Source organism: Paraburkholderia sp. SEWSISQ10-3 4 (assembly GCF_030464785.1).
GTDB classification, from domain to species: Bacteria; Pseudomonadota; Gammaproteobacteria; order Burkholderiales; family Burkholderiaceae; genus Paraburkholderia; species Paraburkholderia aspalathi.
The window spans coordinates 57672-288357 of record NZ_JALPRI010000003.1; the positions used below are offsets into that span (position 1 = coordinate 57672).

At 61.9% G+C, this 230686-nt stretch carries 202 protein-coding genes and 2 pseudogenes (2 of these 204 only partly in view); 115 read left to right on the forward strand and 89 right to left on the reverse strand.

Annotation, left to right across the window (positions count from 1 at the left end; genetic code table 11):
* From hisC to M0D68_RS08825, 6 genes are all read right to left on the reverse strand, one after another.
* Positions 1–149 carry the beginning of a histidinol-phosphate transaminase gene (gene hisC, locus M0D68_RS08800; protein ID WP_200653168.1) on the reverse strand. The gene continues 991 nt to the left of window position 1, outside the view, so only the first 149 of its 1140 coding nucleotides appear in the window; it begins with the start codon at positions 147–149; the stop codon falls past the left edge of the window.
* A complete protein-coding gene (locus M0D68_RS08805) occupies positions 146–1000 on the reverse strand; it encodes a phytanoyl-CoA dioxygenase family protein (RefSeq protein WP_200653167.1) in 855 nt (284 codons plus the stop codon). Before M0D68_RS08805 ends, hisC begins: the two co-directional genes overlap by 4 nt.
* Positions 1001–1038: 38 nt before the next feature.
* On the reverse strand, positions 1039–1833 hold the full coding sequence (locus M0D68_RS08810; protein ID WP_234486978.1) for an amino acid ABC transporter ATP-binding protein: 795 nt from the start codon (positions 1831–1833) through the stop codon (positions 1039–1041).
* Positions 1823–2605: an amino acid ABC transporter permease gene (locus M0D68_RS08815; RefSeq protein ID WP_200621258.1), complete on the reverse strand. Its 783-nt coding sequence runs from the start codon at positions 2603–2605 to the stop codon at positions 1823–1825. The genes M0D68_RS08810 and M0D68_RS08815 overlap by 11 nt, the downstream gene beginning before the upstream one ends.
* Positions 2572–3423, reverse strand: coding sequence for an ABC transporter substrate-binding protein (locus M0D68_RS08820; RefSeq protein WP_200621257.1), 852 nt, complete (start codon positions 3421–3423; stop codon positions 2572–2574). The genes M0D68_RS08815 and M0D68_RS08820 overlap by 34 nt, the downstream gene beginning before the upstream one ends.
* Before the next feature lie 340 nt (positions 3424–3763).
* Positions 3764–4951 (reverse strand): FAD-binding oxidoreductase, encoded by a 1188-nt coding sequence (locus tag M0D68_RS08825; RefSeq protein ID WP_200653166.1) that lies wholly within the window; start codon positions 4949–4951, stop codon positions 3764–3766.
* 186 nt (positions 4952–5137) lie between these two features.
* On the opposite strand from M0D68_RS08825, the gene M0D68_RS08830 reads away from it, so the two are divergent.
* Positions 5138–6103: a LysR family transcriptional regulator gene (locus M0D68_RS08830; protein ID WP_266224202.1), complete on the forward strand. Its 966-nt coding sequence runs from the start codon at positions 5138–5140 to the stop codon at positions 6101–6103.
* Between the two features lie 258 nt (positions 6104–6361).
* On the opposite strand, the gene M0D68_RS08835 is transcribed toward M0D68_RS08830, so the two are convergent.
* Complete coding sequence (locus M0D68_RS08835) at positions 6362–6967, reverse strand: helix-turn-helix domain-containing protein (RefSeq protein ID WP_200621255.1); 606 nt, start codon at positions 6965–6967, stop codon at positions 6362–6364.
* 223 nt (positions 6968–7190) lie between these two features.
* Between M0D68_RS08835 and glnT the strand changes: the two genes are divergently transcribed.
* From glnT to M0D68_RS08870, 7 genes are all read left to right on the forward strand, one after another.
* Positions 7191–8579, forward strand: coding sequence for a type III glutamate--ammonia ligase (gene glnT, locus M0D68_RS08840; RefSeq protein WP_211704156.1), 1389 nt, complete (start codon positions 7191–7193; stop codon positions 8577–8579).
* Between the two features lie 11 nt (positions 8580–8590).
* Positions 8591–9499 (forward strand): glutamine amidotransferase family protein, encoded by a 909-nt coding sequence (locus tag M0D68_RS08845; protein WP_200621254.1) that lies wholly within the window; start codon positions 8591–8593, stop codon positions 9497–9499.
* Positions 9487–10176: a protein glxC gene (locus tag M0D68_RS08850; RefSeq protein ID WP_200653165.1), complete on the forward strand. Its 690-nt coding sequence runs from the start codon at positions 9487–9489 to the stop codon at positions 10174–10176. The genes M0D68_RS08845 and M0D68_RS08850 overlap by 13 nt, the downstream gene beginning before the upstream one ends.
* 25 nt (positions 10177–10201) lie before the next feature.
* On the forward strand, positions 10202–11563 hold the full coding sequence (locus M0D68_RS08855) for an FMN-binding glutamate synthase family protein (RefSeq protein WP_266224203.1): 1362 nt from the start codon (positions 10202–10204) through the stop codon (positions 11561–11563).
* An 80-nt stretch (positions 11564–11643) separates the two neighbouring features.
* Positions 11644–13086: an APC family permease gene (locus tag M0D68_RS08860; protein WP_093635335.1), complete on the forward strand. Its 1443-nt coding sequence runs from the start codon at positions 11644–11646 to the stop codon at positions 13084–13086.
* Positions 13087–14904, forward strand: a complete 1818-nt coding sequence (locus M0D68_RS08865) for a bifunctional protein-serine/threonine kinase/phosphatase (RefSeq protein ID WP_200653163.1) — start codon at positions 13087–13089, stop codon at positions 14902–14904.
* A gap of 185 nt (positions 14905–15089) precedes the next feature.
* Entirely contained in the window at positions 15090–15785 is a 696-nt protein-coding gene (locus M0D68_RS08870) for a mobilization protein (RefSeq protein ID WP_200653162.1), read from the forward strand.
* Between the two features lie 17 nt (positions 15786–15802).
* Here the strand turns inward: M0D68_RS08870 and M0D68_RS08875 are convergent, their stop codons facing one another.
* Positions 15803–16756: a LysR substrate-binding domain-containing protein gene (locus M0D68_RS08875; RefSeq protein ID WP_093635338.1), complete on the reverse strand. Its 954-nt coding sequence runs from the start codon at positions 16754–16756 to the stop codon at positions 15803–15805.
* Positions 16757–17098: 342 nt separating this feature from the next.
* Between M0D68_RS08875 and ansP the strand changes: the two genes are divergently transcribed.
* The 5 genes from ansP (at position 17099) to M0D68_RS36605 (ending at position 22331) form a co-directional block, all read left to right on the forward strand.
* Entirely contained in the window at positions 17099–18595 is a 1497-nt protein-coding gene (gene ansP, locus M0D68_RS08880; RefSeq protein WP_200621249.1) for an L-asparagine permease, read from the forward strand.
* Between the two features lie 99 nt (positions 18596–18694).
* Positions 18695–20110, forward strand: coding sequence for a circularly permuted type 2 ATP-grasp protein (locus M0D68_RS08885; protein ID WP_093635340.1), 1416 nt, complete (start codon positions 18695–18697; stop codon positions 20108–20110).
* A gap of 83 nt (positions 20111–20193) precedes the next feature.
* Positions 20194–21135, forward strand: coding sequence for an alpha-E domain-containing protein (locus tag M0D68_RS08890; protein ID WP_093635341.1), 942 nt, complete (start codon positions 20194–20196; stop codon positions 21133–21135).
* Positions 21136–21143: 8 nt separating this feature from the next.
* Positions 21144–21974: a transglutaminase family protein gene (locus M0D68_RS08895; RefSeq protein WP_200654371.1), complete on the forward strand. Its 831-nt coding sequence runs from the start codon at positions 21144–21146 to the stop codon at positions 21972–21974.
* 81 nt (positions 21975–22055) lie between these two features.
* The gene (locus M0D68_RS36605; protein WP_093635343.1) at positions 22056–22331 is read left to right on the forward strand and encodes a YqjD family protein; all 276 of its coding nucleotides are present in this window, start codon (positions 22056–22058) and stop codon (positions 22329–22331) included.
* 67 nt (positions 22332–22398) lie between these two features.
* Here M0D68_RS36605 and M0D68_RS08905 read toward each other — a convergent pair whose 3' ends face one another.
* A complete protein-coding gene (locus tag M0D68_RS08905) occupies positions 22399–24636 on the reverse strand; it encodes an NADP-dependent isocitrate dehydrogenase (RefSeq protein ID WP_200654372.1) in 2238 nt (745 codons plus the stop codon).
* A gap of 243 nt (positions 24637–24879) precedes the next feature.
* Between M0D68_RS08905 and aspA the strand changes: the two genes are divergently transcribed.
* The 3 genes from aspA to M0D68_RS08920 all read left to right on the forward strand — a co-directional run bounded on the left by aspA (position 24880) and on the right by M0D68_RS08920 (position 29767).
* Positions 24880–26307, forward strand: coding sequence for an aspartate ammonia-lyase (gene aspA / locus M0D68_RS08910; protein ID WP_093635347.1), 1428 nt, complete (start codon positions 24880–24882; stop codon positions 26305–26307).
* A gap of 116 nt (positions 26308–26423) precedes the next feature.
* Positions 26424–27716 carry a dicarboxylate/amino acid:cation symporter gene (locus M0D68_RS08915; RefSeq protein ID WP_200654373.1) on the forward strand — a complete coding sequence of 431 codons (1293 nt, stop codon included), beginning with the start codon at positions 26424–26426 and terminating at the stop codon, positions 27714–27716.
* Positions 27717–27805: 89 nt separating this feature from the next.
* Positions 27806–29767 carry an enterotoxin gene (locus tag M0D68_RS08920; protein ID WP_266224204.1) on the forward strand — a complete coding sequence of 654 codons (1962 nt, stop codon included), beginning with the start codon at positions 27806–27808 and terminating at the stop codon, positions 29765–29767.
* 60 nt (positions 29768–29827) lie between these two features.
* On the opposite strand, the gene M0D68_RS08925 is transcribed toward M0D68_RS08920, so the two are convergent.
* Entirely contained in the window at positions 29828–31684 is a 1857-nt protein-coding gene (locus M0D68_RS08925) for a beta-galactosidase (protein ID WP_266224205.1), read from the reverse strand.
* Positions 31685–31938: 254 nt separating this feature from the next.
* Here M0D68_RS08925 and M0D68_RS08930 point away from each other — a divergent pair, with 254 nt between their 5' ends.
* Positions 31939–32628, forward strand: a complete 690-nt coding sequence (locus M0D68_RS08930) for an oxidoreductase (protein ID WP_266224206.1) — start codon at positions 31939–31941, stop codon at positions 32626–32628.
* Between the two features lie 33 nt (positions 32629–32661).
* Here the strand turns inward: M0D68_RS08930 and aroE are convergent, their stop codons facing one another.
* Genes aroE through M0D68_RS08955 form a run of 5 tightly spaced genes read right to left on the reverse strand, consistent with a single transcriptional unit; the run spans position 32662 to position 36514 of the window.
* Positions 32662–33495, reverse strand: a complete 834-nt coding sequence (gene aroE / locus M0D68_RS08935) for a shikimate dehydrogenase (RefSeq protein WP_266224207.1) — start codon at positions 33493–33495, stop codon at positions 32662–32664.
* Complete coding sequence (locus M0D68_RS08940) at positions 33495–34715, reverse strand: CaiB/BaiF CoA-transferase family protein (RefSeq protein ID WP_200621240.1); 1221 nt, start codon at positions 34713–34715, stop codon at positions 33495–33497. The genes aroE and M0D68_RS08940 overlap by 1 nt, the downstream gene beginning before the upstream one ends.
* On the reverse strand, positions 34715–35173 hold the full coding sequence (locus tag M0D68_RS08945; RefSeq protein WP_093635361.1) for a MaoC family dehydratase: 459 nt from the start codon (positions 35171–35173) through the stop codon (positions 34715–34717). The genes M0D68_RS08940 and M0D68_RS08945 overlap by 1 nt, the downstream gene beginning before the upstream one ends.
* A gap of 1 nt (position 35174) precedes the next feature.
* On the reverse strand, positions 35175–35567 hold the full coding sequence (locus M0D68_RS08950) for a VOC family protein (protein ID WP_200621239.1): 393 nt from the start codon (positions 35565–35567) through the stop codon (positions 35175–35177).
* Positions 35564–36514, reverse strand: a complete 951-nt coding sequence (locus tag M0D68_RS08955) for a ketopantoate reductase family protein (protein ID WP_200621238.1) — start codon at positions 36512–36514, stop codon at positions 35564–35566. Before M0D68_RS08955 ends, M0D68_RS08950 begins: the two co-directional genes overlap by 4 nt.
* A gap of 95 nt (positions 36515–36609) precedes the next feature.
* Between M0D68_RS08955 and M0D68_RS08960 the strand changes: the two genes are divergently transcribed.
* The 3 genes from M0D68_RS08960 (at position 36610) to M0D68_RS08970 (ending at position 40685) form a co-directional block, all read left to right on the forward strand.
* Positions 36610–37515, forward strand: coding sequence for a LysR family transcriptional regulator (locus M0D68_RS08960; RefSeq protein WP_200621237.1), 906 nt, complete (start codon positions 36610–36612; stop codon positions 37513–37515).
* A gap of 279 nt (positions 37516–37794) precedes the next feature.
* Complete coding sequence (locus M0D68_RS08965) at positions 37795–38994, forward strand: porin (protein ID WP_266224208.1); 1200 nt, start codon at positions 37795–37797, stop codon at positions 38992–38994.
* A gap of 149 nt (positions 38995–39143) precedes the next feature.
* Positions 39144–40685 (forward strand): methyl-accepting chemotaxis protein, encoded by a 1542-nt coding sequence (locus M0D68_RS08970; RefSeq protein WP_200618527.1) that lies wholly within the window; start codon positions 39144–39146, stop codon positions 40683–40685.
* 84 nt (positions 40686–40769) lie between these two features.
* On the opposite strand, the gene M0D68_RS08975 is transcribed toward M0D68_RS08970, so the two are convergent.
* Together M0D68_RS08975 and M0D68_RS08980 are read right to left on the reverse strand one after the other, a co-directional pair.
* Entirely contained in the window at positions 40770–42119 is a 1350-nt protein-coding gene (locus M0D68_RS08975; protein ID WP_093641549.1) for an aromatic acid/H+ symport family MFS transporter, read from the reverse strand.
* Positions 42120–42426: 307 nt separating this feature from the next.
* Positions 42427–43017 carry a TetR/AcrR family transcriptional regulator gene (locus M0D68_RS08980; RefSeq protein ID WP_093641546.1) on the reverse strand — a complete coding sequence of 197 codons (591 nt, stop codon included), beginning with the start codon at positions 43015–43017 and terminating at the stop codon, positions 42427–42429.
* A 226-nt stretch (positions 43018–43243) separates the two neighbouring features.
* Between M0D68_RS08980 and M0D68_RS08985 the strand changes: the two genes are divergently transcribed.
* The 11 genes from M0D68_RS08985 (at position 43244) to M0D68_RS09035 (ending at position 51757) form a co-directional block, all read left to right on the forward strand.
* The gene (locus M0D68_RS08985; RefSeq protein ID WP_093641543.1) at positions 43244–44572 is read left to right on the forward strand and encodes an SRPBCC family protein; all 1329 of its coding nucleotides are present in this window, start codon (positions 43244–43246) and stop codon (positions 44570–44572) included.
* Between the two features lie 5 nt (positions 44573–44577).
* The gene (locus M0D68_RS08990; RefSeq protein ID WP_200618526.1) at positions 44578–44970 is read left to right on the forward strand and encodes a hypothetical protein; all 393 of its coding nucleotides are present in this window, start codon (positions 44578–44580) and stop codon (positions 44968–44970) included.
* Positions 44971–45008: 38 nt separating this feature from the next.
* Entirely contained in the window at positions 45009–45425 is a 417-nt protein-coding gene (locus tag M0D68_RS08995; protein ID WP_200618525.1) for a cupin domain-containing protein, read from the forward strand.
* Entirely contained in the window at positions 45422–45754 is a 333-nt protein-coding gene (locus tag M0D68_RS09000) for a cupin domain-containing protein (RefSeq protein ID WP_093641535.1), read from the forward strand. Before M0D68_RS08995 ends, M0D68_RS09000 begins: the two co-directional genes overlap by 4 nt.
* Positions 45751–47010: an NAD(P)/FAD-dependent oxidoreductase gene (locus M0D68_RS09005; RefSeq protein WP_266224209.1), complete on the forward strand. Its 1260-nt coding sequence runs from the start codon at positions 45751–45753 to the stop codon at positions 47008–47010. The genes M0D68_RS09000 and M0D68_RS09005 overlap by 4 nt, the downstream gene beginning before the upstream one ends.
* A gap of 2 nt (positions 47011–47012) precedes the next feature.
* The gene (locus M0D68_RS09010) at positions 47013–47627 is read left to right on the forward strand and encodes a nuclear transport factor 2 family protein (protein WP_200618524.1); all 615 of its coding nucleotides are present in this window, start codon (positions 47013–47015) and stop codon (positions 47625–47627) included.
* Complete coding sequence (locus tag M0D68_RS09015; RefSeq protein ID WP_200618523.1) at positions 47624–48610, forward strand: dihydroorotate dehydrogenase electron transfer subunit; 987 nt, start codon at positions 47624–47626, stop codon at positions 48608–48610. The genes M0D68_RS09010 and M0D68_RS09015 overlap by 4 nt, the downstream gene beginning before the upstream one ends.
* The gene (locus M0D68_RS09020) at positions 48604–49542 is read left to right on the forward strand and encodes a dihydroorotate dehydrogenase (RefSeq protein ID WP_093641524.1); all 939 of its coding nucleotides are present in this window, start codon (positions 48604–48606) and stop codon (positions 49540–49542) included. Before M0D68_RS09015 ends, M0D68_RS09020 begins: the two co-directional genes overlap by 7 nt.
* Positions 49539–49910: a non-heme iron oxygenase ferredoxin subunit gene (locus M0D68_RS09025; protein ID WP_200654691.1), complete on the forward strand. Its 372-nt coding sequence runs from the start codon at positions 49539–49541 to the stop codon at positions 49908–49910. The genes M0D68_RS09020 and M0D68_RS09025 overlap by 4 nt, the downstream gene beginning before the upstream one ends.
* Entirely contained in the window at positions 49907–51004 is a 1098-nt protein-coding gene (locus tag M0D68_RS09030) for an asparaginase (protein WP_200618522.1), read from the forward strand. The genes M0D68_RS09025 and M0D68_RS09030 overlap by 4 nt, the downstream gene beginning before the upstream one ends.
* A 150-nt stretch (positions 51005–51154) precedes the next feature.
* The gene (locus M0D68_RS09035; RefSeq protein WP_234488105.1) at positions 51155–51757 is read left to right on the forward strand and encodes a hypothetical protein; all 603 of its coding nucleotides are present in this window, start codon (positions 51155–51157) and stop codon (positions 51755–51757) included.
* Between the two features lie 137 nt (positions 51758–51894).
* Here M0D68_RS09035 and M0D68_RS09040 read toward each other — a convergent pair whose 3' ends face one another.
* The 6 genes from M0D68_RS09040 to M0D68_RS09065 all read right to left on the reverse strand — a co-directional run bounded on the left by M0D68_RS09040 (position 51895) and on the right by M0D68_RS09065 (position 59582).
* The gene (locus M0D68_RS09040; RefSeq protein WP_093641512.1) at positions 51895–53016 is read right to left on the reverse strand and encodes a porin; all 1122 of its coding nucleotides are present in this window, start codon (positions 53014–53016) and stop codon (positions 51895–51897) included.
* A 198-nt stretch (positions 53017–53214) separates the two neighbouring features.
* Positions 53215–53922: an ethyl tert-butyl ether degradation protein EthD gene (locus M0D68_RS09045; RefSeq protein ID WP_200653616.1), complete on the reverse strand. Its 708-nt coding sequence runs from the start codon at positions 53920–53922 to the stop codon at positions 53215–53217.
* A gap of 43 nt (positions 53923–53965) precedes the next feature.
* The gene (locus M0D68_RS09050; RefSeq protein WP_266224246.1) at positions 53966–55432 is read right to left on the reverse strand and encodes an amidohydrolase; all 1467 of its coding nucleotides are present in this window, start codon (positions 55430–55432) and stop codon (positions 53966–53968) included.
* Positions 55432–56916, reverse strand: a complete 1485-nt coding sequence (locus tag M0D68_RS09055; RefSeq protein WP_244179474.1) for an amidohydrolase — start codon at positions 56914–56916, stop codon at positions 55432–55434. Before M0D68_RS09055 ends, M0D68_RS09050 begins: the two co-directional genes overlap by 1 nt.
* A 123-nt stretch (positions 56917–57039) precedes the next feature.
* The gene (locus tag M0D68_RS09060) at positions 57040–58368 is read right to left on the reverse strand and encodes an MFS transporter (protein WP_093641502.1); all 1329 of its coding nucleotides are present in this window, start codon (positions 58366–58368) and stop codon (positions 57040–57042) included.
* 224 nt (positions 58369–58592) lie between these two features.
* Positions 58593–59582 carry a LysR family transcriptional regulator gene (locus M0D68_RS09065; protein ID WP_266224210.1) on the reverse strand — a complete coding sequence of 330 codons (990 nt, stop codon included), beginning with the start codon at positions 59580–59582 and terminating at the stop codon, positions 58593–58595.
* 147 nt (positions 59583–59729) lie between these two features.
* Here M0D68_RS09065 and M0D68_RS09070 point away from each other — a divergent pair, with 147 nt between their 5' ends.
* From M0D68_RS09070 to M0D68_RS09105, 8 genes are all read left to right on the forward strand, one after another.
* The gene (locus tag M0D68_RS09070; RefSeq protein WP_200618517.1) at positions 59730–61166 is read left to right on the forward strand and encodes an amidohydrolase; all 1437 of its coding nucleotides are present in this window, start codon (positions 59730–59732) and stop codon (positions 61164–61166) included.
* A 36-nt stretch (positions 61167–61202) separates the two neighbouring features.
* Entirely contained in the window at positions 61203–61991 is a 789-nt protein-coding gene (locus M0D68_RS09075) for an alpha/beta fold hydrolase (RefSeq protein ID WP_200618516.1), read from the forward strand.
* Between the two features lie 103 nt (positions 61992–62094).
* Positions 62095–62346: a DUF4148 domain-containing protein gene (locus tag M0D68_RS09080; RefSeq protein WP_167378475.1), complete on the forward strand. Its 252-nt coding sequence runs from the start codon at positions 62095–62097 to the stop codon at positions 62344–62346.
* Between the two features lie 240 nt (positions 62347–62586).
* Entirely contained in the window at positions 62587–64197 is a 1611-nt protein-coding gene (locus M0D68_RS09085) for an ATP-dependent acyl-CoA ligase (protein ID WP_266224247.1), read from the forward strand.
* A 126-nt stretch (positions 64198–64323) separates the two neighbouring features.
* A complete protein-coding gene (locus M0D68_RS09090) occupies positions 64324–65649 on the forward strand; it encodes an MFS transporter (protein ID WP_301711888.1) in 1326 nt (441 codons plus the stop codon).
* Between the two features lie 14 nt (positions 65650–65663).
* Positions 65664–66830 (forward strand): thiolase family protein, encoded by a 1167-nt coding sequence (locus M0D68_RS09095; protein ID WP_266224211.1) that lies wholly within the window; start codon positions 65664–65666, stop codon positions 66828–66830.
* Complete coding sequence (locus M0D68_RS09100) at positions 66827–67129, forward strand: Zn-ribbon domain-containing OB-fold protein (RefSeq protein ID WP_200618513.1); 303 nt, start codon at positions 66827–66829, stop codon at positions 67127–67129. The genes M0D68_RS09095 and M0D68_RS09100 overlap by 4 nt, the downstream gene beginning before the upstream one ends.
* A gap of 96 nt (positions 67130–67225) precedes the next feature.
* On the forward strand, positions 67226–68347 hold the full coding sequence (locus M0D68_RS09105) for a porin (protein WP_266224212.1): 1122 nt from the start codon (positions 67226–67228) through the stop codon (positions 68345–68347).
* A gap of 203 nt (positions 68348–68550) precedes the next feature.
* On the opposite strand, the gene M0D68_RS09110 is transcribed toward M0D68_RS09105, so the two are convergent.
* A complete protein-coding gene (locus M0D68_RS09110; protein ID WP_200618512.1) occupies positions 68551–68724 on the reverse strand; it encodes a hypothetical protein in 174 nt (57 codons plus the stop codon).
* 1 nt (position 68725) lies between these two features.
* Here M0D68_RS09110 and M0D68_RS09115 point away from each other — a divergent pair, with 1 nt between their 5' ends.
* The 4 genes from M0D68_RS09115 (at position 68726) to M0D68_RS09130 (ending at position 74420) form a co-directional block, all read left to right on the forward strand.
* A complete protein-coding gene (locus M0D68_RS09115) occupies positions 68726–69634 on the forward strand; it encodes a LysR family transcriptional regulator (RefSeq protein WP_093641477.1) in 909 nt (302 codons plus the stop codon).
* A 209-nt stretch (positions 69635–69843) separates the two neighbouring features.
* Positions 69844–72054: an indolepyruvate ferredoxin oxidoreductase subunit alpha gene (locus tag M0D68_RS09120; protein WP_200618511.1), complete on the forward strand. Its 2211-nt coding sequence runs from the start codon at positions 69844–69846 to the stop codon at positions 72052–72054.
* A gap of 16 nt (positions 72055–72070) precedes the next feature.
* Positions 72071–73570: an indolepyruvate oxidoreductase subunit beta family protein gene (locus M0D68_RS09125; protein ID WP_093641471.1), complete on the forward strand. Its 1500-nt coding sequence runs from the start codon at positions 72071–72073 to the stop codon at positions 73568–73570.
* 70 nt (positions 73571–73640) lie between these two features.
* The gene (locus M0D68_RS09130) at positions 73641–74420 is read left to right on the forward strand and encodes a cyclase family protein (RefSeq protein WP_093641468.1); all 780 of its coding nucleotides are present in this window, start codon (positions 73641–73643) and stop codon (positions 74418–74420) included.
* A gap of 131 nt (positions 74421–74551) precedes the next feature.
* Here M0D68_RS09130 and tssE read toward each other — a convergent pair whose 3' ends face one another.
* From tssE to tssD, 3 genes and pseudogenes are all read right to left on the reverse strand, one after another.
* On the reverse strand, positions 74552–74986 hold the full coding sequence (tssE, locus tag M0D68_RS09135) for a type VI secretion system baseplate subunit TssE (RefSeq protein WP_093641465.1): 435 nt from the start codon (positions 74984–74986) through the stop codon (positions 74552–74554).
* Positions 74983–77775 (reverse strand): type VI secretion system ATPase TssH, encoded by a 2793-nt coding sequence (gene tssH / locus M0D68_RS09140; RefSeq protein ID WP_266224213.1) that lies wholly within the window; start codon positions 77773–77775, stop codon positions 74983–74985. Before tssH ends, tssE begins: the two co-directional genes overlap by 4 nt.
* Before the next feature lie 104 nt (positions 77776–77879).
* Positions 77880–78155 (reverse strand): annotated as a pseudogene (tssD, locus tag M0D68_RS09145) (type VI secretion system tube protein TssD); the annotation flags it as partial.
* On the opposite strand from tssD, the pseudogene tssF reads away from it, so the two are divergent.
* The 5 genes and pseudogenes from tssF to M0D68_RS09170 form a co-directional block, all read left to right on the forward strand.
* Positions 78154–79203, forward strand: a pseudogene (gene tssF, locus M0D68_RS09150) (type VI secretion system baseplate subunit TssF); the annotation flags it as partial. The pseudogenes tssD and tssF overlap by 2 nt on opposite strands.
* Before the next feature lie 74 nt (positions 79204–79277).
* Positions 79278–80270 (forward strand): type VI secretion system baseplate subunit TssG, encoded by a 993-nt coding sequence (gene tssG, locus M0D68_RS09155; protein ID WP_200618534.1) that lies wholly within the window; start codon positions 79278–79280, stop codon positions 80268–80270.
* A 29-nt stretch (positions 80271–80299) separates the two neighbouring features.
* On the forward strand, positions 80300–80911 hold the full coding sequence (gene tssJ / locus M0D68_RS09160) for a type VI secretion system lipoprotein TssJ (protein WP_234486554.1): 612 nt from the start codon (positions 80300–80302) through the stop codon (positions 80909–80911).
* Positions 80912–81135: 224 nt separating this feature from the next.
* Positions 81136–81810 carry a peroxiredoxin-like family protein gene (locus M0D68_RS09165; RefSeq protein ID WP_200618507.1) on the forward strand — a complete coding sequence of 225 codons (675 nt, stop codon included), beginning with the start codon at positions 81136–81138 and terminating at the stop codon, positions 81808–81810.
* Between the two features lie 79 nt (positions 81811–81889).
* The gene (locus M0D68_RS09170; protein ID WP_200618506.1) at positions 81890–82612 is read left to right on the forward strand and encodes an SDR family oxidoreductase; all 723 of its coding nucleotides are present in this window, start codon (positions 81890–81892) and stop codon (positions 82610–82612) included.
* Here M0D68_RS09170 and M0D68_RS09175 read toward each other — a convergent pair.
* On the reverse strand, positions 82561–83493 hold the full coding sequence (locus tag M0D68_RS09175) for a LysR family transcriptional regulator (protein WP_093641448.1): 933 nt from the start codon (positions 83491–83493) through the stop codon (positions 82561–82563). The genes M0D68_RS09170 and M0D68_RS09175 overlap by 52 nt on opposite strands.
* A 432-nt stretch (positions 83494–83925) precedes the next feature.
* Here M0D68_RS09175 and M0D68_RS09180 point away from each other — a divergent pair, with 432 nt between their 5' ends.
* Entirely contained in the window at positions 83926–85029 is a 1104-nt protein-coding gene (locus tag M0D68_RS09180; protein ID WP_200618505.1) for an alkene reductase, read from the forward strand.
* 221 nt (positions 85030–85250) lie between these two features.
* Here M0D68_RS09180 and M0D68_RS09185 read toward each other — a convergent pair whose 3' ends face one another.
* The 4 genes from M0D68_RS09185 to M0D68_RS09200 form a co-directional block, all read right to left on the reverse strand.
* Positions 85251–85838 (reverse strand): membrane integrity-associated transporter subunit PqiC, encoded by a 588-nt coding sequence (locus tag M0D68_RS09185; RefSeq protein ID WP_234486555.1) that lies wholly within the window; start codon positions 85836–85838, stop codon positions 85251–85253.
* Positions 85835–87379, reverse strand: coding sequence for an intermembrane transport protein PqiB (locus M0D68_RS09190; protein WP_200618532.1), 1545 nt, complete (start codon positions 87377–87379; stop codon positions 85835–85837). Before M0D68_RS09190 ends, M0D68_RS09185 begins: the two co-directional genes overlap by 4 nt.
* A 76-nt stretch (positions 87380–87455) precedes the next feature.
* Entirely contained in the window at positions 87456–88733 is a 1278-nt protein-coding gene (locus M0D68_RS09195; RefSeq protein ID WP_200618531.1) for a paraquat-inducible protein A, read from the reverse strand.
* A gap of 357 nt (positions 88734–89090) precedes the next feature.
* Complete coding sequence (locus M0D68_RS09200; RefSeq protein ID WP_093641439.1) at positions 89091–89687, reverse strand: TetR/AcrR family transcriptional regulator; 597 nt, start codon at positions 89685–89687, stop codon at positions 89091–89093.
* Positions 89688–89983: 296 nt separating this feature from the next.
* On the opposite strand from M0D68_RS09200, the gene M0D68_RS09205 reads away from it, so the two are divergent.
* Together M0D68_RS09205 and M0D68_RS09210 are read left to right on the forward strand one after the other, a co-directional pair.
* Positions 89984–90646 (forward strand): DUF3313 domain-containing protein, encoded by a 663-nt coding sequence (locus M0D68_RS09205; protein ID WP_200618504.1) that lies wholly within the window; start codon positions 89984–89986, stop codon positions 90644–90646.
* A 78-nt stretch (positions 90647–90724) separates the two neighbouring features.
* Positions 90725–90946 carry a hypothetical protein gene (locus M0D68_RS09210; protein WP_093641434.1) on the forward strand — a complete coding sequence of 74 codons (222 nt, stop codon included), beginning with the start codon at positions 90725–90727 and terminating at the stop codon, positions 90944–90946.
* Positions 90947–90972: 26 nt separating this feature from the next.
* Here M0D68_RS09210 and M0D68_RS09215 read toward each other — a convergent pair whose 3' ends face one another.
* Positions 90973–91344 (reverse strand): hypothetical protein, encoded by a 372-nt coding sequence (locus M0D68_RS09215; protein ID WP_200618503.1) that lies wholly within the window; start codon positions 91342–91344, stop codon positions 90973–90975.
* A 187-nt stretch (positions 91345–91531) separates the two neighbouring features.
* The gene (locus M0D68_RS09220) at positions 91532–93160 is read right to left on the reverse strand and encodes a methyl-accepting chemotaxis protein (protein WP_200618502.1); all 1629 of its coding nucleotides are present in this window, start codon (positions 93158–93160) and stop codon (positions 91532–91534) included.
* Positions 93161–93802: 642 nt separating this feature from the next.
* Here M0D68_RS09220 and M0D68_RS09225 point away from each other — a divergent pair.
* Positions 93803–94276: a hypothetical protein gene (locus tag M0D68_RS09225; protein ID WP_200618501.1), complete on the forward strand. Its 474-nt coding sequence runs from the start codon at positions 93803–93805 to the stop codon at positions 94274–94276.
* 71 nt (positions 94277–94347) lie between these two features.
* On the opposite strand, the gene phnY is transcribed toward M0D68_RS09225, so the two are convergent.
* On the reverse strand, positions 94348–95802 hold the full coding sequence (gene phnY, locus M0D68_RS09230; RefSeq protein ID WP_200618500.1) for a phosphonoacetaldehyde dehydrogenase: 1455 nt from the start codon (positions 95800–95802) through the stop codon (positions 94348–94350).
* A gap of 13 nt (positions 95803–95815) precedes the next feature.
* Positions 95816–97051: a phosphonoacetate hydrolase gene (gene phnA, locus M0D68_RS09235; RefSeq protein ID WP_200618499.1), complete on the reverse strand. Its 1236-nt coding sequence runs from the start codon at positions 97049–97051 to the stop codon at positions 95816–95818.
* Between the two features lie 284 nt (positions 97052–97335).
* Here phnA and M0D68_RS09240 point away from each other — a divergent pair, with 284 nt between their 5' ends.
* From M0D68_RS09240 to M0D68_RS09260, 5 genes are all read left to right on the forward strand, one after another.
* Positions 97336–98346 carry a putative 2-aminoethylphosphonate ABC transporter substrate-binding protein gene (locus M0D68_RS09240; RefSeq protein ID WP_234486556.1) on the forward strand — a complete coding sequence of 337 codons (1011 nt, stop codon included), beginning with the start codon at positions 97336–97338 and terminating at the stop codon, positions 98344–98346.
* Positions 98347–98475: 129 nt separating this feature from the next.
* On the forward strand, positions 98476–99567 hold the full coding sequence (locus tag M0D68_RS09245; protein WP_200618497.1) for a putative 2-aminoethylphosphonate ABC transporter ATP-binding protein: 1092 nt from the start codon (positions 98476–98478) through the stop codon (positions 99565–99567).
* Positions 99564–101291 (forward strand): putative 2-aminoethylphosphonate ABC transporter permease subunit, encoded by a 1728-nt coding sequence (locus M0D68_RS09250; protein ID WP_200618496.1) that lies wholly within the window; start codon positions 99564–99566, stop codon positions 101289–101291. Before M0D68_RS09245 ends, M0D68_RS09250 begins: the two co-directional genes overlap by 4 nt.
* 34 nt (positions 101292–101325) lie before the next feature.
* Positions 101326–102456, forward strand: coding sequence for a 2-aminoethylphosphonate--pyruvate transaminase (locus M0D68_RS09255; protein WP_256457561.1), 1131 nt, complete (start codon positions 101326–101328; stop codon positions 102454–102456).
* Between the two features lie 106 nt (positions 102457–102562).
* Positions 102563–103951, forward strand: coding sequence for an FAD-dependent oxidoreductase (locus M0D68_RS09260; protein WP_200618494.1), 1389 nt, complete (start codon positions 102563–102565; stop codon positions 103949–103951).
* 60 nt (positions 103952–104011) lie between these two features.
* Here the strand turns inward: M0D68_RS09260 and M0D68_RS09265 are convergent, their stop codons facing one another.
* On the reverse strand, positions 104012–104734 hold the full coding sequence (locus M0D68_RS09265) for a phosphonate utilization associated transcriptional regulator (RefSeq protein ID WP_093641411.1): 723 nt from the start codon (positions 104732–104734) through the stop codon (positions 104012–104014).
* A gap of 104 nt (positions 104735–104838) precedes the next feature.
* Between M0D68_RS09265 and M0D68_RS09270 the strand changes: the two genes are divergently transcribed.
* The gene (locus tag M0D68_RS09270) at positions 104839–105240 is read left to right on the forward strand and encodes a DUF302 domain-containing protein (RefSeq protein WP_093641408.1); all 402 of its coding nucleotides are present in this window, start codon (positions 104839–104841) and stop codon (positions 105238–105240) included.
* Positions 105241–105262: 22 nt separating this feature from the next.
* On the opposite strand, the gene M0D68_RS09275 is transcribed toward M0D68_RS09270, so the two are convergent.
* From M0D68_RS09275 to M0D68_RS09290, 4 genes are all read right to left on the reverse strand, one after another.
* Positions 105263–105556 carry a DUF1330 domain-containing protein gene (locus M0D68_RS09275; RefSeq protein ID WP_054039434.1) on the reverse strand — a complete coding sequence of 98 codons (294 nt, stop codon included), beginning with the start codon at positions 105554–105556 and terminating at the stop codon, positions 105263–105265.
* 186 nt (positions 105557–105742) lie between these two features.
* On the reverse strand, positions 105743–107053 hold the full coding sequence (locus M0D68_RS09280; RefSeq protein ID WP_093641405.1) for an MFS transporter: 1311 nt from the start codon (positions 107051–107053) through the stop codon (positions 105743–105745).
* A gap of 122 nt (positions 107054–107175) precedes the next feature.
* On the reverse strand, positions 107176–108078 hold the full coding sequence (locus tag M0D68_RS09285) for a CoA ester lyase (protein WP_266224214.1): 903 nt from the start codon (positions 108076–108078) through the stop codon (positions 107176–107178).
* Positions 108075–109307 carry a Zn-dependent hydrolase gene (locus tag M0D68_RS09290; RefSeq protein WP_200618492.1) on the reverse strand — a complete coding sequence of 411 codons (1233 nt, stop codon included), beginning with the start codon at positions 109305–109307 and terminating at the stop codon, positions 108075–108077. Before M0D68_RS09290 ends, M0D68_RS09285 begins: the two co-directional genes overlap by 4 nt.
* Before the next feature lie 141 nt (positions 109308–109448).
* On the opposite strand from M0D68_RS09290, the gene M0D68_RS09295 reads away from it, so the two are divergent.
* A complete protein-coding gene (locus M0D68_RS09295) occupies positions 109449–110414 on the forward strand; it encodes a LysR family transcriptional regulator (protein ID WP_244179470.1) in 966 nt (321 codons plus the stop codon).
* On the opposite strand, the gene M0D68_RS09300 is transcribed toward M0D68_RS09295, so the two are convergent.
* From M0D68_RS09300 to M0D68_RS09315, 4 genes are all read right to left on the reverse strand, one after another.
* Positions 110411–111337, reverse strand: a complete 927-nt coding sequence (locus M0D68_RS09300) for a glyoxylate/hydroxypyruvate reductase A (RefSeq protein WP_200618491.1) — start codon at positions 111335–111337, stop codon at positions 110411–110413. The genes M0D68_RS09295 and M0D68_RS09300 overlap by 4 nt on opposite strands.
* Positions 111338–111359: 22 nt before the next feature.
* Positions 111360–112136 carry a class II aldolase/adducin family protein gene (locus M0D68_RS09305; protein ID WP_200618530.1) on the reverse strand — a complete coding sequence of 259 codons (777 nt, stop codon included), beginning with the start codon at positions 112134–112136 and terminating at the stop codon, positions 111360–111362.
* A gap of 137 nt (positions 112137–112273) precedes the next feature.
* A complete protein-coding gene (locus tag M0D68_RS09310; protein WP_200618490.1) occupies positions 112274–112927 on the reverse strand; it encodes an RraA family protein in 654 nt (217 codons plus the stop codon).
* Positions 112928–112936: 9 nt separating this feature from the next.
* The gene (locus tag M0D68_RS09315; RefSeq protein ID WP_200618489.1) at positions 112937–114295 is read right to left on the reverse strand and encodes an MFS transporter; all 1359 of its coding nucleotides are present in this window, start codon (positions 114293–114295) and stop codon (positions 112937–112939) included.
* 298 nt (positions 114296–114593) lie between these two features.
* On the opposite strand from M0D68_RS09315, the gene M0D68_RS09320 reads away from it, so the two are divergent.
* The 8 genes from M0D68_RS09320 (at position 114594) to M0D68_RS09355 (ending at position 122610) form a co-directional block, all read left to right on the forward strand.
* The gene (locus M0D68_RS09320; protein ID WP_054039365.1) at positions 114594–114935 is read left to right on the forward strand and encodes a PadR family transcriptional regulator; all 342 of its coding nucleotides are present in this window, start codon (positions 114594–114596) and stop codon (positions 114933–114935) included.
* A complete protein-coding gene (locus tag M0D68_RS09325) occupies positions 114932–116092 on the forward strand; it encodes a DUF1700 domain-containing protein (RefSeq protein WP_200618488.1) in 1161 nt (386 codons plus the stop codon). The genes M0D68_RS09320 and M0D68_RS09325 overlap by 4 nt, the downstream gene beginning before the upstream one ends.
* 56 nt (positions 116093–116148) lie before the next feature.
* Positions 116149–116946 carry a BPSS1780 family membrane protein gene (locus M0D68_RS09330; protein ID WP_200618487.1) on the forward strand — a complete coding sequence of 266 codons (798 nt, stop codon included), beginning with the start codon at positions 116149–116151 and terminating at the stop codon, positions 116944–116946.
* A 123-nt stretch (positions 116947–117069) separates the two neighbouring features.
* A complete protein-coding gene (locus tag M0D68_RS09335; RefSeq protein ID WP_200618486.1) occupies positions 117070–118065 on the forward strand; it encodes an ABC transporter substrate-binding protein in 996 nt (331 codons plus the stop codon).
* Positions 118066–118296: 231 nt separating this feature from the next.
* Positions 118297–119016: a FadR/GntR family transcriptional regulator gene (locus M0D68_RS09340; RefSeq protein ID WP_200618485.1), complete on the forward strand. Its 720-nt coding sequence runs from the start codon at positions 118297–118299 to the stop codon at positions 119014–119016.
* A 90-nt stretch (positions 119017–119106) separates the two neighbouring features.
* On the forward strand, positions 119107–119874 hold the full coding sequence (locus M0D68_RS09345) for an SDR family oxidoreductase (RefSeq protein WP_093641377.1): 768 nt from the start codon (positions 119107–119109) through the stop codon (positions 119872–119874).
* Positions 119875–119954: 80 nt separating this feature from the next.
* A complete protein-coding gene (locus M0D68_RS09350) occupies positions 119955–121247 on the forward strand; it encodes an MFS transporter (protein ID WP_200618484.1) in 1293 nt (430 codons plus the stop codon).
* 115 nt (positions 121248–121362) lie between these two features.
* Complete coding sequence (locus tag M0D68_RS09355) at positions 121363–122610, forward strand: enolase C-terminal domain-like protein (RefSeq protein ID WP_200618483.1); 1248 nt, start codon at positions 121363–121365, stop codon at positions 122608–122610.
* A 10-nt stretch (positions 122611–122620) separates the two neighbouring features.
* Here the strand turns inward: M0D68_RS09355 and M0D68_RS09360 are convergent, their stop codons facing one another.
* The 5 genes from M0D68_RS09360 to M0D68_RS09380 all read right to left on the reverse strand — a co-directional run bounded on the left by M0D68_RS09360 (position 122621) and on the right by M0D68_RS09380 (position 131252).
* Positions 122621–123193, reverse strand: coding sequence for a chromate transporter (locus tag M0D68_RS09360; RefSeq protein WP_200618482.1), 573 nt, complete (start codon positions 123191–123193; stop codon positions 122621–122623).
* A gap of 2 nt (positions 123194–123195) precedes the next feature.
* Positions 123196–123762, reverse strand: a complete 567-nt coding sequence (locus M0D68_RS09365; RefSeq protein ID WP_200618481.1) for a chromate transporter — start codon at positions 123760–123762, stop codon at positions 123196–123198.
* A gap of 171 nt (positions 123763–123933) precedes the next feature.
* On the reverse strand, positions 123934–127221 hold the full coding sequence (locus M0D68_RS09370; protein ID WP_266224215.1) for an autotransporter: 3288 nt from the start codon (positions 127219–127221) through the stop codon (positions 123934–123936).
* An 81-nt stretch (positions 127222–127302) separates the two neighbouring features.
* On the reverse strand, positions 127303–130434 hold the full coding sequence (locus M0D68_RS09375) for a winged helix-turn-helix domain-containing protein (RefSeq protein ID WP_200618479.1): 3132 nt from the start codon (positions 130432–130434) through the stop codon (positions 127303–127305).
* A 194-nt stretch (positions 130435–130628) separates the two neighbouring features.
* A complete protein-coding gene (locus M0D68_RS09380; RefSeq protein WP_200618478.1) occupies positions 130629–131252 on the reverse strand; it encodes a GNAT family N-acetyltransferase in 624 nt (207 codons plus the stop codon).
* A gap of 321 nt (positions 131253–131573) precedes the next feature.
* Between M0D68_RS09380 and M0D68_RS09385 the strand changes: the two genes are divergently transcribed.
* Positions 131574–132038: a hypothetical protein gene (locus M0D68_RS09385; protein ID WP_093641354.1), complete on the forward strand. Its 465-nt coding sequence runs from the start codon at positions 131574–131576 to the stop codon at positions 132036–132038.
* A gap of 21 nt (positions 132039–132059) precedes the next feature.
* Here the strand turns inward: M0D68_RS09385 and M0D68_RS09390 are convergent, their stop codons facing one another.
* The 11 genes from M0D68_RS09390 to sctU form a co-directional block, all read right to left on the reverse strand.
* A complete protein-coding gene (locus M0D68_RS09390; protein WP_093641351.1) occupies positions 132060–132515 on the reverse strand; it encodes a CesT family type III secretion system chaperone in 456 nt (151 codons plus the stop codon).
* 174 nt (positions 132516–132689) lie between these two features.
* Positions 132690–132857 (reverse strand): hypothetical protein, encoded by a 168-nt coding sequence (locus tag M0D68_RS09395; RefSeq protein WP_167378473.1) that lies wholly within the window; start codon positions 132855–132857, stop codon positions 132690–132692.
* Positions 132858–133017: 160 nt separating this feature from the next.
* Complete coding sequence (locus M0D68_RS09400; RefSeq protein WP_200618477.1) at positions 133018–133266, reverse strand: type III secretion protein; 249 nt, start codon at positions 133264–133266, stop codon at positions 133018–133020.
* Between the two features lie 41 nt (positions 133267–133307).
* Positions 133308–134627 (reverse strand): type III secretion protein, encoded by a 1320-nt coding sequence (locus tag M0D68_RS09405; RefSeq protein ID WP_200618476.1) that lies wholly within the window; start codon positions 134625–134627, stop codon positions 133308–133310.
* Between the two features lie 153 nt (positions 134628–134780).
* Positions 134781–135818, reverse strand: coding sequence for a hypothetical protein (locus M0D68_RS09410; protein WP_256457580.1), 1038 nt, complete (start codon positions 135816–135818; stop codon positions 134781–134783).
* A gap of 38 nt (positions 135819–135856) precedes the next feature.
* Positions 135857–136120, reverse strand: coding sequence for a type III secretion system export apparatus subunit SctS (sctS, locus tag M0D68_RS09415; RefSeq protein ID WP_035546645.1), 264 nt, complete (start codon positions 136118–136120; stop codon positions 135857–135859).
* Positions 136121–136156: 36 nt separating this feature from the next.
* Positions 136157–136807 carry a type III secretion system export apparatus subunit SctR gene (sctR, locus tag M0D68_RS09420; protein ID WP_093641338.1) on the reverse strand — a complete coding sequence of 217 codons (651 nt, stop codon included), beginning with the start codon at positions 136805–136807 and terminating at the stop codon, positions 136157–136159.
* Entirely contained in the window at positions 136791–138254 is a 1464-nt protein-coding gene (gene sctQ, locus M0D68_RS09425; protein WP_234486557.1) for a type III secretion system cytoplasmic ring protein SctQ, read from the reverse strand. Before sctQ ends, sctR begins: the two co-directional genes overlap by 17 nt.
* A gap of 14 nt (positions 138255–138268) precedes the next feature.
* Positions 138269–139003, reverse strand: coding sequence for a type III secretion system protein SctP (sctP, locus tag M0D68_RS09430; protein WP_211702533.1), 735 nt, complete (start codon positions 139001–139003; stop codon positions 138269–138271).
* Positions 139004–139013: 10 nt separating this feature from the next.
* Positions 139014–141119, reverse strand: coding sequence for a type III secretion system export apparatus subunit SctV (sctV, locus tag M0D68_RS09435; protein WP_093641332.1), 2106 nt, complete (start codon positions 141117–141119; stop codon positions 139014–139016).
* 11 nt (positions 141120–141130) lie between these two features.
* Complete coding sequence (gene sctU / locus M0D68_RS09440) at positions 141131–142261, reverse strand: type III secretion system export apparatus subunit SctU (protein ID WP_093641329.1); 1131 nt, start codon at positions 142259–142261, stop codon at positions 141131–141133.
* A 312-nt stretch (positions 142262–142573) separates the two neighbouring features.
* Here sctU and M0D68_RS09445 point away from each other — a divergent pair, with 312 nt between their 5' ends.
* The 10 genes from M0D68_RS09445 to sctC all read left to right on the forward strand — a co-directional run bounded on the left by M0D68_RS09445 (position 142574) and on the right by sctC (position 152372).
* Positions 142574–143182: an HrpB1 family type III secretion system apparatus protein gene (locus M0D68_RS09445; RefSeq protein WP_200618472.1), complete on the forward strand. Its 609-nt coding sequence runs from the start codon at positions 142574–142576 to the stop codon at positions 143180–143182.
* 25 nt (positions 143183–143207) lie between these two features.
* On the forward strand, positions 143208–143606 hold the full coding sequence (locus M0D68_RS09450; RefSeq protein WP_093641324.1) for a type III secretion protein HrpB2: 399 nt from the start codon (positions 143208–143210) through the stop codon (positions 143604–143606).
* A gap of 77 nt (positions 143607–143683) precedes the next feature.
* A complete protein-coding gene (gene sctJ / locus M0D68_RS09455) occupies positions 143684–144514 on the forward strand; it encodes a type III secretion system inner membrane ring lipoprotein SctJ (RefSeq protein ID WP_200618529.1) in 831 nt (276 codons plus the stop codon).
* 18 nt (positions 144515–144532) lie between these two features.
* Entirely contained in the window at positions 144533–145318 is a 786-nt protein-coding gene (locus M0D68_RS09460; RefSeq protein ID WP_200618471.1) for a type III secretion protein HrpB4, read from the forward strand.
* Positions 145303–146124 carry a type III secretion system stator protein SctL gene (gene sctL / locus M0D68_RS09465; protein ID WP_200618470.1) on the forward strand — a complete coding sequence of 274 codons (822 nt, stop codon included), beginning with the start codon at positions 145303–145305 and terminating at the stop codon, positions 146122–146124. Before M0D68_RS09460 ends, sctL begins: the two co-directional genes overlap by 16 nt.
* Entirely contained in the window at positions 146121–147470 is a 1350-nt protein-coding gene (sctN, locus tag M0D68_RS09470) for a type III secretion system ATPase SctN (protein WP_093641312.1), read from the forward strand. The genes sctL and sctN overlap by 4 nt, the downstream gene beginning before the upstream one ends.
* A 20-nt stretch (positions 147471–147490) precedes the next feature.
* Positions 147491–147997, forward strand: coding sequence for a type III secretion protein HrpB7 (locus M0D68_RS09475; RefSeq protein WP_200618469.1), 507 nt, complete (start codon positions 147491–147493; stop codon positions 147995–147997).
* Positions 147994–148848 carry a type III secretion system export apparatus subunit SctT gene (gene sctT / locus M0D68_RS09480; protein ID WP_200618468.1) on the forward strand — a complete coding sequence of 285 codons (855 nt, stop codon included), beginning with the start codon at positions 147994–147996 and terminating at the stop codon, positions 148846–148848. Before M0D68_RS09475 ends, sctT begins: the two co-directional genes overlap by 4 nt.
* 188 nt (positions 148849–149036) lie before the next feature.
* Positions 149037–150512: a helix-turn-helix transcriptional regulator gene (locus M0D68_RS09485; protein ID WP_266224216.1), complete on the forward strand. Its 1476-nt coding sequence runs from the start codon at positions 149037–149039 to the stop codon at positions 150510–150512.
* 75 nt (positions 150513–150587) lie between these two features.
* Entirely contained in the window at positions 150588–152372 is a 1785-nt protein-coding gene (gene sctC / locus M0D68_RS09490; RefSeq protein WP_200618466.1) for a type III secretion system outer membrane ring subunit SctC, read from the forward strand.
* A gap of 103 nt (positions 152373–152475) precedes the next feature.
* Here sctC and M0D68_RS09495 read toward each other — a convergent pair whose 3' ends face one another.
* Positions 152476–153534, reverse strand: a complete 1059-nt coding sequence (locus tag M0D68_RS09495) for a response regulator transcription factor (protein ID WP_234486558.1) — start codon at positions 153532–153534, stop codon at positions 152476–152478.
* A 493-nt stretch (positions 153535–154027) separates the two neighbouring features.
* On the opposite strand from M0D68_RS09495, the gene M0D68_RS09500 reads away from it, so the two are divergent.
* The 3 genes from M0D68_RS09500 to M0D68_RS09510 are packed head-to-tail and all read left to right on the forward strand — an operon-like array spanning position 154028 to position 158561.
* Entirely contained in the window at positions 154028–155125 is a 1098-nt protein-coding gene (locus M0D68_RS09500; protein ID WP_200618465.1) for an aromatic ring-hydroxylating dioxygenase subunit alpha, read from the forward strand.
* A gap of 59 nt (positions 155126–155184) precedes the next feature.
* Positions 155185–157206: a 2-succinyl-5-enolpyruvyl-6-hydroxy-3-cyclohexene-1-carboxylic-acid synthase gene (gene menD / locus M0D68_RS09505; protein WP_200618464.1), complete on the forward strand. Its 2022-nt coding sequence runs from the start codon at positions 155185–155187 to the stop codon at positions 157204–157206.
* Entirely contained in the window at positions 157206–158561 is a 1356-nt protein-coding gene (locus M0D68_RS09510) for a polysaccharide pyruvyl transferase family protein (RefSeq protein ID WP_200618463.1), read from the forward strand. Before menD ends, M0D68_RS09510 begins: the two co-directional genes overlap by 1 nt.
* A gap of 17 nt (positions 158562–158578) precedes the next feature.
* On the opposite strand, the gene M0D68_RS09515 is transcribed toward M0D68_RS09510, so the two are convergent.
* The 3 genes from M0D68_RS09515 to M0D68_RS09525 all read right to left on the reverse strand — a co-directional run bounded on the left by M0D68_RS09515 (position 158579) and on the right by M0D68_RS09525 (position 163691).
* On the reverse strand, positions 158579–161794 hold the full coding sequence (locus tag M0D68_RS09515; RefSeq protein WP_200618462.1) for a hypothetical protein: 3216 nt from the start codon (positions 161792–161794) through the stop codon (positions 158579–158581).
* Between the two features lie 169 nt (positions 161795–161963).
* Entirely contained in the window at positions 161964–163052 is a 1089-nt protein-coding gene (locus M0D68_RS09520) for an LLM class flavin-dependent oxidoreductase (protein ID WP_200618461.1), read from the reverse strand.
* A gap of 15 nt (positions 163053–163067) precedes the next feature.
* Positions 163068–163691: a DUF3455 domain-containing protein gene (locus tag M0D68_RS09525; RefSeq protein WP_234486559.1), complete on the reverse strand. Its 624-nt coding sequence runs from the start codon at positions 163689–163691 to the stop codon at positions 163068–163070.
* Between the two features lie 347 nt (positions 163692–164038).
* Here M0D68_RS09525 and M0D68_RS09530 point away from each other — a divergent pair, with 347 nt between their 5' ends.
* From M0D68_RS09530 to M0D68_RS09555, 6 genes are all read left to right on the forward strand, one after another.
* On the forward strand, positions 164039–164980 hold the full coding sequence (locus M0D68_RS09530; protein WP_200618459.1) for a TylF/MycF/NovP-related O-methyltransferase: 942 nt from the start codon (positions 164039–164041) through the stop codon (positions 164978–164980).
* Positions 164974–166131 carry a cupin-like domain-containing protein gene (locus M0D68_RS09535; RefSeq protein WP_200618458.1) on the forward strand — a complete coding sequence of 386 codons (1158 nt, stop codon included), beginning with the start codon at positions 164974–164976 and terminating at the stop codon, positions 166129–166131. Before M0D68_RS09530 ends, M0D68_RS09535 begins: the two co-directional genes overlap by 7 nt.
* Complete coding sequence (locus M0D68_RS09540) at positions 166128–166535, forward strand: hypothetical protein (protein ID WP_200618457.1); 408 nt, start codon at positions 166128–166130, stop codon at positions 166533–166535. The genes M0D68_RS09535 and M0D68_RS09540 overlap by 4 nt, the downstream gene beginning before the upstream one ends.
* A 187-nt stretch (positions 166536–166722) precedes the next feature.
* Positions 166723–167553: a hypothetical protein gene (locus M0D68_RS09545; protein WP_200618456.1), complete on the forward strand. Its 831-nt coding sequence runs from the start codon at positions 166723–166725 to the stop codon at positions 167551–167553.
* 163 nt (positions 167554–167716) lie between these two features.
* Positions 167717–168430 (forward strand): alanyl-tRNA editing protein, encoded by a 714-nt coding sequence (locus M0D68_RS09550; protein ID WP_200618455.1) that lies wholly within the window; start codon positions 167717–167719, stop codon positions 168428–168430.
* A gap of 23 nt (positions 168431–168453) precedes the next feature.
* Positions 168454–169308, forward strand: coding sequence for an AraC family transcriptional regulator (locus M0D68_RS09555; protein ID WP_200618454.1), 855 nt, complete (start codon positions 168454–168456; stop codon positions 169306–169308).
* A gap of 23 nt (positions 169309–169331) precedes the next feature.
* On the opposite strand, the gene M0D68_RS09560 is transcribed toward M0D68_RS09555, so the two are convergent.
* From M0D68_RS09560 to M0D68_RS09590, 7 genes are all read right to left on the reverse strand, one after another.
* A complete protein-coding gene (locus M0D68_RS09560) occupies positions 169332–169730 on the reverse strand; it encodes a hypothetical protein (RefSeq protein WP_200618453.1) in 399 nt (132 codons plus the stop codon).
* Between the two features lie 110 nt (positions 169731–169840).
* On the reverse strand, positions 169841–170521 hold the full coding sequence (locus M0D68_RS09565; protein WP_200618452.1) for an RraA family protein: 681 nt from the start codon (positions 170519–170521) through the stop codon (positions 169841–169843).
* The gene (locus M0D68_RS09570) at positions 170518–171558 is read right to left on the reverse strand and encodes an amidohydrolase family protein (protein WP_266224217.1); all 1041 of its coding nucleotides are present in this window, start codon (positions 171556–171558) and stop codon (positions 170518–170520) included. The genes M0D68_RS09565 and M0D68_RS09570 overlap by 4 nt, the downstream gene beginning before the upstream one ends.
* A gap of 80 nt (positions 171559–171638) precedes the next feature.
* A complete protein-coding gene (locus M0D68_RS09575) occupies positions 171639–172961 on the reverse strand; it encodes an MFS transporter (RefSeq protein WP_093641261.1) in 1323 nt (440 codons plus the stop codon).
* A 247-nt stretch (positions 172962–173208) separates the two neighbouring features.
* On the reverse strand, positions 173209–174108 hold the full coding sequence (locus tag M0D68_RS09580; RefSeq protein ID WP_200618450.1) for a LysR family transcriptional regulator: 900 nt from the start codon (positions 174106–174108) through the stop codon (positions 173209–173211).
* A gap of 105 nt (positions 174109–174213) precedes the next feature.
* The gene (locus M0D68_RS09585; protein WP_200618449.1) at positions 174214–175686 is read right to left on the reverse strand and encodes an NAD-dependent succinate-semialdehyde dehydrogenase; all 1473 of its coding nucleotides are present in this window, start codon (positions 175684–175686) and stop codon (positions 174214–174216) included.
* A gap of 275 nt (positions 175687–175961) precedes the next feature.
* Positions 175962–176978 carry a LacI family DNA-binding transcriptional regulator gene (locus M0D68_RS09590; protein WP_200618448.1) on the reverse strand — a complete coding sequence of 339 codons (1017 nt, stop codon included), beginning with the start codon at positions 176976–176978 and terminating at the stop codon, positions 175962–175964.
* 205 nt (positions 176979–177183) lie between these two features.
* Between M0D68_RS09590 and M0D68_RS09595 the strand changes: the two genes are divergently transcribed.
* The 6 genes from M0D68_RS09595 to M0D68_RS09620 all read left to right on the forward strand — a co-directional run bounded on the left by M0D68_RS09595 (position 177184) and on the right by M0D68_RS09620 (position 184803).
* Entirely contained in the window at positions 177184–178323 is a 1140-nt protein-coding gene (locus M0D68_RS09595; protein ID WP_200618447.1) for an ABC transporter ATP-binding protein, read from the forward strand.
* Between the two features lie 86 nt (positions 178324–178409).
* Entirely contained in the window at positions 178410–179663 is a 1254-nt protein-coding gene (locus M0D68_RS09600; protein ID WP_093641246.1) for an ABC transporter substrate-binding protein, read from the forward strand.
* A 76-nt stretch (positions 179664–179739) separates the two neighbouring features.
* The gene (locus tag M0D68_RS09605; RefSeq protein ID WP_200618446.1) at positions 179740–180645 is read left to right on the forward strand and encodes a carbohydrate ABC transporter permease; all 906 of its coding nucleotides are present in this window, start codon (positions 179740–179742) and stop codon (positions 180643–180645) included.
* A gap of 19 nt (positions 180646–180664) precedes the next feature.
* A complete protein-coding gene (locus tag M0D68_RS09610; RefSeq protein ID WP_054039330.1) occupies positions 180665–181516 on the forward strand; it encodes a carbohydrate ABC transporter permease in 852 nt (283 codons plus the stop codon).
* A 37-nt stretch (positions 181517–181553) separates the two neighbouring features.
* A complete protein-coding gene (locus tag M0D68_RS09615) occupies positions 181554–183518 on the forward strand; it encodes a beta-galactosidase (RefSeq protein ID WP_200618445.1) in 1965 nt (654 codons plus the stop codon).
* 124 nt (positions 183519–183642) lie between these two features.
* Positions 183643–184803: an arabinogalactan endo-1,4-beta-galactosidase gene (locus M0D68_RS09620; RefSeq protein WP_200618444.1), complete on the forward strand. Its 1161-nt coding sequence runs from the start codon at positions 183643–183645 to the stop codon at positions 184801–184803.
* A gap of 34 nt (positions 184804–184837) precedes the next feature.
* Here the strand turns inward: M0D68_RS09620 and M0D68_RS09625 are convergent, their stop codons facing one another.
* From M0D68_RS09625 to M0D68_RS09650, 6 genes are all read right to left on the reverse strand, one after another.
* Positions 184838–185167, reverse strand: coding sequence for a hypothetical protein (locus tag M0D68_RS09625; RefSeq protein WP_200618443.1), 330 nt, complete (start codon positions 185165–185167; stop codon positions 184838–184840).
* Between the two features lie 136 nt (positions 185168–185303).
* Complete coding sequence (locus M0D68_RS09630) at positions 185304–186662, reverse strand: MFS transporter (protein WP_200618442.1); 1359 nt, start codon at positions 186660–186662, stop codon at positions 185304–185306.
* A gap of 94 nt (positions 186663–186756) precedes the next feature.
* Positions 186757–186897: a hypothetical protein gene (locus M0D68_RS09635; RefSeq protein ID WP_200618441.1), complete on the reverse strand. Its 141-nt coding sequence runs from the start codon at positions 186895–186897 to the stop codon at positions 186757–186759.
* 304 nt (positions 186898–187201) lie between these two features.
* Positions 187202–187546 carry a cupin domain-containing protein gene (locus M0D68_RS09640; RefSeq protein ID WP_093641227.1) on the reverse strand — a complete coding sequence of 115 codons (345 nt, stop codon included), beginning with the start codon at positions 187544–187546 and terminating at the stop codon, positions 187202–187204.
* Between the two features lie 34 nt (positions 187547–187580).
* Complete coding sequence (locus M0D68_RS09645; RefSeq protein WP_200619119.1) at positions 187581–188576, reverse strand: succinylglutamate desuccinylase/aspartoacylase family protein; 996 nt, start codon at positions 188574–188576, stop codon at positions 187581–187583.
* Between the two features lie 37 nt (positions 188577–188613).
* On the reverse strand, positions 188614–189696 hold the full coding sequence (locus M0D68_RS09650) for a tartrate dehydrogenase (RefSeq protein ID WP_093641222.1): 1083 nt from the start codon (positions 189694–189696) through the stop codon (positions 188614–188616).
* Positions 189697–189831: 135 nt separating this feature from the next.
* Here M0D68_RS09650 and M0D68_RS09655 point away from each other — a divergent pair, with 135 nt between their 5' ends.
* A complete protein-coding gene (locus M0D68_RS09655; protein ID WP_093641219.1) occupies positions 189832–190773 on the forward strand; it encodes a LysR substrate-binding domain-containing protein in 942 nt (313 codons plus the stop codon).
* 18 nt (positions 190774–190791) lie between these two features.
* Here M0D68_RS09655 and M0D68_RS09660 read toward each other — a convergent pair whose 3' ends face one another.
* Together M0D68_RS09660 and M0D68_RS09665 are read right to left on the reverse strand one after the other, a co-directional pair.
* Positions 190792–191499, reverse strand: coding sequence for a response regulator (locus M0D68_RS09660; protein WP_093641216.1), 708 nt, complete (start codon positions 191497–191499; stop codon positions 190792–190794).
* Positions 191496–193160: an ATP-binding protein gene (locus M0D68_RS09665; protein ID WP_200619120.1), complete on the reverse strand. Its 1665-nt coding sequence runs from the start codon at positions 193158–193160 to the stop codon at positions 191496–191498. Before M0D68_RS09665 ends, M0D68_RS09660 begins: the two co-directional genes overlap by 4 nt.
* A 98-nt stretch (positions 193161–193258) precedes the next feature.
* Here M0D68_RS09665 and M0D68_RS09670 point away from each other — a divergent pair, with 98 nt between their 5' ends.
* Positions 193259–193777, forward strand: coding sequence for a DUF2866 domain-containing protein (locus M0D68_RS09670; protein ID WP_244869895.1), 519 nt, complete (start codon positions 193259–193261; stop codon positions 193775–193777).
* A gap of 108 nt (positions 193778–193885) precedes the next feature.
* Positions 193886–194239: a hypothetical protein gene (locus tag M0D68_RS09675; protein ID WP_143131763.1), complete on the forward strand. Its 354-nt coding sequence runs from the start codon at positions 193886–193888 to the stop codon at positions 194237–194239.
* Between the two features lie 107 nt (positions 194240–194346).
* On the opposite strand, the gene M0D68_RS09680 is transcribed toward M0D68_RS09675, so the two are convergent.
* Positions 194347–195045 (reverse strand): winged helix-turn-helix domain-containing protein, encoded by a 699-nt coding sequence (locus M0D68_RS09680; RefSeq protein ID WP_093641208.1) that lies wholly within the window; start codon positions 195043–195045, stop codon positions 194347–194349.
* A gap of 356 nt (positions 195046–195401) precedes the next feature.
* A complete protein-coding gene (gene bamA, locus M0D68_RS09685; protein WP_200619121.1) occupies positions 195402–197711 on the reverse strand; it encodes an outer membrane protein assembly factor BamA in 2310 nt (769 codons plus the stop codon).
* A 335-nt stretch (positions 197712–198046) separates the two neighbouring features.
* On the opposite strand from bamA, the gene M0D68_RS09690 reads away from it, so the two are divergent.
* The 3 genes from M0D68_RS09690 to M0D68_RS09700 all read left to right on the forward strand — a co-directional run bounded on the left by M0D68_RS09690 (position 198047) and on the right by M0D68_RS09700 (position 201052).
* A complete protein-coding gene (locus tag M0D68_RS09690; protein ID WP_200619195.1) occupies positions 198047–198226 on the forward strand; it encodes a hypothetical protein in 180 nt (59 codons plus the stop codon).
* Complete coding sequence (locus M0D68_RS09695; RefSeq protein WP_093641202.1) at positions 198219–198620, forward strand: hypothetical protein; 402 nt, start codon at positions 198219–198221, stop codon at positions 198618–198620. The genes M0D68_RS09690 and M0D68_RS09695 overlap by 8 nt, the downstream gene beginning before the upstream one ends.
* 167 nt (positions 198621–198787) lie before the next feature.
* On the forward strand, positions 198788–201052 hold the full coding sequence (locus M0D68_RS09700; protein WP_234486648.1) for an LPS-assembly protein LptD: 2265 nt from the start codon (positions 198788–198790) through the stop codon (positions 201050–201052).
* A gap of 12 nt (positions 201053–201064) precedes the next feature.
* On the opposite strand, the gene M0D68_RS09705 is transcribed toward M0D68_RS09700, so the two are convergent.
* From M0D68_RS09705 to M0D68_RS09720, 4 genes are all read right to left on the reverse strand, one after another.
* Complete coding sequence (locus M0D68_RS09705) at positions 201065–201562, reverse strand: Lrp/AsnC family transcriptional regulator (RefSeq protein ID WP_054039304.1); 498 nt, start codon at positions 201560–201562, stop codon at positions 201065–201067.
* Positions 201563–201615: 53 nt separating this feature from the next.
* Positions 201616–203013 (reverse strand): aspartate aminotransferase family protein, encoded by a 1398-nt coding sequence (locus tag M0D68_RS09710; protein ID WP_093641196.1) that lies wholly within the window; start codon positions 203011–203013, stop codon positions 201616–201618.
* 205 nt (positions 203014–203218) lie between these two features.
* Positions 203219–204145: a glyoxylate/hydroxypyruvate reductase A gene (locus M0D68_RS09715; protein ID WP_200619123.1), complete on the reverse strand. Its 927-nt coding sequence runs from the start codon at positions 204143–204145 to the stop codon at positions 203219–203221.
* Positions 204146–204151: 6 nt separating this feature from the next.
* On the reverse strand, positions 204152–205024 hold the full coding sequence (locus tag M0D68_RS09720; protein ID WP_266224218.1) for a GNAT family N-acetyltransferase: 873 nt from the start codon (positions 205022–205024) through the stop codon (positions 204152–204154).
* 278 nt (positions 205025–205302) lie between these two features.
* On the opposite strand from M0D68_RS09720, the gene M0D68_RS09725 reads away from it, so the two are divergent.
* The 11 genes from M0D68_RS09725 (at position 205303) to M0D68_RS09775 (ending at position 217884) form a co-directional block, all read left to right on the forward strand.
* Entirely contained in the window at positions 205303–206793 is a 1491-nt protein-coding gene (locus tag M0D68_RS09725) for an aldehyde dehydrogenase (RefSeq protein WP_200619125.1), read from the forward strand.
* Positions 206794–207092: 299 nt separating this feature from the next.
* Positions 207093–207761 (forward strand): haloacid dehalogenase type II, encoded by a 669-nt coding sequence (locus tag M0D68_RS09730; protein ID WP_093641185.1) that lies wholly within the window; start codon positions 207093–207095, stop codon positions 207759–207761.
* 54 nt (positions 207762–207815) lie between these two features.
* Positions 207816–209090, forward strand: coding sequence for an FAD-binding oxidoreductase (locus M0D68_RS09735; RefSeq protein ID WP_200619126.1), 1275 nt, complete (start codon positions 207816–207818; stop codon positions 209088–209090).
* A gap of 67 nt (positions 209091–209157) precedes the next feature.
* Positions 209158–210774 carry an ABC transporter substrate-binding protein gene (locus M0D68_RS09740; RefSeq protein ID WP_200619127.1) on the forward strand — a complete coding sequence of 539 codons (1617 nt, stop codon included), beginning with the start codon at positions 209158–209160 and terminating at the stop codon, positions 210772–210774.
* Positions 210775–210894: 120 nt separating this feature from the next.
* Entirely contained in the window at positions 210895–211848 is a 954-nt protein-coding gene (locus M0D68_RS09745) for an ABC transporter permease (protein WP_093641177.1), read from the forward strand.
* A complete protein-coding gene (locus M0D68_RS09750) occupies positions 211845–212801 on the forward strand; it encodes an ABC transporter permease (RefSeq protein ID WP_200619128.1) in 957 nt (318 codons plus the stop codon). Before M0D68_RS09745 ends, M0D68_RS09750 begins: the two co-directional genes overlap by 4 nt.
* Complete coding sequence (locus tag M0D68_RS09755; protein WP_200619188.1) at positions 212801–214645, forward strand: ABC transporter ATP-binding protein; 1845 nt, start codon at positions 212801–212803, stop codon at positions 214643–214645. The genes M0D68_RS09750 and M0D68_RS09755 overlap by 1 nt, the downstream gene beginning before the upstream one ends.
* On the forward strand, positions 214642–214956 hold the full coding sequence (locus tag M0D68_RS09760; RefSeq protein ID WP_054039288.1) for a (2Fe-2S)-binding protein: 315 nt from the start codon (positions 214642–214644) through the stop codon (positions 214954–214956). Before M0D68_RS09755 ends, M0D68_RS09760 begins: the two co-directional genes overlap by 4 nt.
* The gene (locus M0D68_RS09765; protein ID WP_200619129.1) at positions 214941–216311 is read left to right on the forward strand and encodes an NAD(P)/FAD-dependent oxidoreductase; all 1371 of its coding nucleotides are present in this window, start codon (positions 214941–214943) and stop codon (positions 216309–216311) included. The genes M0D68_RS09760 and M0D68_RS09765 overlap by 16 nt, the downstream gene beginning before the upstream one ends.
* A complete protein-coding gene (locus M0D68_RS09770; RefSeq protein WP_200619130.1) occupies positions 216308–217477 on the forward strand; it encodes an FAD-binding oxidoreductase in 1170 nt (389 codons plus the stop codon). Before M0D68_RS09765 ends, M0D68_RS09770 begins: the two co-directional genes overlap by 4 nt.
* Positions 217474–217884 (forward strand): AraC family transcriptional regulator, encoded by a 411-nt coding sequence (locus M0D68_RS09775; protein ID WP_093641162.1) that lies wholly within the window; start codon positions 217474–217476, stop codon positions 217882–217884. The genes M0D68_RS09770 and M0D68_RS09775 overlap by 4 nt, the downstream gene beginning before the upstream one ends.
* Here the strand turns inward: M0D68_RS09775 and prpR are convergent.
* Complete coding sequence (gene prpR / locus M0D68_RS09780) at positions 217841–219817, reverse strand: propionate catabolism operon regulatory protein PrpR (RefSeq protein WP_200651200.1); 1977 nt, start codon at positions 219815–219817, stop codon at positions 217841–217843. The genes M0D68_RS09775 and prpR overlap by 44 nt on opposite strands.
* 286 nt (positions 219818–220103) lie before the next feature.
* On the opposite strand from prpR, the gene prpC reads away from it, so the two are divergent.
* From prpC to prpF, 3 genes are all read left to right on the forward strand, one after another.
* Positions 220104–221273 (forward strand): 2-methylcitrate synthase, encoded by a 1170-nt coding sequence (gene prpC, locus M0D68_RS09785; protein WP_200619132.1) that lies wholly within the window; start codon positions 220104–220106, stop codon positions 221271–221273.
* 317 nt (positions 221274–221590) lie between these two features.
* On the forward strand, positions 221591–224188 hold the full coding sequence (gene acnD / locus M0D68_RS09790; protein WP_200619133.1) for a Fe/S-dependent 2-methylisocitrate dehydratase AcnD: 2598 nt from the start codon (positions 221591–221593) through the stop codon (positions 224186–224188).
* 35 nt (positions 224189–224223) lie between these two features.
* On the forward strand, positions 224224–225408 hold the full coding sequence (gene prpF / locus M0D68_RS09795; protein ID WP_200619134.1) for a 2-methylaconitate cis-trans isomerase PrpF: 1185 nt from the start codon (positions 224224–224226) through the stop codon (positions 225406–225408).
* A gap of 91 nt (positions 225409–225499) precedes the next feature.
* Here the strand turns inward: prpF and M0D68_RS09800 are convergent, their stop codons facing one another.
* Positions 225500–226234: an SDR family oxidoreductase gene (locus M0D68_RS09800; RefSeq protein ID WP_093646194.1), complete on the reverse strand. Its 735-nt coding sequence runs from the start codon at positions 226232–226234 to the stop codon at positions 225500–225502.
* 127 nt (positions 226235–226361) lie between these two features.
* On the opposite strand from M0D68_RS09800, the gene M0D68_RS09805 reads away from it, so the two are divergent.
* Positions 226362–227312 (forward strand): LysR family transcriptional regulator, encoded by a 951-nt coding sequence (locus M0D68_RS09805; RefSeq protein ID WP_266210629.1) that lies wholly within the window; start codon positions 226362–226364, stop codon positions 227310–227312.
* Positions 227313–227397: 85 nt separating this feature from the next.
* Here the strand turns inward: M0D68_RS09805 and M0D68_RS09810 are convergent, their stop codons facing one another.
* Positions 227398–227865 (reverse strand): hypothetical protein, encoded by a 468-nt coding sequence (locus M0D68_RS09810; RefSeq protein ID WP_200619136.1) that lies wholly within the window; start codon positions 227863–227865, stop codon positions 227398–227400.
* Between the two features lie 613 nt (positions 227866–228478).
* Between M0D68_RS09810 and M0D68_RS09815 the strand changes: the two genes are divergently transcribed.
* On the forward strand, positions 228479–230686 hold the 5' portion of the coding sequence (locus tag M0D68_RS09815; protein WP_266224219.1) for a type VI secretion system Vgr family protein. It continues 141 nt past the right edge of the window; the window shows 2208 of its 2349 coding nt (coding positions 1–2208); it begins with the start codon at positions 228479–228481; the stop codon falls past the right edge of the window.

Sequence of the window (230686 nt, forward strand, 5' to 3'; positions counted from 1 at the left end):
GACGCCAGTTTGATGATGCGTGCAAGACCATATTCGCGCGCAACCGATTGCTCGGAGCGGCCCGGTACATAGAGCGGCAACGCACGGATATGTGCGGGCACCGGTGCGTTTCTCACGGCGTCGTCCAATTCGCTTTTCGCTTCGCTCATGCGCTCACCTGTCCCTGTTCTGCGCGCCACACTATCGGAAACAGCGGGTGCGCCATCGGCGCGCCTTCGGCTAGCGTCTCGCGCAGACCTGGAAACTCCGGCGATGTGCGCCACGGGCGTGGCTGGTGACGGATATCGTCGCCGATAAAGCGCAGCGAAAACGCGCGGCGCCGACGGTTACCACCAACGCCGCCCGAGGCATGCAACGTCAGCATATGAAAGCACACCATATCGCCGGGTTCGAGCTCCCAGCCAATGATCGGATACGCGTCGCGATTGCTTTCGATGTCGGGCAAATCGGTCAGGCTGCCTTCGGGAAACCACTTCGCCTCGTTGGCAATGAACGTGCGCGGCATCAGCCATGGCCCGCGATGCGAACCTGCGACAAATTCGAGTGTTGATGCTCGCGCGACCGGATCGACGGGAATCCACATGCTGACGTTCTGGTTGCCGGTGATGTTGTAGTACGGCTGGTCCTGGTGCCACGGCGTGCGCTGGCGCGTGTTGGGCTCCTTCACCAGCAGATGATCGTGATAGAAACGGGCCGCTTCGCCGCCCATCAACGCACCCGCAACGCTCGGCGCAGGCGACTCCATGATGAAACGACGATAACCGTCGTTATCCTGCCAGTTGCAGAAGTCTTCGAAAAACCAGCCTGGATCGTCCGGCCGGCTCGCCACTTTTGCACGCGGACTCGGTTGAGCGATGTTGTGGTCGATGGCCTCGCGCAACATCGCCAGTTCATCCTCGGAGAAAATGTTGCGAATACACACCGCGCCGTCGACGCGAAACGCCCGCACCAGATCGTCGGTCACCGCGCGCGCGACGCGCTGTTGAATGGTTTCAGACATCTCCGTTTCCTTTATATGTGATTGACGTTGCACGCTGCTCACCGCTCAACTGCCCGAATGAAATCGGCGATGCGGCTGTTTCCTGTTGCACCGAGAATCGAGTCAGGGGTGCCTGACTCCAGAATGACGCCGTCGGCGACAAAATGAATCGTGTCGGCGAGCTTGCGTGCGAACGCCATCTCATGGGTAACGATGGCAAGCGTCAAACCCGCATCGGCAAGGGTGCGAATCGTGTCGAGCACGCCCGCGACAAGCTCCGGATCGAGCGCCGAGGTCGGCTCGTCGAACAGGACGACTTTCGGTTTCATCGCCAGTGCCCGCGCAATCGCAACGCGCTGGCGCTGGCCGCCCGACAACTGGTCGGGGTAGTAGCCAAGGCGATTGCCCAGACCAACCTGATGCAGGATCGCCGAGGCCTCACTGATGACTTCGTCGCGTTGGCGACGCTGCACGTGGATCGGCCCTTCGATCACGTTTTCGAGCACGGTGCGATGAGCGAACAGATTGAATTGCTGAAACACCATGGGCATCTTGCGCCGTGCAATGCGCAGTTGCGCTTCCGGCTTCGTGCGAAACGTGGCGCCATCCTGATGACAAAGCCGTTCGCCGTCGAAATGAATTTCACCGCCGGTCGGCATGTCCAGAAAATTGATGCAACGGAGCAGCGTGGACTTGCCCCCGCCACTCGGACCGATGAAGAAACTGACCTCGCCGGGCCGGATACGCAGGTCGATGCCTTTGAGCACCTGTACCGCGCCGAATGATTTTTCGAGTGCGCGCACTTCGAGAATAGACGTTGAAGGATTCGCCGTCCCGTTCAGATCAGGTTTCAAGATTGGGCTCCGTGCTCGCCGCGCCGGCCTTGCTTGCGGGAATCTGTGTCGACACGCGCTTGCCGCCGCGGTGTACCGGGGTGAACTGCTGCTCGATCCATCGCACGCCGCGTGCGGCAGCAAAGCTCATCGCGAAGTAGATGATCGCCACCATCAGATAGACCTGCATGCTCATGAAGGTATCGGCGATCACAATCGTGCCGTGCCGGAGCAATTCGTTGACCGCGATGAACGACACCAAGGACGAATCCTTCAGCAACGAAATGAAATAGCCGCCGATCGTGGGGAGCGCAACCTTCAGCGCTTGCGGAAGAATCACCCGCCGGTAGATCATCGTGTGCGACATGCCGATGGTCAGCCCCGCTTCACGCTGACCGTTGTCTACCGCCTGGATCGCTGCGCGGAACACTTCCGAAAGATACGCGCCGAGGTTCAGCGCGAGGCCGAGCACGCCGGCCCAGAATCCCGGCAAGGTCAAGCCGACCTGCGGCAACGTGAAGTAGATCACCAGCAACTGAACCACCAGCGGTACGTCGCGCCAGATCTCGACATAAGCGCGCAGCAGCCAGTCGAGCCAGCGCCGTGACGACAGCCGGCCTAGCGCGACCGCGAGGCCGAGCGCAATCGCACACGTCATGCTGATGACCGACAGTTCGATCGTCACCCACGCGCCCTTCAGCAGAAACGGAAAGTAGCGCGGAATCAGCGTAAAGAAGAACTCGCTCATGATCGGTGCGATTACTTCGTCAGCACCGCTTGCTCCGGCGACCATGCACCGTACTTCGTCAGGATCTTCTGGCGCGTGCCGTCCTGATCCATCGATTGCAGCGCGCCATTGATCGCGGTGAGCAGATCGCTGCACTCTGCGCGCACCGCTGCGGCACTCGTGCCGAATTTATAGTTCGCCTTGTTCTCGGCGTCGACCCATTCGGGCTTCGGGTGGTAGTAGATCGGCTGACCGACAACGCGTAGGTTTTTCATCTTCTCGCGTTGGCCGAGCAGGGTGCCCTGATCGAGCAGCACCGCGTCGACCTGGCCGTTTTGCAACGCCATGAATGGCTCGCCGAACGAATTGAAGTCCATGACTTCGCCGATCTGGCCTTCGGTCGCGAGCCGGTGCGCGTTCACCGAATCGTTGGTGCCGAGTGTTGTGGCAACCTTCCGGTTCTTCAGATCTGCGAACGACTGGATCGGCGAATCGGTTTTGACAATGATTTCGTCGTAGAGCAGGAAGTAGGGCCGTGAGAAACGCACGTTGGCGCTCTGGATGCGCTCCTGCGTGGCCGACATCGATGAAAAGATGATGTCCCATCGCTTCGATTTCAGCCCGGGAATCAGCGTGCTCCATTCGGTGACGACGAAGTCCGTCTTCGGCACGCCGATGCGTTTGCCCACCTCCTTCAGCATATCGGCCTCGAACCCGCCGTAGCTGCCGTCTTCGTTTTGCCAGACGAAAGGGCGGGTACCCATCAGGCCGTTGCCCGCTGTCAGGACACCGCTCGACTTCACGTCGTCCAGACACCCCGCGGCGACTGGAAATGCGGAGCTGAACAGGACGGCGGCGGCACATAACGCGATCAGACGATTCATGGCGAACACTCCGTGCAGAAAGGGAACGGCTGGGGAAACGTTGTGCGCGTCCGCGATACCTCGATGAAATCCCTTCGCGATGCGGTCTAGACCGGACTATACTGCAACAAAAAAAATAGCCAAGCTTTTTTCGGCGTCGATAACGGAGGGAAAGTCGGCACCTGCACGTCAGGTTTGTGGCCTGAGTGCAAATCGGAGGGGGAGGGTGTGAACGTTCTTTCGGCGCTGGAATCGCGTTGCGCGATTAGCCGATCGCTCGTGGTGAGACGACGTGACGTATGTGCAACGCGATGCGCTGCCCGAATCCGATGGCGAGCGATTCAGAGATCGGGATTCGGAGTCAGGAGACTGCGCCCGAACCGTACTTGCCCACCAGCAGCTCGCCGCTGGCGAACCGGTCGAGCGCATAGGGTGAGAGAGAAACATCCGTGGGTAGACCGAGCGCATACTGCGCGAGGACCTTGCCGATGCCCGGTGACAGCTTGAAGCCGTGCCCCGAGAAGCCAAAGCCGACAATGAGTCCGTCGATATCGCCGACCTTGCCTAACACCGGATTCCAATCGGGCGTCACGTCGTACACACCGGTCCATGACGAAGCGAGACCAGCGGCCTCGTAAGCCGGAAAGCGTTCCACCACCTGAGCGCCGACTTCGGCAACATAGTCGAGCGAGATATCGCCCTGTTCGGTTTCCGGCGAGTTCAACGTTTCGCCGACCACACCTTCCGACACCAGCATCTGGCTGCCGCCGTAACTGCGGTAATAGAGCATGCCGTCCGAACCCAGGTCCTTGAACGCCGGCATCTTGAACGAGTAGGCGGCACCGTCGCACTCGAGCGCAAGCACCGTGTGTCGCTCCGGCTTGACCGGCAGCGGCACACCGATCCAGCCGGCGAGTTCCGACGTCCAGATGTTCTGCGTGCTGATCAGCGTGCCGCAGCTGAAGTTACCCGCGCTGGTTGCGACCCCGGTGATCCGGCGTCCTTCGCGCACGAGCCCCATAACCGTCACGCCTTCCATGATCTTGACACCGCGTCGGCGCGCAGAGCGGGCGAAGCCGGTCGCCACCAGATAGGCATCCGCAAAACCCGCCTCAGGTTCATAACCGATCAGCGCGGCGTCGTCGAAGTGCGCAATCGGCAGGCGCTCGTGCGCCTCAGCCTTGTCGAGCAGTTGCACTTCGATGCCCATATCCTGCTGCGCGGCGAGCGAGGCGCGCAGCGGCTCCAGCTTGTCGCCGTCGGGCGCGCAGATCAGATAGCCGCACTTGACGAGACCACAGGACGCTTCGTCGTCGCCGAGATAGTCAGCGAAATTATTGAATGCCCACCACGAAGAGCGCGCGAGTTCCACGTTCTGGCGCACCGAATAGTGCGTGCGCAACAGGCCGGACGACTGTGACGTGGTGCCCGCGCCGATCGTGCCTTGTTCGATAACCAGCACGCTTTGCGCGCCCAGTGCGGCGAGATGATGGGCGACCGACGCGCCGATGACGCCAGCGCCAATCACGATGAAATCGTAGTGGCTCATGTGGACCTCTGTATGGGCAATGAGGCGAATTCTAGGAAAACGTTGGCCGCGCCAATTTTGTATTAGGCAAACTTATGGCGAGCCAATGCAATTTCTCATCCTGTGCACCATGCCTGCGAACATCGGCACCGAGCCGCGCGTACCGCACAGGATGACCGGCATGTCACCCCGCGAGCGGAGCACTTCATGAGACGAACCCCGACCCCGATCGATCTGCGCGCGTTGCAGGCTTTTGTGGCTGTCTGCGACAGCGGCTCGATGACGGGCGCGGCGAAGCAGCTCGGCGTGAGCCAGAGCGCCATCAGCCAGTCGATTGCCGCGCTGGAGCGAGATCAGGGCCTGACGCTGTTCGATCGCGAGAGCCGTCCGCCGCGCCCGAATGTAGCGGGGCGCGCGTTGCTGGAGTTGGCAGGGCCGTTGATCGAACACGCGCAGATGGTGAGCGCGCGGATCGGCGATGCCTCGCATACCGGCAAGATGCCGGTGCGCCTGGGTTGCGTCGATTCGTTCGCGGCCACTGTCGGGCCGGAATTGATTCGTGCGGTGTCGAATTCAGAGCGGCAGATTTCGATGTGGTCCGGTCTCACGCCGGGCTTGAGCAAGCAGTTGCACGACCGCGAACTGGATATCACGATCTGCACGCAGACCACGCTGAACGACCCACGGATCGTCGAAGTGCCGCTGTTTTCCGAGGCATTCGTGGTGGTGGTTGCGCGCAGCCAGTTGAACGGACGCCGCAATATCGACTGGCGCACACTTGCGCTCGAGCTGCCGCTGATCCGCTATACGGCGCGCTCGGTGATCGGCCAGCAGATCGAACGTTTCGTGCGGCATCTGGGCATTAACAGTCCGCGGCGTTACGAGTTCGATGCGACCGATCCGCTGCTGAGTCTGGTGGCCGCGCGGGCGGGGTTCGCAATTTCGACGCCTTTGTGTCTGTGGCAGGCGCGGCACTATCTGGACGATATCGCGGTGATGCCGTTGCCGCCGAGCCGGCTCGGGCGGCGCGATTTTTTTCTGCTGCATCGCCAGGGCGAGTGGGAACAGTTCGCCGGCGACATCGTCATGCTGACGCGCGGCGTGCTGGACAACGCGATTCAACCGTCGCTCGCGCGGGCGCTACCCGATCTGCCGGACGATGCATTGCGCTGATTCAGGCGCCATAGCGCGCGTTTGTATAAGCGTTGCTTTTAACGCTGCTTAACCGCCCACCTCGTTTTTGTGCAAAGTCGCACCAGTCACAGCGACGATGTGCACCGGAGTCAGGCTGATGAACCTTTCAGCATCGAAATCAGGAACGACGCATGGCGCCCAAAGCGTTTATTGGTGGGAATCTTTGATTCACTCAGATAAACATGGCACAAACGTTGCATTGTTAAAGGCATTGACTGGGACGGCCGCGGCGAGCGATCAGTCAGCTGCACTCGATTGCGGATAGACAAAGATCGACAGGAATTGAATGGGCGTCTTGATGAGGCGTTCCGGACCGTGGGGTATCTCGCCCTGGAAAGTGAGCGTGTCGCCAGGATGAAGAATGTAGGTTTGCTGACCGTGACGGTATTCGATCACGCCCTTGAGCATGTGAATGAACTCGGTGCCCGGATGCTGAAACACGGGAAAGCGTTCGGCTTCGTCCTCCATCGTAATCAGGAAGGGTTCGAAAAGCTTACGAGGACCTTGGTCATAGGCAAGCAGGTGATAGGTGTGGCCGCTTTTGGTGCCCTTGCGAACCACTTCCATGCCACTGCCTTTTTTGACGAGCTGTGCACCGCCTTGTGGCACGTCGAAATTGCGAAACAGCATGGAGAGCGAAACGCCGAGCGCCTGTGCAATGCGGTTGAGGACCTCGAGACCTGCGGAAGTCTGCGCGTTTTCGATCTTCGAGAGCATGCCGCGGCTGATGCCGGCCTGAGCGGAAACCTGAGCGATGGTCAGACCGTGGCGCTGGCGTAATTCGCGAATGGTGTTGCCGAGATAGCGTTCAAGCGGCGTTTTATTATCTTCACCGATTTGCATGTAAGCCTCACGTAAAACGAAAGCGTAGCAGATTGCAGCGCTGAGTCACGCGCAAAGAGTTTCACAAAAAGAATCTTTGTTTCTCACCAATAAAATATCCGACCGATTGAAAACAGGCTCGAAGCGCGGCACAAGCGGCGTTCGGGAGCGTGTTGCGCAACCCGGTCACACGCGCTGCGTGTGGCTTTCCAAACCACGAAAGATGCAGTTGCAAGGAGTGGCGATGAACCTGAACGATGCGAGCAAGCTGCCGGTCAACGAGCTCGGATGCGTGCCCCGCTTCGGCTCGGCGGAAGAGGCGCAGGCATATCTGACGCAGCAGGGCGTGAAGTACGTGCTGGCGCAGTTTGTCGATATTCACGGCGTGGCCAAGGCGAAGTCGGTGCCGGTCAGTCATCTGAAGAGCGTGTTGACGGCGGGTGCCGGTTTCGCGGGGTTTGCGATCTGGGGAGTAGGGATCGAGCCGAACGGTCCCGACTATATGGCCGTCGGCGATCTGGCGACGCTCACGCCGGTGCCGTGGCAGCCGGGCCTGGCACGGATCGTCTGCGACGGTCATGTGGATGGCGAAGCATGGCAATACGATTCGCGCGTGACCTTGAAGAAACAGGTCGCACGGATGACCGAGCGCAGCTGGACGCTTTTCACAGGTCTGGAGCCGGAATTCTCGCTGCTGCGTCGTTCGGCGTCCGGCACGCTTGAGCCATGCGATCCGAGCGATACGCTCGCCAAGCCGTGCTACGACTACAAGGGACTCTCGCGTACGCGCGTCTTCCTGGAAACGCTCACCGAATCGATGCGCGCGGTCGGCATCGACGTCTATCAGATCGATCACGAAGACGCGAACGGTCAGTTCGAAATCAACTACACGTACACCGATTGCCTGACCTCGTGCGATCACTACGTGTTCTTCAAGATGGCCGCCTCCGAGATCGCCAATGAACTCGACATGATCTGCTCGTTCATGCCGAAGCCGTTCGCGAATCGTCCCGGCAATGGCATGCACATGCATATGTCGATAGGCGACGGCGAACGCAACCTGTTCTCCGACAAGAGCGACAAGCTCGGCATGGGCCTGTCCACGCTCGGCTATCAATTCACCGCTGGTTTGCTCGCGCACGCGCCCGCGCTGGCCGCGCTGTGCAATCCGACGGTGAACTCGTACAAGCGCCTCGTGGTTGGCCGCTCGCTGACAGGCGCAACGTGGGCGCCGGCCTACATCAGCTACGGCGACAACAACCGTTCGACGATGGTGCGCATGCCCGGCGAGCGCATCGAGTTGCGTTTGCCGGATGGCGCATGCAATCCGTATCTCGCGACGTCGGCTGTGATTGCCGCGGGGCTGGACGGCGTTGACCGTGGTTTGTCGCCGGGCGAACCGGCTAACGAGAATCTCTACGAGTGGTCGCCCGCGAAACTCTCCGAACACGGCATCGGCGTGCTGCCGCAAAACCTCGAGCAAGCACTCGACGCGCTGGAAAGCGACCGCGTGATCTGCGACGCGCTCGGCCCGGTTGCCGATGAATTCCTCAAGCTCAAACGGATGGAGTGGATCGAATACATGCGCCACGTTTCGGACTGGGAACTGAAGACCTACCTCGAATTCTTCTAAGGAGAAGCACCATGTGCGGAATTGTGGGCTTGCTGGTCAAGACGCCGGCATTGCGCGAACGGCTCGGCGAACTGATGGTGCCGATGCTGATCGGCATGACCGAGCGCGGACCGGATTCGGCGGGCCTCGCGGTGTTCGGCAAACAAGTCGACGCGAGCCAGCGAAAGCTGAGCATCTACGCGGGCTTCACCGACGAAGGCGCGGACTTCGCATGGCAACCGCTGCTGGACGCATTGAACGCGGCGATGGACGTGACCGCCCGTGTCGATGCGAAAGGCAATCATGCGGTACTGACGGTGCAAGGCAATGTCGAGCGCGTGAAGACGTGGCTGCGCGAGCGCTATCCAAAGCTGTATCTGCTGTCGAGCGGCCGCTCGATCGATCTGTACAAGGATATTGGCTCGCCGTCGCAAGTCGCCGAGCGTTATGACTTTGCGAACCTGAAAGGCTCGCACCTGGTCGGCCATACACGCATGGCGACCGAATCGGCGGTAACGCCCGACCGCGCGCATCCGTTCACGGCCGGCGATGATTTCTGCCTCGTCCACAACGGCTCGCTCTCGAATGCGCATGGCGTGCGCCGCAAGCTCGAACCGCAAGGCATTCACTTCGATACCGACAACGACACCGAAGCCGCCTGCCGCTTTCTCGAATGGCGGCTGCGCGAAGGCGACACGTTGCCGGTCGCCTTGCAGAAGGGTTTCGAAGAACTCGACGGCTTCTACACGTTCCTGATGGGCACCTCGACCGAACTTGCGCTGATTCGCGATCCGTTCGCGTGCAAGCCGGCGGTGGTCGCGGAAAACGACGACTACGTCGCGATCGCATCCGAGTTCCGCTCGCTCGCGCATCTGCCCGACATCAAGAACGCCAGGGTCTTCGAACCCGCACCTGAGGAGATGTATGTATGGAAAGCCTGACTTTCGATCTGGAGCGTACGACGGTCCGTGAGCTGAACCAGTTCCTGCACAAACCGGCGAGCGAACTGGAGGGTCAGGCGGTGACCATCGTCTCACCGAACGGCGCGCATAACCTCGCGGTTGGTGTGGATGCGCCGGTGCGAGTGACGATCGCCGGTCACGCCGGCTATTACGCAGGCGGCATGAACAAGCACGCGACGATCGAGATCGACGGCAGCGCGGGCACCGGCGTCGCGGAAAACATGATGAGCGGCAAAGTGCATGTGAAGGGTTTCGCGTCGAACGGCGCGGGCGCTTCGGCGCACGGCGGCCTGCTGGTGATCGACGGCGATGCGGGCCTGCGCTGCGGTATTTCGTTGAAGGGCGGCGACATCGTGGTGGGCGGCTCGGTAGGCAGCTTCTCAGCCTTCATGGCGCAGGCGGGTCGCATGGTGATCTGTGGCAATGCGGGTGATGCGCTCGGCGACTCGCTTTACGAAGCGGTGCTGTACGTGCGCGGCGACGTGAAATCGCTCGGCGCGGACGCACAGTACGAGCCGATGACGCAGACGGATATCGACGCGGTGCGCGCGCTGCTCTCCGCTGCCGGCATGGACCACGACCCGGCGTCGTTCAAACGGATCGCCTCCGCTCGCACGCTCTATCACTGGAACGCCGACGCGAACCAGGAATATTGAACACACGCTCTCTGAGAAGGCCCCCATGGAAGCCAAATCCGTTCAATTCGTCCGCTTGCAGCAGGAAGAGTCGCAAGGCTACGACCGCAAGACGATCGACTATATCCACTCCGCCGCGCAGCGCGGCCTCTACGAGATTCGTGGCCTGGGCGCGAAACGCCGTGTGCCGCATTTCGACGATCTGCTGTTTCTCGGCGCCTCGCTGTCGCGCTATCCGCTCGAAGGATACCGCGAGAAATGCGCGACGCAGACCGTGCTCGGCACGCGCTTCGCCACAAAGCCGGTGGTGCTGGATATTCCGATCACGATTGCCGGCATGAGCTTCGGCGCGCTCTCGGCGAACGTGAAAGAAGCGCTCGGGCAGGCTGCGACCGCGATGGGCACCTCGACCACCACCGGCGACGGCGGCATGACGCAGGAAGAGCGCCGCTCGTCGAAGACGCTGGTCTATCAGTGCCTGCCGTCGCGCTATGGCTTCAACCCGGACGACGTGCGCCGCGCCGATGCGATCGAAATCGTAATCGGCCAGGGCGCGAAACCGGGCGGCGGCGGCATGCTGCTCGGGCAGAAGGTCAATCCGCGTGTTGCCTCGATGCGCACCTTGCCGGCCGGTGTCGATCAGCGTTCGGCGAGCCGTCACCCGGACTGGACTGGCCCGGACGATCTGGCGATCAAGATTCAGGAACTGCGCGAAATCACCGATTGGGAAAAACCGATCTACGTGAAGGTCGGCGCAACCCGCACGTTCAACGACGTCAAGCTCGCGGTGCATGCGGGCGCGGACGTGGTGGTGATCGACGGGATGCAGGGCGGCACGGCGGCGACGCAGACCTGCTTCATCGAGAACGTCGGCATTCCGACGCTGGCCGCGGTTCGCCAGGCGGTGGACGCGCTCGAAGATCTGAATATGAAAGGCCAGGTGCAACTGATCGTCTCGGGCGGCATCCGCACCGGTGCCGACGTAGCGAAGGCACTGGCACTCGGCGCGGATGCGGTGGCGATCGGGCAGGGCATGCTGATGGCGCTCGGCTGCAACAGCGATACGTACTTTCAGAACGGCACATTGCATTCGGCGGAGGAGGACTACGCGGCGCTGAACACGTCGCCGGGTTTCTGCCATCACTGCCACACGGGCAAGTGCCCGGTCGGCGTGACCACCCAGGACGCGGTGCTCGAACAACGTGTGCAGCCCGATGAAGGTTCGCGCCGCGTGCGCAACTACCTGAAGACGCTGAACATGGAACTGACGACGATCGCGCGAGCGTGCGGCAAGCAGAACGTCCATCACCTCGAACCGGAGGATCTGGTCGCGTTGACGGTCGAGGCCGCGGCAATGGCGCGTATTCCGCTCGCGGGTACTTCGTGGATTCCTGGATGGACCCCATGAATTGAGTTGTTTTGAGATTTTTGACTGTGGAAAAGTTGAGTGCATTCAACCTTGATTCACCCCTCTATCAGGAGCCCGACATGAGCACTCCGCAAAGCACCACGCAAGCAACACCAGCATCGGTACCATCCGGCGGTCTGCGTGCCGGCACGCTAGGTTTTCCCGAGGTCATCGGCCAATCCATCGCGAACCTTTCACCAACTTTCACGCCATCGATCAACGTGACCGCGATCGCGGCGCTGGCCGGTGCGGGGACGTGGTTGATTTATGGTCTTTCGACGCTCGGGCTGCTGCTGGTGAGCATGAGCATCATCGCGCTCTCGAGCCGGATCGCCTCGGCCGGTTCGTTCTTTATCTATATCTCACGCGCGCTTGGGCCGATGGCAGGTGGCATTGCCGGCTGGGGATTAATCGCGGCTTACGTGGGCACCGCAATGGGGGTTGGCGCCGCAGGCGTGGTGTTCGTGCAGAACGCTTTTACGGCTTGGGGTATCAATATCCCATCGTGGGCGGTCTACACGATCTTTGTCGGGCTCGCCTGGTTCTTCTCGGCACGTGACGTGAAGCTTTCCTCGCGCCTGTCGCTTGCCATCGAAGCCGCTTCGGTGGTGATCGTGGGCGGCGTGCTGATCTACGTGCTCGCACTGCATCCGGACCATATCATCGACCATACGCAACTTGGGCTGCAGGGTGTGAGCGGTAAGGGTATGGCACAGGGCATGGTGCTCGGCATCTTCTCGTACGTGGGTTTCGAGAGCGCGGCCTCGCTCGGCCAGGAAACCAGGAACCCGCTGCGCGTCATTCCGCGTGCGGTGGTCTGGTGCGTGATCCTGTCGGGCCTGTTCTTCATGTTTGTGGCCTATTCGATGACGATTGCCTACCACGACGACGCAGCCAAGCTCGGCGGCGATTCTGCCGTGCTCAGCACCTTGCTCACGAGCGTCGGCGCCTCGCCGCTCGGTCCGGTGTTTTATCTGATCGCCTCGGTCAGCGCGTTCTCATGCGTGCTTGCGTGTATCAACTCGTCCAGCCGTCTGCTGTATTCGATGGGCCGCTATCAGTTCGTGCATCGCTCGATGGGCATGGTGCACCGCACGCATCAGACACCGTACATTGCCGTTGCGTTTTCCTCCATCGTGACCTTTGTGGTGTGTATCGCAATGCTCGGCACGGGTCCGCTCAACACCTTCGGCTATACCAGTACGTTTGCGACCTTCGGCTTCCTGGTCGTGTATTTCCTGGTCGCCATCGCGGCACCGGTTTATCTGAAGAAGCAGGGCGAGCTCAAGACGAGCAACGTTGTGTGGGGCGTGCTCGGCGCATTGGCAATGGTCGGCGCGGTGATCGGCAGCGTGTATCCGGTGCCCGATTATCCGTATAACATCCTGCCGTATCTGTTCGTTGCGTATATGCTGGTTGGCGCAGTCTGGTTGTTGATGCTCAAGAAGCGCTCGCCGCAGGTGCTCGAGAAGATCGAGCACGATCTGGAAACAAGCGACGTGATGACCCACGGCAAAAAGTAAATGAATGAACCCTTCTCCCAGGATAGCTTGCCCGCACCGAACACCAGCCAGGTGCCAGACGATCCAGAGGGAAGGCCCACTAGCGGTCGCGGAATGGGCGGCCAGGAAATCGATCTGCAGTTGAGGCCGGAGCGCGGCGAGTGCGCCGCGCTCAAGATCGGTTGCGTTTCTTTCCCTGCCCGCGCCCGCGGGCAGGATCACATCAACGAAGACTACGTCGGCGTGATGCTCGGCGATCTGGCGGAGCGCGCCGCGCGTGGCAGCGTGATCGCTCTTGCCGATGGCGTGAGCGGCAGCAAGGGCGGCCGGGTCGCGGCCGAACTCTCGGTGCGGACCTTTATCGATGCCTATTACGGGCTCGCCGACACCTTGCAACCCGGCGTCGCCGCTGCGCGCGCGCTCGAGGCAATACACGGCTGGCTGCACCAGATCGGCCGCGTCGACCCTGCGCTGAAGCAAATGTCCGCGTCCTTTGCGGCGCTGATCGTGCGCCGCGCTACCGCGTATCTGGTCGCGGCCGGCGATGTGCGGCTCTATCTGCTGCGCGATGGCCAACTGACCCAGCTCGGTGACGACGACGTGGTGCCGGTCGCCTTCGGTTCTTACGTGGCGCACGCAGTCGGCATGCTTCCGACGCTGGTGACGCGCATCGAAACGCTTGAGCTGCACGAGGGCGACCGCCTGCTGATGTGCTCCGACGGACTCTACCGCCGCGTGCCGATGCGCGAGCTGCAGACGGTGCTGGCGGCGCGCGGCGGTGCGCTCGAAACGGCACGCCGGCTGGGCGCGCTGGCGCTGACGCGCGGCTCGCAAGACGACGTGACGAGCGCGGTGCTCGACGTGGGCGGCCTGCCGTTGCTCGATGTCGGTTACCTTGAGCGGGTGGTCGGCACCTTGCCGATTCCGGCGGTGCCCGATGCAGGCGAGGTGGTCGATGGATATCTGCTCAAGAGCGTATTGAGCGATGGCTTCTATTCGCGGATTTTCGCCGGCCACGATCTGGTCGATCCGAACACACCGCTGGCGCTCAAGTTTCCCAAACCGCGTGTCGAACAGGACGAGAACGTGCGGCAGTCGATCGTGCGCGAGCGCTGGCTGGCCGGCAAGATCAGCGACGATGGCGTGCTCGCGCCGATGCCGATCGATGCCGACCGGCAAACACGGCTCTATGTGGTAATGCCGCTCGGCTCAGGCGTCACGCTCGAAAAACTGCTGGCGACGCCTCAGCCCATGGCGCTGCCCCGTGCGCTCAAGATCGCGCGACAGTTGGGCCATTCGATCGACGTGCTGAATCGCCGCAATATCTTCCATCGCGATATCAAACCCGAGAACGTGCTGGTGATGTGGGGCGATAGCACACGCCTGCTCGATCTCGGCTTCGGCTATATGCCGGGCATGCAGTTGCCGGGCCCCGACGCCGCACCGGGCTCACCCGCTTATATGGCGCCTGAGTTGATGAAGGGCGCGCTGGGCGATGCGCGCTCCGAGGTGTTCGCGTTTGGCGTGACCCTGTACCGGCTATTCAGCGGCGGCAAGCTGCCCTACGGCTTCAATGGCCGTGTGCCGCTCTATCAGTACCGGCCGGACGCGCCGCTATGGCTCGACCTGGTGCTGGAGAAAGCGCTGCAACCCGATCCGGTGCGCAGGTATCAGGACGTGCTCGAAGTCTGCGCTGATCTCGAACGTTTTTCGAGCGGTCGGGACGCGATGGCGCCGATCCGGCGCAAGCCTTTGCTCGAGAGCGATCCGGTGCTGTTCTGGCAGGTGGTTGTGGTGCTGTTGCTGGCGTTGTTGCTGTGGTCGTTGATGCGGCATTGAGCGGGGCCGGCGACGCAGCCCCCGTAACAGATCACTTGATAAGGTATCCTGCCCGTAGAAAAATTGTCGACCGGCTGAGCTATTGTCGAATATTTGTCCCTGTAGACTAAGTCGCAATTCCGCCTTCTAAATCTGATACTTTCTGCTTTCGACCTAGCCGGCTTCATGACAAAGGATCTGCACAGATGAGCTTCATCCACTTTATTGGCGGCGAGAAGGGCGGCGTCGGCAAATCGCTGGTCGCCCGCGTTTTGGCCCAGTACTTTATCGACGAGAATATTCAGTTCGTCGGCTTCGACACCGATAAATCACATGGCGCCTTGTTGCGCTTCTATGCCGATTTTGCCGCTCCAGCAGTACTCGATCAGCACGACAGCCTGGATCCCATTATCGAACAGGCACTCGAAGATCCGCAGCGGCGTGTTCTGGTCGATCTTGCCGCGCAAACGCAGCAGTCCCTTGGACAATGGCTGGACGACGCGGATGTCATCGGTCTTGCCGAAGAGCACGGTCTAACGCTGACCTGGTGGCACGTCATGGACGCAGGCCGCGATTCGGTCGATCTGCTGCGGCAGTGGCTCGACCAGTTTGGTGGACGGATCAAGCTGGTGATCGTATTGAACGAACTTCGCGGTGACCGCTTCGAGATTCTGGAGGCATCCGGTGAACTCGCGCGTGCCGAAGCGCTCGGCGCGAGCGTGATCACGCTGCGCCGTCTGCCCGACGCGACGATGCAGAAGATCGATCGGCAAAGCGCAAGCTTCTGGGCCGCCATCAATCATCCCGACCGCGCCGCCGCCGGCCTGGGTATGCTCGAGCGGCAACGCGTCAAGGTATGGCTACATCGCGCTTATGGTGAATTGGCCAAGCTCGCCTTATAGCTGCGTATCGGCCGGCCTCACGCCGCGGTCAGGATGTCCGGTAACTGATCCACCCGCGGCTCGACCAGCTCGGAGCTGATGAAAGCCCAAAGCTGTTCGGCCGCTTTGCCACGCTCCTTCACCGGGCGGTACAGGCGTATCTCCAGCTCAGTCGCCCAAGTGTCCGAGCCTGCGCGAACCAGATTTCCTTCGCTTAACTCTTTGGTGATACAGCTCTCCGGTAGCCAGCCGATTCCGTGGCCGGCTACCACCATGCCTTTTAACGCTTCCGACATGTGGGTCTCAAAGCAGCGGAACAGCGAGTACGGTTGCGTCGCGTTCATCAACAGCATTTCGACAACGTTGCCAAGGAATGCACCGGATGAATAGGCGAGCAGGGGCAGCGGCCTGCTGCTCTTGCCAGGGAGTTCGAAGAGAGGCTTGCCGTCGCTGCCTGCTGCCGAGACCGGCACGATGCGCTCGACACCCAATGTAAGGAATGGAAAGTGATTTGGATCGAGCGCGATCGGCAATTGCGGGTGGTGATAGCCGATTAGCAGGTCGCAGTCGCCTGCCACGAGGTGTTGCACACCCTCGGGTACGTTGACGGCCTGAACCCGGGCCATGATGTGGCCGAACTCGCTGGTCAGGCGCTTGAGCCAGTCGGGAAAAAGCGTAAAGACAAGGGTATGGGCAACCGCGAAATGAACCACATGGTCGTTTTCGGCGAACTGTTCATACCCGCCTACCAGGTTGCGCGCCGCATGCATGCTGCGGAGGATGTCCGCCGCAAGACTGCGAAACATCCGGCCGGCGGGCGTGAGGGTGATCGGGTTGACGCTGCGATCGACGAGCTTCGTGCCCATCCACGTTTCGAGCGCCACGATCCGTCTACTGAAAGCTGACTGGGTGAGATTCCGGCTGCGCGCCGACCGGGAGAAACTCTTCGTATCCGAAAGGCTAAGAAAGTCTTCCAACCACTTTGCTTCCATATTGATCACTTGTGTTGGGTCAATCGACAACCGCGCCTGTGCGACGCGGCAACGCTAGCCTACCGTTCCTCATTGCAAGAATACCGATGTTTTTTTTCGATAGGTGTTAGTCGAAATATGCATGAGCGTTGCCGCCATAAATTGGGCTACATACCTTTTGTCTGCCTGCCCTCGGTGACCTGATACAAACTGCCCTTGGTCCGGCGCGAAAAACGAACGATCGTTCTGAAATGTCAGTTGTTGATTTGTAGCCTAATCGATGCGCCATCGCGCATACATCCTTCCGTATATGTTCCCGGGATTGCGAAGTCAAGTGCCCGCGTTAAAAGGATCGAACTGATTATGTCCACATTGCACAACCAGAATTCCCCGGCATCCCCTGGCGACGTAGATAAGAAAAGCTGGCTGGAGTCGCACGAAGCGGGATATCACAAAACGTTGGGTAATCGTCAGGTTCAGATGATTGCCATTGGCGGCGCGATCGGCACGGGCCTCTTTCTCGGCGCGGGCGCGCGTCTGCAAATAGCGGGTCCTTCGCTTGCCGTCGTCTATCTGGTCTGTGGCGTCTTCTCGTTTCTGATCCTGCGCGCGCTGGGTGAGTTGGTGATGCATCGGCCGAGCAGCGGCAGCTTCGTGTCGTACGCCCGGGAGTTTCTCGGTGAAAAAGCCTCGTATGTCGCCGGCTGGATGTACTTTCTGAACTGGGCGATGACCGGCATCGTCGACATCACTGCCGTCGCGCTGTACATGCATTACTGGGCGGCATTCTCATCCGTGCCGCAATGGATCTTCGCACTGATTGCGCTTTGCATCGTTGCGGCGATGAACCTGATCGGCGTGAAATGGTTTGCCGAAATGGAGTTCTGGTTCGCGCTCATCAAGGTTGCGGCAATCTCGCTGTTCCTCGTGATCGGTTCGATCATTCTGGGTACCGGGACGCACGTTGGCGGGCACAGCACGGGCGTGCACCTGATCAGCGAGAACGGTGGGCTGTTTCCGCATGGTTTGCTGCCTGCGCTGGTGCTCGTGCAGGGCGTGGTGTTCGCATTCGCCGGCGTCGAGCTGGTCGGCACGGCGGCGGGCGAATGCAAGGACGCGCGCAAGGTGCTGCCGCGCGCCATCAACAGCGTGATCTGGCGGATCGCCGTGTTCTATGTGGGCGCTGTTGTATTGCTGGTTTGTCTGTTGCCGTGGAGTGCCTACAAGGCGGGGCAGAGCCCGTTCGTCACATTCTTCGCCGCACTCGGCGTGCCGGGTGTCGGTTCAGTCATGAATGTCGTCGTGCTGTCGGCGGCGCTGTCGAGCCTGAACTCGGGGCTGTATTCGACCGGGCGGGTGTTGCGCGCGCTGTCGATGGGCGGCTCCGCGCCGCATTTCCTGTCCCGCATGAGCTCGCAGTCGGTGCCGTACGCCGGCATTCTGGTCACGGTCGCGATTTACATCGTGGGTGTCGTGCTGAACTATTTCGTGCCGTCGAGTGTATTTGAAATCGTGCTTAACGTGGCGTCGCTTGGTATTCTCAGCACCTGGGGGTTCATCGTGGTTTGCCAGATGAAGTTCCGTCAGGCGGTGGCGCGTGGTGAGGCTGAGCCGGTGACGTTCAGAATGCCCGGCGCGCCGGTGACGTCCTGGCTGACGCTGGCGTTTCTGGTGGGGGTGCTGGTATTGATGGCATTCGACTATCCGAATGGCACGTGGACCGTTGCTGCGATTCCGGTCGTGGCCCTGATCCTGGTTGCCGGCTGGTACGGGGTGCGCCGCCGCGCGCATGCGATGATGAAGCCGACGATCCCGTCGGTCACCCTGACTCAGAGCGTGCTCGAGGACAACGCGGGCTAATGCTGGCTGGTGCGGGCTGATGCGGCGCGCAGCTCCTCCCTATTGCATCGACAACAACAGTAACGACAGCAACAACCGCAATAACGACGGAGAACCGAAGTGAAGCCATTCGATGAGATGCTGACGTCCGCTGACGGGGTCCGCGCGCCTTATGAACTGCTCAAGCAATGGCTCGATACGCAGCATCCTGCGAATCTCGCGCAGAAGGCTGATGACGCGGAAAGCGTGTTCCGCAAGACGGGCATTACGTTTGCCGTGTACGGCGAAGAAGAGGCGGCCGAGCGTCTGATTCCGTTCGACATCATCCCGCGCATCATTTCCAGTCAGGAATGGACACGTCTTTCACAAGGCATCGAACAGCGCGTGATCGCCCTCAACGCCTTTCTCGACGATATCTATCATCGTCAGGAGATCGTGCGCGCCGGGCGTATCCCGAAGGAACTGATTGCCCAGAACGAGGCCTTTCTGCCGGAGATGATCGGCTTCCGGCCGCCGGGCAACGTCTACACGCACATCATCGGCGTGGACATCGTGCGCACGGCCGAAAATCAGTTCTACGTGCTGGAAGACAATGCGCGTACGCCCTCCGGCGTCTCCTACATGCTGGAGAACCGCGAGACGATGATGCAGCTTTTCCCCGAGCTGTTTCAGCAGGTCAAGGTGCGGCCGGTCGAAGCCTATCCTCAGCTGCTGCGCGAGTCGCTTGCCGCTGTATGTCCGCCCGGCGGCAACCAGGACAATCCGACCATCGCGGTGCTCACGCCCGGCATCCACAACTCCGCGTACTACGAGCATGCGTTCCTTGCCGATCAGATGGGGGTTCATCTGGTCGAGGGCAGCGATCTGCAGGTGGTGGACGGCCGCGTGGCGATGCGCACAACCGAAGGTTTCCGCGCCATCGACGTTCTGTATCGCCGGCTCGATGACGCCTATCTCGATCCGCTGACTTTCCGGCCCGATTCCGTGCTTGGCGTTGCCGGCATCATGGACGTCTACCGCGCGGGCAACATCACGATCGCCAACGCACCGGGCACCGGCATCGCCGACGACAAGGCGATCTATTCCTATATGCCGGAAATCGTCGAGTTCTACACGGGCCGCAAATCGATCCTCGAGAACGTGCCGACCTGGCGCTGTTCCGAGCCGGGCAGCCTGAAATACGTGCTGGAGCATCTCGAGGAACTGGTGGTGAAGGAAGTCCACGGGTCGGGTGGTTACGGCATGCTCGTCGGGCCCGCCGCGTCGAAGAAGGAACGGGAAGATTTCGCAGCCAAGCTCAAAACCCGTCCGAACAACTACATCGCGCAACCAACGCTCGCGTTGTCGACCACACCGATCCTGACCGAAAAGGGTCTCGCGCCGCGCCACGTGGATCTGCGGCCCTTTGTGCTGGTGTCGGACCGCATTCGCATCACGCCGGGCGGTCTGACGCGCGTCGCCTTGAAAGAAGGCTCGCTGGTGGTCAATTCGAGCCAGGGCGGCGGCACCAAGGACACTTGGGTATTGGCTGACTGAGGGCCGGTGGCGAGCCTCGCAGAACGCCAGCCTGATACAGAGCTGGCACACGGAAAAGAACAGACACTGGAATTGGACAGCACATGCTTCTCGGACGCACAGCAAGCGGACTCTACTGGATGCACCGCTATATCGAACGCGCGGAAAACATCGCACGGATAGTCGACGCCGGGCTGCGCATGGCGCTGACCCGAACGTCCGATGCTCAAGCAACCTGGTCGTCCGTGGTGGTGACCTCCGGCACGGAAGAGGGTTTCCGGGAGAAACACGACGCCTATACCGCCGCCACCGTTTCCGACTATCTGCTGCGCGACGGCCACAATCCGTCGAGCGTCCTGTCGTGCATCGAAGCGGCGCGCTCGAATGCCCGTATGGTGCGCACGGCGCTCACCCGCGAGGCGTGGGAGAGCGTGAACGAAGCGTGGATGGTGGTCAGGCGTGTGCTGGCAACGCCGGTGGCGGCGAGCGAGCTGCCGGTCGTCCTCGATCAGATCAAGCGCCAGACCGCGCTGATTCGCGGCACTTTCCACGGCACGATGCTCAGAAACGAGATTTTCGATTTCGCCCGCATCGGCACGTTTATCGAACGCGCTGACAACACCGCGCGCATTCTCGACGTCAAATACCACCTGTTGCTGCCCGCGGTGTCCTATGTGGGCACGACGCTCGACAACTACCAGTGGGAATCGATCCTGCGCTCGGTCGACGCGCATCGATCCTACCGCTGGGTCTACGACGTCCAGTACAAGCCGACCAATATCGCCGACTATCTGATCCTCAACGGCCGCATGCCGCGCTCGCTGAACTTCTGCTACCTGAACATCGTCGAGAACCTCGCGTATCTGGCGCACGACTATGGCTTCACCCATGCCTGTCATAAGACCGCCGACATTACGCTCGCCACGCTTCGGGACAACACGGTCAAGCAGATCTTTGCGCAGGGCCTGCACGAGTTTCTCGAGGGCTTCATCGGGCAGAACAACCGGCTTGGTTTTGAAATCGCCGAAACCTACAACTTCGATTGAGACCGGCCATGCGCATCGCTATTCGTCACACATCGCACTATCAGTACGAGCAGCCGGTCCCTTACGCGTTGCAACGCCTGAGGTTGCGTCCGCAGTCGTGCCCCGGGCAGACGGTGATCGATTGGCAGGTCACGGTCGACGGTGTCGAGCCGAACGTCTCTTACGTGGATGGTCTGGGTAACCGTGTCGATTTCGTGCGGCACGAGCGCAACAAGCGCGAGATCGTCATCGTGGCGCAGGGAACGATCGACACGGAAGACCGGGCCGGCATCTTCGGCGTGGTCGATGGTATTGCCCCGCCTTGGGTCTTCGAGCGGGAGACGCCGCTGACGCGGGCCGGCGAACGAATCAAGGCGCTTGCCGCTGACCTGCACACCGAAGACGCACCGCTGCAGTCGCTGCATGCGTTGATGAATACGATCCACGACCGGATCGCTTATCAGCCCGGCATGACCGATGTAAGCACCGATGCAGAGACGGCCTTGCTCAACCGCCACGGTGTTTGTCAGGACCACGCGCACGTTTTTATCGCCGTGGCGCGAGCGCTCCACATCCCGGCCCGCTACGTCTCGGGCTATCTGCTGATGGACGGTGTCGCGATGCAGGCGGCGAGCCACGCATGGGCGGAGGCGTACCTCGACGGACTCGGTTGGGTCGGCTTCGATGCGGCCAACAATACGTGTCCGGACGAGCGCTATGTGCGCATCGCCACCGGCCTCGACTATCGCGACGCGATGCCCGTATCCGGTATTCGCACCGGGCAGGGTGCTGAGACGCTGACTGTCGAACTCAGCGTTTTGCCGGTCCAGGGTCAAAGCCAGAGTCAAAGTCAAAGCTGACGGACCGATGTAATGCCTTATTAGCGGTCGCGCTGATGAGGGATGCGTAGATGTTCTTAACCACGCTTGCAGGGAGGCAGTATGTCAAATGTCGGTAGCGCAGTGAGCGACATCAATGGCTCGTCGGAAAACGTCGCACACGCTTCCAGCGTGGACGCGGAGCCGGTGTCCGGCAAGGTGCGCGCGCGTCTTAAGCGCGCGAAACAGAAGGCGGCCGATGCGCAGGTCATCGTCATCGAGACGGGGCGCAAGTCTGCCCGGGCTGCCAACGACTATGCGCATGACCGTCCGTGGACGACGGCCGGTGTGGCCCTGGGTGTCGGCGTGCTGATTGGTTTGTTGATCGGTCGAAAATAGTCCGGCGGGGCACCGGCACATCCATGCGTCCGGTCGCCCTGATGATTGACAGGGCGACCGGATTTTCTTAAGCCCGCGTCGCGGCGAGTGCAGCGTTCAGCGTCTTGCTCGGACGCATGACATCAGCCAGCATTTCGGCGTCAGGCCGGTAATAGCCGCCGATGTCCGCCGGTTTGCCTTGCACGGCTGACAATTCTTCCACGATGGCCTGCTCGTTGTCAGTCAGTTGCTTGGCCAGCGGGGCGAATTGCGCGGCAAGCGCTGCGTTGTCGGTTTGCGCCGCCAATTCCTGAGCCCAGTACAGGGCGAGATAAAACTGGCTGCCGCGGTTGTCCAACTGACCGGTCTTGGGCGACGGGTTTTTGTTGTTGTCGAGCAGTTTGCCCGTGGCGGCATCCAGCGTTTTAGCCAGAATTCTTGCCTTGTCGTTGTCGGTCTTGATGCCCAGATCTTCCAGTGACACGGCGAGCGCCAGGAATTCACCCAGAGAATCCCAGCGCAGATGGTTTTCTTCCACGAGTTGCTTGACGTGCTTCGGTGCTGAGCCGCCGGCACCGGTTTCGTACATACCGCCGCCTGCCATCAGGGGAACGATGGATAGCATTTTGGCGCTCGTGCCGAGCTCCATGATAGGGAAGAGGTCGGTGAGGTAGTCGCGCAGGATGTTGCCCGTGACCGAGATGGTATCGAGGCCGCGGATGACGCGCTCCAGCGTGTAACGCATGGCGCGAACCTGCGACATGATCTGAATGTCCAGGCCCGTAGTGTCGTGGTCCTTCAGATAGGCCTCGACCTTCTTGATCACCTCGGCTTCGTGCGGGCGGTACGGGTCCAGCCAGAAGATGGCCGGCATGCCGGAGTTGCGGGCGCGCGTGACGGCCAGCTTGACCCAGTCGCGGATCGGCGCGTCCTTGACCTGGCACATGCGCCAGATGTCGCCTTCTTCAACGTTCTGCGTGAGCAGCACTTCGCCGGTGGCGAGGTCGACGATGCGCGCTTCGCCCGCTTCCGGAACTTCAAAGGTCTTGTCGTGCGAGCCGTATTCCTCGGCTTGCTGAGCCATCAACCCGACATTGGGGACCGTGCCCATCGTGACGGGGTCGAAGTTGCCGTTGGTTTTGCAGAAGTTGATGATCTCCTGGTAGATGCGGGCGAACGTGCTCTCCGGGATCACGGCCTTGGTGTCCTTCGGACGGCCGTCGGCGCCCCACATCTTGCCGCCGATGCGGATCATGGCCGGCATCGAGGCGTCCACGATCACGTCGTTGGGCGCATGAAGGTTGGAGATACCCTTGGCCGAGTCCACCATCGCCAGTTCGGGACGATGCTCGTGGCAGGCGTGCATATCGCGGATGATTTCTTCGCGCTTCGAGCTGGGCAGGCTTTCCAGCTTGTCGTACAAATTGACGAGGCCGTTGTTGACGTTCACACCCAGTTCGTCGAACAGCTTGCCGTGCTTCTCGAAGGCTTCCTTGTAGAAAATCTTCACCGCGTGGCCGAAGACGATGGGGTGCGAAACCTTCATCATCGTGGCCTTGACGTGCAGCGACAGCATGACGCCGGTTTTGCGGGCGTCTTCCATCTGCTCTTCGTAGAAGTCGCACAGCGCCTTCTTGCTCATGAACATGCTGTCGATGATCTCGCCGTCCAGCAGCGACACCTTGGGCTTAAGCACAATGGCTTTACCGCTTTGTGTCAGCAATTCCATCTTCACGTCGCGGGCGTGGTCCACCGTCAACGACTTTTCGCCATGGTAGAAGTCGCCGTGCTTCATGTGAGCCACGTGGGTGCGCGAAGCCATGCTCCACTCGCCCATGCTGTGCGGATTCTTGCGGGCATAGTTTTTTACGGCGGCGGGTGCGCGGCGGTCCGAGTTGCCCTCGCGCAGTACCGGATTGACAGCGCTGCCCAGGCACCTGGAGTAGCGTTGGCGAATGGCTTTCTCAACGTCGGTTTTCGGCTCCTCAGGGAAATCCGGCACCGCGTAGCCCTTGGCCTGCAGCTCCTTGATCGCGCCGACCAGCTGATGGACTGAGGCGCTGATGTTGGGCAGCTTGATGATATTGGTGTCGGGCAGGAGGGTGAGGCGGCCGAGCTCGGACAGGCTGTCGGGCACCCGTTGCGCCTCGGTCAGAAATTCGGGGAATTCGCCCAGGATGCGGCCCGCCAGGGAGATGTCGCTGGTGGTGACGTCGATACCGGCCGCCGCGGTGAATGTGCGGACGACGGGCAGGAAGGCGCTGGTGGCTAGCAGCGGGGCCTCATCGGTCAGGGTGTAGATGATTGTCGGTTGCTGGGTGCTCATCGCTTGCCTCAAGATCGGGAAACCTGTTTTGGATGTCACCGGCCGCGTCACAAACCGGCATTCGTGTTCGAATTCTGCCTGATTTCGGTTTCGCCATCATGTAATTTCCGACAAACGCGGCTGACCTATGCATGGACTGGCGCGCGTCATGAAAAATTAGCATGACGGTCGCGCTGGATTTTTGTTTCCTCCATATAGGTGCAAGGGTGTCTTCAACCCCAATCCCGCGCGAGGAACATGTCTATGGCCGCTGAAATCTCGTTTAGAACCGAACATGATCTGCTTGGCGATCGTGACGTTCCCGCTCACGTCTACTATGGGGTTCACACGCTACGCGCGCTGGAAAATTTCCCGATTACCGGTTCGCCGATCTCGGTATACCCGGAGTTGATCAAGGCGCTGGCTTGCATCAAACAGGCCGCCGCACAGGCGAATCATGAGCTGGGCCTGCTCGACGCGACGCGTTGCGACGCCATCGTCGGAGCCTGCGCGGAATTGCTGGAAGGCAAGCTGCATGATCAGTTTGTGGTGGACGTCATTCAGGGCGGCGCCGGGACGTCGACCAATATGAATGCGAACGAGGTGATCGCCAACCGCGCGCTCGAATTGTTGGGGAAGAAGAAAGGCGAATACCAGTATCTGCACCCGAATGAGCAGGTCAATATTGGCCAGAGCACCAACGATGTTTACCCCTCGGCCCTGAAAGTCGCGACGTGGTTCGGCATTCTGGGTCTCATCGAGGCGATGGGCGTTTTGCGGCGCGCTTTCGAAGCAAAGTCGGTGGAGTTCAAGGACGTTCTGAAAATGGGACGTACGCAATTGCAGGACGCGGTGCCGATGACGCTCGGCCAGGAGTTCAGCACCTACGCCGTGATGCTCGGAGAGGATGAAGAGCGGCTTCGGGAGGCGGCGCTGCTGATCTGTGAAATCAACATGGGCGCGACGGCGATCGGAACGGGCATTACCGCGCATCCCGATTACGCACCGCTGATCCTGAAGCATCTCAAGGAAATCACGGGTATTCCGCTTGTCACGGCGCCCAACCTCATCGAAGCGACGCAGGACTGTGGCGCTTTCGTTCAGTTGTCCGGCGTGCTCAAGCGCGTGGCAGTCAAGCTTTCAAAGACCTGCAACGACTTGCGCCTGCTCTCCAGCGGTCCCCGTGCGGGTCTTGGGGAAATCAACCTTCCGCCCATGCAGGCTGGCTCGAGCATCATGCCGGGGAAGGTCAACCCGGTCATTCCCGAGGTCGTGAACCAGATAGCGTTCGAGGTCATCGGCAACGACGTCACCGTGAGTTTCGCGGCCGAGGCCGGCCAGCTCCAGTTGAACGCGTTCGAGCCGATCATCGCGCACAGCCTGTTCAAGAGCGTGACCCACCTGCGCAACGGCTGCCTGACGCTCGCCGAGCGCTGTGTCAAAGGCATTACCGCCAACGAGGCGCACTTGCGCGCGTCGGTCGAGAACTCGATCGGCATCGTGACGGCGCTCAATCCGTACATCGGCTACGCCAACGCGACATCCGTCGCGATGGAGGCGCATGCCACAGGCGGACGTGTCTACGACATCGTGCTCGAGAGGGGGCTGTTGTCCGAGCAACAACTCGACGAGATCCTCAAGCCAGAGGTCCTCACGCAGCCCATGCCGCTTTATATGCCGCCGAAGCAGTAAAAGCGATCTGGCCGTATGAAGCGCCCGGTGTCGAGCCGGCAGACGACGCGTTGCCCAGGTTCCAATTGATTGATGCTCAACCCACGATTTAGCGCAGTTGCCGGAGACAGGAATTCATGAAGACGAACAAGCTTACTACGTGGATCATGGTCGCCATGGTTCTGGGGGTTGTTGTGGGTTATATCTGCAACATCAACGCACCCAATGCGAAAGCCGCCAAGGAGATCGCCGGCTATTTCTCGATCGCCACGGATGTGTTCCTGCGTCTAATAAAAATGGTCATCGCGCCGCTCGTGTTCGCGACCCTGGTGGGGGGTATCGCCAGCATGGGGGACTCGTCCGCCGTCGGGCGCATGGGCGTCAAGGCAATGGGGTGGTTCATCTCCGCCTCGGTGGTGTCGCTGTTGCTCGGCATGCTGTTCGTGAACGTCCTTCAGCCGGGCTACGCGCTTAACCTGCCGCTGCCGGACATCGCCGCCACGACCAATCTGCAGACCTCCACGCTGAATGTGAAGGACTTCGTCACGCACGTTTTCCCGAGGAGCGTGTTCGAGGCGATGTCCCAGAACGAGGTCCTGCAGATTCTGGTGTTCTCACTGTTCTTCGGTTTCGCCATCGCGTCGTTCAAGGGCCGCGCCGGCCAGCATCTGCTCGCGCCGATCGAGGACCTGGGCAAGACGATGCTGCGCGTGACCGACTTCGTGATGCGCTTTGCCCCACTCGGCGTATTCGGCGCAGTGGCCGCCGCGATCACCGTTCAGGGCATCGGCGTGCTGGCGACCTACGGCAGGTTCATCGGCGAGTTCTACGTGGCCTTGCTGGTGCTGTGGGTGGCATTGATCGCGGCGGGCTATCTGTTTCTCGGTGCACGCGTATTTACGCTGCTCAAGCTGGTCAAGCAGCCAACCATCCTGGCTTTCTCGACCGCCAGCAGCGAGGCCGCCTATCCCGCGGTCATGGAGCAACTGAAGAAGTTCGGTGTGCCCGACAAGATCACCGGTTTCGTGCTGCCGCTCGGCTACTCGTTCAACCTCGACGGCTCGATGATGTACTCGGCCTTCGCGTCGCTGTTCATCGCCCAGGCCTATAACATCCAGCTCAGCCTGACGCAGCAGATCACCATGCTGCTGGTGCTGATGATCACGAGCAAGGGCATCGCCGGTGTGCCGCGGGCGTCGATCGTCGTGGTGGCTGCCGTTCTGCCGATGTTCAAGCTGCCCGAGGCCGGCGTTCTGCTGATTCTCGGCATCGACCAGTTTCTCGACATGGGCCGCACGGCGACGAACGTGATCGGCAATAGCATCGCCACCGCGGTGGTGGCCAAGTCGGAAGGCTTGCTCGGCGTCACGCGCGATGCCGACGAGGACGACATGCTCGAGCCGCCTGAGCAGAACGCTCTGGCGAACTAGGGGCGGAGTGGGGTTCGCTGGAGGGCTTGGACGCGCTGGGCCGTTGCCGGTACTCTATGGACGTTGCTCCTGCTCGAGGCCGGCCTCCCATGCGCGCCAACGATGCTTTGCCTACGCAAGCCGGCATGCCCGTGTTCCAGACGACGGGCGATGCCTGCTCATTCGGTAACGACGCGCTCGCGTTACGCTGGATCGTCCGGGACGAACGTCTCGCTGATTTCTCGCTGGTCGATTTCGCGGGGGAGCGCACACTGCCCATCGTCGCGCCGTTCGCGCTATTGCTCGGCGACGGAAGTACGGTTGGCGTGGCCGAGCTGAAGATCCTTGCGCCACTGAACGAAACCGCGCTCGCACCCAACCCCTACGCGTCCCGTCTGGCCGAACGAATCGCGGGCCGACGCGTGAGCGCCACCCTCGTCGACGCTCAGGGTCGTCTTAAGGTGGCGTGGAGTGTGGAGCAGCGCGAAGGCTCACGATACCTGCGCGAACAGCTGGCGATTACGGCGCTTCTTCGGGACGAAAATATCGCCGTCGTTTCATTGCTGGAGACATGTGTTGCCGACGCACAGGCCAGCAGCGAATTGAAGGGCACGCCTGTCGTCGCGGGTAATTTCTATCTGGGCTTCGAGCTGCCGCTGGCGGAAAGTCATGTGGACGGCGACAGCGTCAGCTTTACTCTGCAACGCGCATTGCCGCTGGAAAGGAACAGGACGCTGGTCTACTCCGCCGTGGCCGGCGTCGTGCGCGACGGCCAGTTACGGCGCGATTTCGCCACCTATCTGGAACGGGAACGGGCTCACCCGTACCGCCCGTTTCTGCACTACAACAGTTGGGGCGACATCGGCTACCTCACGCCGTACACGCAGGAGCAAGCGCAGGAGCGCATCGAAGCAATCGGCCGCGAGCTGCATGAAGCGCGCGGCGTTCAGATCGATTCGTTTCTGTTCGACGATGGCTGGGACGACCTTAGCGGCAGCTGGCATTTCAGCAAGGATTTTCCGCATGGCTTCGTTCCGCTGCGCGACGCTGCAGCACGATACGGCGCCGCGCCCGGCGTATGGCTGTCCCCGTGGGGTGGCTACTGTGCGCCGCAACAGGAACGCGTGGCGCGCGGCCGTGCTGCTGGCTATGAGGTCATCGATAACGGACTCGCGCTATCGGGGCCAAATTACTATCGACGCTTTCACGACGTCGTGATGGCCTTGCTTGATGAGGACGGCGTCAACCAGTTCAAGTTCGACGGTACAGGCAACGCCGACAGGGTGTTTCCAGGCAGCCTCTTCGATAGCGACTGGGACGCGGCGATCCGGCTTATCGAGGACATCCGCGCGGCCAAACCCGAGACCTTCATCAATCTCACTACAGGGACGCATCCGTCGCCGTTCTGGTTGCGTTACGCAGACTCCATCTGGCGTGGTGGCAAAGATGACGATCTGGCCGGAACCGGCACTAACCGCGAACGCTGGATCACGTACCGCGATGCGCAGACGTATCACAACGTCGTGCTGCGCAGTCCGCTCTTTCCGCTCAATTCGCTGATGCTGCACGGCATCCTCTTCGCGCAGTGCAATCCGCGCCTCAACACGGCGGCAGGCGATGATTTCGCCAACGAAGTGCGCTCCTACTTCGGGAGCGGCACGCAATTGCAGGAGCTATACATTACGCCGTCGCTGCTGAGCGAGTCCGACTGGGATGTGCTCGCGGATGCCGCGCGATGGGCGCGCGAAAATGGCGATGTACTGCGCGACAGTCACTGGATCGGCGGGGCACCGGACCAGCTAGTGGTCTACGGCTGGGCGGCGTGGGCGCAGCACAAGGCGATCGTGACGCTGCGGAATCCGGACAGCCGCGCGCAACGCTTCACACTGGATCTGCGGCGACAACTGGAGTTGCCGGTTGCGGCGGCGGGGCGATTCAATTCGCGTAGCATCTGGCGTGAACGGGCTTCCGATATTCCGGCTTTGCTGGACGCTGATGTGCCGCAGGAAGTCCAGCTCGCGCCGTTCGAAGTGCTTACGCTGGAGCTGTTGCCGATCGCTGAAGCGGAGTAGTGGTGTGCATGTGGCCGCATTTTTTCGCCGCTTGCCCGGCAGCGACCCGCGGCGCTCGCGCTAAGACAACGTGTCCGCCAGTTCCACCGGCTTCGCCTGGGTCTGGTGCAGGTCGAAGATAAGCACTTCGTTGTCACCGCGCACGAGCCACGGCGCAGGGCAATACAGGCGCCTTTGCGGACCGATACTCCAGTAGCGTCCGAGATTGTGCCCGTTGACCCAGACGATGCCCTTGGTCCAGTTGCTCATATCGAGCCAGGTGTCGCCGACTTCACCCAGCCGCAAGCTTGCCTTGAAGAATAGCCCGGGCTTCAGTGGGTTCGTGCAACTTCCCTTCAGGTTGGCGATAAACGTTTCATCCATTGGCAGTAGGAAGACTTCCCAACCCTTGAGCGTGGCGAACGACCCGTCGGCGATTTTCATCCTGACCGGATCGAGCAGTCCTTTGCGGTCGACAAGCGCGGGGCCGAAGTTGACCCGCCCCATACCCTCCACGAAGACCTCTAGCGATGCCAGGCCACCAGAGTTCGACTCGCGCTCCGGCAACGTCGAAGGTAACGCGAGCGGCGCGCGATGCTTCATGTGGAGCGGCTGCGCGTACTCCGATGGTATTTGCGCCCTCAAGACGCCGCCTACGTAGCGTTCGCCTACGAAAACCGTTGCATAGTCGTGAACACTGCCGATATCCAGCGCACCGCCTGCATACTCTTGCAACTGCTTGCGGTACAGCGCGAAGCCAAACGCCTGACCATAACTCTCAAAGGACTGTGGATCGATGCTCTGATCGCGCGGCAGCGCCGCGGGCAAGTTGTCCCAGATCGACGCGTAGAGCGTTGGCATCAAGGCAGCGATGCCTGTGCATTCGAGCGCGGCGATGGCGTCAGGTATATCAGGCAACGGCGCAGGCAGGTAACTGCCGATGATATCGCGGTACCTCATATACTTCGGCGTCGCCGCGCCCTGCTCGTTGATCGGCGCCGAATAGTCGTAGCTGGTGATGTCGGGTTGATAGTTGCCTGAATCATCCACGTTCGCGCCGGCATAGAAACCAAAGCTCGTACCGCCGTGAATGACATACAGATTGAACGACTGTTGCGACTGCATGAACGCGGTCAAGGTGTGCGAGAGGTCATAGTTCAATCCCGCGAAACCCGCTTCACCCCAATGAGTGAGCCACCCTGGGTACACCTCACCGGCCATCGCGGGCACCGCGGGAAATTTCCGGCGGACGGTTGCGATTTGTGCCGCATCGCCATTGCTCAACGCAATCGCACCACCGCTTACCGTGGTGCGATTGCGTTCGAGTTGCTGGAGGCCGTCTTCGGTGTAGAAAGGCCCGGTTACGCCTCCTTTGAGCCAAAGCTGCCTGAGCTCCTCGAGGTAAGCCGGATTGCTCGCATACGAACCGAATTCATTTTCGATCTGGATCATCAGGATCGGACCGCCGTGATCGATCAGTAACGGCTTAATACGCGGGACCAGTTCCTCGATGTAGCGAGCCACCGCCGCCATATAACGGGCATCGGTGGCCGAGTCGGTCCTTAACTGGACGTCCGGATCGCTCAACAGGTAAGAAGGGAGGCCTCCCAGATCCCATTCGGCGCAGACGTAAGGCCCTGGGCGCAGCAGTACCCACATTCCATCGGACTGGCACAGCCGTATGAAGGCCTCGATATCGCGGTTGCCGCTGTGGAAATCGAATACGCCCGGACGCGTCTCGTGGTAGTTCCACATGATGTACAAGGCGATGCAATTCATCCCCATCGCCTTGGCCATCCTGATTCGATGCTGCCAATATTCGCGCGGGATGCGGGCCGGGTGCATCTCGCCGCTGCGAATCTGGAACGGCTCGCCGTCGAGCAGGAAGTGTTCGCCGTCAAGGCTGAAAGAGAAGGTGTGGCCGCATTCGAGGTTCACGGTGCACTCACACTTTGGCGCTTGAGGCGCGGTTGAACTAGGCGAAAGGTGAAAACCAGGCAACGGCCACCCTTTATCCGCACGGTTGTATACGTGGTATGCGCGTTGAACGCCTTGCTGATGGATTTCTCGCGCCCTAACCTGAATCTTACATTCAGCGGCCCGTCGAACAGTTTCCTGGGCCGGCCATCTCATGCAATCCATACATCGACGAACTCCCGATTTCGGAAGACGAAGATCTTATTGGAGAAGACATGCACGACAACCTCCTCCCGGTCATCATCACACGGAAATGGCAACTTGCCGAGAGTTACCATGCCGTCGAACTTCAAACCAGGTCCCGATCGGAGCTCCCGTCGTTTGACGATGGCGCTTGCATCACCCTTGTTCGCGACAACGTCATCTGCAAGGAGAGAATATATCCGCTGTGCGGTTTTACGTCCCGGCCGAGCGCATATGTAATCGCTGTGCGACAGGATGATGACGATACGGACGCAGAAGCAGCTGACATCTCGTTGAGTCAAGGAGACGAGGCGTTCATCGTAACGCCCCGGAGTCCTGCAGTTATTTTAGACGGCAGCACACGGTCTATTCTTTTTGCTGGAGGCGTTGGCGCCGCTTCGATCGCGGGAATCGCGAATCGGCTTGCATCGGCAGGTCAAAAATTCGAGCTGCACAACTTCGCTCGATCACCTGAACGCGCGGTGTTTCGGAAAGAACTTGACGCGCTTAAAAGCGAGGGTACGGTCCATCACCATTTTGGCTTGAATGCTGACCGATTGGAGCAGACCACTTCGCACGCGATGAGCCCGGCACATGCGAACACGCAGATCTACTGCAGTGGCCCCCCAGCATTTATGGATCTCATCGAGCGCCAGGCTCGCGACTGGGTGTATCCGGCTAATATCCACAAGATCGTTTTGGGTGACAGAAAAGCTTCATAGGCGCGTCTTTTCTCGATGTGGTCCCGGTTCAGTTCAGTCGAGCGGAACGGTAAGCCTGTCGATTACGGCATGGGTCTGGGGTCGTACGCCGCGCCACCAGGCGAATGCTTCCGCGGCTTGCTCCACGAGCATGCCGACACCGTCCGCGACGCTCGCCACGCCCGCATTGCGTGCGAGTCTCAGGAAAGGCGTCAGTCGTTTGCCGTAGGCGAGTTCATAAGCCACACCGGTGGGGCTGAAAACGCTCGGCGGGACCGGCGGCAACTCGCCGGTGAGGCTGGCCGATGTCGCATTGACCACCAGGTCGAACTGCCCCATCCCCTCCAGATCACCGTACCCGCAGGTGGCCAGCGGACCGCTGCTCGCGACTTGTTCGACCAGGGCCTTTACCTTGGCGATGTCCCTGTTTGCGATGACCAGTTCAGCAGGGCGCGCGGCAATGAACGGTAGCAAAGCGCCACGCGCCGCGCCCCCCGCGCCAAGGACCAGCACGCGCTTGCCGGCCATCGGCAGACTCAGGTTGACTTCGATGTCGCGCAGCAGGCCGACACCGTCGAAGTTCTCGGCAACGATCCGGCCATCCTTGAAGCTCAACGCGTTGGCCGCACCGGCGAGCGTGGCGCGCTCGCTGCGCTCATCGGCGATCGCGAACGCCTTCAGCTTGAACGGCGCGGTCACGTTCATGCCTTTGCCACCGGCCGCTACGAACGCATGGACGGTCCCGGCGAAGGCGTCCTGCGGCTCGACTGGACCCTCGATGGCCGTATAGGACATGTCCTGCCGTGTCTCTTGCGCAAAGAGGCCATGGATCAACGGAGATTTCGTATGGCCGATTGGATTGCCGATCACGGCGTATTGGTCAGTCATCACGGCCTCAGCTTTGAATACAGCACACCATCGGTTTGCATTGCGTCGATTTCGGCGACGCTGAAGCCGAGCGACTGCGCGACTTCCGCGTTGTGTTGACCGAGATCGGGCGCGACCTTGCGAATCGTCGTGTCGCAATCGGAGAATCGGAACGGCAGGTTCGGCAGACGCAACTTCCCGTAGCGCGGGTGCTCCTGCTCGACGACCATGCCTCGCGCGACGATCTGCGGATCGGTGAGTACTTCGTCGATGCGTTGCACCTTCGCACAAGGCACGTCAATGCCATCGAGCAGGTCCAGCACCTGTGCGACCGGCTGGTTGGCCACCCAGGGTTTCACGATGGACAGAATCTCCAGCCGGTTCGTATTGCGTCCCGCGAGGGTGTGAAAACGCGTGTCGGTGCCGAAGCCAGCGGGGCCGCCATGCGCTTCGATCAGCGCTGCGAAGCGCTTCCATGCATCGTCTACTTGCGCGGCGATCACAAGGTCGCCATCAGCGGCACGGAACACGCCGTAGAGCGTCGACGTCGGCATGTCGTGGCCGGTCTGCTCGGGGACGATGCCTTGCATCGTGTAGCACTGCACCGCGTACTCGTGCATCGACACCAGCGTGTCGTACAACGCCATATCGATGTGCTGGCCCCGGCCGCTCTTCACGCGGCCGAGCAGCGCTGCGTTGATTGCCGCCACCGCGTGAATGCCGGTGTACATGTCGCCGAGCGAGATGCGCATCAGCGGCGGTGGCTCGCCGGGATTGCCGATCATCTGCATGATCCCGCTCCTGGCTTCGGCAATCAGGCCGAAGCCGGCGCGGTGCGCGTCCGGGCCCGTATGGCCATATGCCGAGATCGAGCAGTAGACCAGTTTCGGATTGCGGGCGGACAGCTCGTCATAGCCCAGCCCGAGCTTGTTCAGTGCGCCGGGCCGGTAGTTCTCGACAAACACATCCGCCGAGTCGCACAGGCGCTGCATGAATTCCTTGCCGCGCGAGTCCTTCATGTCGACGCTAACGCCGCGTTTGCCCATGTTGAGCTGCAGGAAGTAGCCGCTCTGCTCATCATCGAGCACGGTGGCGTGCTGACGTCCAGCATCGCCGCTGACCGGACGTTCGACCTTGATGACTTCGGCGCCAAGCGCCGCGAGGCAGCGCCCGACGTACGGGCCGGCGAGGAAGTGGCTGTAGTCGACGACGCGAATACCTTCGAGAGGACGGGCTTGCATCAGAACGCTCCCGGCCGGCGCGGCACCATCAGACGATGTTCGCCGTGCTGGACAACCTGGCCATCCTGATTGATCAGATCGGAAGGCAGCACGACGATGCCCCAGTCTGGACGACTTTTGCTCGCACGCATCGCGCCCACGCGGAATTTCACGTGCAGCACGTCGTTGACCTTGATCGGCAGATTGAAATCCCACGTCCAGCCGAGCGACATACCCGGCAGGAAACGGTAGGTGCTTTGGGTCTTGAGGCCATCGGCGATAGACAAGCCAAACAGACCGTGTGCGACGATCGATCCGAAGTGACTCGCGTTCGCGTATGCCTCGTCTACGTGGACCGGTGTGTGATCGCCAGTGAGATCGGCGTAGGCCAGAATGCGTTCTTTGGTCACCGTGTAAGTCGGGCTCACGCATTCGTCGCCTTCGCGGGCATCGTCCCAGTATTTATCGACGATCGTCATGTCACGCCTCCGCGCGCGGGTTGATATTCAGTGCACGCGCCACGCACGAGGCGGGCTTGGCCTGGATCAGTTCGACGGCGAGTCCGTCCGGCAGGCGCAACCAGTTGCGTCCCTGCGGCATTTCGCTGACATCGTATCGATGCGCGGCGGCGAGCGCCGCCTCCATGTCTTCGCACATCACGCCGAGATGGCCGAGCCTGCCTTCAGGCGCGTCATGGTTTGGGTTATGGATGAATTGCAGACCGCCAAGCGTCCAGTACTGCCGGGGTTTCTCGACCGTGCCGTCGACCTCGCGCATCGTCATGCCGAGCACGTCCTCGAAAAAACGGATGTGCCAGTGAATATCTTTCACCCAGATGGCGACGTGCTCCAGATAGGCTTTGCTGCCGTTCATGCGGTTGTCTCCCTATGTTGTCGGTCGGTCATGGCGCGCTCGACGCCCTTGATGCAGGCCACCAGCGTCGTGTTGACCGGGGTCGGCACGCCATGCCGTTGTCCCCAGCGCACGACCGCGCCATTGATAAAGTCGATTTCGGTGATGGAGCCCTTTTCGAGGCTTTGCAACATCGAGGTCTTGAAGGCCGGGGAGAGTCCTTCTCCGGCAAGCGTCCACGGCCGTTCGGGATCAGTGGTGGAGAGCTTCACACCGGCGGCGCGAGCGACCGCCATCGCTTCGGCTACCGCTGCGAGCGCGGTCGTCTTCAGAAGCGCTTCGTCGTAGAGTTGGCCGTACGTCAGGCCGGTGATACCGGTCAGCGCGCCAGTCGCGACATTGACCAGCAGCTTGTCCCACATCGTGCCGACGATGTTGTCGCTGACCGTGGTAGCCAGTCCGGCGGCGTTGAAGATTTCTGCGATTGCCGTTGCACGCGACGTAATCCGGCCATCGAGTTCGCCGATGTAGGTGGCTTTGCCGGCGACGCCTGACTCGATGTGGCCCGGGTTGCGCATCACGCCGCCAACGTACGTCTTGCCAGCCAGCACGCGTTCGCGCCCCACGATGCCGGCGAGCACGTCTTCGTGCCCCAGGCCGTTCTGCAACGACAGGACCAGCGTTTCGGGTCCGATCAGCGTCAGTGCGCCGCGCATCGCGGCATCGGTATGAAATGATTTGACCAGCACGACAACCAGGTCGACGACGCCGGCCTCGGCCGCCTGTGTCGCCGCGCGGACCTTCACGCGACGGGAACCCTCCGCATCGTCCACCTGCAGACCATCACGCCTCATCGCCTCCACATGCACTGCCGAACGGTTCAGCAACCAGACCTCATTGCCGCCTTCGGTCAGCGCCGCGCCAATGGCGCAGCCCAGCGCCCCCGCACCCAGAATCGCAATCTTCACTGCCGTCTCCTTAATCTGGAGACCAAGATACGAGCCGATGTTCATATCGGCAATGCAATGAATACAATGGCATCATTGCGGAGGGCAATAATCTTATGAACTCGACCGAACTTCCTGATCTGAAACTGCTGCAGCTTTTCGACCTCCTGTACGACGCCCGCAGCGTCACGCGTGTGGCCGAGCAGCTCGGACAAAGTCAGCCGACGATTAGCATCTGGCTCGGGCGCTTGCGGGAGCATCTACAGGACCCGTTGTTCATACGTACATCGGGCGGTATGGCGCCGACGCCGCAAGCCGATGCGCTGATCGGTCCGTGCCGGGAGATTCTCGAATCGCTGCGGCGCTTCGCTGCCTGGGAGATCGTGTTCGATCCAGCCACCGCGAAGCGGCGGTTCCGTATCTGTATGACCGACGCCAGCCACATAACGCTGCTTCCGCGGATGCTGGCGCACGTGCGCGCGCAGGCGCCGGGCCTACGCCTCGAAGCGACGAGGATTGACGGCAATACGGAACGGGCGCTGGAATCCGGTGAGGCCGACCTTGCGATCGGCCATGTGCCTTGGCTTGGCGGCGGGATTTACCAGCAGCAGCTTTATCTGCAGGACTGGGTCTGTCTGGCGAATCGCCGTCACCCGAGGTTAGGCGCCAAACTTGGCCTGAAGCACTATCGCGCGGAGGGACATGTCGCCATCACTGCGGGGACGGGAGCGCAACTGCTCGACCAGGCGCTGGTGCGTGAGCATATCGATCGCGACGTGGTGCTGGAGTTACCGGGTTTTCTCGGGCTCGGGGCGATCATCAAGAGTACCGACCTGATCGCCACGCTGCCGCGGCACATCGGTGAGACGCTGGCAAAGGTCAATGATCTGGCGGTCCATCCGTGCCCGGTTCCTGTGGAAGGTTTTGCCGTTCGGCAGCACTGGCACGCCAGATATCACCACGAAGCGGGCAACCGTTGGCTGCGTGGCCTGATGGTGCAATTGTTCGGAACCTCGGGCTGATCGGGCCGACCACTCTAGCTCAAAAAAAATGCGCCGAAAAAAAACTAACTAGATCGTACAAATGCGTATAAACCCCGAAAGACATCAGATCGTGTTTGAACGACACTTCGTGCGGGTTTAGAGATCCAGGCGTCACTCATTGCTCATCCCTCTTCGTATTTGCACCGGCATGCTGAGCCGGGTAGTTCTGCACGCCTTGGCTTACCGGGGCGATTGTTGGTGTAAGGGATTGAGAGTTTGCGTAAGAAACCAAGAAAAGATTTTTAAAGAGGAGCAGAAATGAAAAAGGTAATAGCAACCTCAGCCCTTGGGTTGGTCGCCCTCGGCGCACACGCTCAGAGCAGCGTGACGCTGTACGGGATCGTCGATACGGGGATCGGTTATCAGAGCAGCCAGACGTCGCTCGGTTCGACGAGTGGCGGGCGCTCGGTAATCAAGATGCTGAACGGCATCTGGGCGGGCAGCCGCTTCGGCCTGAAGGGCTCCGAAGATCTGGGCGGCGGCACGAAGGCGATCTTCCAGTTGGAAGAAGGCTTTAACAGCGCAACCGGCGCACAGGCAGTCACTGGTCTGGCGTTCAACCGGCAGGCGTATGTCGGCGTGGCCAATGCCACGTACGGCTCGTTCACGGCCGGCCGTCAATACACGTCGTACTACACGCTGCTGTCGCCGTATAGCCCGACCACGTGGCTGACGGGCGCATACGGCGCACACCCGGGCGATATCGATTCGCTGGATACGTTGTACCGCGTGAATAACTCGCTGGTGTACACGTCGCCGAGCATGCATGGCCTGACGGTGAGCGGTTCGTATGCGCTGGGTGGCGTGGCAGGCCGCACCAATGCCGGTTCGACGTATAGCGCGGCAATCCAGTACCTGAATGGTCCGTTCGGGATCGCGGCAGGCTACCAGCGCATCAATAACGCGGCGTCTGGCGGCGGTGCGTGGGACGCTAACTCCACGACGTCGAATGCGGGCGCGCAGGCGGGTGTGTCGGGCATCAATAACGGCTACCAGACGGCGCAGGCGCAGCAGCGCGTTGCGGTGACGGGCGGTTATGCGTTCAGCGCGCAATGGGACGTCTCGTTCTCGTACTCGAACGTGCAATACATCCCGGGCATCAACTCGAAGTTCCACAACGAGGCGATTTTCAACACCGCTGGCGCAGTGCTGCACTTCAAGCCGTTGACGGTGCTGGATCTGGCTGCTGGCTATAGCTATACGCGCGCCACGCAGTCGAATGGCATCTCGAGCTCGGCACGCTATCAGCAGTTCAACCTCTCGCAGTACTACAGCCTCTCCAAGCGCACCGGTCTGTACGCGCTGGAAGCCTATCAGCGTGCGGGCGGTCAGACGATCGGAACGAACGGCACGAGCATCATCAACGCGACGGCCGATATCGGCGACGGCCAGAACAGCGCGCCGTCCTCGTCACGCAGCCAGTTTGCTGCGGGCGTAGGCATCATCCACCGGTTCTAATTGCCGGGTGGCGTGGCGGCGTCTGTCGACGCCGCCACCGCAACACAGAAGTGCAGGTGGCTAAGGGTTTTTCCTGGGTCAAGAGGCTTGAAGAAGTATGTCGTGAATGCCGTTAAATGTACTAGATAGTTACAAATTGGGGCGGTCACATGAAGTTGTCCACCAAGTTGCTGGCTCTGGTCGTCGCGGCCTTGCTCGGCGTCGTACTCGTGGCGGCAACTGCCGTTCAGACTGTACGCAGCTCGCTTGTCGACAGTCGGCGGGAGCAGATCGTTATTCTTCTCACGAAAGCCGAGCATCTTGTCAATCACTACCACGACCTGCAGTCGCGTGGCGTGATGACGCGCGACCAGGCCCAACAGGCCGCCAAAGACGCCGTCTCCCAGCTTAATGCGAACACGAAGAGCTACTACTGGGTCACCACGGCCGATGGCGTGAACCTGGTCCACCCGAATGCCAAGTTCATCGGGACCAAGGCTAAGGGCAATAAAACCACGACCGGATTGACCGACAGCGAGGCTTACCGTCAGGGCATGGCGGCTTCGCATATCGCGCTCGTCGACGTACTCGTGAAGCGCACGCCGGATGCGGACCCGGAGCCAAAGTTGCAAGGCGTGGTCGCGATACCCGATTGGGACTGGTGGATCGGCACCGGATTTTTCTATGACGACATCAACGCCGCGTTTATCAAGCTCGTCATCGTTCTGGGGTCCATTGCAGCCGTCATCTTCACCGCGGTTGGTGTGATCGCATGGACCGTGACGCGCAGCGTGAAGCGGGCGCTCGGCGGGGAGCCTGCTTACGCGGCTCATATCGCCACGCAAATCGCGGACGGCAATTTGGGCATCGAGGTTGAAGTGGGTCGGGCGTTACCGGGCAGCCTGCTGTACGTGCTGAACGACATGAAGTCAAAGCTCGCGGCCGTCGTGTCGGAGATTCAGTCGGCGAGTCATTCGATCGCGACCGGTTCAGGCGAAATCGCACAAGGTAACCTCGATCTGTCGCAACGCACTGAAGAGCAGGCGGCGTCATTGCAGGAAACGGCTGCCAGCATGGAGCAGATTACGGCGACCGTTAAGCAGAACGCAGACAACGCAAGACAGGCAAACGGGCTCGCCAATGCCGCGACCGAGGCCACAGCGCGTGGGGGTTCCGCGGTGCAGGAAGTGGTCGGCACGATGAAGCAGATCGAGAGCGAGTCGAAGAAGATCGCCGAGATCACCGCGGTCATCGAAGGCATTGCCTTTCAAACCAACATCCTCGCGCTCAACGCCGCTGTCGAGGCAGCGCGGGCAGGCGAGGAAGGGCGCGGTTTTGCTGTCGTGGCCGGCGAGGTCCGCGCCCTTGCTCAACGTAGCGCTGCAGCGGCGAAAGATATCAAGAGCCTGATCCAGGCGTCGGTGGCGAATGTCAGCGGCGGCACGCGGCTCGTCGAGGTAGCAGGTGGCCGGATGGCCGAGATCGAGCAGTCGATTCGCCGGGTAACCGACATCATGGGCGAGATTTCCTCCGCGTCGGACGAGCAGAGCACTGGCATTGAGCAGGTCAGCCGGGCCGTGTCGCAGATGGATGAAGTGACGCAGCAGAATGCTGCGCTGGTGGAAGAGGCGGCCGCGGCTGCGGCGTCGCTCGACGAACAGGCGGCGCGCCTGCGTTCTGTGGTGGCGGTATTTCGGGTGGCTGGGCAATAGGTTGTTGTCAACGGATGCATCGTGAATCCCCGTTGCCCAGATTGTTGATCTGTATGTCTAAATATATTGTTGTTTTTTAGAAAATCAATTTTCGACAGGGATCCCCATCGAGTTCTGAAACGAGAGGCTGCGCTCAGGATTGCGTGTCAGTGCGATAGCCATGGCCGCGACGAGCGCCGATCCCGCGAAGGCGAAGAAATTCCACTTGACGTCGACACCTTGTGCCACCAGATAGGCGCCCACCATCGGACCGCTCATCGCGCCGAAGCGGCCGATGCCCACGGCCCAACCCGTTGCGCTCGCCCTTGCATGGGCGCGGTAGTAGTTGGCGATGAAGCCGAGTTGAACCATCGCGACACCGATGCTTCCGAAACCAGCCAGCGCGACCAGGATGTAGTTGACGACGAGACTGCTCTTGATCGCGAGCCCCGAGATTGCCAGGGCGCCGATCACGTATCCGCCACAGATGGTTTTGCGTACGCCCAGGCGGTCGCTGATTCGGCCGATCAGGATTCCGCCAATGGCGGACGACAGCATGAAGACTGCGAGAAACGAAAGGCTTGAGCCGAGGTCGTAGCCCAGTTTGCGCATCAACTGCGGCAGCCATGTCCCCAATCCATAGATCACGAGGACGGCAGCGATCTGCGCGATCCAGAGACTGATCGTCGCCCATCGATTCTGTTTTGAGAACACTTCGCCAAACACGGCGCCGATCGAAGGTTTGGGCAGTGCGTCTTTCGGGAGGTGTTCCGGGCCGAACATCCTGATGCCGAGTTTGGCGGCGAGAACTTGCGCCTGTGCCTGTTTTCCACGAGCGATCAGAAAATCGAGTGATTCTGGCAACAGGTACAGCAGAAGCGGAAGCGCGATGAGCGGACTTGCGCCGAGCGCGACGACGAACCGCCATCCATGCGAACTGAGAAAAGCGATCCCGATCAATGCCGACAGCAGCGCACCAATCGAATAGCCCGAGTACATCAGCGCAAAGTTCAGATTGCGTTTCCCGGATGGCGAATACTCGACTGTTAGCGCGGCAGCGGCGGAAATGACACCACCCAGACCGAGTCCACCAGCAAAACGCGCGACTGAAAATGCAAAGGGCGTTGGCGACCAGGCTGCGCCGAGCATCGATACCGAAAACAACGCGACACATCCAACTAACAGCCGCTTGCGACCCACCAGGTCGCTGACGACGCTGATGAAATATGACCCGAACAGCGTGCCGAAGAGCGCGGCGCTGCCCATTGCGCCAATTTCGATCGGCGTCAGCTTCCAGGCCTGATCGGCGAGCAGAGACGGCACGATCGTGCCCATCACGCCGATGTCGTAGCCTTCCGCGACAATCGTCAGGAAACAGAGGATCAGAACCAGATAGGTGGTTCGCGCAGGTGGATCGAACGGGTGGCTTGCTGAACTATCGGATAGTGCGGCCATTGAAGACACCTCAGGTGGTGAGCAACACAGATCATGGGTAGGAGCGTTATGGCTTCCCGCTCGTGACCAGGCTTGTGTGCAAAGCCATCCGTCCATACAGAGCGGCCGGACGCGACGCCAGGACCGATGCACCAGGCGGCCGTTGCGTCGCTTCGAATCCGGATACGCGCGGAAAGCAGCCGACGTTGCGGCCTAAATACAGAATGACATTCTTTATTGTGGCGTGTCAAAGAATTTCAAAATTGTCTTTTTATTTTTTCTTCTGACAACCGGCGAGCGGCACCAGCGGGAACCGGCGTCGCAGTGTTCAGCGGGCCTTCGGACTCGTGTCGCCCAGCAACAGATCAGTCATCAATGCGGCGATTCGTTCGATATCCCGCACGTCGCCGATGCGATGGTTGATGACGAAGCCGTCGAACGCCATCCAGATCACATGCGAGATCAGATCGTCGCGTGCGACTTCCGCGCGCTCGGGCGGCAACGATTCGCGCAGCAGCCTGGTCAGAAATCCCTCCACCGAATCGAGCAGTTTCACGGGCTTTCCCATGTTCGGCGGCGCGCTTGCCAACGCGTCGATCAGTGCATTCGCGAATGCCTGGTCGGAGGCTGGAATGTCAGCCCATAGGCCCGTCAGGATTCGTCGGATCTTTTTCTTCGGATTGGACAACAGCACCACTTCCGCTCGAAGCGCGTCGAGCTGCTTCATCAGCCATGGCTGGTAGAGCTCGTACAGGATAATGAGCTTCGAATCGAAATAGACGTAGAGATTGGCCACGGTCGTGCCGGCCTGGCGCGCGATTTCGGTCATCGTGGTCGCGGAATAGCCCTTCTCGCTGAACGCCGAAAATGCGGCGGCCAGAATCGCCTCCCGTACTTCTGCTTTTTTTACCTGCGGCACTGGATCCCCTGGATCGGTTGGTTTTCGCATTCTGGCGGAGAGGGCCGGAGCGATATCCCCGCCTGCACGCCCGTCATTCTAGCAACCGTCCTCGCGGCGTGAGCGATCGAGTCGCACATCGGCGCTCAACACCTTTGGCCGGAAAGACTTGACAGCATAATTTTTCAAAAACAGAATGACATTCGTTATTCGACGAATTGCATGTTCCTGTTGAGGATTTTTGCTGATGAACGAGATACCCGCCCCGGAAGGCACGCTCACTGCGCGGTATGCGCATCTCGGCTCGGGCTTGATCCCGGTCGAACCTTACATCTCGGCCGAGTACTACGAGCGGGAAAAGGCCCATATCTTCAAGAAGACCTGGCTGCAGGTCGGCCGGGTGGAGGAGATTCCCGCTGCCGGTGACTACTTCGTTAAAAAACTGGACGCTTGCGACACGGAAGTCATCGTGGTGCGCAACAAGCAGGGCCAGATTCGCGCGATGCACAACGTGTGTTCGCATCGGCTCAACCAGATTGCGTATGACAAGACCGGCCACACGCGCAAGTTCTTCTGCAAGTTTCACGGCTGGGCATACGACCTCGACGGCAAGCTGACGGGTGTGCCAGATGAAAAGTGTTTCTTCGGAATCGATTTCAAGGATTACGCGCTGACCCGCGTTGCTTGCGACGTGTGGCAGGGCTTCATTTTCGTCAACATGGATCCGGACCCGAAGATGTCGCTGGACGACTTCATGAAGCCGATGTACGGCGACATCGAAGGCTATCCGTTCGACAAGATGACGGTTGGTTTTGCATGGGAGACGGTGGTCGATTGCAACTGGAAGCTGGCGCTCGACGCATTCCAGGAGGCGTATCACGTCGCCTACGTGCACGGCAATTCGATCGCCGATGCAATCGACAGGAGCGAGGGTGGAAGCATGCCGCCGCTCGACGCGTTGTGCGGCGACTTGCATCGACGGCTGTCTCTCGCGGGCAACCAGAAGTCGGTCTACGGTAATCCGAAAGCTGTTACGTCAGGCGGCGTGGCCGCCAGCGAGGCGCTGTCCGATGCCGGTTCCAAACGGCCGATTGCCGCGTCGGCCTTGCGTGCGGGCATCGGCAGCGCGCGCCACGCGTTTCCGCTCGACGCACTGCCCAAAGGCGTGAACTGGACCCAAAGCGCGAACTGGCTGTTCGATATCAACGTCGTGTTTCCGGACTTCTATCTGTCGCTGCGGCCCAACTATTGCCAGGCATACAACTTCCGGCCGATCGCGCACAACAGGACGCTGCTCGAAGCGCGCGTGTACTACCCGGAAATGACGACGCCGGGTGGCCGCTTCTTCCTCGAGTACATGAAGGTGGCGCTGCGCGACGTGCTCCTCGAAGACCTGAGCACGCTCGAACGTACGCAGCGTGCTGCGGAAACGGGCGTGAAGAAATTCATGGTGCTGCAGGACAACGAACTGCTGGTTCGTCACAGCTATCACGTCATCGAACGCCTGCTGGCCGAAGCGGAAGCGGACGCGGAAGGTAAAGCGGCCGTCAGCAAAGCCGAAGTGGTTACGGAGTAAAGATCATGGAACAGAAAATCATCGTCATGCCAAAGCGTGAGGCGCGAACCGTGCCGGTTGCACTGCCCGAAGTGTTCAGCGATCTGGCTTGTTTTGTCGGAATCTGGGCGCTGCCCACCGAGACCCAGCGCAACACGCAACGCCATACCGTCGGCATGGACGCGATCGTCGAGTTCAAGGACGCGATGCTGCCGAAGGTCGACGAGATCGTTGTATGGCTGAACCAGTACGAACTCGCCTGCCTGCCGGAAGAAGCGAAAACGCTGATGTACCTGTTGCTTTCGTTTGCGGAGATCGCGCCGGCCGTCGAGTTTTACCAGCAGCCGGCGGTGATCGACGGATACGATCCGCGCCGGTTCGTCGCCGATGAAACGTTCACGATGCGTCCGGCCATCTGAAACTGCCGCGACGTGCTAATTCGGATCAGGAGAGCGTTATGCCGAAGTGTCGGATATTTGGAATCGACGATGGCCTCAAGCAGGTCGTCGCCGACGGACTCTATATGAAGACGATGATCGGCCAAACGATAAGCGTTGCCGTTATCAAGTTTGTGGAAGCCGCCGGGCGCGGGCTGCCCGCGAAGGCGCACGATCACGGCGAGGAAGCATCGTTGCAGGTGCGCGGTGCGTGTTCGATCTTCGAGGTGCACGCCGGCGGCCCGGAGATCGAGCGACCGATGAATGCCGGCGAGGCGATGATCATCCCCGCCGGGTTGAGCCATTACGGTGTGAATCGCTTCGAAGGCGCGGGCGTCAGCATGAGGCTCAACGTGGTGACACCGCCGCGCGCCGAATACGGCAGCGGTGACGAAACCCCGTATTACCCGCTCGCCGATCGGGAGAACGCATCGTGACCCGCATCGAGCAGTGCCTGCTGGTTTCCGAGCCGGCTGCATCGTCAGCCATGCAGACCGCGGACGGCGATGCGCTGGCCGCCACAACACAATTGCTGTCACGCGACGAAACCGTCGAGTTCGGCGAAGACGTGCTGGGCGAAGAGGTCGGTGCGGTGCTCGAAGGACGCGTCGACATTGTCGCGGCACACGAGCATTACATCCTGTCTGAAGGCGAGGCGATCCTTATTCCGCCCAACGAACCGCGCCGCTATACGTGCGTGTCGGACCGCTGCGTGCTGTACCGCGTGACGGTGCGTATCGCTGCGGATCAGGAGCGTCAGCCATGACTGCGTCGCATATCGCGATTGTCGGCGCTGGGCACGCTGGCGGACGTGTCGCGCAGCATCTGCGCGCGCTCGGGCACGCCGGCCGAGTCACGCTGATTGGCGCGGAAGTGCATGCGCCTTATGAGCGCCCGGCGCTGTCCAAGGATTTGCTACTCGGCACGAGTGCCCAGGAAAGCCTCGCGCTGGCGCCTGCGGAATTCTGGTCGGTAGACGCGTTGACGGCTGCGCGTATCGAACGGATTCACGCGTGCGCCGATTCGCTCGATATCGACGCACGGCGCGTGCAACTGGACAACGGACGCAGCGTCGATTTCGACCTGATGGTGGTTGCCACGGGCGGCGAGGCGCGACGTCCCGCTTTCATGACCGCGGCAATGCCCGGCGTACACGTGCTCAGAACACTTGATGACTGCCTTGCGTTGAAAGAGTCGCTCGTGGGGTGCAGACGGCTTGCGATTATCGGGGCGGGCGTGATCGGAATGGAAGTCGCGTCGACTGCGATCGCGCTCGGCGTGCCCGTTACCGTACTCGAAGCGGGCAACGGCATCATGAATCGCTGTCTGCCGCCTCTCGTGGCCGGTTGGTTGGCGCAGCAGCACACCGCGCGAGGCGTCGAGTTGCATACGGGCGTCAGTGTCGAGCGGATCGTGGCGGCGGAGAGGCAACAGACGAATGTGCTCCGGCTGCGAGTCGATGCCACACGCAATGGCGTGCCGTTTGGCGTCGACGCGGATTGCGTGCTGGTTGCGATCGGCGTCGATTGCAATCCGCGTTTTCTGAAGCACACGGGCCTGTCTGATGCGCGCGGTATCACCGTGGATGCGTTCTGCCGAAGCCCGCAATTGCCATGGCTTTACGCGGCTGGCGACGTCGCCTGCACGCTCGACAGTGACGCCGGTTTTCATTTGCGCCAGGAAACCTGGCGCAACGCGGAGAACCAGGCACGCGCCGTCGCGGAAATCATTATGGGGTGCACGCAACCGTATCGGGAAACGCCGTGGATGTGGACCGATCAGCTCGGCCACGCGATTCAGGTAACCGGTCTGCCTGAGGCTACCGATGCAACCGTTGTGCGCGGCGATCTGAATGCGGCGAACGCGACCGTCATATCGCTGCGTGACGGCTGCGTGAGCGCCGGCGTCACGATCAACCAGAGCCGCGACCGGCGCTATCTGGAAGCGCTTGTCAAATCACGCAAGCGGATCGATCCGCAACAGCTTGGCAACACGCTGGTTTCACTGAAGGAGCTGGTTTGACGATGAACAGCCCAATCGAGAAAACCGTGGCGGGAGATGCCGCTTCGCTCGAAGCGCGCGTGGCGCGGCTCGAAGCGGTCGATGCGATACGCGCCCTGAAAGCGCGTTACGCGGCGTTGGCCGACGCCAAATACACCGCCGACTATCAGCGCCAACCCGAGGGCGTGATGCGCGAGATCGCGCGTCAACAGGCGGAATGCTTCACCGAAACGGCGGTGTGGGTCGGTGGCTCCGGATTCGGTGACAACCTGGTGGGCCGCGAGAAATTGGCCGACTGGTTTCAACGATCGCCGTGGCTATTCGCGATGCACTACTACGTCAGCGAAACGCTCACCTTCATCGACACTCACAACGCAGTCGGCACATGGCGCTTGTGGCAACTGGCCCTGCGCGACGATGACGCACGCGCCGTGATGCTTGGCGCCGTCACCGAAGAGAAGTACGTGTGCGAAGCGTCGGGTGACTGGCTGGTGCGGGAAATGCGATTTACGCAGCTTCACATGCTAGAGCCCGGCGCCCAACCGTTCCCGCTCGCGAGCGATTTCGCCTCGCTGAATGCGAAGCGTGTGAGCGAGCAAAGGACATTGATTCGACAGGATACGACGGAAGAAACATGACAAGCTTACAGACAGACGCCTGCGCGGCGGAGAGCCTCGCATCGGACAACGACGCGCAAACAACGGGCGGCCGTTGCAGCAGCGAAACGCGAGCAACAGGCAAGGTGGTTCCGCTGTGTGCACATCGCGACGACGCAGCATCCGCTGCGGATCTAACGTACAGCCGGATACCGTCGATCGCGGAGAACCAGTGTGTCGTGCGTTCGAACGAATGGGTGAATCCGGAATACAAGCATCTCGTGTTGAGCGCACCAGACCTCGCGTTGACCGTACGCGCCGGACAGTTTTTCCATCTGGCGTGTCCGCCTTCGAACGATGAAGTGCCGTATTTGCGCCGGCCGATGAGCATCTACCGCGTAGCACCAGAGAATCAGCGCATCGAGTTTCTTTACAAGGTGCAGGGCGTCGGCACGCGCGGCCTCGCGCAACTGAACAGGGGCGACACGCTCGACGCGCTCGGACCGCTAGGCAAAGGCTTCGATCTTCCTGCGACGACCGGCGCGGCTCACGTGCTGCTGCTGGCGCGCGGCGTCGGCCTCGCGACGATGGCGCCGCTTGCGCAAGAAGCGATTGCGGCAGGCGCCCGCGTGACAGCCGTGCTGAGTGCGCGCAGTCCTTCGCTGGTGATGTCGGCGGACTATTTGCGCGACGCAGGGGCCGACATCGTCATCGTCACCGACGACGACCAGACCAGCGACGTGGTTCAGGTCGAGCACCTGATCCGTCGCCTCCACGCGTCCCGGCCTGTCACTTTTGCAACGACGTGCGGGTCGAACCGGTTGCTGTCGATGCTTCAACGCGTTGCTGCGGAATTGCAGATTCCCGGCCAGATCGCACTTGAGCAGCACATGGGCTGCGCGATCGGCGCGTGCTATGCGTGCGTGCGCCCGTTCCGCAAGTCCGCCGGTTCCGACGAACTGACCTATCGCCGCGTGTGCTGGGACGGTCCCGTCTTCGATCTTCAGGAAACGACATCATGGTAGACCTCAGCGTCAAGATCGGCTCGCTCACACTTGCCAATCCGGTCATGCCCGCGTCCGGCACCTTCGCGGAAGGCACGTCTCGGGTGTTCGACCTCGACTGCCTCGGCGCGATCGTCACGAAGACGATCACGCAGGATATCCGCGAAGGCGTGCCGCCGCCGCGCGTCGCCGAGTTTCGCGACGCCACGCTGTTTTCGATCGGCATTCCGAGCAAGGGCAGTGATTACTACATCGAGCAGACTGTGCCGTTCTATCGCCGCTACACCCCACCGCTGGTCGCAAGCATCTCGGCGAACACGATCGAGGAGTTCGGCACGCTGGCCGCGAAAATCGCGGTGCCGGGCGTGGCCGCGATCGAGGCGAATGTGTCGTGCCCGAATCTGAAAAAGGATGGCCGCGCGTTCGGCATGGATCCGGAGGCGACGTATCAGGTCGTCAAGGCAATGAAGGAAGCGTGCGGCCTGCCGGTCTGGGCCAAGATGACGCCGAACGCGGGCAATGTGGTCGAAGTCGCGCTGGCCGCGGAAGAGGCGGGCGCGGATGCGCTTGTCGTCAGCAACGCGATTTTGGCGATGGCGATCGACGTCGAGACGTTCCGGCCGCGCGTCGCGAACGTGATGGGTGGACTGACCGGCGCGGCAACCCGCCCGATCATGCTGCGCATCGCGTACCAGTGCGTGCAGGCCGTCAAGATTCCGGTGATCGGATGCGGTGGCATCGGCACGGCAGCCGATGCGCTGGAATTCCTGCTGGCCGGTTGCCGCGCCGTGCAGGTCGGCACGGCCAACTTCGTGTCCCCCACCGCGATGCCGCGCCTGATCCACGATCTCACTGCTTATTGCGAGCGGCACGGCGTATCGAAACTGTCCGACCTGATCGGCGCTGTACGGATGCACGAACCTGTCAAACTTCAACAGAAGGCGGCCCTATGAACGCGATTCACGAAATCAGGGCGGCGTCCGCAGGCGACTACGTCCGTGAGGACGACGGCTGGTATCGGTTGGGGGCGATGGAGCAGGTGTTCGGCTCGCGCGCGTGTCGCGGGATCGAACTGGAGGGTGTCAAGGTCGGGCTGTTTCTGATCGATGGCGATGTGCACGCGCTCGACGATATCTGTACGCATGGCGCGGCGCTGCTGAGCGACGGCGAATTCGACGGGCATGAAATTGAATGTCCGCTGCATGCAGGTCTTGTCGACGTGCGCACGGGCAAGGCGTTGTCGGCGCCGATCACGCGGGATACGCGCCGCCACGAGGCAAAAATCGTCGGAGACGAACTGTTCGTTCGTCTGCAAGCATGAAGCACGATGACATGGAAACGCGGATTGCGTCGCGCGATCTTGTGCGTCCGCGAATCGCGGTGATAGGCACGGGCGGCACCTTTGCCATGCATGGCCGCCACCGCTTCGACTGGATTGAATATGCCGACAGCGGCGTGATTCATCCGATCGACGATCTGTTGGCGCGGCTCGGTGAACTCGCGCCGGACGTCGACGTCGTGCCGATTCCGTTCCGCAGTCTGGGCAGTGTGGCGATTACGCCGAAGGACTGGCTGGAGCTCGCCGCGCTGATTCGCGATACAGCCGCGGCCGATCCGTTGCTGACAGGCTTTGTCGTCACGCACGGCACGGCGACGCTTGAGGAGACGGCCTGGTTTCTTGACCTTGTACTGGCCGTCGAGCAACCCGTTGTGCTGACCGGCGCGCAGCGCCCCGCGAACACAGACGGCAGCGACGCCGCGGCGAATTTGCGCGGCGCGGTCGCGCTCGCGGCGGCCTCGGCCTCGCGCGGCGCCGGCGTGCTGGTGACGATGGGCGGATTGTTTTTCGCGGCACGAGACGTGACGAAGGCGGCCAGTTTCGAGCTCGCTGCATTCGAAGCGCCCCCATACGGACCGCTTGGCCGGATCGACGCCGACGCCAGCGTGGTGTGGCGTCGTCGCGCGTTTCGTGATGGGCAACGGGGTTCGGCATTTTCTGCGGTGCTCGATCACGCCTCCATGCGTGCGTTCACGCTGCCGAGGGTCGATATCGTGACATCCTACGCAGGTGCCGACGGCACGGCGATCGACGCTTTCGTTTCGGCGGGCGCCCGTGGCATCGTCTGCGCGGGGCTTGCGCCTGGGCGGCCGGCCGCCGGCGAAATGCGCGCGCTCCGGGACGCTGTGCAGGCGGGCGTGGTGGTCGTTCAGGCGACGCGCGCGCCGCGCGGCGTGGTACCGGTGCAGCGTTTTCTCACGGTTGACGGAATACTGGTCGGTGGCGATCTGACGCCCGCGAAGCTGCGCATTGCGCTGATGCTTGCGCTGGCCGCGGATCATTCGGGCGGGGCTGTGCCTGACCGGGTTGCGAGCGTCGATGTCGAACGCTTGCAGGCATGTCTGCTCGACCTATGATGACGCGTTCTCTTTCCTACGTATAACACCTACGTTCAGGCAATCATGCAATTCTCCTACCTCGTAACGTTTACACATCCAGATGCGAACGCGCGCATTAGTGACGCGGATTTACAAGCCATCACCGATTGCATTCGGACCACGCCTGCCATGAGCCGCGCGCGCTTATATACGCCGCAGAGCGCGAAAGACTTCTACACGAACGACGGCCCGTCGCCGATTTTCGCGTTCCAGCTCGACTTCGAAAAGCTCGCGGCGCTCGAAGCCGCAATATCCGCCGACGGGCACCTCCAGCAGATCGCTCGCACGGAATTCGAAAGTCTGAAGCCGTCTGCAGTCGAACAGCAGGTCATGGCGCGCCGGCCCTATCCGGTGCTTGACCCTGAGGCCAAGGTGCCGGATGGGGCGCTTCCCTGCCAGTTCCTGGTTCACTATCCGGGGCACGCTGAAAACTTCGACGAGTGGCTCACTTACTATCTGGCGCACCACCCGCAAATCATGAAGTTCTTCGACGGTGCGCGTGAGATCGAGATTTTCACGCGGGTCGATTGGGTCGATGCTATGCCGTGGCGCAAGGTTCACTACATGCAACGCAACAAGCTGATGTTCGATAGCGCCGAGGCGATTACCCGTGCTATGAATTCGCCGGTAAGACATCAGATGCGTGCGGATTTCGAGAAATTCCCGCCGTTCGAAGGGAGCAATATCCATCATCCCATGTCGGCGAGAACCTTCTTTGGTGAGACCCGCTAAGGCGACACCGTGAGCGCCGTTGAAAACGCGTGCGATGCATTATTTCAGGTCGTACCGCGAGGTGTGCCGCCGGAATGCGCTTCGATCAGTTCGCGCATCCTCCAGCACACATTGCCGTTGTTTCGAAACCAGGGTTCCTAGAACTTCTTCCGGATCCCGACCAGGGCCATGAACTGGCTGTCGTTGCTGGACATTGCCGTTCCATTGAGAATCCACGCATGAGCCGTACCTGCGGCCCGCTGGTAGACAAGGTTGCTGTACAGGTCAACTGTCTTCGACAGGAAGTAGTTGACCCCCAATGCGCCCTGGTTGTAGTGCGTATTCCCACCTGCGGCAACGGTACTTCTCTGTGTGGTGTAGAGATAGGCTGCAGTTAACACCGTAGCGGGCGTGAGCTGATAGCGTAGGCTCGTTTCGTAGTTGCTGAACTTCAGTGTGCCGCCGACGGTCGCGTCGAAGTCCGCATGCGTATAGATGATGCTCGCGAGCAGCGCGCCGAACGTATACGTGCCGCCGGCGCCCCATACCGTGTGCTTCGCAATGCCGCCGGCAGCAATCGTCGGAAGCGCGCCATACGTGTTGTCCGACGCTTCCGCACCGGCTGTGCCGTAGCCTGGTTGATTGACCGTAAAGAAGCCCGCATCGAGGTGGACCGGACCGTTCACATAGTCGGCGCTGCCGCTCCATAGGCGGTTGGTATTGATCTGGCCGGCGAGGTTCGAAAACGCATACAGGACCTTCGCGGTGAAACCGGCGATGGTAGGTGTCGTGTACTTGACTGCATTGTTGGGCCTGAACGTGCAGTTCATGTCGTCGTTGTCATACGGATGGAACGTATAACCCGACATGTAGAGGGCGGCCATTTCGTTGCCCACGTCTTCCTGGAACGGCATGTATTGGCGGCCGGCTGTCACGGCTCCCCAACTGTTGTTGACGAGGCCCACGTACGCGCTGCGGCCGAACATCCGGCCGCCTTGTCCGAGCGCACCGTTCTGAATGTTGAAGCCGTTTTCGAGCCTGAAGGTGGCTTGCGTACCGCCGCCGAGGTCTTCGAAGCCGAGCAGGCCCCACCGGTTCGCCGACATGGCGCCGGGCAACGCCTGAATGCCGTGATTGATGTGGCCGTTGGTCGAACCCTGGTTGCTCGTGTAGCCAATTGCCGAATCGACGAGCCCGTACAGGGTCACACTGCTTTGCGCGTGTGCGGTGCCTGCGATGGAGCCGAGCAGGGTAGCGGTGACTAGAACTTTCCTACACATTTTAAACATCCTCTTAAAGTGCTGCGTAGATCGCTCGAAATGTTGTTAGTGGTATTCGATTTTTCGAGGCGATTCGTTGACGAAGTTGATTTCCAAACGCAATTGGTTATTTTTTAATAAGTATTACTAATATTGAAGCGTGTGATACGAGACAGCGAATGAAAACTTATCTGGTTTGTCTTTCTCCTTTGGTTTCGGCTAAGACTTCTTGTTGTCCGGAGCGATTACGTTGGTGAGCATCGGGTAGTGGCAAGCTCGTCCCGAGAACGCCGGAAACCGTCCATTGTCTTCCCGCATTCGCGCACGAACGGGCGACGTCAGCGCCTCGGCGAGCAGTTGCGACGAAGGGAAGGTCAGCATGTTTCGCTGCATGTAGTTCACGCGCGTCCATGGCATCGACTCACACCAGTCGACCCGGGTGAATACGTTGACCTGCCGTACATGCGGGTAGTCGAGCATGATCTGAGGGTGATGGGCGACGTAGTAGGAAAGCCAGTCGTTGAAATTTTCCGCAGCGCCCGGGTAATGCACGAGATAGCTGCACAACGCCGGTTCCGCGGGCGTCGTCGTGAGAGGCAGAAACGTACGGGTGAGCATGGCTTGATGCGTGACCAGGCTTGCGCACGGCGCGAGCCAGTCATCCGACTGCGCAAGCCGCCAGAGATGTCCGCCCTCGGTGACTTGTGACTCGAGTGCCTCGAGGCTGGTGAACTCGAGCCGCAGCGCGAGCAGGGGCGAAGGGCCGTCGTCGTGATAAGTCGTGATCTGGGCGGGCGTATAAAGCTCGGCCTTCATCAAGTCAGGCGTCGCGCGGATGGCTTCCTGAATGAACTGACAATGTGCCGCGCTTACCCGCGCATGCGGATCGTGCTCGTTAGTCGCCGTGATGAAGTAGGAAAATGTCATGGATCAGGTCAGGTCAAGTGCGTAAAAGGAGTGCGGTTGGGCGCTAGGTTAGGTGTCCCTTTTCCGTCCTTTTCTTTTCCGTCCTTTTACGCAGCGGTGGCGCGAGTACCGATTCGGGAATTGGACAGACATAGGGACGTCCGCCAGTGAGGCACGCATGTTCTGCCTGAGCTGCGTCGATATGTGACGGCTCCGTCAGCAGATCCAGCGCGGTCGCCGCGAGTACCTTTGCCGCGTGCAGCATTCCTTTATGTGCAGCGGGCAGTTTTCCCTGCGACACCAGTTGCCACGTGTGCATGTTGGTCCCCACCGCGTAGCAAGCGCCGAGGTACTGGGTTGTCGGCACGACCCAGCTCACGTCTCCCACATCGCTCGATCCAGTCAACGAGCCCGGTTCCTCGTTCAATGGAAGCGGCGTGTCGGCGAGTCCATGGGCACCAGCGGGCCCGCGATAGGCGTCGAGACATTCCTGCAAATCACCCGCGCTGATGTTTCCGGCGAGCCGCGTGACGAAATCGCGATCGGACTGGTCGAAGGGAGGAGGGCCGAAACGCTCGAGGTTATCCATGATCAAGGCTTCAATCGTTTCGTTGCGCAGCACGTCCGAGCATGCGCGATCGACTTCGACCTCAACGGTTGTTTCGGTCATCAGCGCAGCGCCCGCGCCGATTCGTCGAACGCGCTCGATTAGCGCCCACGCCTGCTCGATGTTCGGCGCGCGGACCACGTACAGCACTTCGGCACGGGCCTGAACAACGTTTGCAGCGAGGCCGCCGGCATCGGTGATCGCGTAATGGACGCGAGCCTCGGCGGGCATATGCTCGCGCAGGAAATTCACCCCGACGTTCATCAGTTCAACCGCATCGAGCGCGCTGCGTCCGAGATGGGGTGAAGCCGCCGCGTGCGAGGCCACGCCGGAGAAGCGGAAAAATGCCTGCATCACCGCCAGCGATTTGTACTTGAAAATCCCCGAGAACGGGCCAGGGTGCCAGGTCAATGCGAAGTCGATATCATCGAATACACCTTCGCGAGCCATGTAGGTCTTGCCGGCGCCACCTTCCTCGGCGGGGCATCCGAAGTAACGGACGATCCCAGGCAAATCCTGGGAAAGGAGGTAGTCGCGCGTGGCTACTGCGGCCAGCATCGCACCGACACCAAGCAGATGATGACCGCATCCGTGTCCGCTACCTCCGGCACATACCGGGCACGCTTCTACGGCCGCGGCTTGCTGGCTCATGTTCGACAACGCGTCGTATTCGCCCAGAAACCCGGCGACGGGTCCTTCATTCCCGGCTTCCGCGACGAACGCCGTGGGCAGACCGCCCAGGTTTCTCGTGATCCGAAATCCTTCGCGCTCAAGTAACTCGATCTGCGCTTCGACTGAGCGAAATTCTTCCCAACGAGTCTCGGCAAGATCCCAGATCCGATCCGCAAGATCAATGAAGTCGTCACGCTTTGCTTCGACGAACTGCTCGACGAGTCTGATCCGTTGGTTATCTTCGCGCTTCATCACGCGTTACCCCCGGCGTATTGGTGCGGAAACGCCCCCCGAACCGAGCCTCTTTGCGTTCGGCCGTCTTTAGCGACGGGAGGAAGCACGTCGTCCGGAATGGGGCAGATGTAGGTTTCACCCGCCGATTGCTCACGCAATTCCGCCTTGGCCTGTTCAAGCAATGAAGGATTCGCGTAGAGCGCTGCGGCGGTGGCAGCCATCACCTTCGCGATCTGCAGCATGCCTTTGTGCGCGATCGACGATTTGCCTTGGGCGACCAACTGCCACGAATGGAACGGCGTGCCCAACGCGAAGCAGGCGCCGAGACAGCGGGCTGTCGGCACGACCCAACTGACATCGCCTACGTCGGTCGACGCGGGCAACAACGATGGCATCGATGCAGCGGGTAGGACCCCGTCATGCAGAACTCCCGTGAGCCGATGGGCGCCGAAAATCGACAAGCTGCCCAGTGCTTCGGCGGGTGAAATGGCGGCGTGCATGCGCGCGGCAAAATCGTGATCGACGGTGTCGAACGGCGTCGGACCGATTGCGAGCATGCGCTCGTACATCAGATCGGACAGGACCTTGTTGGGCCTCATATTCGACATGGCCTTTTCCACCCGGCATACGACGGTGGTGTCGGTCATCATCGCGGCGCCGTCCGCGATCTTGCGCAGCCGGTCGAGTAGCGAATGGATCGTGGAGAGTTCAGGTGCGCGCAATTGATAGACGACCTCGGCACGAGCTTGAACGACGTTGGGCGCCGTCCCACCCGTATCGTGCAGCGCGTAGTGAAGGCGGGCATCGCTCGGAATGTGCTCGCGCAGATAGTTGGCGGCGACATTCATCAGCGTGACGGCGTCGAGTGCGCTGCGCCCCAGGTGAGGCGCGGCCGCCGCGTGTGCGGCGAGACCGTTGAACGTGAAGCGCGCATGGAGGGTCGCAAGGGTGGTCATCGCATCGATGGCGAGGACGCTGGCAGGATGCCAGGTAAGCGCGGTGTCGAGATCGGCAAAAGCGCCGGCTCGCGTCATGAACGTCTTGCCGGCTCCGCCTTCCTCAGCGGGGCAGCCGTAATAGCGAACCCGGCCCGCACGCCCGGACGCGTGAAGCCAATCCTTGATGGCGAAAGCGGACATCAGCGCCGCGCCGCCAAGCAGGTTGTGACCGCAACCGTGTCCGCTGCCGGCATCTGGTGCCGGTTGCCGGGTGGCGGAGTTGGCGACCTGGCTGAGGTGAGGCAACGCGTCGTACTCGCCGAGAAAGCCGATGACCGGGCCGCCGTCGCCGGCTTCGGCGACAAACGCAGTAGGGATACCCGCAACGTCTCGCGTGATCCGGAAGCCATGCCGCTCTAGCTCGCGAATTTGCAATTCCGCCGACTCGTACTCCGCATAGGCCGTTTCAGCGAGATCCCACAGCCGGTCGCTCAGGTGCACGCACACATCACGGTACGATTCGATCCGCGCGGCAATCTCTTGATCGAGTTGATCGAAATTCACGTGCTCTCCGGTTCGATTGACGCACGAAACCCGTTGCCGTTCGACCCGTAATCGAAATGACATGCCAGGCCTCGCAGTCGAATGACGAACATGAATAAATAATTCGGCTGGATCGACGGACTGCTAGATTCCCGCTTTGGCGCGGAATACGCTGTTGCGTCCCATCGTTGCGCGATGTCGCATGTAAAGCGTCAGCACGGCGAGCAGCGAAATAGAGTTTGCGGCGAGCAGATACCAGGCCGGCGACATCGGGTCGGCCGTCCTCGCGGCGAGCCATGCCACTACCACCTGCGCGCTGCCGCCGAAAATCGTGGTCGGCACGCTGAAGCAGACGGACACGCACGTGCTGCGAATCGCGTTAGGAAATATCTCGGGAATGAAGCACAGTTGAAACGGCGCCATCAGCACGCGCAACAACGTCAGCAGCGCAACCATCGAAAGAAAGGTGACGGCCGTGCCGTTCTGGGTGACCCACACGAATGCCGGCACGATCGCCAGTACCGTCAAAACCTGCGGCAGTACCATCCACTTCGTATTGGGAAACCGGTCGTAGATCAGGCCGGCGGCCAGGGATGCGAAAATTCCCACGCCGCCTGTGATGAGGCCGACCAGCATCGAGGTCGACGTGGGCAGGTGCAGTACGCGCAGGCCGTAGGTCGTCATGTAGTACCCGACGACATATACCGTGATCGTCGGTCCGATTATTACGGCACACGAAAGCAGCAAATCGGAAAGGTGCTTGCTGACAATGGTGGATACGAGCTCACCCGTACCTTTGACCGCAGACTCGGTATTGAGGGTTTCGCTCAACTGCGTCCGGATATACAGTCCGATCGGCGCAATCAACAGACCGATGACGAACGGTACGCGCCACCCCCACTCCTCGAGCGCCGCCGGCGACAGCATCGACGACACGACGTAGCCGACCAGCCCGCCCAGCAGCGAAGCCACACCTTGGGTCGCGAGCTGCCAGCTCGTATAGAAGCCGCGCCGGTTCGACGACGCCATTTCGAGCATGTACGTTGTCGCGGGTCCCATTTCGCCGCCGGCAGAAAACCCTTGTAGCAGACGGCCGATGACGACGAGTATGGGCGCCACCACGCCGATCGTCGCGTACGATGGTGTGAACGCGAGGATGGCGGTGCCGAGTGCCATCAAACCGATCGTCAGAGACAGCGCCGCCTTGCGTCCCGAACGGTCCGCGTAGGCGCCGATCACCAGGCCGCCGATCGGGCGTGCGACGAAGCCGACGCCGAACACCGCGACCGATGCGATCACCTGGCTCGCCGGAGAAAACGCCGGGAAAAAAGCCTTGCCGATGAATACCGCAAAAAAGGCGTAGACCGTGAAGTCGAAGAATTCCAGGGCGTTGCCCACGACCACCGCAATGAAGTCGAGGGTCGATGCTGTGCGGACTGTCGGGTGCTCACACCCGTTTGCTTGATTTGACACACCCGTCTCCGAATTGGGTTAGCGCCGGCACGCTTGCCGTGCGATTGAAAAAATAATGACGTTCTTTTTTGGTATCGTCAACGTGTCAAAAATTTGCTTGGCTTTCCTGAACGATTGATGATTCGGAAAGCGCGCACGAAGCAATCTGGCGTCATGCTGTCCGGCATGACGAGAATGGATTGCGTCAAGGAGAAACCACTCGCTGCGCAGCGAGTGATTGCTGCCTACAGCAGGCACTCGACAGAGTGAAAGAGCCGGCGCTTGAAAGGATCTTCGGATGCCATGGAGGTGCGGATCACGCTGGTCAGACACTCCACAAAGTATTTGGCGGCATTGCTGAGTGGTGCGGCGCGCCGGTATATAAGACTGATCTCGGCTTCGGCAATGGAGTCGACCAGCGGAAGGACCGTCAATCGTTCCTTGCTCACGAGCAGTTCAGCGAGCGGCCATGGCATCAGCGTCAACATGTCGGTGCTTGCGACCAGCCCAAGCGCGATCGCACTGGAATGCGATATATGAATGCGTGGTTCGTAGACGCGGCAATATTCGGTGAACGCATTGGTCGCGGCGAGTTCGTCGACGGAGGAGTCGCGGTTCAGAATCCACTCGGCGTCCTTCAATTCATGCAGCGATCGACACCCTGCCAGACGATGTTCCGTCCGGCCGACTACCGCGTAACCGGTGCGAAACAACGGGACATGGGTGAACTCCTCCGTTTGCCTAACAGAGCTAGCCCTTCCAATCGAGATATCGAGCGTTCCGTCACGCAATCTTGGTATCGACACGGTTGCCAATCCTTCGAAGAATTCGATCTTTACCTCGGGCATACGCGTCTGGAACAGGCCGACAACCTCTCCAAGCAACGTTAGACCGACCCACGACACCGCTGCAATCGACAGGGTGCCGTCCCTCTTACCGGATAGCCGCTCCATTTCCTGCCGCGCTCGCGCCAACTGTCCGACTGTCAGCCTTGCATGCCCGAGCAGCGTCTGACCTGCTTCGGTCAGCGTCACACCCGTAGCCTCGCGTACGATCAGCGTGACATTCAGGTCTTCCTCAAGCTCACGTATCGCCTTGGTAATGGCGGCCGGCGAGAGGTCCGTGGCGCGGGCTGCGTTCCGGATACTGCCGGTGTCGGCGATCGCAACAAGTGCGCGGAGTTGATGTAGCTTCATGGTCAATGTATGACACCAAATTTTTTCAGGAGGAGACAACCGGGAGTCAACGGCAACACTTTCATTGAGTTGTTGGCCGCTTATCTGTCGACATACTCTACGCCAGCAGAAAGTGGAAAAATTTGCGCCGGCTTACCGGCGCGAATCTTTCGAAACGACTACCGATCCTGAGAGAATGGAGGCTATGTGGAGCACGCAGCACAGGTGAAGCGTCTCGTCGAGGCAAAGCAGCAGCGATACGTTGAGCTGGCAAATGAAATCTGGTCGTACGCCGAGATGCGCTACAGCGAATATCGCTCTGCCGAACTGCACGCGGCGCTACTTGAAGAAGAAGGGTTTCGCGTGACGCGTGGCGTGGCCGGACTGCCGACGGCGTTTGTGGCGGAGGCGGGCAGCGGCGGCCCGCTGGTCGGATTTCTGGGCGAGTACGATGCTTTGGCCGGGCTGAGCCAGGAAAGCGGCGCGCTGGTCTGCGTACCGGCCGCTGACGGCGTCAACACCAATGGGCACGGCTGCGGCCATCACCTGCTCGGCGCGGGCGCACATCTCGCGGCAGTTGCCGCGAGAGACTATTTTGCTGCCAACAATATCGACGCCACGGTCAGGTTCTACGGTTGCCCCGCCGAAGAAGCTGCTGCCGGCAAGACCTTTATGGCGCGCGCCGGATTGTTCGACGACCTCGACGTCGCGTTGAGCTGGCATCCCTCGGTAGCGAATTCGGTGTTCATGAACGCCACGCTCGCGAACGTACAGGCGTATTTCCGCTTTCACGGCAAGGCCGCGCACGCGGCTCTCGCGCCGCATCTTGGGCGCAGCGCGCTGGACGCCGCAGAACTGATGAACATCGGTGTCAACTATCTGCGCGAGCACATGCCGGATCAGGCACGTGTACATTTCGCTTACATCAATTCCGGTGGCATTTCGACCAACGTGGTGCCGGTACTCGCCGAACTGCTTTATACGGTGCGCGCACCGCGCAGCGAAGAAGCGCGGGATCTGTTCGAGCGTGTCAAACAGATCGCGGCCGGTGCCGCATTGATGACCGGCACGCGTCTCGAGATCGTTTTCGACAAGGCGTGCTCGAACGTGCTGCATAACGACACGCTCGATCAGGTTCTCGACCGGAACATGCGGGCGCTCGGCGGCTTCGACGTCAGCGATCGCGACGTCGAATTCGCGAGGCAGATTCAGCAGACCATTTCGTCTGATGATTTCGAGAACAGCGCTCGTCACTTCGCGGCGGCGCTGCGTGACCCGCGTCCGATCGTTACGGACATCCAGCCGTATCGTGCCGACATGGCGCGCCCGGTGACAGGCTCGACCGATGTTGGCGATGTCACCTGGGTCGTTCCGACCACGCAATGCCTGACGTCCTGCTTCGCATGGGGAACAGGTTTTCATTCGTGGCAAATGGTCTCGCAGGGCAAGGCGACGCTGGCTCACCGAGGCATGTTGCTGGCCGCGCAGACACTGGCTGCCACGGCCGTCGATCTGGTCGGCCAACCGGATGTGCTGCGCGCAGCAAAAGTGGAGCTTGACGAAAAGCGCGGGCGCAAGCCTTATGATTGCCCGATTCCGCCGGAAGTCTTGCCCCCGCCGGCGCGTACCCAAGCGACCGCCTGAACACCGCAGGCCCGGCATATCGACCCAGGATCATCCGTGCGCACTCTCAAGCTTTCCGGGCAAAGCGGGACGCTGCGATTCCATGACATTCCAGGGGTAGGCACGCCGCTAGTGTTTATCCACGGACTTGGCTGCGCGTCCTCGTGCGACTACCCGCAAGTGATCTCGGATCCGGCATTGACGAGGCGGCGCAGCATTCTGGTCGATTTGCTGGGATCCGGGTATAGCGACCGGCCTGAGTGCTTCGGATATCGTGTCGAAGACCATGCTCGAATCGTCGTCGAACTCATTCGGAGTCTCGACACAGACGTCGATCTCTTCGGTCACAGCATGGGTGGGGCGGTCGCGATCGTTGCGGCTACGATGGCGCCTCGCCGGGTACGCCGTCTGGTTCTCGCAGAGCCGAATCTTGACGCGGGCGGAGGATTGTTCAGTCGCGAGATTGCGGCCTACTCTGAATCTGACTATTGGTTGTACGGCCACGCGCAAACGGTCGCGACCGCGTCGAGAGAGGGCGATCCCGTTTGGGCGGGCGCTCTCGCGATCTCCTGTTCCAGAGCAGTCCATCGTGCGGCGACATCGTTGGTAGAAGGCGATTCAGTGGCGTGGCGTGAATTGCTGTTGCGGCTGGAAATGCCGCGTTCAGTGATTTTCGGCGAGCGCTCGCTGCCGCATCCCGACGCGGTTAGCTTATCGAGGATGGGTATCGTGGTCAGTATCGTGCAGAACGCGGGGCACTTCATGATGCGGGACAATCCGGCGGGCCTGGCGTTTGCCATCAATGAGGGCTTGTCTGCCGGGGATTCGGACGATCCTTGCGAATAGCTTTCGAGAGTTTGACGCATTTCTGTCGTTGCAGATTCGCACCTATACTTGGCTGAGCGAGGCTGACGCAACCTCCTTTAGCGCCTCGCCAGGAGTGTGGATCATGAACATGCCTCGGATTGTGGTGTCGGTTGCCGCTGCGCTGGTTCTTCTCCCTGGGGGCGCGTTCGCGCAAACATCGAGCGATAGCGCTGTGGCCCGGACGAAGGTGACGCAGGAACTCAGGGAACTGGTCGCGATTGGATATCAGCCCGACGCAGTACGGTATGACTATCCAAACGACCTCATTGCCGCAGAAAAGCGTCTCGACGCCAAACGCGCAACCCGGGGTATTTCCACCGTTCCAGCGCAGTAGTGGGAATACAGGGTTCGGCACGCATGCGGTGCTTTTGGCGATTCTTTATAAGGATTACAGATTGAATTGGCGAGCTGGAAAATCGGACTTTAATCTGATCGGTTGGACGAGCTGAGCGTGCCACCCAAAATCCGCCAGATTGATAGCGAGAGCAAAATTGATGAATTTGACACATGTCCGTCGCGAAACCTAGACTCGCCTGCATACATTTCAGGCGGGGACGACATGGGCAACATCCACATGCCAGCTGCGATTTGCAGCCAGGCGCCGGGGAGTAACACCGCGAGACTTACCCTGCCGGAAATGCTGGCTGCTCGTGCAGCCCGAAACCCGCACGCACCGCTTTTCTCTGATCGCTCGACGCAATGGACCGGCGCCGAGGCACTCGATATCGCTACGCGCCGTGCAGGTTCGCTGGCCGCTCAAGGCGTGGGACGCGGTGACCGTGTGGCGCTGCTTTGCACGAATCGCAGCGAGTTCATGGAAATCATTCTGGGCTGCGCGTGGCTCGGCGCGATCGCAGTTCCGATCAATACGGCTTCGCGCGGCTTGCAACTCGAACACATTCTGCGCAACTCTGGCGCACGGCTGGTCGTTGCCGAAACTCATCTCGTCGACGCCGTTTACGCACTCGATCCCGGCGACCTGGCAGTCGAATCTGTATGGCTGATTGGGCAAGAGCCGACCGCAGCGCCGGCATACAGCGTTCGGTCTGTGCCGTTGCCGCTGCGGAGTGAACCGGTCGCAGCCGCAGAGCTTGCCGATAGCGATCCGCTCGCGATTTTGTACACGTCGGGGACGTCGGGATTGTCAAAGGGCGTGATCTGTTCGCACGCGCAGTTTTATTGGTGGGGCAGGCACACGGCAGATTATCTCGGCGTCACGGCCGGCGATGTGCTCTATACGTGCCTGCCACTCTTCCATACGAATGCACTGAACTTCTTCTTTCAGGCGCTCACGTGCGATGCCGAGCTTGTCGTCGATCGTCGCTTTTCAGCGAGCGGTTTCTTCGACGCGCTCGTTGAGACCAAAGCGACCATCACATCCGTGCTGGGTGCGATGGTGCCGATTCTGCTCAGCCGCGCCGTGTCGCCGAACGAACGCGCACATAGGGTGCGCATTGCGCTAGCGCCGGGCGTGCCGGGCCAGTTCCAGCATGAGTTCAACGAGCGTTGTGGAATTGCATTGCTGGACGGTTACGGTTCGACGGAAACGAACTTTGTGATCGGCGCCCACATCGGCGCACAGCGTCCCGGCTTCATGGGCAAACTTACGGAGGGTTTCGATGCGCGCGTCGTCGACGAGCACGACCATCCTGTCCCGGACGGCGAGGCTGGCGAGCTGATTGTCCGGGCGGACGAGCCATGCGCGCTCGCGAGTGGCTACTTCGGCATGCCGGAGAAGACAGTCGAAGCGTGGCGCAATCTGTGGTTTCACACCGGGGATCGCGTGGTACGCGAAGCAGACGGCTACTACCGTTTCATCGACCGGCAGAAGGACGCGATCCGGCGGCGTGGTGAGAACATTTCGTCCTATGAAGTTGAGCAGGCTCTGCTGAGCCATCCATCGGTTGAAATCGCCGCGGTATTCGCTGTGCGCTCCGAACTCGCCGAAGATGAAGTGATGGCCTCACTCGTGCTGTGCGATAACGCGACGCTGGAGCCACTGGACCTGATCCAGTACTGCGAGCCACGTCTGCCGTACTTCGCCGTGCCGCGCTTTCTTGACTTCGTGCGCGAGCTGCCGAGAACGGAAAACGGCAAGATCCAGAAATACAAACTGCGCGAGGCCGGTGTGACAGAGAGCACGTGGGACCTCGAAAAATCCGGCTACCGGCTCAAGCGTTCCTAGCGGCATAGCCTGGCGAGCTACTCATCTGCACCATCAGCCTGGCGCGTTCACGCTCAGCCGTTTCGCAGTCGATAAGTCGTCGCACCAGCCCAATATCGTGCCGCGCTGCGGCATACCGGAGGCAGTATGGCAAGCACGCAAACCTTTCCCACGCCTGACGTACAAGCCGTCAGCGGTGGGATCGATCAGAAGTCGTTGCGGCGCATAGTCATGGCGTCGGTCGCAGGCAACGCGCTCGAATGGTATGACTTCTTTCTCTACAGTACTGCGGCCGCGCTGGTGTTCGGCGAACTGTTTTTTCCGAAAGGCACCGACCCGTTGATCGGAACGCTTGCCGCGTTCGCAGGCTTTGCCGTCGGTTTTGCCGCGCGGCCGTTCGGCGGCGTACTGTTCGGCCACATCGGCGATCGCTACGGACGCAAGGGCGCTCTCGTGTGGACGCTATCGATCATGGGCGGCGCGACGTTTTTGATCGGCCTGTTGCCGACCTATGCCCAGGCCGGGCTGTGGGCGCCGGCGCTCCTTCTCGTGCTGCGCGTGCTGCAAGGTGTCGCGTCAGGCGGTGAATGGGGCGGTGGTGTATTGATGATCAGCGAGTCGGCGCCGCCAGAAAAGCGCGGCATGTACGCCTCCTGGAGCCAGATCGGTGTGGGCGGCGGCTTTGTGTTGTCGGCCGCGGTTTTCTTTCTCGTGCAAAAGCTGCCACACGACACGTTCATGAGCTGGGGCTGGCGCGTGCCGTTTCTGCTATCGATTGTGATCTTCGGTGTCGGCGTCTACATCCGCTCGAGGTTGCCGGAAAGCACTGAATTCGCGAAGGCAGCGGCGGCGGGCAAGACGACGCACACGCCCGTGCTCGAAGCGATCCGCCGCCACCCGAAGGAGTTGCTGATCGCAATGGGCCTGCGCGTGGCCGAGAACGGCGGCTCTTATATCTTCCTTGCTTTCTCACTTGTGTATGGGAAGTTCATCGGCGTGCCGAGTACGGTCATGCTCGCGGGGGTGATGGTGTCGATGACCGTCGAGCTGGGCATGATGCTGGTGTGGGGTCGGTTATCCGATCGCATCGGCCGCAAGCCCGTGTACATGATCGGCGCGGTGGGGCTAATCGTCATTGCGCTGCCGTTCTTCTGGCTAATCGACACGAAGGTGCCGGGGCTCATCTGGCTCGCTTTCCTGCTGGCCAATGGCGTGTGTCATGGTGCGATGATCGGGACCCAGCCGAGCCTGATGGGCGAACTGTTCAGCACGGAGGTCCGTTATTCAGGCATGGCGCTGGGCCACGAGATCGCCTCCGTATTCGCGGGCGGCCTCTCGCCGCTCGTGGCCACCGCGCTGCTTGCGAAGTACCACGCCGCGTGGCCGGTCGCGCTGATGCTCATGGCGATGGGTGCGATAACCGTCGTGGCGCTTCTCTGTGCGCGGGAAACAGCGCAACGCTCCGCACGCTAAAGGGGAGATCGATCATGCAGTCACGCGACCATGCCGGGGTATTGCTTTGCGGCGGGGTGGAAGTTCCCTATCGCCGCCAGGCGCCGGAAGGCACGACAGGCGATCTGCTCGCGGAGGCGTTCTCCGCGGCGCTGGCGCAATCAGGCTTTGCCGCCCATGAAGTAGACGGGCTGGGAGTGGCATCGTTCACCCTTGCTCCGGATCACGCGATCGACGTTGCCTGGCGCCTTGGGCTCTCGCCACGCTGGTGCATGGACGACTGTCACGGCGGCGCCAGCGCAATCAACCTGCTGCAACATGCAGTGCGCGCGATCCAGTGCGGCGACGCCAACGTGATCGTGCTCGTATCGGGGGATCGCTTCGAGCCGGCAGATTTCAAGCAACTCGTCGACCATTACAATCTGACGACGCGCACCTGGCTGCGGCCCCTCGAAAGCGGTGGGCCGAACGCGCTGTTCGCGCTGATGACGCAGTTGCATGCGCAACGCTATGGTCTGTCGCGCGCGGATTACGGCGCGCTGTGCGTTGCGCAGCGGGCGTGGGCATCGCGCAACCCGCAAGCCGTCTATCGTGCGCCGCTGACCGTCGAGGCGTATCTGGATGCGCCGCTTATAGCTGAACCGCTAGGACGCTTCGACTGCGTGCCGGTCGTCAGCGGCGCGAACGCGATCGTTATCGCGCGAGCCGACCTCGCGAAGCACGACCGGCACGTCGCGGTGCGTGCGCTGCGCTGCAGCTATAACCCCGATCACCAGATGGGCGATGGATTGCAGACGTCGCTTGCCGCACTTGCACCGACTCTGTGGCGCGACGCAGGCATGACGCCCGCCGACATGGATCTCGTGTCCGTGTACGACGATTATCCGGTGATGGTGCTCGTTCAATTGGCGGACCTCGGCTTCGCGCCGGACGGCGACATGCGTGCGCTGATCGCGCGCATTGCGTCGGAAGAATTGCCGGTCAATACGTCGGGTGGACAACTTTCGGCAGGGCAGGCGGGCGCGGCTGGTGGAATGCACGGGCTTGTCGAAGCCGTGACGCAGTTGCGCGGCGAGGCCGGCGAGCGTCAGGTAGCGGGTGCCCGGCGGGCGCTCGTCAGCGGCTACGGCATGGTCGAGTATCGCTACGGTATGTGCGCGAATGCGGTGGTGCTTGAAGCTTTCGATCGAGGTGCGCAATGAGCATAAAAGTTTTCCGCTGTATGCACTGCGGCACCACGCTATTTCCGGCTCGCTACCTGTGCCCGTCTTGTGGGGGCGCCGAGTGGTCGGCGCTCGACGCAGAGGGCGGCACCGTGAAGGCGGCGACCGCCGTCCGGCATCGAGTGGGCGCGGATAACAGCGCTGACATCCACCTGGCGAGCGTTGCCACAGAAGCGGGACCGATTGTCATCGCGCGTCTCGACTCTCCTGTGGAAACCGGCGATGCAGTCAGTCTCGCGCTGGATGCACAACACCGGATCGTTGCCCGACGCGGTTGACATGCCGCCGCGCGGCCGCTTTCGCGAGGCGGCGCGGCGTTACTAGCCGTTCAGTTACACCACCCTAAAAAACGCTCACCGGGAATTGGAGAATTCATGAAAAAGCTGCTTGCCTGTTCATTCGGTATCCTATCAATTTGTCAGGTGGCGCATGCGCAGAGCAGCGTCACCATCTACGGCATCATTGACGATGGTCTCACCTGGTCCAGCAACCAGGGCGGGCACAGCGCGTGGCAAATGCAAGGCAGTATCTCGCAAGGCAATCGGTGGGGGATGAAAGGCGTCGAGGACCTCGGCGGCGGCACTTCCGCGCTGTTCCGGCTGGAGAACGGCTTTAACGTCAACAACGGCGCGCTCAGCCAGGGCGGGCGCGAGTTCGGCCGCCTCGCTTACGTGGGGCTGTCGAACGACCGTTACGGTACGCTGACGCTCGGTCGCCAGGGTGAGGCGATTGGCGACTATATCGGCGCGCTGTCGGCTAACGGAACCTTGCCCGGCGGGATACTGTTCCCGCATCCGGGGGATCTCGACAACAACGGCATCGATTTTCGTCTGCAAAACGCGGTTAAGTACGTGTCGCCGACCTTCGCGGGTCTCACAGGTGTCGGCATCTACAGTTTCGGCGGCGCGCCGGGCAACTTCGCCAGCAACAGCGCGAAGTCGTTTGCACTGCAATACGCGACCGGCAATCTCCAGCTCGTCGGCGCGTATACGTCGATCGATCATCCGGCTACGGCAGTGCCGGACGGCGTCTGGACAGCCGGAAACACAGTGGACGGCAACTACGGTCTCGCGGCGGGCAGCTACAAGGTGTTCGGTGTCGCGGCGTCCTATGCGATGGGACCCGCGCGCATCACGGCGGACTGGACCCACACACAGTTCGGCAATCTCGACCCCAGTCTGGGTGCGAAGATCGGTGGGCACGTGACCTTCAACATCGCTGAAATCGTGGGCAGCTATATGATCACCCCCGCGTTGCAGCTCGGCGTCGCGTATAGCTATACCGAAGGCAGCGTGTCCGCAACCGGGCAAGCTCCGCACTACCACGAGGCGGACGCCAGCGCGGACTATTTCCTGTCGAAGTCGACCGATGTCTATGCGAGCGCGACTTACATGCGAGCGGGGGGCGGCGCGGTTGCCGATCTCGCTCCCGTGCTGGCGGCGTCGAGCTCGGCCAACCAGGTGGCATTGCGGCTTGGGATTCGAAAGAAATTCTGAGTTTCGGGCGGGACGGTATCCGCTCCAGCAGTAACCACGACCGAACGCATATTTTCGGTTGAATGAGCACGAAGCTGGCCTGCGCTTCCAGGTCAGCTCACAATGAAAAAGACAGCGCGACCAGAGCCACAACTCGTCAAGCGTCTGTTCGCAAACAGCGCTCTCGTCGCCCGATCATACGGCCCCACCATCAATTGACGCGTCTACAATAATGGCCTGCGCCGCCGTTCCGCATTGGCGTGGACGACGTGGGTCGGCGCGCTCCAGGCCGCTATTTTCATTTCAGACAGTTCCTGATCGGCGACCGCCCCATGCGTTTGCAAGAAGTACGGGCGTGTAATCGTCACGCCGGTGATCTTTAAGAGCAAGGAATCCATTGTGGTGGACTTCAACGACGTTGACCTGAACCTCCTGCGTGTCTTTCAGGCAATTCTGGAGGAGCGCAGCCTGACGCGTGCCGGGCAGCGGCTGGGTCTGTCACAGCCCGCGGTCAGTTACTCGCTCGGGAGGCTTCGGTCGCTCTTCGACGATCCGCTCTTTGTGCGCACCACCGGGGAGATGCTGCCCACCCCAACCGCGACGGAGCTGTCTGCACCTGTCAATCGGGCGATCTCTTCGCTACGTGAAGTATTCCGTCATGGCGACCGCTTTGACCCGGCTGCCAGCAGCCGGGAATTTCATCTCTCGATGTCCGACGTTGGCGAGCAGGTTTTTCTGCCAATCCTGTGCACCAAGCTTCAGCAAACCGCGCCGTTCGTCAGGCTCTCGGTGCAGCAGATTCCCATCGCTGACGCTGAAGAAAGGCTCAGGCTTGGGCAACTGGATTTTGCAGTCGGCAACATGCCGGCCCTCAAGCTGACGACGCAATACGCGCTGTTGTTTCATGAGCCTTATGTTTGCATGACGCGCAAGCGCACAGGCTTGCCTGCCAGACAGATCTCCCGTGAGAAATTTCTTTCCCTGTCGCACATTTCCGTTGGATCGAGCGAGAGCAGCCATCGCAACATAGAACACCTGCTGCAGGCGGAAGGTTTGCACCGGAGAATCGCGTTACGTGTGCCTCACTTCACGGTTGTCCCGCAGATCATCCGGCGCACGGATTGGATGGTCACGTTGCCGCTGCGGGTGGCACGCCTGTTCAACGAGCGAGGCGAGTTTGTTATCTATCCACTCCCAGTCCAGATCCCGGAAGTGGAAGTTACCGTGCATTGGCACGATGCATTCGAGTCGGAGGAGGGCAATCGCTGGCTCCGCTCGGTGATTATCGATAGCCTTCACGAAGATTGATAGCACACGGTCGTCATAAACGATTTTATGCACGGTTCGAATTTGATTGATTAGGCTGACTCTCCTTCGCCACCTATACTGGGCTGCATTGAAAGACGCACTTCGGTGTCGACTAATCCACGAGTCTGGATGAGTCCACACATGAAGGATTGGGCTGAAAGTCCTTGCGGGCATCTGCATTGCATAAATCTGGAAGGTAGAGAGACGCCATGGCTGAGCGGTCGTTTGTCGAAGAGGTGAAGAAGCTGCGTCTGGGTGCAGGCGAACTATTCAGCGGCGAGGGCATCCTGGCCGTGACCAAGGCGCTGCTGGAATCCGGAGTCGCGTACGTGGGCGGCTATCAGGGGGCGCCCATTTCACACCTGATGGACGTGCTGGCTGACGCGCAGGACATCCTCAGCGATCACGGCATCCGCTTCGAGAATAGTGCGAGCGAGGCCACGGCTGCCGCGTCGCTGGCCGCATCGGTCAACTATCCGTTGCGCGGGGCCGTGACGTTCAAGGCGACGGTTGGCACCAACGTCGCCTCTGACGCGCTTGCGAACCTGGCGTCGGGTGGCGTGACGGGCGGCGCGCTCATCATCGTTGGCGAAGACTACGGCGAAGGTTCATCGATCATGCAGGAGCGCAGTCACGCGTTCGCGATGAAGTCGCAGATCTGGCTGCTGGACCCGCGGCCGAACTTGCCTTGCATCGTGCAGGCGGTGAAAGACGGTTTTGATTTGTCGGAGGCGAGTCATACACCGGTCATGCTGCAACTGCGCATCCGCGCTTGCCATGTGCATGGCCAGTTCATTGCCTCGGACAATCGCCGCGCGGCGTTCTCGATCAAGGACGCACTCGAAAACCCGAGCCGCGATGTTAACCGTATCGTGCTGCCTCCCGCGAGTTTTATGCATGAACGCGAGAAAATTCATGAGCGCTGGCCGGCCGCGGTCAAGTTCATCGAAGAGCGGCAACTCAACGAGTTCTTCTCGGCGGACGCTGGCGAGATTGGCATCGCAATGCAGGGTGGCAGCTACAACACGGTTATGCGCGCGTTAGAACGCCTCGGCCTCGCTGACGTGTACGGCGATTCGGAAATCCCGCTGTACGTGATGAACGTTGCGTATCCGCTCATCGATTCCGAATGGGAGCGCTTTTGCGAAGGCAAGCGTGCCGTGCTGGTGATCGAAGAAGGCCAGCCGAATTTCGTCGAGCAGAATGCCAGTTCGATTCTGCGGCAGTGCGGTTCGACCGTGGCGTTGCACGGCAAGGACATGCTGCCGCTTGCTGGTGAGTACAACACTGCGACCGTGCTCAAGGGCTTGCGTGCATTCTTCGAGCGCTATGGCGTGCTCGAACCGCAACCTGTTCCCCGAAAAGTCATTCCGGTATTGGCCGTCTCTTCCACGCCTCTCGCGATGGCGGAGCCCGCTGAAGCGGTGGAAGCTGAGCTCACTCTGCTCGATCCCGTCGCGGCGCTCGAGGCTAATGTGCATGCGCGTCCACCCGGGTTCTGCACCGGCTGTCCGGAGCGCCCGATCTTTACGGCGATGAAGCTCGTCGAACGTGAACTCGGCGCGCATCATGTGAGCGCCGACATCGGTTGCCATCTGTTTTCGATTCTGCCTCCGTTTAACCTGGGCGCGACGACCATGGGCTATGGTCTCGGCAGCGCGAGTGCTTCCGCGCTCAACGCGAGCGCTGACAAGCGCGCGATCTCTGTGATGGGGGACGGCGGCTTCTGGCATAACGGGCTCACGAGCGGTATTGCGAACGCGGTGTTCAACAGGAGTGACAACCTGACGATCGTGGTCGACAACAGCTACACGTCGGCCACGGGCGGCCAGGACATTCTGTCGTCGACAGCACTCAATCCGACACGCAGCACCGGTCACGAGATAGAGCAGGCGGTACGCGGGGTCGGCGTGAAGTGGGTGAAGACGGTGCGTCGTACTTATGACCTGAAGACGATGATGGCGACGCTGAAGGAAGCGCTTACCACCAGCTCGAAAGGACCCAAGGTACTGATCGCGCAGAGCGAATGCATGCTGAACAAGCAGCGCCGTGAAAAACCGAAGACCCGCAAGGCGATTGCCGCGGGCGAGCGCGTAGTGCGCGAGCGCTTCGGTGTCGACTCTGACACCTGTACTGGCGACCACTCGTGCATCCGCTTATCCGGCTGTCCGTCGCTGTCGATCAAGCCGAATCCCGATCCGCTTCGTACCGATCCGGTTGCGAGCGTGCTTGACAGTTGCGTCGGTTGCGGGCTATGCGGTGAGGTATCGCATGCAGCTGTCTTGTGCCCCTCGTTCTATCGCGCGCAGATCGTCAGCAATCCGACGCGTGTCGACAAGCTGCGTCAACGAGTACGCAATGTGGTGATCGGCTGGCTGCAACGTCGTGATGCTCAGCGTCGCGCACGTCTCGCGTTCTGATTCAGGAAGGAAATAGATGAGCAACGCTCAGCCCATCAAGGTTGCCGTTCTCGCCATGGGTGGCGAAGGCGGTGGGGTGCTGGCCGACTGGATTGTCGATCTCGGCGAGCACAACGGTTACTACGCGCAGACCACGTCGGTGCCGGGCGTCGCGCAACGGACCGGTGCAACGATCTATTATGTCGAACTGTTCCCGCGCGAGTTGAACGACTCGAACAGCCGCGCGCCGGTACTTGCGCTGATGCCGTTGCCCGGAGACGTCGACGTCGTGCTCGCGTCTGAGCTTATGGAGGCTGGGCGCGCGGTGCAGCGTGGTCTCGTAACGGCGGACCGCACGACGCTGGTGACGTCCACGCACCGCGTCTATTCGATCGCTGAAAAGGCTGCAATGGGCGATGGCCGCGTGGACAGCGATACGTTGATCGCCCACGCGAAGCAGGCGGCAAAGCGCTTCGTCCGCTTCGACATGGCAGAGGCCGCCGAGACGACTGGCAGTGTGATCAGCGCGGTGCTGTTCGGCGCGCTGGCCGGAACGGGCGTGCTGCCCTTTAGCCGCAAGCAGTTCGAGGAAACGATCGAGCGTGGCGGTGTCGGTGTGAAGCCGAGTTTGCGCGCGTTCGACCTGGCCTATCTTCGCGGTGGGGCTGATGAAGCAACAGAAGGCGCGAAGGCCGAGGTTGTACCGCCGGCTGTGCCCAGCCATCCGGTGGCCGTGAAACTGCTCGCACGCGTGCTGGCCGAATTGCCGCCCGAGGCGCAGACCTTCGCGATCGAAGGGGTGCGTCGCCTGATCGACTACCAGGACTCCACTTACGCAGCGTTCTATCTGGATCGTCTCTCCGAACTGCGCCGTGCGCTGCCCGTCGACGACGCGACGCTGCTGCGCGAAACCGCGCGTTATCTCGCGCTGTGGATGTCGTACGAAGACACCATCCGTGTCGCTGACCTCAAGACGCGCGGCTCGCGCTTCGAACGGGTGCGCGGCGAAGTGCGCGCCGGGGAGAATCAGCTGCTCGCGATCAACGAGTTCATGCACCCGCGTATCGAGGAAATCTGCGAAACGCTGCCGGCTGCGCTTGGCCGTTGGCTCACCCGGCCGCATTGGGTACATCGTTTGGTGCGACGGTTTGCACGGTCGGGACGCGTCGTGACAACGAGTTCGTTGCGCGGCTATCTGACGCTGTATGCGGTTTCGCGTCTGCGCGGCATGCGCCGCAGCACGCTACGCTACCAGCTGGAGAACGCGCGCATTGAAGATTGGCTGGAGCGAATCATCGAGACAGCGAAGCTGAATCCGGCGCTCGCCATCGAGGTCGCGCAGTGCCAGCGTCTCGTGAAGGGCTACAGCGACACGCACGCGCGCGGCCTGAAGAACTACCAGACGGTGATGGCGGCGGTCGTCAAGGCGGGCGCGAGAATTGCGCCTGCCACGCTGCGCGAATTGCGCGACGCCGCTCTCGCCGATGAACACGGCAACCGGCTGCGTGAAACGCTGCGCCGGTACGCTCTTGCATAAGTGCGACTGGAACGAGCGAAGTGCTTGCTCCGTATGCGTGTAATAGCTTCTCAGCCAAGGAGATTAACCGATGCATTCCGCTCTTAGTGAACTAGCTTCCGGCCTTGCTCGTGGAGATGTGCGAGTGGTCGACCTCACGCAGATACTGTCACCGGAGTTTCCCGCGCTTCAACTCCCTCCGCAGTTCGGGCAGGTGTGGGCGTTCAAGATGGAAACGATCAGCCACTATGACGAGAAGGGGCCGGGCTGGTACTGGAACAATTTCTCCTGTGGCGAGCATACGGGAACGCATTTCGATGCGCCTGTGCACTGGGTAACTGGAAAGGATCATCCGCATAACTCGGTCGATACGATCGATGCACACAACTTCGTGGCGCCGGCGGTCGTAGTCGATGCGAGCGCGGAGGTCGCTGGGAATTCGGACTGGCTGCTGACTTCCGACTATCTCAGGAGGTGGGAAGAGCAACACGGCCGGATACCTGCGGGCGCGTGGGTTCTATTCCGTACCGACTGGTCAAAGCGTACCGATCCGGCTGAATTTCTAAGTCTGAGAGACGATGGGGCGCACACGCCGGGTCCAACGCAGGAAGCGGTGGAGTGGATGATTCACGAACGCGACGTTCATGGTTTTGGCGTGGAGACAATCAACACCGACGCGGGGCAGGCTTATGCCTGGCCAATCCCTTACCCGTGCCATACGTTAATGCACGGCGCAAATCGCTACGGTCTTCAATGCTTGACCAACCTCGATCTTCTGCCGCCGGTCGGCGCGATCATCGTTTCGGCTCCGCTTAAGATTAAGGATGGCTCAGGCAGTCCGCTTCGAGTACTTGCTTTGGTGGCGAGTTAGGTTGATGAGGTAAATCCGTTCCGAACGGCGACGCGGTTGCTGCCTTCCCGCGTCACGCCTCGTTCAGTGAAGTAACCGTCGGCCTTTGTAACGGAGCGCTCCGCTGTACCACCGGTTGCGGGCCCGCAGCGTCAATCGCGATCGCGTTCCGCCTGCAGCATCTTGAGTCGTGTCTGGCCGTCCGGCGTGAAGTGCGTGCCAAAGCGCACCAGTCCGCTCTGATGCAACTGGCAACTCAACGTGAAGCTCAGCAGCATGCCCGGCTCGGTATCCTCGATATCGATAGCGATCGATTCAAGGCGCGGCTCGTATTTCAACAGCGTCACTTCGATTGCATGTTTGAGCTTGTGCGCGGACGATGGCAGATGCCGATAGATCTCCGACAGATCGTCGAGTCCGTAGTCAGGTAAATGTGCGAGTCCATTGCGGCGGCTGTTCAGGATGCGTTGGATGTTGTCCTGTACGGAGAAGAAGGTCTGTGTTTGCGCATCGAAGTCGTCGACGACCGTGCCGTTTGCGAAGTGCCCGGTCACCAACTCGAAGAGCCCTGGTCCCCCACGCGTCATGTCAGCGCCTCCGCTGCGTCATCGAACTCCACGGTGATGCCGTCGTCATCCGAGAGCGACAGCCGGATCGCCCGCGGAAGCTTCCCACCAGATGTCGCGCGCGGCAGACGATGTCTTGCGATCCGCACCAGCAATTCCCGCGAGAGCACAGGCAGGATCTGCTGATCGAGCAGGCTGTCGATGTTGCGTGCGCCGGAGTCAGGCAACTGGCACGCGTGCGCGAGTTCGCTCACCAGTGCATCGTTGCAGACGAGTGGCACGCCGAAGCGGCGCTCGATGCGCCGTGCTACCTTGTCGAGTTTCATCCGCACGATTGACGCTAACGCCGCGTCCGACAGCGGCCGGTACACGACCGTCTGGAAGCGCGCGAGCAGTGCCGGCTGGAAGTGCTCGATCAGCAGCGGGCGGATTGCTTCCATCAACATGCCGGTGCTCAGTTCGCCGCCGGCTTCGGCGACAGCGTCTCTGGCCGCCATGATCTGCTCGCTGCCGAGATTCGACGTCATCAGGATCACCGTATTGCGGAAGTCGATGATGCGGCCTTCACCGTCGCGCATGAAGCCGCGGTCGAACACCTGATAAAAGAGGTTCAACACGTCGCGATGGGCTTTCTCGACTTCATCGAGCAGGATCACGCTATATGGGCGTTGTCGGACGGCTTCCGTGAGTACGCCACCCTGACCATACCCGACGTATCCCGGCGGAGAGCCTTTGAGCTGTGAGACGGTATGGGCTTCCTGGTACTCGGACAGGTTGATCGTGATCAGCGCTCGCTCGCCGCCGAACATCAGGTCGGCCAATGCACGAGCCGTTTCGGTTTTGCCGACGCCGGACGGCCCGACCAGCAGGAACACGCCAAGCGGCGCTTCGTCGGATTTGAGACCGGCCTTGGCGGCACGCAAGCTCTTGCCAAGTGCGGCGAGGGCGTCGTCCTGGCCGACCACGACCCGCGAGAGCCGTGTTTCCATATCGAGCAGGGTGGCGAGTTCGTCTTCGAGCAGACTGCCTACCGGTACGCCGGTCCAGTCGGCGATGACGCGCGCGATTGCGGCGTCGTCTACTTCCGCGTGAATCAGCGCGTCGGCGCCGTGTTTCGCCAGCGTTTCGTGTGCTGCGCGGATCGATTGCTGTAGGTCGCTGCGGATGGATTCGTCCGTTGCCGCGTGCCATTGTTGCCGCAGCGTCTGCAGCACGGTAGCGGCGTCTTTCTGTTCGGCGAACGCCGCTTCCAGTGCGCCGAGTTCGCTAGCGACTGAGGCGAGGCGGGTTTCGATGGCATTCAATCGTTCGCTGACTTCTGCGGAGGTCACGCCCTGGTCCTCGATTAACGCCGCACGTTCCACTTCGAGTGCGGCGCGCTCGGTGAGGCGCGCCGAAATTACCACCGGAGTCGCCTCAGTGCCCATGCTCACGCGTGCCGCTGCGGTGTCGAGCAGGTCGACCGCCTTGTCTGGCAACTGGCGGCCGGTCAGATAGCGGCGCGATAGCCGCACGGCCGCGGCCACTGCCGCGTCGGTGATGTGCACGCCGTGGTGCATTGCGTAGCGTTCTTTCAGGTCGCGCAGCATCAGACACGCGTTGTCGTCGTCGGGTTCGTCGACCTTGACCATCTGGAAACGGCGTTCGAGCGCGGCGTCGCGTTCAAAGTACTGCTTGTATTCGGACCACGTGGTTGCCGCGATCGTGCGCAGTTCGCCGCGCGCGAGCGCGGGCTTGAGCAGGTTCGCGGCGTCGGCGCCGCCGGCGCTATTGCCTGCGCCGATCAGCGTGTGCGCTTCGTCGATGAACAACAGGATCGGCGTGGGCGACTGCTGGACGGCTTCGATCACATTCTTCAGGCGTTGCTCGAATTCGCCTTTGACGCCTGCACCGGCCTGCAGCAGGCCGAGATCGAGCGTCAATACGCTGACGTCGCGGATCACCGCCGGCACGTCGCCTTCGGCAATCTTTAGCGCGAGTCCTTCGACCAACGCGGTCTTGCCGACACCAGGCTCGCCCACAAGGATCGGATTGTTTTTGCGCCGTCTGGCCAGAATGTCGACCATCTGCCGAATTTCTACTTCGCGGCCGAACACCGGGTCGATCCTGCCGTCGCGCGCTTTCTGTGTGATGTCGATGGTGAAGCGTTGCAATGCGTCGGTTCCTGGGCGCTCAGGGAGGCTGGCGCGCGGTGAATCGATCGCCGGAGAAGAACGCGTCGGCGTAGCCGGAGCGGTTGTGTCCACGGCGGAACGCATGCCGGAAGGTGAGTGTTCATCGTTGCTGGTGTTCGCCGTGGACGGTACGTTTCCAGCCGTGTGCACGACTGAAGTTAGCGCTTCGACCGAAACCCTGTCCAGTTCCGGCCTCAGGCGTTCGATCTGCGCGGCGGACACCGAGAGCAGCGGCCACGCATCCGGCGCACGCAGCAGATGCGGCGCATCGGCAAGCGCCGCAAACAGATGCGCCGATCGGATCGACGTGGCGCCCGCTTCGAGCGACGCACCCATCCAGGCCGCTTCGAGCAGTTGACCCAGCCGGTGAGACAGACCCGGTTTGCCGCGCAACTCATGCGGCAAGCGGTCGATGGCGCTCAGCAGACCGTTCCAGATGCTATCGACGTCGAGGTCGTAGCGGCGCACGATCGCGACCAGATCGCCTTCGCCCAGTTCAAGTAGCTTGATCAGCCAGTGCTCGACTTCGATATCCCGGTGGGCGCGCGCTTCGCACAGGTTCGCGGCTTCGGCGAGGGCGCGGGCGCAATGGTCGTTGAGGCGGCGCAGGAACGGGGAGAGGTCACGGGCGGTCATGGCAGGAGATCGGAAGGAAGAAACTCGCGAACCGGATTGACGGCGGCTCGCGCAAGAAAACGGCACCCCGGAGAGAACGACCAGGGGTGCCGGACCAGCTACATTTACGAGCGTTCGTTCCAGCTATCGGCGTGAATGATGTTGCCGTCCTTGTACGACCACGTGATTTTCTCGTAGCGCAGTTCGATCTCTTCCAGGTGATTGTGCTTCTCGTAGGCCGGATTCTTGATGTCCAGCATCTTCGGCTTGACGGCGACAACCTTCACGTTGTCGAGTTTCGTATTGAAGTACTCTTTCTCTTTGCCTGCGTCGTCGATCTTGTACCACTTGATCTCGACCGACTTGAGCGTCTGGCCGCTCGTCACCGCTTTGTAGAGGTATCAGTTGCTGCTCGAGTACTTCACGTTTCCAGAAAAATTCATGTTTGTGGACCTGCTCGGTCTGGACATGCAGGCGATCCCGCAAGACGCGCCGTATTTCGACGTCGAGGTCGCACTGCAGAAGCCCTATCCCGACGACTTGCGCTTCACTGCAGAAAATGTGCGCCTCTTCTGCACACCGATCATCAACCTGTTCCAGCTTGAAGCCGACCCGATCATCGCGACCCAGTTCGAAACCGAATATCGCGTTCACTCGATCGAGCAGCATGGGGACAATGTCGATGTGTATTCGGTCGACACCGTGCAGGGCTTCGAGGCGGGATCCGGCCAGCGCTTCGAATACGCGCCGTTCGCTTCGTTCCGTCATCGCGGCGGCATGCTGCGCCACGAAATGCCCGAACGGTATTTCCATACGCGCGTGCGGCGCGGGCCATCGGGACGGTTCGACACATGGGTGGTCCTCGGCGGCCACGCCTGGGAGAATCAGGTGACGTTGCCGAAGGAAACGCTGTCACTGTCGGTGACGGGCACTAACGGGCTGTTGCCGCGCAAGGGCCTTCGCGAAGCGGGTATCACCCGCATGCGCAGCGGCTTCACGAACATTGGCTCGGTGCGCAATCTGACTGCGCCGACGTTACCGGTTTACCCGCCAACCGGCGACCGCTTCCAGTGGCGCGTGCTGTCGCATCTCGCGCCGAACTATCTGTCGCTGCTGAACCCGGAAATTCTGCGCGGCGCGCTCGCGTTGTACGACTGGACCGAGGGCGAGATGAACAAACGCCGCATCGATGCCATCACCGACGTGCAGCACCGGCTGTTGCAGAAGCTCGTGAAGGGCGGGCTGCAGCGTGGCGTTGAAATCGAGGTGACGCTCGACAGCAACCGGTTTGCCGGCGAGGGCGACATCGAACTGTTTGGTGGGATGCTCAACCGTTTTCTTGGGCTGTACGCGACGTTGAACCTGTTCACAAAGCTCGTGATTGTGTCGCAGCCCACTGGCCGCCGCATTGAATGGCCGGATACGAAGGGCGAAGGAGCACCGTTTTGAACGCACCGAGCAAGGAGTTTCCGTCATACGCGGACCGGCAGTTGCTGCCGGCGCTGCTCGACGATGCGACGCGGATGAACTTCTTCCGCTTCTGCGAGCTGATCGAACTTGCCGCTCCCGACAAGCCGCCGCTGGGTGCGAGCGATTCGCCCGCTACAGAGCCAGTGCGGTTTCGATCGCGGGCGCGGATCGGATTTCCGAACCGTGAAATCGACGCGGTCGAATACGATCTGGACAACCCGTCGGCGCCACCGGCCGTTCGCACGACGTTTCTTGGCCTGTACGGGGTCGACGCGCGCATGCCGTCGTATTTCGTCGAAGAAGTCGCGCAGAACCGCGACGGCGCCGACCCGATGTCGAGTTTTCTTGATCTTTTCCATCACCGGGTCGTTACGCAGTACTACCGCGTGTGGCGAAAGTATCGTTACCCGGCCGGCTTCAGGAGCGGGGGCACCGACGAGATTTCGCGCTATCTGCTGAGCTTCGCGGGACTCGGCATTGGCACATCGGAGATCGCACAGGCGGTCGGCCCGCGCAAGCTGTTGTCGATGCTCGGGCTTGCGGGTCAGAAGACGCGCACGGCTGAAGGACTGAAGGGTGTGCTGCAGCATGCCGTGCCTGATGCACGCATCACGGTGGAGGAGTTCCATCCTGTATGGATCCGCGTAGACGATTACTCGCCGGGAGCGTTGGGTGAGGGCTGTCTGCTTGGCCGCGGTTTTTATGACCGGGCCAATGCTGTGCGCGTGATCATCACACCCCAGACGCGTGAATTGGTGCTCGGACTGATGCCGGGGCGGACCAATTACCAGGAACTCATGGCGCTGCTGCGATTTTACCTGGGCTATGAGGCAAGGGCGCATCTGGAAATGCACGTCAGTACGGAGCTCATGCCGGCTCAGCAACTGAACTCAGATCAGGTCAGCCTGGGCTACACCACCCAATTGGTGCAGCCCCGCAGGCACGATTCTGTCGCTGCAGTCACGCGCGTGCAGCTTGGCGAATGGACAGGGGGCAGCGAACGACGTGCCAACGAGGAGCGTGCGACGCACGGGCGCGGTATTTAACGGATATGGAACACAAAAGGATCAACAGAATGAAGCGACAGCTTCGAATCGGCGCAGCGGCGTTAGCCGTGCTTGCCGTCGCAGGCTGCGGCGTAGGGCAGGCAGTGAAGGACAGTACAGTGGACGCAGCGAAATGGGCGTTCACGACGCAGGTCAAGACCATGAACATGGATCTCGTCAGCCGGTCGTCACTAAACGCAAACGGCGCGGGGCAATCATTGTCGACGGTGGTGCGGATCTATCAACTGAAAACACCGCAGGCCTTCCAGCAACTCGACTACACGCAGTTGCAGACAAATGACCTTGCGGCGCTGAAGGCCGATCTGCTCGCGACCAAAGATGTCGTGCTGCGTCCGGACGCGAGCGCGAGCATCAGCGAGCCGATGAGCAACGATGCGGCGTATGTCGGCGTGGTCGCGTTCTTCCGCGACGCCGGCAAAGACTCGTCGTGGAAGCTGGTGATTCCGAAGAAGCAGTGGAAGAAGACCGACCCGGTGAAAATCGAGGCGCGCGACAACACGCTAAATCTCGTCGGTGCGACGGATGACACGATCAAGCGCAACGCACCGCAGCAGAGCGCGCCGAATCCCCCGAAGCCGAAACCGGCGGTAATCACGGAATATGGAACGCAGGCGGGGTGAGCGAACACATGCTTTTGTGTTAGTGCGGAGCGTACGCGACGGCAGGCTACCTGTTCAACCTGGGCGGCGCGCATCGGCGCACGGTCGAGGGTAAATCCAGCCATCACCCCTATGCCCAGCAGGAATGACAGTTATGCATCCGCGCTGTCTTCTCCACCGGTTTGCATTGCCGGACGATCCCTCCTACGCACTGTGCGTTCAACATCATCAGGAAGGAGATTGTCATGTCACTTCAAGCCAGGCTCGACGCATTCAAGGCCGATTTCAAAGGCGGCAAAGCCCCATTCTTTGCACCGCCGGAAATCCATCCGATCATGGAACGCGCGACGGCCGAACTCGTGGCGTCCGGCCAGGCCGCACGCGCTCTCAAAGCAGGCGACGTAGCACCGGAATTTACCCTCAATGATCCGGACGGCAAACCCGTGTCGTCTGTCGACCTGCTGAAGCAGGGGCCGCTCGTGATCAGCTTCTATCGCGGCGTATGGTGCCCGTATTGCAATCTTGAACTGACGGCCCTTGAAGAAGCGCTGCCGTCGTTCAAGGCCGAAGGCGCAAATCTGGTTGCGATCTCACCGCAGAATGCCGTGAACAGCCGCAAATCTGTCCGCACCAACAAGCTGAATTTCCCGATCCTGAGCGACACGCACAACGATGTCGCTGCCGCATTCGGCATCCGCTTTGCTTTGCCCGACTATCTCGTGGATCTGTACAAGAACCTCAAGAACGATCTGCCAGCGTTCAACGGGGACGACAGTTGGACGTTGCCGATGCCGGCGCGCTACGTGGTCGGGCAAGACGGAACGATCCTGTACTCGGAAGTCAACCCTGACTATACGCATCGTCCTGAGCCTCAGGATATGTTGCCGGTTCTCCGCAAGAAGGTTGTTTCGGCATCCTGATTCGGTCCTGCTTCGTTCCCGGCCGTGAACCGCCGGGAACGATTGAACAGGCAAGCCGGACCATCAACATCGAGGCAATATGAAATCACGCACTTTTCTTGTAACCGGTGCCAGCAAAGGCATCGGCAGAGCCGTCGCAGCGCGGCTGAACGCAGACGGGCACCGGGTTGTGGGACTGGCGCGTCAGGCAGACGACCCTGGCTTCCCAGGAACGCTCGTGTCTGTCGACCTGTCCGAGCGCGTGAAAACGCAGGCTGTGCTCGATAGGCTTGTGGCGGAATACAAGTTCGACGGCCTTGTCAATAACGTTGGCCTCGTCAAACCGCAGAGGCTGGGCGCCATCGATCTGGACACGCTTGACTCCGTCATGTCGCTCAATCTGCATCCCGCTATACAGGCGGCGCAAGCACTGCTGCCCAATATGAGCAACCAGGGCTGGGGGCGGATCGTCAACATTACGAGCCTCACTGTCCTTGGCATCGTGGAACGTACCGCTTATGCCGCCGCCAAGTCTGCCCTGGTGAGTTTTTCGCGCTCCTGGGCGCTCGAGTTGGCGACCACCGGCATCACGGTCAATTCCGTCGCGCCCGGTCCCACGGAAACCGAACTGTTCAGAGCCAACAACGCGCCGGGAAGCGAAGGGGAGCAACGCTATCTCTCCGCCGTCCCAATGAAACGCTTCGGCAAGCCAGACGAGATTGCCGCAGCGATCACTTTCCTGCTGTCCGACGATGCTGCTTTCATTACGGGTCAAACGTTGTTTGTCGACGGCGGCGCCTCGATCGGCAAGGCTTCAATCTGAGGGCCGAATATCTCCTCGATCCAGGCGACGAAAGCGCGTGCCTTTGCACTGACCATGCGCCCACTGGGAAAAACTGCCCACAGGTCGATACCCGGCAATTCCCAGTCGGGCAGCACGCGTTTAACCGCGCCACTTGCGAGTTCCGGCGTGAACATCCATTCCGAAGCGATCGCGACGCCCATGTCGGCGAGCACGGCCGCGCGCACGCCTTCCGCTGCGTTCACGCGGACGCGCCCGGTCACGACAATGGCCGTTTCCGAATTGCCTTGCCTGAACGACCACACGCTTCCGCCACCGCCTTGCTCATACACGATCGCCTGATGCGATAGCAGATCCGCAGGAGCCCGCGGTTCGCCGGCCTTTGCGAACCATGCCGGCGTGCCGACGACGCAACGCCGACCGTGACTGACCTTGCGTGCAGTCATGTTCGAGTCGCCAAGCACCCCCATCCTGAGCGCTACGTCGATGCCGCGTTCCAGCAGATCGATGTTCTCATCGTCGAGCACAATGTCGATGTTGAGTTCAGGGTGTCGATCAAGAAATGTCTGGAGCTGCGGAAGGATATGAATCCGCGCAAAGGTCACTGCTGCTGAAATCCTGAGACGACCCGAAATGGCGCCGGCCGATCCTCTTGCCGCAACCTCGGCCTCGTCCGCCTCTTCGATCGCCCGTTTTGCGCGCTCGTAAAATGCGTGGCCCGCTTCGGTCGGCGTCAACCCGCGCGTCGAGCGGAGCAGTAGTCGAACCGCAAGCCGCTCTTCGAGTTGCGCGATGGACTTGGAAACGGCGGGCTGCCCAACGTTCAGCAGCCGCGCTGCCGCCGAGAAAGAGCCGGACTCCACCACGCACACAAACGTTTCCATCGCTGTCAGTCGGTCCACGGTCGTCCCTCCTGGAACAGATGTTTGGGGCTCGTGCGTCGCACCATCAAACACGCGCGACGAAACCTGCTTGCCCGAAGATACACCACCGCGCCACGTTGTTTTCCGTAGCGGCGGCATAGCACTCATTCCGCACAGGCATACGGTAACGCGTTCTTATCCTCAGCGCCTTCCCTTGCGCGGTAGGTCGTTCATCGATCGAGACGAAGTTCACCCGATATGCCCCAAGGGAATGACTGTTATGCGGTCGCGCTGCCTACCCTGGCTCGTTCAATTCAACGACGATGCTTCTGTGTCTGGCGAACCGCTACCAGGAGCTCGTCTGACAGCAAATCGCCGTTGTGGCTCGCTGCCGCAGTTGCAAGAGCCATCGAACGTGTTACCGCACTCGTACCGCAAGCCGGTGCTAACTGATTCGCAAGGAGTAACTCCATGAGCAAGCTGTTTTCAGCCGTCAAAGTAGGTCCTTACACGCTTTCCCATCGCGTCGCGATGGCGCCATTGACACGCATGCGTTCGGAGCCCGGCGACGTGCCGGGCGATCTGATGGTTGAGTACTACACGCAGCGCGCAACCGAAGGTGGTCTCATCGTCACGGAGGCAACCCCCGTCTCGGTGCAGGGCTACGGCTATGCAATGGCCCCGGGAATCTACTCCGACGATCAGATCGCAGGGTGGCGCCGGATCACGGATGCCGTGCACGCCAAAGGCGCTCGCATCTTCCTCCAGTTGTGGCATGTAGGCCGTCAGTCTCACCCGGATCTTCAGCCAGGTGGCGCGGCGCCCGTCGCTCCGTCTGCGCTGAAAGCCGAAGGTCATGCGTATTCGGTGAACGGCGAAGTCGAATTTGCGATGCCCCGTGCGCTTGAACTGCACGAAATCCCCGCCATTATCGGGGACTTCCGCAGGGGTGCCGAGCGGGCACTGCGCGCGGGCTTCGACGGTGTCGAACTGCACGGCGCAAACGGCTACCTACCGGACCAGTTTCTCCAGGACGGTTCGAATGCTCGCACCGACGAGTACGGTGGGCCGATTGAAAATCGCGCCCGCTTCTTCCTCGAAGTGACGGACGCACTGATTTCGGTGTGGGGCGCGGAGCGGGTTGGCGTGCGCATTGCACCGAGCGGCACCTATGGCTCGATGTATGACAGCGATCCGGAAACCACCTTCGGTTACGTGACGGAGCAGTTGGACAAGCGCGGCATCGGCTATCTCCACGTGGTCGAGCCGCGCATCAAGGGGACGGAGACGATCGGCGAAGTTCATGACCCGGTCGCGTCGCGCCACCTGCGTCCGAAGTTCAGCGGCACGCTAATCGCTGCAGGCGGTTTCACGAAAGAGACTGCGGACGCGATCATCGAAGCGGGCCACGCGGACATCGTAGCGTTTGGTCGCCACTTCATCGCCAACCCCGATCTGCCCGAGCGTCTGCGGTTGAATCTGCCGCTCAACCGGTATGACCGTAGTACTTTTTATGGCGGCGACGCGCGCGGTTACACCGACTACCCGTTCCATGCTGAAACGCAGGCGGCGTAATTCTTCGCGCTACCATCTGGGTTCGAAAGGGTGGATTCCGGTACCTGACTCCCTTCACGCAAGTACGGCCTGAACGATGCAGCGACCGGTGCCAACGTGGTGCCGGTCGTTGCGCGATCCACTTAGCGCATGGCAAGGGGCAAGGTTCCAATCGATCTTGCGATTTTAATGAAAAGCTGACGGGCGTATTCTCCTGACGCGAAAGCGCGCACCCGGCGCTTTCACAATCGCGAAGCCGATTGCGTCGCCGCAGCAATATCCTTCGCTACGGACAACAGGGCTCGGCTGTGTGCCTTCACCAAACCATCGTAACCTGACCCGACAGCGCTCTGACGAACGACAGAACGTCCCGCAATCTGCTTTCCTCCGTTTGGAGGACGCACCGACCAGATGACGACCAGCGTCACCGTACCGTCCGCCAATGAATCGAAGTTCTGCACGTCAACCGTTACGCGGTAGGCGTTGTCGTTCGCACGCTGTGGAACAGTCGATACGATCGCTCCCGGAACGATCTCCGCCAGATCCGCGGCGAGTACGCGGGGAATCTGACTCTTCAACGGATCGGCCCAGCGCGCAAACTCGTCGATACGGACGCGGTTCGCGTCGAGCTTCGTGACTATTTGCGAACGATCGACCAGTTCGGGAACCGTAACCAGATCAATCGCGATCGCAATCGGACTCGCGCCCGGCGGCTGCTCAATATGCTGGACAGCGCTCAATGTGTAGAACGCCGGCGTCGGTGACGTTGCGCAGCCGGCGGCAAGAACAAGCGCGATCATCGATACAGGGAATGCTGAACGTAGGCTCATGGCTTGTCCTCGGTTTTGCCACGGATCAGCGCTTCGGGATGGCGTTCGAGATATTCCGCAAGCGAACGGATCGAGGCGGCAGCCCGCGAGACTTCGCGCATGGTGTCGGCGGTGCTTTGCTGTAAGGGCGAATCGCTTTGCATCGTGCGATTCACAGACGCGAGTGCTTCACGGGCTGCAGCCATCGTCGTTTTTGCGTCTGGCGCAATATCCGTATTGATCGTATTCAACAGCGTGTCCGCGTCACCCAGTGTCTTGCGCAAGTCCGTGGCTATTCCTTCAAAAGGAATACGGTTCAGCTTCGCGACGAGATCGGTAATGGATTCCTGGAGCCCTTGCAGATTGCCTGGCACAGTGGGCAGTTGCGGCGTCTTTTTACTCCAGTCCATGGTCACTTTCGGTGCGGAGGGGAAGAAATCGATCGCGATGTACAGCTGTCCGGTCAGCAGGCTCGCTGTTCTCAGTTGTGCCCGTAACCCCTTTGAGACCAGGTAGTCCGCAAACTCCTTTCGCGCGGAGGATATTTGGCCACCTTGGTCTTTCCATTCGTCGCGTGGGATGAGGCGCTCCGGGAAAATGTTGACTTCGACCGGGATACTGAATTCGCGCGTAGCCGGATCGAAATGTGTGTTGATCGCCGATACCTCGCCGATGACGATCCCGCGAAAGTCGATGGGTGCGCCCACGGTAAGCCCACGCACAGACTCTTTGAAGTTCAACACGTACTTGTCGGTGATTGTGTCGTGCCGCTTCATCGCCTCGGTTCGATTGAGGAAAAGCGGGTACTGGTGCAGGGCATCGGCTTCAACGCCAGCCCTTGTGTCGGGCGGACTCTCGAATGCCAGGCCACCAATCAGAATCGATACCAATGATTCGGTGTCCACCTTCACGCCCGTCGTATCCACGGTCACATCGACGCCGCTTGCATGCCAGAAGCGGGTGTCGTTCGTCACGTACTTGTCGTAAGGCGCATTGACAAAGACGTGGACGATCATGCCCGCGCCTTCGGGATCGAGTGCGTAGGAGACGATCTGGCCAACCTGAAGCCTTCTGAAGAACACCGGCGAACCGACATCGAGCGAGCCGAGGTTTTCACTCTTAAGCACGAACTCCCGCCCCGGTGCACCGGAAGCGAGGACTGGCGGTGACTCGAGTCCGATAAAATCGCGTCGCGCCTTTTGCGATGTACCGATATCCATTCCGACGTGGGAGCCGGACAACAACGTGCCGATGCCCGATACCGTGCCGCCCGATATACGCGGCCGAACGACCCAGAAGCGGGTATCGTCGACGAGCATGCTGGAAGCGTTGCGGGACATTTCAGCGCTTGCCAGCACCGTCTTGTGATCGTCGGAGAGTTCAACGTTCCTGATTACGCCAACATCGACGTTCTTGAACTTGATCTTCGTCTTGCCGGCCTCAATACCCTCGCCAGTGGAAAACCTGATCGTGATAGTCGGGCCTGTTTGCATGACGGACTTCACGGCCAGCCAGCCGGCGATCAGCACGGCGACTATGGGCACCAGCCACACGAGCTGCATGCGCCACTTCGAATGTTTGACAGCAACGGCGCTTGGAAAACCGGACGTATCCTGGTCATCTTTCTGTCCGGACAATTCATTCACGTTCTGACTCCACTGCGTCCCAGATGAGCCGAGGATCGAATGACAACGCGGCGAACATGGTCAGCACGACTACCGCGCCGAAAGCGATCGATCCGGGACCTGCGTCGATTGTTGCGATCGAACCGAATTGCACGAACGCGACAAGGATAGTGATCACGTAGATATCAAGCATCGACCAGCGACCGACAAACTCAACGACTCGATAAATACGTGTACGTTGGTGGGGGATTTGCGGAGAGCGCAACTGGGTACTCCAGGCGAGATAGGCTAACGAAAGAATTTTGAGCACGGGCACCACGATGCTTGCGATGAAAACGATTGTTGCCAGCAACCACGACCCGGAGGTCCAGAGCAACACGACGCCGCTCAGGATCGTGTCGGAGCGGGCGCCAAATAAGGTACTGGTGACCATGACCGGCAGCAGAATGGCGGGGATGTAAAGGACCATGGCGGCGAACAGGAATGCCCACGTGCGAGCCAGGCTATTGGGCTTGCGCGAGTGCAGCACTGCGCCACAACGTGGGCAGATTCCGGCGTGGACATCGGGGAAAAGCGGCTTTGAGAGCAGGCCGCAATCGTGGCAGGCGAACAGGCCAGCACGTGCGGCAGTTGCTGCTGTGATACGTGCATTCTGTGCGTGTGAGATGCCGGCGTCGCGACGCAACGTGTCGATGCGAGCCCATAGTTCACGGGGGTCAAACGCAACCGCCGTAGCGGCAAGCAGAACCATCACGGCTCCGAACGCCCACGCGCCTACCCCGGGGACGACTGTCGCGATGTGCTGGAGTTTGACGAGCGCGATCAGCATCCCCACCATCAGCACCTCAATCATTCCCCATGGTGCAACGTGCCGCAGCACACGAAGAACAATTTCAGGCTTGTGGGGAAAGCCGCCTGTATGCAGCGGCAGGAGAAGATAGATCACCGCTGCTATGTTCAATGAAGGCATCAGAAGCGTGGTCACGAACACAAGGCCCGCAATCGGCCACATGCCATCGGCGTAAAGCGCGGACGCTGCGCCGAAAAGGGTGGTTTGGACAGATGCCCCATTGACCCAGAGTTCAAAGATCGGAAAGCGGTTGGCAACAGCGAAGAGGATTGCCGCGGCTAAGGTGAACGCCAGTGCCCAATCGTGCGACATTGATACGTTTCGATATCGATAGAGCGCAGCACCACATCGTTGACATCGCGCAGTACCGCGTTCAACGAGCGGCGCTTCTCGCTGAAGGAAGTCACATTCGTGACAGGCGATCAAGTTGTCTCTGTTCATCTTCTGCATCCGCTCGTGGAAACACGATCGAGAAACGCCCCGGTCTGGCTTTCGGGGTGAGGGTCGTAAGGGAGTAGGCATCGGCTAACTCGACGGGGTTGGGGCCGATTGGCCGTTGCCTTCGAACGTGTCTTTCTGGGAGGTCCCAGAGCGGACGATTCAGGTGAGGCCTCAGCGTAGCACTGCAAATACTCGATGTAAACCGGATAGACGGTTTGTATTGTTCGCGGAGTTTCACTGCGATCAGGGCAATACGCACGTGTTAGAAGTGTTGCGCTCCCGACGTAAAGGGTCGAGGCAGCACACGACCTGGGGCGTGTGAAAACGCCCCGATCGCCTAAAGGGATTTAATGGCGGTTAGCGCGCCGACCGCTTACGAGGCTTGGGTTGTGGAACCTGCGCCGGCCAACTTTCTTCGTCAAGAAGACGGTCGAATAGTCTGTTCCGCGCCGAATTGCTCAATTGCGAGAGTCCCATCAAGGAATGAAATGCGAGACCGCTAGCCGCAAAGTATCGCAACAATGACAAGTCGAGGTCAGGCGCCTCATCCTGCAACGCCTTCATTTTCGCCGTGTCAGACGCCTTGAGGCTTTCGAGCAATTCAGGACTCTCGACGAGCGCTGCGAGAATGGCCCGTGCCACAGAATGCGGCTGATTCGAGGATTCCCGATACATTGCAATCTGGGCTGCAAGCGTTGGCTCCGCCTTTGATGCGCCTTCCTTTGCGATGTATTCGCGTCCGATTTGCTCGAACTGAATCTGATGCTGTTCCAGCAGCGCGCACAGCACGCCGTGCTTGGTGCGGAACTGGTGAAGCAGTCCACCCTTACTGATACCACTTTCACGCGACAGCGAATCGAACGTAAGCCCGCCCACACCGTCTCGGGTGAGGATGGTGAAAGCGGCAGCAATCGCTTTTTTGCGGGAAATCTCCGAGCGGGTCTGGTTATCCATTATCGATATTGATGACGTTGCGACGATTGCAGCGCGCACCGAATCCGCTGGCGCGCCTCTCTTCTGTTGGTGGACAAATAGCCGGCTGCGACGCACTGCTGGCGAACGGCCTTATGTGCCGCCCACGGAGCAAGCGGTCTCCTGACAAGGCGTAATTGTACGCGCTCATTTTTTTAATGTACAGACCGTCTGGACGGTTTACATCTTATTCTGCCGATGCTACTGTGGCGACCTGATCAGTTCTCGCCTGAACTGAGCGCCATCTGGCACTTAACTGGGCTTTCGAGGAAACCTAAATGTTCAAGAACAAACTAGTACCGCTTCTTTTCGCCGGAGTCGCGGTGCTAACCCTGACAGCGTGTGCCGGCGTGCAACCGGTGGCCTACACGGGTATCGCATCGTCGTCGCAGTTGAAGCAGAACCGCGATGACGACTCAGGCAAGGTTCCCTACAAGTACGCCACTTCAGTCGCCTGGCCCCAATACACGCAGGTGATACTGGACCCGGTTACCGTGTATCAGGGCAGCGACAACCAGTTCGGCGACCTGAAAGAGGCCGACAAGGCGGCGCTCGCCGATTACATGGGGAAGACGTTCTCGGAGAAACTCGCGAAACGGTTCAGCGTTGCGAACCAGGCCGGCCCGAATACGCTAAGGATCAAGCTGACACTCACGGGCGCCGAAAAAACAACGTTACTCGTCGGGCAGTTCATGCATTTCGACCTTGCGGGCAATCTTTATAACGGCGTACAGGCAGTCCGCGGGGGGCAGGGCGCATTCAGCGGCTCGGTGACCTACTCCGTGGAGGTCTTTGACGGCACCAGCGGCCGTCTGCTGAAGGCATACGTTTCGAAGCAGTATCCGAATGCCATGAATCTGCCGGCAGCTTTTGGTTCGTTGGGTGCCGCGAAGACCGGCCTCGACAAGGGCGCTGATGCGCTGGTGGAACAGCTTCGTTAACTGGTCCGTCTGTTACCCGGGTACCGGAACTCGCCGCAGCGATAGCGCGGCCGTTTCGGACTTCTATGAGGTTTGCGAATGCGGCCCTTTGCCGAAGTGGTTGTTTCGTTCGCGCCCCCGCCTTTGATGGTTGCGATCGTTTTCTCAGTCGCGTACCTGCTAGTGGGGATTCCGGTCCATTTCACGCGTGGCGCGACCGCCAGGGACTGGCTCGGCACCCTGGCCGGCATTTTTGCTGCACTCGCATACATCGTGCTGGTTGTGGGCTTTTATCCGGGGGTTCAAACTGCGGCACGATAGACACGCTTCTCGGACGGCCGCGAGCGCTAGCGTGATTTTCGCAAATTGGCCATGATGGTATTGATCTGCGTGTCGAAGTGTTCGAACCACACCTGCGTCGCTTCCAACTGTGCGATGACCTCCCGAAAGTGGGCTTCACTCGCTTCGACGGCGCACTCGGCATCGACGATCGTCTCGGGGGCCGTCTGCGTGCCAAGCGCAAGCGTGGCGAACGACTCGATCTCGCCGCGGGCGCTATGAGTCTGAGCCGTGAGTTCAGTCAGTAGCGTTCTCAACATTTGCAACTGATCGTGCCAACCGTTCTCTGAACGACGCAACTCTTCGATAAAAAGACCGATGTCGGCGCCAGGGGAAATGTTTGCCAGGGCGGCGGTGCTCTGTCGCAGATGATCCAGCACGGCGAGACAACCCTCAGCGCGCTCGATCAGCCCCTTCGCCTGATCATGCGCCTCAGTCATCCGCGCTTTAAGCGACGTGGCGCGAGCGCAAAGCCGCGCCTGTAGGACAAACGTCTGCGGATTCACCTGTAAGTGTCCATCTGAAGGAGTTCGTGGATCGCGATGGATGACGCGTCTATGGGGTTGCTCAACGCGCCGCCATCGCGAGATCGCGACGGACGGTCAACGCATTGTTTCCGACGGCGCGCGCAGGCGTTCGTGTGGACTCCGTGTCCGTTGTACTGAACACCAGAACGGCGTCCAGCAGCTTCGAAGACTGCTCCTCGAGGGACTGCGCTGCTGCCGCGGCCTGCTCGACAAGTGCCGCGTTTTGCTGGGTCACGTCATCCATTTGTGTCACGGCCTGGTTGACCTGCTCGATGCCCCGGCTCTGTTCCTCCGAAGCGGCGGCGATTTCCCCCACGATGTCGGCGACTTGCCTGATCGCCTGCTTCACCTGTCCGATGGTGACGCCCACATCAGTTGCCTGCTTTGAGCCGCCCTGAATCATCGCAACGGACGTGCTGATCAACTCCTTGATTTCCCGCGCGGCAGTGGCCGAACGTTGCGCAAGACTGCGAACCTCGCTGGCGACGACCGCAAAACCACGGCCCTGCTCACCGGCACGCGCTGCCTCGACTGCCGCGTTCAGCGCGAGGATATTGGTCTGAAATGCGATCCCCTCGATGACGCTCGTGATATCGCGGATCTTGCTGGAGCTTTCGCTGATCCGGCCAATGCTTGCCACCATGTCCTGCACCGCCTGGTTGCCGGCGTGCGCCATGTCCGTTGCTCCCGAGGCCAGAGTATTCGCCTGGCGGGCATTGTCCGCGTTCTGTCTGACGGTCTCGGTCAACTGCGTCATGCTGGCTGCGGTTTCCTCCAGCGACGCTGCCTGCTCCTCCGTCCGCGCCGACAGATCGAGATTGCCACTCGCGATTTCGCGTGAAGCGACTGTGACCGACTCGGCCGAGGCCTTGATGCCGCGAACGGTATTGCTGAGTTTGCCGTCCATGGTTTTCAACGCGTCGAGCAGCAGCCCGAATTCGCCGCGTATATCGACGGTAATCCGGTTTTCGAGCTTGCCCTCAGCGATCCGGTTGGCGATGTTGACTGCCCGGTCAAGTGGCCGGGTAATCACGCGCATAAGGTAAATCGACATGCCGCCCGCAATCAGTACGCCCGTGCTGAGGAGCGCGACAGTCACCATGAGCAGCGTTTTGTAGGTCGATTCACCGTCGTCGGCAAACTGCTTTGCCTCGAGTACATTTATTTTCGTGTCGTCGCTCAATGCCAGATTCAATGCGTCGGAAAGACTCGCCGTGCTGTTGATCAGGTCCGATGCCGCATCGAATTTCCCGGCTTTCAGAAGCGTAATGATGTTGCCTGTCTGCGTCATTAACTCCTTGAGCGCGCGGTCAGCCCGGTCGGCGGCCTCCCGTTCGGTCGGGTTCGATACCGCTGCGGGATAGTATTGCGGCCAGACCTTATCGATTGTTGCGAGCTCGCTCTGAGCAATCGGCAACATTTTTTCGAGTGTGGCGGGCGTTTTTTCGATCTGAATGCGCCTGAGCTTGACCCTGATGTTCAGTTGCGCCGCACGTACCTCGGAGATCTGCGCAAGCGGAACTACGGTGCCCCCGTACGTCTCGCTCATGTTCGAGTTCAGTCTTGCGAGCCCGACAATCGCCATCACGCCCATCGCGGCCATCAGTGTGATGCAGGCCCCGAGGACGACAATGATCTTGAACCGAATGGTGTAGATGAATTTATTCATTTTGTTATCCTTCAGGACGCTTTCAGGGGACATAGTGTTGCGCCAAAGGAATTGAGGGCGCCTCCTCAGTAGGTATACGGCGACGTCGAGATGCAGCTTGATGTCAGGATTTCCTGATTTTTGGCTAGGCATATCCTGCAGGTCCGCGGCGCGGTTGGATCGCAGCGCGTTGACGTAAGAGTCTGTAATGGTTGGATTTCTCGTTCCAGGCTGCTTGCACGGCTAGCTGCCGATGGAAGCGATGGTGGTTGCCACATTGAAGGGATTCATTTCGTAAATCCTGACACGCAACACCCGATAGTAACTATCGATCGTATTGATCAGTACATCGACATTTCGACCTCTATCGAGTGTGATCAGGCTGACTATAATCAACTGGTCCAATAAGACGTCGAGACCCGCTGGCCGGACTGGTTGGTGCAGTGCACTCTCCGCTTACTTGACACGCGTGCACCGTTAGCCTTTCATGAATGGACAGCCAATGTTGGGCTGACAGAACAGGCAGGGAGCCAGCCGTGACATCCGCCCGCCATACCATGATGTGGGAAGCTGCCGTCGACGCGCTACGTGAGTTACTCGAGACCAAGGCGGTAAAGCGCTGATAGTGCCGTAGATTACTCACTCTTCAATGGGGACCCAATAATGAAACTCGAACATTTTCCCAATCAGCGACTCAAGGAACGCGAAAAAACTGGACCGCACCTGACCGCTCAGGAGCACTTGGGCCTGAACGGTAGGATCGCCCTCGTCATCACGAACGCGGTTGGCACGATGTGGTGTGCCTATGTCTTTGCGGCGATTGCGCTTATTAGTTTGCCATCCGCCGTTCAGGGCGGCGTGTCGACGCTGATCGCCTGGATCGCTCAAACTTTTTTGCAGTTGGTACTGCTGTCAGTCATCATGGTGGGCCAGAAGGTTGCGGCCGCAGCCTCAGACAAGCAGGCGCTACAGACCTACAAGGACGCTGAGGCGCTCCTGAATATCCAGGATGAGATGCACCGGCTCATCGAGATCAACAATTCGCTAACCGAAGCAATCCATCGCGCGGTGACGGCAAAGGGAGCATCGGCGGCCGAGCAGCCGAACGTTTCCGGCGACTCCAGCAAGCCAGCGTGATTCCAGGCGAACCGCGGCAGTGTGGGCGCGTGATGAGAAGCGCGTCAGCGCTTCTCATCCTCACATCGCATTCACCACGGCAGCGAGTAGGTCTTCGTATTGGTAAAGCTCTTCATGGCTTCCTGCACCCCTTCCTTGTAGCCGAGTCCCGAGTCCTTCACGCCGCCGAAGGGCGTGAGTTCCAGCCGATACCCCGGCACTTCGCGCACATTCACGCTGCCCACTTCCAGTTCGGTAATGAGCCGCGTGATGTAGTCGAAGCGGTTCGTGCAGACCGACGATGACAACGCATAGTCCGTGCAGTTCGACATGCGGATCGCTTCGTCGATGTTGGCAAAGCGCATGATCGGCGACACCGGCCCGAACGTCTCGTACTTGACGAGCGGCATGTCGGGCGTGACACGATCGACCACCGTTGGCGAGTAGAGCGCGCCGTCGCGCAGATTGCCTGCAAGCAGACGGGCGCCGCGCGACAGGGCGTCGTTGACCTGGCGTTCGCAGAACTGCGCGGCCGCTTCGTCGATGACCGTTCCCATGTCGACCGAACTATCCGCCGGATTGCCGTACTTCCACGCGCGTGTCTTGTCCACGACGAGGTCCGTGAAGCGGTCGGCGACGGACTCGTGTACCAGCATGCGCTTGATGGCGGTGCAACGCTGGCCCGAATTCTTGTATGAGCCGGACACCGCGAGCGAACTGGCTTCGTCGAGATCGGCATCTTCCATCACGATGATCGGGTCGTTGCCGCCCAGTTCGAGCACGGCGCGCCGGTAGCCCATGCGCGAGGCGATCGATTTGCCGATCGAGACGCCACCGGTGAAAGTGATGAGATCGATCGCGGGGTTCGTGATCAGCTCGTCGGCAATCACGCTCGGGTCGCCCGTCAACACCTGCAGCATCTGCACCGGCAAGCCTGCCTCATAGAGAATGTCGGCAAGCAGATAGCATGACAGCGGCACTTTCTCCGACGGTTTCACCACGATGCGATTGTTCGTGGCAATCGCCGGCACGATCTTGTGCGCGACCTGATTCATCGGATGGTTGAATGGCGTAATAGCGGAGATCACGCCCAGCAGCGGATCGCGTTGCGTATAGACGCGCCGCTTCTTGCCGTGAGGCGTGAGGTCACACGAGAAAATCTGGCCGTCGTCTTTCAGCACCTCGCCCGCGCCGAACACCAGCACGTCCGCGACGCGGCCGGCTTCATAGATCGAATCCTTCTTGCACAAGCCCGCTTCCGCCGTGATGACGGCGGCGATTTCCTCGTTGCGTGCCCGTACTGCATCGGCCGCACGGCGCAGGATCGCGGCGCGCTCGTAGCGGGTTAGCGCCGGGCGATACGCGCGTGCGAATTCGAACGCGCGGCGCACGTCTTCGAGCGTCGCTTTCGGCACGGTGCCGACGAGCGTGCCATCGTAAGGATTGCGCACTTCGATCACTTCGTCGCGGAAGATTTTCTCGCCGCCGATACGCAGCGCTTCATGACGCACCTGCAATTGAGCCTTGATTTCAGCAACAGCGTTCATGTCTGATCCCCGATCATTGAAGATGGTTGAGTGCGATATCGATGATGTCGAAGTTACGTAACCGTGCCCGCTCGCCGACCGACTTCGCGACCGGCTGATTGAACAGAAGCGGCACGATCTGTTCAGCAAGACCACCATGCGAGCGCAGCGGCACGTCGAGGCCGGACAGATCGTGCTTAATACGTCGCGTGCCGAGCACCACGTCTTGCGTTGAAATCACGATGAGGTCGCCCATGCGCGCAGGCGGAAGTTCGAAGCGCGCGCAGCCTTCGGCGCCAGTCAGCACCAGTTCGATGCCGGGTTCCGCGGCGAGCCGGCGGCGCGTTGCTTCGAGATCGGCCGAGGCGGGAAGATAGACCGTCGCGAACGATCCGAGCGCGCCGTGATGCACGACGTAGGGGTCCGTGATCGGCAGGATCACGCGGGCAGCGTCCTCGCCGAGCCACTCGTCGAAGCGTTCCTGCAGATAGATCACGTTGGGTTCACCGTCTTCGTTGTGCTTCGCATTCATGCCGTGATCGGCCGTGACCGCGACGATCGCACCCAGCTCGTCGAGCCGCTGCAGATAGCCGTCCATCATCTGATAGAACGCGTTGGCGCCAGGGGTGCCCGGGGCGCATTTGTGCTGTACGTAGTCGGTTGTCGACAGGTACATCAGGTCGATATCGCGGGTTTCGAGCAGGCGCACGCCGGCTGCGAACACGAACTCGGACAGCTCCGCGCTGTAGACGCTCGGCACCGGCTGACCGACCAGTTCGAGCAGGTTGTCGATGCCGTTCTCTTCGAGCGTTGCTTCGTCGGCTTTCTCCGCCGAGAAGCAGATGCCCTTCAGGCCTTTGCCGAGCAGCCGGCGCAGTTTGTCCTTTGCAGTGACCACCGCGACATGCGCGCCCTGTTCGGCGAAACCGGCGAGCACGGTAGGAGCGACCAGGTACTTCGGATCGTTCATCAGCACCTCGGTGCCGCTGTCGCGATCGAAAAAGTAGTTGCCGCTAATGCCGTGCACCGCGGGCGGTACGCCGGTCACGATCGACAGGTTGTTCGGGTTCGTGAAGCTCGGCACCACGCATTCGCCCTTGAGCGACGTGCCGGGCCGCAGCAGCGCGGCCAAAAAGGGCGCGACTCCCGCCGCGGCCGCCATCTCCAGATATTCATACGCGCAGCCGTCCACGCAGACCACGACGACGGGTCTGCGCATCCAGTTGTAGCTGCGGCCGTTCACTTCAATGGAAACCGGTGCTTCGCTCATGACATGTCCTCTTGGCTAGGGGTAAGTCGGGTAATGACGATGTGGCGTTATGTGGCAAAGTGAGGCAATACTTGACATTAAAATTGATGCTTTGTAGATTGTCAACAACAGACAACAAATCGCAAATCATCAACCGCAGTCATCAGCAGTTGCTTAAGAGGGTTGCAACACGCAGTCGTCCCGTAGCACCGGTCGTTTTCGTCGCTGGCCGCGACGCCACTTTCTCAAGGGGTCTGGAAATGAAGGAACAGTCGGGGTTTAAAGCTTGTAGAGGTCGTCTGAATATGGCGTTGCGCTGTCTGGTCGCCGCCACCGTCACGCTCGGCGCGGTCCAGTTCGCGCAGGCAAAAACGCAGTTGCTCGTCTACACGGCGCTCGAAGACGAAGCGATGAAGCCCTATAAAGACGCGTTCGAAAAGGCCAACCCGGATATCGAAATCCGCTGGGTGCGCGATTCGACTGGCGCAGTCACGGCCAAGCTGCTTGCCGAAAAGAACAATCCGCGTGCCGACGTGGTGCTTGGACTCGCGGCATCGAGCCTGACGCTGCTCGATCTGCAGGGCATGCTGATGCCTTACGCACCGAAGGGCTTCGACAGTCTGACGCGCAAGTACAGCGACACGAACACGCCGCCGCACTGGGTCGGCATGGACGTGTGGGGCGCGACGGTCTGCTACAACCGCGTCGAAGCGGAGAAGCGCCATTTGCCTAAGCCCACGTCGTGGGAAGACCTGACCAAGCCGGTCTACAAAGGCATGATCGTGATGCCGAGTCCGGTGTCGTCCGGTACCGGCTATCTGGACGTGACGTCCTGGCTGCAAACCTTCGGCAAGGACAAGGGCTGGCAGTACATGGACGCGTTGGACAAGAACGTCGCGCAATACGTGCACTCGGGTTCGAAGCCCTGCACGCTGGCGGGCACCGGCGAATTTCCGATCGGCATCTCATTCGAATTCCGTGGCCACGAGTTGCAGGCGCAAGGCGCTCCCATTGACCTGATCTTCCCGAAAGAAGGCTTGGGCTGGGACATGGAAGCCACCGGCATCATGAAAACGACAAAGCAGCCGGACGCGGCCAAAAAACTCGCGGACTTTATGGCCAGCAAGGAGGCCAATGAAATCACCGCGCAGTGGTGGGCGATCGTTGCGTACCCGGGTGTCGCGAAGAAACTCTCCGGTATCCCCGACAACTATTCGGAACTGCTCGTGAAGAACGATTTCACATGGTCCGCAAAGAACCGCGACGCAATTCTCGAAGACTGGCAAAGGCGCTACGGCAACAAGGAACAAAAGTAAGACCAGGTTCAGCCGGGTCTTGACGAGGGGCGCCGGGGCGCGCGCTGCGTGACCCCCGAACGACGCAGCGACACAGCGCACGGCAGTGCGTCGCGCCACGTCGACATGCAAGCGGAAGCGGAGGAGCAGATGACAACGTATTTGAGCGTAGAGCGGGTCTACAAGCGGTTCAACGACACGCCGGTTCTGGAGGACATCAATCTTGGCGTGAAGAAGGGAGAAATGCTCTGCTTCCTCGGCCCGTCGGGATGCGGCAAGACTACTTTGCTGCGCATCATTGCCGGGCTCGAAACACAGAGCGCCGGCCAGATCACGCAGGACGGCCGCGATGTTTCGCGGCTGCCGCCTCAGCTTCGCGATTACGGCATCGTGTTCCAGTCGTACGCGCTGTTTCCGAATCTGACCATCTTCGACAACGTGGCCTATGGTCTCGTGAATCGCAAGATGAAGCGCGCGGCGATCGCCGATCGTGTGAACGAACTACTCGCCCTGGTCGGCTTGCCGGATGCGCAGAAGAAGCATCCGAACCAGTTATCCGGTGGGCAGCAGCAGCGTATCGCGCTGGCGCGTGCGCTCGCAACGTCGCCGGGTTTGCTGTTGCTCGATGAGCCGCTGTCTGCGCTGGATGCGCGTGTTCGTGTGCGGCTGCGCCAGGAAATCCGCCAGTTGCAGCAGCGCCTCGGCGTGACCACGATCATGGTGACGCATGACCAGGAAGAAGCGCTATCCATGGCCGACCGCATCGTGGTGATGAATCAGGGTGTGATCGAGCAGATCGGCACGCCGCACGAAATCTATCGCGAGCCGGCCTCGCCGTTCGTTGCGGATTTCATCGGCAAGGTCAATCTGATTCCGGCCGAGGTGGCACGCGACGGCAGTCTCAAGGCGGGCTCCATCGCGCTGCGCTACGGGTGCGGATCGGAGCGCGCGGTGCTTGGTTCGAAAGTGTCGGCGTTCGTGCGGCCGGAAGACATTCACCTCAGTGCGCCGGGCAACGAGGCGGACAACCTGTTGCCCGCCTCAGTCGAAAAGCTGGAATTCCTCGGTGCGTTTTGCCGGGTCAGCTTCAAGGTGGATGGGCTCGGCGAGCAGGAGATCGTCGCCGATCTGTCGTTTCATGAAATGCATCGCACCCGCCTGCAGCCGGGATCGCGCTTCAATCTGGCTATCAACCGCGAACATGTGTGCGTCTTTTCCGCCGCGAAGGAGCGACTCCAATGAGCGCCGTTCTGATCGAGCGCCGCAGCGGCGAGGAAGGTCATGCCGAGGTGCGCCAGAAGAGCCATTGGCATGACCGGGTCGCGCAGTTGGCGCTTGTGTTGATGTCCGCGTTTCTCGGTGTGTTTCTGCTGTTGCCGCTGGCCTTGGTGATCGGCAAATGTTTCGTCGATGCGGATGGCCATTTCGTCGGACTCGCCAATTTCACCGGCTATCTGGTGAATTCCGGCGTGTGGACGTCGACACTGCATTCGGTCACGGTGGCTTGCCTCGTGACGGCGATCGTGATTCCGATGGCCTTTACGTTTGCGTATGCACTGACCCGCTCGTGCATGCCGATGAAGAACGCCGTTCGCACGGTCGCGCTGCTTCCGCTGCTCGCGCCGACGTTGCTGTCCGCTGTGTCGTTCATCTACTGGTTCGGCAACTCGGGCATCCTGAAGCCCTTGCTTCACGGGCATTCGATCTACGGGCTGCCGGGCATCGTATGCAGTCTGGTGTACGCCGCGTTTCCGCATGTGCTGATGATTCTCGTGACGGCGCTGTCGCTATCCGACGGACGTTTATACGAGGCCGCCGAAGCGATGGGCACACGCCGCGCGCGCAAATTCTTCACGATCACGCTGCCGGGTGCGAAGTATGGTCTGATCAGCGCGACAATGGTGTCGTTCACGATCTGCATCAACGACTTCGGCGTGCCGGTCGTGATCGGCGGCCCTTATTCGGTGCTCTCCACCGACATCTATAAGCTCATCATCGGCTTGCAGGATTTCAACCGGAGTGCGGTGGTCAGTCTGCTGCTGCTTTGTCCGGCGCTGGTTGCGTTCGCCGTCGACTTCTTCATTCGCCGCAAGCAGCAATCGCAACTCGGCGCGCGTTCGACGCCTTACCAGCCGAAGCCCGCACGCGGCTTCGACATCGCGATGCTCGGGTACTGCGGCTTCGTCTGCCTGCTGCTGTTGGCGGTGGTCGGCATTTCGGTGTTCGCTTCGTTCGTGAAGTTTTGGCCGTATCAGATGAGCCTTGGCTTGCAGCACTACAAGATGGGCCTGATCGGCGCGGGGATTTTCGATGCGTACAAGAACAGCTTGAAAATGGCCGCGTGCGTGGCGATCGGCGGCACCGTCATCGTGTTCGGCGGCGCGTATCTGGTGGAGAAGACACGTGGACCGCGCTGGCTACGCGGTTTTATCAATCTGTGCGCGATCCTGCCGATGGGCGTGCCGGGTCTCGTGCTCGGCATCAGCTACATCTTTCTGTTCAACTCGCCCGCTAACCCTTTGAACGGACTTTACGGCACGCTCGCACTGCTCGCGATCGTCACGGTGGTGCATTACTACTCGTCGAGCCACTTGACTGCAGTCACCGCGCTTCGTCAGATCGACAACGAGTTCGAAGCGGTCTCGGCTTCGCTGAAAGTGCCTTTCTACAAGACGTTTTTGCGCGTCACCGTGCCTGTATGCCTGCCGTCGATCCTGCAGATCGCGCGTTATCTGTTCGTCAACGGCATGACGACGGTGTCGGCGGTTGCGTTTCTCTATTCACCCGACACGCAACCGGCCTCCGTCGCCATTCTCAATCTCGACGACGCCGGCCAGATTGGACCGGCCGCGGCGATGGCCACGCTGGTCCTCGTGACGGCGGCGTTCGCCTGCGTGCTGTTTGCCTGCGTATCGCATGGCGTATTGCGTAGAACCCAGGCATGGCGCACCACGCGCCGTGGCTGAAACAAGTCTTCATCAAGATCGATAAGGAGCTACTGTGAACCTGCCTTCCCAGCCCATTCTGCTCACTCCCGGTCCGCTCACGACCTCAGACCGCACGCGTCAGGCGATGCTGCGCGACTGGGGATCGTGGGACGGCGATTTCAATCAGATCACCGCTCGTGTCCGCCAGCAGACGCTGCGCATCGTGCATGGCGAAGACACCCATGAATGCGTGCCCTTGCAAGGCAGCGGCACGTTCTCGGTCGAGGCGGCAATTGGCACGCTGGTGCCGCGCGATGGACATGTGCTGATACCGAACAACGGCGCGTATTGCCAGCGCATCGCGAAGATTTGCCGGGCACTCGGCCGTCGTCACCAGACGCTCGACTATCCCGAAGACACGCAGGTCAAAGCGGCTGACGTCGATCGTGCGCTAGCGGCTGATCCGAGCATCACGCACGTCGCGCTCGTGCATTGCGAAACCGGTGCCGGGGTGCTCAACCCGCTACATGAGATTGCCATGGTTGTCGCAAAGCACGGACGCAGTCTGATCATCGACGCGATGAGCTCATTCGGCGCCATCGACATCGACGCGCGCCAAACACCGTTCGACGCAGTCGTGGCCGCCTCCGGCAAATGTCTGGAAGGTGTGCCAGGCATGGGCTTCGTGATTATCCGCCGCAGCACGCTGGAGCAATGCGAGGGCAACAGCCCCTCGCTCGCTATGGATCTGTACGATCAATGGGTCTACATGAGCCGCACCACGCAGTGGCGTTTCACGCCGCCCACTCACGTCGTCGCAGCTCTGGATCAGGCGATCGCGCAGTACGTGGAAGAGGGCGGTCTCGAAGCGCGCGGCGCACGCTATGCGAGCAATTGCCGGGCGTTGATCGAAGGCATGGCCGCACTCGGTTTTCGAACCTTTCTCGACCCGTCGATTCAGGCGCCGATCATCGTCACGTTTCACGCGCCTGATGATCCCAACTACGACTTCAAGACGTTCTATACCGAAGTGAAAAAGCGCGGCTATATCCTGTATCCGGGCAAGCTGACCCAGGTAGAAACATTCCGTGTCGGCTGTATCGGGCACTTTGGCGATAGTGGCATCCCCGGCGCGGTCGCCGCGATCGCCGATACGCTGAAGGCCATGGCAATCAGGCAGGTGTCGGCGAAAGCGTTAGCCTGAGTTGGCCTGAGCATGTCCACGCGCAAAGGCTTCTTTCCGTTGGCGCGGGGAGAAGTCTTTCCTTTCGCCGCGTGGCGTTAAACCGTTGTATCAATGTGAGCAATTCATGCGTCCGTTCTGGATTGAACAAGCACTCTTCGCCGATGGTTCACTGGCGCCCGCACTGCAAGGTGCGACGACGGCCGATGTCTGCATCGTGGGTGGTGGTTTCACCGGTTTGTGGACCGCCATCCAGGCGAAGCAGAAGAAACCTGATCTCGACATCGTGATCATCGAGAGCGATCTGTGCGGAGCGGGCGCGAGCGGCCGCAATGGTGGCTGCCTGCTGACATGGTCGACGAAGTTCTTCACGCTGCGGCGTCTGTTTGGCGAGGCCGAAGCGATCCGGTTGGTGAAAGCGTCCGAAGCGGCCGTGGGACGGATTCGCGATTTCTGTGTCGAGCACGCGATCGATGCCGAGCTTCGGCACGACGGCACGCTCTACACGGCGACATCACGTGCGCAAATCGGCCTGCTCGATCCGGTGATCGCAGCACTGAGTGAACACGGCATCAATTCGTATCAACATCTCGCACCGGGCGAAGTGGCGAGCCGCTCCGGTTCGGCGCGTAATCTCGGCGGCGTGTATTCGCCGGTCGCGGCAACGGTGCATCCGGGCAAGCTTGTGCGCGGATTGCGGCGTGTCGCGATTGAAATGGGCATTCGTATTTATGAACGTACGCCGATGCTCGACTTCACGTCAGGCGATCGCGTAACCGTGCGCACGCCGGCTGGCAGCGTCACGGCGCCCAAACTGGTGCTCGCGATCAATGCGTGGATGGCGAGCCGCTTCAAGCAGTTCGAACGCACGCTTGCTGTCGTTTCCAGCGACATGATCGTCACCGAGAAATGTCCGGAGTTGCTGCAACAAATCGGCTTGAAAGACGGCGTGTCGGTGCTCGACTCGCGCATCTTCGTTTACTACTATCGCAGCACGGCGGACGGCCGGTTGATGCTCGGCAAGGGCGGCAATACTTTTGCATGGCGCGGCCGGATCGCGCCCGTGTTCGATCAGCGCTCCCCGTATGAAGCGGATCTGACGCGCAGCCTGCACGATTTCTTCCCCGCGTTGCGCGATGTGCCGGTCACTGCGAGCTGGAACGGTCCGTCGGATCGCTCGGTCACGGGCTTTCCGTTTTTCGGCAGACTCGACGACGCGCCGAACGTGCTCTATGGCTTTGGTTATTCAGGCAACGGCGTTGGACCGACCTATATGGGTGGGCAGATTCTGTCATCGCTGTTGCTCGATCTCGACAACGAATGGACGCGCAGTCCGTTGACGAAGGGACCGTTGGGCTATTTCCCGCCCGAGCCGATCCGGTACGTGGGTTCGATTACTGTGCGCGACGCGATTCGGCGCAAGGAGCGCGCGGAAGACGAAGACCGGCAGCCCTGGCTGGTCGATCGCTTGCTTAGCAAGCTCGCCAATGCCGCGGGGAAGTCGGATAAAGCCTAGTGTAATGACGGCCCCGCAGCGCCGAGCGCGGGGCCGCGTACTCAGCGGTCCGGCCCTGCTTCAGGCGTTGCCTGTATTGCCGCTATTACCAGCAGACGCGGCCCAGTGCTCGTGGGCACGCCGCATTCTCGCGAGGCCATGCGCGACGTGTTCGCGCACGAGCGCGACGGCGCTTTCCGTATCGCCCTTGGCGAGCGCGTTGACGATTTTCTCGTGTTCCGTCACCGACGTCGCCAGCGCGCTCTTTTCCGATTCGATCGCAGCCTGACGCAGCAAACCAAGCTGGCGAACGAGATGCCGATAGGTTTCGATCAGGTGCTGGTTGCCGACGCCCGTTACCATCGCATCGTGCAACTGGACGTTCAATGCCGTGTAGCGCGTGAGGTCGTGATCCTTCTTCGCCGCTTTCATCGACGTAATGATGCCTTTGAGCGTGGCGAGCGTTTCAGGCGTCATTCGATTGGCCAACGAGCGGGCGACCGATTCGTCCAGCATGGCGCGAACTTCATAGATTTCTTCGGCCTCGCGTAACGACAGCGCGCGCACCGTGACGCCGCGGTTTTTCTCCGTTTTCAGCAAACCTGCCTGTTCCAATGCGCGGAACGCCTCGCGCAGTGGCCCGCGAGACACATTTAATCGCGTGGAGACTTCGACTTCGTTCAATTTCTCTCCCGGGGCGAATTCCCCCGAGACGATGCTGCGTTCGAGCATTTCCTGCACTAGCGTCGCAAGGGAATGCCGCTGCAGCAGTTCGATGGCGCTAGACGTGGTTGACGTGGTCATGATCGGCGATTAGAACAAAGGATGGGATAACAGACCGTGGGCTTCTTTGACCATAGCCTGCCAGCTTGTCTATTGTCAACAATCGTCAACACGCGGAGAAATCCATGTCCAGTCTCGCAGCCGACAACGGCATCGTCACCGTACCCACGCAGCGCACGGTCGACCAGGCCGCCGACGCGCTTGCCTCACTGATCGAAGCGAAAAACATCATCCTGTTCGCGCGCATCGATTTCGCGGCGGATGCACAGCGCGCGGGGCTTGCGATGCCGCCGTCACAGTTGCTTGTGTTCGGTAATCCGCGGGCGGGGACGCCGCTGATGCAGGCCGTGCCGAGCGTGGCGCTCGATCTGCCTCTCAAGGTGCTGGTGTGGCAGGACGGCGATGGCAGGGTGTGGCTCTCGTATAACGCAACGAGCTATCTGCAGGCGCGGCATGGTGCGCCTGCAGAGTTGATGAAAGCTATCGACGGCATCGGCGCGCTCGTGCAGGCCGCCGCGGCCGGCTGAGCGCACGCATCGTTTCGCGTCGTTACTCGGCGCCGCGAACGATACGCAGATCGCGTTCGACACCGTCGCCCAGTGCTTCAAGCGCTTTCTTGTAGGCGTCGCTCTCATAGGCGGCAACGGCCTGCTCGTAGGTCGGAAACTCGATCACGACGGTCCGCTCTTTCAAACCTTGCTCGTGTGCTTCTTCGGCGACGCCGCGCACGATAAATTTGCCGCCGGCGGCTGCTACCGCGGGCGCTGCCAGTTGTGCATACGCGGCCAGTTTCGACGGGTCTTTCGTCGCGCGGTATGCGGTCACCCAATATCCCTTGCTCATGTGAATCTCCTGGTTTTGCGGCGTGAAAGTAGTGGTCGCGTTGCAAAGCAACGACGCGGGAATTATGTCACTTCGAGCATTCCCGCGTGCGCTTCACGAGCGCGCACGTGTTCGGCCGGTTTGCGTCCATCCGCGCCGCCGCAATTACCAATCGACATAGTTTCCCCCGATCACCCCCGGCCAGCCTTAATTAGCAAGCACCGCCGCAGATCCCTCCGCGCGTATCCCCTTGCGATAACGTCCGAGCCCCACGATTCCAACCAGCGACACCGCCGAAAGCACGCTGAAGAAAATCGCCAGCGGCAGCCACTCGCCCTTGTAGTTCTGCGCGAGCATCGTACCGATCAGAGGCGTCGTCCCACCGGCGATCGTCGCGCACAGTTGATAGGCGATCGAAATGCCGGAGTACCGAACTTGCGTGGGAAATGCCGGCGTCATGAAACCGGCGATGACCGCATAGACAGCGGACAGCACCACCACCGCGAGCGAGATACCCGTCACGATCGCGACCGGATTTTGTGTCTGGACGAGCAGAAACATCGGGTAAGGCGTGAGCATGGATAGCAGGGCAGCACAGGTCAGAAAGCGGGTCTCTCCGAACCGTTGAGCCAACAGCGCCGAAACCGGCTGGGACGCCAACTGGATGAGGGTGACCACAAACAGGCAATCGAGAATGAACGATTTCGACATGCCGAGATATCCGGTGACATACGAAATCATGAACGTATTGGTGAAGAAGAACCCGGCGGAGCCGATTGTCGTGGCCATCGCCGCCATGACGATCGGATACCACGCGGTGCGCAGCACTTCCTTGACTGGCGATTTCAGCACCTCGCGATTCTTGCGAAGCTGCTCGAACTCGGGCGACTCCTTAACACCGAGACGGATAGCCATGCCGATCAACAGCAGCACGAAGCTGGCCAGAAACGGCAGGCGCCAACCCCAGGCAACGAAGCTTGCGTGATCGAGCGAGGTGACGAGCCGGAACGATACGAGTGAAAGAATTAGTCCGGCCGGGCTGCCCATCTGCGGAAAGGACGCGAAGAACGTCTTGCGGCCGGTTGGCGCGTGCTCGCTCGCCATCAGTACCGCGCCGCCCCATTCGCCGCCCACGGCGATACCCTGGAGAATCCGTAACAGCACGAGTGAGATCGGCGCCCAGATGCCGATGCTGGCATAGCCGGGCAGCAGGCCGATGCCGGTGGTGGCGATCCCCATCAGGAACATGGTCAGCAGCAGCATCTTCTTGCGGCCGAGCTTGTCGCCGAGATGCCCGAACACCGCGCCGCTCAATGGGCGTGCAATGAAGCCCACAAAGAACGTGCCGAACGAAGCCATCGTGCTAAGGAAATGATTGCTGCTCGGGAAGAACACCTCGCCGAGCACGAGCGCGGCGGCCGTCGCATAGGTGTAGTAGTCGTAAAACTCGACAGCTGTGCCGATAAAAGCCGCGGTGGCGGCGCGCACGGGCTGATGAGTCTGTTCAGAAGGGGACATGGGGAATCCTGTTGTTGAACGCGCGGCGTTGGCTTGACCGCTGTCTTTATCGGTCGCCGAAATACGCCCGCCAAATTCGGATTTTTAATCTTCAGTATCAAAGCGGCTAATGCTTGGCCCGCTTATGCGTTGCCGCTTTCCTCAACGGCGCGGAGCAGCGCGTCACGCGCGATCAACCGTTGCGCGTTGTTGCGCTCCGGATAGTCGATCCATACTGATCCAGCAGAGGGTGGGTTCGCCTGCTGTGCTGCGTGTGCGTCGACGAGCGCGCGCGCTGCCTGCACGTCTTCCGCCGACGGCGTCAGCGCGCGGTGAATCGCGGGCACGTGTTCGGGAAACACGACGCTCTTCGATGCGAATCCGAGTTGCGTGGAGAGGTCCAGGTCCTGCCCAAGCACCTGCGCCGACCGGTACGTACAAGGAAGATCGATCGGCACGCAGCCGGTGGCAATACACTCGATCAGAAAGCGGCTGCGTGCGTAAAGCAGTTCGTGACCGCCAGGCGTGCGGCGCGCGCCGAGATTCGCCGCCAGGTCTTCGACCGCCAGCATGCAGCACTTCATCCGTGCACCCACCTGAAGTAGCGCTCCCAGATTGACCAGACCCTTTGCGGATTCGATAACTGGAACCACCTCCGTCGAGCCCGCCGGAATGCCCAGCTTGCGCTCGATGACGGCCAGCGCATCGTCGAGCGCGGCCAGTTGAGCCGCGCTCTCCGCGTGTGGCAGAAAAATCGCCCGTGGGGTGCCGGACATGACGCCTTCGAGATCGGCATGGCCGTCATGCTCCAGTTTGTTGATCCGTACCGAGCCGACCGTGCCGGCGCGAGCCGCCTCGCGCAATAGCGTGACGATGCGCTCGCGTGCCTGCGGCCGGTCTTGCGGCGAAGTCATCTCTTCGAGATCGGCGACGATTGCATCTGCACCGCTTTGCAGCGCGACCGCGTGGGCTTCGGCATGGTTGCCGGGTACAAAGAGCCATGTGCGCCGGATGCCGGGTGGACGAGGCGTTTGATGCGCGTTCATACGGCCTGCCCAGCGCGGGCCAGCATCGCGTGAAGCAGCACATCCGTGCCACGCGTGACGTCTGCCGGCAAAGCGTCTTCGGCTTCGTTATGGCTCAGGCCATCGACGCAGGGGATGAAAATCATCGCGGTCGGACAGTGTTTCGCGAGATGGATCGCGTCATGTCCGGCACCGCTGACGATACGTTGATGCGGATAGTCCAGCGTCTCTACTGCGCTGCCGACAGCAGCAATGCAGTTCGGGTCAAACGGAGTGGATGGACTGACCCAATGCTGCCCCACCTCGACAGTCAGGCGACGTCTTCTGGCGATGGCATCGAAGCGCTCACGCAGCGCGGCTTCCATTTTTTCGATCATCGCATCGTCGGGGTGGCGCAGATCCACCGTGAACGACAGGTCCGCCGCGATCGTATTGCGCGACGCATTGCGTATGTGCAGTTCGCCGATGGTGGCGAGACCCTGTGGAAAGAAATCTGCCGCGATGCTCTCCAGTTCCGCGGCCATTTCAGCGCTCGCGAATAGCGCATCGCGGCGGTACTGCATCGGCGTCGTGCCTGCGTGCGCGGCCTGCCCACGCACGCGCACATCGAGCCAGCGAATCGCCTGGCCGCCCGTGACGACGCCGATCGGCACGCCGCTTTCCTCGAGCACCGGGCCCTGTTCGATATGCGCTTCGAAGTAGGCGTCGAAGACGATGCCGGGCACGGCGCGCGTGCCGGCATAGCCGGTTGCTTGCAATGCCTGCTCGACCGATGTCCCTGCAGCGTCGCACGTGTTCAACGCCTGGGCGAGCGGCATGACGCCTGTGAAGGCTGCTGAACCGAGCATGGCCGGCGTGAAGCGCGCGCCTTCCTCGTTGGTCCACACGACGATTTCGATGGGTTTGTCGGTTTGAATGTTCGCATCGTTCAGCGTGCGGACGACTTCGAGCGCGGCGAGCACGCCATAGACCCCGTCGAAGCGGCCGCCCTCGGGCTGGGTGTCGAGGTGGCTCCCGCTTGCTACGGGCGCGGCGTCGTTCCGTTTGCCGGCGCGTCGCGCAAAAAGATTGCCGACCTGATCGACGGATAACGTCAGCCCCGCCTCGACGCACCACTGCGAGAAAAGCGCCCGGCCTGCCGCGTCCTGTTCGGTCAATGCGAGGCGCCGTACACCGCCGCCTGCCGTGGCGCCCACAGCGGCCATGTTCATCAGGCTCGTCCAGAGCCGCTCACCATTGATCTTTAGCATCACACACTCCTGAAGTCGCGGCGTACTGACCGCGTCGGGTTCGTCGTGATGCCTTTATCCGTAATCAAAAATGATAAGTCTAATTTCTAATTCTAATCCTAAGTATAATTTTGGCGGATGATGAAACCAGTGAGGCTCATCGTGAGCAAAGACCGCCCGGACACTTATCTGAACGACCGCCTTGACTGGAACCTGCTGCGTACTTTTCTCGCCATTGCGAAAGAAGGCAGCGTGAGTCGCGCGGCGACGAAACTGCACCTGACGCAGCCCGCCGTGAGCCAGGCGCTGCGCCGGTTGGAGGAGCAGTTGGGGCTGCGCCTCGTGGATCGCCACGGTCCGCGTATCGAGGTCACGCAGGCCGGTATCGAAGTGAAGCAGATTGCCGAAGACGTGTATGGCACGATCTCGCGGCTGTCGCTGGCCGAGGTGGATCGCGAACACGATATCTCCGGCATGGTGCGCGTGAGTACCGTCAGCGGAATCGATTTTCCGGCCTACGACACGTTTCTCGCGGAGTTCCATCGCACGTATCCGCGTATCGAGCTCGAAAGCCAGGAAATGCGCAGCGCCGATGTGGTGAACAGCCTCCAGCAAAAGTCCGCAACGCTCGGACTGACGCCGCGGCGCGCGTTACCCAAACGAGTCGACAGCCGCGTGTTTCTGCGTCAACGGTATGCACTTTTCTGCGGGCGCCATCATCCGCTCTTTGGGCGCGACGATCTTCGGGTCGCCGATCTCGCCGGCGAGAAGTTCGTCTCCTTCACGGGCGACAAAGTGGGCGACCACCTGTCGCCGCTCACATTCTTTCGTGACGAGATGGGCTTCACGGGGCGCGTGGTCGGCTCATCGTCGAGCATGACCGAGGTGAGGCGTTTCATTTTCGCGGGCTTCGGCATCGGCTGCCTGCCGGAACACGTCGTGCGCGACGACATCGCTCAAGGCCGCCTTCAGCGGCTGCCGCCGGATGAAGGCGTGGCTGACCTCGATATCTATATGCTGTGGTCACAGGACCGCAAGCTGAGCGCCGCTGAGGCTGCGTTTATCGATGCGCTGAATGTGTTCATCGACGGTCAGGCGGAAGGTGCCGGCCTCGAGCCTCACGCCTAGTAGCCGCGAGTCACGTCAACCACGTTGTGCAGCGGTTCGCCGCGGATCAGCCTGCGTGCGTTGTGCGCCACCTGCGTGGCGATCGTGTCCGAGCTTGCCACCGACGCCATATGCGGCGTCACGATCAGATTGGGTGCGCGCCATAAATGATCTTCGGGGGGTAACGGCTCCGTCGGAAACACGTCGACGATTGCACCGCCAATCTGCCCACTCGTCAGTGCCGCGATCAGGTCCGCAGGCACCAGATGTTCACCACGACCGACGTGAATCAGCTTTGCGCCAGGCCGCAAGTGTTCGAACGTGTTCGCGTTGAGAATCCAGCGGGTTTCGTGCGTGAGCGGCAAAAGACACACGAGGATGTCTGTCCCCTGGAGAAATGGCTTGAATTCCTGCGGACCGGCGAAGGTCGTTACGCCCGGCAGTTCTCGGGACTTGCGTGCCCAACCGCGTACCGCAAAGCCGAAGCGCCGCAAATCCGTCGCGACGCGGCTGCCGATTTCTCCCAGTCCCATGATGCCGACGGCGCATTCGGAAGCATCGCGCTGATCGTCGCGGAACCAGCGGTTAAGACGCTGATTGGCCAGCACACGGTCGAGTTGACGATGAAAGTGCAGCACCCCCCACGTGACGAATTCGCTCATTCCGCGTGCGTGTTGCGGATCGACGACCCGGCACAGCGGCACGGCGGGCAGGGCAGGATCGGACAGAATGTTGTCCACACCCGCAGCGATGCTATGCACGAGCCGCAGTTTCGGCAGCGCTGCCAATGCGCCGGCCGGCGGGTTCCAGCACACGGCGATGTCAGCATCGCCGCTGGACCGCTCGCCGTGCATCACGACATCGAATTCAGGGGCGGCGCGCAGAATCGGCTGCACCAGGTGTGACATGTCGAAGTCACGGCTCATCAGAACTAATTTGGTCATTGCATCGAATCGTAGAACGGGCCTAGTTGCGGTAGTCGGATTTCGGGTCGTCGATCAACCGTAACGCCGCGCGCCACGCCAACTCGGAAATTCCCGCGGAGTCGTCGCGAGCGAACTGGCTCGCGGTCAACTCGCACACTTCGCGCGGCGGGATGCGCAGCGCGCTGCCACCGGCCAGCGCCTGGATTTGCGCCTGACAGGCCCGCTCGAGGAAATAGATTTCGTGGAACGCTTCGGCTGCCGTGGAGCCGGCCGCAAGCAAGCCATGATTGCGCAGGATCATCGCCTTGCAGGAACCGAGGTCGCGCACCAGACGCTCGCGCTCGCCGAGTTCGAGCGCGATGCCCTCGTAATCGTGGTAAGCGAGCTTGCCGTAGAACTTCAACGCATGCTGACTGATCGGCAGCAGTCCCTGCTCCTGTGCCGATACGGCTGTTCCGGCGGCGGTGTGCGTATGGATCACGAAATGCAGATCGTCGCGTGCCGCGTGGATGGCCGAATGAATCGTGAACCCCGCGGCGTTCACACGAAACAACGCAGGGTCGCTGTGCGCCCGCTCATCGATGACATTGCCGAGATGATCGATCTTCACGAGGTCCGACGCGCGCATTTCGTGAAACAGCACGCCATAGCGGTTGATCAGAAAGGCCGGCGGCTCGCCCGGCGAGCTGGGCAGGCGCGCCGTGATGTGCGTGTCGATCATGTCGGTCATGCGGAAGTGAGCGGTCAGCCGGTAGAGCGCCGCCAGTTCCTCCCGTACCTGCCGTTCGGTACCGATCGGCGCCGGTTTGTCGCTCATGTGATCGGATGTGGGCGTGGATTGCATTTCAAAAGACTCCCAGGTTCTCACGTGCTGTAGTGCGCGTAGTGTTCGTCAGCGCGTCAGTGTCCGTCAACTTCATTGTTCTAATGCAGATTATTAGCCGCGTGAATACTTTACGGCATGACGCACTGCAGAACCTCGTGAAGCGGCGCTTTGGCGTTGAGGCGAGCCAGTAGCGCGGGCTCCGCTCGGTCGGAAGCCTGCGCCAGCTCGATTACGGCGGCGAGGACCGGTGCTTCAGCGAACAGTACACCGTTGTCGTCGGCCAGCACGATGTCGCCTGGGCGCACCACGACCCCGCCGCATATCACCGGCTCGTTAAACAGGCTCGACATCGTGTCGCGCTTTTTGGTCGTGAGCAACGACGTTCCGCGCGCGAACACCGGCAGCCCCGTGCAGCGTAATTCGAGGAGATCGGTCACTACGCCATCGACGATAACACCCCTCGCGCCGGCGTTGAGCGCGGCGCATGCCGTGACCGCTCCGACCGGCGCATGCGTATGGTTGCCGCTCATGTCGATCACTAGCACGTCACCGGGTTTGAGTTGCGAGAGGGCGCGGTTCACGGGAATGGCGTCGGGCGACAGCAGCTTGAGCGTTACCGCGCGCCCGATCACCTTCACGTTGGGGACCATCGCGCGAAGACGATGGTCCGCGAAGCCGTCTTCCATGAAGTGCCCTAGCGTCGGGAAGCTGACGGATTCGAGGCTGCGCAGTAAGGATGAGTCTGGTGTGGCTTGCATCAGAGCGGCATTTTCCGTTTTCATTTCAGGCCTTCACGAAAGGCTCGCGGTGGCGGCATTGGTACGCGCCGCAGACGAGATGTCGCGGCGAAGCGTTTCCGCGAGCAGCACGAGCGCGAGTACCGAAACAGCAGCCGAGCCCATCATGTACCACGCCACCGACGAACCGCGGCCTGTCGCGGACAACAGCGCGGTGGTGACAATGGGCGTGGCCGCACTGCCGAGCAGTCCGGACAACATATAGCTCACCGATAGACCGGAGTAGCGAACCTCGGTGCCGAACAACTCCGCGAGGAAGGTGGCGATGGGTCCATAGTTTGCGGCGAAGGCGGTCATCATCAGCAGATAGCCGAGCAGCGCGAACGGAAACTCGCGCGTATCCAGCAGCCAGAAAAGCGGAAAAGCGAGCAGGGCCTCGGCGACGATGCCGCCGATGATCACCGGCTTGCGGCCCACGACGTCGGATAGCTTGCCGAAGGCCGGCAACAACACGATGCAAAGCGCGCAGGCAATCAGCGCGATGGAAAGCATCGCGTTACGTGAGAAGCCCAGCGTCTGCGTTCCATAGGTCAACCCGAAAGCGACGATCAGGTTGAACGAGGTGCCCGTCGACATCGTCGCGATGCCGCCGAGCAGAACCTGCTTCCAGTATCGGGTGAGGACTTCGGCGATCGGCAGCTTGACCTGCGCGTCAGCTTCCTTGATCTTGCGGAACGACGGGGTTTCCGATGTGTTCAGACGGATATAAAGCCCGACCCCCACGAGCAATGCGCTCGCAAGGAACGGAATGCGCCAACCCCAGGAGAGCAGTGCGTCGTTTGACAGCGTGGCGTTGCAGACCAGAAACGCCAGATTGGCGATCAGGGTGCCGGCCGGCACGCCGATCTGCACCCACGAGCCATACAGTCCACGCTTGCCGGCCGGTGCGTGTTCCACCGCCATCAGCACGGCGCCGCCCCATTCGCCGCCGAGCGCGAGTCCCTGAATGACACGCAAGGTGAGCAGCAGAATGGGCGCCCAGATGCCAATCGACGCGTAGTTCGGCAGCAGCCCAATCGAGAACGTCGCGATGCCCATGATGATGAGCGAGACCAGCAGCATCGCCTTGCGCCCGAGGCGGTCGCCGAAATGGCCGAACAGGGCGGCCCCGACAATACGCGCGAGGTAGGCGGAGGCGAACGTGCCGAACGCCAGCAAGGTGCCGACCAACGGGACAAAGCCGGGAAAGAACACCTTGTTGAAGACGAGTGCCGAGGCGGTGGCGAAAACGAACAGGTCATACCATTCGACGGTCGTGCCGATCACACTCGCCACCGCGATCTTTTTCATGCTGGCCGGGGTGCCATCTCCTGGCAGTGGCGCTGGCGTGTCCGCAGGGCGATAGGACGTCATGGGTTTCTCCTTGAGGCATGGCGGTTTCAGTGGATGAACGCAGCCATTGCGCGCATGGCCTGGTGCCTTTATCGGAAGCCAAAAACAATAAGTAAAAGTCTCATTTCTAATCCTTTGTATTAATGGAGCGAATGATCGGACGGCCGCTCCGGTGAGCGAAGACGTCCTGTGCATAAAACAGTACCTTGCATTAAACAATACTGGGTGCTAGAGTTCGTTCGTCATCTCGCGGATCGGTGTGTTCTGCACCAGTGCATAGCAAGGTACCGTGCTATGCACACTAATGTAATGGAATTGAATGAAAACGCAGCTCAAGAAGGGAACGCTCGATATGTGCGTGTTAGCTGTCCTCGCCGGCGGCGACAGCTATGCGTACGAGCTCGTCTCGACGCTCTCCGAAACCATGGAGATCAGCGAGGGCACGATTTACCCGCTGATGCGCCGGCTGCAGGCCGAGGCGTGGGTGTCGACGTATTTCGTGGAATCCAGTTCGGGGCCGCCGCGCAAGTACTACTCGCTGACGGCGGCGGGCCGCAACAGTCTGGCGGAAATGCAAAGCGAATGGCGCAGTTTTGTCGATGAAGTCAACGGTGTGCTGGCCTTGTCCCGTACGCCCTCAGGAACAGGGGAAAAGCAATGACGCAGGACGCATTCATCCAGCAATTGCGCCACGAACTGCGGAGTTTGCCGAAGCAGGTGGTCGACGAAATCGTCGCCGACTATCGCGAGTACTTCGGTGACGCACTCGCAGCGGGCCGCAGTGAGGCGGAAGTGGTTGCAGCGCTCGGCGACCCGGTCAAGCTCGCACGCGAACTGAAGGCGCAGGCGAATTTCCGTCAGTGGGAAACGCGGCGCTCGTTCGGCAACCTGATGCGGGTGGTCGTTTCGATCGCGGGGCTTGGTCTGTTGCAATTGTTCCTGCTGATTCCGTTCATGTTCTATCTGCTGATGCTGACGATCGGCTACGCGGTTTCAGGCGCGCTGACGATTGCCGGGCTCGTGACGGTGGTTGCGCTCGGGAGTCATCACCTGTTCGGGTGGCCAGCGTTCCATTCGGTGCCGTTCACTTTCGAAAGCAGCGACGTGAAAACGGGTCAGCAGGCGAGCGCCAACGGAAACGACGACGATGATGACGACGACGCGGATGACGCCCCCAAACAGGGCGACCCGCGCCTCGCAACCGCCAATATGAAGGTGTTCCGGGTGGACGGCGACCGTTTCGTGTTGCGGCCGGATGCAGCCACGCGGATTTCGGTTGTGACGCTGGCAGGTCCGATCGACATCAAGAACGACGACGGCAAACTCAAGATCAATTCGGTTGGCGGCGCGCGCGATCTATTCAAAGTCGACCCCGACGGCGCATGGTCTATCGCAGCCACCGACATCGTAGCGCTCGATCTTAAGGATGGCGAAGGAGACAAGGTATCGGTCGCGCGCATCGGAACCGGTGCGAAGGCGTTGGCGTGGGACATCAGGAACCACGGCGACCACGTGTCCTTCGTGCAGGGCGCGGACGGCAGCGGCAAGCGTCTGGCGGTCAACAGCGGCTCGGATTCGGTCGTGATCGATCGCGACCACATTTCGATCAAGGACGGTTCGGACAACGTCGTGATCGTCGGGCCGCATGGCTCGGGCATCGGCGCAATGATTTACGGATTTGCGATGCTGGTTGCCGGCATCGTCGGTTTGTGGCTGTGTTTGTGGTTGACGCGCATCACATGGCGCGCTTTGGTCCGCTATGTTCAGCGGCAACTCGATCTGATTACTGCTCGACTCGACGAAGGGCAATCCGCCTGAAGTGCGGCGCAGGTTGACTGACGTCTCTATCCTCATTCGATGAAAAGGAAACGGTCATGAACATGCATTATTCAGGCGGTACGGCAGTCCCGGCACACCGGCAACCTGCTTCGGGGCTGCGCTATCCAGATGGTCGCGTGGTCAGCGTCGAGAATGTTGCCGGCTGGCTCGCAGAAGGGGTTCGTATCGCTCGCGCGAATCCGGTGTTGTGGCTCGTGGCGATTCTCGGCTGCGCCGATTTCGTCACGCTGTTTGAACTGGCGCCGCAGTTGCGCGTGCTGGCGGTGCTCGTCGGGCCGGTTCTCGCTGCTGGTTTGGTGCTGATGCAGGAGCGTGCGAGCAATGCGCGCCCTTGGTCGATCCGCGAGACGATCGAAGCCGTCAACGTGCATCGCAATGCGTTGATCATGATCGGGCAATGCGGCGCTGCCGTTGCCTATGCGGGGCACCTGATCGCGTTTGTGGCGTTTCATGTCTCGCTGAAGACAGCTGTTGCACCGAATGGCGTGCATGATCTGACGATCGTCTACGGTGCACATAACGGCACGGACAATGCGCTGGAGCCGGTGCTCAATATGCTGGCCTATGCGCTCGCGGCTTCGCTCGTATGGTTCGCGCCGGCGCTGGTTGTTTTGAACAACGTTGCGCCCCTGAACGCGATGGCGGCAAGCCTGCGTGCCGTGGCGCGTAACTGGCGCGTCGCTTTGGTGTTCGGCGTCGCCATCGCCGTCGACGTGTGGCTTGCCACCTTCGCGCCGCTTCTTTTGCGCGGCTTGCTGGTGACACCGCTGGTCAGCGCGCTGATCGTTCTGTCGATGTACGGCGCGTATCGCGGCATATTCGAGAAGTCGTAAGTGACGGGTTCGCGCTGGGGTGAAAAAGATAGCTGCTCGGTCAAGATAACGATATCGGAATTGAATCATTCTCACGAAGCGTCCTGATCGCTACGCTTGCAGAAATCTTGCAAGCGAGGGCATATGGCCGCTTCTGTTTCTACGTCTTTTTTCATGCGGCGGCGCACGCTGAAGCTGCTCGGCGCGGTGCCGGCGCTTGCCGCAACCGGCGCATTTCATTCACTCAACGTGCAGGCCGCCGATCTGGCATCGACCACGATCGTGCTCGGCGACCAGGCCGGCGGCACGCGAGCGCTCGCCGAAGCCGCCAAGGTACTCGACGGCACGCCGTACGCATTTCGCTGGGCCAACTTCCAGGGTGCCGCGCCACTGTTCGAGGCGCAACGCGCGGGCGCTGTCGATCTTGCCCCGGCGGGCGACTTGCCTGTGCTTGCCGCGGCTGTCGGCGATCCGACCTTGAAGATCGTCGCGACGCGTGTGGGTTCGGGCGCGCAACTCGGCATTCTGGTTGCGCCCAATTCACCGATTCGCACCGTGGCGGATCTGAAGGGGCGCACCGTGTTCGTGTCGTCGGCGCGCGGCAGCATTTCGCAATTCCAGTTGTACGGTGCGCTCGCCGAAGCCGGACTTTCGAAGGACGACGTCAAGGTCCGTTTCATCCTGCCCGTCGATGCGTTTGCTGCGTTCGCGTCCGGTTCGATCGACGTGTGGGCGACGTTCGATCCGTACTACGGCATCGCGGTTCAACGTGGCGCGCGTATTTTGCGCGACGGTTCTGGGATCAATAGTGGTCTCGGCTTCATCACTGCATCGGGCGCCGCACTTGCTGATACACGCAAACGTGCGGCTATCGCGGATGTTCTGCTCAGGCTGCAGCGCGCGGGTGATTGGGCGCTCGCGAACCCCGATGCCTATGCGCAGATCTACTCGACCTTGACGCGCTCGCCGCTCGACGCCGCGAAGCAGATCACGCAACGCGCGGCATTGAAACAGCACTTCGTGACCGACGCGGATATCGCCGCGCTTCAGAAAGTCGCCGACAGCGCGGATCGCGACGCTATCCTGCCGCGCCGCATCGACGTCCGCGCGATTGCCGAGACGCATATCGCGAAGGTTTGACGCGAACGGTGGCGCGCCTCGCGGCGCGCTGCTCCGCGCCCAGCGGCGCGCGTTCGCCCGGCGTCTTCCATCTCCGGCGGCGCCTGCCATCGCCGGCAACCCCTTCCACGCCGGCAATTCCCTGCACCCCGACACCCCCCTTCCAACCCGCACTCCGGGTGAACCCGAATTGCCACACGGCCTCGTCGCGCCTATCTTTCTACATCATACGTATGACATAGAGAGCAAATCGTGGCAACTTTGCACAGGCAGGTCCTGAATCAGATGGGCGAACAGATTTGTTCAGGCAAATTCATGCCCGGTGACATTCTTCCCGCCGAGCCGGTGCTTGCCGAGCAGATGCAGGTCAGCCGCATCACCATCCGCGAGACGATGAAGTCGCTCTCCGCCAAGGGCATGCTGCAGGTGCGCCGCCGCTACGGCACGGTCGTGCTGCCGCGTGCGCAATGGCAGTTGTTCGATCCGGACGTGATCATGTGGCGCGCGCGTGCAAGCGCCGTCGAGCCCGGCCTCATCGAAGACCTGATGGAACTGCGCCTGATCATCGAGCCGAACGCGGCCAGGCTCGCCGCGAAACGCGCGACTGACGAAGACCGCATCGCGGTCCGGCGCGCTTTCAAGGCAATGGAACGCGCGGTCGCCGGCCACGGCGAGTACGTTCCCGCCGACCTCGCGTTTCACGGCGCCATCCTCACCGCCTGCCACAACCAGTTCGTCCAGCAGATGCAGAACGCGCTGTCGGCGATCCTGCGCACCAGTTTCGAACTCAGCTCTGAAATCGCCGGCGGTCCGGCCCGTTCGCTGCCGATGCACGAGGCACTGTGCGTCGCGATCGAGAAGGGAGACCCCGTGGCGGCGGAAGAGGCCGTACTCACGCTCATCAGGCGCGCCGAGCAGGACTTCGAGGACCGCGCTGCGCTAGACCAGACCGCCAACGATCAACCCACGTAGCAATCGCCGCAACCCATTTCATCGCGACCCTCGTCGGGATCGCGAGGGGCGCACTCGCGCCTCGTTTCAGAACATCGAGAGGACACACGTATGACACAACTATTCGATCTGAGCGGCCGCACGGCACTCGTTACCGGCTCGGCGCGCGGCATCGGATTCGCGCTTGCCGAGGGACTGGCGGCCGCCGGTGCGAACGTCATCCTGAACGGCACGCGCGCCGACACGGTGGCCGAAGCGGTCGCCCGTCTGAGCGACAAGGGTTTCAATGCGCAAGGTCGCGCCTTCGATGTGACTGACGAAAGCGCCGTTGCCGAAGCATTCGCACAGTGGGACAAGGACGGCGTGCCAGTCGATATCGTTGTCAACAACGCCGGCATCCAGTTTCGCAAGCCGCTCGTCGAACTCGAACTGAGCGACTGGCAGCGCGTAATCGACACGAATCTGACGAGCGCCTTCATCGTCGCGAAGCAGGCTGCACGCCGCATGATCGCGCGCGGCACGGGCGGCAAGATCATCAACATCGGCTCGCTCACGAGCGAAGCCGGGCGCGCGACGGTCGGCGCCTATACGGCGGCGAAGGGCGGCATCAAGATGCTGACCCGCGCCATGAGCGCCGAGTGGGCGGCCTCGGACATTCAGGCGAACGCGATCGGCCCGGGTTACATCCTGACGGACATGAACAAGCCGCTGATCGAGAACGCCGCTTTCGACGCATGGGTCAAGAGCAGCAATCCCTCGCAACGCTGGGGCAAGCCGGAGGAACTCGTCGGTACGGCGGTATATCTGGCCTCACCGGCGTCGAGCTATGTGAACGGCCAGATCATCTACGTCGATGGTGGCTGGCTAGCCGTTCTTTAAATGCAGGTTCGCGCGGGTAGAGCAAAACAAACAGCCAATCGCGCCAGGTCGTTCATGCGCCGCACTGATCCGGAGACATCATGGAAAGCGTCAAACCCGTAGCAACTCAAAGATGGTGGTATCTGATGCCCATCATCTTCATCACGTATAGCCTCGCCTATCTCGACCGCGCGAACTACGGCTTCGCCGCCGCGGCCGGAATCGACAAGGATCTCGGCATCACGCACGGCACCTCGTCGCTGATCGGCTCGCTGTTCTTTCTCGGCTACTGCCTGTTTCAGGTACCCGGTGCGATTTACGCACAGCGCAACAGCGTCAAGAAACTGATTTTCTTCAGCCTGATTCTGTGGGGGCTGTGCGCGGCGGCGACCGGCATGGTCAGCAATATTCCGATGTTGATGGTGCTGCGCTTCACGCTCGGCGTCGTGGAGGCGGCCGTGATGCCGTCGATGCTGATGTACATCAGCCGGTGGTTCACGCGTAGCGAACGCTCGCGCGCCAATACTTTCCTGATTCTCGGCAATCCGGTGACGGTGCTGTGGATGTCGGTGGTGTCGGGCTATCTGGTTCGCAGTTTCGGCTGGCGCGAGATGTTTGTCCTCGAGGGCATGCCCGCCATCGCATGGGCGGTGGTCTGGTGGTTCACGGTGAAAGACCGTCCGGCCGACGCGCCCTGGATGAGCGACGCCGAAAAGACTGAACTCGATGCGCGCCTGAAGGCCGAGCAGGCCCATATCGCGCCGGTGCGCAACTACAAGGCGGCGTTCCGTTCGTCGATCGTACTGAAGTTTTGCTCGATTCATGCGCTGTGGAGCATCGGCGTATACGGCTTCATCATGTGGCTGCCTTCGATTCTCAAAGCCGCCTCGACGATCGACATCGTCTCGGTCGGCTGGCTCGCTGCGGTGCCCTATCTCGCCGCAATCATCCTGATGCTGCTCGCGTCGTGGCTCTCGGACAAGACGCGCAATCGCAAGCTGTTCGTCTGGCCGCTACTGCTCGTCGGGACCATTGCGTTCGTCGCTTCCTATCTGATCGGCGGCTCGCATTTCTGGATCTCGTTCGCGCTGCTGGTCGTTGCAGGTGCAGCGATGTACGCGCCGTACGGCCCGTTCTTCGCACTCGTGCCGGAACTGATTCCGAGCAACGTGCTGGGCGGCGCGATCGGTCTCATCAACGCATGCGGCGCGCTGGGGGCGTTCCTCGGTTCGTGGGTGGTGGGCTATCTGAACGGCGCGACCGGCAGCCCGGCGGCTTCGTACATTTTCATGGCGACCGGCCTGCTGCTTTCGGTGATCCTGATGATGACCGTGCCCGCGAATGCCGACGAGCACGCCAAGCGTGATGCTTCGTTGTCGCTGCATCGTACGTAACGCCCGGGGAATCTCTCGTGCAGGTCCGTGTTTCCCCACACCTCGGACGTCACGTTTTGGCGAAGAAGCGCGCAATTCGACTTCGTTTGATTGATTCGATTTTGGCAGACAGAACATGGCAACCCTGATTACCGATGTAAAGGTCATCCTGACCGCGCCGGAAGGCATCAACCTGATCGTCGTCAAGATCGAGACTAATCAGTCCGGTCTGGTCGGTCTCGGATGCGCGACATTCGCCTACCGGCACGTGGCGGTGAAGTGCCTCATCGAGGAATATCTGCGGCCGTTGCTGATCGGCCGTGACGCCGAGGCGATCGAGGAACTGTGGCAACTGATGCATCAGAACGCGTACTGGCGCAATGGTGCGATCGAGAACAACGCAATCTCCGGTGTGGATATGGCGCTGTGGGACATCAAGGGCAAGCTGGCGAACATGCCCCTCTATCAGCTGTTCGGCGGTAAGTGCCGCGAAGGCGTACCGATCTATCGCCATGCGGACGGTCGTGATTTGAACGAGTTGTGCGAGAACATCCAGAAGTATCGCGAGCAGGGCATCACGCATATTCGTTGCCAGAGCGGCGGCTATGGCGGAGGTAGCTTCGGCAAGGCGCCAGCGAGTGCACCCGAAGGCGCCGCGGATGGCGTGTATCTCGACAGCAGAAAGTACATGCGGGAGACGCTCAAGCTGTTCGACGGCATTCGCAGCAAGATCGGTTTCGACGTGGAGTTGTGCCATGACGTGCATGAACGTCTGAAGCCGGTGGAGGCGATCCGTTTTGCTTGCGAGCTGGAACAGTACGAACTGTTCTTTCTCGAAGACGCGATTGCGCTCGAGGAAGGCGAATGGATGCGTCAGCTACGCGCCAAAACGACTACGCCATTGGCACAAGGCGAGCTGTTCAACAACCCGTACGAATGGCGGTTTCTGATCACCGAGCGTCTGATCGACTTCATCCGTGTGCATCTCAGCCAGATCGGCGGCATCACGGCGGGACGCAAGCTGCAGATATTTGCCGAGCAGTTCGGAGTGAGGACCGCATGGCACGGTCCGGGCGATATGTCGCCGTTAGCGCATGCGGCGAACATCCATATCGATCTCTCCGCGCGCAATTTCGGCGTGCAGGAGTGGTCGGGAACCGAGCCGCCGAACTTCGTGATTCAGGACCTTAAGGGTCCTCGAGAGGCCTTGCTCGATGTCTTCCCGGGGCTACCGGAATTCAGGAACGGACACGTTTATGCCAATGACAAACCGGGCCTGGGCGTGGACATCGACGAAACCGAGGCCGCGAAATACCCGTGCGAAAACACCGTGACGACGTGGACGCAAACTCGGTTGAAGGACGGCACGCTGCAGACGCCGTGACGGAATTGCACTAGCTCGCCATGTGAACTTGAAGCAAGGACGGAAGGCTGGCGCCAAGCTCGGACATACCGAGCAGCATCACCGCGCCACAAAGCAACAGAAGCAGTGGATTGATTCGCGTGCTGAGCAGCGTCCCCACTGACATGAGGGCAATCGCTTGCGCCGGATGCCCGCCGTCGAGCGATTTCAACAGAACCCATCCCGCGGCGAGGATCATCCCGGAGGCGACGGGGCGCAGCCCACGTTCGAGCGCCAGTTGCCACGCCGCGCCCTTATAACGCGTCCAGATGTGGGTCACGCCATAGATCAGAATGCCGGTCGGCGCGAGCAATGCTAGCGTGGCCACCACAGCGCCCCAGAACCCGGCAATCTGCCAGCCAATCAAGGTGGCCAGCAGCGACCCGGGGCCAGGCGCCATGCGCGAAATGGCGAAATCCACACCAAACTGCGCATGCGTCAGCCATCCATGCACGTCGACAACCTGCCGTTGGATATCGGCGATGATGGCCTGGCCACCGCCTATCGTCACCAGTGACAGGGGCGCGAAAACGGCCGCAAGCTGTAGAAGAACGCGATTCGACATGGTCAGGCTTTGCGCAGTTTGATGTACTCGACCAGCACGCTCAGGCCTCCCGCGCCGATCACGACCCACACCAGCGGCAGGCGCAATATGCCGACCGCGACGAAGGTACCCGCGAGGAACAGCAGCGGCAGGAGCCTGCGTGGCACCCGGCGCGCGGTTGTCACGCCCATCGACAACGACAGGCCGGTGGCCGCGGCTGCCGCGCCCGCAAGCAGGATGTGAGCGATCGGGAACTGCAGTAGATGGCCGAGAACCGTGCCGAGAACAATGATGAAAATGGCGGGCGGGATGATGATGCCGGCAACCGCTAGCAGCGCGCCGCGCCAGCCGAGCAGACGGTGGCCGATCCAGATCGCCATGTTTTTGACGTTGATGCCCGGCAGCGCTTGCGAAATGGCCAGGCCATTCAAAAAGTCTTCTTCACTGATCCAGTCGCGATCCTGGACGAATTCACGCAGGAGCCAGCCGCTCAGGCCGCCGCCGAAGCTGGTGAGCCCAATACGGCTGAATATAAGGAAGAGCCCGGTGAGGGTGGGAGGTCGACTCGTGTTGGCAATTTGTTGGGACATCGAGTCTTCCAGTCAGATTGATGTATGACGGGTGAAATATTTGCTCCTGATGAGCGTGCCCGTTCATATGCGACTGGAAAATTATATCAACCGGATGTTCTTTCCCCGGTCGTTTTTAAACTGATGGTCGCGACAGGGGATCGGGAGCAAGGTTGGCGCGCTTGCGGCACATCAACGATCCAACTGATCCACCAGCGCAAACGGAATATTCTCCGCAAACAACTCCCTGTCTCCCGTCGCACTCGTCTGCGTATTCAACTGCAGCGCGAAATTCAAACCAGGACTCTGCGTGCTGGTTGTGCGCTCCTTGACCTTCAGTTCAATCGGCATCCACGAGGCAGGCTCGTTCAGAATGCCATTCACCTTTTCATCGATCTTCGCGCGCCCGGCAGCGGCCTCGCCGGGCGGCAGTTGCTTCGACATCGCCGCGAGCATGTCGAGCTGTTTTGCCGCGCTACGCTTTAACCGGTAACGGTGGAAGTAAGTCTGGTTTGGCCGCCGGTTCGCCTTCACATCGCCGAGGTGCCGGTCGAGCCGTTGTTCCGCGAGCGTGCGTGCCGGTGGTAGCTGCGGCTCGGGCCTGCCGTTCAGCCGCGCTTCCTGCCGTTCGCCTTCCTGTTCTGCATTTACCTGCTCAGTGAACAGATCGACCCACTGGTCACGGCTCGCATCGAGTGCGCGCGTGTAGGTTTCGGCACTTGAATACTCCGTGTCGAGTAGACACGCGCGATGCACCAGCGCGCCGTCTTCGCGCACCAGTTGTACTTTGGCAAGGTGGCTGTCGTCGTTGAACGTCATGGTCGCGGACGGCGCGTCGAGCGAGACGAGCCCTACGCCCACGCTCGACTCTTTCGCGCCGACCGGCTGCGTCGCACTGACGGTGCCGCTCAGCCGCCCGATCAGACGCGAGCCGGCGCCGACGCGATGTTGCTCGATTTGCATGCGTCCACTTTGCTCATTCGAATCAAGCGTCTGTTTCGCGGTTTTCTCATAACCGATGCCGATGTTGGCGCCCGCGCGAAACGGCGAGCCGATTTTCGGCACGGTGACGGAAAGGCCGACATCGGCGGAGGCTCCGCGTTTGACGGTGCGCGCCACGGTGTCGGTCCAGCTGATCGACACATCGGGGTCATCGAAATAGTGTTCGGCGAGCCGGTTCCAGGTGCCGCGTGAGCCGCCCGAGTTGGCGCCGTGCGCCGCGGTCGTTTCGTCGAAGACATGATCGATGATGCCTTCGAGTTTTTCGCGCATCGCGCTATCTTCATAGCCGGTGCCGTTCGGATTGACACGGCGTGCCACGCGCAGTGATACGCCGCTCGGTTCGGACAACTCCTGCGAGTGCAGCACGGCCTGGGTGGTCAGCCCGGCGCGCAACTGGGTCAGCCCGACGTCCATGTCGTAGCCGACCAGTACGCCGACGCCCGCATGCCGCACCTGCGTTTTTGCGGTGCCGACGAACATCTCGACGCCGTGCGTGCCGCGGCTCAATTCGACCACGGCTTCACGGCTTTTCGACGCGCGCAGATCGAGGCGCGGCGCGATCGGCACGCCGCCGGTATGCAGCACCTTGCTGAGATTCGCCGACAACCCGCGCGTGCTGACACCGATGCGGCGGCCGTCGGTAAGACGCAGGCGTGAACTCGATTGCAGATCGTGTGCGACGTCCTTGAGCGTTTGCCGGACCGTGTCGGCAGTGTCCGCGGTGGCGGTCGGCGCGGGCGGGCGCGCTTTGTCCTTCAGGTCGGAGACATGGGTCCAGAACGGCGAATCGGCGGGCACCTTCGCGACCTTGCCCCACGAGGCGAGCCGTTCCAGATTGAACGGCTGTTTCGCGATCGACTTGAACGGCTTGCTGCGTGCGAGCGCGTGCGGATCGGCGGTGGCCCAGCGCGCGGTTTCGGTTTGCAGGCGCGCGAGCGTTGCAGGCGAACCGACGTCGCGTGGTTGCAGCTCGGCGCACAACTGCTGCGCGCGCTCGGTGACCTTGTGCAACTGTTCCGCATCGAGCTTGCCATTCGGAAAGCCGCCTGATTCGAGCCAGACATGCAGCGCCGCGAGTTCGGCGATCGACTGCTCCGGGCGGGCATGCGAAAGCGCGGCGGCGGGGCGCATCTCGGGCCGCTCGGAGAGCGGCGCCAACGACCCGCGCATGGCCTCCTCGAGCTTTCCCTGCTCGGTGCCGACGGTCTTGCGCGGCACGCCTTGCGTGCCGAAGCGCAGCGCCGACAACGGCGAGCTGCGTTTGCCGGCGAGCCGCGGCAAGAAGGTCTTCCAACGGTTTTCGCCGACGCGGTCGATCGTCTTCGCTGAGAATTTGTTAAGACGTTCGCGTGCCTGCGACAAGTCGCTGCCGCGTCCGTCTTCCCGAAAATTCTGGCGCCATGCGAAAAACGCGCCCTTCTGATCGGCGTTCAGTGCGCCGCGACCCTGTGTGGTCAGTGTCGACGCCGCTTCGTAGGCCTGCCACGCTAGCGGGGTTTCATGCAGCGGCGTGCCGGCCGCGGGCGCTGAACGCGCGGCGACGGCGGCCGGTGCGGGATCCTGCGCCGGGCCTGCACCGTGGAGCGGCGGATCGAGCGCATCCGCGGCTTGCAGCATCATCCGCTGGGCGAGCTGCGTCGACGCATCGCCGGGCGGCGGCTGGCCGTGATGGCGCAATTGGCTGAGCGCGTCGAAGCCGGCGTCGGTGCGCGCCAGCGTGCGGGCGACTTGCCACGCGCTGGCTTCGGCGGGCGTCGTCGAGCGGGCCGTGTGCATCTGCGCGAAGTCGAGCTGTTCGAGTGCGTCGAGCACTTCGTTGGCACTGTGCGCGTCGCCGATATTGGCGCCGTGTAGCGCCTGGGCGACCAGGGCGCCGCGATGGGTGTCGGTGGCGGCGTCGGGGCCGCTCAGCGCCGCCAGCCGATGCGAAAGCTCGCCCTGCGCGAGCAGGTTGCCTTGAGGGCCAGGCAATTGGCGACCCACATAGTCGCGCAGCGCGGCCTCGCCGGCCATCGCGTCGAGCGGAATCGTCGACGCTTCGTTTTCGTGTTCCGCTGCGAGTCTGCCCGCCGAGGAGGACGAAGCGGACGAAGACCGCGCCGTCTTGCCAAGCGCCTGCCGAACTTGCCGCTCGCTCTTCGCCAACGGCGTTCCTGACGCGTTGGACGCCACCACCGGCTTCGCAGGATAGCGCTCGCCGTCCGCGGTGAAATCGGCCGGCGCAAATGGCTTGCCGTGCTGACTCGTTTGCGAGAGCGCCGTGCTGATATCGAACTTGCTCGCGCGCAGCCGTGCGCCGGTGCGCGACAGCTTGTTACCGAGCCTGCCCAGCAGCGTTTCGTCGACCAGCGGCCGGGCTTGTGGCACCCCCGTGGGTTGCACGGCGGGCGCACCGGCAGGCTGAAGACCGGCCGCTTCAGTCCCTTCGGCCTCGGGCGTGTGAATCGGGTGCTGCGGTACTGCATGGATGTCGGACATGGCGCGTGACGTTCAACGAGCGGCAGTTGAAGTCACGGTATGGAGCGCATATGACAGTCCCAGGCAGGGTGCGAAGCGAGGTCATCGCACGCGAAGCAGCCCCGCGGAAGCCGATGCGTCGAGCGCTTCGAGATCGACGGTGATGCGCAATTCGAGCCGTCGTGCGCCGTGCTGGCGGGCGCGCTGCAGCGCGTCTTCAAGCAGCGGCCGCACCGCCCGCGGATCTTCGCCGCTGCGCTGACGCAGCGTCGCAATCAGACGCAGCAACTCCGGCACATACCAGAGCTCGCCGGTGCGTTCGCTGCGGCTCACCGCTTCGCGCAGCGTCGCGCCGAGCGCGGCCGCGAATTCCGGTTCGTCCTGCAGCGCGATGCGCGGCAGCAGCGTGGCGATGAAGGCGATATCGGGCACATTGACGCGTTCGCGCGCCATCCGCTTCATCGCGCCGGTAATCAGCCGCCGCGCGGCTTCCTGATCGCCGCGCCGCGCGTCGAGCCAAAGTTGAAAATCGAGGCCGAGGCGCAGCCAGCGTTTCACGCCCGCCGCTCGCGCTCGCGTCACCATCGCCGCGGCGCAGGACTCGGTCAGCGGAATGTCGTCGTCGAGTGCGGCAAGTGCGCAGGCGAGGCCGAGCGCGATGCAGCCGGCGAGCGGTTCGCTTTCGTCGGCGGGATCGCGGATCGTGACGCGCAGCGGCGCGGCCATATGCGGTTGACCGACCAGCCACAGCGCCACGGCGTGAATCGCCCGCGCCACGAGATGCAGCGACAGCCCATAGCTGGTGGCGACCGCATTGGCCTCGCGACTGACGTCTTCGTCGATCTCGTCGGCCGCTTCGTCATTGAGTCCGACGACTGGCGCGAGCAGGCGGATCGCGGTATCGAACTCGCCCGCATACGCCTTGACGATGCCTTCGATGCGCCGCGCGTTGATGCTGACCGCCTGGCTGTGCGCCACCGGCGCGATTTCGCTGAACTCGTTGGAGAGGCGCCGGCAATGCTCGACCTCGCCGGCGTCGAGCGCGCACATCACGAGGCAGAACAGCGCACGCAGGCGATACGGCGTGTCGGCGCAGATATTGGCGAGCTCGTAGGTGCGCTGCCAGCTCTCGACGATCTCGTCCGACGTGCTGCGCTTGAGCATCAACGCGCGCGCAAGCACGGCGCGCAAGCGCATCTCGTCGCGGATACGGCGCATCGAGACACTGTCCACACGCGCCAGCACGGCGCGCACCCAGCCGATGTATTCGTCGACGAGCGCGAGCGCCCCCCACATCGGCGCGGTGTTGTCGAGCAACTCGGTGCACAGTTCCACCTTGTCGACCGAGACGGCCCATTCGAGCGCAGCGCGCAGCGCGTCGATATCGTGGCGGCTGTGCGCCGTGGCCACGGCGACGCCCGCGCCGAACCGGCGCGCCATATCGCGGGCGACGAACTGCGCGTGATGCAGATCGGCCTCGGCGCTTTCTCGGTTGCGCTCCAGCGCGTCGAGCGCGAAGCGGCGCACGGCAGGCGGCAGGCGCAGCCGCAAGGCGCCGTCGCAGTCGACCGCATTCACGAGGCCCGCATCCATCAGCGTATGAAGCTGGCGTTCCAGCTGGCGCGGGTCGGGCGGTCCGAAGCCGTAGTCGCTGCCGAACGCGCCGAGCATTTCGCAGGCAGCGTCGTGCGAGAACGCGGTGGCAAAAATGCCGAGCCGGCGGAGCATGGTGCGGGTCGGGGCCTCGAGCGCCGCATACGACAGGTCGAGCATCACGTGGACGATCGCCGCGCGCGGCAGCACGATGCGGCGGCCGCCGCTGCGATGTGTCATCACCGTATCGAGCTCGCGCGCGAATGCCACGATCGCGTCCTCCGGCGGCACACCTGCGCGTACCTGGCCGGCGATCGTCGCTGCGGCGAGTTCGAGCGCGAACGGCACACCGTCGACACGCCGGCAAATCAGCGCGGCCGCCGCAAAGGTGGCCGGCGCGATGCTGTCCACCTCGGGCAGCGGCGCATGCAAAGCGGCTGGCTTCAGACAGTGCGCGAGCCGGGTGAAGAGCAGGCGCAGCGCGTCGTAGTCGAGCGTGGCGGGCGTGCCGTCGATCTGCTCGGGCGGCGCGCGCAACGCGGCCACCGGCACGGCCGTTTCGCCGCCGATGAATAGAGGCGACTCGCACGTGGCGATCACATGCAAGCCGCCTGTATTCGCCACCAGCGTATCGATGAACTCGGCCGCGGCTTCGCTCAGATGATCGCAGTGATCGACGATCAGCAGCATGCGGCGCTCGCCGATCTGCATGGCCAGATTGGCCGCCATTCCCAATTCGTTGTCCGGCTCGAGGCCGACGGCCGCGCCGATCGCGTTGGCGATGCGGTCGGGCTGAGCGAGCGAGGCCAGCGCCGCGCAAAAGTCGCCGTCTGGGAAATGCGGTGCGAGGCGACTGGCGGCTTCGATCGCGAGGCGCGTTTTACCGACGCCTGACGCACCCGTCAGCGTGACGATGCGGCGCGTGGGCACTAGCGCAAGCAATTCGGACAGTTCGGCATGACGGCCGATGAACGGCGACGGGTCGATGATCTGCGAGCGCAGCGACGTGACGGCGCTGGTCGGCATCAACGCCGGAAAAGCCGAGGTGGCCGGCACGGCGGCCGCGGCGAGGCTCGATACGGCTGTGACTGAGGTCAGCGTCGCGGACGGCGCGGCTTTGGAATACGCGGTGCGCGGCGAGGCCGGAGCGGCGCCGCGCCACGTTGCGCTATAGGACGAGCCGTACGACGAACCGAACGTGAGTCCGGCCGTGGTCGGCGGGCTGGCTGCGGCTGTCGCCGCGAACGAGGTGGCGAGCGACGCGGCTATGCTGCCGGCGTTCGCCACCGGGAAATCGAGTCCGGCGTCGGGGGTGTCGAGCACGCGGACTTCGCCCGCAAAGCGGTAGCCGCGGCCGGCCACGGTGACGATCAGATCGCGGTCGTCGTCGAGCGCGCGGCGAATCGCCGAGATCTGCGCCTGCACTGTGTTCGCATCGACATTGCTGCCCGGCCAGACGATCTCGCGCAACTCGGCGGTCGACACAACGCGGCCACGGGCCTCGAGCAGGGCAGCGAGCATCGCGAAGGGGCGCGCGCCGAGTTCGATGACGGCGCCGTCGGAAATCAGCAGGCCCACCTCGCGCGCGAGCCAGAATCGCGAAAAGGCGATCACCTGACCGGTGAGCCGCGGTAGCGACATGATGGGTCTCCGGCGTAGTTGTGTTTCGGTCCACCGGCGAGGGGTACTCGCGAGGCACGCGTAACGAATGGCCGCGGTGCGGTATTCGTCTGACCTTTGCATTATCGCCTGAGAAGTGAACAATTGCTTGTGTTGCGGACACTTCTTCGTTCGGGCTTGGGCCTTCTACTGAACGGCTGGGCGGTTCGACGGCTTCAGGCGTCCGCGAGACTCCACTGCATTGTGTTGCGCAGCCAGGCCGCACCCTCGCTGGCCGGCTCCGGCGGGACCGGTGCGGGTCGCGTCAAAGCGTAGAGAAAGCTGTCGTCGGCGGCGAGGCCGCGGTTCGGACGCGGCTCGTGATTCGTGAGCCGCGCTTCCTGGACGAAGCCGAGGCGCTCCATCGAACTGTGCGCGGCGCCATCCACGGCGCAGCAGGCGAAGACGCGGTACACGCCCGGCTGCTCGATCAGCCAGTCGATCAATTCCTGCAGCGCGAGTACGCCAGCCCGGCGGCGTCGAGCGCCGCCATGCCGGCTGATGATCACGCCGATCTCCACGCGCGGCAGCGTCGGCTTCAATTCGATCAATGCGGTCAGCCGGCCGGTCTCCTTGCATTCGAGCGTGTAGCGAATCAGGCTGCCGTCGTCCCAGCCGCGCAGCGCTTCGTCGACGAATTCGGTGGTTTGCGCCACGCCGGTATGGCGCAGCACCGGCAGGTCGCGCATCGTGTCGGCGTCGCCGAGCATCTGGTCGAACAGGGCGGGCGCATCGGCAAGGGTGAGCGGACGCAGCCGCAGATAGGGCGTTTCCATGCTGTCGAGCGGGATGAAGCGCATGACTCGGACTCCGAATGAGCGACGAACTCATGCAGTGTGCCGCCCGCGTGTGACTCACGCACGACGGTCCGCGAACCGGCGTAAGGGGGTGCGAAGACCGGGCCGCGGACGACCGGCGCGAGGCCGGCGTGCGGCTGACCGTGCTCGCGGCTACGTGATTTGTCCCATCGTGCCCCGCATCCGGCTTCGCTTCGTCGCACACTATTTCGCACGGTGACCGCGGGCGTCGTACGCCCGTTGTAAGGTCGAGCAGGATGCCTGTTCGACGTCCCGTCTTGCGCTTCGTCACCGCAGCGCACATTCCATCAGGAGCCTCGCACCATGCCGGATTCCCCGTCGATTTCACGCCCGAGCAGCACGCTACCGCTATCCGACATCAGCACGCCGTCGTCGCCTGCCACCGGCGGCCGCAAGCCCGTCGACGGGGCGGCGCACGCCAGTCAGCAAGCGGACGCGAATCTCAGCCAGCTAGCCGCCAACGGCAGCGGCGAGGCAACGGGCAAGCGCAAGGGCGCGTCGTTCTCGGCCAACACCTCGTCGGCGAGCAGGCCTGTGGTGCCTCAGCAAAGCGCGGGAGGCATGCCGGGCGGCGTGCCGGGGCGTCCCGGCCGGTTCGGCGGGCTGACGCAAGGCGCGGCCACCGTCGCGAACGATGCGACCGGCATGGCGTCGGCTGGCTTGAACGTACTGGGCGGCGTGATGCAACTCGAGCAGGCGGCAGTCAACCAGATCGCGGAGTTGCTGAAGCAGGGCGCGCACAATGTCGAAGAGGCGTCGAAGGGGTAATGCGGATGAGGTGATGCGGGCTTAGGCCCGCAGCCAGAAGTACTCCCCCGAAGCGATGCCTTCAAACATCTCGTCGTTCGATTCGACGATGTTTTGCCGCCAGTAGCGGCCATGCTCCGCGTAGTGCGCGAGCAGATCGGCGAGCCCTTCGCCGTTGAGACCGTCGGCGAACGGCAAGCGCAGCACCAGCACCACGCCGCCCGTGTCCGTATCGAGCCCCAGTTGCGCCTGATCCTGTGCATAGATCAGCAGGTTGGCTTCGAGCATGAGCCGGAACACGACGAGCGTGCGCCCGGCCGTCACCGTGCCGAAATGAAAATTCGCATACATCGCGTCGAGGTCGCGCTCGAAATAGTCGAGCCGCACGTCGAAGCCTTCGACCTCGATCGACCGCGTGCGCAGCACATGGTCCGCGTCGCCGAGACCGACGGTCGCGCACAGATCCACGATCAGGCTGGTGTAACGCTCGCTGCTCATCCTCGTACCTTGCTTGGGCGATGCACGCTGTAATCGGCGCGGTGCGGATGCGACCCGCGCCATGCATCCGGCGAATGCTGAGAATGCCGCAAAAAACACGGCCGGGTCCCACGCAAAACAGGACCGGCCGTGTGCGGACCGCCGCCGATGGCGAGCGGCCCGCGTCTGCGATGCTTAGCTACCGCGCGAAGCATCCTTGACGTTGCTTGCACCGCTCTTCGCAATGTTCGCCACCGACGAATACATGCTTTGCTCAACTTGCATCTGGGCTGACATCATCGTCATCTGGTCCATTTCCTGCGTGAGACCAGCCATCATTCCGCCTGCGCTTCCTACGGACATAAGAACCTCCAGTGACTATGGGTAGAGAGTGAGTGGCCTATATCGAGACCTGCCGCCGCGCCGGCTGCTCATAAGAACAGGCCGCCGCGGCAAGCGCGTTGCCCGCGAGTCCGGTGCGTGATACGCCACCAGGCTCGCAGTGAGCCACCGCGCCGCCGTATCAGGCGTGCGCGCCGGCCTGTTTTTCCTGCAGCCGCACGATCACGCGCGACGCAGCGAGAAAGCCGCGATACAGCTTTGCCAGATTGTTGCGATCGAGGTCGGTTGCGCCCTGCGTGTCGCTGATTCGCTGCGCAGTTGCGTCGAGCGCCTGACGGATCGCGTCCACTTTCGGCGCGCCGGCCGGATCGGCGAGCGTCTTCTGCAGGTCGTTGAATTCGCTGGCGTGGGTTTCGAGCTGCTCGTACATGTCGATCTCCTGATTGAACGGGGCGGTGTGCCGGTAATGGGTCAGCTGGACGGACCGCGTGGCTGCGCGGTCGGCAGCGTCGCGGGGTTGGGCAGCGGCACGACGCCGGCTGCGCTGCGGGTGACGGTGTCGTTGTCGACGATCGAGGCGTTTGCCGGGTTCAATGGGTTTGCCATGTTTGCTGCGTGGGCGGCGTTGGAAGTGCCTTTCGCCGTGGCGTTTGCATTCGCTGTCGCGGTGACGCTGGATTGAGTGGCTGCGTTGGCGTTGGCATTGCCGTTGGCGACCACTACGCCGCTTGCGCCGCCGGCTCCCGAAGCCGCATTCGCCGCGGCTGCCGCATCGCTATCCGACGCTGGCGGATCGATCGCGTAGATATGTTTGACGCCGTCTGGCGTCTGCGCGTAGCGGACGTCGTCGGAGGAAATCATTTCGGAATACGACGCCGCGCTCGGGTTGGCCGCGGCGATGCTGGTGTTTTCCGCGGCTTCCACGACCACGTTTTTCACATTCGAATCCAGATCGGCCCGCACGCGCGCCAGCGCGGCGTCGAGATCCGCGCGGCTGCTGACGGCACCTGTTATCGCGAAGTTGCCGTCGCCGAGATAGCGCACGTGAGCGCCCGCAACGCCGAGCGAATCCTCGATGCTGCGCGCGTCGTTCTGTGCGACGTCGTAATTGCGCGAGATGCCGGTCGTCGAAATCCGCGCGAGCAGGTTGCGCACGGCGTCGTCGTCGGCGGGGCTCGTGACCATGCCGGTCACCACCACGGTATTGCCCACTGCATGCGCCTGCAAACCGCTCACGTGGGCCGCGGCCAACGCTTCGCTGACGCGCTGCGCGCGGTCGTCCGCATTGCGCGGCAGGGCGGCGCGGCTCATCTGCGTGGTCGTCAGCAGCGAACCGGCGACGATCACGATACCGAGCGCGAAGCACGCCACCACGGCGCCGACATAGCGGCGGCGCTTCTTGCGTTCGGCGGCGAAACGCGCTTCGGCGGGGCGCGTCAGGAGCATCGACAGCAGGTCGAGGTCGGACGGCCACACGGCGTCGTCCGCGCCGACGCACAGGATCATGTCGTCGAATTGCATCGGCACGAAGTCCACCAGCAACACCACTTCTTCCGCGACGGCGGGCTGTGCTGGCTGCCCGTCTGCCGTGTCCACTGTCTGCACGGCCGCAGCCGCGACGCGCTGTGCGCTGACCACGCCGCTCGCATCGACGTGCAGCAGCGCATCCGCACCGCGCCAGTCGGTGAGGCGGATGTCGGCATCGTCGTCGGCGCCGACGCGATGCGTGCCCGGCGTGAGCTGCAATTGCGCTCCCGCGTGAACGCCCGTCAGTATCCGCAGCAGTTTCATCGTGCTCGCACAGGGTGGATGGGAGGAGAACCGGGGCGCGCGCGGTGCACGGCGCGACCGGCCCGATCGACCCTAATGTAGCCGCCCGCTATGGCATGGTCGGGAGCGGATGCGAAGGCGCCGCATGGGATGCGAAGCCGCGCGGCAAACCGCCTAGCGGCCGCCGCCAGGAAAGGCCCGGCGCGGGCCTGGCGGGGGCGTCGGCGCGCCGGGTGCGGCTGCATGGGCGCTTCTTTCAGGGGCAGACTCGGTTGCGCCAGATGTACCCAACGCGCCCGCGGTCCCCGGTGCCTCGGAAGAGCCCGAAACCGCCGACCGCCCGAGCGTGCCGCTGCGCATCACGCACAACGTGTCGATCGACCGGTTGAGCTGCGCCGCATTGGACGGTTTATCGGCATGCAGCCAAAGCAACGGAAACAGCAGGTTGAAACGCTGCACCCGCTCCGGCGGCGGCAGCCGCGTCACCCCTTGGGCGGTCGACCCGGCGGTACGCTCACGCAACGCGGCCACACCGGATCCCGCACCTGGCTGCGACGCGGCAATGCTGCCGATCCGCTGCTGCACGCCAAGCAGATCGATCGCCTGTTCCAGCACGCGCGCGTCGATCGGCATCTGCGGATTGGCGGCCAATTGCTCGCGCAGGTTCAGCATGTCCGTGCGCCACGCATCGCGCACCGCTGCGGCGCGCGCGCCTTCCTGCCCCGGCTGTGCATACTGTGCGGCGATCGCGTCGAGACGGCCCGGCGGTGGAGGCGGCACGGCGTTGCGATCGCCGCGCGCCTTGATCGACGGCGCCGCGCCGGAATCATGTTCATCGCTATGATCGCCTTGCGAATGGCCACCGCCGCCACGCCCGCCGCCGTCGCGGTTGACCTTATGGCCCTCGGCATGATGCGCTTCGGCGTCGTCCGGGCCATCGTCGTCGAGACCCCCGGCATTGCTGCGCTGCTTCTTCGCCGCGCGACGTTTGCGCGCCAACTGATCGGCCATTCGTTTCGCGCGCACCGAACTCACCGACGGACCACGCTGCGCGTCGTTGCCGTATGTGAAATTGGTGGTGCCGCGATAGAGGGCCGCGAATTGCGCGCCGTTGCGAGCACCTTGCGCATTGGCCGCTTTCTGCTGCGACTGGGCGACGTGTTGTGCCTGGGCCGCCGCCGTATCGCTGCCCTGATGAGAGATGCGGCTCATGTCGATCGCCTCGCAGGTCGGTCAGGCAGTGCGCCGCTTTACAGCGGCACGGCTGCCTGCATCATTTCGTTGGCGAAGTGCAGAATCGCCGCGCACGAGAGCGGCGCGGCGACCACGATCACCACCGTCACCGCGATCAGCTTGACCGCGTGCGAGAGCGTCTGGTCCTGCATCGACGTAATGGCCTGCAGGAACGACACGCCGAGCCCGACCACCGCCGCGACGATCACCGCCGGCAGCGATACGGTCAGACACAGCAGCATGCCCTCGGTGGTAAAGCGGATCAGCGAATCGATTTCCATGTGAGTTTCCCTAGGCGGTCGTTCCGACTACGCGCGCTATTTGTAGGACATCACGAGACCGTGGATCAACGTCGACCAGCCATCCATCACGACAAACAGCAGCAGCTTGAACGGAATCGCGACGTTGGTCGGCGTGACCTGGTTCAGGCCCATCGCGAGCAGCACGTTCGCGATGATCAGATCGATCACGATAAACGCGATGTACAGCAGAAAGCCGATCTTGAACGCGTCGGTCATTTCCGTCAGCGTGAACGCGGGCGCCAGCACGATCAGATCGTCTTCCTTGATCTGCGAGGCTTCTTCCTTCGGCCACACCACGGAAGCCGAGCGCAGGAAGAAGCGCTTTTCGCGCTCGTTGGTGTGCTTGACGAGGAACGCGCGGAACGGCTCGCGCGCCGCGCCGAATGCCTGAATCAACGCTTGCGAAGGCTGGGCGGCGAGCTGTTGCCCTTCGAGCGATTTCGCGGCGAGCATGCCGATCGGCGCCATCACGTAGATGGACACCAGAATCGCGATGCCGTTGAGCACCATGTTCGGCGGTACCTGCTGCACGCCGAGCGCATTGCGCAAGAGGCCCAGCACTACGACGATTTTCGCGTAAGACGTGACGACCATGGCAACGAAGGGCAGCAGGCTGATCGCGACGACGACCAGCAGCAGCCCGGTGATATCACTGAATTGGACCATGCCTGTGCGCCATGCGAATGATGCGGATGCCGAGATGCTCGCCGACCGTCACCAGCTCGCCATAGCCGATGGTCTGTCCGTGTGCGACGAGCCGCAATTGCGCGTCTGCCACGGGTACGGGCAGTTCGAGCACGTAACCGGGGCCGAGCGCCGACAACTGGGCGAGCGGTAGTGCCACCGTGTCGATCTCGAACTGCACCGGCAGCTCGAGTTCGCCGATCCGGATCGGGTCGGCGGGGTCGTCGATGGCGAGCCCGGCGTCGGCGCTCGCCGGGTCCAGCTCTTCTGACATGTTCGGCTCCTTGACGATGACGAGCGACTGCCCGTCGAGTTCCACAGCGGCGCACACACGGGTGAGCCCGGGGGTTCCCCACGCGGCGACGGCACGTGGCCGCGCGTGAGGCGAAGAGGGATCGTTCGAGGCATCGAGCAGCGTTGCATCGAGCGAAGGGAAGGCGGCGCGCAGCAGCACGTCGCCGGGTTCCAGCGCGTGCAGTGTGTCGACGGGTAAGCGCTTGACGCCGAGGATCAGGCTGCCGGGGACGGTGAGGTCGAAGGCGGTTTCTGGTGTGCGATCGGGCGACGCCGATGATGCGGTTGAAGCGGCTGCTGCGTGTGATGAAACCGACGCAGGCGCGGGTTCCGTACGTAACAACCGGTCGAGCAGGTCATAGCACGCGGGATCGGCGCTGAGCGCGGCCTGATAGCGGCGTTCACCGAGCACGAACGAGAGTGCGACGACAGGTGCGTCGGCATTAGCCTCGTTCAGCCGCCCGCGGCGAACAGCGGCGACACGTGGGCCTTTGAAACCTGCGCGGATCAATCGCTCGAATAGTGGTTCCAGCACGACGCCGGCAACAGCCTGACGTAACGCGACGTCGGCGGGAGGCTTCGTGGTGAGCGCGTCGCTGTCCGGCCACGCCGCGATCGAGAGGGCCGGATAGTCGCGCAGATCGAGAGCAACGCGCATGGCGACGGTCGAATTGCCATCCGCCGAAGCGAGCGTTAGTTCGATGACGCCCGGGTCCGCGTAAGCCGCATCAACGCTGTGTGCATCGATCAAGGCGGCGTGCCATTCGGTGACGCCGAGCGTCGCATGCAGATAACCGGCGACCCGCGCATCGCAGACCGTGCGCGTCACGCGCGCGGCGGCGCGGCCGATAGCTGGTAGACGCAGCGGCGCGATCGGCGTAACGGGTGTTTCGACCACAGCCGCATCGTGTGCCGGATTCCTTATCGTTGCGATCGGCATTGCAGCTGCACCGTGCTGCTGCTGCTGCGCGCTACGAGCAACGTCGCTCGACCGATGCGTCGATTCCACCGCGGCGGCACGCTCGCGCGCCGTATCGCCCGATATAGGGCCCACGCCCGAGGTCCGCTCGCGCGCGGCGTGCGGATCGGTCGCGGCTTCGTCTTCGGTTGTCGGCTCGTCGAGCGGATAGGTCATGCGCAGGGAATCCGTCACCACACAGTGAGTTCGATTTCGCGGGCTTCACCCCACGCGCGCAGCAAGGTATCGAGCTCTCGCTCGAGTAGTGCGCTGTGTTCCAAGAGTAGTTGCCTCGTCGCCGTATCCGGCGTGTCGAACCGAAGCTGCAGACTGAAACGCGAAAGCGTCAGATACAGCGTGGTCTGCGGCAGCAGTTTCTGATCGAGCGGCAACTGCACTTCCCAGTTGCCGGCTTCTGCAATCGAAGGATCGCCGCAGAACGCGCCGATCTCACGCGCAAGCGAGCCAAGCAGTTGCACGAAGCGTTGCTGCTGCCGGTAGACGGCAGTCACGACCGGCGCTGCGGCATCGGCGACACGTGCGCCGATTGCAAGACGCTCGGGCGAGGGCGTGCTATCCGCGTTTGTCGAAGGATTCGCGTCAGCGCCGGACGCAGTGTTTGCAGACGCGTCAGAGCCCGCGTCTCCGCCGCTACGTGCAAACGGGCGCGGTGCCGACGGAACAGGCACATCAGCAGTGTCTTCAGCGGCATCCGCTTCGTCTCCACCTTGCGAACCTGCATGCGCATCGGTATTCGCATTGCTATTGAGCCGATGCAACGTACGACGTCGTCCGAGCAGCGACGCGTAGTCGAAACCGCGTCCACCCGATCCGCGCGAAGCTGTGCGCGCGTCGATTTCGTCGGCCGTTTCGCTGTCCGCTTCGCCGGGAATGACACGCACGTGGCGCGAAACGATGTGCGTCATCGTCACGGCCTCAGATCGACACACGGCCGAGCGGCCGCAATTCAACGTGCTCGCCGAGTTCCTGATACGAATACACCGCAAGCCAGCCGAGCCGCGCCTCGATCATGCGCCGCACGTAACGGCGAATATCCATCGACGTCACCAGCGCCACCCCCTCGCGCGGCACAGCGCCGACGAAGGACTGGATCTTGTCGATCAGCAACGTGGCTTCGTCGGGCGGCAAGGCGAGGAAGTTGCCGGTCGGCGTCTGCTTGATCGATTGACGGATATGCTGTTCGACCGGCATGTCGAACAGCACCGCCGACAAGGTCCGCTCGCCGCTCGCGGCCCGATGCGCGAGAAAGCGCGAGAGGTCGCCGCGCACGTACTCGGTGAGCATCAGCATGTCTTTTTCTTTCGGTCCCCACGCGATCAGACTTTCCATGATCGTGCGGACATTGCGGATCGAAATCTGCTCTTCGAGCAGACGGCGCAGCACGTCGGCGATCCGTTGCGGCGGCAGCACTTTCTGCACTTCGGCGACGAGGCCCGGATAGTCGCTCCCCAACTGATCGAGAATCCATTGCACTTCCTGAATGCCGAGAAAGAGGGGTGCGTGCCGCCGCATCAGTGCGACCGACGCATGCGCGATCGCCTGTTCCGCACGCCACACCGGTGTTTTCGGCGGCACCGCACGCTCTTCGAGCCAGCGCGTCGGCGCGCCGCTCGTGTCGATTGGCGGACCGGCTTCGCATTGCGCAATGAGCGCGTCCATGGCCTGACTTTCTTCGCTCGTCAGCGTGACAGGTGCAGCCGAATGCGCGAGACGGCTGGCTTCGGGCAACATCACTTTGCCGGCCGGTAGTTCGATCGTCAGTTGCGGCACATCGTGCACGAGGATCTGGCAAGTGGATGAAGGCAGCGCGGCATAGGTCCACATCGTGATACCCGGAAACGGCAGGCCGAGTTCTTCCTGCAAGCGCGCGCGTTCGGTTTCGAACGACTTGTCGAGCGCGGGCATGGTCAGCCGGGCGACCAGATCCGGCGCAATACGAACGCCGAGCGGGCAGGTGAACTGCGGTGCGCGCGCCAGAATCGCGGGCACGTCGGTCTTCGAACCCGAGCGTTGCATGGCGTGCAGCGATTCGCGTTCGTGATTTTGCTGCTGGGGCTTCTTTGCGTTCAGACGCCATGCGGTGAACGCGAGCGTGCCGGCGAGCAGCAGGAAGAGCGCGGCCGGAAACCCAGGCACCGCGGCGAAGCCAAGCAGCAACACGGCCGCGAAATACAGCGCGCGCGAACTGGAACCGAGCTGGCGACCGATCTCGTCGCCGAGCGAGCCGGGCTTGGCTTGCCGTTCATCCGCGACGCGCGTGATCATCACACCGGCCGCCACCGACAACAACAGCGACGGAATCTGCGACACCATCGCATCGCCGACCGACAGAATCGAAAAGCGGTTCGCCGCTTCGCCCGCGCTCATGTTGTGATACGCGACACCCACCGCGATACCCGCGACGATATTGATCATCGTGATGATCAAGCCCGCAATCGCGTCGCCTTTGACGAACTTCATCGCCCCGTCCATGCCGCCGTGCAACTGGCTTTCGACAGCGAGCGTCGCGCGTTTGCGGCGCGCTTCTTCGGCGGTCAGCAGATTGGCGCGCAGGTCGGCGTCGATACTCATCTGCTTGCCTGGCAGCGCGTCGAGCGTGAAGCGCGCGCCGACTTCGGCGACCCGTTCCGAACCTTTCGCGATCACGATGAACTGCACGGTGGTGATGATCACGAACACCACCAGCCCGACCACCAGATTGCCGCCCACCACCAGTTCGCCGAAGCTCTCGATGATATGGCCGGCTTCCGCATGCAGCAGAATCGACTTAGTCGACGCGATGTTCAGCGAGAGCCGGTACAGCGTGGTGAACAGCAGCAGCGACGGAAACGCGGACAGCGACACCACGTCGGGCACGTACATCGTCACCATTAGCAAGGTCACGCTGATCGTGATGTTCACGCCGAGCAGAATGTCGATCAGCGTCGGCGGTAACGGCAGGATCATAAGCGAAATAATCGCGACGATCAGCGCGACGATGCCGATTTCACCACCGGCGGGAAGTTTCAACGTCTTCAGCATGGTGGGTCTCGTCAGTGGAGGGCGGGCGGCGGGCCGGAGGGATGCATGGGCGTACTATCGGCGTGTGTATCGACGTCGGCAGCCATATCGCCCTCCACGCGCCGCACGCCGATTGCATCGACCCAGCGCAGAATCGCCGCGACCGTCTCGAACAACTCTTCGGGAATCGGCTGATCGACGCCGACCTTGTACAGCGCACGCGCAACCGGCGGATTACCGATGATCGGCACGCCCGCATCGCGGGCTGCACGCCGCAGCTCGGCAGCGCTCTCATCCATGCCTTTGGCGATCACGCGCGGCAGCGGATGTTCGTCCGGCGCGTAACGCACCGCGACCGAATAGTGGGTGGGATTGACCACCATCATATTGGCCATGCCGACTTTCGATTGCGGTGGCGCGTTCAGCATTTCGCGCGCGAGACGTCGCCGCTCGCCCTTGATGCGCGGATCGCCTTCCTGATTCTTGTGCTCGCGTTTGACCTCGTCCTTCGACATCTTCATCTTCTTGAGGAACATGAAGCTTTGCAGCTTGACGTCCGCGGCGCCGACCAGCACGAACACTGCCGCGGCCACCATGAAGAGCTTCAGCAGCAGGTCCCAGAACATCCGTACGAGTTCCGGCAGCGGCTGATACAGCGAGCCGACGATCAGCGGAAACAGCCACTTGATGGTCTGCCACATCACGCAGAACACGATCGCCGCCTTGACGATCATCTTTGCGCACTCGATCAGCGTGCGAACCGAGAAAATCCGCTTGAGGCCCGCCATCGGGCTGACGGCTTTCGGATCGGGCGTGATCGGCTTGGTGGCGATCTGCATGCCGACCTGGCCGATCGAACCCGCGATCGCGGCGAGCGCCGCGATGCATACGCACGGCACGATCGCCGACAACGCAAGGCCGCCGATCTTGTAGAACTGCGTCTGCATATTGGTCAGCGAATGGTCGCCGTTGACGAAGCCCGTGGCGATCAGCACCGCTTCGCGCATCGCGTCGCTGAAGTGGCTCGCGCCCGCCATCAGCAACAACACCACCGCCGACATCGAAATCGAATCGGTCAAGTCGCTGCTGCGGGACACCTGACCGTCCTTGCGCGCGTCCCGCAGCTTTTTCTGGGTTGGCTCTTCGGTCTTTTCGTCGCTCATGTCGGCTCGGTCGCGATGGGAGGAAGGGCGTGGGCGGGCGGGGCATGCGGTGCGTTCACGAAACGTGCGAAACGTGCATGAGGCGAGGACCGCATATCCCGCCTGACGATAGCGCCCGCGCTGAGCCCCCGTGCCGGGCGAGGCGAAGCGGGCGCGCGCATTACGAAGCGGGCAGTCGGCTTCGCATCCCATGCGCTCACTTCGCGTCCAACGGTTTGCCGCCACGCGCCGGTTGCTATGTTTGCGTCATCCTTCCCGACCGGCTGCGAACGGCACGGTCGACCTCAACGCTTCTGTCAGGAGCCCATCGCCATGACCGTCAGCACGCCGGAATACATGAATTGCAGCCCCGATGTCGTCGGCGGTCTGATCGAAACCGTTTCGACCGCCTTGCTCAGCAACTTCCCGAAGGTATCGGCCGACCCGTACGACATCGAACTCGTGCTCGATGCGCTGCGTGTGCTGCGTCCGCGTGTCGCCGAAATCGACACGCTCGACGGCATCCTGCATATGGTGCGCGGCCACTGGGACGACGCCATCCACGTGCTGCGCCAGGTGGGCGAGAACGCGCCGCGCTTCGGCTACGCCAAGGCGCTGCTTGCTTTCTGTCTGTCCGCGAAGGGCGACCCGGACTGGAAGCAAAGCGCGACCGAAGCCATGGAAAACAATCCGACGCGCGACACGCAATCGCTGGTGCGTGCGCTCGAAGCCCGCGAGGACCTGCTGAACGCGATGAAGGTGAAGCGCGCCGGCGGCCAGTTCGTCACGCCGAAATCGTTGGAGGCGCTGGCGGAGTTCGACGCGGAAACCGCTGAGGGCGCTGCACCCGATGTTCAGCCCGCGGCGGCTGCGCCCGCGCCGGCTACAGCAGCCACGCCGGCTACAACCGACTATGCGCACCAGTCGTTCCTGCGAGCCTGATTTTCATCCGTTTCCGGAGCCGCACATGACCGTCAATGCCACCACGACCGCCTTGCAAGCCTCGCTCGAGCAGATGTCGCAAGGTGCGGGCGCCGCGCCGGCCGCGCAGACCACGCCTGAAATGGCCGACAAGTTCCAGTCGCTGATGCAGAAGTCGCCGATGAGCGCGCCCGCCACGCCGCAGCAGGATGGCACCGCGGTTGCCTCGAAACTGGTCGCGTCGCAGGACGCCGAGTTGCAGCACACCGTTAACGACGCGCTGCAACTCGCCGAGCAGGCGCCGAACATGACGATGAACGAGATGAGCGCGGGCACGATTCGCATGACGCTCGAACTTGCCAGCACGCAGCTCGATCTGGAAGCGAAGATGGGCGTGGTGGATTCGTCGAAGTCGGCGATCGAAACGTTGATGAAGAACCAGTAACGCGCTTGCGCACGCCACCCTGAACGTGGCGCTGCGCCTTCGCGAACCTTGTGCATACGATGCGAGACGCCGCCACCATGTTCGACCGATTGCCGATCCGCCGCCGCGCCGCACCGTTACTCTGCGTACTCGCGTTATGCGTGACGCTGAGCGGCTGCAAGAAAGAGCTGTACGGCAACCTGTCCGAGCAGGACGTCAACGAGATGGTGGTCGCGCTGCTGGAACGCGGCGTGGATGCGTCGAAAGATACGTCGGACGCGGGCAAGACCTGGTCGCTCGACGTCGACGACGCGCAGATGGTGCGCGCCATGGAAGTGCTCCGCGCGCGCGGTTTGCCGCACAACAAGTTCGACGACCTCGGCGCTTTGTTCAAGAAGGACGGCCTGGTTTCGACGCCGACCGAAGAACGTGTGCGATTCATCTACGGCACGTCGCAGGAGTTGTCGTCGACCTTATCGAAGATCGACGGCGTGCTGGTCGCGCGTGTGCAGATCGTGTTGCCGAACAACGACCCGTTGGCGCAGACCATCAAGCCCTCGTCGGCGGCGGTGTTCATCAAGTACCGGCGCGACTCGGATATCGGCGCGCTGGTGCCGCAGATCAAGACGCTCGTCATGCATAGCGTGGAAGGGCTCACCTACGATCAGGTCAGCGTAACCGCGGTTGCGGCGGACCCGGTCGAATACTCGCAACTGCCGCAGAGCAATAGCATGCCGGTGTGGCTGATGGGCGTGTTGGCCGGTGTGGTCGTGCTGGCCGCCACAGCGCTCCTGGTGTTGGCGCGCCGTGGCGTACTGGCGGGACGGCCGGGCGGCGAGGCGGCGGGTGGCACTGGAACGGGCGAGCCCGCGAGCGGCCGCTTCGCTGGATTGCTGGCGCGTTTGCGCCGTCTGCGCCCCGCGAACTGATCCGGCGACGCGGCTACGATGAACGCGCCGACCGATTTGCCTTTCATGCGGGTGGCCGCGGCGCTCGATTCGTATCGCCGCAACCTCGCTACTGCAGCGCAGTGGGCCGATCCGTCGTGGAGCGCCGCGTTGCTCGGCGCGAACGCGGCGCAGTTGGAACATTGGCGTGGCGCGCTCGAGCGTGCCGGTGCAGCAGCGGTTCAAGCCTGTTCTCAGGCTCTCGCTGATGCTGTCGGTGTCAAGCCGCCTTCGTTCGCTTCGCTCACTCATGCCGCGCTGAAACCGACGCCTGCGGGTACCGTACAGCCGAATGCCGTGCTGCTCGATGTGCTGCCGGTCCAGCACGCACTGCAGGTGCTGCGCATGCGTGCGCTGTCGTTCCGGCGCGCCGAGGTGCGTCGTCTGATCGACAAACGCACGCGATCGCAACTGTCGGAATGGACGGGTGTGGGCATCGACCGTCTCACTCAGGACGCCCATCTCGCCGATGCGCCCGATATCGCACGTTTGGCCGCGCGCGCCGCGATGCCGCCGTTGACGGCGCTGGATGCCGGGACGCTGGCGGTAGAAGGCTGCGCGCTGCTGTTGCGCGATCTGGGCGGCACGAACACAACGAGCGGCGCAAGCGGCACGAACGAAAGCGCGCGTGTGCCGTTTCCGCTGCTGCGCCTTGCATTGCCGCGTGTGCTGCCCACTCCCGCATGGCTCGCGTCCGTGCCAGAAGAGCTGGATGCTGCCGGCTCTGCACGCCTCTTCGCGCGTCTATCCGACCTGCTACCGGAGTTTGCATGGCTATTTGGTTGAAGCACGCGCGCTCCGCCTTTGGCGAAATCGATGCCAACGCTTCGTTCGCCCGAGTCGGCGCGGCAGCGGATGTGATTCCCCGCGCGACCTTCGGCGAGCTGGTCTCGATCGACGCAGCCTATGCGGCGCTCGCAGCCGAACGCGATGCGCTGCTCGCCGACGCGCGTGACGAGGCGGCGCGCATCGTCGATGCAGGCCATGCGCAGGCCGCCGAAATCGCCGAACAGGCGCAGCGCGAATACGACACCGCCAGCGAGCAGGGCTACCGCGACGGCTGCGATCGCGCGCTCGCCGACTGGATGCAGCGTCTCGCCGACGTCGCCGATGCGCAGAGCCAGTTGCAGATCCGCATGCGCGAGCGGCTCGCGCAGATCGTGGCGTCGGCGGTCGAACAGATCGTGCGCGTGGAGCGTCACGAGGCGTTGTTCGAACGGGCGCTCGCGACCGTCGACCGCATCGTGGAGGGCGCGACCTATCTGCGTGTCGCCGTTCACCCCGACGACTACGCCGAGGCCAAAGCAACCTTCGACCGGCTCGCCTCGCGCTGGCGCGATCTCGGCCAGCCGATTCCGCTCTCTGTGATCGCGGACAAACGGCTCGATCCTGGCAGTTGCGTTTGCGAGTCCGATTTCGGCACCGTCGACGCGAGCCTCGACACGCAATTGCGCGCCATGCGCAGTGCCGTGTCACGTGCGCTGAAACGCTCGGTCGAAGAAGCCGATGCAAACAGCGACGAGCCGGCGTCAGCCGATGCGGACAACGACGCCGACGGCTACGACCCGCGCAATGACGAGGAAGCAGCATGAGCACTCCGTGGCTCACCCGAACCGTCGATTTCGACCGGCTGACCGACGAGATCGAACGCGAGATTCTCGCCGTGCCGGGTGTGACTCGCACCGGCAAAGTACTGGAAGTGATCGGCACGCTGATCAAAGTGGCCGGTCTCGATCTGTCGCTCGGTGAGTTGTGCGAGTTGCGCGCGCCGAACGGCACCTTGCTTCAGCATGCCGAGGTGATCGGCTTCACGCGCGACGTCGCGCTGCTTTCGCCGTTCTCCCGCCTCGAAAACATTTCGCGTTCGACTCAGGTGATCGGCCTCGGCCGCTCGCTCGCGGTGAAAGTCGGTGACATGCTGCTGGGCCGCGTGATCGATAGTCTCGGCGAACCTGTGGATGGCGGTCCGCCGATTCATTCCGATACGCTACGACCGATTTTCGCTGCGCCGCCCGACCCAATGAGCCGCCGCATGATCGAGGCGCCATTGCCGACCGGCGTGCGCGCCGTCGACGCGATGATGACGCTCGCCGAAGGCCAGCGAATGGGCATCTTTGCGCCGGCCGGCGTGGGTAAAAGTACCTTGCTCGGCATGTTCGCACGCGGCGCTTCGTGCGATGTCAACGTGATCGCGCTGATCGGCGAGCGCGGTCGCGAAGTGCGCGAGTTTGTCGAACTGATCCTCGGACCAGAGGGCATGGCGCGCTCGGTAGTGGTATGCGCGACATCGGACCGTTCGTCGATGGAGCGTGCGAAAGCCGCCTACGTCGCGACTGCAATCGCCGAGTATTTCCGAGACCGTGGCCAGCGCGTACTGCTGATGATGGACTCGCTGACGCGCTTTGCGCGCGCCGGCCGCGAGATCGGTCTAGCTGCCGGCGAGCCGCCCGCAAGACGCGGCTTCCCGCCGTCGATATTCGCCGAATTGCCGCGTTTGCTGGAACGTGCGGGCATGGGCGAAACCGGCTCGATCACCGCGCTCTACACCGTGCTCGCCGAAGACGATAGCGGCAGCGATCCGATCGCGGAAGAAGTGCGAGGCATTCTCGACGGCCACATGATTCTGTCGCGCGAGATCGCGGCGAAGAACCAGTACCCCGCGATCGACGTGCTCGGCAGTTTGTCGCGCGTGATGCCCCAGGTCGTGCCGGACGCTTACGTGCAGGCTGCGGCGCGGATTCGCGAATTGATGGCGAAGCATCGCGAGGTGGAGATGCTGTTGCAGATCGGCGAATATCAGCCCGGCACCAATCCGCTGGCCGATGAAGCCATCGCCAAGGCTGACGCGATCAAGGCGTTCCTGTCGCAACGCACCGGCGACTACGCTGCGCCGAACGAAACGGAAGCGCTGCTGTACGACCTGAGCGGGCTCGGCTGATGGCGGCAGGATCGATGGGTATGCAACAACGGCGCATCGTCGCGCTCGAGCGATCGTGTACGCGGCGCCGGCGTCTCGACGAAACTTTGCGCGTGACGCTTACCGCGCAGCGCAACGCGCAATTGCAACTCGAAGCCGCGCGCGATGCAAAGGCAGACCAGGTCGCGCACGAAGCCGGCGTGCTGCAGTTCTACCAGCATCGCATCGACGGCATGATGACGGGCACCGAACCGTTCTCGCTCGATGACCTGAACAACTGCCGTTTGTACATCGGGGTGGTGAACGACCGGCTGCGCGTGCTCGAAGCGGAACTCGCGCAAGCCGAAGCCGCCGTGCAGGAAAATACTGCGGCGATCGCGCAGACGCAACGCGAGATCGCCCTGAATCAAGGCCGCATCGATCTGTGCGGCGAACGGATTCGCGATATCCGCCGCGCTCAGGAAAACGCGGCTAGCGACGCGAGCGACGAGGAGGCCGAAGAAACCGCGCTCGCGCGACGTTTTCAGGCGCGCGGAGCGCCCGCATGAACGACATCTTTTCCGCGCTGCCGCAACTCGGCACGCTGCTGGTCGGCTACATCACGTTGATCGGCGTGTGCTCGCTGCGCCTGTTCATCGTGATGTTCATTTTCCCGCCGACTGCCGACGGTTTGCTGCAAGGCGTGGTGCGTAATGCAGTCGTGTTGCTGTTCAGCTCCTACGTGGCGTACGGTCAACCCGTCGCGTTCATGCAATCGCTGCACGGCGTCATGTTGCTGGAAGTCGGTCTGCGCGAGGCGTTGATTGGACTCGTGATCGGTTTCGCGGCCTCGGTCGTGTTTTGGGTTGCAGAAGGCGCGGGCACCTATATCGACGATCTGACCGGCTACAACAACGTGCAGATCACCAATCCCACGCGCCAGGAGCAATCAACGCCGACCGCCACGCTGCTCGGGCAAATCGCCTCCGTTGCGTTCTGGGCGCTCGGCGGCATGACCTTTCTGCTCGGTACGCTATACGAGTCGTATCACTGGTGGCCGATCGTCTCGGCGGGGCCGAACGTGTCGAACATCATCGAATCGTTCGTGCTGACGCAGACCGACACGCTAATGCAAACCATCGCCAAGCTCGCCGCGCCGATGATGTTCATTCTGCTGCTGGTCGACTTCGCCTTTGGTTTTGCCGCGAAGTCCGCATCGAAGCTCGATCTGATGACGCTGAGCCAGCCGGTCAAAGGCGCGGTGACGGTGTTGATGCTGGCGCTGTTCGTCGGCATTTTCGTCGACCAGGTGCGCGATCAGGTGACCTTGCGCGGTCTTGAGGCGCAGTTTCGCGTGCTTAACGAAACGACGAAGGCGCCGAATACATCGAACTCTTCCCGTCCGCCGAACAAGCCTTGAGCTTGTGTTGAGAATGCCTTGCAGAACGTCGCTGCGCGGCCGCGCCGATGCAAATCTCAAACCTTCTCAAATGCGCCGCAAATATCAGATTAATTGAAACTTCGTTTGGTGCGCCTCGCTACATTGACTCCACTCGACGCATCGCGCATGCCGCTTGCGACGCGTTCCCGCACTCAGAGGAGTCGTCCATGTTCTCGATGCTTTACTTCCCCGTGGTATCCGCGCTCGCAACGCCCGCACCCTGTGCTCACACCGCACTGTCCGGCCGATTTCTCGATACCTTGCTCGACGGCAAGCTGAACGCCGCGAGTCAGCTGGCGAGCCGCTGGGCCGACGAAGCCGGCAACGCCGAATTCGCGCCGCACGCACTGCAACTGCACGCCGATCTGCAACTGATGCTCGGCATCGAAGTCGAGGCCGAGGAGAACTACCGTCGCTCGCAAAAGCTGATCCGTTCGTCGAAGCACGCGATCCGCACCGCGTCATGCCGCAACGCCGCATGGCAGGCATTTTTCCGGCATCGGCTCGGCACGGCGCTAGCGTGCTTCTCGCGTGTCGCCGATGAACCTGAAATCGAGCCGGCGCGTGCCGTGGAAGCGCACTTCGGCATTGTTTGCGTGCTCTACGAACTGGGCCGCACCAGCGAAGCCGCTGACGCCATCGACGACCTTGTCGAGCGGGTGGAACGCGATCTCGACGATGCAGCGGGCCATTGGCACGCGCTGCTCTCGACGCTGCGCTTCGACCTCGCCGTGCAGATGGAAGTGCGTAACGCGACGGCGCTGCGCGATCACGTTTACTGGCAATCGGGTTTGTCGAGCGAACGCGTGCCGCGGCCGGGCCAGGGGGCTGATGCGAGCGTCGACAGCCTTGCACGCGCCGTGTTCGGCGTGCGTTCGCCGTTGCTGCGCGCGCGCATCGACTATCTGCAGCAATTGCGTCTGGCCGCCTGCGCGGATCGAGATGCGATCGGCGAATTGCAGCGTCATTTGCAGTGGTCGCGCGAGCAGGGAATCGGCGACTATCAGCGCACGCTGCGCCTCGAAATTGCGCTTGCGACACTGGCCGGCGCGGCGCCGCATCTGGCCTGTTCGATTCTGGAGCCGCTGCATCAGATTGGTCGCAACGGCACCACCGGCCACCGTCAGCTCGAATATCTCTACTGCAGCGCCAAAACGCGTCAAGCCGAAGGCCGTGCGCAGGAGTCGCTGCAACTCTATAGCCGCTATGCGCTCGTGGCCATGCAATGTCTGCGCGAAGACTCGCAAGTGCGCGCGCCGTTCCTGCAGCGCAGCGCGAAGGCCTCGCCGCAACTCGACGATGTCGGCGCACGTCTACCGGCCAAGTACCGCCGCGCATATAGCTACGTGCTCGACAATCTCGACAGGCGCGATCTTTCAGTGCGCGAAGTGGCCGCGGAGATCGGCGTAACCGAACGTGCGTTGCAAAGCGCCTTCAAGAATTTCCTCGGACTGTCGCCAACCGAATTGATCCGCCGTCAACGCATGGAGCGGATTCGCGCGGAACTCACCGACCGGTCGTATTCGAGCGATCGCGGCGTGCTGGGCGCGGCGAGCAAGTGGGGCGTGCAAAACCGCTCGACGCTCGTGAACGGTTATCGCAAGCAGTTTCATGAAGCGCCGTCCGAAACGCTTGAACGATAACGCCGCCGCTTTGTTGCCACTGCTGCGCGTTTCGGTATTCGCGGTTTTTTCCATCACCCTCACACAGTCGACTCCATGAAATCGAAGACGCTGTTCTGCGCCGCGTGGCTCGCGGCGTCCCTGACGTTGAGCGCGCTGCAACCTGCTAGCGCTGCTCCCGTGCGATGGCGTGGCACCTCGGTGCACATCGCCGTGGAAGGCAAAGATCTGAAAGACGTGCTGCGCGATTTCACCGCGAGCCAGGGCGTGGCCGCGTCGATCGCGGGCAATGTTCAGGGCGCGGTGACGGGCCGCTTCGACATGTCGCCGCAGCGCTTTCTCGATACGCTCGCTTCGACCTTCGGTTTTGTCTGGTTCTATGACGGCAGCGTGCTGTCGATCAGCAGCGCCAACGACGTCACGCATCAGGTGATCAAGCTCGATCACGCATCCGCTTCCGATCTGCGCGCCGCGCTGCATACGATGAGTGTCGACGACGCGCGCTTTCCGGTCGTATATGACGAAAGCGCGGGCACGGCGATCGTCAACGGCCCGCCGCAATATGTGCAGATGGTGAGCGAGATCGCCCGACGCCTCGACGAGAACGCGAGCCGCCGCAGCGGCTCCGTGATTCGCGTGTTCAAGCTGAAGCACGCCTGGGCCGCGGACCACAAGGTGCAGATCGATGGCAACACGATCACGGTGCCGGGTGTGGCCACCGTGCTGTCGAACATGTATCACGCGAAGCAGGAGAAGGGCGGTGGCCAATCGCAGACCTCGGTGTCGCCGAATATGCAACGCGTGCAGCCGATGAACGACGTGGGCGGCGGCAACAGTGGCGGCGCGCCGGTCATGAATCCGCCATTGCCGCCCAATATGGCAGACGGGCAAGGCTCCGCGCTCGGCGGCCTGGTCGGCAACGCGCAGCCTTCTAACTACGGCAGCACGGGCAGTGTCGGCTACGCGAACGCGCCTGGCGCTTCGCAGACGAGCCAGCCGAGCGGCGGCGATCTGAGCTTGCCGATCATGCAGCCCGATCCGACCACCAACTCGGTGCTGATCCGCGATACGCCGCAGCGTATCGACCAGTACGCGTCGCTGATCGATCAGCTCGACACGCGGCCCAAGCTGATCGAGATCGAAGCGCACATCATCGAAATCGACGACGACGTGCTCGCGCAAATCGGTGTGGACTGGCGCGCGCACAACAGTCACCTCGACTTCCAGACCGGCACGGGAACGTATCAGCAGAACAGCTACGCGAACGGCCAGATCAATCCGAACTTCGGCACCACGACGCTTGCCGACGGCACCACGGTGGTTTCCGCGACGCCGGTGGGCGCCTCGATCACCGCCGTGCTCGGCGATGCGGGGCGTTACCTGATGGCGCGCGTCAATGCGATGCAGAGTACCTCGAAGGCAAAGATCGACGCGTCGCCGAAGGTCGCCACGCTCGATAACGTCGAGGCCGTGATGGACAACAAGACCAAGTTCTTCGTGCGTGTGTCCGGCTATACGTCGGCGGATCTGTATAGCGTATCGACCGGCGTCTCGCTGCGCGTGCTGCCGATGGTCGTGCAGGAAGATGGCCAGACGCGCATCAAACTCGAGGTGCATATCGAAGACGGTCAGCTGACCGGCCAGCAGGTCGACAACATTCCGGTGATCACCAGCAGCGAGATCAATACGCAGGCCTTTGTCGGCCAGGGCGAGAGCCTGTTGATCGCCGGCTACAGCGTGGATAACAACTCGAACGGCGTGACCGGTGTGCCGGGCCTGTCGAAGATTCCGCTTATCGGCGCACTGTTCCGCAACAACAACGACTCGCGCTCGCATATGGAACGCGTCTTCCTGTTGTCGCCACGGGTGCTGGATCTGTAATCGAGGGCTGTGTTATGAAACGAGGGGCAGGCGCACGCAGCGCTCGCCCCTATATGCGTTCGATGCTCCGCTTTAGCGGTGGCGTGCGTCCCCTAGCCGGCGTTTAGCGGCGCCGCCCGTTGCTCCCTAGCAGCGCGGCGGGAATCGAGAACGACGTCAATGCCGACGAAGAATCGCTGCCGGGAGATTCAGCCCCGCGCGCCGTGAAGCCCGCTACCGGGTGCACGAAGTGCGCGGTGCCGCTGTGCCACATGGCCGCATACTGGCCCCATGGTTGTGCGCTGCGAGCGGCTTCGCTGTCTTTTGCATGGACGTCGAGCGTTCGGGAGGGGCGCGTTGTTTGCCCGACGCATTCTATATTCGCTTCGTGGCGAGCGATGTCGACGACTTCAGTGATCGCCGTAATCGCATCCACGGTCTGCTCGACCTGGACTATCCCCGGCATGATGGCGTCGGCATCCGCCTTGCCATCGCACAACTCGACGCGATATCCGTGCGCATACATCGTGCGTAGCTGGACGCCTGACGCGCCGTTCAGCCCCAGCTTCTTGCGCAGCTTGTAGATGTGCTGTTCGAGCGTGCGGCCCACGATATCTTCCGTGCTGCTCCAGATCGCACCGGCAATCTGTCTGCGGCTCACGTATTCACCGGCGCGTGAGAACAGCAGCCATGCAATCGCGAATTCGCGCACTGTCAGGCGGATTTCGCGTTCGTCCACCAGCACCGTGCCGGTACGACGGTCCAGGCGATAAGGACCGAGTTCGGCCCGGTCTTCGGATTGCAACGGTGGCGGCGACTGGAACCGGCGCAACGCCTGGTAGGTGCGTACCTCGAGTTCGCCCTGATCGATCGGTGAGAGCACGACATCGTCGGCGCCAACTTCGAAGGCCCGTTCGATGCTGTCACGATCGGCAAATGCGCCGATCACGATCAACGGCGCGCGGCGGTCGCCATAGCAGGCACGGCGCGCGAACACTGCGCGCGTTGCATCGATGCCCGTTGCCGCGTCGACAAGGATGGCGTGATAGTCCTCCCGATAGATCGCCCGCGAGAGCGCGACGTCATCGAGGAAGCGGCAGCATTCGATCGTATCGTCGCGAAAGCATTGGCAAATCAGATTGAACAGACTGCTGCTGGTGGTCATCACGGCGAATTTCAACATGCCCTCCCGGGACTGATGCCTAAGGTTGCTTCCCAAACCGCATTGCGTGTCCCGAAAATTACGGCCCTTAAAATATCAGGGCTGTAACGAATTGTTTCATCGCATGACGCATTGAAATTGCATGAAAGATGGAGAATTTGTTTCGCATCGTTTCGATCCGGTCAATAACCAGACAGATCGCGGCTATTAGCCGGGAGATGCACTTCTAAACACGATTTCGGCAGCAATTACCGTCATGCATTCGGTAACGGGTAAAAGAGACCCGCATCGCCGGGAATCGCACGCGAAGCAAGGTTCGCAGTACCTTTCAGCGTTGCAAGCCGTATTTATTTTTGTTGAGAATCTGAAAAGCGCGTTTTAAGGAATGCGGCTTCGCATTTCCCTGAGCTTTGTTGAATCTGTGGGATGAGCGGCTATTTACACTCGCATGAGGTGGCCGCCAATGCGGCGCCGCGCATTTTTTTCTTGTGCCGATTCCATTGCGAGTGCGCTCATGTCCTTTCTGTTAAACGCGTGGTATGTCGCGGCTTTCGCCCACGAGGTCCGCGCCGACGTGCCGTTTTCGCGCACGCTGCTCGGGCGGCCTGTGGTGCTATATCGCGATGCGGAACAGCGCGCGATCGCGCTCGACGATCGCTGCGCGCATCGTTTCGCGCCGCTGTCGCAAGGCCGTATCGTCGACGGCGTGCTCGAATGTCCGTATCACGGTCTGCGCTTCAGTGCGAACGGACAGTGCGTGCACAATCCTCACGGCGACGGCCGGGTGCCGGCCGGCGCGAAGGTGCGTGCGTACCCTTCGCTCGAACGTTACGGCGCCATCTGGTTCTGGCCGGGCGACCCCGCGCGCGCCGATGCGGCCTTGCTGCCGTCGTTTCCGTTCGTCGATCCCGCCGCTAACGTCACACACGACGGTTACCTGCATACGCGCGCGCACTATCAGCTGAGCGCCGACAATCTGCTCGATCTGAGCCACTTCCAGTTTCTTCATCCCGATACGCTGGGCAGCGAGGCGATCGCGCGCGGCGACGTGCAGTCGGGCAGTCTCGACGACATTGTCTGGGTCCGCCGCAGCGCTTACGACGAAGCGTTGCAGCCGTTCGTCGCGCAAGGCTTCGGGATTCCGCCCGGTACGCGGGTGGATCGCTGGATGGACGTGCGCTGGACGCCGCCTGGATTGCTCTCGATCGTGGTCGGCGTGACCGCGGCGGGCATGCCGCGCGAAGCGGGGCTGATCGCGCCGTCCGCGCATTGGCTGACGCCGGAGACCGAACGCACGACGCATTACTTCTTCGCGTTCGGTTTGCCGAAGGAGATGGGCGACGCGGCGCGCGGCCTGGTGCGCTATGCCGTCGAAGGACTGATGAAGCCGTTCGAGTGCGAGGACCTGCCGATGCTCGAAGCGCAACAGAAGAATCTCGGCGACCACGACTTCTGGGCGATGCAGCCGGCGCTGCTGCCGATCGACGCCGGCGCGATTCGCGCACGACGCGTGATGGAGCGGTTGATTGCGGCGGAGCAGGGCACGGCGCCCGCGCCCGTGCGCACGATTGCGATTACGCCGGTGGCGGGTACGTCGCAAGCGGTGGCTTGATGGGCGCCGTTCCTCATGTTGCGGTGAGAGTTGATCAATTGCCTGGCGAAGTCACAGCAATGGACAGTGAGTTGCTGAACGAAACGGCTGTAACGGCAAGCGCTTTACGATACGAATCTGCCGCGACGGGCAGTGAATCGTTGAGCGAAGCCGGCGCGGCAAGCGGCGAATCGCTGAACGCGGTATGGGTGGAATTCATCGTCGAGATGTTAGGCGCGGCCGGTGTGCGTCGTGCTGTGCTGTGTCCCGGTGGCCGCGCGAGCGCCATGTGCCTCGCGTTCGACGGACATCCGCACATTGCCGTCGAGATGATCAGCACCGATGAGCGCAGCGGCGCCTTCGTCGCACTCGGAATCGCGAAGGCGAGCGGCGAACCGGTCGCGATCGTCACGACGTCCGGCTCGGCGGTAGCGAATGTCTTGCCCGCGCTGACCGAAGCGGATGCGTCTGACGTGCCGCTCGTCGTACTGACGTGCGACCGGCCACGTGCGCTGCGCGGCACCGGTTTTGGACAGATGGCGGATCATCTCGGCGTGACTCGCGCGTTCGTGCGCGCGCAGGCGGACCTGAAAGATCCTGAAGATGCAGTGCAGGCTCTGGAGCAAGCCCGTGATGCGCTCGCGGCAGCGCTTGTTGCGATGTCCAAGGGCGTGGCGGACGTCGATGACAGCTTGTCGCGCGCCGATGTGCATCCATCGTCACAGCGGCCGACGCGTGGTCCGGTGCATATCAATGTCCCGCTCGCGGGTGTTTACGATGCGGTTGAGACGCAGCCGGTTTCGTTCGAAACGGTCCGCGCGGCACGGACTCCGGTGGCTTTGCACGATCATGCCGCGTCCCCCGTATCCGAAGCGTCTCCCGCGCATATCGTCGAACGCGTCATGGCTCGCGTGCTTGCGAAGCGCGGTAGCGTTCCGCTCAGTAACGGCCTCAACGGGTTGATCGTGGTCGGCCCTGAACCGGGCGTGCCACTCGAAGCGATTTTCGCGCTGGCCGCGGCGAGTGGCTTTCCCGTGCTAGCCGACGCGGGCAGCGGGCTGCGATCGGGGCCGTCGGCGTTGGCGCCGCAAGCGGCCGCGCGCGGCGCGGCGGGCGCATTGATCGTCAACGCATTCGATGTATTCGGCGGTGCCGCACGGCTCGCATCGGCGCGCGCGGAACTGATCGTGCGCTTCGGCCTCGCGCCGGTTATGCCGGTGCTGCACGCGTACCTCGAAGCACACGCCGACGTGCCGGCGATCAAGATCGCGCCTTGCCGTGTGGCGCATGACTATCTGCATCCGGCTCTGGATCCACGCGACGTGCTGGTTGCGCCGTCATCGGCGATGCTGCAAGAGATTGCCGCAGCGCTGGCCGAAGCAGTGCAGCGGCGTACACATGCCGACGCCAGTCCCAACGCACCCACGCCGCCTCGCCCGACCGTCGCCTTTTCCTGGCGCGACCGCTGGGCAAGCGTCGCCGGTTACGGCGCACGCGAGCGGCGCGCTTGCGTCGCATCGCTCGCCTGGGGCGAAGTGTCGGCGGTTCATTGCGTGCTGGCGGCGCCCGGCTTTGCCTTCGTTCATCTCGGCAATTCCATGTCGATGCGTCACGCCGATATCGGCTACGACGTACGCGCCGCGCGCCAGGACATCTATGTGAATCGCGGCGTGAGCGGCATCGACGGCACGATGGCGACGTTCATCGGCGAAGCGCTCGCGCGCCGCGATGCGGGTCTGCTGCTGCTCGGCGATCAGGCGTTGATCCACGACCTTTCCTCACTGGCGAGCGCGCAACGTGTGTGTACGCCAGCCTGCATCTGTGTGGTCGACAACGGCGGCGGCGCGATCTTCGACTTTTTGCCGATTGCGCATGCACCGGCCTATCGGCGCACGATCCGCAATCCCTACAAACTAGATATCGGCGCGCTCGCGCAGGCGTTCGGGCTCGCGCATCGCCGTGTCGAGACGCGCGACGCGTTGGACGAGGCGCTCGCCGAAGCACGCGATCACGCCGGCGTGACGATCATCGAAGTGGCGGTGGAACCGTATTCCGGCGCGCTGCAAATGCAGCAACTCGCGCAAGCTTTGGGAGCGACGTGATGGATTGGGATATTGTCGAGAGCCCGTTGCAGCGTTCGCTTGCCGCGTTGAATCGCTATGCAAGCTCACCCGCGCCGGACGAGGTGTTTCTCGACGACATGCAGCAACGCATCAACGCGGCACGGCGTGCGCCCGGCCGCTGCGATCCAGGCGCGAATCGTGACGCGCCGCGCGTATTGCTGCTCGGCTATAGCGGCGCGGGCAACACCGGCGCCGATCTGCGTACGATTGAGACGATCGCCCAGTTGCGTCGCCTGCTCGAGCCGCGTATCACGCTGTTTGCGCTCGGAGACTGCTTCGATCATCCGCTGCTTGCCGGCACGCCGCGGCTCACGCCTTCGCTGCCTTATCTGCCCGATGCGCTCGACGCCGCCGTGCGCGACGCCGATCTCGTGCTGAACGTGGAAGGCTCGACCTATACGTCGAAGTTTTCCGACTCGTTGGCGGGCGTGCTGATCGGCGGGATTGCGCTTGCGCATGCGCATCGGCGGCCGGCGATTGCATACGGTGTCGATAGCGGCACGATGAGCACTGCGCTCACGCGCTTTGTCGAACGCAATGCGCAAGCCGGCGAAGTCATTTGCCGCAACGACGCTGCGCGTGTACAACTTGCTTCGCTCGGCGTTAGCGCACAAGTGGGCGCCGATACCGCATGGACTTATCGGGCGCCCGCTGACACAAGCAACGACGCGTCGCCCGGTTCACGCCGCGTCGCGCTATGCCCGAACAATCCGTTCTGGTGGCCAGTGCATGCCGACGCCGCGCGGGCGCGTGAACTCGACGCACGCGGCGAGGCATCATCGCTGCGCTATGGTCCTTTGCATTTTCACAGTTGGAACACGGCGCGCGCCGAGGCCTATCACGCCTATCTCGATCGCTTCGCGCAGATCGCTGTCGGCTTGAGGGAGCAGGGTTACACGCCGGTGCTGGTGGGGATGGAGCAACTCGATAGCGGCGCTTGCGCCGATCTGGCGGCCCGTGTCCCATTCCCAATCGACATCGTTGGACGCGGCCCGCATACGCTCGACGAAGTGGCCGCCACGGTCGCGCATGCAGCATGCGTGGTGACAACGCGCTATCACGCGGCAGTACTCGCGATCTCGCATGGCGTGCCGGTGTTCGGGCTCTCGATGGACGCGCGCATCGAACGTCTCCTGAGCGAGGTGGGTTGCGAGTCATGGAGCGCGGCATGCGATGGCGACGACGGCGCACACGCCGCGCTCGCAGCCATCGCATCGCTGCAGAACGACGGTGTGCGCGGCGCGTTGGTTGCCGCATACGGCGACTATGCGCTCAGCCAACGCGCCCGTTTCGACGCGATGGGTGAGCGGGTGCGCGCCGTGCTCGAAGGCTAGGCGCGCTCAGTTCACGGTCAAGGCACCGACAACGAACTGAGTTCCCGCTGCGCGCTGACCTGCTTGACCGCCTGCGCCGTGCCGACATACGAGAGCCCCGACGTGCGCGACGCCGAATTCGACTCGTAGCTGTACAGCACATGATTCGTCCAGCTTGTCGGCGATTCGAGCAAGCGCGCGATTTCGCCGCGAATCCGCAGCATTTCCCTCTGCTCGTCCTGGGTTGGCGTGCGTCCGCCCTGCTCGAACATCCGCAGCGTGCCGCGATACGCGTTGATTTCGGCAGCCGCTTCCGGCACGATGCGCTGCCGCTCGCCATAGTATTGATTGCCGCGCGTCGCGTTGAGCTTGACCTTGGTCTGGTACGTGTTCAATGCGTTCTGGCCGCCGTTTACCGAATGCGCCCATGCATCATTGCGGCTGTCGATGTATTGCAGGTAATTGCCGACGCTGGTGAATTCGGTGTCGCGATAGGTGCGCTCGGGCACGATGTCGCCGCTCTCTTCATAGAGCCGCAGCGTCGAGCCGGTGCCCGTTTGCAGCAAGGTCGTGCCGAAGCCGACCAGCGGTGCGCTCGAAAACGACAGTGAATTGAATGGCCCGGCGTTGCCGATCGGCACGGGCGGCGGGCTCGATACCAGCGTGGCGCTGCCATTGACTGCGAACCGATGACCGCTGCTCGATTTGTCGACATTGCGCGCGCCGCTCTGATCGGTCGAGTGAGCCTTGCTCGAACTGAACACGGCCTCGCCCGTTACGAGCGGCCCGAACTTGACGTTGGCCGGGGTCACATAACGCGCGCCGCCCGTCACCGCGAGCGAGCCGTAATTCGAACGGCTCTTGTTGTCGACCCAGCCGATCGACACATCCGGATCGGCAAAGAACCTGTCCGCCATGCCATTCCACATTTCGTCCTTTGTGCGCGGCAGTTGTCCGCCGGGACCGGAGCCGCCGAGCGTGCGCACCACGTCGGTCATCTTGCCGCGCCAGGCCTCAGGGTCGTTGTTGCCGGTCTGGTCGAACGGCGTGCGGATTACCACGCCGCGCGGATTGCTGGTGTCGCGGCCGCCAATCACGGACCCGTAGCCGCTCGCCATCGCCTTGCCGCCAGCGAGTGACCAGCCAATGAAGCCGCCGACGCCCAGGTGCGCGGACTTGCGGTTGTCGGTGCCGATAAACATTTCGCCGTGATGCGAGGTGGAGCCGACTTCGAGCAGCGCGTGACGGCCTTTCAGATAGCGCACGTCCGGCGCTACCGAGGCGCTCGGCGCGCCGACGAGGCCGAGCGCGGTTGCGATGTTCTCGGAGATGTTCGCGTCGAGCCCGTAGACGCCGCCACTCGACATCTGCACGCTCCACGTCTTCGGCACGTTTTCGACCAGATGGCACAACGAATCGATGTTGCCTTGCGGCGTGGCCGGCGTCGCCACCGGATCCTGACGGATCGCCTGCATGCGGTCGAGATTCTGGCCAAGCGTGCGGTTGGTCGCGCCGATCGGCGCATTCATATCCGCGCCCGACTCGGTTGCCCAGGCGCGCAGCGTCTCGGCGTTCATCTTCGGCAGATCGCGGAACGCCGGGCTGTTGCGCACCGTGTCCTTATCGACGTTCAGCGCGCCAGCAACGTCGCGCGCAATCTGATTGCGTTGCAGACGGCCGAATTTCGTGTCGTCGCGCAACCAGCCCTTGGCGCCGATATTCCCCTTCCAGTTGCGTAGCGCGGCGGCGCGCACAGCGGCGTTCATCGTCGCGTTGTCCGGCGCCTGGCCGCGCTGCCGGTGCGGCGCGTTCACCACCTGCGTGTTTAGCGCGTCGACCACCGTGTCGATGGATTGCAGCGTGCTGAAGTCCTTGTCCGGATGATCCATCAGACCGCCGGCGGTGCCCATGCCGAGCGCCGAGATCGGATCCTTCTCGTGGCCGAAGCTTTGCTTGACGCCGCTGCGAAATCGCTGCGCCGTGCGATTCATCCACGAGCCGGTGCGTGCCGACGTCGCGTTGCGCTGCGCATGCTTGACCACCGAGTACATACGATTCTGCACCTGGCCGACATCAGCTTCGGCGATGCCGTTGCGATGCGCGAGGTAGGCTGATCGAAGATGCGTTTGCGGTTGCGCGCGCGGACTCTCGAGCAATGCGTTGCCGCACAGCATCGCCTTGGCGGTCTGCGTATGCGGCGTCAGCGCGAGGCTGATCGCGGCCTGCTGCTGGCTTTGCGCGACCTGGGTGTTGGCGTCGCGTTCGGCGGCCGGCAGCATGGCGTTGGCCGATGCCGCGAGTTCGGGCAGCGTGCCGGGTTTTTCCATGCCGTTCGGCCATGCCGACAACAGCGTGTCGGCGGCGCGCCAGGTTTGCCAGTCGGCTTCCGCGTGAACCTTGCGGTCGCGGTCGGTCGGCGCCTGGATGTTGCCTCCCATCGGCGGCGCCGCTTCGACGTTGCGCAGCGCGTGAAACGCGGCTCGCGAGCGCGCCATCGCGCAGCGAGTCGCGAACGCGTCGCGCGTCTGCTGCGGAGTGGGATTCTGGATCGTGCCTTGCAGCACGCCGAGCACGTCGCTTGCGCGTTGCACGTTGCCGCCAGTCGCTTCGGCGAGCGCGTGACCGAGATAGCGCGACTTCGCGAGCGGCGGGTCGCCGCGCTGACCTTGCGGAATCGCGTCGCGGATATTGGCCAGCAGCGTGTCGCGCTCGGTTGCGAACTGCGTACCCGCTTCAGCCGGAAAGCTCTCGGCAAGATGCGCGTCGGCCCTGGCCGGGTCGCGCAGTTCGGTGCTTGCTTGCGACAAGGCTCGCTCGTTCTTGCCGACCGCAGTCTTCACGTTGGTGTTGTTGTGCGAATTGACGCCAAGCGGAGTGCTCGCGTTGGCCTTCGGCGTGTGCATTTGCCCAGGGCTTGGCAGGATGTCCGGCGCGGGCCGCGATGCGCGCACGGTGGTCCGTGCATGGAACGGCGTGAAGGCGCTGTTCGCACCGCTGCCGGTCAGGTCGTTCAGGGGCGAGCCTTGCGGCATCGGGTCGCTATGCGTCTGCCCTGGTCCAAGCGGCGTCTGCACTGGCGCGCTGGGCAGATGGTTGCGCAATGCGCGCAGCTTGTCGAGCGGGCCGCCAACCACTCTCGTTTCAGGCAGCGGTACATTGTTCTGCGGCTGATTCGCCTGCGGGGCCGCAGGCTGCTGCTGTTGCTGAACGGGCGGTGCGCCGCGTGAGAAAGGGTTGCGAATCCCGAATGGCACGAGCGGTCTCCCATGTGAGGACGGTCGCGTCGGCAACTCGCCGACGATGACGAATTTTCATCGCCACGTCACATTGCAGTGCTGGAAGTCCGAAGTGAGGGCCGAGGATGCGAACGTGGCAGATGCAAACGTCGTGCGCAGGAACGCGTGTCATGCGCGCTGAATGCGTTCACCACGCCAAGGTGGATTCCCATTGCGGGCGCGATGCCGGCGCTTGCTGGGTGGTCGCTGCAAGCGCACCGTTCGCGAATGCGGGCATCACGTCGCGTGCGAACCGGCGCATCGACTCCATCGCCATCTCATGCGGCATCGAACCAAACCAGAAGCTCGCGCTGAAATAATCGCAGCCGAGGCCGGCTTGAATCCGGCGCAATTGGTGAATACATTCGTCGGCGGTGCCGATCACGAGGAAATCGTTGCGTAGCGCGTCGTCGGACGGTTCGTCGGGTAGCGGTTGGTCCGGCACGACGCCGTCCACCACGTCGCCCATGTCGTGACGCAGGCGCAGCGTCGCGCGTCCGTTCCAGCGCGCATGTTCGACAGCCTCGCGGGCCTGAGCTTCGTTTTGCGCGACGAACACCGGCCGCTGCGTGCCGATGCGTACAGTCGAGAGTGCAGGGGCGAGGTCCGGATAATGGCGCCGTACGTCGGTCAGCTTCGAAATGGGTTCGAGCACGCCGGTGAAGAGATTTGCGCGCCGTCGCACCGCCTGTTCGACCGACGCTCGCCGGCTCGAATTGACGACGAGCCATACCGGCATCGCGCGTTGCAGCGGTTGCGGGACGAGGCCGGTGCGGGGAATGTTGAAGTACTCGCCCTGGTGCGAGAACACGGGTTCGCGTAGTGCTTGCAAGAGCACGTCGATCGCTTCGTCGTCGCGGGCGGAGGTGGCGCCTTTGACAAGCTGGAAGCGCTCGTACTGATAGCGTTGATAGCCGCTGCCAAGCCCGGCTTCGACACGTCCGCCGCTCAACACATCGAGCGTGGCGAGTTCTTCCGCAATCACGAGCGGATGATGCAGCGGCACCGGCACGATCGCCGGACCGAGGCGCAGATGGTGGGTGCGTGCGGCGATATGGGACAGCAGCATCAGCGGCCGTGACGAGTGCGAGTAGTTCGTGAAGTGATGTTCGGCGAGCCACAGGTGGCTGAAGCCGAGCGTATCGGCGGCTTCGGCCATCGCGATCGCGCGCTGGTAGAGCTCGGCTGCCGGCTTCGGCTCCGGGGCAGGCAACGTCATGAACAAACCGAATTGCATCGTCGACTCCTCGGGTTACTGCGTGGCCTGATTCGCCGACAAGGCGACCGGCGCGCGGCCTTTAGCGCGGTAGAACATATAGGTCGCGCCGTACGGCACGAGCAGATGCGCGCCCTCGAGTTCGCACGACGGTTGCGGCGGCACACCGCCCGTGGTGTCGATGCGCTGGATCGAGCTGACGTCGGCGAAACGGCCCTCGCCCGGGCGCGGGGCCGCGACGAAGCGGGCCGTGTAGCGCGCCCAGGTCAGCGCATTGGCGCCCACCTGGCTTTCGGCGGCGACGTTGCCGATCACGTAGCTGCCGTCGTAGGAGAGAAAGTAGCGGCCCGGCGCGACGGTGCCGACGCTTTGGCCGGCGGCGTCGACGAGGGTTGCTTCGGAACCCAAAGGATCCCAGAGCAGCTGCGTGCCGTCACGGGCGACGCCAGGGATCGTGTCAGGCAGCGCGACTGGGCCCGCCTTGATGCGGCGGCATATGTAGGTTTCGTCGCCATGGGTGGTCATGACTTCCTGGAGCACCTCGTCCTGGTTGGCTCGCAAGGCCACGGGCAAGGACTCGTCTGCCGTCGGCGGGGGCGGTTTAGGCGGCGTCGCGCAGCCGGCGAGTGCGAGCAGGCAGCCGGCCACGAGGCAGGTCATCGACGGGCGCAGCAACTGCGCGGGGCGGGGCGGAAAACCAGTCATTGGCGGAAGGGGAAGGCGGCGATGCTGCCATCACACCTGATCCGGCATGCCGCTGCGTGGCTCGACACGAAAGACTGCATTGAAAACCGCACGCAGTGGGTGGGACACGCATGCTGGCCGGCGCGCCCAGGCGCCAACCCTCCGCGGTTCGCATGAGCATGCATCCGTTCGTGATTCAGCTGAACGGGGGGCCGTGTCGGCCGATACTGGTTCGGGCTTGCCGCCGCGCCGCGCCTTGCGTATGGCGGCTTTCTCGCACACGTCTCGTCCGCTAACGGCCCGAGCGCCCACCCGAACCCGCGATGGAATTGAATCCTTCGAGTCCTTCTTCCGCTTCTTTGTCCGGCCCTGAGCCGCAGCTATCCATGCTGGTCGCCGACGACGAGCGCGCCTATGCGTATCTGGCGATGATCCGCCGCTACATTGGCGGCGCGGCCGACATTCACGACCTCGCGCAAGCCGCCGCGGCCCAAACTGCGCCAATCACCGCCGACGATTGCGTCGAACGGCTCGCCGATGCGGACCGTGTGTTTGCCGAATGGCTCGCGCCACTGCATCGCACGGCCGCCGAGGTCGCCGGTATCGAACCGTCGCGCATGGCGGACGCGCTCAACCACATGCACCACGAGTCGCGTCGTTTGACGATGTGCGACGACGTGCTACTCGATAACGTCGTCGAGTTGGCGCGCCTCGTGATCGACGAGCGCGTGCCGGGCGACTTCATCGAAACGGGCGTATGGCGCGGCGGCGTGACGATTCTGATGCGCGCCGCGCTGACCGCGTTCGGCGGCTTTGGCCGCAACGTCTGGGTGGCCGATTCGTTCGCGGGTCTGCCCGCGCCGAACCCTGCCACGGATTTGCGCGATGCCATCTGGCATCACCTGATGCGCGCGGTCGGCCTGCTGCGCAGCGATCTGGCGACCGTGCGCGAAGCTTTCGCGCGCGCGAGCCTGCTCGATCGCCGCGTGCGTTTTCTGCCGGGCTGGTTCGCCGATACGTTGCCGGACGCGCCGATCGAGCGCCTCGCGTTGATGCGTCTCGATGGCGACTGGTACGACTCGACCCGTGACGCACTCGAGGCCTTGTATGCGCGCCTGTCACCGGGTGGCTTCGTGATCGTCGACGACTATGGTCTGCCAACCGGCTGCGCACGCGCCGTCGACGAATACCGCGCCGTGCATCGCATCGACGCTCCGCTTACGCGTGTCAATACGCAGGCGGTCTACTGGCGCAAGCCATGGTGAGCATGACGGCGCATGTCGAACTCAGCGCGGTTCTGGAAGCGCGGCTTAGCGCACATTACGTGGCGCCGCCACAAGCGGTGGCCGTCGATCTGATCGTCAGCGATTGCGCGGATGCCAGCCGCCGTTTCACGTTTGGTCCGCGGATCGAGTCGACGTCGATCCCACCCGACGACGTGCACCGCGCCGCAGCCCGCATCACGCTGAGCCGCGCGTTGTTGAGCGCGATGCTCGACGATCCCACCGGCTTCGATCCGCGCAGTGCGGCGGCAATGGCGTTCGGCGGCGTGCGAATCGACGGCGCTGAGCGGCTCGCCGCTTACTGGTTGCAACTGCTCAAGCGACCCTCGGCGGCGGCCCGCATGGCGCTGGAGCGAGCCCGGCGGCGCGCACCCGCAGCGCTGGCGACCGTGCCGGCGCTGCAGGCCAGCGGCTGCGGCGATCAGGACCTGCACGCGGCACTCGCAGACACGCTCGATGCCTCCGTCCCGCTGGTGTTGCGCGGCATGGTGAGCTGGCCCGAAGTCGCCTGGACACTCGATGATTGGCGTACTCACGAGGGCGCTACTGTACTGCGCGCGAATCCGTCGAGCGGCCTTCCGCAAACCGTTGCCGACTTTATCGATGGATTCGCCGTACAGCCTCTCGCCGACACAAGCGCCGCCACCTACACGGAAGGCTGCCTCCTGCCGCCCGCATGGGAAGTGCGTTTTTCATTGCCGATGCTTCCGGCGCATATGTTCGGCGCGGGGCAACTCTGGTTCGGGCGGGCCAGCGCCGCCTCACTGGTTACGCGTTTGCACTGTGATATGGCGAATTCGTTTCTTGCACAGATTCACGGCCGCAAGCGGGTGCGGCTCTATGCGCCTGCTCAGGAAGGCGCTGTCTACGCGCTCGATGCATTCAACACGTATCGCCCTTGCCGCGTCGATGTAGCGGCTCCGGACCTGGCACGCTTTCCGCGCTTTGCCGGTGCGCTTGGCGTGGACGTCATGCTCGAACCGGGCGATCTGCTGGTGATTCCAACCGGCTGGTTTCACTGCGTCTGGGCGCTGGATCATGTGCTGTCGATCAGTCGTTTTGCCGACGACGAAAGTGCGTCGACGCTGCTCGACGGCAGGCTTTTACAACCGAATATAACGAGGACCGGATGATCGGCGTACCCCGAAGCGATTCGCCTTGCACCTCCTTTCTGCCATTCGCGCGCGGCATGGCCGTGACAGCGCTGATTGCGTCGGCCACAGCGCTAAGCCCGTTATCCGCGCATGCACAGGCTTCGTCGGCAATGACGCAGGTCTGCACGACGCGTGCGAACAACGCGAAGCTGATCGCACAGGACCGCGATGCTGGCGTCAGCAAGGAAGACGAGTTGCGCAAGGCGCAGCATGTAGCGGCGGCAATGCCGATTGAACGACAGTTGTACGCGCAGGCGGAATTGACGACCTTTATCGACCGTCTGTACGGACAGTACGCCAAAACACCGCCGCAGCAGGCCTACGATAAGTACCTGGCTTACTGCGAAGAGCAGGCCGCGCGCGGCGCTGCGCAGGTCCAATGATGTGCCGTGCCGGATGCCACGCATTCCCCCTCACACAGACATGGCTTCGCATTTTCGGCCCGCTTTTCGCATGGGCCGAAACCGGCCCAGTTGGCCCAATTAGCATTAGACGACCCCGGACCGCCGCTGTGTTTCGTTTCACATCCGCATGACCGATGGCGGTCTATCTTCCCTTGCAGAGGATCCCATGACCGCTATCGCCAACGACGCCGTCTCCAGTTTTGCCACACCCAGCCTCGACTCGTCGTTCTCTTCAGAAGATCAGTCCATCCAGCAGCTGGAGCAGCAAGTCGATGCGATGATCAACCAGGTGTTGCAGCAAAGTTCGTCGTCGGTGGGACAGAACGCGATGGCGCAGAACGCGTCGAGCACGCTCGCGAGTTACATGAACCAGAACGGCATCAAGTCGCTCGACCCGAATCAGCTTTATCAACTGGCCAACAATCCGCCTGCCGGCACGCCGCCCGATGTGTCCGCCGCGGCGTCGTACATGCTGCAAAATCCGGACGTCTATAAGCAGATCGAGACGCACGACGTGTCAGGTGCTGACGGTATTTCCGGCGTGGGCAACTTCGAGTGGGCCGCGCAAGGCGGCCTCGACAGCGAGCCGTCGCCGAGCACGACCGATACGCTCGATTCGACCTCGACCCAAGGCGCCATGATGGATGCGCAAAGCGCGTCCGGCGCGCTGGCGAGCTACATGAGCCAGAACGGCATTTCGTCGCTCGATCCGGACCAGCTCTACAAGCTCGCCAATAATCCGCCCGCCGGCACACCGTCCGACGTGTCCGCCGCAGCGTCGTACATGCTGCAGAACCCGGACGTCTACAAGCAGATCGAGACGCACGACGTGTCCGGTGCGGACGGTGTTTCTGGCGTGAGCAACTTCCAGTGGGCCGCGCAAGGCGGCCTCGACCAGACGGTTTCCGGCAACGGTTCGTTCAATTTGCCCAACCTGAACACGGATCTGGCGCTCAATTCGCCCAATCTGAACCTTCAGCAGACGCTGTCCGTCTGATCGCCCAAGCGCGTGGCGGCTTACCGGCCGCCTTACGCCTGATCCGCAAAAGACGGGCGGCCATGGTCCGGGCCTAACCGCAGAGAGCATTTTTGACCAAGACGACCTCCCATGAGACTGAGTATCCTAGGCGTAATCAGTCATTTCATGCGGGGAATTCAAGGTGGCGCATTATCTTTGCCATGAGCAGCCGGACTTACTCGAGTTTGAAACGAGCGTGATCGCCTCGCGGCCCGGCGCCGTCGTGCTAGGCCGCACGGCCTTGCACCCGGGCGGCGGAGGCCAGGTGTCGGACGCCGCAACCCTGACCCACGCGAACGGCGCCGTCCGCATTACCGGCGTCGCGCCGGAAGGCGGCATGCTCTGGCATCTGCTCGACGAGCCGCTCGAACTGAATGGCGAGGTCCACGTGGCCGTCGACGCGGCCCGGCGTTCCACCGTCGCCCAGCTTCATACCGCCACGCATATTCTCAACGCCCTCGTGTATCAGCGCTTCGCCGGCGCACTCGTGACCGGCGCGCAGATCAATGCCGACGGCACCGCCCGCATGGATTTCGATCTGCCCGAGGCGGATAACGACGCATTGCGCCTGCTCGAGGAGCCCGCCAACGAGGTGATCCGTAGCGCCATGGACGTACGGACTTACTACGTCAGCGCAGCGGAGGCGAAATCGACGCAGGGCCTGATCCGCAGTCTTTCAGTGGCGCCGCCGCCGACCTCCGACGGCACCGTGCGGATCGTCGAAATCGGCGACCTGGACCGGCAGGCTTGCGGCGGCACGCATCTGACCAACACGGCGCAATCGAAACCGATCCGCATCGTGAAGATAGAAAACAAGGGGCGCCGCAATCGCCGGGTCAGAATAGAGCTGGTTTGAAGGGCATCCCGGGAGAGCGAGCCATGGACACATCGGATAAAAGCGAGCCGGAAGTGGTGTGCTGGCGAGACGGCGCGCTCGACGGCGCCTGTCTCGCCAGCGCCCGCTACGGCGAGCACAAATTCGACCGGCATCTGCACGACGAACTCGTCATTGTCATGACGCAGTCCGGTGCAGGGCAGTGTCATACGCGTACCGGCAGCGAAGTCGCCGGACCCGGCAGCGTGCTCGTGTTCGGACCTGGCGAATATCACAGCGGCGAGGTGTGGGAAGGCCGCGAATGGAATTACCGCGCCATTTATCTCGACATGGAAGGACTGGGCGCGCTGGGTGCTGTGTTTTCACCCGACTCGCGTCCGGACAAACCGCTTCTGATCCCGCCCGGGCTCTATCAGGATGCGCATCTGGCCGGCCTGCTGGTCAAGGCGCATGCGAGTCTCGACCAGCACGGCTCGGTCTCGCTGATGGAGCGGCAGGCGAATTGGTGGGCGGCGATGGGGATGCTGGTCGGGCGCTACGGGCAATCGCGGCACGAGCTCGGCGAAGCACGGCGGGAGGCCCACAAGATGGCGCAGGTGCGGGAGTACGTCGCCGCCAACTATGCGCGAGATATTCCGGTCGATGAGCTGGCGGAACTGGTGGGGCTGAGCCGCTATTACCTCACGCGTGCCTTCTGTAAAGAGTTTGGACTGCCGCCGCACGCCTACGCGACGCAGGTGCGGCTACTTGCAGCCAAACGCATGCTTGCGGCGGGGCATAGCGCGGCGAGCGCTGCCGCGGCCGTCGGCTTTTACGATCAAAGCCATCTCAACCGGCTTTTCAAGCGGGCCTATGGGATCACACCGGGCACGTATGCGGCGCTGAAGCCTGGGCATTAAGTCCGCGCGTTGCACCTCTAACGTTACTCGGGAAGCGGAACGTCCTCGATCAGCACCGACTGCACAGCGCGAATCCTGCGATCGACGAAGTAGCCACCCCCTTCCGTGTACCGCAGATAAAGACGGTCGCACAACGTGCACTGCCAGACGGCACAGCGGTTGTACGGGAAGTAACGTGGTGCGATGGGGGCGTCGGCCGACCAGTAGGTCGTTTTGCCTGGTAGGTATTCGCTGAACGTCGGTTCCGGATCGTCCTCCGGTGCAAGCGTGCCGATTTCCTTGAACTGCGTTTCGTCGAGAGACAGCGGTTGCGAGTGCCAGCCGTCCAGCGGTGTTTTTGTACACATACAAGGCGCGGCAGTGCGCTCTTCCGCACGTTGCGCGAGTTCAAGGAGCATTGCAGCGTTCAGATATTCCGCCATGAGGCACATGATTCCAGCAGGGTTGGGACGATGTCAGCTGGTTCGCCGCGACTCAAGCTACGCGGCAGGAACCAGTCAGCATCATGCACGCTCTGGCGTCGTGCGGGAAGTCAGCCGTTCATCATCCGATCGCGATGCGGCACGACCCAGGAACGGTCGAAACATCCATTAACGATCGACTTCAACGCCGCCGTCTCTTTCGCATGCTGCCGCCGTGCGCCTTCGATCACCGCTTCCACGTCAGCCGGCGAGATCGCGAGCAAGCCGTCTTCATCGCCGACGATGATGTCCCCAGGATGAACCACCATCCCGCCGACCGTGACCGGCACGTTGATCTCGCCAGGACCGTTCTTGTAAGGCCCACGATGCGTCACACCGCGTGCGTACACCGGGAAATCGCGCTGACGTAGCGCGCCGACATCGCGGATCGCACCGTCGATCACGAGGCCCTGCACGCCCAGACTCTCCGCGAAGCTGGCCATGATCTCGCCCATTAGCGCCTGTGTCAGGTCGCCGGCGCCGTCGATCACGAGCACGTCGCCCGGCCGGCAAAAGTCGAACGCGCGATGGATCGCGAGGTTGTCGCCGGGGCGGGTGTGGACCGTAACCGCGGTGCCGGCCATCGGCTTGGGCTGATGATACGGCCGCAAGCCGACCATGCCGCTCGCACGCGCCATGTTGTCGCTGAGGAGAGAAACCGCCAGTTCACGCAATGCGTCGAGCGTTGCCGGGTTGGCCTGAGGCGCGGATTCGTGTTCACGCCAGCCGATGGGATTCGTAGTGACAGTCATATCGTTGCCCCTTGCGTGGCGAATTGCTTCTCGAGTTGATGGGACAGCCGCGGGTACACCGCGCGGGCGTTGTCTTCGTAGATACGCTGACGGTCCGCGGCGCTGAGCCATTCGATGGCGTCGATATAGCGCCGCGTGTCGTCGTAGTAGTGGCCGGTTTCCGGATCGATACCCTGAACGGCGCCGATGGTTTCCGACGCGAACAGGATGTTCTCAACCGGAATGACCTTGGCGAGCAGCTCGGCGCCGGGCTGGTGATACACGCAGGTATCGAAGAACACGTTCTTCATGAGGTACTCGCTGAGCAGCGGCCGCTTCATGTCCTGCGCGAGTCCGCGATAGCGGCCCCAGTGATAGGGCACCGCGCCGCCGCCGTGCGGAATGATGAAGCGCAAGGTCGGGAAGTCGGCGAACAGATCCCCCTGCAGCAACTGCATGAACGCCGAGGTGTCACCGTTGATGTAATGCGCACCCGTCGCATGAAAATTCGGATTGCACGACGAGGACACGTGAATCATTGCCGGCACGTCGAGGTCCACCATCGCTTCATAGAGCGGATACCACGAGCGGTCCGTAATCGGCAGCCCCGACCAATGGCCGCCGGACGGATCCGGATTCAGATTGCAGCCGATGAACCCCAGCTCTTCCACGCAACGCCGCAGTTCGGCGATGCAATTGGCCGGCGCCACGCCCGGCGCTTGCGGCAACTGGCACACGCCGACGAAGTTGCGCGGAAACAGCGACACTACGCGATGGATGAGATCGTTGGATTCGCTCGACCAGACTGCATTGGCTTCGGCCGTGGCGAGGTGGTGTCCCATGCCGGCGGCGCGTGGCGAAAAGATCGTGAGGTCGGTGCCGCGTTCGCGCTGGATGCGAATCTGGCCGGTTTCGATGCTCTCGCGAATTTCGTCATCGGTAATGAGGGGCCGTGGCGGCGGCGAGCCGCCGTTTTTCAGCGCGGCGATCTGCTGCGCGCGCCAGGCCTCGTGCTGCGGCGGCGAGGTGGTGTAGTGACCGTGGCAATCGATGATCATGGTGTGAAAAAATCCGTGAGTGTCGTTGTGAATGCTTATCTGTCCGCGCTAAGCGTTCGCTGTTTCGTCGGTCAGGGCGCTCAGGTGCGCGGGGCAGGGTCGCCGGTCGCGAGCGAGGCGGCTTCATCTTCAGACGGCGTGACGCGCATCACGAGTGCGATGATTGTCGCGACCACCAGAAACGCTGCGATGGTCAGCAAGGCCAGCTTGAAATTGCCGGTGGCGTTGCGGACCAGCCCGATGCTCCAGGGGCCGACCAGGCCGCCGAACTGCGCGATGGTGTTGATCAGCGCAATCGTCGCGGCGCCCGCCGCGCCCGTTCTGAACGACGACGCGAGGCTCCAGAACAGTGGGTTACCCGCATAGATGAACAAACCGGTCAGGCACAGCAGCGCGTAGGCGATCACAGGGTTTGGCGCATACGCGCTGCCGGCAATCGCCAATGCGCTCATGCCGTACACGAAGGCGAGGTGCTTCTTGCGGTCCCCCGTGCGATCGGAACTGCGGCTGATCAGGAACGTGCCCAACACGCCAAGCAGCGGCGGCGCGGCGGACAGAAAGCCGACCTCGATATTGCTCAGATGGCCGAGGCTTTTAACGATCTGCGGCAGCCATAGGAACAGGCCATAAATGCCGACCAGCGCGCAACCGAACAGACACGCGAGACTCCATACGCGGATGTCGCTCGCCACGCGCAGCAGCGGAAAATGTTTGGTGCCACCAACGGCTTCGCGTTCGGCTGCGAGCGTCGATTCCAGCCAACGCTTTTCGTCATCGGAGAGCCATTTGGCGTCGGCCGGACGTTCGGTCATGATGCGCAGCGTCAGCAGACCGAGCGCCATCGCCGGGATGCCTTCGAGGATGAACATCCATTGCCATCCCTGCAAACCGAGAATGCCGTTCGCGTAGGTCATCAACGTCGTCGAGATCGGACCGCCTAGCACCGCCGAAAACGAACCCGCGATAATGTAGCCGCCCACCGCGCGTGCCCGGTAGCGCACCGGAAACCATTTCGTCAGATAAACCGCCACGCCCGGCAAAAAGCCCGCTTCCATCACGCCCAGCAGAAAGCGCAACACATAGAAGCTCGAGTCGTTGAAGACGAAGGCGGTGGCTGCCGCAACCGCGCCCCACGTCAGCAGAATGCGCGCGATCCAGCGGCGCGCGCCGACCCGATGCAGCAACAGGTTGCTCGGCACTTCAAGCAACATGTAGCCGACGAAGAAGATGCTGCCGGCGAAACCGAACACCGCTGGACTGAAGCCCAACTGCTTGTTCATATCCAGCGCGGCGAATCCGATATTGATCCGGTCCAGATAGTTGAAGAACATCATCGCAAAGAGCAGGGGCATTAATCGCCCGTACACTTTGCGCATGGTGGTGGCTTCGTCGAATGAGGTCATGCTGTCTCCTACCTTGCTGCGACGGCTTCATGAGCCGTGGCGGCGTTCTTATGGTCGGCCTGCCGGATCGAACGCCGGCAGTGTCCCGATGGCCGCGTGTTTGACGGCCGGGCTTCAGGGGCCGCTGCTCGTACCTGCATGAGCTGATTCGCTCATGAACGGACAGTGGCTGAAGCATGAGGCCCATGATAAGAACGCCCGGGCGGAGAGTCCAAGACCGCTTGCTTATGCTTGTATAGGTTTTTACTTATAGTGTGGCGTCAGCAAGCGGCGCGGGGAGACAGGCAAGGAAGGCGCGCAGATGCGGTGAGGCGTCGTCGGTGCGAAAGGTGGCCGCGAGCGTCGATCGGTATGATGAACCGGGACCGCTGAGGTGGCGGTACACGACGTCCGTACGTCCATGGCGCGCAACCGATTCGCCGATAAATGTTACGCCCAGGCCCGCTGCTACGAGTGCAATCGCGGTCTGAATTTCATAGGCCTGGTGAGCGACGACCGGGGTTACGCCCGCATCGCGATAGAGCGTTTGCACCGAGCGTTTGAACTGTGCGTTCTGGTGCTTCGGATACAGAATCAAGGGCGTATCGGCGAGCTCGGCAATTCGCACGGTCTTGTGTGCGGCCAGCGGATGACCCGGTTCGAGCGCGACCATGACGCGCTCGCGTAGCAAGGGATAGGACGTGCAGCCATCAATCGCGAGCGGCTGCCGCCCGATGCCGATGTGAATGCGCATGTCGCGCAACGCATCGGTTTGTTCCTCGGTGAGCAACTCGAAGAGCTTGAGTTCGACCTGCGGGAACGCGTTGTGAAACGCCTTGAGCGCGGGCGGCAGGATGCTGTACATCGCCGAGCGCGTGAAGCCGATGCTGAGCCAGCCGCGCCGGCCGACACCGATTTCTTGCGCCGTAAGAGATACCTGTTCCAACGAACCGAGAATCTGACGCGCCTCCGTGCAGAGGTAGTGACCGGCTTCGGTCAGACTCAGCGGGCGTCTTGCCCGATCGACCAGCTGCGTGCCGAGCCGCTCTTCAAGCGAACGGATCTGCTGGCTCAGCGCGGGCTGCGCGATATGCAAGCGCTCGGCGGCGCGGCTGAAATTGAGCTCCTCCGCCAGAATCACGAAGCACTGCAACGCCCTAAGATTCATATCCGTGTTTCCTGATCTTCAGTAGGAAGAGGATAACGGGTTATGCGGTGGACGGTGCAATGCTGGTGCGCTGGGGGAGGTTCTGGCGCCGCGGCGGCTCCTTCCTTAATCCAGTCCGCCCTGGCACAGGTACTTGATCGACATGTAATCGTCGAGTCCGTACTTCGACCCTTCGCGGCCGTAGCCCGATTCTTTCACCCCGCCAAACGGCGCCGCTTCGCTCGACACAGCGCCTTCGTTGATGCCGATCACGCCCGCTTCGAGCTGGGCTGCGACGCGATTGATGCGTCGCACGTCCTGAGTGTAGAAGTAGGCGGCGAGACCGAACGGCGTGTCATTCGAAAGGCGGATCGCTTCGGCTTCGTCATCGAAGCGGAACAGCGGCGCCACCGGCCCAAAGGTTTCTTCGCAACAGACGATCATGTCGTCCCGTGCATCGGTCAGCACGGTCGGCGCATAGTAGTTCGGGCCGAGTTCGGTCAGGCGCTTGCCGCCTGTCAGCACTTTTGCGCCGTGTTTGACGGCATCTTCCACGTGCCGGGCAATCTTGTCGATTGCGCGTTCGTTGATCATCGGGCCGATTTGCGCGTCCGGATCGGTTGCGGGCGCAACCTTCAGCGCGGCGACCCGTTTCGCGAGCAGATCGGCGAAACGTGCGTAGACACCCGATTGCACATAAACCCGGTTCGGGCACACGCAAGTCTGACCGCCGTTGCGGAACTTGGAGGCCATCAGGCCGGTGACCGCAGCATCGAGATCGGCGTCGTCGAATACGATGAATGGCGCATTGCCGCCCAATTCCAGCGACAGTTTCTTCAGCGTGCCAGCCGATTCGCGGGCGAGATGCTTGCCGACCGGCGTCGAGCCCGTGAACGTGATCTTGCGTACGCGTCCGTCGGCGAGCCAGTCAGCGACCGCCGCAATGCCCTGGTCACGCGAAGCCGACAGCATGTTCAGCACGCCGTCCGGCAAGCCCGCTTCCTGGGCGAGCGCCGCCAGCGCGAGTGCCGTGAGCGGCGTATCTTCGGCGGGCTTGGCCACGACCGTGCATCCGGCTGCGAGCGCGGGCGCGATCTTGCGCGCAATCATCGCCAGCGGGAAATTCCACGGCGTGATCGCCGCGACCACGCCGACCGGTTCCTTCACCGCGCTCATGCGTTTGCCGCGCTGTTGCTGCGGGATCAGATCGCCGTAGATGCGAGTCGCCTCGTCGGCGAACCACGCGACGTACGAGGCGCCGTAGGCGACTTCGCCGCGGCTTTCCGCGAGCGGCTTGCCTTGTTCCGTCGACATCAGCTTGGCGAGGTCTTCGGTATTGGCGACGATCAGCGCATGCCAGCGACGCAGAATCTCCGCGCGTTCGCGCGGCAGCTTGTCGCGCCACGCGGGGAACGCGCGGGCCGCGGCGTCGGTGGCGGCACGGGCGTCCGCTGCGCCGCTGTTTGCGACTTCGACGATCAATTCTCCGGTGGCCGGATTGGTGACGGGAAAGCGCGCCGAGTCTGCGGCGTCGATCCACTTGCCGTCGATCAGGTTCTGCGGGCGAATCAGTTCTTTGCGGGTCAATGCGAGAGACATCGGGGTTGCTCCTTCGGGTTGCCCAGGATGAGGCGAGGGCGAGTCATCGATGCGGCGGCGCGGCCGCGCACTTAAGATAGATTGCGGGCGACTAACACGTTGATGCTACGCGTACGCCGCAGTCAATGAAATCATCCCAGCGGGCCTTTGACGGTGCGCGCCGCTTTTTTTTCACGCCGCCACAGCATTTTCTGCTGAATGTGCGGTGAAGCGGCAGGCCGGGATGGGTGGTGACGGCTGTGTTGCGCGGTCCGCGGTACGCGCTAGCTCGCGCCTCAACGCACCCGCCGCGGCCCCGTCGAAGCACGTACGACGAGTTGCGGCGGCGGCGCGAGCACCATCGACGGTTGCTGTTCAGGCGTCTGGATCAGCCGGATCAGACTCTCGATCGACAACTCCGCAACGGCCGCCGTCTGGATCGCGACCGTCGTTAACGCGGGATGCACCTGGTGTGCGAGTTGAATGTCCGTAATGCCGATGACCGACACATCGTTCGGCACGGCGCGGCCAAGCGTGATCAATGCCTGGGCCGCGCCGATCGCGAGCAGATCGTTGGTCGCGAAAATCGCGGTGAGGTGAGGGCGGCTCGCCATCAACTGCATGCAGGCGGCGTAGCCGGCATCGATCGAGTCGCGGATCTGCAGCACCGCGGCGGCGTCTGTTTCGATTCCGGCCTCGCGCATCACCGCGCGAAATCCGTTGGAGCGCGCGTCTTGCAAGCCGCCGCACCCGTCGCCGATCAGAAGACCGATCTCGCGGTGACCCAGTTCGAGCAGATGCCTCGCGGCAAGCGCACCCGCATGAGCAAAATCCACGGCGATGCAGGGCAGCGCGGGCGGAGCCTCAGGGTGTTCCCACATCGCCAGCAAGATCGGCGCGCTGTGCGTGGCCGACGCGCACAAGTCGTTGATCGCGATGTCCGTGTTCATCACGAGGACGCCGTCCGCAAGCGTGCCGGCGATCTGGTTCAGGTACGCACGGCCGATCTCCGCATCGTCGTCTGTATTGCAAACCATCAGGAAGTAGCCCGCTTTGCGCGCCGCTCGCTCGGCGGCCGAGACGAACTCGGGGTAGAACGGGTTCGAGATGTTCGACAGCATCAGGGCCAAGGTCGACGAGCGGCCCTCTGCCAGCGCGCGTGCGTTCAGGTTGGGCCGGTAGCCGAGATCGGCGATGGCCTTCAGTACGCGTTCGGCCGTCTCCGGGCGGACCTTCTCGCGGTTGCGCAGGACATTGGAAACGGTGGCGGCGGTGACGTGCGCGCGCTTTGCGACTTCGGAAAGGGTGACCATTTACTATTTATCCCATATTCAGGGAGCGCGATTCAAATGTTGCAAGCAACGGGCGACGTTGATAAGTTGCTGGAAAACACAGCGGAGACACTCATCATGACTTTTCCCCTCGGACTCGAATTTAAGCGATTAAATGCCTGCTGCACAAGAGCTGGCCGTTTATTTTTCCTAGAAATTTAAGCGGTTAAATCCAAAGGGCAACAACATGGCTACGATTCGTCTTACGAACGTGCAAAAGTCGTACGGTGACCATCCGCCGGTGATCCGGCGTGTAAATCTCGAGATAGCCCAGCATGAGTTCTGCGTGTTTCTCGGACCCTCGGGTTGCGGCAAGTCGACCCTGCTGAGAATGATCGCCGGTCTCGAAGACCTGAGCGAAGGCGAGCTGCACATCGGCGGCCGCCTCATGAACGATGTGCCCGCCGCCGGGCGCGGCGTGGCGATGGTGTTCCAGAGCTACGCGCTGTTTCCGCACATGACCGTGTTCGACAACATGGCGTTCGGCCTGAAACTCGCGAAGCAGCCCAAGGACGTGATCGACCGGAAGGTGCGCGAGGCCGCGCGCATTCTGCAACTGGACGCCTTCCTTGACCGTTATCCGAAAGCGCTTTCGGGCGGGCAGCGGCAGCGTGTTGCGATCGGCCGCGCGATCGTCCGTGAACCCGGTGTGTTCCTGTTCGACGAACCACTGTCGAATCTCGACGCCGCATTGCGCGGCCAGACGCGTGTCGAAATCGCCCGCCTGCACCAGCGCTTCGCGAACGCGAGCGTGGTCTACGTGACCCACGATCAGGTCGAGGCGATGACGCTTGCCGACAGAATCGTGTTGCTGCATGCAGGCGCGGACGCCGAGCGTTTCGGCAGCATCGCGCAGAGCGGCGCGCCGCTCGAGTTGTATCACCATCCGAAGTCGCGCTTTGTGGCGGGCTTCATTGGTTCGCCGCGCATGAATTTCATCGATGCCGTGGTCGATTCGATCGAAGCGGGCAAGGTAGCCGTCACGCTGACGGAAGGCGGCGAACGGCTGGTCGCTCACGTGGACGGTCAACGTCTTCAGCGTGGCCAGCCTGTCACGCTCGGCGTGCGCCCGGAACATCTGCACCTCTCCGGCGACGAGCAATCCATTCAATGCGTCACGGTGCTATCGGAACGGCTCGGCGAGCACAGCTATATTCACGCCGATCACGCGGGCGGCACGCTCATCGCCAAGGCCGCGGGCGATACGCCGATCGGCTCGGGTGAACGCATCTGCATTCACGTTCCGCCTGCCGCATGTCATCTGTTCGATGCGGACGGCGTTGCACTGCGGCGCAGCACGTTCGAGCCCGAGCGGGTCGCCGCCTGATTAGAAAACCCTATTCCGCCAAAGAGCGGGTACATCGTCTGGCAGCGAGCCGCTGTCAGCCAACAAGGTAGTCAAGGAGACATAAGATGATTTCTCTTCGCCTTCGCCGTCTGGCATACGCGTCGATTGCGGCCGCGCTGGTTGCAGGCACACTCTGCGCCACTGCGGCCGACGCGGCCACGCTGACCGTCAACGTCTCGGCGCGCGGTAATCAGCGCTCGACGTGGCAGGACGCGTTCGACAAGTTCAAGAAAGCCAATCCCGACGTCGACCTCAAGGTGACCTACATCACCGAGGAAGCGTACAAGGTGCAGATGGGCGGCTGGCTCGCCACCGATCCGCCAGATGTCGTGTCGTGGCACGACGGCGAGCGCATGGCCTATTACGCGCAACGCGGCCTGCTCGAAGACCTGTCGTCGGACTGGAGCAAAAACGGCTGGTCGCAGCAGTATGCGTCGGTGAAGGAAGCATCGACGTATAAGGGCAAGCAGTACGCCGCGCCGCTCGGTTACGACGCCTACGGTTTCTTCTATCGCAAGGATCTGTTCGAGAAGGCCGGCATCAAGGGCGAACCGAAAACGTGGGATGAATTTCTCGACGCCTGCAAGAAGCTGAAGGCCAGCGGCGTTGCACCGATCGCCGTTGCGGCGCGTGATAGCTGGACGCTTGCCGCGTGGTTCGACTATCTTGACCTGCGCATCAACGGCAACGCATTCCACCAGCAGTTGATGGCCGGCGAAATTCCCTACACCGACGCACGCGTCAAAAAGGTCTACACGGCGTGGAAAACGTTGATCGACGATCACTACTTCATCGACAACGCGCTCTCCTACGATCTCGATTCGATCGCACCGTTTCTCGTGAGCGGCAAGGCCTCGATGATGCTGATGGGCACGTTCTTCTCGGCGAGCATCCCCGCATCGGTCCGGCCACAAACCGGCTTCTTCCGCTTCCCGGTGGTCGACGCGAACGTGCCGATGGCCGAAGACGGCCCGGTCAATGTGCTGCTGGTTCCGGCGAAGGCGAAGAACAAGGCCGATGCCCGCAGACTGCTGGCCTTCATGGAACAGCCGCAGATCAACGCCGATCTCGCGAAGGGTTGGGGGCAGTTGCCGTCGAACAGCCAATCCGCTGAACCGGAGGACGAGATTTCGAAGGTCGGTTTCCAGACCCTTGCCAACACGAAGGGCGGCATTGCGCAGTTCTACGATCGCGACATGCAGAAGGAAATGGCCGACGAAGGCATGAAGGCGATGCAGCAGTTCTACAGCGATCCGTCGCAACTCGACGCCGTGCTGGTCCGCCTCGAAGCGACCCGCAAGCGCATCTACAAGAAGTAAGCCCCCGGAGCGCCAGCAAGGCAGCAAGTGCTGGCGCTCGCCTTCGATCTCCTTCGATTTTCGACCAGGCCCGATCATGTCTCATTCCGCAGCGCGCCGCCTACCCGCGACGCGGCACCGGCACGTCTCCACGACGCGCCGTCATCAGCACCGCGCGGCGCTTTTCTTCCTGCTGCCGGGCTGTGTGTTGTTTTGCCTGTGCGTGGTCTACCCGATCATCAGCAGTATTTCGCTCAGCTTTTACAACTGGGACGGCATGACGCCGAAGACGTTCGCGGGCTTCGACAACTACATCGAACTGTTTCATGCGGACACGTTCTATACGGCGCTCAAGAACAACCTGATCTGGCTCGCGCTATTCCTGTTGGCGCCGCCGCTCGGACTGCTATTCGCGTTGTATCTGAACCAGCATATCCGTGGCATGCGGGTCGTGAAGTCGCTGTTTTTTGCTCCGTTCGTTCTATCGGGCGTGGTGGTCGGGCTCGTGTTCAGCTGGTTCTACGATCCCGGCTTCGGCTTGCTGCGTCTGATCGTTGGTTATGGCATTCCTGTGCTCGGCGATCCGCACACGGTGACCCTCGGCATTATCTTCGCCGCGCTGTGGCCGCAAACGCCGTTCTGCATGGTGCTGTATCTCACCGGGCTGACAGGTATCAATCCCGAAGTGGTCGAGGCGGCACGCATGGAGGGCGCGAAAGGCGTGCGTCTGCTATGGCACGTGATCCTTCCGCAACTGCGGCCCGCCACATTCATGGCAGTCGTCCTGACCGTGATTGGCGCGCTGCGCAGTTTCGACCTGATTGCGGTGATGAGCGGCGGCGGTCCTTTCGATAGCTCGACCGTGCTCGCCTATTACATGTACGACCAGGCGATCAAGTACTACCGCGAAGGCTATTCCGCAGCGATTGCCGTTGTGCTGTTCGCCATCATGCTCGTCTACATCGTGTTCCATCTGCGCCGCATGCTGCGCGAAGAACACTGATTTCCAGGAGTTACGCGTCATGTATCCGCTTCCCGTCGAACGCTGGAAACCGCTCAACCGCACGTTGTACAAAGCGTCGCTGCCGCTTGCGCTGCTGATATGGCTGCTGCCGATGCTGGCCGTGCTCGTCACGTCGATCCGCTCGTCGGACGAGTTGTCGCAAGGCGACTACTGGGGCTGGCCCAAGCATTTTGCGTTAATCGAAAACTACGGCACGGCACTCACGCAAACGCCGATGCTCCATTACTTCGCCAACAGTGTGTTAATCACGGTGCCCTCGGTGATCGGCGCGATCGTGCTCGCTTCAATGGCGGGTTTTGCGTTGGCGACCTACCGGTTCCCGGGCAATACCGCTGTTCTGTTCGCCTTTGTAGCCGGCAACTTCGTGCCGATTCAGATTCTGATGATCCCGGTTCGCGACATGGCGCTGAAAGTGGGCCTCTTCAACAGCGTATGGGCACTGGTGATTTTTCATGTGTCGTTTCAGACCGGTTTTTGCACGCTGTTTCTGCGCAACTTCATCAAGCAGTTGCCGTTCGAGATGATCGAGGCGGCGCGCGTGGAAGGGGCGAGCGAATGGACGATCTACTGGCGCATCGTGCTGCCGCTGATTCGTCCCGCGCTCGCCGCGCTGGGCATCCTCGTCTTCACGTTTGTCTGGAACGACTACTTCTGGGCGCTGTGCCTCACGCAAGGCGATGAGGCTGCGCCGATCACGGTGGGCGTCGCCGCGCTTAAAGGCCAGTGGACGACGGCATGGAATCTGGTTGCCGCCGGCTCGGTACTGGCCGCTTTGCCCTCCGTGCTGATGTTCTTCCTGATGCAGAAGCATTTCGTCGCCGGCCTGACTTTCGGCGCAAGCAAGGGCTGATCGCCCGTTCGCCGTCATTTAACAAAGAGACTTTCTCATGCAACTTGGTGTTTGCTACTACCCCGAACAATGGCCGCGTTCGATGTGGGCCGACGATGCGAAACGTATGGTCGAGCTTGGCATCACGCATGTGCGGATCGCCGAATTCGCGTGGAGCCGGATGGAGCCGCGCGCCGGCGAATTCGCCTGGGACTGGCTCGATGATGCCGTTGAGACGCTCGCGGCTGCAGGCCTGAAACTCGTGCTGGGCACACCGACCGCGTCGCCGCCGAAATGGCTGATCGACGCACACCCGGACGTGTTGCCGGTGCGTGCGGATGGTTTGCGCTGGAATTTCGGCTCGCGTCGCCACTACGATATTTCCAGCGAAACCTACCGGCGTGAGTGCGTACGCATTGTCACCGTGATGGTGGAGCGCTATGGACGGCACCCGTCTATCGTTGCGTGGCAGACGGACAACGAACTCGGCTGCCACGAGACTGTGCCGAGTTATTCGGGCGCGGCGCTGGCGCGCTTTCAGACGTGGTTGCAGCATCGCTACGAGCGCATCGAGGCGCTGAACGATGCATGGGGCAACGTGTTCTGGAGCATGGAGTATCCGTCGTTCGATACGATCGGCCTGCCGAACCGCACGCCCACGGACGCCAATCCGATCCATTTGCTCGACTTCCGCCGTTTCATGTCGGATGAGGTGGCGAGCTTCCATCGCGAGCAGATCGACGTGCTGCGTCAGCATGCGCCCAAGGCGGATCTGCTGCATAACTTCATGGGCTTCTTCACGACTTTCGATCATTACCGCTTTGCCGAAGACAACGCGCTCGACGTGGCGGCGTGGGACAGCTATCCGATCGCGCGCACGGAATCGATCGCACTGCCAGAAGAGCAGAAGGCGCGTTACGCACGTACCGCGCATCCGGACGTCTCGGCGTTCGATCACGATCGCTACCGCGCGATCGGCGCCGGCCGTTTCTGGGTGATGGAGCAACAGGCGGGGCCGGTGAACTGGGCGCCGTGGAATCCGGTGCCCGCGAAGGGCATGGTCAGGCTGTGGGCATACGAAGCATTCGCGCATGGGGCGGAACTGGTGTCGTATTTCCGCTGGCGTCAGTGTCCGTATGCGCAGGAACAGATGCATTCGGGTCTCAACTTGCCGAACAACGAACTGTCGCCTGGCGGCATCGAAGTGCAGCAGGCGGCGCATGAAATTGCCTCGTCCGCAGCGCTATCCGGACTCGGTGCGTCGACGCGCGCGGCCACCGCGATCGTGTTCGACTACGAGACGCAGTGGATGTTCGAGATTCAGCGTCATGGCAAAACCTTCGATTACCAGACGCTGGCGTTCGACTACTACGAGGCGCTGCGTGAACTCGGCCTCGACGTCGATATCGTGTCGAGCAAGGCCGATCTTTCGCCGTACCGGTTAGTGGTGGTGCCGAGTATTGCCGTGATCAACGACACGCTCGTCGACCAGATCGAGCAGAGTTCGGCGCAATGGGTATTCGGTCCGAGGAGCGGTTCGAAGACCACGACCTTTGCCATTCCTTCGAGCTTGCCGCCCGGCGCGTTGCAACGCGTTCTGCCGATGCAGGTGCTCGAAGTCGAAACGCTGCGTCCGACGCTTACGCCAGCGCTTTCGATCGGAGACACGCAGGGCGTTGCACTGCATTGGCGCGAGCACGTTCGCGCCAATGGCGAGACAACCGTCGACGCGCAATTCGACGACACGTGGCCCGCGATCCTCACCCACGGAAGGGTTCGCTATGTGGCGGGTTGGTTGTCGCACGCGTTGCATCGCGAGGTGTTGCAGCGGGCCGCGAAAGATGCCGGCATCGAGACGCAACACCTGGTTGACGGTTTGCGCATTCGCCGACGTGGCGATCTGACCTTCGCGTTCAACTTCGGGCCGGAGCCAGTGCAAGCGCCTGCGCCAGCCAATGCGACGTTTGTGCTGGGACATTCGGAATTGAAAACCGGCGACGTCTGCGCGTGGAGGAACGCGTAGGCCCTCGCGTCTGAACGTTTTATCAAGGTAGAAGAAGGCGTTATTGGAGGCAGAAATTTAAGCGCTTCAACCCGGAACAGGCGGCCTCTAAAAGAACCGCCATTCAATCGATGGAGGATGACAGATGAACAGAAGAGAAATGCTCGGATGGCTCGCATCTGCTGGGGCTGCCGCTGGTGTTGGCGCAACGGTCGGCGTGCCCGCCGTTGCCGGCGAACTTGGCGTGTTCGGTCATGGCCGTGGGTTTGCAAAGGGTGCGGACGTATCGACGCTGCTGGAACTCGAGGCCAATGGCGCGAAGTTTTACGAGCACGGTATACCGCTCGACTGTCTCTTCATTCTGAAGAGTCACGGTGTCGACTCGATCCGCATCAAGGTGTGGAACGATCCAGGCAATCCGAACTTTTTTCCGGCTGACCAGAGTCCCGCCGCCGGTTACAACAATGCCGAACATGTTCGCGTTCTGGCTCGCCGCGCCGCTGCGCTCGGCATGCGCATACTGATCGATTTCCACTACAGCGACTGGTGGGCCGATCCGGGCAAGCAGTATCCGCCACACGACTGGGCCGGCAAGGATATCGAGCAAACCTGCGCGTTGCTGTCCGAGTACACGTCGAAGGTCCTTACGATGCTCAAGCGCGATGGCGTGCATCCGGAGTGGGTTCAGGTCGGCAATGAAATCACGGGCGGCATGCTGTGGCCGCTCGGCAAGTACGATCAGTGGGACAACCTCGCGCAACTGCTGAAGGCCGGGCACGATGCGGTCAAATCGGTCGATGAACGGATCAAGGTCATGCTGCACCTCGACAGCGGCGGCAACAACGCAACGAGCCGCTGGTGGTTCGACAGCGCGGTGCAACGCGGCGTCACGTTCGATGTGATCGGCCTGTCCTACTACCCGCAGTGGCAAGGCGCGCTAAGCGACTTGCAGAACAATGCGAACGATATGGCGACGCGCTATGGCAAGGACGTGATGGTCGTCGAGACCGCGTATCCGTGGACCACGAGCGACGGCGACTCGGAACCCAACTCGATGACCAATACCGGCTCCACGACCTTCCCCCAGACACCGGCCGGCCAGGCGCAATTTATCGGCGCGGTGACGGATATCGTGAAAGCGATACCCGGCGGGCACGGCAAGGGCGTGTTCTGGTGGGAGCCGGAATGGATCCCGACGCCGAACGTGGGATGGAAAGTCGGCGCGGGCGATCAGTGGGACAACAACACGTTGTTCGATTTTCACGGCAACGCATTGACGTCGCTGGATGCGTTCAGGAAGCGCTAGCTCTGGCGTTAACCGCTAGTGCGGATAGCAGGCACTACTGCGCGGGTGCCTGCGATTTCTGCTGGTTGGCACAGTCCGAAGTGAACGCCATGCTGGCCTGATCGGGCGTCATGTGAGGGGCGTTCGGACTGTAGATCTTTTCGACGATGGCGGAGACTGCTTGCCGGTCGGATTTACCTTTGTAGTACTTGGCCGCTTGATCAAGTGCCTGCGCTTTCGTCTTCTTGTGGGCACGCCACGAGGCCACCTGGCCGGCAATATCGCCGATCGCAAAACATTGATCGCTGACTGTTTGGGCAACGGCTTCAACGGCCGGCTGCGCGAGGCACAGTGCGAGCATGGCCGATACAACTACGCGTTTCATTGACTGAATCCTGTCGTTAGATGGGCGACGGTGCAAAGGCAGTGGTATTGACCATTGCCATGGCCGCCCGAATCAATAACGGCGTAGTTTATCGGGAAGTCGCGGACGGTGCCTTTTACTCGCACCGCCCGCCTTTTCAATGCCCAAACGACTCCGCTTTCGCGCCGGTCCCTGCCGCCACATGCGGCCGTGCCGCCTGCTTGATCAGCAACGCCACGCACGAAATCAGACCCGCCACCGCAACCATCGCGAAGATGCCGCCAAAGGTGAAGTGGCGGCGCGTCAATTCAGCCACCAGGAACGAACCCGCGATCCCGCCGAAGCGGCCAATGCCCAGCATCCACGCCACGCCCGTGCCGCGACCTTGTGTCGGGTAGAACGCGGCGGCGAGCGCCGGCATCGAAGATTGCGCGGTATTCATCAGCACGCCGGCGACGAACACGATAAACACCAGCGCGCCAACATTGCCAACCGCCTGGCCGATGAAATACACGCTCACCGCGGTCAGCGCATAGCAGGCCGCAATGATGCGGTTCGCGTTGAAGCGGTCCATCAGCACACCGCACAGCACGGCGCCTACGCCGCCGAGCGGGAACAACGCGGAAATCAGCGTCGCGCGTTGCGGCGTGAGTCCGGCGTCCTTCAGCAGAATCGGCATCCAGTTGATCGACGCGTAGAAGATCACGAGGCCCATGAAGTAGGCAATCCACAGCATCACCGAGCCGATGATGTACGAGCGCGACAGCACCACGCCCATGCCCTTGCCGCCGGTTTGCGGTGCGGTTTCGGTCATGACGAAGCTGTCGGCCTGCGCGGCGTCGCTCGAAATGCGCGCCAGCGCTGCACGAATCCGTTCGACCGGCTTGCTATTGGCCACCATATAGCGGACCGATTCCGGCATCTTCAGCACCAGCACGATCAGCAGCAAGAGCGGCGTGATACCGCCGAGCACCAGCACGCTGCGCCAGCCGAAGTGCGGAATCATCCACGCAGCGAGAAAACCGCCGAAGGCCGCGCCGAGCGGAAAGCCGCAGAACATCAGATTGATCACGGTCGCGCGGCGGCGATCGGGGCAGTACTCGCCCATCATCGTCACTGCGTTCGGCATCGCCGCGCCAAGGCCGACGCCGGTGACGAAGCGCAATATCGTCAGGTGTTCGATGCTGTTCGAGAACGCCGAAGCAAGGCAGGTCACGCCGAACAGCAGCACCGAGCCGAGCAGCATCGAGCGTCGCCCGAGCCGGTCGGATAGCGGACCTGAGACGAGCGCACCGCAGGCGAGGCCGAACAGCGCCGCGCTTAACACCGGCGCGAGCGCGGGCCGGGTGATGCCCCATTCGGAAATCAGCGATGGGGCAATGAAGCCGATCGCGGCCGTGTCAAAACCGTCCAGCAGGACGATGATGAAACACATGAAAAAGATGAGCCACTGGAACGGCGAGAAGGGGTGGTCGTTGATAAACGTTTGAACGTTCACAGCGTTGCTGCGGCTCATGCTGGTCTCCTGACTGCACAATACGTAAAGGCCCGCCGTAACGAGCCTTCCTTTCTTTTACGATCGTACGCCGGTTGGACGCGGTGCACGATGCCTATGCCGGTGGCGCGCTCGGTAAGCCGTCGCCGATGGTCGCGCCGGCCGTGATGATAAGGCCCGAACCTGCCGTGCCAGGCGCGTCGCCGCTGGTGCGCTGGAACGCCTGTAGCGCATACAGATCGATGCGCTTCGACAATGCATAGTACTCGGACAGGTTGACCTGCCTTGACCTGCGAGACGATACAGCCGATCCGGGCGTCAATAAATTCGGCTGATTTGTTCGTATAAAGAACGCTGATTCTCTATAAGAACAGGCCGAACTGTAAGTAGTTTGACAACGAGGGGCAACGCGGGATTACCCGACTATGGCGCCGCTGCCTCATCGAATGAGGCAGCGCGACAGGACAGTGGGAGTGGCTGGGGATGCCGCGGCGCAGGGTGCGCCGGGACGGGGCGTAGGAGGTCAGGGCGAGCGCCGAGGACGGCGCTCAGGGCCGTACTCAGAAGATCACATAGACCTTCCGCATGGTTTCCTCGACTTCCCAAAGACCTTCTGTATTGGCTTCGAAAAAGAGCGTGTCGCCGCTTTCGAAATGGATGGTCTCTTCGTTGTCGGGCGTGAAGCGGCCGCGTCCCGCGATGAAGTGCATCACCTCGGCCTGCTTGACCGAGCGGCGGTACGTGCCCGCCGTGCATTCGAAAATACCGGTGTCGATGGCCTCGCTGCCCTTGATCACGCGCTGCACGCCGGACACCTGAATCGGCGTCGTGCCCGGCAGCCCCGCCTTGCCCCAGTCCTCGAGATTCTGCAGATTCACGCTTTGCTTGATGCTTTGAACCTTCATTTTCACGTTACCTTTTGAATGTGCATGAGCCGAGTCACCGGCCGCTTGTGTTTGCGTCGGCGTTCGTCACGGTTTGCTCGATCTTGCCCAGCCGCACGACGGTGACCCCAGGCCGCAACTGCCGCAGCGACGGCATCACGAGCATGCAGTTGTCGTAAGGCGTGACCACTGCTTCGCCGTTCGACCAGCCGATGACCGTGCCGGCATCCTGAAAGATCTCCAGGCCGGTGTAGGGCGCAGCGAAACGAAAATCCATGCTGGTCGCGACCACCGGCTGCGTGACGCGGACGATGTGCTGGGTGGGCGGCAGCGGCGCCAGCCAGCCGTCCGGCAGATCGGCTTCATCGATCACACCTGCCAGCAGCAGGAAGCGCGCGGTCGTATCGCGGGCCACGGCGACCGCGCTTCGTTCCCAGTGTTGTCCGCATTCGATCAGCAACGCATGCTTTGCGCTATCCGTCGTGCCGAAGCCTTCATAATCGCGCATGCGGCGGCCTTCGGGATGGCCCTCGTCGCAGATCACCGTAGCGGGCGTGCCGAGACGCACCGCAAGGTCGATGCCTTTCTGCAGCGGTCCCGCCACGATCAGCGGCTTGCATTTCTCATGCATCGAATGCAGATCGAGGAGTGCGTCGACCGTGTCGATCACCGGGCGCATCTCGCGTGCGCGGGTCAATTCGCTCGACGTGCGCGACGTATCGTCGAGCACCGCGGCGGTCCATACGCGGTTGAAGTCCTGATCGACGAAGCGGGCGGCGTCGGGCTTGGCCGGGTCGAAGCGCCGATATGCAGCGACGTTCGCAAAGGCAAGCGTGAGGCGCCCACGACGTGGCCTCAACGCGCGCCGCAGCAGTTCGTCGACGACGATCGCCCCGCACACTTCATTGCCATGCGTGAGCGCGTTGATCATCACGTGCGGTCCCGGCACGCCAGAGTCGAACGTATGAACGTAGGCGATGCCGGACGACGATTGCTCGTGAACCGAAATATCGGGGAATTCGACTTCGATGGGGTAGGCTTCCATGCTCATTCGAAGGTGTCCTCGCAGAAGGTAGGGATCGACAGGCTCAGGCGAGTTTAGCCGCGATGGCCTGGCCGACTTCGGTGGTGTTCGCCTTGCCGCCGAGGTCGCCGGTATGCGGGCCTTCGACCAGCGTTGCTTCGATCGCCGCGAGAATCGCGTCATGCGCCTCGCGTTCCTTGCCTTCGTGATTGCCGAGGAAGTCGAGCATCATCGCGGCGGACCAGATCATCGCAATCGGATTGGCGATGTTCTTGCCGGCGATGTCAGGCGCCGAACCGTGCACCGGTTCGAACAGCGACGGAAACTTGCGATCCGGGTTCAGATTGCCCGACGGCGCAAGGCCGATTGTGCCCGTGCAGGCAGGACCGAGATCGGAGAGGATGTCGCCGAACAGATTGGTGGCGACCACCACGTCGAAGCGATCCGGGTTCAGCACGAAGCGTGCGCAGAGAATGTCGATGTGCTGCTTGTCCCACGCCACGTCCGGGTACTGCGCCGCGACGCCGGCCGCGCATTTGTCCCACCACGGCATGCTGATCGCGATGCCGTTGCTCTTCGTCGCTACGGTGATCTTCTTGCGTTCGCGCCGTTGCGCGAGGTCGAACGCGAACTTCAGCACACGTTCGCTGCCGTGCCGTGTGAACACGGATTCCTGCAGCACGAACTCACGCTCGGTACCTTCGAACATCACGCCACCCACCGACGAATATTCGCCCTCGGTGTTCTCACGCACGATCCAGAAATCGATGTCGCCAGCCTTGCGGCCCGCCAGCGGCGAAGGCACACCGGCGAAGAGCCGGGCAGGGCGCAGGTTGATGTACTGGTCGAATTCGCGCCGGAACTTCAGCAGCGACCCCCACAGCGAGATATGGTCGGGCACCGTGTCGGGCCAGCCGACCGCGCCGAACAGAATCGCGTCGGCGGATTGCAGTTGGGTTTTCCAGTCGTCCGGCATCATCTTGCCGTGCTTGGCGTAGTACTCACAGCTCGCCCATTCGATGTGCTGATACTCCAGTTCGATGCCGAAGCGCTTTTTCACCGTCTCCAGCACGCGAATGGCTTCCGGCATCACTTCGACGCCGATGCCGTCGCCGGGTATGACCGCAATCCGATAGGTCTTCGACATGTTCCTGCTCCTCCGTTGGGAATTTCGATGGTTCGATAGCGCTTATTTTATTCCTGCTGTTTGAGCTTAAAATAGTCGCTTTAGTTAAGCCACTGTGCACGAATCGTGTACAAAAAATCTGCCACCGAGCGACCTATGAACGCCGTCCCATCACCCGATCTAGGCGATTTGCGCGTGTTTTGCGAAGTGGCGCGCAAATCGAGTTTCAGCGCGGCGGCGGAGGCGTTGTCGGTGTCCGCGGCGTACGTCAGCAAACGCATCAATGTGCTCGAGACTACGCTCGGTACGCGTTTATTGCACCGTTCCACGCGGCGCGTCGCGATTACGGAGGCTGGTGAACGGGTCTACACCTGGGCCGAAAAGATTCTCGACGACGTCGACCAACTGGTGGAAGACGTTTCCACCACGCGACGCATCCCCGGCGGCAAGTTGCGCATCTCCAGCAGCTTCGGCTTTGGCCGCCGTTTCGTCGCTCCCGCGCTGGCCCGGTTCTCCGACCGGTATCCGCAACTGAGCGTGCGGCTCGATCTGTTCGACCGCCTCGTCGACGTGGGCGGCGAAGGCTTCGACCTCGATATCCGTATCGGCGACGAAATCGCGCCCCATCTGATTGCCAAACGGCTCGCGTCGAATCATCGGGTACTGTGCGCGTCGCCGGAATATCTCGCGCGCCACGGTGCGCCGCGTCAACTCGCGGACCTGTCGACGCACGCGTGTCTTGCGATCAAGGAGCGCGACCATCCATTCGGTCTGTGGCGGTTGACGGTACGAGGCGAGGCTGCATCGATCAAGGTCACGGGACCGCTGTCGACCAATCACGGTGAGGTGGCCGTGCAATGGGCGTTGGCCGGACGCGGAATCGTGCTGCGCTCGATGTGGGATGTGCGGCCCTTGCTCGACAGTGGCCAGTTGCAGCAGGTGTTACCGGACGTCACGCAACCCGCGAATTTGTGGGCGGTGTATCCGGCGCGGCTCGCTCAATCGGCGAAGGTGCGGGTATGCGTCGACTTTCTGAGCGAGGAGTTCGCGCAATGGAGTCCGCCGCCTGATACCACGGCAGCGGAAAAGGCGAGCTGAATTCGAAAACGGCCAGCGTCAGATTTCCAGCCGGTAACCCACGCCGTACACGGACGCGATAGGCTCGCTATCCGGCCGCGCGCCTTGCAGCTTGCGGCGCAGGTTCTTGATATGGCTGTCGATGGTGCGGTCGGTGACCACCCGGTGATCGTCGTAGAGATGACTCAGCAGGTAGTCGCGGGAAAAAATGCGTCCCGGCGATTTCATCAGCAGCGCGAGGAGCCGCAATTCAAGCGGGGTGAGCTTGAGTTCCTTACCGTCGAGTAAGGCGTGATGAAACTGCTCGTCGACCTGGAGACCCTGTGAACCCGGTTGCCCCTGTGGCAAGCCGTCCGCAGCCGCCGCGGCGGGCGTTGCACGGCGCAGGATCGCCTTGACGCGCGCCACCACTTCGCGCGGACTGAACGGTTTGCAGACGTAGTCGTCGGCACCGATCTCAAGACCCAGCAGACGATCGATTTCGTCGATGCGCGCGGTCAGGATAATCACGGGCAACGCCGAAAATTGCCGTAGCTCGCGGCAGATATCCATGCCGCTGCGCCCGGGTAGCATCAGGTCGAGCAGCATCAGCGCCGGCGGCGTTGAGCGAATGAAGGGCATCACTTGATGACCATCGTTGAGGATCGTGGTGACGAAGCCCTCGAGTTGCAAATACGCTTCGAGCACGGCGGCGAGCTTGGGTTCATCCTCGACGATCAGGATGTGCGAAGGGCGCCCTTCGGTCATGTTGTCACGTCTCCTTCCGATGGAAAGCGGGCGGTGATCCAGACGCCGCCCATAGGCGAGGCCTTGGCGCCGATCGTGCCGCCATGCGCCGTCACGATAGCGTGGCACAGTGAGAGGCCCAAGCCCGCACCGCCGTTCTGACGGCTGCGTGATTCGTCCACGCGATAGAAACGGTCGAACAGATGGGCGAGTGCGGTTTCGGGCACGCCGGGCAGGGAGTCCTGCACGTCGAGTTGCCAGCCGCCGGCGCTCTGCGAAAGCGACACGCGCACGTGACCGTCCGGATCGGTATAACGCAACGAATTCTGCAACAGGTTTTTCAGCAGCTGGACGAAACGAGCGGGATCGACCGCGAAAGTCGTGTCTGCAATGTCCGGCATGCAGGTCAGGTCGAGCTCGATTCGTTTCGCCTTGAACGACTCCCGCATGGCCTCGATCGACGCGCGCGCCAGTTGCCCGACATGGGTCGGCGTCTTGCGATAGCTGAGTGCGCCGACATCGCTCAGAGACAGCTCGTAGAGATCTTCGATGAGCTTGTTGAGCATGTTCACTTCGGTTTGCAGCGAAGTGAGCGAATCGCGGTTGAACACATGCACGCCGTCTTCGATGGCTTCCAGTTCGCCGCGGAGCACGGCGAGCGGCGTGCGCAGCTCGTGTGAAATATCCGCGATGAAATCGCGCCGGGAGCGCTCGGTTTTTTGCAGCGAATCGGCTAATACGTTGAAGTCGCCCGCCAGCCGGCCAAGCTCGTCGCGTCTGCCGGCCGGCACCCGGGCCGTGTAGTCCCCGCCGGCCAGGCGGTGGGTCGCATTCATCAAGCGCTTTACCGGTGCGAGCACGATGCGCGCGAGGACCAGCGCGACTAGCGCCGCGAGCACGATCGCCACGCCCGCAATCTCCCAGGTCGCGCGCTTCTGCTGCGCCTGAAAGGCGATGTCGGCCGCGTCCGAAAGGGTGTCGGGCCCGTTTACGGCAAGCCAGCCCACCACCTTGCCGGCGTAGACGACGGGTCGCATCGTGCTGCCGGGCGGGGGCGGCTGGCCGGTGCTCGCCACGAGTTCATGGCGGGCGTCGTACAGTGTGACGGGCGGCCCCTCGGGCGGCGTATCACGGGTCACGTTGTCATGCGACGGGGGCGAGACGGGAGACGACGCTAAAGCGACTGAAGGAGGCGGCCGGTCATAGCGACTGTCGCCGCCTACGACACCGCTTGCCGACACACGGTCGCGCTCCATCGCAATGTCGGGACCGGACGGTGGCGCCGGTGGCAGGCGCATGCCCCAGTGCGGCCCTTCGGACGGGCCGGAGAGCGGCCCAAGCAGTTGCTGTACGCTGCCGCTCCCGGGAAAGGTTCTCCAGCCCGGCAGCTTGCCCGTCTGCGCTGTGGCGAGCTCTTCGCGCAGGGCGTCGTGCGCGGCGCCGTCCAGCAGCGCGAGCCATGCTTCGGGATGCTCCCGCAGGAAATTCCAGTTGCCGTGAGCGGAGTATTCGCTCGTTACCTTCGCCATGACGGCTTTGATGCGCCCGGCGTTGCGTTCCCGAACATAGTGCAGGAAGCCGTTTTCGAAGCTCACGCGCAAGGCGTAGCCCATCGTCAGGGAAATCGCCAGACAGGCGATTAAAACGGCGAGAAACATTTTCCAGGTAATGCCAAAGCGCATCTTCGTTCGCTGCTGCCGCGCGCGCGAGAGAAAGGTCCCTAAAGGGCGGCTTGGACGAATTCGGATAGTTTCACTTTGCATGGCTGAATTCTAGATGAATGCTACGTCAATCCACACTTGCCGACGAATCTCCACAACTTCTCCATCCTTTCTTCGTTGTCTCTGCGTGTTGTCTGGATATGATGGTATGGCACTTTTACCGTGGTCTCAAAGAGGCCATGTCCGGTGATCAGATCCGTCAGTGGAGCAATCTCATGCAAGTCTCCTCACCTGTGAACCGTGCCGAGTCGCGCGGTTTCCGGCCCGGCCGAAAGACAGCAACAGCTGCCGCTACGCGCGGCACCGCTGAAAACGGCGCTAACGCACCACTCGCCACCGATGTCATGAAGATACGCGGCTGCCGCGTGTCCGCACCGCTCATGCAGCCATGGGGCGAGTGCTGCCGGATCGTCGAATGGATCAACCGCAACGGTGAGTACTCTTGCGTTGCCGTGCCAGGCGCCGCGACCGTGGCCGAGATTCGGGAACGCGTGCGGATGCATCGCAACGGTCAACGCCACACGCTGGCGGACGACCCTTCTGCACCTGCGGGACGCGGGCGTCTGCGGCGCGGTTGAGTGCTGCATAACCTCGTTGCTGCGTGTAATTCAGGCCGGTAGAAAGGGATTGTAATTGAGCCAAAAAAACTTCGTTATCCTACGGCTGTCTGACTTTCAAGATCAACTTTGAACACGTCCATTATGCGCATCATTATTGTCGTCCTGGTCGTGGTATCGATTTGCTGCGCTCCGATTCGCCATGGTTTGCGCCAGGAGAGTATTAATGCTCTCGCACTTGGGAATCACAGTGTTTCTGCCGGCGTTGTTGATGAGCTGAATAGCTGCGCGCCACGGCCACACTATGCCTCAGGGTTCAGGCCAATCGTTCCGGCAGACTTCCATTACGGATTCGGTGGCCTGCTGGCAGCGACCAGTGACCTGTATTCCGACTATGTGGGCTATGCCGACATCATCGACGTGATCGATGCCGCGATGACGGGGCCTATCATGCAGCTCGCGTTAGAAGAAGGTCAAAAGTAACGCAGTATGGCGGCAAGCACGCAACGTGTCGTGCTATGCCGTTCGCTTTCGCCCGCCTCAAGTAAGGCTTGTTACTCGAATTATTCGAACTATCCAATCTATTCGATCTATTCAAGCGACGGTACGAACATATAGCCTCGTCCGCGCAAGGTCTGAATGAACCTGGGATTGCCCGGGTCTGTCTCAATCACGCCGCGCAAGCGGCAGACCGCAACATCCAGACTGGCCTTCTGGCTCTCCGCTCTTCCTAGCTGGCTGTTGACCATCGAACGCGTCAGGATTCGCATCGGATTGCTTGCGAACAGCTTGAGCAACGCAAACTGGCCGGAGCGCAGCGAGATTTCGCAGCCGTCCTTGAGCAGACGCCGCGTAGCGAAGTCGATCTGGTAGTCGCCGAACAACACCTTCTCACGAATTTCCGGCGCGTCGCAAAGCGAGCGGTTGCAGCGTTGCACGGCGCGTTTGATTCTGGCGGTCAATTCGTATGGATCGATCGGGTCGACGATATAGTCGTCCGCACCCAATTCGAAGGCGACGATTTTGTCGACGATCTCATCAGAGGTGCTTTGCACGAAGATGGGCATGTCGTAGCCGGCTAGCCGCAGTTGCCGGAGCGCCTCGCGCGCCTCGCTCATTGGCGACTCGGCGCGCAATAGAATCGCTGACGGACACTCCAGTTCCACCCGGCTGACAAGCTGAGCCGCGCTATACAGCACCGAGAGTGCGATCTGATTCTTGTGAAGATGAAAGCGCAACTGATCCCGAATGGTTTGATCGGGTTCGACTACAAGAAGGCTGATCGTCATAAATCTGCGTTACCTCCCAACCGGAATCGACGGTTGCAGCCCGTGCGATGTTCACGTTCAGCCAATTCAACCATCTGCTGCTTTGGAGCGACCTATCGAACTCAGAAAGCGGACCGGACACGGTCGCGCTGATGATGAGCGAATGATAGATAGCAACGTTGGAGCAACGATGGTGAAAATAAGGAGACTTTGTGAACTTGGCGCAGGAAGACGCAGATGCGGTGCTTTGGGCGGGCACCGAACCGGGTCATACCGGTTGGGCACCTCTGCGCGGCTGAAAGCGGGAAGGAATGATGCAGATAACGCCCGCGGTCTTCAAAGCATGACCGCGGGCGTTGCAAGGCAGAATGACGTGATCAGAACGATGTGCCGATCTGAAACTGGAATACCTGGTACTTGTCGGTGGAGTGTCTGATCAGCGGGAAACCAAGCGACAGCTTGAGCGGGCCGATCGGCGAAATCCACTCAAGACCCGCGCCGTAGCTATACCGCAGGCCGTTGGCGCCATTGCTGTTGCCTTCTGTGCCCCAGACATTGCCCGCATCCATGAAGGTGAAGACGCGCAGCGTGCGGTCCCAGCCGCTGCCCGGCAGCGGGAAGGTCATCTCGATGTTGGCCACGACCATGCGCGAGCCGCCGATCGGGTCGCCGGTCGTCTTGTCGGTCGGGCCGAGCGAGCCCGATTCGTAGCCGCGTACCGAGCCGATACCACCCGCGTAGTAATTCTTGAAGATCGGATAGGCTTTTCCGGCGAAGCCGTTGCCGTAGCCACCTTGAAAATTCAAGCCGAGAATGTAACCGCGTGAGAACGAGTAGTAATACTGCGCCTGCACGTCGGTCTTGTAGTACTCGGTGTTGCCAGCCGGTGTGCCCACTTCACCATTGGCCTGGAAGAAATAGCCGCGGCTAGGCACCAGTGCGCTGTCGCGGTTATCCCGAGCCCAGGCCGCAGTGAGCGGCACGTTGTTCACCACGCTGCCGAATTCGGCTACGTAGTCCTTGTAGCTCTGCGGTGTCGACGAATCAATGGACAACCGGTTCTGTTCGAGGCCGGCGCCGAAGTAAACGGTATCGGATTCGGAGAACGGAATGCCGAACTTCAGATCCGCACCCACGGTGATGATCCGGAAACTCGTGTCGGTGTAGTAGTAAAGCGGATAGGAGGTGCGGTAGTAGACGTCGGTGATCCGCTTGATGCCGTCCACCGTGAAATACGGATCGGTTTGCGTCACGGTCAGGGTGCGGTAGGTCTTCGCGGTGTTCACGTTCACGGCGAGGCTGGTGCCGGAACCGAACACGTTATCCTGCGAAATCCCGGCTGACAACACCACCTTGTCGGTGGACGAAAAACCCGCGCCCAGGGTAATCGCGCCGGTCGGCTTTTCGCTCACCTTGACGTCCACATCGACCTGGTCGGGTGAGCCTTCCACCGGCACCGTGGTGACGTCCACGTCCGTGAAGTAGCCGAGACGGTTGACCCGGTCTTTCGACAGCGAGAGTCGGTTCGAATCGAACCACGAACTTTCGAGCTGACGCATTTCGCGGCGCACCACCTCATCACGCGTGCGGGTGTTGCCGACCACGTTGATGTGACGTACGTACACGCGGCGGCTCGGGTCCACTTGCAGCGTCAGGTCGACCTTGTGATGTTCCTGATCGATCTGCGGCAGCGCATTGACCGTGGCAAACGCGTAACCGTATTCGCCGAGTCTATCGACGATCGCCTTGGTAGTGGCTTGTAATTTTTCGGCGGAGAAACGCTCGCCGGGTTTGATATTGACCAGCTTCTTCAGCTCGGCTTCGCGGTCGAGCAGATTGCCCGCGAGCTTGATCGACGAAACCGTGTACGGCTCGCCTTCGTGCAGCGTGACCGTGAGGTACATCTCCTTCTTGTCCGGCGAAAGCGATACCTGGGTCGACTCGAAGTTGAACTCCAGATAGCCGCGATTCAGGTAGTACGTGCGGATGCGCTCCAGGTCGCCGGTCAGCTTGTCTTTCGCGTACAGGTCGTTCTTCGTGTACCACGAGAACCAGTTCGGTGTGGACATCTGCATTTCGTCGCGCAAAGTGTCCGTGCTGAAAACGTCGTTGCCGATGAAGTTGATCTGGCGAATCTTCGCGTTCGGGCCTTCTGCGACGGAGAACAGTATCGCGACCCGGTTGCGGTCGATCGGCGTGATCGTGGTGGTCACTTCGGCGGCATAGTAGCCACGCGTCAGGTACTGGCGTTTCAACTCCTGCTCGGATTTATCGACTAACGCCTTGTCGTAGTAGCGGCCTTGCGAAAGCCCGACCGCACCGAGTGCCTTGGTCAGATTTTCCTTGTCGAACTCGTGAATGCCGGCGAAGTCGATCGTGCCGACCGCGGGGCGCTCCTGAACGTGAACGATGACGACATTGCCTTCGGTCGAGATCTTGACGTCATTGAAGAAGCCCGTGGCGTACAGCGCGCGAATCGATTCCGAAGCCTTATCGTCGTCAAACGTGGCGCCCTGCTTGATGGGCAGGTAGGCAAACACGGTACCGGGTTCGACGCGCTTCAAGCCCTCGATCCGGATGTCCTGCACCACGAACGGCTGCGCTGCGTGGGCTGCCCCGCTTGTCAGCGCGACGCCGACGAGCGAGAGTGCGCCGGCGATACGGCTCGTTAAAACTTGAAGATTCATCTTGGGTTTTCAGTCCTGATGCAGCGCGCGGAGCGCAGACGGGAGCGCTCGAAGGCAAGCGACGCATTCGAAACGACGTTCCATGACACTGGAAAGCGCGAAGTATAGGGACGCGTTTTCTGCCGATCGTTACTGAAAACTTTCCGACCATTCCGGCCGCCAGGGTGCGCAGCGCGCACCCGCGCAGGCTGACGCCGATTGGAGCGCGAGCTTCGAAATAATGCGTTACAGACTCAAAAGAAGCGTAGTCCGCGCGTAACCTGGCGGCGACTTTGCACTGCTATCGTCAAATTGTCGATTCCGCTACCTGCGTAACGCGATCTGGAGAAGTGGTCATGATTGAATTTTTTTCACCGGCGGTTCTTGCTGCTGTCTTGCGCGTGAGTTCCTCACCAATCTATTCAGTCCATCTTGCGATGGCGTCGATGCGCACGCTTCGCGCCGTGCCCGGCGACACGGTGAGTGAGGCGGCAGGCCGCTACGAGGTTACGGGGGAGGGCGCGCGTCATGTCTGACCCGTCGACCTTCGTGCTGAATTCGATCACCGATATGCAGTTGACGGCGGACGGTCAATATCTGCTGATTCACGGCAATCAACCCACGGCGGCGCTGCACCGTTCGGTGCTCAACGACCTGCTGGTGGCGCTGCCGAACGCCATAGAACACGCCGACCGCGTGATTCATAACAATCAGGACATGGGCTTCGCGCTGCACTGCCAGGGTTGGGAAGTCGGCCGGCTGAACGGCATGGAAATGGTGGTGATCCGGTTCCGTCTGTCCGGTAGCGCGGGGTTGTCGTTTTCGTTGCCTGCGGAGCAGATTCCCTATCTGCTTCAGGCGCTGGGCGGCGCTGCGAGCGGGGCAGGCACGCCAGCGGACCCCCGCGCCAAGGACGTCACACTTCAATAGCGCAGTGTGCATTCGCTGCTGTTCATCCTGACGCAAGTCAGGGCTTCCGTTCGCCTTGATGCGTCTGTCATCCTTTCCGATCCTTATCTGTTTTGATACTACGCGGTGTATTTCGACGCCTACGCTTAAGGCCTCTCGTTTCTTTCGTGCTGGGTACGGCTGGATGCATGCCGCTTGCCGGGCACGCGCAATTAGTCGGTGCGTCTGCGATTCCGGAACCGCTCGACGGCGTCTGGGGTCTGCGGCTCGATCCGCAACTGACCGAGCAACCCCTGCGGCCGGGCGACAAACCCGTTACTGCGGCCATCGCCGATTCGGTGACCGCGACCACCGACACCGACGTTTCGCTAAAAGGTCACGCGCAACTGCGGCGTTACGCATCGATCGTTAAAGGCGATGCGCTGCACTACGACGTCGATACCGACAAGGTCGACGCGTACGGACAAGTGCGACTCGTCGACAACGGCAATGTGTTCGATGGCCCGGACGCGCATTTCTACGTCGAAGCGAATGAAGGCTACATGAGCGTGCCGAAGTACCGGTTTCATCTGACGGGAGGGTGGGGTAGTGCTCAACGCGTCGATCTGGTCGATAGCGAGCGCACGGTCGTTCATCACGGTACGTACAGCACTTGCCAATGCGAATCCGATCCCGCGTGGTATCTGAAGGCCTCCGAATTCGACATCGACAGCGGCGGCGATGAGGGAATCGCGCACAACGGTGTGCTTTTTTTCCAGGGCGTGCCGTTGCTGGCGAGCCCGTGGCTATCGTTTCCCTTGTCCGGCGCACGTCGCAGTGGCCTCCTGCCGCCGACGTTCTCGATCAGTTCGACCAATGGCGTCGACGTTGCGTTGCCGTATTACTTCAACCTCGCGCCGAACTACGATTTAACTCTGACGCCTCGCATCATGTCGAAGCGAGGCGAGATGTTGACGGCGGACTACCGCTATCTGCAGCCGAACGATTCGGGGACGATCTCGGTCGCGTGGCTGCCACACGATGCGATCACCAACACCGACCGTTACTCGATCGCGCTGAAACAGAACTGGAACTTCGGCTCAGGCTTCGGCGCCTACGTCAATTACAACCGGGTGTCGGACTCGACAGTGGTCACCGATCTTGCGTCGGGTGTTGCGTTTCCGACGGGCTCCACCACGCTGTATCAGCAGGAAGCGGGTTTGACTTACTCAAACGGGCCGTGGAGTGTTCTGGCTCGCGAGCAACGGTGGCAGGCCTTTACCAGCGACTCGACCTATAACCGCGAACCGCAGGTTAATGTTAAGTACGCGCGTTATAACGTGGGGGGCTTCGACTTCGGCGCCGAAGCGGATGCGACGCGCTTCACGATTTCGTCGGCCGATGCAACGCAAGGCAGCCGCTTCGTTTTCAACCCTTACATCAGCTATCCGATCGAGCGTCCAGGCTGGTTCATCACGCCGAAGCTCGCATGGCATTTCGCCGCCTATGACCTGACGACGATCGGATCGGATGCGCCCGCCGGGCAGCCCAAGACGTTTAACGTCAACGTGCCGACCTTCACCCTCGATTCGGGTATGCGCTTCGAGCGAAGCGTGCGGCTCTTCGGGCAGTCGTATATCCAGACCCTCGAACCGCGGCTGTTCTATGTGTACACGCCTTACCGCAACCAGGCATACGCGCCGCTGTTCGATACGGCTACGGCCGATTTCGGGTTGGCTGAACTGTTCATGCCGAACAGCTTCGTCGGCAATGACCGGGTGTCCGATGCCAACCGCGTTACGGCAGCGCTGACGACGCGCTTCATTGATGCGACGAACGGCGATGAGCGGTCCCGTTTCGTCCTTGCAGAGCAGTACGACTTTCGTACGCCCCGCGTGACGCTCAACACAGACGATGCGATTGGCACCGTGGCGCGCACGAGTGTGATTGTCGGCGCGTCGTACAAGCTGGGGGCGGGTTTTTCAGCGGAACAGGCCGTGGAGTACAGCCAGGCCAACCACTATCTGACGAATGCGGAAGCCGGCTTTGGCTGGTCGCCGGCTTCACGGGAGGTGTTGAATGTCGCGTATCGCTATACGCGCGCCAACACCACGCTCGATTATCAACCGGTCAATCAGTTCATCGTGTCCGAGCAATGGCCGTTAATGCACAACGTTGTGAGCGTGGCGCGCGTCAATTACGACATGAGCGCCCACCGGCTGATCGCGGGCCTGCTGGGACTTCAATACGATGCGGATTGCTGGTCGCTCGGCGTGGCGTTCGAGAAATACACCAACGCCACCAGCTCGACCACGTCGCCCAGCACCGGCACGCGTGTGTTGATGCAACTTCAGCTCAAAGGCTTTTCGCAGGTCGATAACGGTCTGCTCAATCAGTTTCGCGCGAATGTGCCAGGCTATACACCGGCGACAACGGAAACCGAACCGACATCCCGGTTTAGCGATTATCCGTAAGGGGCTGCTGGACTAGTTGTGGTTCTGCGAGAACAGCGTTTCGAGCGGATAGTGACTCTTCACGAACGGCGACTTGATGATCACGTAGCTGAAGTACTTCTCGATGCCGATATCGCGTTCCAGCAGACCCTCGATGATGCTCTGGTAGTGACTCACGCTGCGGGTGACAAACTTCAGCAGGTAATCGTAGCCGCCACTCGCCAGATGGCACTCCACGATTTCGTCGACGTCTTTGATCGCGTTCACGAACTTGATGAAGTCTTCCCGCCGATGATCGGCGAGCGTGACTTCGGTAAACACGATCTGCACGTCGCCGAGCTTCTCGAGCTGGATCTGTGCGCCGTAACCGATGATGTAGCCGGCCTTCTCCAGACGCTTGACCCGGATCAGGCAAGGACTGGGCGAAAGGCCGACCGCGTCGGCAAGCTCGACGTTGGTTATGCGGCCTTTCTTTTGCAACTGGGAAAGTATGCGCAGGTCAATCCGGTCCAGCTTGCTGTCGCTGCTCATCGTAACGTTATCGCTCCGGCGATGGGTGAGAGGGTCTCGAAGGGCCCTCTACTCTAGCACGCAGCGGCATGAATTTTGACCTTCAGCGCGGCCCGGACATCGGCTTGCGCCAGAACGTCGTCGAGGGTTTTTTCGAGGCGTTCGAACAGCAGATCGAACTCGGCCTCGGTGTACGAGAGCGCCGGCGCAAAGCCGAGAATATTGTCGCCGAACGCGCGGAAAATCAGGCGGTTTTCATACGCCGCCGCAGCGATCCGCTCGGACAGTTTCAGCGCAGGATCGAATCCGGTCTTGCTGTCCTTGTCCGATACCAGTTCGAGTGCGCCGAGCAGGCCGCGATGGCGCGAGTCGCCCACCAGCGGGTGCGCGAGCAGCGCGTCGAGGCCGCGAGCGAAACGCGGGCCGCGTGCCACGCCGTTCGCAAGCAGGCCGCCTTCGTGATAGAGGCGCAGCACTTCGAGGCCAATTGCCGCGCTGACCGGGTGCGCCGAATACGTATGGCCGTGGCCGACGATCGCTTCGGCGTCGCCATCGGCGATACCTTGATAGATTTCATCAGACATCAGCACGGCGCCCATCGGCGCATAGCCGGAGGTCAAACCCTTTGCCACCGTCATCAGGTCCGGTTCGACGTTCTCGCCCTGGCACGCGAACAGCGGACCCGTGCGGCCAAAACCGGTGATGACTTCATCGGCGACGAACAGAATGCCGAGCTTACGGCAGCTTTCGCGCATCGCTTTCAACCAGCCGACCGGCGGCACGATCACGCCGCCCGAGCCCTGGATCGGTTCGCAGAAGAAGGCTGCGACATTGTCCGCGCCGAGTTCGGCCACCTTGGCTTCGAGCGCGGCCACCGAGGCGGCGATCAACGCGGCGTCGTCGGCGAAATCGTTGCGGTACGCGTAAGGCGACGGCAGATGATGCTGGTTCGGCAGCGGCAGATCGAAATTGCGGTGGAAGGCGGGCAAGGCGGTCAGCCCCGCGCCCATCGTCGACGAGCCGTGGTAGCCGCGTTGCAGCGCGATGATGTGTTTCTTCGACGGCCGGCCGGTCGCATTGAAGTAGTGCGTGATGAAACGGATGGCCGAATCGACTGCATCGGAGCCGCCGAGCGTGAAGTACACGTGTTGCAGCGAAGCGGGCGACACTTCCACCAGTTTTTGCGCCAGTTCGATCGCCGGGGCCGAGCCGAAATGGAAATAGCTGGTCGCGTAGGGCAGTTTCTTCATCTGCTCGGTGGCGACGTCGACAATGCTTTGCTGGCCGTAGCCCACATTCACGCACCACAGGCCGGAGAAGGCGTCGAGTAGTTCGTTGCCGGCCGCGTCGCGCAGGAACGCGCCGCTGGCGGACTCGAGGACGGTGACGCCGCGGGCTTCGTGCACGCGGTAGTTGATAACCGGGTGAATCAGATGCTTGCGGTCGGCTTCAATGAGCGAATGGATCGGCATGATGGGTTCTCGTCGCGGGAAAGGGCTGTTGACCGTTCCATACTACTGACCCAGGGCAATCGCCTGCTCACCTAAACAATTGTCTGAAAAGCGCGTCCGACGCGTTTTGACGTGCGACCTCAGCATTTTCTGCTGCGGACGCTGAAAAGCCGCGGCGGGCGGGCGTTTCATTCAGCGCCGCGGCGCCGCGCTCAGTGTCCCGGAGTCAGTATCCCTGGGTCCGGTCAATCTGACCGAGCATCGGCAGGCCTTCGCGATGGCGGCGCAGATTCTCGAGCACCACGTCGACGGCGCTCTCGGGCCGTGTCGAGCTGGCGATATGGGGCGTGAGACGCACACGTGGATGCGTCCACAACGGATGACCGGCGGGCAGCGGCTCGGGATCGGTGACGTCGAGAATGGCGCTGTGCAACTGGCCGCTGTCCAGCGCTGCCAGCAGATCGGGCTGATTCAGATGCGGACCGCGCCCCGTTTGAATCAGCGACGCGCCGCGCGGCAGCTTCGCGAACAATTCAGCATCGAGCAGGCCGCGTGTGGCGGGCGTGAGCGGCAACAGGCAGATCAGAATGTCGGTGCGGGCGAGAAACGCATCTAGTGCGCCTTCGCCTGCATAACAATCGACGCCTTCGATCTCGCGCGGCGAACGGCTCCAACCCGCGCAGGCGAAGCCGAACAGCCGCAGCTTTTCCAGCACCGCCGTGCCCAGCACGCCGAGTCCCAGCACGCCAATGCGGCGAGCGCTGGCCGGCTGGGCGGGCAGTTCACGCCAGATCTGCTGTTGTTGCTGATGGCCATAATCGAACAGATCGCGATGAATCGTCAGCACGGCTTGCGTGACGTACTCGACCATCCCTTCAATAATGCCGGGCTCGATCATCCGTACCACCGGGATATGCGCCGGCACGCCCGACAGGTCGAACTGGTCGATGCCCGCGCCGACCGAGAACACGATTTCGAGGTTCGGGAAGGTGCGGGTGGGATCTTCCGGCGGTTGCCAGGCGGCGAGGTAGCGGATTGCGTCCGGGTCGCCGAGGTCGGGCCAGACGTGAAACGGCAGGTTCGGTGCTTTCTGCGCGAAAAGTTTGGCCCATTGCGCACCACGCGCCGGGTCGGCTTTATAAAGGAAGGCCATGGTGGATCAGCAGATTGCCTGGTTGATGATGCCGTATTGCAGATAGGGCGCGTCCTTGCCGGCGGCCGCAAGATCGGCCGGCGTGGCGTGTCGAACCATTTTGACCACCGTATCCACCCGCGGCAGCCCTAACTGCTCCAGCCATTCGGTCAGCCCGCTTTCGCCCGGCGTATCGATACGCACGAACACGCCTTCGTTCAGCGCGAGCCAGTGGCTGATCAACGCTTTGGCGCGACTGGAATCTTCTGACTCTGGGGCGACCACCGGTCCGATCGCAAAGCCCCGTCCGAAGCGGCGAAACAGGGCGAAGCCGACCAGTTCGCCGTCGCGATCGAGGGCGATGCCATCGGCGGCGCTCAACAGGGCGGGCAAGACTTCTCCGCGATCCAGACCGCTTGCCTGCGAGGCCAGTTCGACCAGCCGAGCCGTATCGCTCGAACCGAGCGGGCGCAGGCGTTCCCCAGGCGGCAATGAAACGAGGGGCGGCTGAAATGCGGCGCCCTGATGTTGGTCGAGCGTGCCGATCGCGCGAAAGCCGAGCTTTTCATACAAAGGCTGCCCCGCCGTGGTGGCGTGCAGCAACGTGACCCGGCCGCCGAGTTCTTCCAGCACCAACTCCATCAACTTCCGGCCGATGCCGCGCCCTTGCTGCTCGGGGGACACGATCACCATTCCGAGCGAGGCCCGGTCGGCGCCGTATTTCCAGCACAACGCCGTGCCGATCACGCCGCTCGCATCTTCCGCGACGAAGCCCACGCCGAGAAGCGCCACGAATCGCCAGTCGTCCGGGCGATGCGGCCATTTGAGCTCGACCGTCAACGCATGCGCGGCGGGGATGTCCTCGTGGGTGAAGCGTCTGTAGGTAATCGGATCGGACACGCCGTACTCCCTGGATGGCTGAAGGCTTACGCCGTCACTTTGTCATTCGGTGCGCGGTGTGACTAGGACGATCTTTTTATCCGGGCCGCTCGAGAGGGCCGCATCGCAAATCGATGCAAAACGCCGCGTTTCATCGTGCATTACAAGCGTGTTCTGCTGCGTGGGGATTTTTGTCGGCGATATATGCCGCGCCTGCGGCTCTACGATTTTGCCATGGCGGCGGCGCGCTCAAGACGCACCGCCCGGGACCCACTGCAGTCACACAGGAAACCTTTCTCATGGACAGCTTCAATCCGGACGACGTCGCGATTCGCAGCGGGCATTTTATCGGCGGTGAGTATGTCGACGAGAACGAGCGCGGCGGTGAGCGCCGCATCGAGGTGGCGCGCCCCTCGGACGGCGTGATCTATGCCTCCGTGCCGGTCGCCGGCGGCGAGATGGTGGACCGCGCGGTGGAGAACGCCTGGCAAGCCTTCAGAACAAGCGGCTGGGCGCGCATGGCGCCGCGCGAGCGCGCGAAGATCCTGCGCCGCTTCGCCGAGCTGGTCGAAGCCGATGCGCCGTTCCTGGGCCGTCTGGAGGCACTCGGTTCGACACGTCCGATTGCTCAGGCAATCGGCTGGGACGTGCCGTTCACCGCCGAGGGCATCCGCTTCTACGCCGAGTTCGCCGATAAGGTGGGCGGCGATGTGGCCGCGACCGATCATGACCACCTCGGCATGACGATCGCCGAACCGTACGGCGTGATCGGGGCGATCGCGCCATGGAATTTCCCGCTGGTGATGGCGTCGTGGAAGATCGCGCCTGCACTGGCGGCGGGCAATGCCGTCGTGCTGAAGCCCTCGGAAATGACGCCGTTCTCGGTGTTGCGGCTCGCCGAACTGGCCGTGCAGGCGGGTGTGCCGGCCGGCATCTTCAACGTGATTCAGGGCGATGGCCGTGTCACCGGTGACGAACTGGTGCGCCATCCGAAGATCAGCAAAGTTACCTTCACCGGTTCCACGCGTACCGGCGCCGCGATCATGGCGGCCTGCGCCAACAGCGGCACGAAGCCGGTCACGCTCGAACTGGGCGGCAAGAGTCCGCAAATCGTGTTCGCCGACGCCCCGCGTCTCGACGACGTAGCGCGCCGGATTGCCGGCGCTATTACCGGCAATGCCGGCCAGGTGTGCGTGGCGGGTTCGCGGCTGCTGGTCGAGCGAAGCCTGGCGGAACCGCTCGCCGAGCGCATCGGCAAGGTCTTCGCCGAGTTGAAACCTGGTGCGACGTGGGCCGCTGGCACGACGTTGTCGCCGATCATCTCCGCGCCACAGGCGGCGCGCATCGAAGGAATTGTCGGGCGCACGCTGGAGGCGGGGGCGACACTGCGCTTTGGCGGCGTGCGAGCCGACGTTGGGGCGAATGGCGCGTTCTATACACCTACCTTGCTTACTGGCGTCACCGCTCACTCCGAAGCCGTGCGCGAAGAAGTGTTCGGCCCCGTGCTGACACTGCAAACCTTCGACACCGAAGAAGAAGCGCTCGCACTCGCCCAGCATCCCGAGTACGGCCTCGCTGCCGGCGTGCACACCGCCGACCTCGGCCGGGCGCTGCGCCTCGTGCGCGGCCTCGAAGCGGGAACGGTCTGGGTCAACCGCTACGGCCGGACTTCCGACTTCATGATCCCCACCGGTGGCTACAAGCGTTCGGGCATCGGCAAGGACCTCGGTCGCCAGGCTTACGAGGCAAACCTGCGCTTCAAGAGCGTGTTGATCGACTTGCGGCCTTGATGTCAGCAAGGACTCGTAAGCGGAAACCCGTACGCGGTTTCACGGGTTCGGCTTTCACCGGTCCGTGCAACGAACCGGCCAGAGCCGAATCCCGCAAAGCCAATACGGACGGGGCTTTCAGCCCACCCACCGCAGACTGTGCTGCGCAGCGGCCTCAAAACGCATGGTTTGTGTCATCAGCGGCGCCCTAATCAGGAACATCTATGTTTTTGCGCTGATTAAATCTTTAACAGAAGTGAGCTTGAACTGTTTTCGTCACTGAACTCAATGTGAGTTCACCACCACGATAGGACTGCACCATGATCGATTTCGAACCGAAGTACATCACCTTCGACTGCTACGGCACGCTGACAAAATTTCGCATGGCCGACATGACCCGCGAAATGTTCGGCCATGTGCTGCAAGGCGACGACCTGGAGAAGCTCGTTACGTTCTACTCCGGCTATCGTCGTGACGAAGTGCTCGGTGCATGGAAGCCGTATCGCGACGTGGTCGTCAATGCGTTGCGCCGCGCCTGCAAGCGCATGAATGTCGAATTCAATGAAGTGGAAGCCGAGAAGATCTACACGGCGGTGCCGACCTGGGGTCCGCATCCGGACGTACCGGAAGGCCTCTCGCGTCTGGCGAAGAAGTACAAGCTGGTGATTCTCTCGAACGCGTCGAACAACCAGATCCAGAGCAACGTCGACAAGCTCGGCGCGCCGTTCCACGCCGTCTTCACGGCAGAGCAGGCGCAGTCGTACAAGCCACGCATGCAAGGCTTCGAATACATGTTCGACCAACTGAATTGCAATCCGGAAGACGTGCTGCACGTGTCGTCGAGCCTGCGCTACGACCTGATGACCGCACACGACCTGGGCATCAAGCACAAGGCTTTCGTCAAGCGCGGCCACGAACCGTCGACGCCGTACTACCAGTACTACGAAGTCAACGACATTCCGCATCTGGCCGCGGAACTCGGCCTGTAAGCGACGTTTGCACATTGATCGCCTCGCTCATTGCCCATCTCAAGGACAGACCGGATGAAGCTCGATTCCTATTGGCTCGACACCGCACCGCCGCTCGTTTCGGCGTGTGAAGGTCCGGTTGAAGGTCAGGCCGATGTCGTCGTGATCGGCGGCGGCTTTACCGGACTTTCAGCGGCACAGGCCTTGGGCAAGCGCGGCGCTTCGGTGACGGTGCTCGACGCCGGGCGAATCGGCGGCGGCGCGTCCGGGCGCAACGGCGGGCAGGTCAATACCGGCGTCGCGCAGGACTTCGTCGCGCTGGTCGCGCAACTCGGTGTGGAGCGGGCGAGCGCCTGCTACCGCGCGTTTTCGGATGCGGTCGATACGGTCGAGCGTCTGATTCGCGAGGAAAGCATCGATTGCAATTACAGCGCGACCGGCAAGCTGAAGCTGGCGTCGAAACCGCATCACCTCGCGCATCTGGAGAAGACGGCGGAGTTGATCCGCCGTGAAGTCGATACGGATATCGAATTAATCGGACGTGAGCGGATTCGCAGCGAGATCCAGTCGGACAGTTTTTACGGCGGGCTGCTGCAACGGCACGGCGGCCAGATGCACATGGGCAAGTTCACGGTCGGGCTCGCCGATGCCGCGGTTCGTCGCGGTGCGAAGCTGTATGAAAACGCGGCGGTCACCGCGATCGCGAAAGACGGCGCCGGCTTCAAGGTCACCACCGCACGCGGTGAAGTGCGCGCGAAGCAGGTGCTGATCGCCACCGGCCCGTCGCGGCATGGTCCGTTCGGCTGGTATCGGCGTCGTCTCGCGCCGGTCGGTTCGTTCATCGTCGTGACGGAACCGCTGGCGCCGGAACTGCTGGCACAGGTGTTTCCGAACCGGCGCGCGTACACCACCACGCGGCTGATGCATAACTACTTCCGCGTGACGCCCGATTCACGTTTGCTGTTCGGCGGCCGCGCACGCTTCACGGCGTCCGAGCGGCCATCGGACGCGAAGAGCGGCAGGATTCTGCAGCAAGGTCTCGCGGCGATGTTCCCGATGCTGGCCAATGCGCGCATCGACTATTGCTGGGGCGGCCTCGTGGATATGACCGCGGACCGCCTGCCGCATGCCGGGCAGCACGATGGAATTTACTTCTCGCTGGGTTACAGCGGCCACGGCACGCAGATGTCGACGCACATGGGCCAGGTGATGGCCGACGTGATGGACGGCCACGAAGAGCGCAATCCGTGGCGCGAGTCGGAGTGGCCGGCGATTCCAGGCCACACCGGCAAACCCTGGTTCCTGCCGCTGGTGGGGACGTACTACCGCATCAAAGACATTTTCTATTGATTCTTCACTGTTGCATTTGCCATTAAAAACCACGCTGCTATCCCTGTCACCCTCGCGGAGAAGTTCGATGAATAAGGAAACCTCACAATATGACGCTCTTCAACTCGGCACCGAGCTGGAGCGCTTGACGTCAAAAGGCGCGTCGCGGCGCGGCGTGCTGCGCGCGATGGCCGCGGCCGGGATGATGTCGGTGACGGGCGCCGGTCTTCTGACCGCGAGCGGCGAGGCATTTGCGCAAGCGAAACCGAAGCAGGGCGGCAAGATCCGGGTGGCGACGCAGTCCGCATCGGCCGCCGACACGCTCGATCCGGCAAAGGGCGCGCTCGGCACGGACTATGTTCGCGGCTTCATGTTCTACAACTGCCTGACCGAACTCGATTCGCATCTCGGCGCGAAGATGGCGCTCGCCACCGCGCTGGAAACGACGGATGCGACGGTGTGGGTCGTCAAGCTGCGCCCCGGCGTGCAGTTCCACGACGGCAAGTCGCTCGCGCCGGCAGACGTGGTGTATTCGATCATGCGCCATAAGGATCCGGCGACGGCGTCGAAAGCGAAGACGCTCGCCGATCAGATCAAGGAAGTGAAGGCGACGGGTCCGAACGAAGTGACGATCACGCTCGAAGGTCCGAACGCCGATCTGCCGGTGATTCTCGCCACCTCGCATTTCCAGATCATCAAGGACGGCACCAAGGACTTCAAAACGGCGGTCGGCACGGGCCCGTTCAAGGTCAAGGAATTCTCGCCGGGCGTGCGTACGGTCGGCGTGAAGAACGAGAAGTACTGGAAGCCGGGCCTGCCGCATCTGGACGAAGTCGAACTGATCGGCATTGGCGACGAGTCGGCGCGTGTGAACGCGCTGCTCTCGGGCGACGTGCAACTGATCAACGCGGTGAGCCCGCGTTCGACCACGCAGATCAAGGGTGCCGGCGGCTTCTCCGTGCTGGAGACGAAGACGGGTCTGTACACCGACCTGGTGGTTCGCGACGAAGGCGGCATTACCGGCAACGACGATTTTCGGCGAGGCATGATGTACCTGCAGGACCGCGAGCAGATGCGCCGCGCGATCTTCCAGGGTTACGGCGCGATCGGCAACGACCAGCCTATCGATCCGACCAACAAGTACTACCTGGCCGGCTTGCCGCAGCGTGCCTTCGATCCGGACAAGGCGAAGTTCCATTTCCAGAAGGCGAAGGTCGGCAGCGCGCCGATCCAGATTTTCGCTTCGCCGGCAGCAGAGGGCTCGGTTGAAATGGCGATGTTCCTGCAGCAGGTCGCGCCGCAAGCCGGTCTGAATCTGCAGGTGTCGCGCGTGCCGTCCGATGGTTACTGGTCGAACCACTGGATGAAGCATCCGCTGGGTTTCGGCAACGTCAACGCGCGTCCGAGCGCCGACGTGATCTTCACCCAGTTCTTCAAGTCGGACGCACCGTGGAACGAAGCGAACTGGAAGAGCCCGAAGTTCGACCAGATGCTGCTTGCAGCACGCGGCGAACCGGATGATGCTAAGCGCAAGAAGATTTACGGCGACATGCAGGTGCTGGTGCATGAAACCGGCGGCGTCGGTATTCCGCTGTTCCAGAGTTCGCTCGATGCCTACACGACGAAACTCAAGGGCCTTGGCTCGATTCCGCTGGCTGGCCTGATGGGCTTCATGTTCGCGGAAAACGTCTGGCTGGATGCTTGAGTTGTTGTGTCTGACGAGCAGTAACAGAGGGTTCCAGTCTGACGAACTGGGAAGTCGAACCCGGCAATACGCACGCCGCCTGTTCGCGGCGTGCGGCTTTACCCTTGGAGCCGACTTTCGATGAAAGCACATGCGCAACGACTCATCGCCGCGCGCCTTGGCCTCGCGCTGCTTACGCTACTGCTGGTCTCCGCGGTCGTGTTCGCCATCACTGGGCTGCTTCCCGGCGATGCCGCTCAACAGGCGCTCGGCCAGGCGGCAACGCCGGAAGCCGTCGCGGCATTGCGGCATCAGTTCGGGCTCGACCAACCGGCGCTGCAACGCTACTTCGAGTGGCTTTTTCATATTGTCAGCGGCAACTTCGGCACCTCGCTGTCAAACAATCTGCCCGTGAGCGAGTTGATCGCCACGCGCCTGCCGAATTCGCTAGTGCTGGCTGGGCTGACGGCGCTGGTCTCGGTGCCTGTGGCCTTGCTGATCGGTATTTCGTCGGCAATGTTCCGCGGTTCGCTGCTCGATCGCACGCTCAACGTGCTCACGCTGTCGACGGTAGCCGTGCCGGAATTTCTGATCGCCACCATCGCCGTGCTGATCTTCGCCGTCAAGCTGCGCTGGCTGCCGGCGCTGTCGTATCTCTCGGAGGTCCATTCGTTCGGTGCGCTGCTGCGCATCTACGCGATGCCTGTGATGACGCTGTGCTGCGTGATCGTCGCGCAAATGGCGCGCATGACGCGAGCCGCGGTGCTCGATCAGCTCAATTCGTCGTATGTGGAAATGGCGGTGTTGAAGGGCGCGTCGCCCGCCCGTGTGGTGCTGCGGCATGTGTTGCCCAACACCATCGGCCCGATTGCCAATGCGGTGGCGTTGAGCCTGTCGTATCTGTTCGGCGGCGTGGTGATCGTGGAATCGATCTTCAACTATCCCGGCCTCGCGAGCCTGATGGTGGACGCCGTCACCAACCGTGACATGCCGCTCGTGCAGGGCTGCGTGATGGTGTTCTGCGCAGCGTATCTCGCGTTGGTGTTGATCGCCGACCTGTGTCAAATCGTATCCAATCCGAGGCTGCGTCGATGATGAGCCAACCTACCAATCCCCACGTTCCTCATGTTCCCCATGCCACCACCGAGCTGTACGACCTGGGCGTCGATGAACCCGTCATCGAGACGCCGGTCGTCGAAACGGCGGTGCTGAAGCAGGGCGTGTTGAAACGGCTGGTGCATCGCTTCTCCGTGCTCGGCCTGATCGGCCTCGTGCTGGTGACCTTCTGGCTGATCGTCGCGTTCATTGGGCCGCTGGTTGCACCGTATAAAGGCGGAACGCTGACGTCGACGGAGATTTTTGGCCGCTATAGCGCGGCCTATCCGCTCGGCACCGACTATCTCGGCCGCGATATGTTGAGCCGGATTCTCTACGGCGCGCGCTATACGATGGGCCTCGCGCTGGCTGCTGCCGTGCTCGCCAGTTTGATCGGCACGTTCTTCGGTTTGCTCGCCGCGGTGTCCGGGCGCTGGGTCGATGAAATCCTGAGCCGTCTGTTCGACGCGTTGATTTCGATTCCGAGCAAGGTGCTCGCGCTCGTGGTGATTGCGGCGTTCGGTTCGTCGATCCCGATGTTGACGACGGTTGCCGCGTTGGCCTATATCCCCGGCGCATTCCGTATTTCGCGCTCGCTCGCGGTGAACCTGATGGGGCTGGAGTACGTGCAGGTGGCGAGAGCGCGCGGCGAAGGCATCTTCTATATCGCACGTGTCGAGGTGCTGCCGAACATGATTCATCCGATGCTTGCCGATTTTGGTTTGCGCTTTGTGTTCATCGTGCTGTTGCTGAGCGGGCTGAGTTTCCTCGGTCTTGGCGTGCAGCCGCCAAATGCCGATTGGGGTTCGCTTGTGCGCGAGAACATCGGCGGTCTGTCCGAGGGCGCGCCTGCCGTTCTGATGCCGGCCGTTGCGATTGCGACGCTGACCATCGGCATGAATCTGCTGATCGACAACTTGCGGCGTCGTGGCCGTAGCCATGGAGGTGCATGATGGCTGATCGGGACATGATTGAAGTGAAGGGGCTGCGGGTTGTCGCCGGTGCCGCGCCGGGGCCGGTGACGGAGATCGTCAAGGGCGTCGATTTTTCGGTGAAGAAGGGCGAGGTCCTGGCGCTGATCGGCGAGTCCGGCTCGGGCAAGACGACCATCGCGTTGTCCTTGCTCGGCTATGCGCGGGCAGGATGTTCGATCAGCAGCGGCTCGGTGCGCGTCGGCGAGGTGGATGTGCTGTCGCTCGACGCGAAGGGCCGTCGCGCATTGCGGGCACGGACTGTGGCGTATGTCGCGCAGAGTGCGTCGGCAGGCTTCAATCCGGCGCGCACGATCATGGATCAGGTGACCGAGCCGGCATTGCTGCATCACTTGATGACGAAAGACGCGGCGCGCGCGAAAGCGATCGACCTGTTTCGCGCGTTGGCGCTGCCCGCGCCGGAGACGATCGGCGAGCGTTATCCGCATCAGGTGTCCGGCGGCCAGTTGCAGCGTTTGATGGCCGCGATGGCGTTGATCACCGATCCGGCTGTTGTCGTGTTCGACGAGCCGACCACCGCGCTCGATGTCACCACGCAGATCGAAGTGCTCGCGGCCTTCAAGAAAGTGATCCGCGAACTCGGCACGACCGCCGTGTACGTGTCACACGATCTGGCTGTGGTCGCGCAGATGGCGGACCGCATCGTCGTGCTGAATGGCGGCGCGGTGAAAGAGAACGGCGTGGTCGCGCAAGTGCTCGATGCGCCGGTGGATACTTATACGCGTCAACTGCTTGCCGCTACGCGCCGTCCGGAAGCGGAGCTGGAGACTCCGAAGAATCTCGGCAAACACATCCCGCCGCTGCTCGAAATTCGTGGACTCTCGGCGGGTTATGGACGTATTGATCGCTTCGGCAATCCCGCCGTGCGCGTGCTCGACGACGTCAGTTTGTCGATTCCGCGCGGCAGCACGCTCGGCGTGATCGGCGAATCCGGCTCCGGCAAGACGACGCTCGCGCGCGTGGTGGCCGGTCTTGTCGACCGTGCGGGCGGCGAAGTGTTGTTCGACGGCAAGCCGTTGCCCGCACAACTGTCGCGCCGCACACCGGAGCAGTATCGCCAGATCCAGATCGTGTTCCAGAACGCCGATACGGCGCTGAACCCGAGCCATTCGATCGCCGATATCCTGGGCCGTCCGCTCGCGTTCTATCACCATCTGAGTGGCTCGGCTGCGAAGAAACGCATGCTGGAACTGCTCGATCTGGTGAAACTGCCGGCTTCGATTGCCACGCGTACACCTGCCGGGCTGTCCGGCGGCCAGAAGCAGCGCGTGAATCTGGCGCGCGCGCTGGCGGCCGATCCGGCGTTGATCCTCTGCGACGAAGTGACCTCCGCGCTCGATACGGTGGTCGGCGCGGCGATCCTCGACCTGCTGGCCGAATTGCGCCGTGAACTCGGCGTGTCGTACATGTTCATCAGCCACGATATCTCGACCGTGCGGGCGATCTGCGACGAAGTGATCGTGTTGTACGCGGGGCATCGCGTGGAAGCCGGGCAGCGTGACGTGCTCGCGGCGCCGCCGTATCACCCGTACACGGAATTGCTGGTGGATTCGGTGCCCGCTTTGAAACCGGGCTGGCTCGATGCGCGCCGCGAGATCGGTTGTGCCACGCTGCCGGCGATGGGTGAGAGCGCGGATATTCCCGAGTTGTGCGCGTTTCGCGCGCGCTGCCCAGTGCGTATCGACGGAATGTGCAATATGACGCCGCCGTCCCTTAAGAAATTGCCTTCGGGCGCGGAGATTCTTTGCCATCATCCGGCCGCCGAGTTGAATCGCTTGCAGACCGAAGAGGCGGCCCCGGTATGAACGGACGATTTGTGCGACTCGCGGAGACGGGGCGCAAGACGTTTCCGATTACCGTGGACGGTGTCGTGCGCGAAGCCGCCGAGGGTGACACCTTGATGGTTGCCTTGCTGACCGGCGTGAGCACGTTGCGCGATTCCGAATTCGGCGATGGCCGCCGCGCCGGTTTCTGTTTGATGGGCGCGTGCCAGGATTGTTGGGTCTGGACCGCACAAGGCGAACGCATGCGGGCGTGCAGCACGCCTGCGGCGCCGGGCATGTCGATCGTGACGAAGCTGGCCGAAGCCGCGGAGGGTGTATGGCCCCGCGTGTAGTGATCATCGGCACCGGGCCGGCGGGCGTGCGCGCCGCAGAGGCGCTGGTCGAAGCGGGGCTGCGGCCGACGGTTATCGATGAAGGGCGGCGTGACGGTGGCCAGATCTATCGGCGGCAACCGGAAGGGTTTTCGCGCAGCTACGAGACCTTGTACGGCACCGAAGCTGAACGCGCCGCTTCGTTGCACGAAAGCTTCGATGCGCTGAAGGGCAAGATCGATTATCTGCCGGAAACGCTGGTCTGGAATATTTCGCCGAACACCGTGCATCTGGCAAGCGGCACGCGCTATCAGACGCTAAGGTTCGATTCACTGATCGTTTGCAGCGGTGCGACGGACCGGCTGATGCCGGTCAAGGGCTGGCACCAGGCCGGCACATATAGCCTCGGCGGCGCGCAGGTCGCGCTGAAATCGCAGGGCTGTGCGATCGGTTCGCGCATCGTGATGATGGGCAGCGGGCCGCTGCTGTATCTCGTTGCCGCGCAATACGTGAAGGCGGGCGCACAGGTGGCCGCCGTGCTCGATACGTCGACGTTCATGCAGCGTGTGGCTGCGCTGCCGCGTTTGCTGGCGATTCCTGCCGCGCTCAAAAAGGGTATTGCGTTGACGCGTGTGCTCGCAAAGGCTCGCGTGCCAGTTCATCGCGGCGTGCAGCCTTTGGAGATTCAAGGCTCGCCGCAAGAGGGCGTGAGCGGCGTCGTGGTTGCGTTGCCCGGCGGCGAACGCTTGGCGCTGGCGTGCGATGCCGTTGCGCTCGGTTATCACCTGCGTCCCGAGACGCAGCTTGCGGACCTCGCGGGGTGCCGCTTCCTGTTTGACGACAACACGCAGCAATGGCTTCCGCAAATCGACGACGACGGCCGTAGCAGCATCAAGGGCGTTTACCTCGCTGGAGACGGCGCCAGAGTGCGCGGTGCGGACGCAGCCGAACGTTCGGGCCGTCTCGCGGCCTTGGCGGCGTTGCGCGATCACGGCATGCATGTTGGCGGCGTCGAGCAGTTGCGCGCCGAACTCGCACGTTTCACGCGTTTTGCCGCGGGCTTGCGAGAAGCCTTTCCGTGGCCGGCGAAATTCGCCGCGTCCTTGCCGGATGAAACGATCGTCTGCCGTTGTGAAGCGATTACAGCGGGCGAACTGCGTCGTGTGGTGCACGCGACCGGCGCGCAGGAAGCCAATCGCGCCAAGGCGTTTTCGCGCGTCGGCATGGGCCGCTGCCAGGGGCGTTATTGCGGTCACGCAGGCGCTGAGATCATTGCGGCGGCGGCTTGTGTGCCGTTGTCCTCAGTGGGACGGCTGCGCGGCCAGGCGCCCGTTAAACCGCTACCTGTGGCGCTTACCGAAGAGGTGAGCGAATGAGTGCGACGACTACAAACGAAGCCGACGTGATCGTGATCGGCGGCGGCATCATGGGGACGACGACCGCTTTCTTCCTGCGTCAGCGTAAGCGTTCGGTGATCCTGCTCGAACGTGGGCTCACGGGACAACAGGCGAGTGGCGTGAACTTCGGCGGCATCCGGCGGCAGGGTCGCGCGTTGCCACAACTGGCGATGGCGAATCGCGCGCTGCGCACATGGCAACGCTCCACGGAACTGCTCGGTGAGGACATCGAGTTTCTGGCGTCGGGGCACACACGTGTGTGCTACCACCAGAAAGACGTGGAGAACTTCGATCAATATGCGATCGACGCCCGCGCTTATGGTCTTGACCTCAAGGTGCTGCACGGCGACGCCATGTTCCAGCGCTTTCCGTTTCTCGGGCGCGAGGTGCTGGCGGCATCGATTTCGCCACTCGATGGCCACGCCAATCCGCGTCTCGCTGCACCTGCGTTTGGTCGTGCAGCCGCGCGGCTCGGCGCCCAGGTGATCGAGAACACCGAGATCGTGCGCGTCGAAAAAGACGGCGACCGGTTTCGCGTGGAGAGCGCACGCGGCGACGTGTATTGGGCCGCGCAACTCGTGATCTGCGCGGGCGCCTGGGCGAGCCGTCTCACTGAACAGTTCGGCGAACCCGTTCCGCTTGTCGCGAGCGGACCGCAGATGGCCGTGACCGAGCCGGTGCCGTATGTGTTCAAGTCGTCGATGGGGGTGTTCACATCGATCAAGGAAGAGAGCATCTATTTTCGCCAGATTCCGCGTGGCAATATCATTCTCGGCGGTGGTCCCGCTGGGCCGGCGGATGCCGTGACGTGCCGCGCATCGGTCCTACCGCGCAATACCGTGCGGCAAGTCGCACAGTTGCGGCGGCTCGTGCCGGCGATGGCGCCGCTGCATGTGATCCGCGTGTGGAGCGGCGTGGAAAGTTATCTGCCGGACGGTGAGCCGGTGATCGGGCCGAGCAGCAAGGTCGACGGTCTTTACTACGCGTTCGGTTTCTGCGGCTCAGGTTTCCAGATCGGTCCGGGTGTTGGCGAAACGCTGGCCGAGCTCGTCGATACAGGTCGTACGGACATTCCCCTCGACGTGTTTTCCGTCACCCGGTTCGCGAAGCAAGCCGCGCCCCGCTCGACTATCGCGACGTCATGAAACAGTCCATCAGCCTCAATGCCGCCCGGGCGTTTATCGAAGCCCATTTCGACGAGCCGGTGACGCTCGCGCAACTCGCCGCGCTGTCGGCGCTCAGCGTGTCGCGCTTCGCGACGGTGTTTCGTCAGCAGTATGGGTCGTCGCCTTATCGCTATCTGTGCGGGCTGCGGATTCAACGGGCGCAGACTTTGTTGCTCGAAGGTGTGCCGGGATCGGTCGTCGCGACGGAAGTGGGATTCTTCGATCAAAGCCACTTTGGCCGGCATTTCAAGCGATGCTGTGGAATGACGCCCAGCATGTTCATCGCGCGCGCTGGCGCGAACGCGGCGAAGAATGCAGTGAAGCACGGTGGCGTCGTTCAGGCTACTGCGCCGCGTTCAGCTTCCGCCATAACGTCGTCTTGCTGATGCCGAGCGCCTGGCAAACCGCATCGCGATCGCCGTCGCAGGCGGCGAGGGCGGCGCGGATTTCGTCTGCTTCCACGTGACGGCTGCGCTCGCGTAACGTTAGCGCTGCTTTCTTCGTGCGCGTGTGGGGTTGATCGAAGATTTCAGGTGCGACGGTGCGCAGAACCTCGCGCGTGAAGACGGTTTCTGCTGCGCTGTTTGAATCCGTGCCCGTGCCCATATCCGCATCTGCCAGTTCAACCGCGATCCGCTCGATCACGTTCTGTAGTTCACGCACGTTTCCCGGCCACGTGTAACGCTTAAACGGCTCGCTGAGACTAGCGAGAACGCGCTTCGCCGCATCCGCATCGGGCAAGCGAGCCGCCAGTCTCGGCTCACGCGACGCCGCCTGCAGCAACAGTTCGACCGCGAGCGGCAGCAGATCGTTTGGCCGCTCACGCAGCGGCGGCAGTGCGATGCTCAGAATGTTGAGCCGGTAGTAAAGATCGGCGCGAAAACTGCCGACCTCGATGCCCTCGGTCAACGCACGATGCGTCGCCGCGACGACCCGGATGTCCACTCGCGTCGGCTCTGTCGAGCCAAGCCGCACGACTTCACGTTCCTGCAGCACGCGCAACAGCCGGCTCTGCAACGACAGCGGCATTTCGGCGATTTCATCGAGAAACAGCGTGCCGCGGTGCGCCACTTCGATCAGCCCCGCCTTGCCGCCTTTGCGTGCGCCGGTGAACGCACCCTCCTCATAACCGAACAACTCACTCTCGAGCAACGCCTCAGGAAACGCGCCGCAATTGATAGCGACGAAGGCGAAGTCGCGCCTCGCGCTCAGCTGATGCATGCTCTGCGCGACCATCTCCTTGCCTGTGCCGCTTTCGCCAAGAATCAGCACGGTGGCGTCCGATTTGGCGTAGCGCTGCACGAGCGTACGGACCCGTTCGATCGAATCGGATACACCGACGATATCGCCAAGCTGATAACGCGCGCTGAACTGTTGAACGCGCTGCCGCGAGCGCAACGTGCGGTCGAGCCGTTCGACCGCGCGCGATTCCTGAAACGTCAGCACGGTGCCTGCCGCCGAGCTGCTGCTCGCGAGCGGCCCGCGATGCACGACGTAGCTCGCACCACGCACCGTGCAGAACGTGTCGCCGTCCGCGTCCGGCAAGCTGCCGGCGAGATCCGGCGCGAGATCGAGCAGCGCTCGGCCCACTGCCTGTGCTGCATCGATGCCGAGCACGCTGGCAAGCCGCTGGTTCATCGCTTCGACGCGCCCTTGCGCATCGAGCGCGACGACGCCGTCGCGCAGATGCTGCAGCAGATTGTCGAGCCGTTGACGCCGAACTGTTTCGCGGCGGGTGGCCTGTGCGACTTCGAGTGCGGTATCGAACGCGGCGCGTACCGATGCGCGTGAATACAGAAACACCGCGCCCATGCCGGCGTTCGCCGCGAGATCAGCGATGAGCCCAGGGCCGACCACGGCCTGGATGCCGCGATCGCGCAGATCGAGAACGACACTCTCGGCATCCTGCGCCGATTGATACGACGCAAATGTCACGTCGATGCCGTACGCGGCGATGAAGCGCCGCACTTCGTCTGGCGTGTTGCCGTGCGTGACGAGTGCGACTTTGGCGCCGTCGCGCCGCGCTCGCGCGAGCGCGTGCATCACGTCGAAGCCGGTTGGACCGATCAGCACGACCGGTACGCTGACGCGCGTTTTCAGATACGCGCCGTTGGAGCCGCCGGCAATCACGACATCCGGACGCCCGGCACCGACCGCGTCGATCTCATGCACGGCGTCTTCGAAGCCATGCGCGACGATGCGCAGATCGGCGCGTTCGACGTACTCGCCGGCAATGTCGAAAAACAGATCACGCAGACGGCTGATGCTGACGGCCCAGATACGAGGGCGCTGCGCGGGGTCGAAGGGGGGCGTGCTCACGGCGGGGCTCGTTGTCTGGAAAGAGGCCGGAAGGGTAGGAAGTCCGCCTATTATGCGCCTTTCGTTTTCGAATTTGAAATCTGAAATTTCATTTATGAAATAAGATGCCGGTATGGCCAGGACATGATTTTTTGTTAAATCAGGCACTTAGCAGCGTACGTTCCCGCATGGCCCATTCTTTGCGTTATAGCCTCCGTTTTCACCGGTTCCCGCATCGAAACCCCGCAAGACAAGCTCGGCGCGCTGATTGCCGCACGAACGCAACCCCGCAGTTGGAGACGAAATTATGAGTGAAGCCGATAACAGCACGCCGAACGCAGGCGCCTTCAAACCGAAGAAATCCGTCGCCCTGTCTGGCGTGACGGCTGGCAACACTGCCCTTTGCACGGTCGGCAAGACCGGCAACGACCTGCACTACCGCGGCTACGACATTCTCGACATCGCCGGTGCATGCGAATTCGAAGAGATCGCGTATCTGCTGGTCCACGAAAAGCTGCCGACGCAGGCCGAACTGACCGCCTACAAGACCAAACTCAAGGCGCTGCGCGGTCTGCCCGCTAACGTCAAAGCCGCGCTGGAATGGATTCCGGCTGCCGCGCACCCGATGGATGTGATGCGCACCGGCGTGTCGGTGCTCGGCACCGTGCTGCCCGAGAAAGACGACCACAACCTGCCGGGCGCACGCGACATCGCCGACAAGCTGATGGCCTCGCTCGGTTCGATGCTGCTGTACTGGTACCACTACTCGCATAACGGCAAGCGCATCGAAGTCGAAACCGACGACGATTCGATCGGCGGTCACTTCCTGCATCTGCTGCACGGTGTGGAGCCGTCGAAGGCATGGGTCGACGCGATGCATGTGTCGCTGAACCTGTACGCCGAGCATGAATTCAACGCGTCGACGTTCACCGGCCGCGTGATCGCCGGCACGGGCTCGGATATCTACTCGGCGATTACCGGTGCAATCGGTGCGCTGCGTGGGCCGAAGCACGGTGGCGCCAACGAAGTCGCATTTGAAATCCAGTCGCGCTATCAAACGCCGGATGAGGCCGAAGCCGACATCCGCAAGCGTGTCGAGAACAAGGAAGTGGTGATCGGTTTCGGTCACCCGGTGTACACGATCTCCGACCCGCGCAACAAGGTCATCAAGGAAGTCGCGAAGAAGCTGTCGAAGGAAGCGGGCAACCTGAAGCTGTTCAATATCGCCGAGCGACTTGAAACAGTGATGGCAGATGTGAAAAAGATGTTCCCGAATCTCGACTGGTTCAGCGCAGTTTCGTATCACATGATGGGCGTGCCCACGGCGATGTTCACGCCGCTGTTTGTGATCGCACGCACCGCAGGCTGGAGCGCGCACATCATCGAGCAGCGGATCGACAACAAGATCATCCGTCCGAGTGCGAATTACACCGGTCCCGACGATCTGCCGTTCGTGCCGCTGGCCAAACGCGTCTAAGCGAGCAAGCGCAAAGCCGCAAGCGTTTCTCCTCCATTGCGTCTCATGAGCGCGACGTAATGAAGTTTGGGCCTTGGCTCGCTGGAACCCCCGAGCCAAGGCTGTTTTTTTGCGGGGCTTATTGCAGTGCTTCGCGCGGTACGTTGTGCGGCGCATCAACGAAACACACTGCAAGCCGGCGCGCCATCGCAAGCTATAAACTACACAGACTGTCCGATTGATACGCCAACGAAGCGCCGACTGAAAGAGGGGCAGCGGATTGTGAAGCACGGCTGCCGCCATCGTCCCCGGATCATTTTTGTTTTGTCCCCTACGCCATGAATACTGCCAATCGCAAACGCCTTCCCGGCACCCAACTGGATTTCTTCGACACGCGTGCCGCCGTCGATGCAATCCAGCCCGGCGCCTATGACAAGCTGCCGTACACCTCGCGCGTGCTGGCCGAAAACCTCGTGCGCCGCTGCGATCCGGTGACGCTGACGGCGTCGCTCAAGCAGATTATCGAACGCAAGCGCGAGCTGGATTTTCCGTGGTTCCCGGCGCGCGTGGTGTGTCACGACATTCTCGGCCAGACCGCGTTGGTCGACCTCGCCGGTCTGCGCGATGCGATCGCGTTGCAAGGCGGCGATCCCGCGATGGTCAACCCGGTTGTGCCGACGCAGCTCGTAGTGGATCACTCGCTTGCCGTCGAGTGCGGCGGTTTCGATCCGGATGCGTTCGCGAAGAACCGCGCGATTGAAGATCGCCGCAATGAAGACCGCTTCGACTTCATCAACTGGACCAAGCGCGCATTCAAGAACGTCGACGTGATTCCGCCGGGCAACGGCATCCTGCATCAGATCAACCTCGAGCGCATGAGCCCGGTGGTGCAGGTGAAAGACGGTGTGGCCTTCCCCGATACGCTGGTCGGCACCGACTCGCATACGCCGATGGTGGATGCGCTCGGTGTGATCGCAATCGGCGTGGGTGGTCTTGAAGCGGAAAGCGTAATGCTGGGCCGCGCGTCTTATATGCGGCTGCCGGATATCGTCGGTGTGGAGCTCACGGGCAAGCCGGCTGAGGGCATCACGGCGACCGACGTTGTGCTCTCGCTGACCGAATTCCTGCGTAAAGAAAAAGTGGTAGGCGCCTACCTCGAGTTCTACGGCGCAGGCACGGCCAACCTGACGCTCGGCGATCGCGCGACCATCGCCAACATGGCGCCCGAATTCGGCGCGACGGCGGCGATGTTCTACATCGATGAGCAGACCATCAAGTACCTCAAGCTCACCGGCCGCGACGACGAACTCGTCAAGCTGGTTGAGACCTACGCGAAAGAAACCGGCCTGTGGGGCGATACGCTGAAGCACGCTGAGTATGAGCGCGTGCTGACGTTCGATCTGTCTACCGTGGTGCGCACGCTGGCGGGGCCGTCGAATCCGCATCGTCGTTTGCCGGTTTCCGAACTGGCCGCGCGCGGCATCAGCGGCAAGGTGGAGAACGAGCCGGGTCTGATGCCGGACGGCGCGGTGATCATCGCTGCGATCACGAGCTGCACGAACACCAACAATCCGCGCAACATGATCGCCGCCGGTTTGCTGGCGCGTAACGCCAATCAACGTGGACTCACCCGCAAGCCGTGGGCGAAGACTTCGCTCGCGCCAGGGTCGAAGGCGGTCACGTTGTATCTGGAAGAAGCCGGCCTGCTGCCGGAACTGGAGCAACTGGGCTTCGGCGTGGTCGCGTATGCATGCACGTCGTGCAACGGCATGTCGGGTGCGTTGGATCCGGTGATCCAGAAGGAGATTGTCGATCGCGATCTGTATGCGACGGCGGTGCTGTCCGGTAACCGTAACTTCGACGGCCGTATCCATCCGTATGCGAAGCAGGCCTTTCTCGCTTCGCCGCCGCTGGTGGTCGCCTACGCGATTGCTGGCACGATCCGCTTCGACATCGAGAAGGATGTGCTGGGCGTCGACGCTGACGGCAACGAGATCAAGCTGAAAGACATCTGGCCGTCGGATGAAGAGATCGACGCGATCGTCGCTTCGAGCGTGAAGCCGGAGCAGTTCCGCAAGGTGTATGAGCCGATGTTCGCGGTCTCTGTCGATACCGGTGAGAAGGCTGATCCGTTGTACGACTGGCGTCCGATGAGCACGTATATCCGCCGTCCGCCGTATTGGGAGGGCGCGCTTGCTGGTGAGCGCACGCTTGCGGGCATGCGTCCGCTGGCTGTGCTGGGCGACAACATCACAACCGACCACCTGTCGCCGTCGAATGCGATTCTGGCGGATAGTGCATCCGGTGAGTACCTCGCCAAGATGGGCTTGCCTGAAGAGGACTTCAATTCGTACGCAACCCACCGTGGCGATCACCTGACCGCTCAGCGTGCGACCTTCGCGAATCCGACGCTGAAGAACGAGATGGTGCTGGAAGACGGCAAGGTGAAGGCAGGTTCGTTGGCGCGCATCGAGCCGGAGGGCAAGGTGACTCGCATGTGGGAGGCGATCGAAACCTACATGGAACGCAAGCAGCCGCTGATCGTGATTGCCGGGGCCGACTACGGGCAAGGTTCGTCGCGTGACTGGGCGGCGAAGGGCGTGCGTCTTGCTGGCGCAGAAGCGATTGTTGCCGAAGGGTTCGAGCGGATTCACCGCACGAATCTGGTGGGCATGGGCGTGTTGCCGCTGGAATTCAAGCCTGGTGTGAACCGCCTTACGTTGGCTATCGACGGCACTGAAACCTTCGACGTGATCGGCGAACGCAAACCGCGCGCGGATCTCACGCTCGTGATTAATCGTAAGAGCGGTGAGCGCGTCGAGGTGCCGGTGACGTGCCGCCTGGATACGGCGGAAGAGGTGTCGATCTATGAAGCCGGCGGCGTGTTGCAACGCTTCGCGCAGGACTTTCTCGAATCGACGAAGGCTGCGGCTTAAGGCTTTTGAGCTTCTCTCATCAGGACACTACTTTCATGGCTCACAAACCTCAGATCAAGATTCCGGCGACGTACATGCGCGGCGGCACCAGCAAAGGCGTGTTCTTTCGGCTGCAGGATTTGCCGGAGGCGGCCCAGGTGCCGGGCGCCGCGCGTGACGCACTGCTGATGCGTGTGATTGGCAGCCCGGACCCGTATGGCAAGCAGATCGACGGTATGGGCGGCGCGACTTCCAGCACGAGCAAGACGGTCATCATCGCGAAGAGCAGCAAGCCGGATCATGACGTGGACTATCTGTTCGGGCAGGTTTCTATCGATAAGGCTTTCGTCGATTGGAGCGGCAATTGCGGAAATCTCTCTGCTGCGGTGGGGCCGTTTGCGATTAGTGCGGGTCTTGTCGATGCGAGCCGGATTCCGCAGAACGGCGTGGCTGTTGTGCGTATCTGGCAGGCGAATATCGGCAAGACGATCATCGGCCAGGTGCCTATTACCGATGGCGCTGTGCAGGAAACTGGCGACTTTGAACTCGATGGCGTGACGTTTCCGGCTGCCGAAGTTCAGCTCGAATTCATGGACCCGGCTGCTGAAGAAGACGGCGCCGGCGGCGCGATGTTCCCGACGGGGAATCTGGTCGATGACCTCGAGGTGCCGGGTGTCGGCACGCTGAAGGCGACGATGATTAACGCCGGTATCCCGACCATTTTCGTGGACGCGGAAGCGATCGGTTATAAGGGCACCGAACTACAGGACGCGATCAATAGCGACGAGAAGGCGCTCGCGATGTTCGAAACCATTCGCGCGCATGGTGCTGTGCGTATGGGCCTGATCAAGAACATCGATGAGATCGCAACGCGGCAGCATACGCCGAAGGTTGCGTTTGTCGCCAAGCCTGCGGACTACGTGGCTTCCAGCGGCAAGCGTGTTGCTGCGAGCGATGTCGATCTGCTGGTGCGCGCGATGTCGATGGGCAAGCTGCATCACGCGATGATGGGGACGGCAGCGGTTGCGATTGGTACGGCTGCTGCGATTTCGGGAACCTTGGTGAATCTCGCCGCTGGCGGTGGGGCGCGCGAGGCGGTGAGATTCGGCCATCCGTCGGGGACGCTGCGAGTGGGCGCCGAGGCTAGAGAGGAAGGCGGGGAGTGGACGGTCACCAAAGCAATCATGAGCCGGAGTGCACGGGTGCTGATGGAGGGATGGGTGAGGGTGCCGGGGGAGTGAGGTAACGGTTGCCGGCCCGGCATCGCTGCAACTAAGTACTTGTATCGCTGATAGGCCTGGTCGGACGGTCCGCACCAGGCTATCCGGTCTCTTAGACCAGCACGCCACCGCCGTCCACGACGACGGTTTGTCCCGTGGAGTAGCGGTTGGTCATCAAATAGAGGTAGGTTTGCGCGAGGTCCTCTGCCTCGCCGACATACCCCACAGGCAGAGCCGCGTCACTTGCCGCGTAGAGTGCCTCGCGCTCTGATTCGGACAGATTGGCCCACAGCGGCGTGCGTACTAAACCGGGACTCACCAGGTTGACGCGAATGGGCGCCAACTCCACGGCGAGTGCCCGAGTCAAGCCTTCCATCGCGCTGCAGACACCGGCAAGCGCCACCCAACCCTTTTGTGGTCGCAAGCTGGCGATACCGCTGGTCAACACCACGGAGCCGCCGGGACGGAGATACGGCGCCGCATGTTTGACGGCGGCAATGGCGCCGAAGACTCGCACATCGAAAATCTGACGGACCGTCTCGAGGTCCATGTCGGCGAGCGCGCCGATTTGCAACGAATCTCCCGCGCTGTACACCAGATGGTCGAAAGGTCCGAGTTGTTGGAACAGTTCGCGCACAGCGGATTCATTACTCAGATCGACCGTGTATCCCTTGGCCCGATCGCCGAGCCCGGCGACGGCCTCGGCGACACGCTGACTGCGCGATGAAACCACCGTCACTGAGGCGCCGGCTGCGAGCGCGGCATGGGCCGTGGCAAGGCCGATTCCCGACGTGCCGCCCAGCAGGACGATGTGTTGATGCTGAAGGTTCGTGCTTGCGATAGTCATGGCGAGTCCTCGCTGTGGGTTGGGCGTGAAGCCAGGACCCGAGTATTATTCTTAAATTCAACTTGATAAACCCACTATCTCTTCGAACACTCCTTAATAGGACTTGCGAATGGACCGATTCAGCAGCATGGCGATATTTGCGAGGGTGGTCGAACGCGGCAGCTTCACTGCGGCGGCCGAAGGCAGCGGGATGACGCCCACGATGGTCGGCAACCATATCCGTGAGTTGGAGCGACGCCTCAAAGGCCGGCTGCTGAATCGCACCACGCGGCGCCAGAGCCTGACCGAACTCGGCAAGCGCTATCACGCACGATGCGTCGAAATTCTGGCGCTGGTGGACTCCGCCGAGCTCGACGCGCGGGAAATGCAGAGCAGTCCGCGTGGCCGATTGCGGGTGAGTTGCCCGGTTATCTATGGAACACGTGTGCTCGTGCCGGCGCTTGCTGCGTATCTCGACCGCTATCCCGAGGTCCAGGTTGAACTGTCCCTCAACGACCGCTTCGCCGATCTGGCGGAGGAAGGTTTCGATGCCGCGATCCGCGCCGGCGTGCTGCCGGATTCGGGCTTGATTGCGCGGCCGTTAACCCATTCACCGCGTATCGCCTGCGCGTCGCCGGACTATCTGGCTCGCCACCGGCATCCGCAGGTGCCCGCCGATCTGGCGCAGCACAACTGCCTGGCTTTTACTACAGCGACTGGTCCCGAACGTGAATGGCGTTTTCCACGACCTGACGGTAACGGCGTGGAGCGCATCGCCGTGCGTGGTCGTCTTGATGTCAATGGTGGTCTCGCGCTTCGTGAGGCCGCGCTCGCGGGACTGGGGATCATTCTCCAACCTCAGATGATGCTGCAGGAAGATCTGGATGCGGGTCGGCTCGTTCGTCTCTTTCCCGACTGGCCGGCGCCGACCTGGCCCATCCATGTGGTGCATCTGCCCGACGCGCACATGCCACCGAAGCTGGAAAGTTTCATCGCGTTTCTCCAGGAGACGTTGGGGCAGGGCGAGGAGCAGCAGAACTTTCGCGCCAGGTCAAAGCCGGTTGTATCTGCGCGGCGGGCGCGCGCCAAGTCGTCGTAGATGTCTGGACGAAAACCGTCTCAGTGCACGAATCGCTGAAGGACTGGGACGCGCCGCCTTACCGCTCAGTGGTTTTTTCGATCGCCTAGTTTGGTGCGACAACCGGTTGCTGTGCAGCGTCGGCTCTTAAAGCCGCGGCGTTTTCCGATGACGGGCTTTTGCGCTGCCGCGCGTCTGCGGTAACTATGGTTGCTCCTGCTCGCTGCGATACCTCCTCTGCAAGCAGGCTCGCTGCATGGCGTGCCGTGATGCGGCTTTGCGGAACACCCTTCGCATCGAGCGCAATCACCTTGTACAACTCGCGGTCGCATTCAAGTTCCTGCTGATATTGCTCCGCCGTGTCCACCAGCAATTCAAGAAGCGTCTGACGACGCCGTCTTTCCTCTAGCGTGATGGAAGGATTCCTACATATCGAGGACGCAAGTGTGATCAAAGTATCCAGTTGAGCCAGGTGCCGGTCGCATAAATCGAAGGCAGACAGCGCAAGCTTTTCGTACTGGGTTGCGTCGACAGGCGGACGTGAAGCGGGTTGGTTTTTGTTGGACTTGCTCATGATGCGATCTCCCTGTTACTTCTCGGATCGCCCGACACTCGCTTGGGAAGGGGTGAGCGGGCACGTAATAGGGTTGACAGACCGGGGCAATAACAAACCGGCGAGCCTTGCGGCTCCCCTACCACGGCCCGCCCATTGAAATATAGACGTGCAGGGGTAGACGCACGACCCGCGTGAGCGGGTGTGCGGTTATTGCCACGGGCTGTCAAACCCGGCCGTTGGGTGTTTCCCGACGGCTTGGTAATTATAAGGGAGGTCACCGCGGTTGACTTCAACCTTATAGGCAAAATGTTTGATTTGGCCGAAAGGATAAGGCGGACTGGGGCGAGGAGGAGGGCGTTCGTGCCTTCCTCCGTCATCGGCGTCAAATACTTCGCAAGCAACGCGTCTCCCGCGCTATAGATCAGATGATCGAAATGTCCGAGTTGTTCGAACAGCTCGCGCACAGCGGATTCATTGCTCAATACTTCGATCGACCGTGCATCCCTTGGTGCGATCGCCGAGCATGCTTTCCACTCTTCAGATTGACATCGACTTTATCTCAAAAAATATTTGGTTGACCTGATCAGATTCAAACGTTTAGTTTACTGCTTCGGCGATCAGGTCAGTCACTGTGGAGTACTTTGTGAGTTCGACAGTTGAGTATGGGGACGAGCTTAAACGGGATGCGAAGAAGCTCGCGGGGGCTAGTGACCAGGCGAAATTCTTCATCGAAGTGTTCGGGCCAGAAAGGATCAGCGATATTTCGGTGGTGTCATACCGTGCCGTCGAAAAGATGGGGCAGTCCTATCGCATTGATATTGTCGCGGCTTGCCCGCGGAAGCTGACGCGTGATGTGATCCTGGGACATGAGGCGAAGTTCAGGCTCGTGCCCGACGATGGCGGCGAGCCGGTCGTGTACTGGGGGCGCATTACGGGCTTCTCACATACGAAGACCACAAATGACCTTAACAGCTATGAGATTGTTCTCAAGGCGCACATCGGCTGCCTGAATCCTCACACGACGCAGACCTACCAGAACAGCAGTGCGCCTGAGATTATCGATGCGGTCCTGCGCCGCAACGAGCTGAAGGGGCATCAGTTCATTTTCAAGCTGCGTCGACAGTATCCGAGGCACCCGTTCAGGTTTCAATACCAGCAGGGAGACTGGGATTTTGTCAACATGCTCATGCAGCAGGAGGGCATGTATAGCTACATCATCCAGGGCGAACACGGTGATGTCGTCATCTTTGGCGACGATATCGATCACTATGTGTATCAGCCTAAACTCGCGTCCCTGCATCGGCCCATCTCGGGGCTGATGACGGGTGAAGAATCCGTATCAGCGCTGCGCATGGATACCGAAATGGTGCCCATGGCGTATGTCGTCGCGGACTACAATCCTGACCAGGCTTGGGAGCGGATCAAGGCAGAAGCCAACGTCGCCCGAAGCGACAAAACGACTTACGGTCAACCATATCTCTACGGCACAGGTCATCTTGACCAGTCCGGCGCACAGTGGGAGGCGCAGTTACGCCATGAGGCTGCGCTCGCCTGGCAGGTCGTCTACACCGGTGAGAGCAACCTGCGCCAACTGCGTCCTGGCCGTATCCTGACTACCGACGAAAATTTTCCGGATGCACCGCACGGTCAGGTCATCATCGAAATCACGCACTCGGGCGGGCGTGCCCAGCCCTATCGCAATACCTACAAGGCCATTCCTTCGGACCGGCGTTTCCGGTTAAAAATCGAAGATCACAAGTGGCCAAAAATCACGGGAACGCTGAGTGCCCGTGTCACGTCGCCAGGCAAGTACAAATATGCCTATCTGACACAGCAGGGCTATTACGTCGTTCGCTTCGACTGCGACTATGGCGAGTGGCCTGCCGGCGGTGAGAGTGTGCCGCTGCGGCTTGCGAAACCATTCGCAGGCGGCTTGCAGACCGGTTTCCACTTTCCCGTAGTGGAGGGTACGGAAGCCGTCATCGAATTCCGCGATGGCAATCCGAACAAGCCGTATATCAGCGCTTTCCATCACACGAACCACCAGGTCGATCTGATTACCAATCAGGATCGGCTGATGTCGCGCAATCGCATTTATACGCAGAGCGGCAACGAGTTCGACCTCGAAGATTGGGAAGGTGAGGAGCACGTCAGGCTCTCGACCGAGCATTCAGGCAAGAGCCAGTTGACCCTGGGCCATATCGTCAACGGCAAACGTCAGCACCGAGGCAGCGGTTTTGAACTGCGCACTGATCAGCACGGCGTGCTGCGTGCCGGTGGCGGGCTGATGCTGTGCAGCGATATGCAGCCACAGGCGGACGGCAAGCAGACCGACATGGCGGAAGCCATGACGCAGTTCCAGACACTACAGATCCAGGCTCAGAGCCTCGCTGATCAGGCGAACACGGCCAAGGCCGAGATTGCCGATCTGAAGGCCGAAAACGAATGGCTGAAGAACAGCGTGAACGAGTTGAAGGAGGCCGTCGTGCTGCTGTCCTCGCCGAAGGGCGTTGCTGTTTTGACGTCTGATCGCGTGTCGGTTAGTGCGGGCAAGGACGTGAATGTGACGACAGGATCGGGTTTCAACGTCAGCGCCTTGAAGAGCATCGTTATGGCGGCTGAAAGCGCACTCTCGCTCTTCGCGCATACGCTCGGAATAAAAATGCTTGCTGCGCGCGGAAAGGTCCAGATCCAGGCGCAAAGCGATGAGCTCGCCATGTCAGCGCTTAAGGATCTCACGATTACCAGCACGAACGGCAGGCTTGTGCTCTCGGCGAAGGAGGAGGTCTGGATTGGCGCGGGTGGCTCCTACCTGCGTATTACGCCGTGCAACATCACG

Coding starts and splice junctions, on each gene's coding strand:
- M0D68_RS08805 (WP_200653167.1), bottom strand. CDS start 1,000: ATGTCTGAAACCATTCAACAGCGCGTCGCGCGCGCGGTGACCGACGAT.
- M0D68_RS08815 (WP_200621258.1), bottom strand. CDS start 2,605: ATGGTCGCCGGAGCAAGCGGTGCTGACGAAGTAATCGCACCGATCATG.
- M0D68_RS08820 (WP_200621257.1), bottom strand. CDS start 3,423: ATGAATCGTCTGATCGCGTTATGTGCCGCCGCCGTCCTGTTCAGCTCC.
- M0D68_RS08825 (WP_200653166.1), bottom strand. CDS start 4,951: ATGAGCCACTACGATTTCATCGTGATTGGCGCTGGCGTCATCGGCGCG.
- M0D68_RS08830 (WP_266224202.1), top strand. CDS start 5,138: ATGAGACGAACCCCGACCCCGATCGATCTGCGCGCGTTGCAGGCTTTT.
- M0D68_RS08835 (WP_200621255.1), bottom strand. CDS start 6,967: ATGCAAATCGGTGAAGATAATAAAACGCCGCTTGAACGCTATCTCGGC.
- glnT (WP_211704156.1), top strand. CDS start 7,191: ATGAACCTGAACGATGCGAGCAAGCTGCCGGTCAACGAGCTCGGATGC.
- M0D68_RS08845 (WP_200621254.1), top strand. CDS start 8,591: ATGTGCGGAATTGTGGGCTTGCTGGTCAAGACGCCGGCATTGCGCGAA.
- M0D68_RS08850 (WP_200653165.1), top strand. CDS start 9,487: ATGGAAAGCCTGACTTTCGATCTGGAGCGTACGACGGTCCGTGAGCTG.
- M0D68_RS08855 (WP_266224203.1), top strand. CDS start 10,202: ATGGAAGCCAAATCCGTTCAATTCGTCCGCTTGCAGCAGGAAGAGTCG.
- M0D68_RS08860 (WP_093635335.1), top strand. CDS start 11,644: ATGAGCACTCCGCAAAGCACCACGCAAGCAACACCAGCATCGGTACCA.
- M0D68_RS08865 (WP_200653163.1), top strand. CDS start 13,087: ATGAATGAACCCTTCTCCCAGGATAGCTTGCCCGCACCGAACACCAGC.
- M0D68_RS08870 (WP_200653162.1), top strand. CDS start 15,090: ATGAGCTTCATCCACTTTATTGGCGGCGAGAAGGGCGGCGTCGGCAAA.
- M0D68_RS08875 (WP_093635338.1), bottom strand. CDS start 16,756: ATGGAAGCAAAGTGGTTGGAAGACTTTCTTAGCCTTTCGGATACGAAG.
- ansP (WP_200621249.1), top strand. CDS start 17,099: ATGTCCACATTGCACAACCAGAATTCCCCGGCATCCCCTGGCGACGTA.
- M0D68_RS08890 (WP_093635341.1), top strand. CDS start 20,194: ATGCTTCTCGGACGCACAGCAAGCGGACTCTACTGGATGCACCGCTAT.
- M0D68_RS08895 (WP_200654371.1), top strand. CDS start 21,144: ATGCGCATCGCTATTCGTCACACATCGCACTATCAGTACGAGCAGCCG.
- M0D68_RS36605 (WP_093635343.1), top strand. CDS start 22,056: ATGTCAAATGTCGGTAGCGCAGTGAGCGACATCAATGGCTCGTCGGAA.
- M0D68_RS08905 (WP_200654372.1), bottom strand. CDS start 24,636: ATGAGCACCCAGCAACCGACAATCATCTACACCCTGACCGATGAGGCC.
- aspA (WP_093635347.1), top strand. CDS start 24,880: ATGGCCGCTGAAATCTCGTTTAGAACCGAACATGATCTGCTTGGCGAT.
- M0D68_RS08915 (WP_200654373.1), top strand. CDS start 26,424: ATGAAGACGAACAAGCTTACTACGTGGATCATGGTCGCCATGGTTCTG.
- M0D68_RS08920 (WP_266224204.1), top strand. CDS start 27,806: ATGCGCGCCAACGATGCTTTGCCTACGCAAGCCGGCATGCCCGTGTTC.
- M0D68_RS08930 (WP_266224206.1), top strand. CDS start 31,939: ATGCACGACAACCTCCTCCCGGTCATCATCACACGGAAATGGCAACTT.
- aroE (WP_266224207.1), bottom strand. CDS start 33,495: ATGACTGACCAATACGCCGTGATCGGCAATCCAATCGGCCATACGAAA.
- M0D68_RS08940 (WP_200621240.1), bottom strand. CDS start 34,715: ATGCAAGCCCGTCCTCTCGAAGGTATTCGCGTCGTCGACTACAGCCAC.
- M0D68_RS08945 (WP_093635361.1), bottom strand. CDS start 35,173: ATGACGATCGTCGATAAATACTGGGACGATGCCCGCGAAGGCGACGAA.
- M0D68_RS08950 (WP_200621239.1), bottom strand. CDS start 35,567: ATGAACGGCAGCAAAGCCTATCTGGAGCACGTCGCCATCTGGGTGAAA.
- M0D68_RS08960 (WP_200621237.1), top strand. CDS start 36,610: ATGAACTCGACCGAACTTCCTGATCTGAAACTGCTGCAGCTTTTCGAC.
- M0D68_RS08965 (WP_266224208.1), top strand. CDS start 37,795: ATGAAAAAGGTAATAGCAACCTCAGCCCTTGGGTTGGTCGCCCTCGGC.
- M0D68_RS08970 (WP_200618527.1), top strand. CDS start 39,144: ATGAAGTTGTCCACCAAGTTGCTGGCTCTGGTCGTCGCGGCCTTGCTC.
- M0D68_RS08975 (WP_093641549.1), bottom strand. CDS start 42,119: ATGGCCGCACTATCCGATAGTTCAGCAAGCCACCCGTTCGATCCACCT.
- M0D68_RS08985 (WP_093641543.1), top strand. CDS start 43,244: ATGAACGAGATACCCGCCCCGGAAGGCACGCTCACTGCGCGGTATGCG.
- M0D68_RS08990 (WP_200618526.1), top strand. CDS start 44,578: ATGGAACAGAAAATCATCGTCATGCCAAAGCGTGAGGCGCGAACCGTG.
- M0D68_RS08995 (WP_200618525.1), top strand. CDS start 45,009: ATGCCGAAGTGTCGGATATTTGGAATCGACGATGGCCTCAAGCAGGTC.
- M0D68_RS09005 (WP_266224209.1), top strand. CDS start 45,751: ATGACTGCGTCGCATATCGCGATTGTCGGCGCTGGGCACGCTGGCGGA.
- M0D68_RS09010 (WP_200618524.1), top strand. CDS start 47,013: ATGAACAGCCCAATCGAGAAAACCGTGGCGGGAGATGCCGCTTCGCTC.
- M0D68_RS09015 (WP_200618523.1), top strand. CDS start 47,624: ATGACAAGCTTACAGACAGACGCCTGCGCGGCGGAGAGCCTCGCATCG.
- M0D68_RS09020 (WP_093641524.1), top strand. CDS start 48,604: ATGGTAGACCTCAGCGTCAAGATCGGCTCGCTCACACTTGCCAATCCG.
- M0D68_RS09025 (WP_200654691.1), top strand. CDS start 49,539: ATGAACGCGATTCACGAAATCAGGGCGGCGTCCGCAGGCGACTACGTC.
- M0D68_RS09030 (WP_200618522.1), top strand. CDS start 49,907: ATGAAGCACGATGACATGGAAACGCGGATTGCGTCGCGCGATCTTGTG.
- M0D68_RS09035 (WP_234488105.1), top strand. CDS start 51,155: ATGAGCCGCGCGCGCTTATATACGCCGCAGAGCGCGAAAGACTTCTAC.
- M0D68_RS09040 (WP_093641512.1), bottom strand. CDS start 53,016: ATGTGTAGGAAAGTTCTAGTCACCGCTACCCTGCTCGGCTCCATCGCA.
- M0D68_RS09045 (WP_200653616.1), bottom strand. CDS start 53,922: ATGACATTTTCCTACTTCATCACGGCGACTAACGAGCACGATCCGCAT.
- M0D68_RS09050 (WP_266224246.1), bottom strand. CDS start 55,432: ATGAAGCGCGAAGATAACCAACGGATCAGACTCGTCGAGCAGTTCGTC.
- M0D68_RS09080 (WP_167378475.1), top strand. CDS start 62,095: ATGAACATGCCTCGGATTGTGGTGTCGGTTGCCGCTGCGCTGGTTCTT.
- M0D68_RS09085 (WP_266224247.1), top strand. CDS start 62,587: ATGCCAGCTGCGATTTGCAGCCAGGCGCCGGGGAGTAACACCGCGAGA.
- M0D68_RS09090 (WP_301711888.1), top strand. CDS start 64,324: ATGGCAAGCACGCAAACCTTTCCCACGCCTGACGTACAAGCCGTCAGC.
- M0D68_RS09095 (WP_266224211.1), top strand. CDS start 65,664: ATGCAGTCACGCGACCATGCCGGGGTATTGCTTTGCGGCGGGGTGGAA.
- M0D68_RS09100 (WP_200618513.1), top strand. CDS start 66,827: ATGAGCATAAAAGTTTTCCGCTGTATGCACTGCGGCACCACGCTATTT.
- M0D68_RS09105 (WP_266224212.1), top strand. CDS start 67,226: ATGAAAAAGCTGCTTGCCTGTTCATTCGGTATCCTATCAATTTGTCAG.
- M0D68_RS09110 (WP_200618512.1), bottom strand. CDS start 68,724: ATGGATTCCTTGCTCTTAAAGATCACCGGCGTGACGATTACACGCCCG.
- M0D68_RS09120 (WP_200618511.1), top strand. CDS start 69,844: ATGGCTGAGCGGTCGTTTGTCGAAGAGGTGAAGAAGCTGCGTCTGGGT.
- M0D68_RS09125 (WP_093641471.1), top strand. CDS start 72,071: ATGAGCAACGCTCAGCCCATCAAGGTTGCCGTTCTCGCCATGGGTGGC.
- M0D68_RS09130 (WP_093641468.1), top strand. CDS start 73,641: ATGCATTCCGCTCTTAGTGAACTAGCTTCCGGCCTTGCTCGTGGAGAT.
- tssE (WP_093641465.1), bottom strand. CDS start 74,986: ATGACGCGTGGGGGACCAGGGCTCTTCGAGTTGGTGACCGGGCACTTC.
- tssH (WP_266224213.1), bottom strand. CDS start 77,775: ATGACCGCCCGTGACCTCTCCCCGTTCCTGCGCCGCCTCAACGACCAT.
- tssG (WP_200618534.1), top strand. CDS start 79,278: ATGAACTTCTTCCGCTTCTGCGAGCTGATCGAACTTGCCGCTCCCGAC.
- tssJ (WP_234486554.1), top strand. CDS start 80,300: ATGAAGCGACAGCTTCGAATCGGCGCAGCGGCGTTAGCCGTGCTTGCC.
- M0D68_RS09165 (WP_200618507.1), top strand. CDS start 81,136: ATGTCACTTCAAGCCAGGCTCGACGCATTCAAGGCCGATTTCAAAGGC.
- M0D68_RS09170 (WP_200618506.1), top strand. CDS start 81,890: ATGAAATCACGCACTTTTCTTGTAACCGGTGCCAGCAAAGGCATCGGC.
- M0D68_RS09180 (WP_200618505.1), top strand. CDS start 83,926: ATGAGCAAGCTGTTTTCAGCCGTCAAAGTAGGTCCTTACACGCTTTCC.
- M0D68_RS09185 (WP_234486555.1), bottom strand. CDS start 85,838: ATGAGCCTACGTTCAGCATTCCCTGTATCGATGATCGCGCTTGTTCTT.
- M0D68_RS09190 (WP_200618532.1), bottom strand. CDS start 87,379: ATGCAGCTCGTGTGGCTGGTGCCCATAGTCGCCGTGCTGATCGCCGGC.
- M0D68_RS09195 (WP_200618531.1), bottom strand. CDS start 88,733: ATGAACAGAGACAACTTGATCGCCTGTCACGAATGTGACTTCCTTCAG.
- M0D68_RS09200 (WP_093641439.1), bottom strand. CDS start 89,687: ATGGATAACCAGACCCGCTCGGAGATTTCCCGCAAAAAAGCGATTGCT.
- M0D68_RS09205 (WP_200618504.1), top strand. CDS start 89,984: ATGTTCAAGAACAAACTAGTACCGCTTCTTTTCGCCGGAGTCGCGGTG.
- M0D68_RS09210 (WP_093641434.1), top strand. CDS start 90,725: ATGCGGCCCTTTGCCGAAGTGGTTGTTTCGTTCGCGCCCCCGCCTTTG.
- M0D68_RS09220 (WP_200618502.1), bottom strand. CDS start 93,160: ATGAATAAATTCATCTACACCATTCGGTTCAAGATCATTGTCGTCCTC.
- M0D68_RS09225 (WP_200618501.1), top strand. CDS start 93,803: ATGAAACTCGAACATTTTCCCAATCAGCGACTCAAGGAACGCGAAAAA.
- phnY (WP_200618500.1), bottom strand. CDS start 95,802: ATGAACGCTGTTGCTGAAATCAAGGCTCAATTGCAGGTGCGTCATGAA.
- phnA (WP_200618499.1), bottom strand. CDS start 97,051: ATGAGCGAAGCACCGGTTTCCATTGAAGTGAACGGCCGCAGCTACAAC.
- M0D68_RS09240 (WP_234486556.1), top strand. CDS start 97,336: ATGGCGTTGCGCTGTCTGGTCGCCGCCACCGTCACGCTCGGCGCGGTC.
- M0D68_RS09245 (WP_200618497.1), top strand. CDS start 98,476: ATGACAACGTATTTGAGCGTAGAGCGGGTCTACAAGCGGTTCAACGAC.
- M0D68_RS09250 (WP_200618496.1), top strand. CDS start 99,564: ATGAGCGCCGTTCTGATCGAGCGCCGCAGCGGCGAGGAAGGTCATGCC.
- M0D68_RS09260 (WP_200618494.1), top strand. CDS start 102,563: ATGCGTCCGTTCTGGATTGAACAAGCACTCTTCGCCGATGGTTCACTG.
- M0D68_RS09265 (WP_093641411.1), bottom strand. CDS start 104,734: ATGACCACGTCAACCACGTCTAGCGCCATCGAACTGCTGCAGCGGCAT.
- M0D68_RS09270 (WP_093641408.1), top strand. CDS start 104,839: ATGTCCAGTCTCGCAGCCGACAACGGCATCGTCACCGTACCCACGCAG.
- M0D68_RS09275 (WP_054039434.1), bottom strand. CDS start 105,556: ATGAGCAAGGGATATTGGGTGACCGCATACCGCGCGACGAAAGACCCG.
- M0D68_RS09280 (WP_093641405.1), bottom strand. CDS start 107,053: ATGTCCCCTTCTGAACAGACTCATCAGCCCGTGCGCGCCGCCACCGCG.
- M0D68_RS09285 (WP_266224214.1), bottom strand. CDS start 108,078: ATGAACGCGCATCAAACGCCTCGTCCACCCGGCATCCGGCGCACATGG.
- M0D68_RS09290 (WP_200618492.1), bottom strand. CDS start 109,307: ATGCTAAAGATCAATGGTGAGCGGCTCTGGACGAGCCTGATGAACATG.
- M0D68_RS09300 (WP_200618491.1), bottom strand. CDS start 111,337: ATGACCAAATTAGTTCTGATGAGCCGTGACTTCGACATGTCACACCTG.
- M0D68_RS09305 (WP_200618530.1), bottom strand. CDS start 112,136: ATGAGCGACAAACCGGCGCCGATCGGTACCGAACGGCAGGTACGGGAG.
- M0D68_RS09310 (WP_200618490.1), bottom strand. CDS start 112,927: ATGAAAACGGAAAATGCCGCTCTGATGCAAGCCACACCAGACTCATCC.
- M0D68_RS09315 (WP_200618489.1), bottom strand. CDS start 114,295: ATGACGTCCTATCGCCCTGCGGACACGCCAGCGCCACTGCCAGGAGAT.
- M0D68_RS09320 (WP_054039365.1), top strand. CDS start 114,594: ATGAAAACGCAGCTCAAGAAGGGAACGCTCGATATGTGCGTGTTAGCT.
- M0D68_RS09325 (WP_200618488.1), top strand. CDS start 114,932: ATGACGCAGGACGCATTCATCCAGCAATTGCGCCACGAACTGCGGAGT.
- M0D68_RS09330 (WP_200618487.1), top strand. CDS start 116,149: ATGAACATGCATTATTCAGGCGGTACGGCAGTCCCGGCACACCGGCAA.
- M0D68_RS09335 (WP_200618486.1), top strand. CDS start 117,070: ATGGCCGCTTCTGTTTCTACGTCTTTTTTCATGCGGCGGCGCACGCTG.
- M0D68_RS09345 (WP_093641377.1), top strand. CDS start 119,107: ATGACACAACTATTCGATCTGAGCGGCCGCACGGCACTCGTTACCGGC.
- M0D68_RS09350 (WP_200618484.1), top strand. CDS start 119,955: ATGGAAAGCGTCAAACCCGTAGCAACTCAAAGATGGTGGTATCTGATG.
- M0D68_RS09355 (WP_200618483.1), top strand. CDS start 121,363: ATGGCAACCCTGATTACCGATGTAAAGGTCATCCTGACCGCGCCGGAA.
- M0D68_RS09360 (WP_200618482.1), bottom strand. CDS start 123,193: ATGTCGAATCGCGTTCTTCTACAGCTTGCGGCCGTTTTCGCGCCCCTG.
- M0D68_RS09365 (WP_200618481.1), bottom strand. CDS start 123,762: ATGTCCCAACAAATTGCCAACACGAGTCGACCTCCCACCCTCACCGGG.
- M0D68_RS09370 (WP_266224215.1), bottom strand. CDS start 127,221: ATGTCCGACATCCATGCAGTACCGCAGCACCCGATTCACACGCCCGAG.
- M0D68_RS09375 (WP_200618479.1), bottom strand. CDS start 130,434: ATGTCGCTACCGCGGCTCACCGGTCAGGTGATCGCCTTTTCGCGATTC.
- M0D68_RS09380 (WP_200618478.1), bottom strand. CDS start 131,252: ATGCGCTTCATCCCGCTCGACAGCATGGAAACGCCCTATCTGCGGCTG.
- M0D68_RS09385 (WP_093641354.1), top strand. CDS start 131,574: ATGCCGGATTCCCCGTCGATTTCACGCCCGAGCAGCACGCTACCGCTA.
- M0D68_RS09390 (WP_093641351.1), bottom strand. CDS start 132,515: ATGAGCAGCGAGCGTTACACCAGCCTGATCGTGGATCTGTGCGCGACC.
- M0D68_RS09395 (WP_167378473.1), bottom strand. CDS start 132,857: ATGTCCGTAGGAAGCGCAGGCGGAATGATGGCTGGTCTCACGCAGGAA.
- M0D68_RS09400 (WP_200618477.1), bottom strand. CDS start 133,266: ATGTACGAGCAGCTCGAAACCCACGCCAGCGAATTCAACGACCTGCAG.
- M0D68_RS09405 (WP_200618476.1), bottom strand. CDS start 134,627: ATGAAACTGCTGCGGATACTGACGGGCGTTCACGCGGGAGCGCAATTG.
- M0D68_RS09410 (WP_256457580.1), bottom strand. CDS start 135,818: ATGAGCCGCATCTCTCATCAGGGCAGCGATACGGCGGCGGCCCAGGCA.
- sctS (WP_035546645.1), bottom strand. CDS start 136,120: ATGGAAATCGATTCGCTGATCCGCTTTACCACCGAGGGCATGCTGCTG.
- sctR (WP_093641338.1), bottom strand. CDS start 136,807: ATGGTCCAATTCAGTGATATCACCGGGCTGCTGCTGGTCGTCGTCGCG.
- sctQ (WP_234486557.1), bottom strand. CDS start 138,254: ATGACCTATCCGCTCGACGAGCCGACAACCGAAGACGAAGCCGCGACC.
- sctP (WP_211702533.1), bottom strand. CDS start 139,003: ATGACGCACATCGTTTCGCGCCACGTGCGTGTCATTCCCGGCGAAGCG.
- sctV (WP_093641332.1), bottom strand. CDS start 141,119: ATGCTGAAGACGTTGAAACTTCCCGCCGGTGGTGAAATCGGCATCGTC.
- sctU (WP_093641329.1), bottom strand. CDS start 142,261: ATGAGCGACGAAAAGACCGAAGAGCCAACCCAGAAAAAGCTGCGGGAC.
- M0D68_RS09445 (WP_200618472.1), top strand. CDS start 142,574: ATGACCGTCAGCACGCCGGAATACATGAATTGCAGCCCCGATGTCGTC.
- M0D68_RS09450 (WP_093641324.1), top strand. CDS start 143,208: ATGACCGTCAATGCCACCACGACCGCCTTGCAAGCCTCGCTCGAGCAG.
- sctJ (WP_200618529.1), top strand. CDS start 143,684: ATGTTCGACCGATTGCCGATCCGCCGCCGCGCCGCACCGTTACTCTGC.
- M0D68_RS09460 (WP_200618471.1), top strand. CDS start 144,533: ATGAACGCGCCGACCGATTTGCCTTTCATGCGGGTGGCCGCGGCGCTC.
- sctL (WP_200618470.1), top strand. CDS start 145,303: ATGGCTATTTGGTTGAAGCACGCGCGCTCCGCCTTTGGCGAAATCGAT.
- sctN (WP_093641312.1), top strand. CDS start 146,121: ATGAGCACTCCGTGGCTCACCCGAACCGTCGATTTCGACCGGCTGACC.
- M0D68_RS09475 (WP_200618469.1), top strand. CDS start 147,491: ATGCAACAACGGCGCATCGTCGCGCTCGAGCGATCGTGTACGCGGCGC.
- sctT (WP_200618468.1), top strand. CDS start 147,994: ATGAACGACATCTTTTCCGCGCTGCCGCAACTCGGCACGCTGCTGGTC.
- M0D68_RS09485 (WP_266224216.1), top strand. CDS start 149,037: ATGTTCTCGATGCTTTACTTCCCCGTGGTATCCGCGCTCGCAACGCCC.
- sctC (WP_200618466.1), top strand. CDS start 150,588: ATGAAATCGAAGACGCTGTTCTGCGCCGCGTGGCTCGCGGCGTCCCTG.
- M0D68_RS09495 (WP_234486558.1), bottom strand. CDS start 153,534: ATGTTGAAATTCGCCGTGATGACCACCAGCAGCAGTCTGTTCAATCTG.
- M0D68_RS09500 (WP_200618465.1), top strand. CDS start 154,028: ATGTCCTTTCTGTTAAACGCGTGGTATGTCGCGGCTTTCGCCCACGAG.
- menD (WP_200618464.1), top strand. CDS start 155,185: ATGGACAGTGAGTTGCTGAACGAAACGGCTGTAACGGCAAGCGCTTTA.
- M0D68_RS09510 (WP_200618463.1), top strand. CDS start 157,206: ATGGATTGGGATATTGTCGAGAGCCCGTTGCAGCGTTCGCTTGCCGCG.
- M0D68_RS09520 (WP_200618461.1), bottom strand. CDS start 163,052: ATGCAATTCGGTTTGTTCATGACGTTGCCTGCCCCGGAGCCGAAGCCG.
- M0D68_RS09525 (WP_234486559.1), bottom strand. CDS start 163,691: ATGACCTGCCTCGTGGCCGGCTGCCTGCTCGCACTCGCCGGCTGCGCG.
- M0D68_RS09530 (WP_200618459.1), top strand. CDS start 164,039: ATGGAATTGAATCCTTCGAGTCCTTCTTCCGCTTCTTTGTCCGGCCCT.
- M0D68_RS09535 (WP_200618458.1), top strand. CDS start 164,974: ATGGTGAGCATGACGGCGCATGTCGAACTCAGCGCGGTTCTGGAAGCG.
- M0D68_RS09540 (WP_200618457.1), top strand. CDS start 166,128: ATGATCGGCGTACCCCGAAGCGATTCGCCTTGCACCTCCTTTCTGCCA.
- M0D68_RS09545 (WP_200618456.1), top strand. CDS start 166,723: ATGACCGCTATCGCCAACGACGCCGTCTCCAGTTTTGCCACACCCAGC.
- M0D68_RS09555 (WP_200618454.1), top strand. CDS start 168,454: ATGGACACATCGGATAAAAGCGAGCCGGAAGTGGTGTGCTGGCGAGAC.
- M0D68_RS09560 (WP_200618453.1), bottom strand. CDS start 169,730: ATGGCGGAATATCTGAACGCTGCAATGCTCCTTGAACTCGCGCAACGT.
- M0D68_RS09565 (WP_200618452.1), bottom strand. CDS start 170,521: ATGACTGTCACTACGAATCCCATCGGCTGGCGTGAACACGAATCCGCG.
- M0D68_RS09570 (WP_266224217.1), bottom strand. CDS start 171,558: ATGATCATCGATTGCCACGGTCACTACACCACCTCGCCGCCGCAGCAC.
- M0D68_RS09575 (WP_093641261.1), bottom strand. CDS start 172,961: ATGACCTCATTCGACGAAGCCACCACCATGCGCAAAGTGTACGGGCGA.
- M0D68_RS09580 (WP_200618450.1), bottom strand. CDS start 174,108: ATGAATCTTAGGGCGTTGCAGTGCTTCGTGATTCTGGCGGAGGAGCTC.
- M0D68_RS09585 (WP_200618449.1), bottom strand. CDS start 175,686: ATGTCTCTCGCATTGACCCGCAAAGAACTGATTCGCCCGCAGAACCTG.
- M0D68_RS09590 (WP_200618448.1), bottom strand. CDS start 176,978: ATGGTCACCCTTTCCGAAGTCGCAAAGCGCGCGCACGTCACCGCCGCC.
- M0D68_RS09595 (WP_200618447.1), top strand. CDS start 177,184: ATGGCTACGATTCGTCTTACGAACGTGCAAAAGTCGTACGGTGACCAT.
- M0D68_RS09600 (WP_093641246.1), top strand. CDS start 178,410: ATGATTTCTCTTCGCCTTCGCCGTCTGGCATACGCGTCGATTGCGGCC.
- M0D68_RS09605 (WP_200618446.1), top strand. CDS start 179,740: ATGTCTCATTCCGCAGCGCGCCGCCTACCCGCGACGCGGCACCGGCAC.
- M0D68_RS09610 (WP_054039330.1), top strand. CDS start 180,665: ATGTATCCGCTTCCCGTCGAACGCTGGAAACCGCTCAACCGCACGTTG.
- M0D68_RS09615 (WP_200618445.1), top strand. CDS start 181,554: ATGCAACTTGGTGTTTGCTACTACCCCGAACAATGGCCGCGTTCGATG.
- M0D68_RS09620 (WP_200618444.1), top strand. CDS start 183,643: ATGAACAGAAGAGAAATGCTCGGATGGCTCGCATCTGCTGGGGCTGCC.
- M0D68_RS09625 (WP_200618443.1), bottom strand. CDS start 185,167: ATGAAACGCGTAGTTGTATCGGCCATGCTCGCACTGTGCCTCGCGCAG.
- M0D68_RS09630 (WP_200618442.1), bottom strand. CDS start 186,662: ATGAGCCGCAGCAACGCTGTGAACGTTCAAACGTTTATCAACGACCAC.
- M0D68_RS09640 (WP_093641227.1), bottom strand. CDS start 187,546: ATGAAGGTTCAAAGCATCAAGCAAAGCGTGAATCTGCAGAATCTCGAG.
- M0D68_RS09645 (WP_200619119.1), bottom strand. CDS start 188,576: ATGAGCATGGAAGCCTACCCCATCGAAGTCGAATTCCCCGATATTTCG.
- M0D68_RS09650 (WP_093641222.1), bottom strand. CDS start 189,696: ATGTCGAAGACCTATCGGATTGCGGTCATACCCGGCGACGGCATCGGC.
- M0D68_RS09655 (WP_093641219.1), top strand. CDS start 189,832: ATGAACGCCGTCCCATCACCCGATCTAGGCGATTTGCGCGTGTTTTGC.
- M0D68_RS09660 (WP_093641216.1), bottom strand. CDS start 191,499: ATGACCGAAGGGCGCCCTTCGCACATCCTGATCGTCGAGGATGAACCC.
- M0D68_RS09665 (WP_200619120.1), bottom strand. CDS start 193,160: ATGCGCTTTGGCATTACCTGGAAAATGTTTCTCGCCGTTTTAATCGCC.
- M0D68_RS09670 (WP_244869895.1), top strand. CDS start 193,259: ATGCTACGTCAATCCACACTTGCCGACGAATCTCCACAACTTCTCCAT.
- M0D68_RS09680 (WP_093641208.1), bottom strand. CDS start 195,045: ATGACGATCAGCCTTCTTGTAGTCGAACCCGATCAAACCATTCGGGAT.
- bamA (WP_200619121.1), bottom strand. CDS start 197,711: ATGAATCTTCAAGTTTTAACGAGCCGTATCGCCGGCGCACTCTCGCTC.
- M0D68_RS09690 (WP_200619195.1), top strand. CDS start 198,047: ATGATTGAATTTTTTTCACCGGCGGTTCTTGCTGCTGTCTTGCGCGTG.
- M0D68_RS09695 (WP_093641202.1), top strand. CDS start 198,219: ATGTCTGACCCGTCGACCTTCGTGCTGAATTCGATCACCGATATGCAG.
- M0D68_RS09700 (WP_234486648.1), top strand. CDS start 198,788: ATGCCGCTTGCCGGGCACGCGCAATTAGTCGGTGCGTCTGCGATTCCG.
- M0D68_RS09705 (WP_054039304.1), bottom strand. CDS start 201,562: ATGAGCAGCGACAGCAAGCTGGACCGGATTGACCTGCGCATACTTTCC.
- M0D68_RS09710 (WP_093641196.1), bottom strand. CDS start 203,013: ATGCCGATCCATTCGCTCATTGAAGCCGACCGCAAGCATCTGATTCAC.
- M0D68_RS09715 (WP_200619123.1), bottom strand. CDS start 204,145: ATGGCCTTCCTTTATAAAGCCGACCCGGCGCGTGGTGCGCAATGGGCC.
- M0D68_RS09725 (WP_200619125.1), top strand. CDS start 205,303: ATGGACAGCTTCAATCCGGACGACGTCGCGATTCGCAGCGGGCATTTT.
- M0D68_RS09730 (WP_093641185.1), top strand. CDS start 207,093: ATGATCGATTTCGAACCGAAGTACATCACCTTCGACTGCTACGGCACG.
- M0D68_RS09735 (WP_200619126.1), top strand. CDS start 207,816: ATGAAGCTCGATTCCTATTGGCTCGACACCGCACCGCCGCTCGTTTCG.
- M0D68_RS09740 (WP_200619127.1), top strand. CDS start 209,158: ATGAATAAGGAAACCTCACAATATGACGCTCTTCAACTCGGCACCGAG.
- M0D68_RS09745 (WP_093641177.1), top strand. CDS start 210,895: ATGAAAGCACATGCGCAACGACTCATCGCCGCGCGCCTTGGCCTCGCG.
- M0D68_RS09750 (WP_200619128.1), top strand. CDS start 211,845: ATGATGAGCCAACCTACCAATCCCCACGTTCCTCATGTTCCCCATGCC.
- M0D68_RS09755 (WP_200619188.1), top strand. CDS start 212,801: ATGGCTGATCGGGACATGATTGAAGTGAAGGGGCTGCGGGTTGTCGCC.
- M0D68_RS09760 (WP_054039288.1), top strand. CDS start 214,642: ATGAACGGACGATTTGTGCGACTCGCGGAGACGGGGCGCAAGACGTTT.
- M0D68_RS09765 (WP_200619129.1), top strand. CDS start 214,941: ATGGCCCCGCGTGTAGTGATCATCGGCACCGGGCCGGCGGGCGTGCGC.
- M0D68_RS09770 (WP_200619130.1), top strand. CDS start 216,308: ATGAGTGCGACGACTACAAACGAAGCCGACGTGATCGTGATCGGCGGC.
- M0D68_RS09775 (WP_093641162.1), top strand. CDS start 217,474: ATGAAACAGTCCATCAGCCTCAATGCCGCCCGGGCGTTTATCGAAGCC.
- prpC (WP_200619132.1), top strand. CDS start 220,104: ATGAGTGAAGCCGATAACAGCACGCCGAACGCAGGCGCCTTCAAACCG.
- acnD (WP_200619133.1), top strand. CDS start 221,591: ATGAATACTGCCAATCGCAAACGCCTTCCCGGCACCCAACTGGATTTC.
- prpF (WP_200619134.1), top strand. CDS start 224,224: ATGGCTCACAAACCTCAGATCAAGATTCCGGCGACGTACATGCGCGGC.
- M0D68_RS09800 (WP_093646194.1), bottom strand. CDS start 226,234: ATGACTATCGCAAGCACGAACCTTCAGCATCAACACATCGTCCTGCTG.
- M0D68_RS09805 (WP_266210629.1), top strand. CDS start 226,362: ATGGCGATATTTGCGAGGGTGGTCGAACGCGGCAGCTTCACTGCGGCG.
- M0D68_RS09810 (WP_200619136.1), bottom strand. CDS start 227,865: ATGAGCAAGTCCAACAAAAACCAACCCGCTTCACGTCCGCCTGTCGAC.